Annotated in this window: 183 protein-coding genes, 6 tRNA genes and 2 pseudogenes; 104 read left to right on the top strand and 87 right to left on the bottom strand. The window is 71.9% G+C overall.

Going from position 1 to position 211,273, the window contains the following annotated elements:
* Both RND61_RS32625 and RND61_RS06905 read right to left on the bottom strand, forming a co-directional pair.
* A partial coding sequence (locus RND61_RS32625) for a DUF6303 family protein (protein WP_391653050.1) occupies positions 1-177 on the bottom strand: 177 nt, incomplete at its 3' end.
* A complete protein-coding gene (locus RND61_RS06905; protein ID WP_315876890.1) occupies positions 174-440 on the bottom strand; it encodes a DUF6284 family protein in 267 nt (88 codons plus the stop codon). The genes RND61_RS06905 and RND61_RS32625, both read right to left, overlap by 4 nt.
* Positions 441-997: 557 nt before the next feature.
* Here RND61_RS06905 and RND61_RS06910 point away from each other — a divergent pair.
* The 6 genes from RND61_RS06910 to RND61_RS06935 all read left to right on the top strand — a co-directional run bounded on the left by RND61_RS06910 (position 998) and on the right by RND61_RS06935 (position 6,035).
* A complete protein-coding gene (locus tag RND61_RS06910) occupies positions 998-1,843 on the top strand; it encodes a sigma factor-like helix-turn-helix DNA-binding protein (RefSeq protein WP_315876891.1) in 846 nt (281 codons plus the stop codon).
* A gap of 4 nt (positions 1,844-1,847) precedes the next feature.
* On the top strand, positions 1,848-2,654 hold the full coding sequence (locus RND61_RS06915; protein ID WP_315876892.1) for a protein phosphatase 2C domain-containing protein: 807 nt from the start codon (positions 1,848-1,850) through the stop codon (positions 2,652-2,654).
* 661 nt (positions 2,655-3,315) lie between these two features.
* On the top strand, positions 3,316-3,480 hold the full coding sequence (locus tag RND61_RS06920; RefSeq protein WP_189534700.1) for a hypothetical protein: 165 nt from the start codon (positions 3,316-3,318) through the stop codon (positions 3,478-3,480).
* Between the two features lie 9 nt (positions 3,481-3,489).
* Complete coding sequence (locus RND61_RS06925; RefSeq protein WP_315876893.1) at positions 3,490-3,783, top strand: Dabb family protein; 294 nt, start codon at positions 3,490-3,492, stop codon at positions 3,781-3,783.
* Positions 3,784-4,005: 222 nt separating this feature from the next.
* Positions 4,006-4,947, top strand: a complete 942-nt coding sequence (locus tag RND61_RS06930; RefSeq protein ID WP_315876894.1) for an RNA polymerase sigma factor SigF — start codon at positions 4,006-4,008, stop codon at positions 4,945-4,947.
* 233 nt (positions 4,948-5,180) lie between these two features.
* A complete protein-coding gene (locus RND61_RS06935; RefSeq protein ID WP_315876895.1) occupies positions 5,181-6,035 on the top strand; it encodes an RNA polymerase sigma factor SigF in 855 nt (284 codons plus the stop codon).
* 189 nt (positions 6,036-6,224) lie between these two features.
* Here RND61_RS06935 and RND61_RS06940 read toward each other — a convergent pair whose 3' ends face one another.
* Positions 6,225-6,440: a hypothetical protein gene (locus RND61_RS06940; protein WP_315876896.1), complete on the bottom strand. Its 216-nt coding sequence runs from the start codon at positions 6,438-6,440 to the stop codon at positions 6,225-6,227.
* Positions 6,441-6,641: 201 nt separating this feature from the next.
* Here RND61_RS06940 and RND61_RS06945 point away from each other — a divergent pair, with 201 nt between their 5' ends.
* Positions 6,642-7,133: a MarR family winged helix-turn-helix transcriptional regulator gene (locus tag RND61_RS06945; protein WP_315876897.1), complete on the top strand. Its 492-nt coding sequence runs from the start codon at positions 6,642-6,644 to the stop codon at positions 7,131-7,133.
* Between the two features lie 8 nt (positions 7,134-7,141).
* Positions 7,142-8,710 (top strand): MDR family MFS transporter, encoded by a 1,569-nt coding sequence (locus tag RND61_RS06950; RefSeq protein ID WP_315876898.1) that lies wholly within the window; start codon positions 7,142-7,144, stop codon positions 8,708-8,710.
* Positions 8,711-8,927: 217 nt separating this feature from the next.
* Here the strand turns inward: RND61_RS06950 and RND61_RS06955 are convergent, their stop codons facing one another.
* The 9 genes from RND61_RS06955 to RND61_RS06995 form a co-directional block, all read right to left on the bottom strand.
* A complete protein-coding gene (locus tag RND61_RS06955) occupies positions 8,928-9,788 on the bottom strand; it encodes a TetR/AcrR family transcriptional regulator (protein ID WP_315876900.1) in 861 nt (286 codons plus the stop codon).
* 30 nt (positions 9,789-9,818) lie between these two features.
* Positions 9,819-11,324, bottom strand: coding sequence for an MFS transporter (locus RND61_RS06960; protein ID WP_315876901.1), 1,506 nt, complete (start codon positions 11,322-11,324; stop codon positions 9,819-9,821).
* A gap of 249 nt (positions 11,325-11,573) precedes the next feature.
* A complete protein-coding gene (locus RND61_RS06965; protein ID WP_315876902.1) occupies positions 11,574-13,799 on the bottom strand; it encodes a glycosyltransferase family 39 protein in 2,226 nt (741 codons plus the stop codon).
* Positions 13,796-15,079, bottom strand: coding sequence for a bifunctional glycosyltransferase family 2/GtrA family protein (locus tag RND61_RS06970; RefSeq protein WP_315876903.1), 1,284 nt, complete (start codon positions 15,077-15,079; stop codon positions 13,796-13,798). Before RND61_RS06970 ends, RND61_RS06965 begins: the two co-directional genes overlap by 4 nt.
* 25 nt (positions 15,080-15,104) lie before the next feature.
* Positions 15,105-16,562 (bottom strand): sensor histidine kinase, encoded by a 1,458-nt coding sequence (locus RND61_RS06975; protein WP_315876904.1) that lies wholly within the window; start codon positions 16,560-16,562, stop codon positions 15,105-15,107.
* Complete coding sequence (locus RND61_RS06980) at positions 16,559-17,302, bottom strand: response regulator transcription factor (RefSeq protein ID WP_315876905.1); 744 nt, start codon at positions 17,300-17,302, stop codon at positions 16,559-16,561. The genes RND61_RS06975 and RND61_RS06980 overlap by 4 nt, the downstream gene beginning before the upstream one ends.
* Before the next feature lie 301 nt (positions 17,303-17,603).
* The gene (locus RND61_RS06985) at positions 17,604-18,401 is read right to left on the bottom strand and encodes a DUF2797 domain-containing protein (RefSeq protein ID WP_315876906.1); all 798 of its coding nucleotides are present in this window, start codon (positions 18,399-18,401) and stop codon (positions 17,604-17,606) included.
* Between the two features lie 342 nt (positions 18,402-18,743).
* Positions 18,744-18,816, bottom strand: a tRNA-Arg gene (locus tag RND61_RS06990).
* Positions 18,817-19,019: 203 nt separating this feature from the next.
* A tRNA-Ser gene (locus tag RND61_RS06995) sits at positions 19,020-19,110 on the bottom strand.
* 204 nt (positions 19,111-19,314) lie between these two features.
* On the opposite strand from RND61_RS06995, the gene RND61_RS07000 reads away from it, so the two are divergent.
* Both RND61_RS07000 and RND61_RS07005 read left to right on the top strand, forming a co-directional pair.
* Positions 19,315-19,767, top strand: a complete 453-nt coding sequence (locus RND61_RS07000; protein WP_315876907.1) for an SSI family serine proteinase inhibitor — start codon at positions 19,315-19,317, stop codon at positions 19,765-19,767.
* A 157-nt stretch (positions 19,768-19,924) separates the two neighbouring features.
* The gene (locus tag RND61_RS07005; protein WP_315876908.1) at positions 19,925-24,013 is read left to right on the top strand and encodes a response regulator; all 4,089 of its coding nucleotides are present in this window, start codon (positions 19,925-19,927) and stop codon (positions 24,011-24,013) included.
* Between the two features lie 64 nt (positions 24,014-24,077).
* Here RND61_RS07005 and RND61_RS07010 read toward each other — a convergent pair whose 3' ends face one another.
* From RND61_RS07010 to RND61_RS07025, 5 genes and pseudogenes are all read right to left on the bottom strand, one after another.
* A complete protein-coding gene (locus RND61_RS07010) occupies positions 24,078-25,727 on the bottom strand; it encodes a long-chain fatty acid--CoA ligase (RefSeq protein WP_315876909.1) in 1,650 nt (549 codons plus the stop codon).
* 179 nt (positions 25,728-25,906) lie between these two features.
* Positions 25,907-26,452, bottom strand: a complete 546-nt coding sequence (locus tag RND61_RS07015) for a SigE family RNA polymerase sigma factor (protein ID WP_315876910.1) — start codon at positions 26,450-26,452, stop codon at positions 25,907-25,909.
* 474 nt (positions 26,453-26,926) lie between these two features.
* Positions 26,927-27,049, bottom strand: coding sequence for a hypothetical protein (locus tag RND61_RS32630; protein WP_391652997.1), 123 nt, complete (start codon positions 27,047-27,049; stop codon positions 26,927-26,929).
* A 118-nt stretch (positions 27,050-27,167) separates the two neighbouring features.
* Positions 27,168-27,641, bottom strand: a pseudogene (locus RND61_RS32635) (DUF817 family protein); the annotation flags it as partial.
* Between the two features lie 263 nt (positions 27,642-27,904).
* Positions 27,905-27,989 (bottom strand) — tRNA-Ser (locus RND61_RS07025).
* 469 nt (positions 27,990-28,458) lie between these two features.
* Between RND61_RS07025 and RND61_RS07030 the strand changes: the two genes are divergently transcribed.
* Entirely contained in the window at positions 28,459-29,700 is a 1,242-nt protein-coding gene (locus RND61_RS07030) for a hypothetical protein (protein ID WP_315876912.1), read from the top strand.
* Between the two features lie 248 nt (positions 29,701-29,948).
* Here RND61_RS07030 and RND61_RS07035 read toward each other — a convergent pair whose 3' ends face one another.
* Positions 29,949-31,496 (bottom strand): S1C family serine protease, encoded by a 1,548-nt coding sequence (locus RND61_RS07035; RefSeq protein WP_315876913.1) that lies wholly within the window; start codon positions 31,494-31,496, stop codon positions 29,949-29,951.
* 215 nt (positions 31,497-31,711) lie between these two features.
* On the opposite strand from RND61_RS07035, the gene RND61_RS07040 reads away from it, so the two are divergent.
* The 3 genes from RND61_RS07040 to RND61_RS07050 all read left to right on the top strand — a co-directional run bounded on the left by RND61_RS07040 (position 31,712) and on the right by RND61_RS07050 (position 34,318).
* Positions 31,712-32,518 (top strand): glycerophosphodiester phosphodiesterase, encoded by an 807-nt coding sequence (locus tag RND61_RS07040; protein ID WP_315876914.1) that lies wholly within the window; start codon positions 31,712-31,714, stop codon positions 32,516-32,518.
* A 47-nt stretch (positions 32,519-32,565) separates the two neighbouring features.
* Positions 32,566-33,276, top strand: coding sequence for an ATP-binding protein (locus RND61_RS07045; RefSeq protein WP_315876915.1), 711 nt, complete (start codon positions 32,566-32,568; stop codon positions 33,274-33,276).
* A gap of 70 nt (positions 33,277-33,346) precedes the next feature.
* Positions 33,347-34,318 (top strand): DUF5926 family protein, encoded by a 972-nt coding sequence (locus tag RND61_RS07050; RefSeq protein ID WP_315876916.1) that lies wholly within the window; start codon positions 33,347-33,349, stop codon positions 34,316-34,318.
* 261 nt (positions 34,319-34,579) lie between these two features.
* On the opposite strand, the gene RND61_RS07055 is transcribed toward RND61_RS07050, so the two are convergent.
* Together RND61_RS07055 and RND61_RS07060 are read right to left on the bottom strand one after the other, a co-directional pair.
* On the bottom strand, positions 34,580-35,167 hold the full coding sequence (locus RND61_RS07055) for a hypothetical protein (protein WP_315876917.1): 588 nt from the start codon (positions 35,165-35,167) through the stop codon (positions 34,580-34,582).
* Between the two features lie 269 nt (positions 35,168-35,436).
* A complete protein-coding gene (locus RND61_RS07060; RefSeq protein WP_315876918.1) occupies positions 35,437-36,192 on the bottom strand; it encodes a bifunctional DNA primase/polymerase in 756 nt (251 codons plus the stop codon).
* Between the two features lie 457 nt (positions 36,193-36,649).
* On the opposite strand from RND61_RS07060, the gene RND61_RS07065 reads away from it, so the two are divergent.
* Positions 36,650-38,269, top strand: coding sequence for a PP2C family protein-serine/threonine phosphatase (locus tag RND61_RS07065; RefSeq protein WP_315876919.1), 1,620 nt, complete (start codon positions 36,650-36,652; stop codon positions 38,267-38,269).
* A 176-nt stretch (positions 38,270-38,445) separates the two neighbouring features.
* Positions 38,446-39,909, top strand: a complete 1,464-nt coding sequence (locus RND61_RS07070; RefSeq protein ID WP_315876920.1) for an aminopeptidase P family protein — start codon at positions 38,446-38,448, stop codon at positions 39,907-39,909.
* A 127-nt stretch (positions 39,910-40,036) separates the two neighbouring features.
* On the opposite strand, the gene RND61_RS07075 is transcribed toward RND61_RS07070, so the two are convergent.
* On the bottom strand, positions 40,037-40,483 hold the full coding sequence (locus RND61_RS07075; protein WP_315876921.1) for an ATP-binding protein: 447 nt from the start codon (positions 40,481-40,483) through the stop codon (positions 40,037-40,039).
* A gap of 225 nt (positions 40,484-40,708) precedes the next feature.
* Between RND61_RS07075 and RND61_RS07080 the strand changes: the two genes are divergently transcribed.
* From RND61_RS07080 to RND61_RS07120, 9 genes are all read left to right on the top strand, one after another.
* Positions 40,709-41,503, top strand: a complete 795-nt coding sequence (locus RND61_RS07080) for a hypothetical protein (protein WP_315876922.1) — start codon at positions 40,709-40,711, stop codon at positions 41,501-41,503.
* Between the two features lie 267 nt (positions 41,504-41,770).
* Positions 41,771-42,502, top strand: coding sequence for a YcnI family copper-binding membrane protein (locus RND61_RS07085; RefSeq protein ID WP_315876923.1), 732 nt, complete (start codon positions 41,771-41,773; stop codon positions 42,500-42,502).
* 47 nt (positions 42,503-42,549) lie between these two features.
* The gene (locus RND61_RS07090; protein ID WP_315876924.1) at positions 42,550-43,248 is read left to right on the top strand and encodes an SCO family protein; all 699 of its coding nucleotides are present in this window, start codon (positions 42,550-42,552) and stop codon (positions 43,246-43,248) included.
* Entirely contained in the window at positions 43,245-43,745 is a 501-nt protein-coding gene (locus tag RND61_RS07095) for a copper chaperone PCu(A)C (RefSeq protein ID WP_315876925.1), read from the top strand. The genes RND61_RS07090 and RND61_RS07095 overlap by 4 nt, the downstream gene beginning before the upstream one ends.
* Positions 43,746-43,761: 16 nt before the next feature.
* Positions 43,762-45,753 carry a copper resistance protein CopC gene (locus RND61_RS07100; protein ID WP_315876926.1) on the top strand — a complete coding sequence of 664 codons (1,992 nt, stop codon included), beginning with the start codon at positions 43,762-43,764 and terminating at the stop codon, positions 45,751-45,753.
* A 7-nt stretch (positions 45,754-45,760) separates the two neighbouring features.
* Positions 45,761-47,002 carry an iron uptake transporter deferrochelatase/peroxidase subunit gene (efeB, locus tag RND61_RS07105; RefSeq protein ID WP_315876927.1) on the top strand — a complete coding sequence of 414 codons (1,242 nt, stop codon included), beginning with the start codon at positions 45,761-45,763 and terminating at the stop codon, positions 47,000-47,002.
* Between the two features lie 187 nt (positions 47,003-47,189).
* Entirely contained in the window at positions 47,190-48,128 is a 939-nt protein-coding gene (gene pheA / locus RND61_RS07110; protein WP_315876928.1) for a prephenate dehydratase, read from the top strand.
* 487 nt (positions 48,129-48,615) lie between these two features.
* On the top strand, positions 48,616-49,893 hold the full coding sequence (gene serS, locus RND61_RS07115) for a serine--tRNA ligase (protein WP_315876929.1): 1,278 nt from the start codon (positions 48,616-48,618) through the stop codon (positions 49,891-49,893).
* Positions 49,890-50,696, top strand: a complete 807-nt coding sequence (locus RND61_RS07120) for an HAD family hydrolase (RefSeq protein WP_315876930.1) — start codon at positions 49,890-49,892, stop codon at positions 50,694-50,696. The genes serS and RND61_RS07120 overlap by 4 nt, the downstream gene beginning before the upstream one ends.
* An 81-nt stretch (positions 50,697-50,777) precedes the next feature.
* Here RND61_RS07120 and lpdA read toward each other — a convergent pair whose 3' ends face one another.
* The 5 genes from lpdA to RND61_RS07145 form a co-directional block, all read right to left on the bottom strand.
* Positions 50,778-52,181, bottom strand: a complete 1,404-nt coding sequence (lpdA, locus tag RND61_RS07125; RefSeq protein WP_315876931.1) for a dihydrolipoyl dehydrogenase — start codon at positions 52,179-52,181, stop codon at positions 50,778-50,780.
* A 128-nt stretch (positions 52,182-52,309) separates the two neighbouring features.
* Complete coding sequence (locus tag RND61_RS07130; protein WP_315876932.1) at positions 52,310-53,032, bottom strand: ABC transporter permease; 723 nt, start codon at positions 53,030-53,032, stop codon at positions 52,310-52,312.
* Between the two features lie 15 nt (positions 53,033-53,047).
* On the bottom strand, positions 53,048-53,959 hold the full coding sequence (locus RND61_RS07135; RefSeq protein WP_315876933.1) for an ABC transporter ATP-binding protein: 912 nt from the start codon (positions 53,957-53,959) through the stop codon (positions 53,048-53,050).
* Positions 53,956-54,834 carry an ABC transporter permease subunit gene (locus RND61_RS07140; protein ID WP_315876934.1) on the bottom strand — a complete coding sequence of 293 codons (879 nt, stop codon included), beginning with the start codon at positions 54,832-54,834 and terminating at the stop codon, positions 53,956-53,958. The genes RND61_RS07135 and RND61_RS07140 overlap by 4 nt, the downstream gene beginning before the upstream one ends.
* Positions 54,831-55,799: an ABC transporter ATP-binding protein gene (locus tag RND61_RS07145; RefSeq protein WP_315877071.1), complete on the bottom strand. Its 969-nt coding sequence runs from the start codon at positions 55,797-55,799 to the stop codon at positions 54,831-54,833. Before RND61_RS07145 ends, RND61_RS07140 begins: the two co-directional genes overlap by 4 nt.
* A gap of 227 nt (positions 55,800-56,026) precedes the next feature.
* Between RND61_RS07145 and RND61_RS07150 the strand changes: the two genes are divergently transcribed.
* The 5 genes and pseudogenes from RND61_RS07150 to RND61_RS07170 all read left to right on the top strand — a co-directional run bounded on the left by RND61_RS07150 (position 56,027) and on the right by RND61_RS07170 (position 61,246).
* Entirely contained in the window at positions 56,027-57,796 is a 1,770-nt protein-coding gene (locus RND61_RS07150; RefSeq protein WP_315876935.1) for an SDR family oxidoreductase, read from the top strand.
* A 61-nt stretch (positions 57,797-57,857) separates the two neighbouring features.
* Positions 57,858-58,859: a MerR family transcriptional regulator gene (locus RND61_RS07155; protein WP_315876936.1), complete on the top strand. Its 1,002-nt coding sequence runs from the start codon at positions 57,858-57,860 to the stop codon at positions 58,857-58,859.
* Between the two features lie 73 nt (positions 58,860-58,932).
* A complete protein-coding gene (locus RND61_RS07160) occupies positions 58,933-59,475 on the top strand; it encodes an RNA 2'-phosphotransferase (protein WP_315876937.1) in 543 nt (180 codons plus the stop codon).
* A gap of 74 nt (positions 59,476-59,549) precedes the next feature.
* Positions 59,550-59,797: pseudogene (locus tag RND61_RS07165) on the top strand (LLM class flavin-dependent oxidoreductase); the annotation flags it as partial.
* A gap of 525 nt (positions 59,798-60,322) precedes the next feature.
* On the top strand, positions 60,323-61,246 hold the full coding sequence (locus RND61_RS07170; RefSeq protein ID WP_315876938.1) for a hypothetical protein: 924 nt from the start codon (positions 60,323-60,325) through the stop codon (positions 61,244-61,246).
* 67 nt (positions 61,247-61,313) lie between these two features.
* Here the strand turns inward: RND61_RS07170 and RND61_RS07175 are convergent, their stop codons facing one another.
* Positions 61,314-61,439: a hypothetical protein gene (locus RND61_RS07175; RefSeq protein WP_315876939.1), complete on the bottom strand. Its 126-nt coding sequence runs from the start codon at positions 61,437-61,439 to the stop codon at positions 61,314-61,316.
* A gap of 135 nt (positions 61,440-61,574) precedes the next feature.
* On the opposite strand from RND61_RS07175, the gene RND61_RS07180 reads away from it, so the two are divergent.
* Positions 61,575-62,471 carry an LLM class flavin-dependent oxidoreductase gene (locus RND61_RS07180; RefSeq protein ID WP_315876940.1) on the top strand — a complete coding sequence of 299 codons (897 nt, stop codon included), beginning with the start codon at positions 61,575-61,577 and terminating at the stop codon, positions 62,469-62,471.
* Positions 62,472-62,603: 132 nt separating this feature from the next.
* Positions 62,604-63,464 carry an HAD family hydrolase gene (locus RND61_RS07185; RefSeq protein ID WP_315876941.1) on the top strand — a complete coding sequence of 287 codons (861 nt, stop codon included), beginning with the start codon at positions 62,604-62,606 and terminating at the stop codon, positions 63,462-63,464.
* Between the two features lie 63 nt (positions 63,465-63,527).
* Here RND61_RS07185 and RND61_RS07190 read toward each other — a convergent pair whose 3' ends face one another.
* From RND61_RS07190 to hisC, 5 genes are all read right to left on the bottom strand, one after another.
* Positions 63,528-64,613, bottom strand: a complete 1,086-nt coding sequence (locus RND61_RS07190) for a M23 family metallopeptidase (RefSeq protein ID WP_315876942.1) — start codon at positions 64,611-64,613, stop codon at positions 63,528-63,530.
* A 196-nt stretch (positions 64,614-64,809) separates the two neighbouring features.
* A complete protein-coding gene (gene cydD / locus RND61_RS07195; RefSeq protein WP_315876943.1) occupies positions 64,810-68,418 on the bottom strand; it encodes a thiol reductant ABC exporter subunit CydD in 3,609 nt (1,202 codons plus the stop codon).
* 25 nt (positions 68,419-68,443) lie between these two features.
* The gene (gene cydB, locus RND61_RS07200; RefSeq protein ID WP_315876944.1) at positions 68,444-69,445 is read right to left on the bottom strand and encodes a cytochrome d ubiquinol oxidase subunit II; all 1,002 of its coding nucleotides are present in this window, start codon (positions 69,443-69,445) and stop codon (positions 68,444-68,446) included.
* 16 nt (positions 69,446-69,461) lie between these two features.
* Positions 69,462-70,967, bottom strand: coding sequence for a cytochrome ubiquinol oxidase subunit I (locus RND61_RS07205; protein WP_315876945.1), 1,506 nt, complete (start codon positions 70,965-70,967; stop codon positions 69,462-69,464).
* Between the two features lie 455 nt (positions 70,968-71,422).
* Complete coding sequence (gene hisC, locus RND61_RS07210) at positions 71,423-72,508, bottom strand: histidinol-phosphate transaminase (RefSeq protein ID WP_315876946.1); 1,086 nt, start codon at positions 72,506-72,508, stop codon at positions 71,423-71,425.
* 396 nt (positions 72,509-72,904) lie between these two features.
* On the opposite strand from hisC, the gene RND61_RS07215 reads away from it, so the two are divergent.
* Together RND61_RS07215 and RND61_RS07220 are read left to right on the top strand one after the other, a co-directional pair.
* Positions 72,905-74,020 (top strand): LacI family DNA-binding transcriptional regulator, encoded by a 1,116-nt coding sequence (locus tag RND61_RS07215; RefSeq protein WP_315876947.1) that lies wholly within the window; start codon positions 72,905-72,907, stop codon positions 74,018-74,020.
* Between the two features lie 274 nt (positions 74,021-74,294).
* The gene (locus RND61_RS07220; RefSeq protein WP_315876948.1) at positions 74,295-75,431 is read left to right on the top strand and encodes a metallophosphoesterase; all 1,137 of its coding nucleotides are present in this window, start codon (positions 74,295-74,297) and stop codon (positions 75,429-75,431) included.
* A gap of 487 nt (positions 75,432-75,918) precedes the next feature.
* Here RND61_RS07220 and thiC read toward each other — a convergent pair whose 3' ends face one another.
* Positions 75,919-77,697, bottom strand: a complete 1,779-nt coding sequence (gene thiC, locus RND61_RS07225) for a phosphomethylpyrimidine synthase ThiC (RefSeq protein ID WP_315876949.1) — start codon at positions 77,695-77,697, stop codon at positions 75,919-75,921.
* 220 nt (positions 77,698-77,917) lie between these two features.
* Between thiC and RND61_RS07230 the strand changes: the two genes are divergently transcribed.
* Positions 77,918-79,282, top strand: coding sequence for a YibE/F family protein (locus tag RND61_RS07230; RefSeq protein WP_315876950.1), 1,365 nt, complete (start codon positions 77,918-77,920; stop codon positions 79,280-79,282).
* A gap of 114 nt (positions 79,283-79,396) precedes the next feature.
* Here the strand turns inward: RND61_RS07230 and RND61_RS07235 are convergent, their stop codons facing one another.
* The 4 genes from RND61_RS07235 to RND61_RS07250 form a co-directional block, all read right to left on the bottom strand.
* The gene (locus RND61_RS07235) at positions 79,397-79,831 is read right to left on the bottom strand and encodes an SsgA family sporulation/cell division regulator (RefSeq protein ID WP_315876951.1); all 435 of its coding nucleotides are present in this window, start codon (positions 79,829-79,831) and stop codon (positions 79,397-79,399) included.
* A 138-nt stretch (positions 79,832-79,969) separates the two neighbouring features.
* The gene (locus RND61_RS07240; RefSeq protein ID WP_315876952.1) at positions 79,970-80,512 is read right to left on the bottom strand and encodes a helix-turn-helix domain-containing protein; all 543 of its coding nucleotides are present in this window, start codon (positions 80,510-80,512) and stop codon (positions 79,970-79,972) included.
* A 244-nt stretch (positions 80,513-80,756) separates the two neighbouring features.
* Positions 80,757-80,978, bottom strand: coding sequence for a DUF5326 family protein (locus RND61_RS07245; protein WP_315876953.1), 222 nt, complete (start codon positions 80,976-80,978; stop codon positions 80,757-80,759).
* 164 nt (positions 80,979-81,142) lie between these two features.
* A complete protein-coding gene (locus RND61_RS07250) occupies positions 81,143-81,460 on the bottom strand; it encodes a cupin domain-containing protein (protein ID WP_315876954.1) in 318 nt (105 codons plus the stop codon).
* Between the two features lie 49 nt (positions 81,461-81,509).
* Between RND61_RS07250 and RND61_RS07255 the strand changes: the two genes are divergently transcribed.
* The 4 genes from RND61_RS07255 to RND61_RS07270 all read left to right on the top strand — a co-directional run bounded on the left by RND61_RS07255 (position 81,510) and on the right by RND61_RS07270 (position 84,682).
* Positions 81,510-81,890, top strand: coding sequence for a phage holin family protein (locus RND61_RS07255; protein ID WP_315876955.1), 381 nt, complete (start codon positions 81,510-81,512; stop codon positions 81,888-81,890).
* Positions 81,890-83,032, top strand: a complete 1,143-nt coding sequence (locus RND61_RS07260; protein WP_315876956.1) for a cystathionine gamma-lyase — start codon at positions 81,890-81,892, stop codon at positions 83,030-83,032. The genes RND61_RS07255 and RND61_RS07260 overlap by 1 nt, the downstream gene beginning before the upstream one ends.
* Before the next feature lie 212 nt (positions 83,033-83,244).
* Positions 83,245-84,141 (top strand): LysR family transcriptional regulator, encoded by an 897-nt coding sequence (locus RND61_RS07265; RefSeq protein ID WP_315876957.1) that lies wholly within the window; start codon positions 83,245-83,247, stop codon positions 84,139-84,141.
* Positions 84,142-84,202: 61 nt separating this feature from the next.
* The gene (locus tag RND61_RS07270) at positions 84,203-84,682 is read left to right on the top strand and encodes an NUDIX hydrolase (RefSeq protein ID WP_315876958.1); all 480 of its coding nucleotides are present in this window, start codon (positions 84,203-84,205) and stop codon (positions 84,680-84,682) included.
* Between the two features lie 193 nt (positions 84,683-84,875).
* On the opposite strand, the gene RND61_RS07275 is transcribed toward RND61_RS07270, so the two are convergent.
* Positions 84,876-86,123, bottom strand: a complete 1,248-nt coding sequence (locus RND61_RS07275) for an MFS transporter (RefSeq protein WP_315876960.1) — start codon at positions 86,121-86,123, stop codon at positions 84,876-84,878.
* Positions 86,124-86,279: 156 nt separating this feature from the next.
* Between RND61_RS07275 and RND61_RS07280 the strand changes: the two genes are divergently transcribed.
* Both RND61_RS07280 and RND61_RS07285 read left to right on the top strand, forming a co-directional pair.
* On the top strand, positions 86,280-86,738 hold the full coding sequence (locus tag RND61_RS07280; RefSeq protein WP_315876961.1) for a MarR family winged helix-turn-helix transcriptional regulator: 459 nt from the start codon (positions 86,280-86,282) through the stop codon (positions 86,736-86,738).
* A 22-nt stretch (positions 86,739-86,760) separates the two neighbouring features.
* Positions 86,761-87,213, top strand: a complete 453-nt coding sequence (locus tag RND61_RS07285) for a GNAT family N-acetyltransferase (RefSeq protein WP_315876962.1) — start codon at positions 86,761-86,763, stop codon at positions 87,211-87,213.
* A 20-nt stretch (positions 87,214-87,233) separates the two neighbouring features.
* Here the strand turns inward: RND61_RS07285 and RND61_RS07290 are convergent, their stop codons facing one another.
* Positions 87,234-88,604, bottom strand: coding sequence for a serine hydrolase domain-containing protein (locus RND61_RS07290; protein WP_315876963.1), 1,371 nt, complete (start codon positions 88,602-88,604; stop codon positions 87,234-87,236).
* Between the two features lie 86 nt (positions 88,605-88,690).
* On the opposite strand from RND61_RS07290, the gene RND61_RS07295 reads away from it, so the two are divergent.
* Positions 88,691-89,350: a GOLPH3/VPS74 family protein gene (locus tag RND61_RS07295; protein ID WP_315876964.1), complete on the top strand. Its 660-nt coding sequence runs from the start codon at positions 88,691-88,693 to the stop codon at positions 89,348-89,350.
* Between the two features lie 181 nt (positions 89,351-89,531).
* On the opposite strand, the gene dnaB is transcribed toward RND61_RS07295, so the two are convergent.
* Positions 89,532-91,040, bottom strand: a complete 1,509-nt coding sequence (gene dnaB, locus RND61_RS07300) for a replicative DNA helicase (RefSeq protein WP_315876965.1) — start codon at positions 91,038-91,040, stop codon at positions 89,532-89,534.
* A 423-nt stretch (positions 91,041-91,463) separates the two neighbouring features.
* Here dnaB and RND61_RS07305 point away from each other — a divergent pair, with 423 nt between their 5' ends.
* Positions 91,464-92,801: an MATE family efflux transporter gene (locus RND61_RS07305; RefSeq protein WP_315876966.1), complete on the top strand. Its 1,338-nt coding sequence runs from the start codon at positions 91,464-91,466 to the stop codon at positions 92,799-92,801.
* A gap of 141 nt (positions 92,802-92,942) precedes the next feature.
* On the opposite strand, the gene rplI is transcribed toward RND61_RS07305, so the two are convergent.
* The 4 genes from rplI to rpsF all read right to left on the bottom strand — a co-directional run bounded on the left by rplI (position 92,943) and on the right by rpsF (position 94,617).
* Complete coding sequence (gene rplI, locus RND61_RS07310) at positions 92,943-93,389, bottom strand: 50S ribosomal protein L9 (RefSeq protein WP_315876967.1); 447 nt, start codon at positions 93,387-93,389, stop codon at positions 92,943-92,945.
* Between the two features lie 17 nt (positions 93,390-93,406).
* Positions 93,407-93,643: a 30S ribosomal protein S18 gene (gene rpsR, locus RND61_RS07315; protein ID WP_005315025.1), complete on the bottom strand. Its 237-nt coding sequence runs from the start codon at positions 93,641-93,643 to the stop codon at positions 93,407-93,409.
* 44 nt (positions 93,644-93,687) lie between these two features.
* Positions 93,688-94,254 (bottom strand): single-stranded DNA-binding protein, encoded by a 567-nt coding sequence (locus RND61_RS07320; protein WP_315876968.1) that lies wholly within the window; start codon positions 94,252-94,254, stop codon positions 93,688-93,690.
* A 72-nt stretch (positions 94,255-94,326) separates the two neighbouring features.
* Positions 94,327-94,617 carry a 30S ribosomal protein S6 gene (rpsF, locus tag RND61_RS07325; protein WP_004950685.1) on the bottom strand — a complete coding sequence of 97 codons (291 nt, stop codon included), beginning with the start codon at positions 94,615-94,617 and terminating at the stop codon, positions 94,327-94,329.
* A 277-nt stretch (positions 94,618-94,894) separates the two neighbouring features.
* On the opposite strand from rpsF, the gene RND61_RS07330 reads away from it, so the two are divergent.
* The 3 genes from RND61_RS07330 to RND61_RS07340 all read left to right on the top strand — a co-directional run bounded on the left by RND61_RS07330 (position 94,895) and on the right by RND61_RS07340 (position 97,557).
* A complete protein-coding gene (locus RND61_RS07330) occupies positions 94,895-95,209 on the top strand; it encodes a hypothetical protein (protein WP_315876973.1) in 315 nt (104 codons plus the stop codon).
* 110 nt (positions 95,210-95,319) lie between these two features.
* Positions 95,320-96,438 (top strand): lipid II:glycine glycyltransferase FemX, encoded by a 1,119-nt coding sequence (locus RND61_RS07335; RefSeq protein ID WP_315876974.1) that lies wholly within the window; start codon positions 95,320-95,322, stop codon positions 96,436-96,438.
* Between the two features lie 87 nt (positions 96,439-96,525).
* Positions 96,526-97,557 carry an alanine racemase gene (locus RND61_RS07340; protein ID WP_315876975.1) on the top strand — a complete coding sequence of 344 codons (1,032 nt, stop codon included), beginning with the start codon at positions 96,526-96,528 and terminating at the stop codon, positions 97,555-97,557.
* 41 nt (positions 97,558-97,598) lie between these two features.
* Here the strand turns inward: RND61_RS07340 and RND61_RS07345 are convergent, their stop codons facing one another.
* Together RND61_RS07345 and RND61_RS07350 are read right to left on the bottom strand one after the other, a co-directional pair.
* Positions 97,599-99,050, bottom strand: a complete 1,452-nt coding sequence (locus tag RND61_RS07345) for a glycosyltransferase family 87 protein (protein WP_315876977.1) — start codon at positions 99,048-99,050, stop codon at positions 97,599-97,601.
* Between the two features lie 134 nt (positions 99,051-99,184).
* Entirely contained in the window at positions 99,185-101,956 is a 2,772-nt protein-coding gene (locus RND61_RS07350) for a transglycosylase domain-containing protein (protein ID WP_315876978.1), read from the bottom strand.
* A 357-nt stretch (positions 101,957-102,313) separates the two neighbouring features.
* On the opposite strand from RND61_RS07350, the gene RND61_RS07355 reads away from it, so the two are divergent.
* The 3 genes from RND61_RS07355 to RND61_RS07365 all read left to right on the top strand — a co-directional run bounded on the left by RND61_RS07355 (position 102,314) and on the right by RND61_RS07365 (position 105,486).
* Positions 102,314-103,006 (top strand): PadR family transcriptional regulator, encoded by a 693-nt coding sequence (locus tag RND61_RS07355; protein ID WP_315876979.1) that lies wholly within the window; start codon positions 102,314-102,316, stop codon positions 103,004-103,006.
* A 50-nt stretch (positions 103,007-103,056) separates the two neighbouring features.
* Complete coding sequence (locus RND61_RS07360) at positions 103,057-104,139, top strand: inositol-3-phosphate synthase (protein ID WP_315876980.1); 1,083 nt, start codon at positions 103,057-103,059, stop codon at positions 104,137-104,139.
* A gap of 90 nt (positions 104,140-104,229) precedes the next feature.
* Positions 104,230-105,486 carry an MFS transporter gene (locus RND61_RS07365; RefSeq protein ID WP_315876981.1) on the top strand — a complete coding sequence of 419 codons (1,257 nt, stop codon included), beginning with the start codon at positions 104,230-104,232 and terminating at the stop codon, positions 105,484-105,486.
* A gap of 85 nt (positions 105,487-105,571) precedes the next feature.
* Here the strand turns inward: RND61_RS07365 and RND61_RS07370 are convergent, their stop codons facing one another.
* Positions 105,572-107,014, bottom strand: a complete 1,443-nt coding sequence (locus tag RND61_RS07370; RefSeq protein ID WP_315876982.1) for a CCA tRNA nucleotidyltransferase — start codon at positions 107,012-107,014, stop codon at positions 105,572-105,574.
* 183 nt (positions 107,015-107,197) lie between these two features.
* Here RND61_RS07370 and RND61_RS07375 point away from each other — a divergent pair, with 183 nt between their 5' ends.
* The 7 genes from RND61_RS07375 to trxA all read left to right on the top strand — a co-directional run bounded on the left by RND61_RS07375 (position 107,198) and on the right by trxA (position 116,814).
* Positions 107,198-109,555 (top strand): DUF6049 family protein, encoded by a 2,358-nt coding sequence (locus RND61_RS07375; protein ID WP_315876983.1) that lies wholly within the window; start codon positions 107,198-107,200, stop codon positions 109,553-109,555.
* A gap of 45 nt (positions 109,556-109,600) precedes the next feature.
* Positions 109,601-111,805, top strand: a complete 2,205-nt coding sequence (gene murJ / locus RND61_RS07380; protein WP_315876984.1) for a murein biosynthesis integral membrane protein MurJ — start codon at positions 109,601-109,603, stop codon at positions 111,803-111,805.
* A 119-nt stretch (positions 111,806-111,924) separates the two neighbouring features.
* Complete coding sequence (locus tag RND61_RS07385; RefSeq protein WP_315876985.1) at positions 111,925-113,649, top strand: protein kinase family protein; 1,725 nt, start codon at positions 111,925-111,927, stop codon at positions 113,647-113,649.
* A 61-nt stretch (positions 113,650-113,710) separates the two neighbouring features.
* Complete coding sequence (sigM, locus tag RND61_RS07390; protein ID WP_315876986.1) at positions 113,711-114,415, top strand: RNA polymerase sigma factor SigM; 705 nt, start codon at positions 113,711-113,713, stop codon at positions 114,413-114,415.
* Positions 114,412-115,326 carry a hypothetical protein gene (locus RND61_RS07395; RefSeq protein ID WP_315876987.1) on the top strand — a complete coding sequence of 305 codons (915 nt, stop codon included), beginning with the start codon at positions 114,412-114,414 and terminating at the stop codon, positions 115,324-115,326. The genes sigM and RND61_RS07395 overlap by 4 nt, the downstream gene beginning before the upstream one ends.
* Before the next feature lie 125 nt (positions 115,327-115,451).
* The gene (gene trxB, locus RND61_RS07400) at positions 115,452-116,426 is read left to right on the top strand and encodes a thioredoxin-disulfide reductase (protein ID WP_315876988.1); all 975 of its coding nucleotides are present in this window, start codon (positions 115,452-115,454) and stop codon (positions 116,424-116,426) included.
* A gap of 43 nt (positions 116,427-116,469) precedes the next feature.
* Complete coding sequence (gene trxA / locus RND61_RS07405) at positions 116,470-116,814, top strand: thioredoxin (RefSeq protein ID WP_315876990.1); 345 nt, start codon at positions 116,470-116,472, stop codon at positions 116,812-116,814.
* 83 nt (positions 116,815-116,897) lie between these two features.
* Here the strand turns inward: trxA and RND61_RS07410 are convergent, their stop codons facing one another.
* The 9 genes from RND61_RS07410 to rpmH all read right to left on the bottom strand — a co-directional run bounded on the left by RND61_RS07410 (position 116,898) and on the right by rpmH (position 123,520).
* Positions 116,898-117,515: a GNAT family N-acetyltransferase gene (locus RND61_RS07410; RefSeq protein WP_315876991.1), complete on the bottom strand. Its 618-nt coding sequence runs from the start codon at positions 117,513-117,515 to the stop codon at positions 116,898-116,900.
* A gap of 174 nt (positions 117,516-117,689) precedes the next feature.
* Positions 117,690-118,790, bottom strand: coding sequence for a ParB/RepB/Spo0J family partition protein (locus RND61_RS07415; RefSeq protein WP_315876992.1), 1,101 nt, complete (start codon positions 118,788-118,790; stop codon positions 117,690-117,692).
* A complete protein-coding gene (locus RND61_RS07420; RefSeq protein ID WP_315876993.1) occupies positions 118,787-119,872 on the bottom strand; it encodes a ParA family protein in 1,086 nt (361 codons plus the stop codon). The genes RND61_RS07415 and RND61_RS07420 overlap by 4 nt, the downstream gene beginning before the upstream one ends.
* A 234-nt stretch (positions 119,873-120,106) precedes the next feature.
* Positions 120,107-120,841: a 16S rRNA (guanine(527)-N(7))-methyltransferase RsmG gene (gene rsmG, locus RND61_RS07425; RefSeq protein ID WP_315876994.1), complete on the bottom strand. Its 735-nt coding sequence runs from the start codon at positions 120,839-120,841 to the stop codon at positions 120,107-120,109.
* A gap of 72 nt (positions 120,842-120,913) precedes the next feature.
* Positions 120,914-121,423: a Jag family protein gene (locus RND61_RS07430; RefSeq protein ID WP_315876995.1), complete on the bottom strand. Its 510-nt coding sequence runs from the start codon at positions 121,421-121,423 to the stop codon at positions 120,914-120,916.
* Between the two features lie 13 nt (positions 121,424-121,436).
* Positions 121,437-122,666, bottom strand: coding sequence for a membrane protein insertase YidC (gene yidC / locus RND61_RS07435; RefSeq protein ID WP_315876996.1), 1,230 nt, complete (start codon positions 122,664-122,666; stop codon positions 121,437-121,439).
* Positions 122,667-122,669: 3 nt separating this feature from the next.
* Entirely contained in the window at positions 122,670-122,996 is a 327-nt protein-coding gene (yidD, locus tag RND61_RS07440; protein WP_315876997.1) for a membrane protein insertion efficiency factor YidD, read from the bottom strand.
* Positions 122,993-123,364, bottom strand: coding sequence for a ribonuclease P protein component (gene rnpA, locus RND61_RS07445; protein WP_315876999.1), 372 nt, complete (start codon positions 123,362-123,364; stop codon positions 122,993-122,995). The genes yidD and rnpA overlap by 4 nt, the downstream gene beginning before the upstream one ends.
* 18 nt (positions 123,365-123,382) lie before the next feature.
* Positions 123,383-123,520, bottom strand: a complete 138-nt coding sequence (gene rpmH, locus RND61_RS07450) for a 50S ribosomal protein L34 (protein WP_003956500.1) — start codon at positions 123,518-123,520, stop codon at positions 123,383-123,385.
* A gap of 361 nt (positions 123,521-123,881) precedes the next feature.
* Here rpmH and dnaA point away from each other — a divergent pair, with 361 nt between their 5' ends.
* The 9 genes from dnaA to RND61_RS07495 all read left to right on the top strand — a co-directional run bounded on the left by dnaA (position 123,882) and on the right by RND61_RS07495 (position 136,504).
* Positions 123,882-125,750: a chromosomal replication initiator protein DnaA gene (gene dnaA, locus RND61_RS07455; RefSeq protein WP_315877004.1), complete on the top strand. Its 1,869-nt coding sequence runs from the start codon at positions 123,882-123,884 to the stop codon at positions 125,748-125,750.
* 914 nt (positions 125,751-126,664) lie between these two features.
* Positions 126,665-127,795, top strand: coding sequence for a DNA polymerase III subunit beta (gene dnaN / locus RND61_RS07460; protein ID WP_315877005.1), 1,131 nt, complete (start codon positions 126,665-126,667; stop codon positions 127,793-127,795).
* Between the two features lie 90 nt (positions 127,796-127,885).
* Positions 127,886-128,761, top strand: coding sequence for a phosphogluconate dehydrogenase (NAD(+)-dependent, decarboxylating) (gene gnd, locus RND61_RS07465; RefSeq protein ID WP_315877006.1), 876 nt, complete (start codon positions 127,886-127,888; stop codon positions 128,759-128,761).
* Positions 128,762-128,792: 31 nt separating this feature from the next.
* On the top strand, positions 128,793-129,923 hold the full coding sequence (gene recF / locus RND61_RS07470) for a DNA replication/repair protein RecF (RefSeq protein WP_315877007.1): 1,131 nt from the start codon (positions 128,793-128,795) through the stop codon (positions 129,921-129,923).
* Positions 129,920-130,483, top strand: coding sequence for a DUF721 domain-containing protein (locus tag RND61_RS07475; RefSeq protein ID WP_315877008.1), 564 nt, complete (start codon positions 129,920-129,922; stop codon positions 130,481-130,483). The genes recF and RND61_RS07475 overlap by 4 nt, the downstream gene beginning before the upstream one ends.
* A 406-nt stretch (positions 130,484-130,889) precedes the next feature.
* Positions 130,890-133,022: a DNA topoisomerase (ATP-hydrolyzing) subunit B gene (gene gyrB / locus RND61_RS07480; protein WP_315877009.1), complete on the top strand. Its 2,133-nt coding sequence runs from the start codon at positions 130,890-130,892 to the stop codon at positions 133,020-133,022.
* Positions 133,023-133,063: 41 nt separating this feature from the next.
* Positions 133,064-135,709, top strand: coding sequence for a DNA gyrase subunit A (gyrA, locus tag RND61_RS07485; protein WP_315877010.1), 2,646 nt, complete (start codon positions 133,064-133,066; stop codon positions 135,707-135,709).
* A gap of 3 nt (positions 135,710-135,712) precedes the next feature.
* The gene (locus RND61_RS07490; protein ID WP_391653025.1) at positions 135,713-136,369 is read left to right on the top strand and encodes a DUF3566 domain-containing protein; all 657 of its coding nucleotides are present in this window, start codon (positions 135,713-135,715) and stop codon (positions 136,367-136,369) included.
* A 58-nt stretch (positions 136,370-136,427) separates the two neighbouring features.
* Positions 136,428-136,504, top strand: a tRNA-Ile gene (locus tag RND61_RS07495).
* A 55-nt stretch (positions 136,505-136,559) separates the two neighbouring features.
* Here RND61_RS07495 and RND61_RS07500 read toward each other — a convergent pair.
* Genes RND61_RS07500 through RND61_RS07515 form a run of 4 tightly spaced genes read right to left on the bottom strand, consistent with a single transcriptional unit; the run spans position 136,560 to position 139,645 of the window.
* A complete protein-coding gene (locus RND61_RS07500; RefSeq protein WP_315877012.1) occupies positions 136,560-137,717 on the bottom strand; it encodes a tyrosine-type recombinase/integrase in 1,158 nt (385 codons plus the stop codon).
* A complete protein-coding gene (locus RND61_RS07505) occupies positions 137,717-137,902 on the bottom strand; it encodes a helix-turn-helix domain-containing protein (protein WP_315877013.1) in 186 nt (61 codons plus the stop codon). The genes RND61_RS07500 and RND61_RS07505 overlap by 1 nt, the downstream gene beginning before the upstream one ends.
* Entirely contained in the window at positions 137,895-139,325 is a 1,431-nt protein-coding gene (gene repSA, locus RND61_RS07510) for a replication initiator protein RepSA (RefSeq protein WP_391653027.1), read from the bottom strand. Before repSA ends, RND61_RS07505 begins: the two co-directional genes overlap by 8 nt.
* Positions 139,322-139,645: a hypothetical protein gene (locus tag RND61_RS07515; RefSeq protein WP_315877014.1), complete on the bottom strand. Its 324-nt coding sequence runs from the start codon at positions 139,643-139,645 to the stop codon at positions 139,322-139,324. The genes repSA and RND61_RS07515 overlap by 4 nt, the downstream gene beginning before the upstream one ends.
* 225 nt (positions 139,646-139,870) lie before the next feature.
* On the opposite strand from RND61_RS07515, the gene RND61_RS07520 reads away from it, so the two are divergent.
* From RND61_RS07520 to RND61_RS07535, 4 genes are all read left to right on the top strand, one after another.
* A complete protein-coding gene (locus RND61_RS07520; protein WP_315877015.1) occupies positions 139,871-140,629 on the top strand; it encodes a GntR family transcriptional regulator in 759 nt (252 codons plus the stop codon).
* Positions 140,630-141,123: 494 nt separating this feature from the next.
* Positions 141,124-141,429 (top strand): hypothetical protein, encoded by a 306-nt coding sequence (locus tag RND61_RS07525; protein WP_315877016.1) that lies wholly within the window; start codon positions 141,124-141,126, stop codon positions 141,427-141,429.
* Between the two features lie 651 nt (positions 141,430-142,080).
* On the top strand, positions 142,081-142,209 hold the full coding sequence (locus tag RND61_RS07530) for a DLW-39 family protein (RefSeq protein ID WP_010467770.1): 129 nt from the start codon (positions 142,081-142,083) through the stop codon (positions 142,207-142,209).
* A gap of 324 nt (positions 142,210-142,533) precedes the next feature.
* A complete protein-coding gene (locus RND61_RS07535; RefSeq protein WP_315877017.1) occupies positions 142,534-143,943 on the top strand; it encodes a hypothetical protein in 1,410 nt (469 codons plus the stop codon).
* A gap of 1 nt (position 143,944) precedes the next feature.
* Here RND61_RS07535 and RND61_RS07540 read toward each other — a convergent pair whose 3' ends face one another.
* The gene (locus tag RND61_RS07540; RefSeq protein WP_315877018.1) at positions 143,945-145,312 is read right to left on the bottom strand and encodes a serine/threonine-protein kinase; all 1,368 of its coding nucleotides are present in this window, start codon (positions 145,310-145,312) and stop codon (positions 143,945-143,947) included.
* Positions 145,313-145,414: 102 nt separating this feature from the next.
* Positions 145,415-145,963 carry a helix-turn-helix transcriptional regulator gene (locus RND61_RS07545; RefSeq protein WP_315877019.1) on the bottom strand — a complete coding sequence of 183 codons (549 nt, stop codon included), beginning with the start codon at positions 145,961-145,963 and terminating at the stop codon, positions 145,415-145,417.
* A gap of 149 nt (positions 145,964-146,112) precedes the next feature.
* On the opposite strand from RND61_RS07545, the gene RND61_RS07550 reads away from it, so the two are divergent.
* The 3 genes from RND61_RS07550 to RND61_RS07560 all read left to right on the top strand — a co-directional run bounded on the left by RND61_RS07550 (position 146,113) and on the right by RND61_RS07560 (position 148,460).
* Positions 146,113-146,185 (top strand) — tRNA-Ala (locus RND61_RS07550).
* 332 nt (positions 146,186-146,517) lie between these two features.
* Positions 146,518-147,882: a glycoside hydrolase family 26 protein gene (locus tag RND61_RS07555; RefSeq protein ID WP_315877020.1), complete on the top strand. Its 1,365-nt coding sequence runs from the start codon at positions 146,518-146,520 to the stop codon at positions 147,880-147,882.
* Positions 147,883-148,058: 176 nt separating this feature from the next.
* A complete protein-coding gene (locus tag RND61_RS07560; protein WP_315877021.1) occupies positions 148,059-148,460 on the top strand; it encodes a DUF6344 domain-containing protein in 402 nt (133 codons plus the stop codon).
* Between the two features lie 218 nt (positions 148,461-148,678).
* On the opposite strand, the gene RND61_RS07565 is transcribed toward RND61_RS07560, so the two are convergent.
* Complete coding sequence (locus RND61_RS07565) at positions 148,679-149,380, bottom strand: DUF5324 family protein (RefSeq protein WP_315877022.1); 702 nt, start codon at positions 149,378-149,380, stop codon at positions 148,679-148,681.
* Positions 149,381-149,573: 193 nt separating this feature from the next.
* Between RND61_RS07565 and RND61_RS07570 the strand changes: the two genes are divergently transcribed.
* Positions 149,574-150,101 (top strand): peptidylprolyl isomerase, encoded by a 528-nt coding sequence (locus RND61_RS07570; RefSeq protein ID WP_315877023.1) that lies wholly within the window; start codon positions 149,574-149,576, stop codon positions 150,099-150,101.
* Positions 150,102-150,210: 109 nt separating this feature from the next.
* Positions 150,211-151,089: a rhomboid family intramembrane serine protease gene (locus RND61_RS07575; RefSeq protein WP_315877024.1), complete on the top strand. Its 879-nt coding sequence runs from the start codon at positions 150,211-150,213 to the stop codon at positions 151,087-151,089.
* 264 nt (positions 151,090-151,353) lie between these two features.
* Here the strand turns inward: RND61_RS07575 and crgA are convergent, their stop codons facing one another.
* A complete protein-coding gene (gene crgA, locus RND61_RS07580; RefSeq protein ID WP_023587669.1) occupies positions 151,354-151,611 on the bottom strand; it encodes a cell division protein CrgA in 258 nt (85 codons plus the stop codon).
* A gap of 144 nt (positions 151,612-151,755) precedes the next feature.
* Here crgA and RND61_RS07585 point away from each other — a divergent pair, with 144 nt between their 5' ends.
* The 5 genes from RND61_RS07585 to RND61_RS07605 all read left to right on the top strand — a co-directional run bounded on the left by RND61_RS07585 (position 151,756) and on the right by RND61_RS07605 (position 155,530).
* Positions 151,756-152,523: a DUF881 domain-containing protein gene (locus RND61_RS07585; protein ID WP_315877025.1), complete on the top strand. Its 768-nt coding sequence runs from the start codon at positions 151,756-151,758 to the stop codon at positions 152,521-152,523.
* 91 nt (positions 152,524-152,614) lie between these two features.
* The gene (locus tag RND61_RS07590; RefSeq protein WP_315877026.1) at positions 152,615-152,776 is read left to right on the top strand and encodes a hypothetical protein; all 162 of its coding nucleotides are present in this window, start codon (positions 152,615-152,617) and stop codon (positions 152,774-152,776) included.
* Positions 152,773-153,411, top strand: a complete 639-nt coding sequence (locus tag RND61_RS07595; protein ID WP_315877027.1) for an aminodeoxychorismate/anthranilate synthase component II — start codon at positions 152,773-152,775, stop codon at positions 153,409-153,411. The genes RND61_RS07590 and RND61_RS07595 overlap by 4 nt, the downstream gene beginning before the upstream one ends.
* Positions 153,408-154,829 (top strand): class E sortase, encoded by a 1,422-nt coding sequence (locus RND61_RS07600; protein ID WP_315877028.1) that lies wholly within the window; start codon positions 153,408-153,410, stop codon positions 154,827-154,829. Before RND61_RS07595 ends, RND61_RS07600 begins: the two co-directional genes overlap by 4 nt.
* Positions 154,830-154,852: 23 nt before the next feature.
* On the top strand, positions 154,853-155,530 hold the full coding sequence (locus tag RND61_RS07605; protein ID WP_315877029.1) for a class E sortase: 678 nt from the start codon (positions 154,853-154,855) through the stop codon (positions 155,528-155,530).
* A 173-nt stretch (positions 155,531-155,703) separates the two neighbouring features.
* Here the strand turns inward: RND61_RS07605 and pknB are convergent, their stop codons facing one another.
* The 6 genes from pknB to RND61_RS07635 all read right to left on the bottom strand — a co-directional run bounded on the left by pknB (position 155,704) and on the right by RND61_RS07635 (position 163,859).
* Positions 155,704-157,785, bottom strand: coding sequence for a Stk1 family PASTA domain-containing Ser/Thr kinase (pknB, locus tag RND61_RS07610; protein WP_315877030.1), 2,082 nt, complete (start codon positions 157,783-157,785; stop codon positions 155,704-155,706).
* 145 nt (positions 157,786-157,930) lie between these two features.
* Positions 157,931-159,391, bottom strand: a complete 1,461-nt coding sequence (locus RND61_RS07615) for a peptidoglycan D,D-transpeptidase FtsI family protein (protein ID WP_315877031.1) — start codon at positions 159,389-159,391, stop codon at positions 157,931-157,933.
* The gene (locus tag RND61_RS07620) at positions 159,388-160,830 is read right to left on the bottom strand and encodes an FtsW/RodA/SpoVE family cell cycle protein (RefSeq protein WP_315877032.1); all 1,443 of its coding nucleotides are present in this window, start codon (positions 160,828-160,830) and stop codon (positions 159,388-159,390) included. Before RND61_RS07620 ends, RND61_RS07615 begins: the two co-directional genes overlap by 4 nt.
* 28 nt (positions 160,831-160,858) lie before the next feature.
* Positions 160,859-162,355: a Stp1/IreP family PP2C-type Ser/Thr phosphatase gene (locus RND61_RS07625; protein WP_315877033.1), complete on the bottom strand. Its 1,497-nt coding sequence runs from the start codon at positions 162,353-162,355 to the stop codon at positions 160,859-160,861.
* Between the two features lie 126 nt (positions 162,356-162,481).
* Positions 162,482-162,976: an FHA domain-containing protein FhaB/FipA gene (locus RND61_RS07630; RefSeq protein WP_315877034.1), complete on the bottom strand. Its 495-nt coding sequence runs from the start codon at positions 162,974-162,976 to the stop codon at positions 162,482-162,484.
* 10 nt (positions 162,977-162,986) lie between these two features.
* A complete protein-coding gene (locus RND61_RS07635; protein ID WP_315877035.1) occupies positions 162,987-163,859 on the bottom strand; it encodes a DUF3662 and FHA domain-containing protein in 873 nt (290 codons plus the stop codon).
* Between the two features lie 541 nt (positions 163,860-164,400).
* Between RND61_RS07635 and RND61_RS07640 the strand changes: the two genes are divergently transcribed.
* From RND61_RS07640 to RND61_RS07655, 4 genes are all read left to right on the top strand, one after another.
* A tRNA-Leu gene (locus RND61_RS07640) sits at positions 164,401-164,487 on the top strand.
* A gap of 244 nt (positions 164,488-164,731) precedes the next feature.
* A complete protein-coding gene (locus tag RND61_RS07645) occupies positions 164,732-166,270 on the top strand; it encodes a DUF2252 domain-containing protein (RefSeq protein ID WP_315877036.1) in 1,539 nt (512 codons plus the stop codon).
* 34 nt (positions 166,271-166,304) lie between these two features.
* Positions 166,305-167,252 (top strand): hypothetical protein, encoded by a 948-nt coding sequence (locus tag RND61_RS07650; RefSeq protein ID WP_391653035.1) that lies wholly within the window; start codon positions 166,305-166,307, stop codon positions 167,250-167,252.
* 5 nt (positions 167,253-167,257) lie between these two features.
* The gene (locus tag RND61_RS07655) at positions 167,258-167,602 is read left to right on the top strand and encodes a rhodanese-like domain-containing protein (protein WP_315877037.1); all 345 of its coding nucleotides are present in this window, start codon (positions 167,258-167,260) and stop codon (positions 167,600-167,602) included.
* 141 nt (positions 167,603-167,743) lie between these two features.
* Here the strand turns inward: RND61_RS07655 and RND61_RS07660 are convergent, their stop codons facing one another.
* Genes RND61_RS07660 through paaA form a run of 5 tightly spaced genes read right to left on the bottom strand, consistent with a single transcriptional unit; the run spans position 167,744 to position 171,307 of the window.
* Positions 167,744-168,805, bottom strand: coding sequence for a 2Fe-2S iron-sulfur cluster-binding protein (locus RND61_RS07660; protein WP_315877038.1), 1,062 nt, complete (start codon positions 168,803-168,805; stop codon positions 167,744-167,746).
* Complete coding sequence (paaD, locus tag RND61_RS07665; RefSeq protein WP_315877039.1) at positions 168,806-169,303, bottom strand: 1,2-phenylacetyl-CoA epoxidase subunit PaaD; 498 nt, start codon at positions 169,301-169,303, stop codon at positions 168,806-168,808. It abuts the gene before it with no gap.
* Positions 169,297-170,037 (bottom strand): 1,2-phenylacetyl-CoA epoxidase subunit PaaC, encoded by a 741-nt coding sequence (gene paaC, locus RND61_RS07670; RefSeq protein ID WP_315877040.1) that lies wholly within the window; start codon positions 170,035-170,037, stop codon positions 169,297-169,299. Before paaC ends, paaD begins: the two co-directional genes overlap by 7 nt.
* Entirely contained in the window at positions 170,034-170,321 is a 288-nt protein-coding gene (gene paaB / locus RND61_RS07675) for a 1,2-phenylacetyl-CoA epoxidase subunit PaaB (protein WP_255138154.1), read from the bottom strand. The genes paaC and paaB overlap by 4 nt, the downstream gene beginning before the upstream one ends.
* On the bottom strand, positions 170,318-171,307 hold the full coding sequence (gene paaA, locus RND61_RS07680) for a 1,2-phenylacetyl-CoA epoxidase subunit PaaA (protein WP_315877041.1): 990 nt from the start codon (positions 171,305-171,307) through the stop codon (positions 170,318-170,320). Before paaA ends, paaB begins: the two co-directional genes overlap by 4 nt.
* A 184-nt stretch (positions 171,308-171,491) precedes the next feature.
* Between paaA and RND61_RS07685 the strand changes: the two genes are divergently transcribed.
* The 3 genes from RND61_RS07685 to RND61_RS07695 are packed head-to-tail and all read left to right on the top strand — an operon-like array spanning position 171,492 to position 174,030.
* Complete coding sequence (locus RND61_RS07685; protein ID WP_391653038.1) at positions 171,492-172,145, top strand: DUF5819 family protein; 654 nt, start codon at positions 171,492-171,494, stop codon at positions 172,143-172,145.
* Positions 172,142-173,365 (top strand): HTTM domain-containing protein, encoded by a 1,224-nt coding sequence (locus RND61_RS07690; protein ID WP_315877043.1) that lies wholly within the window; start codon positions 172,142-172,144, stop codon positions 173,363-173,365. The genes RND61_RS07685 and RND61_RS07690 overlap by 4 nt, the downstream gene beginning before the upstream one ends.
* Positions 173,362-174,030, top strand: a complete 669-nt coding sequence (locus RND61_RS07695; protein ID WP_315877044.1) for a TrmH family RNA methyltransferase — start codon at positions 173,362-173,364, stop codon at positions 174,028-174,030. The genes RND61_RS07690 and RND61_RS07695 overlap by 4 nt, the downstream gene beginning before the upstream one ends.
* 123 nt (positions 174,031-174,153) lie before the next feature.
* Here the strand turns inward: RND61_RS07695 and paaN are convergent, their stop codons facing one another.
* On the bottom strand, positions 174,154-175,848 hold the full coding sequence (paaN, locus tag RND61_RS07700; protein ID WP_315877045.1) for a phenylacetic acid degradation protein PaaN: 1,695 nt from the start codon (positions 175,846-175,848) through the stop codon (positions 174,154-174,156).
* Positions 175,849-175,971: 123 nt separating this feature from the next.
* Here paaN and RND61_RS07705 point away from each other — a divergent pair, with 123 nt between their 5' ends.
* Positions 175,972-177,522, top strand: a complete 1,551-nt coding sequence (locus tag RND61_RS07705; RefSeq protein WP_315877046.1) for a 3-hydroxyacyl-CoA dehydrogenase — start codon at positions 175,972-175,974, stop codon at positions 177,520-177,522.
* Positions 177,519-178,118, top strand: coding sequence for a TetR/AcrR family transcriptional regulator (locus RND61_RS07710; RefSeq protein ID WP_315877047.1), 600 nt, complete (start codon positions 177,519-177,521; stop codon positions 178,116-178,118). The genes RND61_RS07705 and RND61_RS07710 overlap by 4 nt, the downstream gene beginning before the upstream one ends.
* Positions 178,119-178,262: 144 nt before the next feature.
* Here RND61_RS07710 and RND61_RS07715 read toward each other — a convergent pair whose 3' ends face one another.
* Positions 178,263-178,808, bottom strand: coding sequence for an Lrp/AsnC family transcriptional regulator (locus tag RND61_RS07715; protein ID WP_315877074.1), 546 nt, complete (start codon positions 178,806-178,808; stop codon positions 178,263-178,265).
* 196 nt (positions 178,809-179,004) lie between these two features.
* Here RND61_RS07715 and pdhA (RND61_RS07720) point away from each other — a divergent pair, with 196 nt between their 5' ends.
* The 7 genes from pdhA (RND61_RS07720) (at position 179,005) to RND61_RS07750 (ending at position 186,935) form a co-directional block, all read left to right on the top strand.
* The gene (gene pdhA / locus RND61_RS07720; protein WP_315877048.1) at positions 179,005-180,147 is read left to right on the top strand and encodes a pyruvate dehydrogenase (acetyl-transferring) E1 component subunit alpha; all 1,143 of its coding nucleotides are present in this window, start codon (positions 179,005-179,007) and stop codon (positions 180,145-180,147) included.
* A complete protein-coding gene (locus RND61_RS07725) occupies positions 180,144-181,160 on the top strand; it encodes an alpha-ketoacid dehydrogenase subunit beta (protein WP_315877049.1) in 1,017 nt (338 codons plus the stop codon). The genes pdhA (RND61_RS07720) and RND61_RS07725 overlap by 4 nt, the downstream gene beginning before the upstream one ends.
* Entirely contained in the window at positions 181,160-182,539 is a 1,380-nt protein-coding gene (locus RND61_RS07730; RefSeq protein WP_315877050.1) for a dihydrolipoamide acetyltransferase family protein, read from the top strand. Before RND61_RS07725 ends, RND61_RS07730 begins: the two co-directional genes overlap by 1 nt.
* Before the next feature lie 92 nt (positions 182,540-182,631).
* The gene (locus RND61_RS07735) at positions 182,632-183,474 is read left to right on the top strand and encodes an NTP transferase domain-containing protein (RefSeq protein WP_315877051.1); all 843 of its coding nucleotides are present in this window, start codon (positions 182,632-182,634) and stop codon (positions 183,472-183,474) included.
* Entirely contained in the window at positions 183,471-184,814 is a 1,344-nt protein-coding gene (locus RND61_RS07740) for a molybdopterin molybdotransferase MoeA (RefSeq protein WP_315877052.1), read from the top strand. Before RND61_RS07735 ends, RND61_RS07740 begins: the two co-directional genes overlap by 4 nt.
* The gene (locus tag RND61_RS07745; RefSeq protein WP_391653042.1) at positions 184,802-185,935 is read left to right on the top strand and encodes a potassium channel family protein; all 1,134 of its coding nucleotides are present in this window, start codon (positions 184,802-184,804) and stop codon (positions 185,933-185,935) included. The genes RND61_RS07740 and RND61_RS07745 overlap by 13 nt, the downstream gene beginning before the upstream one ends.
* A 10-nt stretch (positions 185,936-185,945) precedes the next feature.
* Complete coding sequence (locus tag RND61_RS07750) at positions 185,946-186,935, top strand: NAD(P)H-quinone oxidoreductase (protein ID WP_315877054.1); 990 nt, start codon at positions 185,946-185,948, stop codon at positions 186,933-186,935.
* Positions 186,936-187,021: 86 nt separating this feature from the next.
* On the opposite strand, the gene RND61_RS07755 is transcribed toward RND61_RS07750, so the two are convergent.
* The 6 genes from RND61_RS07755 to RND61_RS07780 all read right to left on the bottom strand — a co-directional run bounded on the left by RND61_RS07755 (position 187,022) and on the right by RND61_RS07780 (position 195,130).
* Positions 187,022-187,567: a bacterial proteasome activator family protein gene (locus RND61_RS07755; protein WP_315877055.1), complete on the bottom strand. Its 546-nt coding sequence runs from the start codon at positions 187,565-187,567 to the stop codon at positions 187,022-187,024.
* 96 nt (positions 187,568-187,663) lie between these two features.
* Complete coding sequence (locus RND61_RS07760; RefSeq protein WP_315877056.1) at positions 187,664-190,540, bottom strand: FtsX-like permease family protein; 2,877 nt, start codon at positions 190,538-190,540, stop codon at positions 187,664-187,666.
* Positions 190,537-191,349: an ABC transporter ATP-binding protein gene (locus RND61_RS07765; protein WP_391653045.1), complete on the bottom strand. Its 813-nt coding sequence runs from the start codon at positions 191,347-191,349 to the stop codon at positions 190,537-190,539. Before RND61_RS07765 ends, RND61_RS07760 begins: the two co-directional genes overlap by 4 nt.
* A gap of 240 nt (positions 191,350-191,589) precedes the next feature.
* Positions 191,590-192,210 (bottom strand): PadR family transcriptional regulator, encoded by a 621-nt coding sequence (locus RND61_RS07770; protein ID WP_315877057.1) that lies wholly within the window; start codon positions 192,208-192,210, stop codon positions 191,590-191,592.
* Positions 192,211-192,306: 96 nt separating this feature from the next.
* A complete protein-coding gene (locus RND61_RS07775; RefSeq protein WP_315877058.1) occupies positions 192,307-193,281 on the bottom strand; it encodes a hypothetical protein in 975 nt (324 codons plus the stop codon).
* A gap of 145 nt (positions 193,282-193,426) precedes the next feature.
* Positions 193,427-195,130, bottom strand: coding sequence for a protein kinase domain-containing protein (locus RND61_RS07780; protein ID WP_315877059.1), 1,704 nt, complete (start codon positions 195,128-195,130; stop codon positions 193,427-193,429).
* 311 nt (positions 195,131-195,441) lie between these two features.
* On the opposite strand from RND61_RS07780, the gene RND61_RS07785 reads away from it, so the two are divergent.
* A complete protein-coding gene (locus RND61_RS07785; protein WP_315877060.1) occupies positions 195,442-197,208 on the top strand; it encodes a protein kinase domain-containing protein in 1,767 nt (588 codons plus the stop codon).
* A gap of 105 nt (positions 197,209-197,313) precedes the next feature.
* On the opposite strand, the gene RND61_RS07790 is transcribed toward RND61_RS07785, so the two are convergent.
* Positions 197,314-198,312 carry a phosphotransferase gene (locus RND61_RS07790; protein WP_315877076.1) on the bottom strand — a complete coding sequence of 333 codons (999 nt, stop codon included), beginning with the start codon at positions 198,310-198,312 and terminating at the stop codon, positions 197,314-197,316.
* A 586-nt stretch (positions 198,313-198,898) separates the two neighbouring features.
* Here RND61_RS07790 and pdhA (RND61_RS07795) point away from each other — a divergent pair.
* The 5 genes from pdhA (RND61_RS07795) to RND61_RS07815 all read left to right on the top strand — a co-directional run bounded on the left by pdhA (RND61_RS07795) (position 198,899) and on the right by RND61_RS07815 (position 204,754).
* Positions 198,899-200,101, top strand: coding sequence for a pyruvate dehydrogenase (acetyl-transferring) E1 component subunit alpha (pdhA, locus tag RND61_RS07795; protein ID WP_315877061.1), 1,203 nt, complete (start codon positions 198,899-198,901; stop codon positions 200,099-200,101).
* 2 nt (positions 200,102-200,103) lie between these two features.
* Positions 200,104-201,084: an alpha-ketoacid dehydrogenase subunit beta gene (locus RND61_RS07800; RefSeq protein WP_315877062.1), complete on the top strand. Its 981-nt coding sequence runs from the start codon at positions 200,104-200,106 to the stop codon at positions 201,082-201,084.
* A gap of 29 nt (positions 201,085-201,113) precedes the next feature.
* On the top strand, positions 201,114-202,556 hold the full coding sequence (locus RND61_RS07805; RefSeq protein ID WP_315877077.1) for a dihydrolipoamide acetyltransferase family protein: 1,443 nt from the start codon (positions 201,114-201,116) through the stop codon (positions 202,554-202,556).
* A gap of 234 nt (positions 202,557-202,790) precedes the next feature.
* The gene (locus tag RND61_RS07810) at positions 202,791-203,444 is read left to right on the top strand and encodes a GntR family transcriptional regulator (RefSeq protein WP_315877063.1); all 654 of its coding nucleotides are present in this window, start codon (positions 202,791-202,793) and stop codon (positions 203,442-203,444) included.
* Entirely contained in the window at positions 203,441-204,754 is a 1,314-nt protein-coding gene (locus RND61_RS07815; protein WP_315877064.1) for an MFS transporter, read from the top strand. Before RND61_RS07810 ends, RND61_RS07815 begins: the two co-directional genes overlap by 4 nt.
* A gap of 143 nt (positions 204,755-204,897) precedes the next feature.
* On the opposite strand, the gene RND61_RS07820 is transcribed toward RND61_RS07815, so the two are convergent.
* Positions 204,898-205,722 carry a maleylpyruvate isomerase family mycothiol-dependent enzyme gene (locus RND61_RS07820; RefSeq protein ID WP_315877065.1) on the bottom strand — a complete coding sequence of 275 codons (825 nt, stop codon included), beginning with the start codon at positions 205,720-205,722 and terminating at the stop codon, positions 204,898-204,900.
* A gap of 200 nt (positions 205,723-205,922) precedes the next feature.
* Between RND61_RS07820 and RND61_RS07825 the strand changes: the two genes are divergently transcribed.
* Positions 205,923-206,741: a carbon-nitrogen family hydrolase gene (locus tag RND61_RS07825; RefSeq protein ID WP_315877066.1), complete on the top strand. Its 819-nt coding sequence runs from the start codon at positions 205,923-205,925 to the stop codon at positions 206,739-206,741.
* A 59-nt stretch (positions 206,742-206,800) separates the two neighbouring features.
* Positions 206,801-208,627 carry an NHL domain-containing thioredoxin family protein gene (locus RND61_RS07830; protein ID WP_315877067.1) on the top strand — a complete coding sequence of 609 codons (1,827 nt, stop codon included), beginning with the start codon at positions 206,801-206,803 and terminating at the stop codon, positions 208,625-208,627.
* Between the two features lie 348 nt (positions 208,628-208,975).
* Here the strand turns inward: RND61_RS07830 and RND61_RS07835 are convergent, their stop codons facing one another.
* On the bottom strand, positions 208,976-209,209 hold the full coding sequence (locus tag RND61_RS07835) for a hypothetical protein (RefSeq protein ID WP_315877068.1): 234 nt from the start codon (positions 209,207-209,209) through the stop codon (positions 208,976-208,978).
* 79 nt (positions 209,210-209,288) lie between these two features.
* Positions 209,289-210,584 (bottom strand): M18 family aminopeptidase, encoded by a 1,296-nt coding sequence (locus tag RND61_RS07840; RefSeq protein WP_315877069.1) that lies wholly within the window; start codon positions 210,582-210,584, stop codon positions 209,289-209,291.
* Positions 210,585-210,709: 125 nt separating this feature from the next.
* On the opposite strand from RND61_RS07840, the gene RND61_RS07845 reads away from it, so the two are divergent.
* Positions 210,710-211,198, top strand: coding sequence for a DUF6083 domain-containing protein (locus RND61_RS07845; protein ID WP_315877070.1), 489 nt, complete (start codon positions 210,710-210,712; stop codon positions 211,196-211,198).
* The last annotated feature ends 75 nt before the right edge of the window (positions 211,199-211,273 follow it).

Below are 211,273 nucleotides of genomic sequence, written 5' to 3' on the forward strand. Positions count from 1 at the left end.
CCCCTCCACGGGGGTGTAGCCGAGCAGCGCCAGGGCCTCGGCCCGCTCGTCCAAGGTGGGCACCGGACCGGTCCGCTTAAAGGGGTGCTCGGGCCAGTTGAGGCTGGTGCCACCGGTGACCACGTACAGCTCCCACTCACCGGCGAAGCTGTTGGTCAGGCGCGCGCTGGGCTTCATGCCGCACCCCCCGCCAGCGCCGTGGTGGCGCGGTTGGCCGCGTCGCGGCGGGCGGTCAGGACGCGGTGGCGGGCCCGGCGGATCCGGCGGGCGTCCAGCTCCGTGACCGGCCGGTCCAACACCATGATCTGCGCGTCGAGCAGGTCGACCTCCGCCAGGATCAGCGGGAGCTCCCGCTCGATCGCGTCCAGGTCCGCCGCCGAGGGCTCACCGTCGAACGGCACGGCTGTAACAGCCGCGAGCGGTGTTTCGATGGACTTCATTGGGTCGTGCTCCCTTCCAACAGGAACGGCCCGTTGCGGCTCCCGGGTGGCACCCCGGGAGCCGCTTGCCGTTGGAGTCGGTTCCGGCTCCCCTCAGCGCTGCTCGTACGGGACACCCCGCGAAGGGGGGCCGGACGGACGGAGGAGGCAACCGGCCCGCAGCACTGCTGCGGGGTGGCGAAGTGTTCTACGGCCCCAGAGGGGCCCGCGATCTTTGCCCTTGTCTCACCGCGCGCATGGATCGCTTGTCCGCCCCGCAAGGGCGGCATGGGAGAAGGTGCGTGCTGCTCGCACGGCAGGGCCTACGGCTTGTCGCAGATGCCTGTGTCCACTGTTCAGTTCTCAACCGTGACTGGCGCTTCCTTCGAGCTGATCCCGTCTCGCGGGGGCCCTCTGGGCGCTGTTTGTGCAGCTCAAACAGCCGCGACAACGCATCCCCTTCTTGCCTAGGGGGGGTTGCCGCCTTGCTTGATAGGTACGGTAGGCAAACTCGCGGCTGCGCGCAACCCCCTCTCCCGGTAGAGTTGATAGCCCCCCTAGGCGACGCTGGGAGAGACGTGCAAGAGGACATGCAGAAGGTCTGTGGGATCACGGATCCCGTTGACCGTGCCAAAGCCGCAATCGACCTGATGGCGCGGTACCAGAGCCACGTGAACGAGTTGTCCCGCATCCGCCGGGAAGCCATTGAGGAGGCTCAGGGGTCCGGCATGACCCAGGCCGAAATCGCGAAGCGACTCGGGGTCAGCCGGGGCCGCGTGGGACAGCTCGCGTCATCCGGCCCGCCGCCGGAGCGCGCATTCTTCGGCACGGACCTGGTCACGGTGTCTCTCGGCGGCAAGTACGAAGCAGGGAAGGCACTCGACCAGAAGCCCAGCGAGGTGGTCACCCGGGAGGACCTCGACAACTTCGAGCACCTGCGGAAGCTGCTGGGCGGCATGAAGCTGGACACTCAGTACGAAGTGATCCCGCCGACCGGAATCGTCAACCTCAACCGGGACAACCACATCGTGGTATGCGGCCCCCGCCTGTCCCCCATCGTGGCGCAGGTACTCGAAGGCGATGACAACCTGCGGTTTGCGAAGGACCGGGCGTGGCACCTGGTGGACCAGGTGGCAGGTAAGGAGTACCGGTCCCCTCAGGATGAGGACGGATCGGCTGGTGACATCGGCTACCTGGGACGACTCCCCCGCTTGGACGGCAAGGGAACGTTCCTCTACATCGCCGGCATCCACGCCATCGGGGCCAACGGAGTCGTCCACTTCTTGGAGAACAACGTGGCAGAGGTCTACAGGGAGGTCCGCACGCGCCGCTTCTCAACCCTGATTTCCTGCCGCTACGACCCCGAGACGCTCGAAGTGCTGGAGAGTCGACGCGTCACCCCTCTGTACCGACACGAAGGCTGAGAGCATGCGCGTCGCCATTGAGACCCAACCCGGTGGAGCCGCCCCCAATGAAGACTGGGTGGCCGGTACCCCGGCCCTCGCCGTCGTGCTGGACGGGCTGAGCACCGCAGGGCTGGACACCGGATGCCGTCATGGCGTGCCCTGGTACGTGGCACAACTGGGCAGCCAGCTCGTGGCCGCACTCGCGGACCCGGACGCCTCGCTCACGGTCGGTCTGGCGGATGCCCTCGAACGGGTGGCAGCCCTACACCCCGAATGCGACCTTGCCAACCCCGGGACTCCTTCGGCCACGGTCGCGATCCTCCGACAGCGAGAAGGCGCCTTCGATCACCTGGTACTGGCAGACTCCCCCATTGTCCTCGAAGGGGGCGAAGGCTTCACCGTGCTCACCGACCTGCGGGTGGAGGAAGTCCTTCCCGACCTGCGCGCTGAAGTCGAGCAGTACGAGACCCATACGGCAGAGCACCGGGAAGCGCTGCGACGGTTCGTGGCCGCACAGCGCCAGACCCGTAATACCCCTGTCGGCTACTGGGTCGCCGGTGCGAGCCCGGAAGCGGCAGCTCACGCCTTGACCGGCAGCACCCCGGCCGAGGAGGTGCGCGCCGCGGCCGTCCTGTCCGACGGGGCGTCGCGTCTCGTCACGGAATACGGGATGGCCACCTGGGCGGAAGTCTTCACGATGCTCCGCACCGGTGGTCCGCAAGAGCTGATTGCCACCGTCCGGAAGGTCGAAGCCACCGACCCGACAGGGCGCCGGTGGCCGCGCTACAAATCCGGCGACGATGCCGCCGTCGCCTTCTGTCAGTGGTGATAGCGGCTGGTCAGCATGCGGGATGCCCCTCTTGCTCCGTCTCAGTTTCCGTCTCATTCATCCCCGGTCGGAGCCGTTCACAGCGGTTCACGCTCCGGCCGGGTGTACGGGAATGAACAAGGCTGGACGATCTCAGACTGTGCTCTGACCAGCACGAACAGACCTCGAAAGCGAGTGTGGCGCAAGTCACCGAGGGTTCAAATCCCTCCGCTACCGCCAGCGACACCCCCCTGATATGCGGAGACGCAGGTCAGGGGGGTGTTTCGCATGAGCGGTTCGAGCGAGTCGAGCAGGCCGGCCGAGTTCGGCTACCGCCCCGGGGCGACGCCGGCATCCGGCCCCTCGCCCGCGGTCGCCGGCGGGACGGAACGCGGAGGGGCGGGCCTCGAAGCCGAGGCGGCCCTCATGGTGCCGCCGTCGAGATCGCCCCGGAGCGGACAGGTCGGGTCGTACGCCACGTGCCCCACGACCCGCCGTCCACCGCCCGCCGCCCGCCGCCTCGCGACCGCGGCCACCACCCGGGAGGGGACCACCCGCCCCACGCCCGCGGCCCCGGAGTGGCAAGGAGCCAGGATCTTCCCGGCCTTGACCCCCCGGTCGCTCGGTTAGACTCACCCGACCGCCGAGGGGATCACAGGGGAGAGACGGGGAGTCAGCGACGATGGCGCAGGCGAAGAAGATCACGCTGTACGCCCTCACCGTCTTCGTGCTCTACACGATCATCCAGTCCCCCGAGCGGGCCGCCGACCTCGTCCAGATAGGCTTCGAAGGCATTTCCAGCGCCGCTCAAGCGGTCGGCGAGTTCATGACCGCCCTCATCAACTAGGAGTCCCGAGTGATCCGCCACCTGGTCCTCTTCAAGCTCAACGAGGGTGTATCGCGTGACGAGCCGCGCGTCGAGGCGGGCGTACGGGCCTTCCGGGAACTGGGCGACGTCATCCCGGAGCTGAAGTTCTGGGAGTGCGCCTGGAACATCAGCGACCGCCCGATCGCGTACGACTTCGCCATCAACTCCGCCGTCGAGGACCTGAACGCCCTCAAGCGGTACGTGGAACACCCGGCCCACCAGGCGGCCGCCGGGCAGTGGCGCGAGTTCGCCACATGGGTGGTCGCGGACTACGAGTTCTGAGGCCCCCTCGGCAGACTTCCGGCAGGAGCCCCGCACCCCTGTGGTGCGGGGCTCCCCTGTTACGGCCGTCTGCGGACCTCCAACACGGCGTTATGGGGTGCTTGCACACGGTGGACATGTCTTGTGATGCTATGACCGCTTTTGACGGAGGACTTGCCCGAAGTTGACCGCTAGCCGTGAAGGGGTGGCGTGAACGTGCCGGCCAGTACCACGCCTCACCAGGTGCCACCCCAGAACGAGCAGCAGAACGACCCCGCCAGGTCCGTCGAGCCCACCGTCGAGCCCGCCCCCGAGACCGCGTCCGCGCCCTCCGGCGAGCCCGGGTCCAGCTTCGAGTCCGCGCCCTCCGCCGAGCCCGGGTCCGCCCCCGGGCCCGCGTCCGAGCAGGACGCCCGCGTCCGCAGGACCGCCGACACCCGCGCGCTCACCCAGGTCCTCTTCGACGAGTTGAAGAAGCTGGAGCGCGGCACCCCCGAGCACGCGCGCGTCCGCGCCGCCCTCATCGAGGCGAACCTGCCGCTCGTGCGGTACGCCGCCGCCCGCTTCCGCTCCCGCAACGAGCCGATGGAGGACGTCGTCCAGGTCGGCACGATCGGGTTGATCAACGCCATCGACCGGTTCGACCCCGACCGCGGCGTGCAGTTCCCGACCTTCGCGATGCCCACGGTCGTCGGGGAGATCAAGCGGTACTTCCGCGACAACGTCCGCACGGTCCACGTCCCGCGCCGGCTGCACGAGCTGTGGGTGCAGGTCAACGGCGCCACCGAGGACCTGACCACCCTGCACGGCCGGTCGCCCACGACCGCGGAGATCGCCGAACGGCTGAAGATCTCCGAGGAGGAGGTCCTGTCCTGTATCGAGGCCGGCCGCTCGTACCACGCCACGTCGCTCGAAGCGGCCCAGGAGGGCGACGGACTGCCCGGCCTGCTCGACCGGCTCGGCTACGAGGACCCGGCGCTCGCCGGCGTCGAACACCGCGACCTCGTACGGCACCTGCTCGTCCAGCTGCCCGAGCGCGAGCAGCGGATCCTGATGCTCCGCTACTACCGGAACCTGACGCAGTCCCAGATCAGCCAGGAGCTCGGGGTCTCCCAGATGCACGTGTCACGGCTCCTCGCACGCAGCTTCGCCCGGCTGAGATCCGCAAACAGAATCGAAGCGTAGCTGGAACGGGTAAACCGTTTAGTCCTCAATCAGCCGTTCCAAAAGCCGCAGATCATTTGTTTCTCGCACATATTCACCGTTGCCATGTCGACAAGTCACTACAGCGTGTTGCCGACATGTGACATTCTGCTGGAACCGCGTTTGCCGCAGTCTCGGCGCCGGTATTCACGTGGAGGCTGCGTTCCTCCGATGGTCGCGGCTCCCGCGACCGTCCGCGACCTCAAGGGGGTGGCATGTCCGCAGAACAGGGCAGCTCGAAGGTGCTCACGCTGACGCAGAGTGAGCCGGCCACGCTTCCCGACCCCTCGGAAGCCATCGACACGCGCACGCTCTCCCGCTCCCTGTTCCTCCGCCTCCGCGCGCTGGACACGGCGGGAGCGGCGGCGGACAGTCCGGAGCGGACGTACGTACGCGACACGCTCATCGAGCTCAACCTGCCGCTCGTGCGGTACGCCGCCGCCCGCTTCCGCTCCCGCAACGAGCCGATGGAGGACATCGTCCAGGTCGGCACGATCGGCCTGATCAAGGCGATCGACCGGTTCGACTGCGAACGGGGCGTGGAGTTCCCGACGTTCGCCATGCCGACGGTCGTCGGGGAGATCAAGCGTTTCTTCCGCGACACCTCGTGGTCGGTGCGGGTGCCGCGCCGCCTCCAGGAGCTGCGGCTGGCGCTCACCAAGGCCGGCGACGAGCTGGCGCAGAAGCTCGACCGCTCCCCGACCGTTCCCGAACTGGCCGCGGTCCTGGGCGTGTCGGAGGAGGACGTCGTCGACGGCCTCGCCGTCGGGAACGCGTACACCGCGTCGTCGCTCGACTCGCCGTCGCCGGAGGAGGACGGCGGGGAGGGCTCCCTCGCGGACCGCCTCGGGTACGAGGACAGCGCGCTCGAAGGCGTCGAGTACCGGGAGTCGCTCAAGCCGCTGCTGGCCAAACTGCCCGCGCGGGAGCGGCAGATCATCATGCTGAGGTTCTTCGCCAACATGACGCAGTCGCAGATCGGCGACGAGGTCGGCATCTCGCAGATGCACGTCTCGCGCCTGCTGACGCGCACGCTGGCACAACTGCGCGCGGGCCTCATCTCCGACTGAGGTCCGCCGGTCCGTCGGTCAGGTCCCCTCGGGCCGGACCGACGGCGGACGTGCGGGGGTACGGGAGCGGAGCCCCCGTACCCCCTGCCGTCGTACACGTACGCGCGCGGACGTACGCAGGCGTACGCGTACGCGTATGCCTACGCGCGCGCCGGCGTGCGGGACCGCACCGGCGCCGGTGCTCCGGGGTCAGCCCAGCGCGAGCCAGGCGACCACCGCGACGACCACGACCGCCGCGACGATGCCGACGATCAGGCCGACGCGGGGGCCGGCCGACTGGGTCACGGCCTGCTGCTGCCGCTGCGGAGCGCCCTCGTCGACGAAGGCGCGGAACATCTGGGTCGAGCCCGCGGGGTCGTAGGAGCTGCCCTCGGGGCCCTGGGGGGCGTGCGGGTTGTGTGCCATGGAGCAGGACCCTAGCGAATCGCGCCCTCCCGCCCCACTTCGGGAGCCTTCTCGGGCCCTCCGGGAGCCCCCGGGAGCCTCTGGGGAAGGTCTTGACCTTTCTTTGCCAGCTCTTTGGCCGCATACATCCGATTTAGTTTGCCTGTAGCAACCATCCAGACATATGGTTGCCCTAAGCAACAAGATGCGGAGGTGCCCAGGGTGGCAGCACGCAGTCAGTACGAAGAGCTGGCCCGCCAGATCAGCGCGGTCGGAGTCGTCAAGCGCGGCATCGCACGGCTGCTCCCCGCCGAGTGCCCGGGCGGTGCGGCCGCCGTGCTGGCCCTCCTGGACCGGTACGGGGACATGCGGCTGAGCCGGCTCGCCGAGCTCCTCGCCATCGACATGTCGGTGACCAGCCGGCACGTCGCCCACGTCGTGGAGCACGGCTGGGTCGAGCGGTCACCCGATCCGGGCGACCGGCGCTCCCGCATCCTGCGCCTCACCCCCGCGGGCCGGGACGTCCTGGGCGACCTCGGGCGGCGCACCGCGGACCTGTTCGCGGACCGCCTGCGGGACTGGGACGACGACGAGGTCGGGCAGCTCGTCACCCTGCTGGCCCGCCTCCGGTCGTCCTTCGGGGACGGCCGGACGCACCAGACGAGGACGCCCCTCACGACACAGACGAAGACGAAGCAGACGACGCACGCGTAAGGAAGTACATGGCCACGACCACACCGTCCGGAGTGCGGGTCGGCGACGCCGGCGAGGCCGCCGGTACGCCGATGACGCACCGACAGATCATGGAGGCGCTGTCCGGGCTGATGCTCGGCATGTTCGTCGCCATCCTGTCGTCGACGATCGTCTCCAACGCCCTCCCCGAGATCATCACCGACCTCGGCGGCGGCCAGAGCGCCTACACCTGGGTGGTGACGGCGTCACTGCTCGCCATGACCGCCACGACACCGCTGTGGGGCAAGCTCGCGGACCTGTTCTCGAAGAAGCTGCTGGTCCAGCTCTCCCTCGTCATCTACGTCGTCGGCTCGGTCGTGGCGGGCCTGTCCCAGAGCTCCGGCATGCTGATCGCCTGCCGGGTCGTCCAGGGCATAGGCGTGGGCGGCCTCTCCGCCCTCGCGCAGATCGTGATGGCCGCGATGATCTCCCCGCGCGAGCGGGGCCGCTACTCCGGCTACCTCGGCGCCGTCTTCGCCGTCGCGACGGTCGGCGGCCCGCTGCTCGGCGGCGTGATCACGGACACCGACTGGCTCGGCTGGCGCTGGTGCTTCTACGTCGGCGTGCCGTTCGCCGTCCTGGCCCTGCTCGTCCTGCAGAAGACACTGCGCCTGCCGGTCGTCCGGCGCGAGGTGAAGGTCGACTGGTCGGGCGCCGCCCTGATCAGCGCCGCCGTGTCGCTCCTCCTCGTCTGGGTCACCTTCGCGGGTGACAAGTACGACTGGATGTCCTGGCAGACCGCCGTGATGGTGGGCGGCTCGGTGCTGCTCGGCGCGCTGTTCCTCGCCGTCGAGTCCCGCGCCGCGGAACCGATCATCCCACTGCGCCTGTTCCGCAACCGCACGATCGCGCTGGCGTCGCTGGCGTCGCTGTTCGTGGGGGTGGCGATGTTCGCCGGGACGGTGTTCTTCAGCCAGTACTTCCAGCTGGCGCGGGACAAGTCGCCGACGATGTCCGGCGTCATGACCATCCCGATGATCGCGGGCCTGTTCGTCTCGTCGACGGTCTCCGGCCAGATCATCACCAAGACGGGCCGCTGGAAGGCGTGGCTGGTCAGCGGCGGCGTCCTGGTGACGGCGGGCCTCGGCCTGCTCGGCACGATCCGGTACGACACGGAGTACTGGCACGTGGCGCTGTTCATGGCCGTGCTGGGACTGGGCCTCGGCATGATGATGCAGAACCTGGTCCTGTGCACCCAGAACCAGGTCGCCCCGAAGGACCTGGGCGCCGCGTCGTCGGTCGTCACGTTCTTCCGCTCCCTGGGCGGCGCCGTGGGCGTCTCCGCGCTGGGCGCCGTGATGGGCAACAAGGTCACGGAGTACGTGAAGGAGGGCCTCGCCGCCCTCGGTCCGAAGGGCGCCGCCCTCGGCCACGGCGGCACGGGCGGCGGCGGCATCCCGGACCTGGACGCCCTGCCGGCGCCGGTCCGCCAGGTGATGGAGAGCGCGTACGGGCACGCGGTGGCCGACATCTTCCTCTACTCGGCGCCGTTCGCCCTGGTCGCCTTCCTGGTGACGCTGCTCATCCGCGAGGTCGCCCTGAAGAACGCGACCCACTGATACCCCGGGCGCGCCGCCCTTGAGCGGAGAGCCGCGCGCCCGGTCCAGTAGGCCCCGGTGGCAGGCGAGGAGGGCAGGGGACGCCCCGCGCCCGGCCACCGGGGCCTCACCTCGTTCCCGGCCCGGCCCCCGACCGGTCCCGGCGGGACTCGACCGTGCTCGACCGGTCCCGGCGGGGGCCGGCGGGAGCCGGCGGGTGGCCGACGAAGGGCCGTGTCTAGCGGCCCGTCTGGGCCTCGATGCCCGCGATCAGCAGGTCCAGGGCGAACACGAAGTCGCGGTCGCGCATGTCGTCGACCGTCCCGCCGCCGCGCGCCTCCTCGATCTCCCGCCCGGATTCCCTGACGGGGGCCAGCTCCGGCCGGCGGTTGACGGCGTCCATGGCGTGGGCGAAGTACTCGTCCTGGGTCAGGCCCGCCTCCGCGCAGCGCTTGCGGAAGTGGCCCTCGATCGTGCCGAAGCCGTACACGAACTGGAAGACCGCCGCGATGCCGCCCGCCTGGCGCTCGGGCGGCAGGCCCGTCCTGCGGATCAACCGCTGGACGCACAGGGCCAGCGCCGACCAGTTCGGGCCGATGTTGAGGAAGCGGCCCACCAGCGGTGACAGCCACGGATGGCGGACCAGCAGGGCACGGTAGCCCTGGGCGAGGTCCCGTAGCTGGTCCCGCCAGTCGGCGCCCGTACCCGAGCCCGTACCCGCGTCCCCGCCCGTACCCGTACCCGAGCCCGTACCTACGTCCCCGCCCGTACCCGAGCTCGCGCCCGCGTCCAGGTCCGGGAGGACGATCTCGCCGACCACCGCGTCGCTCGCCAGCTCCAGCAGGTCGTCCTTGGAGTCGACGTACCAGTACAGCGACATGGCGGTGACGTTCAGCTCGGCCGCCAGCCGGCGCATGGAGAACTTCGCCAGGCCCTCCGCGTCCAGCAGCCGCACCGTCGCCGACGTGATGCGCTCGCGGTCCAGGCCGGACGGCTGGTCGCCGCCCGCCCTGCGGCCGCGCGGCGCCGCCGCCTTGCCGTCCAGCCAGACGCTCATGCGCGCCGGACGCTTCGTGTCGCGGTCGGCTGCCGCCGCCATGGGCTTCCTCCTCGTTCCGTGCCGCCGATGCTATGCCGGGGCCTTCCCGCCCCGCTCCGCACGGCGCAGCAGCAGCGCCGCGAGCAGACCGCCCGCCAGGACCGCTACCGCGCCGACGAGCTGGCTGGTCTCCAGACCCGCCGCGAAGGCGTCCGCGATCCGGGCGCGCTCCACCGGTCCGTCGGCCGCCGCCAGCGCCGCGGGCAGCGACGCGGCGGTCACCGAGGCGAGCGCCGTGAACCGGGCGTTCAGCACGGCGCCCAGCACCGCCACGCCCAGGCCGTTGCCGAACTCGGCGAGCGTGCCGTTGACGCCGGCGCCGACACCCGCCTTCTCCGGTGGGATCGCGCTCATGATGGCGTTGGCCATGGCCGGCATCGACAGGGAGACGCCCACGCCCATGACGACCAGGCCGAGCAGCATCCCGCCGTAGCCGTGGGAGCCGAGGAGCGCGATCGACGCGAGGCCGCCCGAGACGAGGGCCATGCCGAGGGCGATCGTGCCGGGCGTGCCCAGCTTCGGCAGCAGGCGGGCGCCGACGCCGCTCAGGTTCAGCACGACGACGGTCAGCGCGAGGGGCGCCGTCCGCAGACCGGCGTCCAGCGGGTCGTACCCGAGGACGAACTGCAGGTGCTGGGTGAGCAGGAACAGCGATCCGGTCATGCCGAACGCCACGAGGATCGCGCCCGCGACGGCGCCCACGAACCGCTGGTCGCGGAAGAAGTGCAGGTCCAGCATCGGATGCGGGGTGCGCAGCTCCCAGAGCGCGAAGGCGCCCATCGCGAGGAGGCCGACCGACGCCGACCCGAGCACCTGGCCGGAGAGCCAGCCGTGGTCGGGGCCGTTGATGATCGCGTACACGAGGGCGGTCATGCCGATCGTGGACAGCACCGCGCCGAGCAGGTCCGGACGGTCGCCCTGCTTGTGCCGGGACTCCGGTACGAGGACGGCGACCGCGGCCAGGCCGAGCGCGGCGACCGGCAGGTTGACCAGGAAGATCGCGCCCCACCAGAAGTGGTCGAGCATGAAGCCGCCGAGCAGGGGGCCCGCGGCGAAACCGAGCGAACTGACGGTCGACCAGATGGCGATGGCCTTGACGCGCTCGGTCTCGTCGAAGATCTGGACGACGACCGCGAGGGTCGTGGTCATCAGCAGCGCGCCGCCGACGCCCATGCCCGCACGGGCCGCGATCAACTGGGCGGAGCTCTGCGCGAGTCCGGCGGCGAGCGAGCCGATGCCGAACAGCGCCAGACCGGTGAGCAGCATGCGCTTGCGGCCGTAACGGTCGGCGGCGTTGCCGGCGGTGAGGAGGAGGCCGGACTGGACGAGCGCGTACGCGTTGATCATCCACTGGATGTCGGCGGTCGATGCGGCCAGCTCCCGGGTGAGGGACGGGATGGCCACGTTCAGGACGGTGTTGTCGAGCAGCACGGTCAGCTGGGCGAGGCAGATGACGCCGAGGATCAACCAGCGCTGCGGGTGGCCGCCGCCGGACGCGGCGGCGGGGTTCGGGTTCTCGGCGGTCGTCGCCGTCAACGGACCCTCCTTGTACGGTGTAAGGGAAGAGGTTCCCTTACACCGTACAAGGCTTTCTCTTACGCCGTATAGCGATATTTTCCGGCGCACCGGGTCGGGGGCCGCCGGGGCACGGACCCGTCCGGGCGGGACGGCCCACCGTTCCGGTGCGTCTCAGACTCTCCGGCCCGGGCATCCCAGGCCCCCGCCGGGTCAGGGCGTCTCAGGCCCTCCGTCCGGGGCGCCCCAGGCCCGCCGGGTCAGGACGTCTCAGGCCCGCCGGGTCAGGTCGTAGAGCGTGACGCCGTCGATCGTCACCTGCCGGAAGGTGGAGGTGACCCAGGAGGTGATCTCCGAGCCGCCGCTTCCGCCCGAACCGCCGGGGCCGCCCCCTTCTCCGCCGCCGCCGCGCATGCCGCCGCCCGCGATGAAGTAGTGGATCCTCCCCTCCTCGACGTACCGCTTGAACTGCGCGAGGGTCGGGGACGGGTCGGTGCCGTTGAAGCCGCCGATCGGCATGACCGGCTTCTCCGTGGCGAGCTGGTAGCTCGCGGCGTTCTGGGAGCCGACGGCGGCTGCGGCCCAGGTGTACGCGTCGGCGTTCTCCGTGAGCTTCGCCTTCGCCCCGGCGCTGACGGTGGCGCCGTTGAGCAGGCCGCCCATGCCTCCCCCGGGGGCGCGCTCCCCGGGACCGACGGCGGTGTTGCCGCCGCTGTTCGCACCGTTCGTACCGTTCGTACCGTTCATGCCGGGCGGGACCGGCGTCGCCGCACCGCCGCCCGCGCCCGCGCCCGGCATGCCACCCTGGCCGCCTTGGCCGGTACCGGGCGGCATGCCGCCCTGGCCGTTCCGCCCCGCCTGACCGTCCTGCCCCGGCGGCTGCGTACCGCCGGCGCGGAACCGCCCGTCGTCCCCGCCCGGCCGGCCGCCCCCCGGGAAGCCGCCCGGACCGCCGCCCCGCGTCGACGGGCCGGCCGTGACGATGGAGCCGGAGTGTCCCGTGGCCAGCGTCGACAGCGAGTACGCCGCCGGTGCCGCCAGCGCGGCCGCCAGGCCCAGCGCCGCCATGCCCAGGGCGGGTCCCCGCCCCAGCCGCGCGCCCGCCAGCAGCCCGGCCGCCGCGAGCAGGCCGCCCACGAGTACCGCCCACCGCAACCACGGCAGGTAGTCCGGCGTCCGGCCCAGCAGGACGTACGCCCACACCGCCGTCCCGGCCGCCGTCACCGCCAGCGCGGCCGAGGCCGCGAACCGGCCGCGCTCCTCCCACAGCACCGTCGCGCCCATGCCGACGAGGGCCGCGATGTACGGGGCCAGGGCCACCGTGTAGTACTCGTGGAAGATCCCGGCCATGAAGCTGAAGACCACCAGGGTCATCAGCAGCGAGCCGCCCCACACCAGGAACGCGGACCGCGCCGTGTCGGTGCGCGGCGCCCGCCAGGTGACCACGAGCCCGGCGACCAGCAGGAACAGCGCGGCGGGCAGCAGCCAGGAGACCTGACCGCCCACAGCGTCCCCGAACATCCGCCCGACACCCGTCTCGCCCCAGCGGCCACCGCCACCGGCCGGGCCGCCGCCCACGCTGCCGACCTCGTCGCCGTTGATCCGGCCCAGCCCGTTGTAGCCGAAGGTCAGCTCCAGGAAGCTGTTGTTCTGCGAACCGCCGATGTACGGCCGCGAGGACGCGGGCCACAGCTCGACGACCGCCACCCACCAGCCGCCGGACACGACCACCGCGAGCCCCGCCAGAGCCAGTTGCCCGAACCGCCGGGCCACGCCGGTCGGCGCGCACACCGCGTACACGGCGGCCAGCGCCGGCAGGATCAGGAACGCCTGGAGCGTCTTGGTCAGGAACGCGAACCCGATCGCGACACCGGCCCACAGCAACCACGTGGTCCGGGCGTCCTCCAGCGCGCGCAGCACGAAGTACACGGCCACGGCCATGAGCAGGGCCAGCAGTGCGTCCGGGTTGTTGAAGCGGAACATCAGCGCCGCGACCGGCGTCAGCGCCAGCACCGCACCCGCGAGGAGTCCGGCCGCCGCGGTGAACCGGCGGCGCACCGCCGCGTACACGACGGCGACCGTCCCGACGCCCATCAGCACCTCGGGCACGAGGATCTGCCACGATCCGAGCCCGAAAAGGCGTACGGACAGCGCCATCGGCCACAGTGCGGCCGGGGGCTTGTCGACGGTGATGGAGTTCCCCGCGTCGGAGGAGCCGAAGAAGAACGCCTTCCAGCTCTCCCCGCCCGCCTGCACGGCGGCGGAGTAGAAGGAGTTGGCGAAGCCGGACGCGTCCAGGTTCCAGAGGTAGAGGAGCCCGGTGGCGGCCAGCAGGGCGAGGAAGGCGGGACGCACGTAAGGCGCGTCCTCGGCCCGGCCCCGCCAGAGCCGCGCGGTGAAGGAGGCCGCGGGCCGGTCGGTTTCACGTGAAACCGCCGGGGCGTCACCGGTTTCACGTGAAACGTCGCCCGAGGCGGCGGAGAGGGGCGTGGTCATCGGGGGTCTCCCTGTCCGTACGAGTGGTCGCGCCGCTCGGGGAAGACCCAGGCGCGGAAGAGCAGGAACCGCAGGACCGTCGCGGCGAGGTTGGCGGCGATGAGCACGGCCATCTCGGTGGCCTGCGAGGGGTTGCCGGTCGCGGCTTCGAGTGCGGCGAGCGACCCGCTGGTGAGCACCAGCCCGATCCCGAAGACCACCAGGCCCTGCGCCTGGTGGCGCACGGCCCGGTCACGGCCCCGCACGCCGAAGGTGAGGCGCCGGTTGGCGGCCGTGTTGGCGACGGCGGACACGAGCAGCGCCGTCGCGTTGGCGGCCTGCGGGCCGACACCGAGCCGGAACAGCGCGTACAGCGCCAGGTAGAACAGCGTCGACAGCACACCGACCGTGCAGAATCCGACGAGTTGCCGGGCCAGTCCGCCCGGGACACCGCTGATGAGCCGGTCGCGCGGGTCGTCGCCGAACGGCCGGGAGAGCCGGTCGAGGGGCAGGGTGCCCCGGGCGAGGGCCCGGCCGACCCGCCACACGCCCTTCAGGTCGTCCGTCGCGGTCCTGACGATGTCGACCGTCGAGTCGGGGTCGTCGACCCAGTCGACCGGCACTTCGTGGATGCGCAGCCCCGCCCGTTCCGCGAGGACCAGCATCTCGGTGTCGAAGAACCAGCCGGTGTCCTCGACCATCGGCAGCAGCCGCTCGGCGACCTCGCGCCGTATCGCCTTGAAGCCGCACTGGGCGTCGCTGAACCGGGCGGCGAGCGACCCGCGCAGGATCAGGTTGTACGTACGGGAGATGAACTCCCGCTTCGGTCCCCGTACGACACGGGAGCCGTCGGCCAACCGCGAGCCGATCGCCAGGTCCGAGTGGCCGGAGATGAGCGGCGCGACGAGCGGCAGCAACGCGTTCAGGTCCGTCGACAGGTCGACGTCCATGTAGGCGAGGACGGGGGCGTCGGAGTGCGACCACACGGTGCGCAGCGCCCGTCCCCGCCCCTTCTGCTCCAGGCGCACCGACCGCACCTCGGGAACGGTCCGCGCGAGGTGCGCGGCGACGGCCGGGGTGAGGTCGGTGCTGGCGTTGTCGGCGACGGTGATGCGGAAGCCGTACGGGAAGGTGCGGGCGAGGTGCTCGTGCAACCGCCGCACGCACGGTTCAAGGTCCTTCTCCTCGTTGTAGACGGGGATCACGACGTCGAGGACGGGCCGGTCGGCAGCGCCCACGGGCAGGTGCTCCCGGGCCGGCAGGGCACCCACGAGGTCCTTGGCAGGCAGGTCGGTTGGCATGCTCCGACCGTTCCGGCCGGCGCTGTCAGAGCTGTGTGACGAGCCTGTGGCCCACCTGTGAGTCCGGGAGGCGGACGGCGAACACGGTCCGCCCGGGCACGCTCGACACGTCCACGTGCCCGCCGTGCGCGGTGACGACCGCCTGCACGATGGCCAACCCCAGCCCCGTGGACCCCGACTGCCGGGACCTGGAGGTGTCACCGCGTGCGAACCGCTGGAAGACGTACGGCAGCAGCTCCCCCGGCACCCCCGGCCCGTCGTCACAGACCTCCAGCAGCACCCCGTGCCCGTCGCGGCGCACCCGCGCGGTCACGGTCGTCCCGGCGGGCGTGTGGGCGCGGGCGTTGCCGAGGAGGTTGACGAGGACCTGCTGGAGTCGTGCCGGATCGCCGTGCACGGTGACCGGGTCGGGCGGCAGGTCGAGCCGCCACACATGGCCGGGCCCGGCGGCACGGGCGTCGCTGACGGCGTCGACGACCAGCGGGGACAGGTCGGTCGGCTCGTACGAGAGGGGGCGGCCGGCGTCGAGGCGCGCGAGCAGCAGGAGGTCCTCGACGAGCCCGGTCATGCGGGTGGCCTCGGCCTCGATCCGGGTGAGGGCGTGCCGCGTGGCGGGCCCGGCCTCCTCGTGGCCGCGCCGGGTCAGCTCGGCGTACCCGCGGATCGACGCGAGCGGGGTGCGCAGCTCGTGGCTGGCGTCGGCGACGAACTGGCGGACGCGGGTCTCGCTCACCTGACGGGCGTGGAGCGCCGAGTGGACGTGGTCGAGCATCCGGTTCAGGGCGGCGCCCACCTGGCCCACCTCGGTGCGCGGGTCGGCCTCCGTGTCGGGGACGCGTTCGTGGAGGGCGACCTCGCCGCGGTGCAGGGGGAGTTCGCTGACGCGCCGGGCCGTCGCGGCGACCCGGCGCAGGGGCCGCAGGGCGACCCCGACGAGGGTGCCGCCCGCGATGGCGGCGGCGACGAGTCCGGCGGCGGTGACGCACACCTCGACGAGGACCAGCGTGCCGACCGTGTCCCGCACGTCACCGAGCGGGAAGGCCAGGACGAGCCGCGCGTCCGGGGAGGAGAGCACCCGGTGGTCGCCGAGGCCGGGCAGGGTGACCGTGTGGACGGCGCCGTCGCGGGGCGCGGCGGACAGGGCGGCGAGCTGGGCGCCGGTGAGCGCCCCGGGGACGTCGCCGGGGCGAGGACTGTCGAGCCGGCCCGCCACGCCCAGCGGCCCGCCGGGCGTCTCCGCCCTCCCGCCGACCGTCCCCAGCTCGTTGCCGGGGGCGCCGACGAACCGCAGGCCGCCCGCGCGGTCCATGGTGCCGCGGTGGACGGCCTCACGGAGCTGCCCGTCCTTCTGCTCGACGAGGTACGAGCGCAGGGCGATGGTGGTGACGGCGCCGATCACGGCCGCGACGACGGCGATCAGCGCCACGGCGGAGACGACGAGCCGGGTCCGCAGCGACCAGGGCCGCCTCCTCGCCGCCGTCATTCGCCCGGCTTGATCAGGTATCCGGCGCCGCGCCGCGTGTGGATCATCGGGGAGCGGCCGGCGTCGATCTTGCGGCGGAGGTACGAGATGTAGAGCTCGACGACGTTGGCCTGGCCGCCGAAGTCGTACGACCAGACACGGTCGAGGATCTGGGCCTTGCTGAGGACGCGGCGCGGATTGCGCATGAGGAACCGCAGCAGCTCGAACTCGGTCGCCGTCAGGTGGATGCCCTGCCCGCCACGGGTGACCTCGTGGCTGTCCTCGTCGAGGGTGAGGTCCCCGACGACCAGCAGCGACCCGCTGCGGACGAGCCCGGCGCCGGAGCGGCGGATCAGTCCGCGCAGCCGCGCGACGACCTCCTCCAGGCTGAACGGCTTGGTGACGTAGTCGTCGCCGCCCGCGGTGAGCCCGGCGATGCGGTCCTCGACGGAGTCCTTCGCCGTGAGGAACAGGACGGGCACGTCGTTCTGGTCGCGGCGCATCCGCTGGAGCACGCTCAGCCCGTCCATATCGGGCAGCATCACGTCGAGGACGACGGCGTCGGGCCGGAAGTCGCGCGCGGCACGCACGGCGTCGATGCCGTTCTCCGCGCTGCGGACCTCCCAGCCCTCGTAGCGGAGGGCGAGGGACAGCAGCTCGGAGAGGGACGACTCGTCGTCGACGACGAGGACACGGACCGGGCTGCCGTCGGGCCGGCGCATCTCGGAGCGGGCGCGGGACTGGGGAGGGGAGACGGTCATGCTGCCACGCTGCGCCCGGCCGCTGAGAGGCCGCTTACGCGTTCCTGTGAATTCCCTGAGAAACCTCCGGACAGCGCTGCGCCATTGCCCTGGACCACTCGACGACCGGTCGTCCCCGGGCCCCTGCCGTTCCCGCGCTCCTGCCGTTCCCGCGCCCCCGGTCGGCGGGGGCACCCGTAGCCCCCGGACGCGTCCGGCTTCGGCTTCGGCTTCGGCTTCGGCTTCGGCTTCGGCTTCGGCTTCGGCTTCGGCTTCGGTCACGAACGGCCTCGGCCCCGCCCCGTACCGCGGATCCGTCGCGTCAGAAGAGTCCCCGCTGCACGACGTCGACGGGCAGGGTGACCCGGCCCCCGCCCCGGACGACCTCCCACCCGGCGACGAGCCGGCCGTCGAGCACGACCTGCCGCCCGTCGCCCAGCTCAAGGTGCAGGTCGGGACCGGCGACCGCCAGCAGGGTGCCGGCCAGTTCCCCGCCCGCCACGAGGCCGCCGACGACGCCGTCGACCCGTGCCACCCGGTCGAGCCCGAAGACTCCGGCGTGGTCGCGCACCCCCTCGAACGGCAGGGCCTCCAGCGTGTCCTCCCACCCCGGTACGGCGCGGGCGGCCCGGTACAGCCGCTCGACCTTCCCCGCCCGCTCCGCGGCGCCCGGCAGCTCCACGCGCGCGAGGCGCTTGGCGGCGTACGGGATCCGGTCGGGCACCCCGAACGCGGCGCCCAGCACCTCCTCGGTCCGGCGGGCTGCCATCAGCGGCCCGCGCCCGAGCCAGGTGAACGCGACGGCACCCTGTTCGAGCAACCGCGCGTCGCCCCGCTCCTCGGCGGTGATGCCCACCTTGGCCAGGGCGCCGCCGAACCAGGCGAGGTACACGCGGAAGACCCTCGGGTCGTCGGGCGCGGTGTCGGCGGCGACGGAGTGGGCCCGGTCGAGGCGCACGCACCGCGGGCACAGCCCTCCGGTGCCGCGGGCGCCGACGACGGCACGGTCCGGGCAGGGGTTGCCGCGCGCACCGGGGCACAGGCGTTCGCCGACGATCCGGAAGGCCAGTGCGCGCCCGTACGCGAGGGGGCTGGTCCGCCCGCCCTCCCAGGCCCACACGGGCCGGTGCCCGTCCCACCGGACGCCCCGGCTCCGCCACCCGCCGTTCACGGGGCGGTGAGCGCGGCCGGCTCCCCGCGCACCAAAGCGCCGCCCCTCCCCGGAACGGGCAGGACACCCGGCACGGAACACCGGTTCCCAGCAGGCACCACCATGCGCGCCACTGTCCCACACGCCCCCGCCGTCCGCCGCGGCGAGCGGCGGAGAGGTCCGGACGGCGATCGGCCGGCTCTCCGACGCGATGTGGGCAACCCGAACGGCTGAACCCGGTCGCTGTACTTCGCTGCTGTACGCCCCGGCAACGCAAGAGGCCCCGGATCTCTCCGGGGCCTCTCATTCATGTGCACTCGGCAGGATTCGAACCTGCAACCTTCTGATCCGTAGTCAGATGCTCTATCCGTTAAGCTACGAGTGCCTGCCAGGGATCTTACTCTCTGGCTTTCCTCCCGGGCTTTTCGGCCCGGCCGGCGTTGCGAGAACAACATTACATGACCTGCGCCGTGACGCGAAATCCATTAGCCAAACCACCCCTGACCTGGGCAAATCACCCACCACACCCCTGTCGGACGGCCCGGGAACGGCGGAAGCCCCGGCCGTGGGGCCGGGGCTTCCGTGGGGCGGAGGCGGAGGGATTTGAACCCTCGATGGGCTTTAAGACCCAAACCGCATTAGCAGTGCGGCGCCATAGACCGGACTAGGCGACGCCTCCAGTGCACCCGCGCTCGCGCGTGTGGTGCGTGCAGATGATGACACAGCCGGGGGCCGCGCCACCAATCGCCGTCCACGGTACTAGGCGCCGGGGGCGCAGGGCAAAGGCTTACGGTTGCGCAACGCGGCGGCCGGTGCAGCGTTAGAGAGGTGGGGAGCCGGGCCCCGCCGGCGCCCCGCATGATTCCCGAGCCCTGGAGCACCCATGCTGCGCCGTATCGTCCTGACCTCCGCCGCCTCCGTCGTCGCCCTCGGCCTCGGCGCGCCCCTCGCCGTGGCCGTGCCGCTGCCGCAACTGCCCCCGCTGCTCGCCGCCGACAGCCCCGACGCGCTGACGGTCACCGTGGAGCAGACCGGCAACCCGGCCGCCGACGGAACGTTCAGGCTGGAGTGCGACGGCGACCGGGGCAGCGGCACCCACCCGCGCGCCGACCGGGCCTGCGCGCGGCTGGCGGCGCTGTCCGAGGAGGACCAGGACCCGTTCGCCCCCGTCCCCCAGGACCGGATGTGCACCCAGCAGCACGGCGGCCCGGCCACCGCCCGCGTCACCGGCACCTGGCACGGCCGCGAGGTCGACGCCCGCTTCACCCGGACGAACGGCTGTGAGATCGCCCGTTGGGAGAGCCTGCAGCCCGTCCTCCCGATGGCCCGGTCATAGCGCGACGGCGCTCTCACCAGTGATGACGGGCCAGGGGCGTACGCCAAGCGCACACAAACCCGCGCAGGGCTCCCCCTCATCCGCCGCCCCGCGTACACCCCCAGCCCTTAGACTCCCTCCCGTAAGCGGCAGTAGGTCAGTGGGAGGAAGCGTCGTCGTGAGCAGCAGGCCATCCCGAGGCGCTGCTCGCCTCGCAGCCATACTCGACGCCCTGCCTGACGGGCTCGTCCTCGTCAACACCAACGGCACGGTCGTCAACGCCAACACCGTCGCGCTCGAAATGTTCGAGACGCCCGGCACGGCGCTGGTGGGGCGCGGCCTGCTGGACCTGCTGCCCTCGTTCGACTCGCGCCTCATCCCCGGCTCCATGCGGCGCCCCGAGGCCGTGGGCCCGCTGGGCCGGACGAAGCCGAACCGCATGGTGGCCCGGCGGACGGACGGGAGCGAGTTCCCCGTCGAGGTCACCAGCGCCGGCCTGGAGGACGGCCGCGAGGCGTACGCCTCGTACGGCCCCAGCTCGTACAGCGGCGACGAACTGCTGATGATCGTCGTCCGCGACCTCTCCGGGACCATCGACACCGAGGCCGAGCTGGCCCGCTCGCAGCGCCAGACCGAGATGATCCTGCGCGCCGCCTCCGAGGGCGTCGTCGGCACGGACACGGACGGGCGCATCGTCCTGGTCAACCCCGCCGCCGCCCAGATCCTGGGCTGGCGGGCCAGCGACCTGGGCGGCAAGGAGCTCCACCCGCTGATGCTGCACTCGCGCGCGGACGGCGAGCCCTTCCCGTACGACGAGTCGCCGCTCGCCGACACGCTGCGCTCGGGGCGGAAGCACCGCGTCCGGGGGCAGGTCGTCTGGGCGAAGGACGGTTCCGCCGTACCGGTGGACCTGACGACCGCTCCCGTGCGGGACGGGGACCAGCTCGTCGGCGCCGTCATGACGTTCGCGGACCGGCGGCCGTACGAGCAGCTCGCCGAGGAGCACGCCGCTCGGATCGCCGCGCTCACGGAGAAGCACGCCGCGGAGACCGCCGAGCTGGCCGAGAAGCACGACGCCGAGATCGCCGCGTACGAGGAGCGGCTCGCCGGCGCCGGGAAGCGGTACGAGTCGCTCGCCGGACGGCACGCCCAGTTGACCGCCGTCCTGGGCGGGTCGCTGCGCGGGCCGCTGGAGGAGCTGCGCCGCGAGCTGGGCACGCTCGCCGCGGACCCCGCCGGGCAGCTGTGGCCCGAGGCCAACCAGATCCTCCACCACCTGGCCGCCGGGTACGCCCGGATGACGACCCTCGTCGACAACGTCCTCGGCTTCCAGCGGCTGGATGTGGGCGAGGAGGAGCTGCGCAAGGAGCCGGTGCTGCTCGACGCGGTCGTGGCCGGCGGCATCGACGGCGCGGTCGAGCTGATCGGGCCGGGCCGGGTGCAGTTCGCGGTGCACGCGCCGCCGATCGAGGCGGAGGTCGACGGCGTGCGCCTGGCGACCGCCCTCGCGCACCTGGTGGCCGATGTCGCGGGGGTCGACTCCACGGGCAAGGCGCGCGTCCCTGCGGACGGCGGCTACGCCGGGTCGACGATCGTGGTGGCCGCGGCGCAGCGCGGTGAGGTCGTGCGGATCGAGGTACGCGGGCCGTACGCGGGCGGCGACCCGGTGCACGAGCCGATCGTGCGCGGGATCGTGCGCGCGCACGGCGGTGTCCTCCAGACGCACGACGTGCCCGGTACGAGCGGCAGCGCGTACGTGCTGGAGGTGCCGCTGGGCGCGGGGAGGGGCGCCGACGCGCCGGCCGCCCCCGAAGGGCGCGACGAGGCCGCCGCCGGCACGGGGACCGGGAGCGGTGCCGGTCCGGTGGCCGGGAGCGGTGCCGGAACCGAGGGCTCCGCGGGTGGTGCGGGGATCGTGGCCGTGGCGCTGCCCGCGCAGCAGTCCGGTCCGGACCGCGGTTCGGGTCCGGGTGTCGTCGCGGGCTCCGGGGACACCGCGGCGGGCGGTGGTCGGCGGCGGGCCCGGCGCGCCTCGACGGACGCGTTCCTCGACAGCCCGGTACGCGCCGAGGACCCCGTGGCGGCCCCGCCGACCGGTCGGCGCCGCGCCGCCGGGTCCTCCGGGGACGCGACGGGGGGGCAGCGGCTCGTACCCGCGCAGGGTTCCGGGGGAACCGAACCGACCGGGCGCCGTCGAGGGCGCCCCAGCCCGGCCGAGGCCGTACCGGCTGAGGGCTCCGTCGTGACGGCCGCCGAGTCGGCGCAGGCCCGTCCGATGGCGCTCGGGGACACCGTCCCGCCGCAGGGCGTCGCCCCGGCGGGTGACGCCGTACCGGCGCTGCCGCCCGCGCCGGTGCCCGCGCAGGCGCCCGTGCCCGCGGGGCGCCGTGCGCGCCGGGTCCTCGCGGTGGGTCAGGGCCGCTCCGGGGCGCCCGCCGAGGACGCTGGGCGGGCGGCCTTCGCCCTTCCCCCGGCGGAGGCGGACCGGGCCCGACCTGCTCCCGCTCCCGCCCCGACCGGTCAGGCCGGTCAGCCGGCGCAGGCCGCGCAGCCGGGCCGGATCGCGCAGCCGGGCGAGCCGGCCCCGGCGGCGCGGACGCAGCCGGTCGCGCCGGCGGCACCAGTCGCGCCGGCCGCACCGGCCGCACCGGCCGAGGACAGTCGCCACGACGCCGTACGCAGGGTGCCGGACGCCGACCACACCCCGCCGCAGCCCCATCCCCTCCCGGTGCCGCCGGGCGCGCCGGTACCGCCGGGTGCCGCCGTACCACCGGGTGTGCCGGGTGCCCGAGCGGTTCCCGGTGCGGCCGTACCGCCCGGTACCGCTGGTGCTCCCGTGCCGCCAGGTGTCCCCGGTACGCCCGTGCCCCCTGATGCCGCCGCGCCCGACGGCGCCCCTGTGCCGCCGGTCTCCCCCGGCGCTCCCACCACCCCTGTCCCCCCTGGCGCCCCGTCCCCGTCGGGCACCCCCGTACCCCCCGGTGCCCCGGCCGCCACCGACGCGCCCCAGCCCGGCGCCGCCGTACCCGCACCCGGCGCCACCGCCGTGCCCACCGGTCGGCGCCGCGCCGTGTCCGCGCCCGGTCCCGTGCCGGGCCCCGCCGCCGGCGCGCCCGACGGCTCCCCCGCCGAGGCGACCGGGTCCACGCAGGGCCGGGCGTTCAGCGTCCGGACCCTCGGCCAGGGCGTGCCGTTCGCGCAGCAGACCCCCGCGGTCCAGCACCAGACGCCCGCCCAGGGCACCGGTACCGGCTCCGGGCGCCGCCGCAAACTGGCCACGCCCCCGGAGATCGATCCGCAGCCCGCGCCCGACGCGACCGCCGCAGCGCCCGCGGCGCCCCCGGCCGGCGCCCCCGCGCCGGTTCCGCACGCCGCCGCGCCCCCCGCCCACCAGCGCCTCACCACCCCCGTCTCCGAGGGCCGTGCCTACGAGATAGGGGCGCCGGACGAGGGCGCGGACGAGGGACCCGAGCCGCTGGACGGACCGGGCGGCGCCGTCGAGGTCACCAACGAGCCGCAGCCGCAGCCCGTCGACGACGAACTGCCGCCCGAGCCGCTGGACAACCCCCGGCGCCTCCTCGTCTGGCCCGCGCCGGACGTCGCCACGCAGCAGGCGCTGACCGACCGCGGCTACCGGCCGGTGATCGTGCACTCCCGCGAGGAGGTCGACGCGCAGATCGCCGCGTTCCCGGCGGCCCTGTTCGTGGACCCGCTGACCGGGCCCATCACGCGCACCGCCCTGCAGTCGCTGCGCCAGGCGGCGGTCGCCGCCGAGGTGCCGGTGCTGCTGGCGGCCGGGCTCGGCCAGGCGACCCGCGAGGCCGCGTACGGCGCCGACCCCGCCGTACTCCTCAAGGCGCTGGCGCCCCGCGACAGCGAGCAGCACCCGTCACGGGTCCTGCTGATCGAGGAGCACGACGAGATCGCGCACGCGCTGACGGACGCCCTGGAGCGGCGCGGCATGCGGGTGCAGCGGGCGGCGGTGGACAGCGAGGCGGTCGCCCTCGCCACCCAGCTACCGCCGAACCTCGTCGTCATGGACCTGATGCAGGTACGGCGCCGGCGGGCCGGGATCATCGACTGGCTGCGCGCCAACGGCCACCTGAACCGCACGCCGCTCGTCGTCTACACCTCGGCGGGCCTCGACGAGGCGGACCTGCCGAGGCTGGCGTCGGGCGAGACGGTGCTGTTCCTGGCGGAGCGGTCCACCAACCCCGAGGTGCAGTCGCGGATCGTCGACCTGCTCGCGAAGATCGGCACCAACTGACGCGACGGAGGAGGGGGCGGGCCGGGCCCACCCCCTCCTCCTCGCCCGTCCGCCGCGCCGGCGGTCAGAGCTGGGTGACGTCCAGCTCCCCGGCCGCGTACTGCTTGCGGATCACCTTCTTGTCGAACTTGCCGACGCTCGTCTTCGGCACGGCCGGGATGACCGCCCAGCGCTCCGGCAGCTGCCACCTGGCGATGCCCGACTCCGCGAGGAACGCGCGCAGCGCCTCGTAGCCGATGGTCGCGCCCTCCTTGAGGACGACCGTCGCGAGCGGGCGCTCGCCCCACCGGTCGTCCGGGACGGCCACGACGGCGGCCTCGGCGACGTCCGGGTGACCCATCAGGGCGTTCTCCAGCTCGACCGACGAGATCCACTCGCCGCCCGACTTGATGACGTCCTTCGCGCGGTCCGTGAGGGTGAGGTACCCGTCGGGGCTGATGACGCCGACGTCGCCGGTCTTCAGCCAGCCGTCCGCGCTGAACTTGTCCTCGGGACGCAGCGGCTCGCTCCCCGAGCCGCCGTAGTACGCGCCCGCGATCCACGGGCCGCGCACCTCCAGCTCACCGGCCGACTCGCCGTCCCACGGCAGCACCTCGCCGCCCGGGCCGATCAGTCGCGCCTCGACACCGGCCGGGAAGCGGCCCTGCGTGATGCGGTACGGCCACTCCTCCTCGTCGGACAGGCCGGCCGGCGGGAACGCCATGGTGCCGAGCGGGGACGTCTCCGTCATGCCCCAGGCGTGGCAGAGGCGGACGCCCAGCTTGTCGTACGCCTCCATGAGGGAGGGCGGACAGGCGGCGCCGCCGATGGTGACGTTGGCCATGGAGGAGATGTCGCGCGGGTTGGCGGTCACCTCGGCGAGGAGGCCCTGCCAGATGGTGGGGACGGCGGCGGCGTGCGTCGGCCGCTCCTTCTCGATCATCTCGGCGAGCGGGGCGGGCTGGAGGAAGCGGTCCGGCATCAGCATGTTCACGCCGCTCATGAAGGTCGAGTGCGGCAGGCCCCAGGCGTTCACGTGGAACTGCGGGACGACGACGAGGGTCGTGTCGCGGTCGGTGAGGCCCATGGACTCGGACATGTTCACCTGCATGGAGTGCAGGTAGATGGAGCGGTGGGAGTAGACGACGCCCTTCGGGTCCCCGGTGGTGCCGGAGGTGTAGCACATGGCCGCGGCCTGGCGTTCGTCCAGCTCGGGCCAGTCGAAGGTGTCCGGACGGCCCGCTATCAGCTCCTCGTAGTCGTGGACGCGCGGCGCGGCGTCGTCGAGGACGGAGCGGTCGCCGGGGCCGGAGACGACGACGTGCTCGACCGTCGGCAGGTGCGGCAGGAGCGGCGCGAGGAGGGGGAGGAGGGAGCCGTTGACCAGGATGACCCGGTCGGCGGCGTGGTTGACGATCCAGATCAGCTGCTCGGCCGGCAGGCGCAGGTTGAGCGTGTGCAGGACCGCGCCCATGGAGGGGATCGCCAGGTACGCCTCGACGTGCTCGGCGTTGTTCCACATGAGCGTCGCGACCCGGTCGTCGCCGGTGACGCCGAGTTCGTCGCGCAGGGCGTTGGCCAGCCGCGTGGCCCGGGTCCCGGCTTCGGCGAAGCTGCGGCGGTGCGGCTCCGGCCCTCCGGTCCAGGTGGTGATCTGCGACTTCCCGTGGATCGTCATCCCGTGGTGAAGGATGCGGGTGACGGTCAGCGGTACGTCCTGCATGGTGCTCAGCACGGCGTCCTCCCGATGGGCGCTCGCTACGCGGCAGTGTGGTGTGCAGATTCTGCGCACATACCGAGCGGTATGTCACTACCCAGAGGTACGCGGTTTCACGTGAAACATCCCCCGTGAGCACCCGTTCCGGACCGCGCCGGCCCGCAGGTGACCGCTCGTGCGCGTCGTGCCGCTCGGCGTCACCGTACCGGCGCCAGCTCCGGGTCGTCCCGCAGTTTGCCGAGTGCGCGGGAAACGGCGCTTTTGACCGTACCGACGGAGACCCCGAGCACCGCTGCCGTCTGCGCCTCGCTGAGGTCCTCGTAGTACCGGAGGACGACCATGGCGCGCTGCCGGTCGGGGAGCCGCATGACCGCACGCCACATCGTGTCGCGCAGGGCCTGCTGCTCGGCCGGGTCGGGCTCCGGCACGCCGTACGGCTCGGGCAGTTCGTCGCACGCGAACTCGTCCACCTTGCGCTTGCGCCACTGCGACGTGCGCGTGTTGACGAGGGCGCGGCGCACGTAACCGTCGAGGGCGCGGTGGTCCTCGATGCGCTCCCAGGCGACGTACGTCTTGGTGAGGGCGGTCTGCAGCAGGTCCTCGGCGTCGCTCGGGTTCGCGGTGAGCGAGCGGGCGGTGCGCAGCAGGAGGGGCCCCCGGGCCCGTACGTACGAGGAGAAGGACGGGTACGCGGTGGCGGCCGTGGAGGCTCCGGCACAGACGGGGCCAGTAGTCGCGGTCATACGTCCACGCTAGGAGCAGGCATCCGCGCGGGGATCGCCCCCAGGTCCCGAAACGGCGTCCCCCTCAGGTTGTAGGGGCGGCGCGGACCCCACCTCCTGTAGGTGGAGGGGGACGGCCACCCGGTCAGGGTTCCGGGGGGCGGGTACGACGCGCGGCCCGCACCCCGATACCTCCGTACCGGCGCGCGGGCCGCGGATCGCCACCCCACCGTCGTCCCCTCACCCCTCGGGCCGCGGTCCACCTGGCGGGGGCCGGGTGATCAGCGCCGCGCGCGCGGCCGGTCTCGGCGCCGAAGGCAGGGCCGTGCCGAGGGCGCGAGCGGTGGGGACACGTTCCACGCGGGCCTCCTGAAGCGGTGCGTTCTCGTCGTCTCGCGGATCCAGACTGCCCACCGACCCCCCGGCAAACCGGGCTGGACCACCCAATCCCCCTGAAGCGTGATCGGTCACTCGATAAACCACGGGCCCCATGGATCACACCGCCGTGGGACCGTCCCCGTGCCGCCTCCGGGACCGTTCGACGAGGACGAAAGTCACGCTGATCAGCAGCGCCCAGGCCCCGAACTTGGTCAACGCGACCGGTCGCCAGCCGTCCACCTGGTGCGGGTGGCTCCAGGCTCCGACGTACGCGGCGGCGCTCTCGGCGACCCGGAGAGAACCCGATCAGCATGAACGACAGCCCGAGCGGCATCCGGTACCGCCGCGCCCCCACCGTGAACCACACCCGGGCCCCGGCGGTCACCAGAAGCAGTCCGGCGGCGAGCGGCCAGCGGAGGTCCGGGAGCCAGTGGCGGGTGAGGAAGTTGACGTACACGGCGCCGGCGAGGACGGCGGTCGCGGTCGTCCGGTACCCACAGACGCGCAGGTCGAACAGGTGCCAGGCCCGCCACACGCAGCTCCCGACCGCCGCGCACAGGAAGCGCCCGTACAAGGGGACCGCGGCGACCTTCATGAGCGCCTCCTCGGGACAACTCCACGAGCCGAGCCGCACCTTGACGGACACGAACAGCAACCCGACGACGTGGCACGCGGCGATCACCCCGGTGTCCCGCGCGGTGTCCCACCACCCGCCGGGCGACGACGGCCGGCACGACCCCGTACACGAACACCAGGTCGTACCGCGCGACGGGCGTTTCGGGCAGCACGGCGGACACCCCGATGCCCCCGACGAGCGCCGCGGCGAAGGCACAACAGCGCACCCGCAGAAGCCCGAACCAAGAAGAACTGCCGCACACCACGGGGCATCGCGCCCGCGCCACCAGGGACGTGCCGTCCCCCGCCCCGGTTTTCCCGGCCTGCCGAGGCGGGGGCGGAACCGACCGGGTTCGAACCGGCGGCCTCGCGATTTCGGAGGCCGCGCGCGACGACCCCTGGCACGACCCGCCCGACACGTGAAGGGGCGCCCCGGCAGCGGGGCGCCCCTTCACCTCCGGCACGGACACCGGGATGCTGCGGTGGGTGTGGGATTTGAACCCACGGTGGCTCGCGCCACGACGGTTTTCAAGACCGTTCCCTTAGGCCGCTCGGGCAACCCACCCTCGCCCCGGCCCACCTGGGCGGAGCGGGTACAGACTACCGGCCTCGGGCCGCGTCGTGGGGTGGTGGCCCGAGGGGATCCGCCGCCACCCGCCCCCGCTACCACGTCTTCGACCCGCGGATGTGCCGCCGGACGACGTTCCGGGGCGGGCACACGGGACGATGCACACGTACGGGGTGGCCACTTCTTGAGCGACGTCACGCGTGCGGGTGAGTGTCGAGTCCGGGCGCCGGGGTACGCAGTCGCCGGCCCGGGGGCTGCGGCGAGTTGGGTCCGGAGAGGGGCCGGAGGCTGAAAAAGCCTCTCTATCAAGGGGTTTCCGAAAAGGACCGGTACCGCTGAGCACGTTTCCGGTTGTCTTCGATCAGCGGCGTGCGCGTGTCTACGTCGAGGTAAACGTCCCGATTGTTCAGAATGTTGCTAACTGCCCCAGTTGAAACTATGAAGTTTCGTTGCCGAGGAGCATGACATGCAGGTTCGCAGGTGGCTCCCAGACCAGCCCACCCGTATCGGCCGGCACGACTGGCCGGACGAGGGCGACAACGGAACGCACATGCGACTGCGGGCCGGCTCCATCGTGGTACTCGACCGGCAGGCGTGGCGGATCCTGGAGATCAACGGCTACGTGGGTGACCGGTGGCCGGACTCCTACGAGAAGGCGTGGCGCGAACACGTCGAGTTGTGGTGGCACGCCAACGAACTGCGCCGGGCCAACAACCAGGCCGTCAAACCGGCCCCCGAGCGGGCCGAGTTCTACAAGCGCCCGGTGGTCCTGGTGCTGCGCAACGAGAACCTGCCCCGCTCCACGCCGAAGCACTGGTGCGCCCCCGCCAGCCACGACTGGCAGGTCCTCCCCGAGCACTACGCCGTCTGCCGCGCCTGCGGCGAACTGCCGCCCTGCCGCCACGGGGAGTACCGCTGGGAGGGCGGCCCCCGCTGGCCGGAGCAGAACGGCGGCATCCCGCTCATGGTGCCGGAGGGCTGCTGCATGGGGTGCGCCGAGCCGATCAGGCCGCGGATGCGGACCGTGCGCTTCCCCGGGCCGAACCTCTGGTACCCGGACCTGGGGGAGGACACGGCCGTCTTCCACGCCCGCACCGCCTGTGCCGACCAGGTCGACTGCTACCGCATGCAGTGGCAGGCCGAGTACAACCCGCGTGCCTCCGCGCACTCCGCCACTCCGGCGTTCCCGGAATTCGAGCACTTCGTGCTGCCCCGGACCCGCAACGCGCCGGACCTGGTCCCGCACGTCCACATGACCGGCACGCTGCCGGTCGACCCGTCGGCCCCAGCGGCCCCGGCGGCCCCGGCGGCCCCGGCGGCCCACGAACCGGTACACCAGGCGGCGCAGCAGCCGACGCACCAGGTGACACACCAGTCGGCACACCAGGTGACACAGCAGCCGGGGCACCAGGCAACACACCAGTCGCCCCCCGCGGCACCCGGCGCGCCCGCGGCGGACCCGGCCGTACCGGCCGCTCCCGCCACGCCGACGCCCGCTCCCGCGGCCGAGGCGCCCGCCGCCCACGCCCCTTCCACCGAGGGCGCCGGGCTGGCCCTCCGGGCGGCGGAGGAGCTGGGCCTGTCCCTGGCCGAACGCCCGGCCTTCCACAACGCGGAGCAGGCGGCCCGGGTGATCGAGGAGCTCACCGCCGCGGTCCGGAACATCGCGCTCTGCCTGAACGACCCGGCCGCCCGCGCGCGCTCCTGACCGGCGGAAGACCGGCGGAAGACCGGCGGAGGACCGGCGGGAAACCTGGAGGACCGAGCGCGGGCTCCCCGGCACGACCGGTCACGAGCCCGGCTCAGCGCGCCCGCGGGAAGGCCCGGCACGCCCCCGGGAAGCGACGGGAGCGGCGGACCGATCCGCAGGAAGCGACGGGAGCCGCGGACCGACCCGCGGCTCCCGAGGCGACCGGTGGATCCACCGCCCCGCAGGGCGGGACGGGCCGAGCGGGGTCAGTCGCCCTTGCGCTCGCCGAGGGTGACCTGGACCTGCTTCTCCTGGGTGCCGCGCTTGTACGTCAGGGCCACCGTGTCGCCGGGCTGGTGGGTCCAGATCTCGCTGATCAGCGTCGGGCCGCTGTCGATGATGCGGTCGCCGAAGCGGGTGATCACGTCGCCCGGGCGCAGGCCGGCCTTGGCCGCGGGCCCGTTCGGGGTGATCGACGGCGTGCCGCCCGTACCCTCCTCGACGATCGTGGCGCCTTCGCCCTCCTCCGACATGTTCACCGTCGCGCCGATCATCGGGTAGACCGGCTCGCCCGTCTTGATGAGCTGCTCGGCGACGTTCTTCGCCTGGTTGATCGGGATCGCGAAGCCGAGGCCCACCGACCCCGCCTGGGACTGGCCGAGGCCGCCCGAACCGGGGGACTGGATCGCCGAGTTGATGCCGATCACCGCGCCCCGGCCGTCCAGGAGGGGGCCGCCGGAGTTGCCGGGGTTGATCGACGCGTCCGTCTGGAGGGCGCTCATGTACGAGTTCTTGCCGCCCGAGCCGTCGCTGGACGCGACCGGGCGGTTCTTCGCGCTGATGATGCCGGTCGTCACCGTGTTGGACAGGCCGAACGGGGCGCCGATCGCGATCGTCGAGTCGCCCACGACCACCTTGTCGGAGTTGCCCAACGGCAGGGGCGCCAGACCCGAGGGGGCGTTGCGGAGCTTCAGTACGGCCACGTCGTACCCCTGGGCCCGGCCGACCACCTCGGCGTCGAACTTCCTGCCGTCCGAGAAGGTCGCCGTGACCGTGCCGTTCTCGGCGGCCGACGCCACCACGTGGTTGTTGGTGAGGATGTGGCCCTCCCGGTCGTACACGAAGCCGGTGCCCGTGCCGCCCTCGCCGTCCGAGCCGCCGGACTTCGCCTCGATCGTGACGACGCTCGGCAGGGCCTTGGAGGCGACCGCCGCGACCGTGCCGGGGTCACGCTTGAAGTCGGCGGGCGTGTCGCCGACGGAGATCGTCGTCGAGGTGTTCGCGCTGTCGTTGCGCTCCGCCGCCCAGTACCCGATGCCGCCGCCGACGCCCCCGGCCACGAGGGCCGCGACCAGGACCGCCGCGACGAGCCCGCCGGAGCGCTTGCGCGGCGACGGCGGGGCCGCGACGGGCGCGGCCGGGGGCGCGCCCCACACGTCACCGGGGCCGCCGCCCGCCGGGGCGTGGGCGTACGCCTGGGTGGCGTGGGCGGCATGGGCGTCGCCCGGCGCCCCGTACGCCGGGTAGGCGGGCGGTGCGGCCGGGGGCGGGGGCGCCATGGGGGGTACGGCCCTGGGCGCCTCCGCCGGGTTCGGCGCCGGCGCGGACACGGGCTCCGGCGCGGGCGCGGCGCCCGGCGCGGGCGCGGCGTGTCCCTGCTCCCGCGCCCCGTGCGGTGCTCCCTCCGGCGTCCGCCCCGTTTCCCCGGCAGGGGGCGTGGACGCCGTGGGCTTCGCCGGGGTGCCCTCCGGAGCGGACGCGGACGGGGCGTCGGGGGCGGACGGAACCGCGGTGCCCTCGTTCTCGGTGCTCACAGCTCGTTCTCCTCGGTATCCACGTCGTCGTATCGGCACGAGCCCGCCGTGCAGTCTCCGCGCTCAGCTTTTCCTACCGCTCGTCAGGCCACTGTAAGCGGGAGCTGTGCGTCCGCCGCCCTTCCTTTATCTCCGACAATAAGGACATGCCTCGATGCGGCCGAACCACGCCGGCCGGGCTCCGCCCACCGGGCGAACGGTGGCACCATGACGCAGTGACCCACGCACGCCAGCACACGATCCAAGTCGTCGCCCACCGGGGCGCCTCCGAGGACGCGCCGGAGCACACCCTCGCCGCGTACGTGAAGGCGATCGAGGACGGGGCGGACGCCCTGGAGTGCGATGTGCGGCTCACCGCGGACGGCCATCTGGTCTGCGTGCACGACCGCCGCGTGAACCGCACCTCCAACGGGCGCGGCGCCGTCTCGGCGCTGGAGCTGGCCGACCTCGCCGCCCTCGACTTCGGGTCCCGGAAGGACAGCCACGAGAGCCCCGACTGGAGCGACCCGGAGTACACCTCGGTCCTCACCCTGGAACGGCTGCTGGAGCTCGTCGCCGACGCGGGCCGCCGCGTCGAGCTCGCCATCGAGACGAAGCACCCCACGCGCTGGGCGGGCCAGGTCGAGGAGCGGCTGGTCCGGCTGCTGCGCCGGTTCGGCCTCGCGGACCCGCCGACCCCCGCCGAGTCGGCCGTACGGATCATGAGCTTCTCTCCCCGGTCGCTGCACCGGGTGGCGGCGGCCGTGCCCACCGTCCCGACCGTCTACCTCACGCAGTTCGTCGCGCCCCGGCTGCGCGAGGGCCGCCTCCCGGCCGGTGCCCGGATCGCCGGTCCCTCGATCCGGATCATCCGGAGCCACCCCGCCTACGTCGAGCGGCTCCACGAGGCCGGTCTCCAGGTCCACGTCTGGACGGTCGACACGCCCGAGGACGTGGATCTCTGCATCCGCCTCGGAGTGGACGCCATCATCACGAACCGCCCTAAACAGGTTCTGTCCCAGCTGGGCCGTGCGTCTCAGTAGTCACGGGGAGTGCTCCGGCGCGTTCACTCCGTGGCGGGCTGTGTCGAATGCGTCACTGTAGGTGGACTGGCCGGTTTCCGGCCCAGGCCAGGAGGGCATTCACACCGTGGCATGGGGCGAAGGAGGTCTCGGGGGTGGCGTTGGTGGTGGCACAGGAAGTGCCGACGTCGTCGAGCATGGCCGTACCCCATGGCCCTGCGGGCGTGGGCGAGGCGAGGCACCGCATGCGGGAGCAGCTGCGGCGCAGCGGCGTCCCGGAGCCGGTCATCGACGACGCCGTGCTGATCCTTTCGGAACTGCTCAGCAACTCCTGCCGGCACGGCAGGCCGCTGGACGCCGCCGAGGTCGGCGAAGGCGCCGTCCGGGCCGCCTGGCGGGTCGACCCCCACGGCGCCCTGACCGTCGAGGTGACGGACGGCGGCGGTCCCACCCGCCCGGCTCCCTCCACCCCCTCGGTCACCGCGCGCGGCGGCCGGGGACTCAACATCATCAGCGCACTCGCCCAGGAGTGGGGGGTACGCGACAGCGCGTCCGGCGAGGTCACGGTGTGGGTCCTCGTCACGGGAGCACCGCCGCGCCGCGAGGGGGTCGCCGCGCTCGTCAACGGCCAGTGCGACGGCCTCACCGGTTCGGCCCTCCCCCGCGCGAACGGCGCGCGCCGCGCGCGCGTGGCCAGGGCGGGCGCCGGCGCGACCGCGAGCGCGGCGCCGCTCGTGGGTGAACTGGGGCTCCTCGACGCGTACGAGGACGCGGACTGAGGCCCGCGGCCCTCCCGTACGACTAGGCTCGCGGCCGACAGAGGACCGCGTTCCAACGGGAGACCCACGCATGGCCAAGAAGCGCCCCCAGAAGAAGGCCGCCGGCGCACCGCAGGTGACGAACGGGGAAGTGCCGGTCGTCGGCGCCCGTGAGCCCTGCCCCTGCGGTTCGGGCCGCCGCTACAAGGCCTGCCACGGCCGGGCCGCCGCGCACGCGGTGACCGAACTCGTCCAGCGCCCGTTCGAGGGCCTGGCCGGCGAGTGCGACTGGGTCGCGCTGCGCGAGCTGGTGCCGGCCGCGACCGCTCCGCTGCATCTGAGGGGCGGGCTGCCCGAGGGCGTGCCGTCCGTCACGCTCGCGACCGTCCTGCCGATGGCGTGGCCCGCGCTGCGCCGCGACGACGGCTCCGTGCTGCTGGCGCTGCAGAACGACGCCTCCTCCGGCGACCTGAGCCGCGACCTGGCGGACACGCTCCAGCGCGCGCTGGAGGCCGAGCCCGGTACGCCGGTGGCCGCGCGCCGGGTGCCGGTGGAGGGGCCGCGCCTCCAGGACCTCCTCGACCCGGAGGCGGGCTTCGAGCCGGTCGTCCACACGGGCTTCGAGTTCTGGGTCCCGGAGTCCGCGGAAGGCGCGTCGCCCGAGGTGTCCGCCTCACTGGAGCGGGCCAACGCCGCCGCGATCCCGACGGTGAAGCTGCCGGGCGTGGAGGCCGCGTACTGGTGCGAGACGCCGGAGAAGAACCACCTGCGCTGGGTCATGCCCCACCCGGAGGAGGAGCTGCTCGACGCGCTCGCCCGGCTGCACGCCGCCGGGACGTCGTCGCTCGGCGAGGGGACGCGCCTCGTCGGGTCGTTCCGGGCCCACGGCCTGGTCGTCCCGGTGTGGGACCTGCCGAGCGCCATGTCGGCGGAGGTCTGCGAGAAGCCGGCCGCCGAGTTCGCGGAGCGGCTCGCGGGCGCGCTGGCGTCCGGGGCGCCGCTGACGGCGGAGGAGCGGCGGGCGCGCGGCGGGCTCACCAACCGCCAGGTCACCCTGAGCTGAGGACGCGGCGGGCAGCGGTGCGGCGACCCGAGGGGCCCGGCGGCGGGCCCCTCCGGCGTACGCGGCCGGATCCTTACCGAATCCATACCGGCTGGTAAATGGCTGACCGAATAAGAGAGATCGAATTTGCGAACCGCCGATCTCTTGTTACCGTTCTGGGAGCCCGGTCGCTGGTGCATCCCCCGTCGCCAGCGACCGGGTTCTTCCATTTCTGCGGAATCGGATGCTCCGGTACCGCGTCCGGCCCTCCGCCCAACCCGCCTACCGCTGCGGGTGGTTGCTCCCCGCCCTCAGCAGGAGCGGGCTCTCCGGCGCTTCTCCCGACGAGAATTCGGCGACCGCCGTGTGGTCCCCGATTCCTCCCGTACCGCTGCCACGTGGGGTTTCGCACGTGGCGGGCTCGCCGCCCGCCGGTACGGCGCAGTGCGTGCGCACGGTACGGCCGTCCGGGCCCATGAGGCTGAGGGCCGCGCGCAGTTCCGCGCCGCCGGCGTTGCGGTGGTACGTCCGCGCCCACACACCGGCCCCGTCGACGAGGACGCACGTCTGCGCCTCGATCCCCTCCGGGGAGACGAGGGTGGGGCCGCAGCGCGCGACGAGACCGCCCGCGCCGCCGTACGACGGGCCGTCGGTTTCGGCCAGAAGCACGGCCGCAGCGGATTTCCGGCCGGAGGCGGAGATTCCGTGGACGGCGCCGGTGGCGGCCGGGTCGGACGCGGGGGCCCGCCCGTCGTCGACGGCGACGCGCGCCGGGGGCTCGGGGCCGCCCGCCGGTCCCGCGGTCGCCGCCACCGGCAGCAGAGTGGCGGCGGCCACGACGGCGCCGAGCCCGATCATGCGGAGGTTCATGGATGTCCCCTGGCCTGGACGGCCTTCCGGTGCTGTCTGACGGTGGGGGACCCTATCGCCGCAGGGCGCGCGCCTTCGGGGCCGCGCGCCCGTTTCCCGCACAAGAGGCGGGGCTTCACACCCGTACGGGCGATCCCGCGGGGGCGGTGGGCCGGTCCGGTACCGCGGCCGGGCGTTCTTCGCGGGCCGGACCGCACCGCGACTCGCCCGCCCCACGGCTCACCCGCACGTGACTCGCCCGCACGGTGGCCGCTCAGTACCGCGACCGCTCAGTACCGAAGGCGGCTGCCGCCGTCCGGGGTGGCCGCGCTCGCCTCGACCAGCGCGTCCACGACCACCTCCACGTCCGGGAGCCACAGCGCGCCCGGCTCGGGCGGGCGCTCCCAACGCACCCGGCCCGTCCCGGTCTCCGAGGGCGGCAGCACCAGATAGCCGCCGTCGCCGTGGAACCGGAGCGAGCTGGGCACGCAGTCCTTCGCGTACAGCAGTTCGCCGAGCCGCTCCAGGGAGTACGGGGCCACCAGCAGAGACCAGCGCGTCGACGTCGCCACCACGGGACCGAGCCGCAGGCCGCGCCGGTCCAGTACGGCCAGGGCGCGCGCCGCCGCGACGGCCGGGAGGCTCACCGCGCACGGGGCGCGGACGCCCGTGGCGAGCAGCACGGGCGCGTCGGGCCGGTTCGTCCACCACCAGCGCACCATCCGCGGGTCGGTGGTGGCCGCGAGCAGCCCGGGGTCGAAGGGGTGCGCGCCGGGGACGACGCAGTCGGGGTCGGGGCAGGCGCAGGCGGGCACCTCTTCGCCGGGGCCACCCGCCACCCGGCCCGTCTTCGCCCGGCCCGTCTTCGCCGCCCTGCTCGTCTTCGCCGCCTTGGCCGTCTTGGTCGACTTGGTCGCCTTGAGCCCCACGCCGGGGAGTACGGGCCAGTGCCACTCGGTGGCGCACTGAAGCGCCGCGTCGAGGTGGGCAGGCCCCTTCTTGCGCCCGAACCGGAGCCTGCGCCGCATTCCGAGGATCTCGCGCATGAGCGCTCGTTCCTTTCCGTTGAACGCCGAGGTCCACATCACAACACGTGTGCGTTACTTCACTGTGCGTACGGGGCGGCGAACCGCCACCCGGGCCGTCGGCAGGGTTGCCGTACGGTCGGTCAACACCGTTGGGGGGCCGGCGTCGGCTGAGTCCGTCAAACACGTGGCGAGGAGTGGCGCGCGCAGGGCGCTAACCGCACCGCCGAGGTGGGAGCGCCCTCGATGGAGAGGACGCCTGGGCTTCCCGCAGGGTTCCGGGCCTGCCCCAACCTCCCCTGACCTCCACCGATTACGTACCCCGCCCGCTCGGAATGACGCAGCCCCCGAGTCCGCTTGGTGCCGTCTCGGGCGGTGCCCCTTGTCGAACGCGCTCAGTCGACCGCAAAACCTTCCCATCGAGGCCATTTTTTGGCCAAGTTCAGGATCGCACAGACACCACGCGCCCCGCTGGACAATGCTGGACATCCCCTCACGTGTACGTGTACATGTGGATGCACTGATAGCGGCGCAGCATGACATGCGGATTGACGTGGGGGTTTGCGATGCTATTGAGCGACGGGAAGCAGCCGGAAAGCCGGCTGCCATGAGCGCCCCTCACCTGCCGAAAGTGGCCGGAATCGATCCAGCTATTCCTGTCCCCGCGCACACTGCGCCACCTCTGCCGACCGTACCCACCGCGGGCTCCGAGCCCGGTGCCCTGATCCAGGACCGGCTGGCGGGCTGGGTCTCCGGCCTGACCACCCTCCACGAACTCACCGAACGCCTCACGCGTACGAGCACCCTCGACGAGGCGCTCCACGAACTGCTGCGCGCCGGTGCCTCCCTCGTCGGGGCCCGCCGCGGCATGGCCGTCCTCGAACCGGCCGACGGGCAGGGCCCCACCTCCACCGTCGGGCTCGGCCTCGCCCACGCCGACCTCGGCACCATCGAGACCGTCCCCCGCAGCGCCACCTCCTACGGGCGCATCCTCGACGGCCTGTCGGGCGGGCCGCTCCCCGACCCCCGGCCGTCCTCCCCCACGGAACACCAGGCCGTGCCCGGCGACGGTGCCGGGGGCGCGGCCGGTTCCCGGGCCGCCGCACCCGGCGCCGTCGCCGTCCCCGACATCCTCGGCGACGAGCACCTGGACCCCCGCCACCGCGAGGTCGCCGCCCGCCTCGGCTTCGCCGCCAGCTACGCCGTACCGCTCGCCGCCGAAGGGGACCACCGGCTGGGAGCCGTCGTCTGGCTGTACGACGAGCCCGCCGAACCCGACGGTCACCGCCGCCACCTCGTCGGCCTGTACGGGCGGTACGCCTCCGAGCACTTGGCCCGGTTGCTGGAGCTGGAGCGCGGGCGCGCCGAGGTCGCCGCCCTCACCGAGGAGTTGCTGCCCACCCGGCTGCCGCGCGTCCCCGGCGTCCGGCTGGCCGCGCGGCAGGTCACCGGGGCGCTGGGCGGTGGCGACTGGTACGACGCCCTGCCGCTGCCGGAGGGCGCGCTGGGCCTGGCGGTGGGGTCGGTGTCCGGTGCGGGGCCGCGCTCCCTGGCCGCGGTGGGACGGTTGCGCGCCTCCCTGCGCGCGTACGCCGTGATGGAGGGCGAGGACCCGGTCGCCGTGCTGTCCGACCTGGAACTGCTGCTGCGGCTCACCGAGCCCGCGCGGTCCGCCACGGTGCTGTTCGCGTACGCGGAGCCGGCGCGGCGAAGGATCGTCCTGGCCGGCGCCGGGCACGCGCCGCCCCTGGTCGTCGGGGACCGGCGCACCGAGTACGTCGAGACGTCCCTGTCGGCGCCGCTGGGCATGCTCGCCTGCTGGGAGGCGCCGAGCGTGGACTTCGACGTGCAGCCGGGGGAGACGGTGCTCCTCTACACGGACGGCCTGTTGCGCCGGATCGGCGGCTCCGTCGACCGCGCCTTCGCCCGACTGCACACGGCGGCGGCGAGCGTGCCGAAGGCCGACCGGGACGATCCGGGGGCGGTCGTGGACCATGTGCTGCGCCTCGTGCTCGGCACGTCCGAGGACGGCCTGGGCGGCTGGGGCGGGCAGGACGGCGACGAGGGCGCCGTGATGCTCGCGGCCCGCTTCGACTAGGGCGGTCCCGGGCCGGTCCGCCGGGGGCGTGCCGTGCGGGCGGCCCCTTCCGATCATGCGCGGACGGGCAGGTGCTTGACCTGGGGCCCCCTGACGTACGCCCGTACGATGGAGAACGTACCCCGGGTTCCTGACCCGGGCAGGGGTTCAATGTCGTACCTGAAGGAGGCGGACCCGTGGCCGATGAGCTCACTCCGGAGACCCCGGACAGTGACGAAGAGCCGATCGAGCAGCGCAAGAACAGCCTGTACCCGGGCGTCTCCGACGAGCTCGCCGAGAACATGAAGTCGGGCTGGGCCGACACCGAGCTGCGGGATCTGCAGCCGATCGCCCAGGCCGCCCACACGGCCGCACGCCGCGCCGCGCTCTCGGCCCGCTTCCCCGGCGAGCGCCTGGTGATCCCCGCGGGCAACCTGAAGACGCGCGCGAACGACACGGAGTACGGCTTCCGCGCCGCCACCGAGTACGCGTACCTCACCGGCAACCAGACCGAGGACGGTGTCCTGGTCCTGGAGCCGAAGGACGGCGGCGAGGGCCACGACGCGACGCTGTACCTGCTGCCGCGCTCCAACCGGGAGAACGGCGAGTTCTGGCTGTCCGGCCAGGGCGAGCTGTGGGTGGGCCGCCGCCACTCGCTGAGCGAGGCCGCCACCCTGTACGGCATCCCCACCGGCGACGTGCGCGAGCTCCCCGGCGCCCTGCGCGAGGCCACCGGCCCGGTGCGCGTCGTGCGCGGCTACGACGCGGGCATCGAGAAGGCGCTCACCGACAAGGTCACCGCCGAGCGGGACGAGGAGCTGCGGGTCTTCCTCTCCGAGGCGCGACTCGTCAAGGACGACTTCGAGATCGCCGAGCTGGAGAAGGCGTGCGCCTCCACGGCGCGCGGCTTCGAGGACGTCGTCAAGGTCCTCGACAAGGCCGAGGCGACCTCCGAGCGTTACATCGAGGGCACGTTCTTCCTGCGCGCCCGGGTCGAGGGCAACGACGTCGGCTACGGCTCCATCTGCGCCGCCGGCCCGCACGCCTGCACCCTCCACTGGGTTCGCAACGACGGCCCGGTCCGCCCGGGCGACCTGCTCCTGCTGGACGCGGGCGTCGAGACCAACGAGCTCTACACCGCCGACGTCACCCGGACGCTGCCGATCTCCGGCACGTTCACCGAACTCCAGCGGAAGGTCTACGACGCCGTGTACGAGGCGCAGGAGGCCGGCATCGCGGCGGTCAAGCCGGGTGCCGCGTTCCGCGACTTCCACGACGCCGCGCAGCGCGTCCTCGCCGAGAAGCTCGTCGAGTGGGGCCTGCTGGAGGGCCCGGTCGAGCGGGTCCTGGAGTTGGGTCTCCAGCGCCGCTGGACCCTGCACGGCACGGGCCACATGCTCGGCATGGACGTCCACGACTGCGCGGCGGCGCGCACCGAGACGTACGTCGGCGGCACGCTGGAGCCGGGCATGTGCCTGACGGTCGAGCCGGGCCTGTACTTCCAGGCGGACGACCTGACCGTGCCGGAGGAGTACCGGGGCATCGGCGTCCGGATCGAGGACGACATCCTGGTGACCGAGGACGGCAACCGGAACCTGTCGGAGGCGCTTCCGCGCCGGTCCGACGAGGTCGAGGCGTGGATGGCGGGCCTGAAGGGCTGACGCCGCCGAGGGACCACGGGACATCCCCCTGCCGGAGTTGCTCCGGCAGGGGGATGTTTCACGTGGAACCGGTCGTGCGTGGAACCGGTCGTGTTTCACGTGAAACACGGCTCGCGGCGCTGTTCGTTCAGGTCGTCAGCGCGAGGGGAGCGTCCGCCCGCCACTTCACGATCTTGTCGAAGGAGATGACGGCGCCGCCCCGCCCGGATCGGTTCCCGAAGTGGACGTGGTCGGCGAGTTCTTCGATCAGTCGCAGTCCACGTCCGCTCTCGGCGTCGACGGGCAGGGGGTTCCGGGCGATGACACGCGCCGTTTCCTGGGGGAACCCCGGCCCCGAGTCGGCCACTTCGATACGGCACTTCTCGCCGTCCAGGTACGCGGTCACCCGGAACTCCGCGGATCCCTCCCCGGCGTGCTCCACCGCGTTGGCGCAGGCTTCGCCGAGCGCCAGTGACAGGTCGTAGGAGGTGTCCGGGTCGACGCCCGCGGTCTCCATGGTGCCGAGGAGGAGCCGTCGGGCGAGCGGGACGCTCGCAGCCTCGCGCCGCAAATGGAGGGACCACCAGATGCTCATGCTTCAGCCTCCTGGCTGCGGCTCGTCGTACCGTTACGTATTGCCCCATATTCGACGTGTAAGCACGGTGTCGGTACTCGATCCCCTCGATCAGCGGATGCGCCTGCTCCGGACACCGGTGTATGGGGACCCGGGGGGTGGTGTCTTTCGGGATACCGGCGCCAAAGGCGACGTACCGGACCTGCCGTGGGGGTCGCCGGGGCGTGGTGGGATGATGGCCCGGCCATGTCTGTCCCCCTTGGTCCACGGCTGCTCAGGGCCGCGGTGTTCACCGCGGTCTGCGTCGTGCTGTCCGCGCTGGGGCACTCCCTCGCCGCGGGCCAGGCCGTTCCCTGGTGGTCGCTGAGTGTCGGTTTCGCCGGCATCCTGGTCCTCGCCCTGCCGTTCACCGGGCGCGGGCGCCCGCTGCCGGCGGTCACGACGGCCCTGGCAGGCGGACAGTTGGCCCTCCACACGGTCTTCGGGGTCGGGCAGGAGCACGCCGCCCCCGCGGGCACCGGTGGCCCCGCGAGCGACGCGCTGATCCGGGCCGCCGCCCGGCTGATGTGCGGCGGAGCGACCACGAAGCAGATCACCCCCGGCGAGGCGCACCGGATCGTGACGACGGCGGGCCTCGACCCGGCGACCGCCGCGGCCGCCGCCGGACCGGCCCCGGTCGCCACCGGCCCCGTCGACCAGTTGGTCCTGCCGAACCTGTCGATGGTCCTGGCGCACCTGCTGGCAGCGCTCCCCGCCGGTTGGTTGCTGCGCCGCGGCGACCTCGCGCTGCTGCGGTTGTCCCGGTTGGCCGGGCTCACGGCGCGGGGTGCCGCCGAGGCCGCCGAGGAGGCGCTCGTACGGGCGTTGCGCGCGGCTCTCGCCCTCGTACGCGTCCTGCTCGCCGGAGTGCGGTCGCTGCTCGCGGCGGGGCCGCGGGCGGCGCGCGCCGGGGAGGACGGCCCGCCGGTTCCGGCGGCCGGGGCGCTCCAGCACACGGTGATCAGGCGCGGCCCGCCGACCGCCGTCGTCCTCGCGGCCTGACGCCACCCGGCCGGGCCCGCCCCTCTCACCGTCCGACGCGGTCCCCACCGGCGCACCGCGCCCTCGACGACGCGACGCGCCCGCGTACGCGGCCGTACCCCGACGTGCTCGGCGTTCCCGACGCACATGGCCTTCGGCGTACCCCGTACCGGGCCTCGACGCCGCACCCGAGGAGCGCGTCCGCGGCCGGAACGGTGCCGCCGCGCCCGTACGCGCGCACGCCCGCGCGTCGGCGTCCTCACGCCCTTCTTCCCCCTGTGGAGTGTCATGAACGTCACCCGTCCGTCCTCGCGCCTCGCCCTCGTCGGCGGCGTCGCCGTCTCGTCCGTCCTGCTGCTCTCCTCGGCCGCCCACGCCCACGTGACCGTCCAGCCGCAGGGCCAGGCCACCAAGGGCGGCTACGCCACGGTCAACTTCAAGGTGCCCAACGAACGGGACGGCGCCTCCACCGTGAAGCTGGAGATCACGCTGCCCCAGGACCAGCCGCTGGCGTCCGTGATGCCGCAGCCCGTGCCCGGTTGGACCGTCAAGGTCGAGAAGGCGAAGCTCGCCACCCCGCTGGACCTGCACGGCAAGAAGATCACCGAGGCCCCCTCCAGGATCACCTGGACGGCGAGCGGCTCGAAGATCGAGCCCGGCCAGTTCCAGCAGTTCCCGGTGTCGCTCGGCCGCCTGCCCGAGGACGCCGACCAGTTCGTCTTCAAGGCCCTCCAGACGTACGACAACAAGGAGGTCGTGCGCTGGATCGAGGAGGCGAAGGAGGGCGCCGCCGAGCCCGACTCCCCCGCGCCCGTGCTGAAGCTCACGGCCGCCGAGGACGGGAGCGGGACCGCAGCCGCGGGCGGGCGGCAGACCGCCGACGAGGACGCGGTGAAGACCGGGACGGCATCCGCCGATGTGAGCGACACCACCGCACGGGTCCTCGGCGTCGTCGGCATCCTGGTCGGAGCCGCGGGAATCGCCTACGGCGCCCTGGCCGGCCGCCGACGCTCCGCCTGACCCCCGACGCACCCACCCTCCGCCCCAACGATCTGAGAGAACACGTGATGCGTAACGTCCTCAGCGCCGCGCGGCCCCGCCGGGCGGTCCGGCGCACCCGGCTGATCGCAGCCGCCCTCGCCACCGCGTCCGCCCTCGCCCTGTCCGCGTGCAGCACCGGCACGGGCACGGGCGACAGCCCCGTCGCCGACGTGTCGGTGGCGCCCGACGCCGGGAAGCCCGGCACGATCCTGGACCGGCCGTTCGAGAAGCCGAACCTCGTCCTCACCGACACCACCGGCAAGCCGTACGACCTGCGCGAGCGCACCAAGGGCAAGCCGACCCTCGTCTACTTCGGCTACACGCACTGCCCCGACGTGTGCCCGCTGACCATGAGCAACATCGCCGACGCGATGGACCAGTTGCCCAAGGCCGACCGCGACAGGCTGGAGGTCGTCTTCGTCACCACCGACCCCGAGCGCGACACCCCCGCCGAACTCGCCAAGTGGCTGCCCTCCGCGGGCGACCCCGGCTTCGTCGGCCTCAGCGGCGAGTTCTCGAAGATCCAGGCCGGCGCCCGCCAGCTCGGCATCGGCATCGACCCGCCGTCCAAGGACGAGGACGGGAAGATCGTCTCCATGCACGGCGCCCAGGTGATGGCGTTCTCGCCGAAGAACGACCGCGGCTACGTCGTCTACGGCGAGAACACCACCGTCGAGGACTACGCCAAGGACCTGCCGAAGATCATCCGTGGGGAGAACCCGTGACCCGCAGCACCACCACCGCCCTCTCCGCCGCGCTCGCGCTCGTCGCGGGCCTGACGCTGGGCGGCTGCTCGTCCGCCGGCCCGGCGGACGGCAAGCCGCGGCTGGAGGTCAGCGGGGCCTTCATCCCGGAGCCGGTGAACGCCGACATGGCAGGCGGTTTCCTCACCGTCACCAACACCGGCGACTCCGCCGACACGCTCACGTCCGTCACCAGCGACCTCTCCGACGACGTGCAGATGCACGAGACGAAGGACCAGAAGATGCGGCAGGTCGAGTCCTTCGACCTGCCCGCGCACGGCCAACTGAGGCTGGAGCGCGGCGGCAGCCACCTGATGTTCATGGAGCTGAAGCGCACCCCGAAGCGGGGCGACAAGGTCAAGGTCGAACTGCACTTCAAGGAGTCCGGCCCGATCGAGGTCGAGGTCCCGGTCGAGGCCAGGACCCACAACCCGCAGCGGTCCGGCGAGCACGCGCAGCACGACGGCGCGCGGCACTGAGCGACGAGGACCCACCATGACGGCCAACGCCCCCCGTCCCGGAGCCGCCGCGCACCCGGCGCTCCGGCCGCCGGTCCGACGGACGCCGGCCCCCCGCGTGCCGGTCCGACGGACGTCGGCGCTCCGGCTGCTGGCGCTGCTGCTGTTCACCGCGGCGCTGCTCGGCACCGCGCTGTCCGGCGCGGCGTCGGCGCACTCCACGCTGACCGGCAGCGACCCGGCGGACGGGGCGGTGGTCGCCACCGCGCCGCAGCGCGTCACGCTCACCTTCTCCGAGCAGGTCGCCCTCGGCGACGACAGCATCCGCGTGCTCGATCCGAGCGGTGGGCGCGCCGACACCGGGGAGCTGCGCGACCTGTGCAGCGGCTCGGTCGTCAAGTACGGCGTCGACCTGCGCGACGGGCTGCCCGAGGGCACGTACACCGTGGCGTGGCAGGCCGTCTCGGCGGACAGCCACCCGATCTCCGGGGCGTTCGGCTTCTCCATCGGGAAGCCGTCCGCGACGAAGGTCGTCCTGCCCCGGCAGGAGCCGGGCGGCGGGCTCGTCGGCGGGCTGTACGACATCGGGCGGTACGTGTCGTACGCGGGCTTCGTCGTGCTGGTGGGCGGCTGCGCGTTCGTCCTGACCTGCTGGCCGCGCGGCGCGTCCGTACGGCCGGTGCGGCGGCTCGTCGCGTACGGCTGGGTGTCGTTCACCGCGGCGACGCTGGCGCTGCTGATGCTGCGCGGTCCGTACACCGGGTCGGGGGAGCTGGGCGACGCCTTCGACCTCGGTGTGCTCCAGGGGGTGCTCGACACGAAGACCGGTGCCGCGCTCACCTCCCGGCTGCTGCTCGCCGGGGCGGCGGCGCTCTTCGTCGCGGTGCTCTTCGGCCCGTACGCGCGGCGCGAGGGGCCGGGCGACCGGCGGGACCTGGTGTACGGGCTGGCGTTCGGCGGGACGGTCGTCGCGGCCGGGACCGCCGGGACGTGGGCGCTGTCCGAGCACGCGTCGACCGGGGTGCAGCCCGCGCTCGCCGTGCCGCTGGACGTGCTGCACCTGCTCGCCGTCGCGGGATGGCTGGGCGGTCTCGCGACGCTCGTCGTCGCGCTGTACCGGGAGCCGTCCATCGAACGCGCCGCCGTCCAGCGGTACTCGCGGCTGGCGTTCGGTTCCGTGGCGGTGCTGGCGGCGACCGGGCTGTACCAGTCGTGGCGGCAGGTCGGTACGTGGACGGCGCTGACCGGCACCGCGTACGGGCGGCTGCTGCTGGTGAAGGTGGGGCTCATCGCCGTCCTGCTGGGCGTCGGCTGGGTCTCCCGGCGCTGGACGCGGCGGCTCTCGGAGACGGTCCGCGACCCGGCGCGCACGGAGGACCCCCCGCGCGCGCAGGGCGTGGCGGACGGCGGCGCGGGCCGCGAGGACGCGGACGCGGTCCCCGACACCGCCGATCCGGTACGGGCCGCCCAGCTCGCGCGGCAGCGGGCCGCCGTCGCGGTCGCCCGCGAGCGGCGGGCGCGGGACGCCGACCCCGCGCGGGCCGGGCTGCGCCGCTCCGTGCTCGCCGAGACGGCCGTCGTCGTGGTGCTCCTCGGCGTGACCACCGTCCTCACCACGACCGAACCGGGCCGCACGCAGGAACGGGCCGACCGGGCGCAGGCCGCCACCGCGACCGCCGTACCGGACCGGCCCGTCGACATCGACCTGCCGTTCGACACGGGCGGCCCGAACGGCACCGGCACCGTCCGGCTCACCCTCGATCCCGGCCGGTCCGGGGGCAACACGCTCCGGGTCGCCGTCGACGGGGCGGACGGGCGACCGCGCGACGTGGCCGAGCTGAAGGTGGCGTTCACGCTCGACGCGCAGGAGATCGGGCCGCTGCCGGTCGTGCTCGACCGGGAGGCCGCGGGCCGGTGGACCGCCCGCTCGGCGCGGCTCCCGATGCCGGGGGACTGGCGCGTCCGGGTGACGGTGCGGACGTCCGACATCGACCAGACCACCATCGACGAGAACGTGAAGATCGGTTGACCTGACTATGAGCGACAACCTGGAGATTTCGAGGCGTCGGCTCCTCGGCACCGTGGGCGCCGCCGGTGCGACGGGGCTCGCGCTCGGCGCGGCCGGCGGTGCCGCCGGGTACGCGGTCCTCGGCGACAGCGGGGGCGAAGGGCCGGCGCTGACGACGGTGGGCTCGGCGCGGGTGCCGTTCCGCGGCACCCACCAGGCGGGGATCGTGCAGCCCCCGCAGGCGCGCGGCCACCTGGTGGCGTTCGACCTGGCGCCGGGCGCGGGCCGCAAGGAGGCCGTCGCCCTGATGCGCCGCTGGTCGGCGGCGGCCGAACTGCTGATGGCGGGCGAGCCGGTGGGCGGCGCGGACGGCGGGGTCGCGCGGGACGCGGGGCCGTGCTCCCTGACGGTCACGTTCGGGTTCGGCGCGTCCTTCTTCGACCGTACGGGGCTGGTGGCGCGGCGCCCGCGGCAGTTGGAGCCGCTGCCGGTGTTCTCGTCCGACCAGCTCGACCCGAAGCGGTCCGGCGGCGACCTGTGGGTGCAGATCGGCGCCGACGACGCGCTGGTCGCGTTCCACGCGCTGCGCACCGTCCAGCGGGAGGCGGGCGCGGCGGCGAAGGTGCGCTGGCAGATGAACGGCTTCAACCGCTCGCCCGGCGCGACCGCGCACCCCATGACGACCCGCAACCTGATGGGGCAGATCGACGGCACGGGCAACCCGAAGCCGGGCGACTCCGGCTTCGACGGGCACGTCTTCGTCGCGCCGGGCGGCGCCCAGCCGTGGATGACCGGCGGGTCCTACGCGGTGGTGCGGCGGATCCGGATGCTGCTCGACGACTGGGAGAAGCTGTCGCTGAAGGACCAGGAGGCGGTCATAGGCCGGCGGAAGTCCGACGGCGCCCCGCTCACGGGCGGTACCGAGACGACGGAGCCGGACCTGGACAAGCTGGGGCCGGACGGCAAGCCGGTGATCCCGGCCGACGCGCACGCGCGGATCTCGGCGCCCGAGCAGAACGGCGGGGCGACGATGCTGCGCCGCCCGTTCTCGTACCACGACGGGATCGGCCCGGACGGGACGCCGGACGCGGGGCTGCTGTTCGTCTGCTGGCAGGCGGACCCGCGCAAGGGGTTCGTGCCGGTGCAGCGGAAGCTGGACCGGGGTGACGCGCTGTCCCCGTTCATCCGCCACGAGGCGAGCGGCCTCTTCGCCGTGCCGGGTGGCCCGGGGGACGGCGAGTACGTGGGGCAGCGGCTGCTGGAGGCGTGAGCGGCGCGGGCGTCCACGGCCGTGGGCGCCCGGACCGCACGGGCGTACCGGACCGCACGGTTGTCCGGGACCACGGACGTACCGTGCCGCACGGGCGTACCGGACCGCACGGTTGTCCGGGCCGTCGTGGGGGGCCGCGGTCGGAGGCGTGAGCGGCGCCCGGACCGGGCGCATTAGGGTGACCGGTATGTCGGCCACGCGATTCACCTATCTCGGCCCCGAGGGGACCTTCACCGAGGCGGCCCTGCGCACGCTCCCGGAAGCCGCGACGCGCGAGCTGGTGCCGATGGTGTCGGTGCCGGCCGCCCTGGACGCCGTGCGGAACGGGGAGGCGGCCGCCGCGCTCGTGCCGATCGAGAACTCGGTGGAGGGCGGGGTCACCGCGACCCTCGACGAGCTGGCGTCGGGCCGGCCGTTGATGATCTACCGCGAGGTGCTGCTGCCCATCGCGTTCGCCCTGCTGGTGCGGCCGGGCACGAAGCTGTCCGACATCAAGACGGTGACCGGGCACCCGGTGGCGCAGCCGCAGGTGCGCAACTGGCTGCGCGCCCACCTGCCGGAGGCGGTGTGGGAGTCGGCCGCGTCGAACGCGGACGGGGCGCGGCTGGTGCAGGAGGGCCGGTACGACGCGGCGTTCGCGGGGGAGTTCGCGGCGGCGACGTACGGGCTGGAGGCGCTGGTCACGGAGGTCCACGACGCGGAGAACGCCGAGACGCGGTTCGTGCTGGTGGGCCGGCCGGCGCGGCCGGCGGCGCCGACGGGCGCGGACAAGACGTCGATGGTGATCTGGCTGCGGGACGACCATCCGGGCGCCCTGCTGGAACTCCTCCAGGAGTTCGCGGTGCGGGGCGTCAACCTGATGCTGATCCAGTCGCGTCCCACGGGCGCGGGAATCGGGAACTACTGCTTCGCGGTGGACGCCGAGGGGCACATCGCGGACCGGCGGGTGGGCGAGGCGTTGATGGGGCTGAAGCGGATCTGCCCGAATGTGCGTTTCCTGGGTTCGTACCCGCGGGCGGGTGTCACGGTCGACGCGGTGCGGGCGGTGCGGCCCGGCACGTCGGACGACGACTTCACCGCGGCGGCGGACTGGCTGGCGCGCTGCCAGGACGGTCGGGGGGACTGAGGCCCCACAGGGCCCCGAGTTATCCACAGAGCGAGGGGCCTGCCTGGGGACAAGTCGACATCCCGGGACACCCCAACTCCCATCGAAACGGGACAAGACCGATAAATCGGTGGAGCAGCCGTGTGAGCATCCACAGTCTGCTTTATCCGCCCGCGTCACCCCAATTCCTGGGATCGACCCTTTAGAGGGAAGAATTCCCACCCGAATGAGTGTCGGGAACCGGTTTGGGCGAGGAAACCAGCTCCTGCCGCACCTTTCCGGAGCGCTCCATTCCGAAGTCCACACCCCTTCCACACACCCTGTGGATAACATTTCCCCACCCGAGCACCTCTGTGGACAAGTGACGCGCGTGGAACGTTCTTTTCCCAAGAATCATGGATTTTTCCTCTCCATCATTAACAAGACTGACATTCAGGACAAAGCGACATCCTCGGGGAGAGGCGATACGTGGTGGGGTGCGTCCGGTGCGCACCGGTAGCCTGGAGGGGTGATTGACCTTCGCCTGCTCCGTGAGGACCCCGACCGTGTTCGCGCCTCCCAGCGCGCCCGTGGAGAGGACGTCGAGCTCGTCGACGCCCTGCTCTCCGCCGATGAGCGGCGCAGGTCGTCCGGCGTCCGCTTCGACGAGCTCCGCTCCGAACAGAAGTCGCTCGGCAAGCTGATCCCCAAGGCGTCTCCCGAGGAGAAGGCCGAGCTGCTCAAGCGGGCCGAACAGCTGAAGACCGACGTCAAGGCCGCCGACGCCGAGCAGCACGAGGCCGACGAGGAGACCCGGCGCCTGCTGCTCCAGCTCGGCAACCTGGTCCACCCGGACGTCCCGGTCGGCGGCGAGGAGGACTTCGTCGTCCTGGAGACGCACGGCACGATCCGCGACTTCGCCGCCGAGGGCTTCGAACCGAAGGACCACCTGGAGCTCGGCGAGGCGCTGGGCGCCATCGACGTCGAGCGCGGCGCGAAGGTGTCCGGTTCGCGCTTCTACTACCTGACGGGCGTCGGCGCGCTGCTGGAGCTCGCTCTGGTCAACGCGGCGATCGCGCAGGCCACGGAGGCCGGGTTCGTCCCGATGCTCACGCCGGCGCTGGTCCGCCCGCGCGCCATGGAGGGCACCGGCTTCCTCGGCCAGGCCGCGGAGAACGTGTACCACCTGGAGAAGGACGACTTCTACCTGGTCGGCACGTCCGAGGTGCCGCTCGCCGCGTACCACATGGACGAGATCGTCGACGCCGACAAGCTGCCGCTGCGGTACGCGGGCTTCTCCCCCTGCTTCCGCCGCGAGGCCGGCACGTACGGCAAGGACACCCGCGGCATCTTCCGCGTCCACCAGTTCGACAAGGTCGAGATGTTCTCGTACGTCGCGCCGGAGGACGCCGAGGCCGAGCACCAGCGGCTGCTGGAGTGGGAGAAGCAGTGGCTGACCGCGCTGGAACTGCCGTTCCAGGTGATCGACGTGGCCAGCGGTGACCTGGGCGCGTCCGCGTCGCGCAAGTACGACTGCGAGGCGTGGATCCCGACCCAGGGCAAGTACCGCGAGCTGACCTCCGCGTCGAACTGCGACAGCTTCCAGGCCCGCCGCCTGTCCGTGCGCATGCGCGACGGCAAGAAGGTCCAGCCGCTCGCGACGCTGAACGGCACGCTCTGCGCCGTGCCGCGCACGATCGTGGCGATCCTGGAGAACCACCAGCTGGCCGACGGCTCGGTCCGCGTCCCCGAGGTCCTGCGGCCGTACCTCGGCGGGCGGGAACTGCTGGAGCCCGTGACCAAGTGAGCCCCTTCCCCTACCGGCTCGTCGCGACGGACCTCGACGGGACGCTGCTGCGCCCCGACGACACCGTGTCGCAGCGCACGCGCGACGCGCTCGCCGCCGCCACGGCGGCGGGCGCCGCCCACATCGTGGTCACCGGCCGGTCCGTGCCCTGGACCCGCCACATCCTCGACGACCTCGGCTACGAGGGCCTCGCGGTGTGCGGCCAGGGCGCGCAGGTCTACCACGCGGGCGAGCACCGGCTGCTGACGTCGGTGACGCTGGACCGGCAACTGGCGGGGCTCGCCCTGTCGAAGCTGGAGGCCGAGGTGGGTCCGCTGGCGCTGGCCGCGAGCCGTGACGGCCTGGACGGCGAGGTGCTGGTCGGCGCCGGCTACCGGCTCCAGGACGGCCCGCTGCCGTACCTGCCGCTGGAGGACCCGGCGGACCTGTGGTCGGCGCCGCTGAACAAGGTGTACATCCAGCACCCGGACCTCGACGACGACGCTCTGGCGACCGCCGCGCGCCAGGTGGTCGGCGGCCTCGTGGACGTCGTCATGGCGGGCGCGGGCATAGTGGAGATCCTGCCGCTGGGCCTCACCAAGGCGACCGGCCTCTCCCTCGCGGCCCGCCGGCTGGGCGTGAAGGCGGCGGACACGATCGCGTTCGGCGACATGCCCAACGACATCCCCATGTTCGCCTGGGCCCGGCACGGCGTCGCCATGGCCAACGCCCACGACGACCTGAAGGCCGTGGCCGACGAGGTCACGGCGGCCAACGACGCGGACGGCATCGCCGTGACCCTGGAGCGGATGCTCTCCCGCTGAGACCGAGCGGACCCCGGGCGGGGCGGCTCCGCGCCGACGCGCGGCGACCGACTCCGCCCGGGGTCCGGAGCGGCGGGCCGATCAGAAGTTGATCATGTGTCCGGCGAGGCCGTGCACGGCCTCCTTCACCGCCTCGCCCAGCGTCGGGTGGGCGTGCACGTTGCGCGCCACCTCGTGGACCGTGAGGTCCCACTGCTGGGCCAGTGTCAGCTCGGGCAGCAGCTCCGTGACGTCGGGGCCGATCAGGTGGGCGCCGATGATCTCGCCGTACTTCGCGTCGCTGATCAGCTTCACGAAGCCCGTCGAGTCGCCGAGGCCGTGCGCCTTGCCGTTGGCCGTGAACGGGAACTTGGCGACCTTGACGTCGAAGCCCTTCTCCCGCGCCTGCTCCTCCGTCCAGCCGAAGCTGGCGATCTGCGGCTGGCAGTACGTCGCGCGCGGGATCATCGGGTAGTCGAGCTCCATCGTCTCGGCGCCCGCGATCGTCTCGGCGGCCACGACGCCCATGGACTCGGCCGCGTGCGCCAGCATCAGCTTCGCGGTCACGTCGCCGATGGCGTAGATGTGCGGCACCGACGTGCGGCAGCGGCCGTCCACGTCGATGGCGCCGCGCTCGGTGAGCCGTACGCCCGCCGCCTCCAGGCCGTAGCCCGTGACGTTCGGCGCGAAGCCGATCGCCTGGAGGACCTTGTCGGCCTCCAGCACCTGCTGCGCGCCGTCCTTGCCGGTGACCGTGACGCGGACCTGCGGGCCCGACTCGTCGATCGTCTCCACGCGCGTGGAGGTCAGGACGTCGATGCCCAGCTTGCGGTACTGCTTGGCGAGCTCCGCCGAGACGTCCTTGTCCTCCAGCGGCGCGACCCGGTCGAGGAACTCGACGATCGTGACCTTCACGCCGTAGTTGTGCAGCACGTACGCGAACTCGATGCCGATCGCGCCGGCGCCCGCGATGACGACGGAGCGCGGCAGGTCCTCGGTGAGGATCAGCTCCTCGTACGTGACCACGCGGTCGCTGCGGCGCGTCCCGGGCAGCAGGCGCGGCGTGGCGCCGGTCGCGATGATGCAGTGGTCGAACGAGACCGTGGTGGTCGAGCCGTCCGCCTGGGCCACCTGGAGCGTGTTCGCGTCGAGGAACGTGCCCCGGCCCGTGAACTCGGTGATCTTGTTCTTCTTCATCAGGAAGTGGACGCCCTTGACCCGGCCGTCCGCGACCCGGCGGCTGCGCCGGAACGCCTCGCCGTAGTCGAAGGAGACCTGGCCGTCGACCTTGATGCCGAACGTCTTCGCCTCGTGGGTGAAGATGTGCGCCAGCTCGGCGTTGCGCAGCAGCGCCTTGGTCGGGATGCAGCCGACGTTCAGGCAGACGCCGCCCCAGTACTTCTCCTCCACCACCGCGACACGCTTGCCCAGCTGGGCCGCGCGGATCGCGGCGACGTAACCGCCGGGGCCTGCTCCGAGCACGACGACGTCGAAGCGGTCTGTCATGGCTTGCTCCCCAGAATGTGAGTGCGGGTCGTACGGGCCGTGTGGGTCGCGCCCGGGGCCCACAGTAATCCCGCTCGGCCCCGGCCGCCGCGACGGCGGTCTCCCTGTGGAAAACCTCCCGGGCTCCCCTACTCCTCACCCGCCAGGGTCAGGGCCCGCAGCTTCCGCCCGGCGAACCAGGTGGCGGCGACGGTCACCACGACCAGCAGCACCGCCGCGACCGGCAGCGTCACGTCGGAGGAGACGAGCCCCTCGCCGCGGGTGACCTCGTCGGCGACCGCGAGGGCCCACTGCTGGACGCTCAGCGTCCGCGCCCCGGAGATGATGCTGCCGAACAGGCTCTCCCAGACCAGCGCGTAGACGAGGCCGAAGACGACGGCGTGCCGGCTGACCGTGCCGAGGAGGAGGAAGAGGGCGCTGTAGGCGATCGACGCGACGAGCGCGGCGACGGTGTACGCGACCGCGACCTGCTGGCCGTTGCCGTTGAGGATCAGACCGGCGACGAAGGTCGGGACCGCCGAGAAGACCATGGTCACGGCGATGGCGACGATCAGCTTGGTGAAGATGATCGTGGGGCGCTTCACCGGCTTGGACAGGAGGTAGACGATCGAGCCGTCGTCGATCTCCGGGCCGATCGCGCCCGTGCCCGCGATGACGCCGATCAGCGGCACCATCGTGGCGAGCGCGAACCCGCCGAGGAGGTCGGCCGCGATCTGGTCGTCGGCGCCGTTGAAGACGCGGACGGCGGACGAGATGGCGATGAGGATGACGGGGAGGACGAAGAGGATGGCGGCGCGCCGGCGGCCGAGGAGGCCGCGGTAGGTGAGCCGGGCGACTGTGGGGTGGTACATGGTCGAGGGCTCCCTTCAGGCCGCGACGAGGTAGGAGAAGACCGACTCGAGGGACTCGTCCGAGGGCGAGACCGTCAGCAGCCGGATGGAGTGCTCGCGGGCGACCCTCGGCAGCAGCTCCGTGAACCGGCCGAAGTCCACCGCCTGCACGCGCAGGACGCCCTCGCGCACGTCCACCTCGATGCCGGCGGTCGACGGGTCGGCGATGAGCGCGGCGGCCAGGGCCCGGTCGTCGCTGGAGCGCACCAGGTAGCGGTGCGGGCGGTCGGTCATCAGGCGGCGGATGCGGCGGAAGTCGCCGCTGGCGGCGTGCCGGCCGGCGACGACGACCTCGATGTGGGAGGCGAGCTGCTCGACCTCCTCCAGGATGTGCGACGAGAACAGGACGGTGCGGCCGTCCGCGCCCATGTGCCGCAGCAGGTCCATCAGCTGCATGCGCTGGCGCGGGTCCATGCCGTTGAACGGCTCGTCGAGGAGGAGCACGGACGGGTCGTGGACGAGGGCGGAGGCCATCTTCACGCGCTGTCGCATGCCCTTGCTGTACGTGCCGATCTTCCGGTCCTGCGCGTGCTCCATCTCGACGGTGGCGAGCGCGCGCTGCGCCTCCGCCGCGCCGAGGCCGTGCAGTTCGGCGTTGGCGAGGACGAACTCGCGGCCGGTGAGGAAGTCGTACATCGCCTCCCGCTCCGGCACGACGCCGATGTGGCGGTAGACGGACTCGTTGCGCCAGATCGGTTGCCCGTCGAGGGTGACCGTGCCGGTGGAGGGGGCGAGGAAGCCGCCCATCATGTTGATGAGGGTCGACTTCCCGGCGCCGTTCGGGCCGAGGAGGCCGGTCACGCCGGGGCCTATGGCCATGGTGACGTCGTTGACGGCGACGACGTTGCCGAACCAGCGGGACGCGTGGTCGATGTGGAGGGTGGTCACAGCCCGACCTTTCGGTAGCGGCGCATCAGGGCGGCGTACGAGCCGGCGATGAGCGCGAGGACGGTCAGGAGGTAGACCGCGCCGGTTCCGGCGTCGGGTCCCGCTCCGCCCGGGAAGGACGTGGAGGCGCCGAGGAAGGCGGTCTGCACGCCGTCGATGAGGGTGATCGGCGAGAACAGGCCGAGCCAGGTCACGGCGTCCCGGTTGTCGGTGCCCAGGGCGATGGCCTGGACCGTGGTGACGGCGCCGTACGAGATGAAGAGGGCGGCGATCACGGCCGCGACGCCGAAGCCGCGGCGGGGGGTCAGGGCGGCCAGGACCAGGCCGATCCCACCGAAGAGGAGGGACAGCAGCGCCACGGACACCAGCCCCTGTGCGAAGCCCTTCGTCTGGTCGGTGAAGTCCATCTTCGCCAGCAGCGCCCCCGCGTAGAGGACGAGCAGCGGCGAGGCGGTCAGGACGAACAGGGCGGACGCCATCGCGCCGTACTTGGCGAGGACGTAGTCGACCCGCTCGATCGGGCGGGAGAAGTACAGCGGGACGCTGCGGAAGCGCAGGTCGCGCGAGACGGACTGCGGCGCCTGGGAGGCCACGTACAGGGCGATGACCAGCTGCATGACGATCGCGTAGCGGGTGTAACCGACGCCCAGGGAACTGGACTTGGTGACCACGGCGACCGCGACGACGATCAGCGCCGGTACGCACATGACGCCGAAGAGGATCATCGGCAGCACCTTCGACTTGGCGCTGCGGCCGAGCCCGTACGCCCCCCGCAGGGACTGCGCGTACAGGGACCTGCGCGCGTAGGCGCGGCCGAGGCGGGGGCCGTCGTACTTGCGGTACCCGATGTTGTGGATCTGCGTCTCGGTACTCATCGGGCCTGCACCTCCGGGGTCTGGCCGGCCGGGGCGGCGGGGCGGAACACCTCGGCGATGTGGTGGCGGCGCTGTTCCATGCGGACGAGGCCGAGCCCCAGGTCGGCGACGGTGTCGCGCACGATGTCGTAGGTCTCCTCGCCGGTGGCCTCCAGCAGCAGGACGTGACCGGCGCCGGGCAGGCCGTCCTCCACGCGCGCGTGGAGGGCGATTCCGGCGGCGGTGAGCGCCGCGCGGAGGGCGGCCGTGCCGTCGGGGTGGGTGTCGGAGTCGGTGACCTCGACGGCGACGGTGGTCGTGGTCTGGGTGAAGTCGCTGGTGGAGCTGGAGCGCAGGAGGCGTCCGCCGTCGATGACGACGACGTGGTCGCAGGTCCGCTCCAACTCGCCGAGCAGGTGCGACGTGACCAGCACCGAGATGCCGAAGTCCGTCCAGACGCGGCGGATGAGGCCCAGCATCTCGTCGCGGCCGACCGGGTCGAGGCCGTTCGTCGGCTCGTCGAGGAGGACCAGCTGCGGGTCGTGGACCAGGGCCTGGGCGAGCTTCACGCGCTGCTTCATGCCGGTCGAGTAGCCGCCCATGGGGCGGTACCGCTCCTCGTACAGGCCGACGTGGCGCAGCGTGTCGGCGGTGCGCTCACGGGCGGCGGTCGGCGGGAGCCCCGACATGCGGGCCATGTGGACGACGAACTCGGTGGCCGAGACGTCCGGGGGCAGGCAGTCGTGCTCCGGCATGTAGCCGACCCGCTCGCGGATGGCGGGGCCGTTCGTCGCCACGTCGAGGCCGAGAACCTCGGCGCGGCCCTCGGTGGCGGGGGACAGGCCCAGCAGGATCTTGATCATCGTCGACTTGCCGGCTCCGTTGGCACCCACAAGTCCGGTCACACCGGGCCCGATGTCCAGGGAGAGCCGGTCGAGAGCGGTCACCCGGGGGAACCGCTTGCTGAGGCTTTCGGTGGCGATCACAGTCACGCTCCGACCGTAGTGGCGCCCGCCACACTCCACGTCAGCCCTGACGGTTGGATCCTTGTCCGACTCCAGGAGTAGGGACCCGTACGGGAGGGGTACGCCGCGCAGGTTGTCCACAGGCAGGCCGGGCGCCCTTGACGCCGCCGCCGGGCATGGTCACAGTCGTTGGTGTCAACGTGACGGAACGCGTGCCGCGTGCGGGCGCCTACGGGACGGGGAGTGGCATGGGTCTGCTGAGGGGCGCCCGCGAGCGCCGGATCCGCACGGGCGGGATCGAGCTGTGCGTCGCCGAGATGGGCGAGACGGACCGGCCGACCGTGGTCCTGGTCCACGGCTACCCGGACTCGAAGGAGGTGTGGTCCGAGGTCGCCCCGCGGCTGGCCGACCGGTTCCACGTCGTCCTGTACGACGTGCGGGGGCACGGCCGGTCGACGGCGCCGGTGCCGCTGCGCGGCGGTTTCACGCTGGAGAAGCTGACGGACGACTTCCTGGCGGTCGTGGACGCGGTCAGCCCGGACCGCCCGGTGCACCTGGTGGGGCACGACTGGGGGTCGGTGCAGGGCTGGGAGTTCGCCACGGTCGGGCGCACCGAGGGCAGGATCGCCTCGTTCACGTCGATGTCGGGGCCCTCCCTGGACCACTTCGGCCACTGGATCAAGGAGCGGGCGGGGCGGCCGACGCCGCGCCGGGTGGCCCAGCTCCTCGGGCAGGGCGCCCGCTCCTGGTACGTGTACCTGCTGCACGCGCCCGTACTGCCGGAGCTCGTCTGGCGCGGGCCGCTCGGCCGGCGGTGGGCGGATCTCCTGAGCCGGGTCGAGAAGGTGTCCACCGAGGACTATCCGACCGGGTCGCTGCCGAGGGACGCCGCGCACGGCGCGTGGCTGTACCGGGACAACGTCCGCTCCCGGATGCTGCGACCCCGCCCGGACGCGTACGCGCACGTACCGGTGCAGCTGATCACCCCGACCGGGGACGCGTTCCTGTCGGAGCGGCTGTACGACGACCTGGCCCGGTGGGCGCCGCGGCTGGTGCGGCGCACGCTGCCGGCGAAGCACTGGGTGCCGCGCACGCGCCCGGAGCAACTTGCCGCGTGGATCTCCGAGTTCGTGACGGCGCACGAGGAGGAGGGCACCGGGTTACCGCCCGCCGTGTCGTCGGGGCGGCGGTACGCCGACCGGTTCGGCGGGCAGCTCGTGCTGGTGACGGGCGCGGCGAGCGGCATCGGGCGGGCGACGGCCCTGGCGTTCGCCGGGGCCGGGGCTCGGGTGGTGGCCGTCGACCGGGACGCGGAGGGCGCGGCGCGCACGGCGGAGCAGGCCCGGCGGCTGGGGGCGCCCGGTGCGTGGCCGGAGGCGGTGGACGTGAGCGACGAGCAGGCGATGGAGAAGCTCGCCGCGAGGGTCGCCGCCGAGCACGGCACGGTGGACGTGCTGGTGAACAACGCCGGGATCGGCCTGTCGGGGTCGTTCTTCGACACCACGGCGGACGACTGGAGGAAGGTCCTCGACGTCAACCTGTGGGGCGTCATCCACGGTTGCCGGGTCTTCGGCCGGCAGATGGCGGAGCGCGGCCAGGGCGGCCACATCGTGAACGTGGCCTCGGCGGCGGCATTCCAGCCCACGAAGCTGCTGCCCGCGTACGGCACGTCGAAGGCGGCGGTGCTGATGCTCAGCGAGTCCCTGCGGGCCGAACTGGCCGGACGGGGCATCGGCGTCACGGCGGTCTGCCCCGGCTTCGTGAACACGGGCATCACGTCGACGGCGCGCTTCACCGGGGTGTCGGAGGCGGAGGAGGGGCGGCTGCGCAGGCGCACGGCGCGGCTGTACGCGTTGAGGAACTACCCACCGGAGAAGGCCGCCGCCGCGATCCTGCGCGCGGTCGTGGAGAACCGGGCGCTGGTGCCGGTGACCCCGGAGGCCAGGGCCGCGCACCTGCTGTCCCGCGTCGCGCCGGGCGTGCTGCGGGCCGTGGCCAGGGTGTCGCCACCGCTGTGAACGGACCGGTGCCGCGGCCGTCCCGTCCCGGCGGGGCGGCCCGGGGCGGGAGGGAGCGGGCGTGACCGAGCAACCGGCCGGCCGGAGCCCGGCGGCCGAGTACCGGATCGAGGACCTGGCGCACCTCAGCGGGGCCACGGTCCGGACGATCCGCGCCTACCAGGACCGCGGCCTGCTGCCGCGGCCCGAGCGGCGCGGCCGGTCCAACGTGTACGGGGAGGCGCACCTGACGCGGCTGCGGCAGATCACCGGCCTGCTCGACCGGGGTTACACCCTGGCCTCCATCAAGGAGCTGCTGGATGCCTGGGACACCGGCCGGGGCCTGGGCGGGGTGCTGGGTCTGGTCGCCGAGGTGAACGGGCCGTGGAGCGACGAGCAGGCCGGCCGCATCACGCGCGCGGAGCTGGACGCCGCGTTCGGCGGCGCCCCGGACGAGCGGGCCGTCGAGGAGGCCGTCGAACTGGGCGTACTGGAGCGGATGCCGGGCCGGGACGACGCGTTCCTGGTGCCGAGCCCGCAGGAACTGGCGGTGGCGGCGGAGTTGTACGCGGCGGGGGTGCCGCTGCTCGCGGTCGCCGGGCACCTGCGGGAGTTGCGGGCCCAGGTGGAGCACATCGCCGCGCGGTTCCTGGAGTTCGCCACCGAGCACGTCTTCGCCCGCCACCTCGGCCACCGGCCGCCGGCGGACGCGGACGCGGCGGCCGCTCTGGTGCGGCGGCTGCGCCCGCTCGCCCGGCAGACGGTCGACGCCGAACTCGCCCGCGCCATGCGGCTCCTCGCCAACCGCCGTCTCCAACACCACCTCGCCCCGGACAATCCCCCGGAGCGGGACGGGGAACCGCGAGCGGTGGCCCTGCCCGCCGCGACGGTCCGGGCGGTGCACGGGTTGGTCGGCGCGGCGAACGCGTCGGCGTTCATCGCGGCGGCCACCGAACGGGAAGTGCGGGCGAGGGTGTTGGACACGCTCACCGACCAGGCCCGAGGCACCTCGGGAGAAGGCGGGGAAGTCGGAGAGGAGGGACCGGTTGTCCACAGAAACGCCAATAACCCTGTGGATAAGTAGAGTTGTCTGTGGACCAAACCTGTTCCGCCGTTTTTCTGTGGCGGAACGGGGTGATCCCTGACACGCTGCCGCCATGGACGAGAGACGCGCCGTGAAAGTGTCGAAGTACCTCTCGCGGCATCTGCGCCACCAGCCCGAGCGGATCGGCCTCGTCCTCGACCCGCAGGGCTGGGTCGCCGTCGACGACCTGCTGCGGGCCATGGCCCGGCACGGCATGCCGCTCAGCCGCGCCGAGCTGGAGCACGTCGTCGCGGTGAACGACAAGCGGCGCTTCGCCCTCGACGGCGATCGCATCCGGGCGAGCCAGGGCCACACCGTCGACGTGGACCTCGGCCTGCCGCCCGCCACGCCGCCCGCGTACCTCTACCACGGCACCGTCGGCGCCCGTCTGGAGGCGATCCGGGCCGAGGGCCTGCGCCCCATGAGCCGCCACCACGTCCACCTCTCGCCCGACCGGGAGACCGCGGCCAGGGTCGGGTCCCGGCGGGGCCGGCCCGTCGTCCTCACCGTCGACGCGGGCGCCATGCACGGCGACGGCCACGTATTCCACGTCAGCGCCAACGGCGTCTGGCTCACGGACGGCGTGCCCCCGCGCTATCTGCGGTTCCCGGAGTGAGCACGGAGGCCGGTCCCTGCGGTCCCCGGACTGAGCACGACGGCCGGCGCCGGTGGGGCCGTGGGCTCGACGGCATGAGTCCGCGCCTGAGCACCGTGATCCTGCCCGTCCGCCGCCGGTACGAGGGGGCCGCGACCAGTGGACGCGCGCCGAGGAGCCGGGTGTGTACGCCGCGTACACGTACGACCACCTGTCCTGGCGGAGCTTCCGGGGCGGCCCCTGGTTCGGAGCGGTGCCGACGCTGACGGCCGCCGCGACGGCCACCCGCCGGACGCGCCTGGGCACCCTGTTGACCTCAGACAAGCGTCGTTCGCCTGTCACATGTCGATCTATGCCTTGACCGCCCGCCGCCCAGGGCCGACGCCATCCACTCGTATTGCCACACACATGCCTGAGCTACACAGGCACATCTCTCGCTCCCGACACAGGGCTCACTCAGCGCCAGGATGCAACGCACCACTGACATGCCAGGGGTTTCCGTTGGCCCGGACTCCCAGGGTCTCTGCAGGGCAAACAGCATCATGCGTCGAGCCCATTGGTGATGTCGCACTCATACCGCTGCCCACCCCTGCTGCATCCGGCGTCCCTCTCGATCAATGCGGCAAGCAGACAACCACTAACCACCCCAAACCTGAACATAACATCCCAAGTACGCAACACCATCCCCATTGACGCCTTGACGGGCAGCTGGGCGTGATCAAAGCAGGTCATGGCAGCGTCGACTCATTAATCGAAATTAATATCGATTCAATCAAAGCATTGGTAAATTTGTTTCATTCTTAGCCCTCGGATCAGATTACTGTCAGATCTGAGACCAGTAACCCACTTGGCCGTGTATCATTTCCGCATGAGCAGCGGACAACTCTCAATTAGCAACGGATTAACACCACCGGCAGAGATTAAGATGTCCCTCACTCTCGTCACGCCCGAGCTGGCAAGGGAGTGGATCAAGCGCAACATCAGACACAATCGACCCATCTCCGCATCAAAGGTCAAGCAGTGGCGAACGGCAATCGAAGAAGGACGCTGGAGACTGACGCATCAAGGGATCGCATTTGATCCTGATGGCAACCTGATCGACGGACAACATCGCCTCATGGCCATTGGGGCCGGCGATCTCCCGGTTTGGCTGCCAGTTTTCTATGGCGTCCCAGCGGAATGCTTTGCCGTCTTGGACATCAACTACCATCGTAGCGCCGCAAACTCGCTCAGCATTGCCGGCCACAAGAACGCCGCTACCCTTGCCGCCACCATCAAGCTCATCGCGGCCTATGACGCGAACAACTTCTCATCCTCCAGCAGCATCATCACCAACGAGGAGCACCTCGCGCTGGTCGAGAAGTTGCCCGGCGTAGGAGAAGCCACCAACTTCGGCCTCCGCCTCTGGAAGGCGATCCGAATCATGCCCTCTTCCGCCTCCGCTGCCGCCTACATCACTCGGCGGGAGCGGAGGGACCTCACGAATGAACAATGGCAGAGTTGGGAAGAAGGCATTGTCACGGGTGCCATGCTACCCGGAAATGACCCCCGGTTAAATCTGCGCGAGGCCATGAAGAAAAGGGCAATCGAAAGTATTGCCGCCAAATCTGCCAGTGAGGCCGGGCGAGTAAAGGTCCACGCGACCCGCGATATTGCCAAGGGACAGATCGCCACCTACATTCTCGCCTTCAACGCCTGGATCGAGAACAGGAAACCGCGGTCCTTCGCCTGGAATCCGAATGAGGATCCCATGCCAACCGTATCGTCAGCTCCGTTCGCCAGGCGAAGTTAGTATGGGTTGGATTTACCTGATCTGCAGCCACTCTCTTAGCGGGTCAAGCCCGGTGACCTTCTGTAGATCACTGGTAGGCCCGCTCGCCGAAATAGCTCAGCGATGCGCCGGTTGTTCTGTCCATGGAGGTTGGTGACAGTGATTTCCGCTGCTCGGCCTCACCGTAGGCGCCCACCGTCGCTTCTACGATCATGACCTCGAGTTCGGTTCCACCCAGGGTGCGTATGGTGTGACGGTAGCAGCCCCCATCGTGACACCGACGCGTCTTCCCTGTTCTGTTCTGGTGGCACGTCCATGGCAACGCAGAGCCCCGCGTATCGTCGGTGACATGCGTCTGAGCACGGTGATCCTCCCCGTCCACCCCTGGGGCGACGGACAGAAGACCTGGCAGCGGGCCGAAGACCTCGGGTTCCACGCCGCGTACACGTACGACCACCTCTCCTGGCGGTCCTTCCGGGACGGGCCGTGGTTCGGTGCCCTCCCCACGCTCACGGCCGCGGCGGTGGTGACGCGGAGCATCCGGCTGGGAACCCTCGTGACCTCGCCGAACTTCCGCCACCCGGTCACGCTCGCCAAGGAGCTGATCACCCTGGACGACATCTCCGACGGCCGGATCACCCTCGGCATCGGCGCGGGCGGCAACGGCTTCGACGCGACGGCCCTCGGGCAGGAGGCGTGGACGCCGCGGGAGCGGGCGGACCGGTTCGCCGAGTTCGTGCCGCTGCTCGACCGGCTCCTCACCGAGGGCGCCGTCACTCACGAGGGCACGCACTACTCGGCGCACGAGGCGCGCAACGTACCGGGCTGCGTCCAGCGGCCGCGGCTGCCGTTCGCCGTGGCGGCGACCGGCCCGCGCGGAATGCGGCTCGCCGCCCGGCACGGGCAGGCGTGGGTCACCACCGGGGACCCGAAGCTGTTCGAGACGGGCACGCCCGAGCAGTCCCTGGCGGCGCTCCGCGAGCAGGTGGAGAAGCTGGGCAAGGCGTGCGCCGAGGCCGGCCGGGACGCGGAGGAACTGGACAAGATCCTGCTGACCGGATTCACCCCGGAGGGGAACGGCCTCCTGGGGTCCGTGGACGCCTTCGTGGACTTCGCCGGGCGCCACGCGGAACTGGGCTTCGACGAGATCGTGGTGCACGCGCCCATCCCCGACTCGGTGTTCGCCGCCGACGAGGCCGTCTTCGAGCGGATCGCCACCGAGGGGATCGCCCAGCTGAACGGCTGAGGGACATCCCGGCCCGCCCACCGATACCTCCTTTTTCCTTCCCTTTCGCCCGATCTCGGATGCGCGGCTCAAACGTGCGGGGTCACGCACGTCCGCGCATCAGAGGAGCGGCCCATACGGGACAATGGGTGCGTGACCTCACCGACGACCTTCCCCGGCAGCCGACCGACGGCGCGGCAGCGCCCGCGCCTGATCGCCACCGACCTCGACGGAACGCTGCTGCGCGACGACAAGTCCGTGTCGGACCGGACGGTCGCGGCGCTCGCCGCCGCCGAGGAAGCCGGCATCGAGGTCTTCTTCGTCACCGGGCGGCCCGCCCGCTGGATGGACGTCGTCAGCGAGCACGTCCACGGTCACGGACTGGCGATCTGCTCCAACGGGGCGGCCGTCGTCGACCTGCACGCCGGCCGGAAGATCGTCGAAGTGCGGGCGCTGGAGCGGCGGACCGCTCGCGACGTCGTCGAGACCCTGCGCCGGGAGGCCCCCGGCACGGCCTTCGCGATGGAGTTCACCGACGGCATCCGCCACGAGCCGGACTACCCGCCCCTCCACCTGGACGCCGCCGTCGCGGTCGGCCCCGCCGAGAAGCTGCTCCACGAGGACGTGTCCGGCACCGGGTCACCGCTGCTGAAGCTGCTGGCCCTCCACCGCGACCTCACGCCCGACGGCTTCCTCGCCCTGGCCCGCACGGCCGCCGGACACCGCGCCACCATCACCCGCTCCAGCCCCACCGCGCTGCTGGAGGTGAGCGGCCTCGGCGTTTCCAAGGCCAGCACGCTCGCCCTGTGCTGCGCCGAGCGCGGCATCTCGGCCGACGAGGTCGTGGCGTTCGGCGACATGCCCAACGACATCGAGATGCTCACCTGGGCGGGCAGGTCCTACGCCATGGGCAACGCCCATCCGGACGTCGTCGCCGCCGCCTCCGGCCGGACCGTCGCCAACGAGGAGGACGGCGTCGCCGCCGTGATCGAGGCCATCCTCGCCGGCGACTGAGCCACCGGCCCGCCCGGCCGCGCCACCGTTCACCGCTATGCCCGGCCGCGCCCCGCATCACCGCTACGCCCGACCGCCGCCCAGCACGACGCCGTGCTCGCGCAGCCAGCGCAACGGGTCGACGCCCGAGCCGAGGTACGGGGTCACGCGCACCTCGAAGTGCAGGTGGGGCCCCGTCGAGTTGCCGGTCGTCCCCGCCTGGCCGACCCACTGGCCGGCGGCGACCCCCTGCCCCTGCTCCACGGCGACCGACGCGAGGTGTGCGTACTGCGAGTACCAGCCGTTCGCGTGCCGGACGACCACCTCGATCCCGAAGGCACCCCCGCACGACACCGCGTGGACCCGCCCCGCCCCGATCGACCGCACGGGCGTGCCGATGTCCACGGCGAAGTCCTGACCGGTGTGCCGGCGCGCCCAGTGCTTCCCCGCGCTGCCGAAGCCGGCGGACAGTTCGTACCCGTCCGCCTCGGACACCGGCGCCACCCACGTCCGGCCCGCCCCCCGCGCGCCGCTCGGCTGCTCCAGCCGTGCCGCGCCCCGGCACCTGCCCGCCGCCACGCTCCGGTCCGCCGTCGCCTGCAACCGCCGCCGCAGCCGCTCCAGCCGCGTCTCCAGGCCCCGCTTCACCACCGCGAGCCGCGCGTGGCGCGCCTCCAGGTCCCGCCACGCCGTCCGCGCCCGGGCCGCCGCCTCCTCCAGCAGCCGCGCGGCCCGGTCCGTGCCCCGCACCAGCCGGTCCACCGCCTGTCCCGCCTGCCGCGCCGCCCGCTCGGCGCGCAGTGCGGCCTCCGGGTCGTCGGCGAGCAGCAGCCGCGCGGTCGGCGGCAGCGTTCCGCCCGTCCGGTACTGGGCACGGGCCACCTCGCCCGCCCGTCCGTGCAGGTCGGTCAGCTCGCGCCGCCGGTCGGCCAGCTCCTCCTGCAGCCGGTGCGCCCTGGCCCGCTGCACGGCCGCTGCGCGCCTCCCCCGCTCGTACTCCTCGGTGACCCGCTCCGCCTCCGTGAGCAGCCGGGCCACCTCGGCGCTCACGGCCGGCCCGTCCGGTCCGGCGACCGGCGCGGCGGTGGCCGGGAACGGGAGGACGAGCAGGGCGGCCAGCGCGGACAGCACCGGCCCGGGCAGTGACCTTCGGCCGCGGGGAGGACGCACCCTGGGATGGTGGCCCTTCGGCGCCGGCTTCCCCGGCATCTCGCCGCCCCGCCCGCCGCCGTACCGCCGTCCGGGCTACGGCCGTACCGCCGTCCGGCCCACACCGTCCGCCGACCGGCCCACGCCGACCGCCGTCCGGCCGCACCGGAACGGGCGGCCCTCCCCGGCGGCGTCCCGCGCGCCTTCCCGCACCGCCCTACGCGTTCCCCGGCGCGGTCGGGTCCGCCGGTGCGCCGGGGCGGAGGTCCGCCGCGCGCTCCCGCTCCCGCATCCGCCGCAGCGGCCCCTCGACGGCGACGAGCTCCTCGTAGCGTCCCCGCTGGACGACCCGGCCGTCCGCGAGGACCACGACCTCGTCGACGGCGTCGAGCCCGCGCAGCCGGTGCGTGATGAGGACGGTGGTGCGCCCGCGCGTCGCCCGCAGCAGGTCCTCGGTGAGCGCGTCGGCCGTGACCAGGTCGAGGTGCTCGGCGGGCTCGTCGAGGACGAGGACCGGGAAGTCCGCGAGGAGGGCGCGGGCCAGGGCGAGCCGCTGCCGCTGACCGCCGGAGAGCCGCGCGCCGTGCTCGCCGACCAGGGTGTCCAGTCCGTCCGGCAGCGCGTCGACCCAGTTCAGGAGCCGTGCCTCGGCCAGCGCCCGGCGCAGCTCGTCGTCGCCCGCGCCGGTCCTGGCCAGCCGCAGGTTCTCGCGGATGGTGCTGTCGAAGAGGTGGGCGTCCTGGGCGCACAGCCCGACGAACCGGCGTACGTCGTCCCCGTCGAGTGCCGTCGCGTCGGTGCCGCCGATCCGGTACGTGCCGTCCTCGACCTCCACGAACCGCAGCAGCACCTGCGCCAGCGTCGTCTTGCCGGCCCCGGAAGCGCCGACGACGGCGACCCGCCGTCCCGCCTCCAGGCGCAGGTCGAGCGAGACGAGGGCGTCCCGGTCCTGCCCGGGATGCCGGGCCGTGACCCCGCGCAGCTCCAGCGGGAACGGGCCCTCCGGCGCCGGTTCGGGCCGCTCCGGCTCCCTGACGGGAACGGGCGCGTCGAGCACGTCGAAGACCCGCTCCGCGCTGCGCCGCACCCGCTGGCGGTACTGCACGGCCAGCGGCATCCCCGTCACGGCCTCGAACGCGGCGAGCGGGGTGAGCACGACGACCGCCAGGGCCACCCCGTCGAGCCGCCCGTCCCGTACCGCCTGGACTCCGACCAGCGCGGTCGCGGCCACGGTCAGACCGGTGGCCAGCGCGATGAGCCCGCCGCCGAGTGCCGTCGCGGCGGACTGGCGCGCGGCGATGCGGGTGAGCGCCCCGTCCGCCTCCCGGGCCCGTTCGATACGGTTCCGCAGCGCGCCGGCCACGGTCAGCTCGGCGCAGCCGCGCAGCAGGTCGACCACCCGGGCGGCGAGGGCGCCGCGGGCGGGGGCGAGGCGCTGCTCTGCGCGGCGGGCGACGGCACCGCCCAGCGCCGGGACGGCGACGCCCGCGAGGAGCAGGCCGGCCGCGAGGACGGCGCCCGCCTCGGGGAGCAGCCACGCCGTGAACCCGGCGGCACCGGCACCCACCAGCAGGGCCGTACCGGCGGGCAGCAGCCAGCGGAGCCAGTAGTCCTGGAGGGCGTCCACGTCGGAGACGAGCCGCGACAGCAGGTCACCGCGGCGGGTGCGGCGCAGCCCGGCCGGCGCGATGCGCTCCAGGCGCCGGTAGACGGCCACCCTCAGATCGGCCAGCATGCGCAGGACGGCGTCGTGCGACACGAGCCGCTCGGCGTACCGGAACACCGCCCGGCCGACGCCGAAGGCACGGGTCGCGGTGACGGCGACCATCAGGTGGAGGATCGGCGGCTGTTCGGAGGCCCGCGAGATCAGCCAACCGGACACGGCCATGAGGCCGACGGCCGACGCGAGGGCGAGGCTGCCGAGCAGCAGTGCCAGCGCGAGGCGGCCCCGTAGTTCACCGGCCGTCGCCCGGACCCGGGGGAGAACGCGCCGCGTCGGCCCCGGGGCGGCGGGGCCGGCAGCGGTGTGCCCCGGGCGGACGGCGGACTGGCCGCCGTACAGGCCGCCGACGACCCCGAAGGCGTCGTCGACCATGTCGGTGCCCGCGTCGCTCACCGCGGGTGCTGCCCCGGCCGCCGACGCGTTCCCGGTCCCCGTCACCGCGTCGGGTCCCGGCACGGCCGGCGCCCCCGCCCCCGGACGCAGCGCGACCACCCGATCCGCCACGGCGAGCAGTGCGGGCCGGTGCACGACCAGCAGCACCGTCCGGCCGGTGGCGAGCCGGCGCACCGCTTCCACGACGGCGGCCTCGGTCTCACCGTCCAGCGCGGCGGTCGGCTCGTCGAGGAGCACCACGGGCCGGTCGGCGAGGAACGCCCTGGCCAGGGCGAGCCGCTGCCGCTGCCCGGCCGACAGGCCGGCACCGTCCTCGCCGAGCACCGTGCCGATGCCGTCCGGCAGACCGTCGACGAAGTCGGCACCCGCCTCCCGCAGCGCGGCCCGTACGGCGGCGTCGTCCGCATCGGGCCTGGCCAGGCGTACGTTCTCGGCGATCGTCCCGGCGAACAGGTACGGCCGCTGCGGCACCCAGGCGATCCGCGCCCGCCACCGCTCCGGGTCCAGCTCCGCGATGTCCACGCCCCCTGCCCGCGCGGTGCCCGAATCCGGCGCGGTGAAGCCCAACACCACGTCCAGCAGCGTGGACTTGCCGACGCCGCTCGGCCCGACCATGGCGACCGTCTCGCCCGGCTCGACCACGAGCGACACGAGGTCCAGCGACGGCTCGGCGCGTCCCGCGTGCCGTACGGTCACCCCGTCCAGCTCGATCCGCACCGGGCCCCCGGGCAGCGCCTCCGTCCCGGCCTCCGGTAGCGGGGCCTCCAGCACCGCGAAGACCTCCTCCGCGGCCGACAGCCCCTCCGCCGCCGCGTGGTACTGCGTGCCGACCTGGCGCAGCGGCAGGTACGCCTCGGGCGCGAGGATCAGGATGACCAGGCCGGTGTACAGGTCGAGGGTGCCGTGGACGAGGCGCATGCCGATGCCGACGGCCACCAGCGCCACCGACAGCGTCGACAGCAGTTCCAGCGCGAACGACGACAGGAAGGCGACCCGCAGGGTGCGGAGCGTCGCCTGCCGGTACTGCGCGGTGATGGAGCGGATCGACTCCGCCTGCGCCTTCGCCCGGCCGAACACCTTCAGGGACGGCAGTCCCGCCACCACGTCGAGGAAGTGCCCCGACAGCCGGGACAGCAGCTTCCACTGCCGGTCCATGCGCGCCTGCGTGGCCCAGCCGATGAGGACCATGAAGATCGGAATCAGCGGCAGGGTCACCACGATGACGGCTGCCGACACCCAGTCCTCGGTGACGATGCGCGCGAGGACGGCCACCGGGACGACGACGGCGAGGCCGAGCTGGGGGAGGTAGCGGGCGAAGTAGTCGTCCAGCGCGTCCACGCCCCGGGTGGCGAGCGCCACCAGCGAGCCGGTCCGCTGGCCGCTCAGCCAGCCGGGACCGAGCGCGGACGCCCGCTCCAGCAGCCGGCCGCGCAGTTCGGACTTGACCGCCGCGCTCGCGCGGTGGGCGGCCAGTTCGGTCAGCCAGGCCACCAGCCCGCGCCCCACGGCGACCGCGGCGATCAGGAGGAGCGGGAGAGAGAGGTCGTCGACGGCCATTCCGCGCTGGAAGGCGCCGACGACGACCTCGGCGACGAGCATCGCCTGGGCGACCACCAACGCCGCCCCGACCAGGCCGAGGAGGACCACCGCCAGCAGGAAGAAGCGGGTGGCCCGGGCGTACCGGAGCAGTCGCGGGTCGATCGGTTTCACGTGAAACATCCCCTGCCAGTGGCACCTAGTGGGTGTCGGCGATGTGCTGCGTTCCGATGCGCTTGCGGAACACCCAGTAGGTCCAGCCCTGGTAGAGGAGGACGAGCGGGGTGGCGACCGCCGCGCACCAAGTCATGATCTTCAGGGTGTACGGGCTGGACGACGCGTTGGTCACGGTCAGGCTCCAGTCCGGGTTCAGCGAGGACGGCATGACGTTCGGGAAGAGCGTCAGGAACAGCATCGCGACCACCGCGGCGATCGTGATGCCGGACAGCGCGAACGACCATCCTTCGCGGCCCGCCCTGATGGCCCCGACCGCCCCGGCGAGCGCGGTCACGGCGACGGCCGCCGCGACCAGGCTCACCCCGTCGCCGAGCGACGCCTGCGTCCAGGTGAGGAAGGCGAGGGCGACGGCGACGGTGATCAGGCCCAGGGTCCACGCCAGCTTCCTGGCCCGCGCCCGGATGTCGCCGACGGTCTTGAGCGCGGTGAACACCGCCCCGTGGAAGGTGAAGAGGGAGAGGGTGACCAGTCCACCGAGCAGCGCGTACGGGTTGAGCAGGTCGAAGAGGGTGCCGACGTACTCCTTCGACGCGTCGATCTCCACTCCCCGCACGATGTTGCCGAAGGCCACGCCCCACAGCGCCGCGGGGATGAGCGAGGTCCAGAAGATGGCCTGCTCCCAGTTGTGCTGCCAGTGGTGTTCGGGTCGCTTGGCCCGGTACTCGAAGGCGACGCCGCGCACGATCAGGCAGAGCAGGATGACGAGGAGGGGCAGGTAGAAGCCGGAGAAGAGGGTGGCGTACCAGTCCGGGAAGGCGGCGAAGGTGGCGCCGCCGGCCGTGAGCAGCCACACCTCGTTGCCGTCCCAGACGGGGCCGATCGTGTTGATGAGTACGCGCTTCTCGACCCGGTCGCGGGCGAGCAGCTTGGTGAGGACGCCGACGCCGAAGTCGAAGCCCTCCAGGAAGAAGTAGCCGGTCCACAGGACGGCGATGAGTACGAACCAGATGGTGTGGAGTTCCATGCCTCGCTCCCCTTCCTCAGTACGAGAAGGCCATGGGGCGGTCGGCGTCGCGGTCGTGGCCGCCGATCCTGGTGGGCGGGTTGAGGTCGGCTTCGGTGAGCTCCGGGGGCCCGGCCTTGACGTACTTCACGAGCAGCTTGACCTCGATCACGGCGAGCACCGCGTAGAGCAGGGTGAAGGCGATCATCGAGGTCAGGACCTCGGCCTGGGAAACGCCGGGGGAGACGGCGTCGCGGGTGCGGAACACCCCGTACACGACCCAGGGCTGGCGGCCCGTCTCGGTGAAGACCCAGCCCCAGGAGTTGGCTATCAGCGGGAAGGCCAGCGTCCACAGGGCGACGAGCCAGTACAGCTTGGTCAACCGGTGCCCGAGGGGCTTCTTGAAGAGGACGAGGTGCGGCACGTCGTCGTCCCCGACGCGCAGGGCCCGCGGCAGGAGGAACTTCCTGCGGGTCAGCCAGAGCCCCAGGAGGCCGAGCCCGAAGGAGGCCATGCCGAAACCGATCATCCAGCGGAACGACCAGTAGGCGACGGGGATGTTGGGCCGGTAGTCGCCGGGCCCGTACTTCTCCTGCTCGGCCTTGTTGGTGTCGTTGATGCCGGGCACGTACGAGGAGAAGTCGTCGTTGGCGAGGAAGGACAGCAGGCCCGGGATCTCGACGGCGACCTTGTTGTGGCCCTTGTCGACGTCGCCGTAGGCGAAGACGGAGAACGGCGCGGGGCCCTCGCCGTCCCACAGCGCCTCGGCGGCGGCCATCTTCATGGGCTGCTGCTTGAACATGACCTTGCCGAGCAGGTCGCCGCTGATCGCGGTCAGCATGCCCGCGATCACCACGGTGACCAGGCCGAGCCGCAGCGAGGTCTTCATCACCGGTATGTGCTTCCGGCGCGCCAGGTGGAAGGCGGCGATGCCGACCATGAACGCGCCGCCGGTCAGGAAGGCCGCGGTCATGGTGTGGAAGACCTGGGTGAGGGTGGTGTTCTGGCTCAGGACGGCCCAGAAGTCGGTCAGCTCGGCGCGGCCCGACTCCTCGTCGATCCGGTAGCCGACCGGGTGCTGCATCCAGGAGTTGGCGGCCAGGATGAAGTAGGCGGAGAGGATGGTGCCTATCGACACCATCCATATGCAGGCCAGGTGGATGCGCTTCGGCAGCTTGTCCCAGCCGAAGATCCACAGGCCGATGAAGGTCGACTCGAAGAAGAACGCGATCAGCGCCTCGAAGGCGAGCGGCGCGCCGAAGACGTCTCCGACGAACCGCGAGTAGTCCGACCAGTTCATCCCGAACTGGAACTCCTGCACGATGCCGGTGACGACCCCCATCGCGATGTTGATCAGGAAGAGCTTGCCCCAGAACTTGGTGGCCCGGAGGTACTTCTCCTTGTCGGTGCGCACCCACGCGGTCTGGAGACCGGCGGTGAGCGCGGCGAGTGAGATGGTCAGGGGGACGAAGAGGAAGTGGTAGACGGTGGTTATCCCGAACTGCCACCGCGCCAGCGTCTCTGGCGCCAGAGCCAGGTCCACGACGATCTTCTCCTTACGGCCTAGCAGCCCTGCGGCCTCGCAGCCCCACGGCCTTCCGTTCGCCCGCCGATTCCGGTTGATCTTGGGAGGAACCCGGCGCGCTTGTGAATGTGTTCACAAGCACAATCATTATGACGTAGACGAAATCCGTACCTTGACGCGGGGTCCCTCTTCCCTGAAAATTCAACATCTTGTTGACCCCTGGCCGGGCGGACCCGCGTCCCCGGCCCGCCGGCCACACGCCGCGATCAACGGGAGGACCCCCGCGAGCGCTCTGCTCGCGGGGGTCCTCCCGCTCGTCTCCACCCCGGGTTCGGGGGCGAGGAGCTCTGTTCTTCGGTCCGTCCGCGTCCACCGAGCCGGAGCCCGGCGCCCGTGGGCGCCTCAGTTCCGGGGCGTGCCGGGCAACACCGCCCAGCCTCGATCAATCCCAGTCCGTACCGGACGGAGATCGATCAGAACTTCTCCTTGCGGAACGTCTCGGCCGTCCGCAGGAAGATGTCGTTCGCCTCGACCTCACCGATCGTGACCCGGACGCCGTCAGGCGCGAACGGCCGCACGACGACACCGGCCTCCTCGCAGGCGGCGGCGAACTCGCCGGAGAGCTCACCGAGCGGCAGCCACACGAAGTTGGCCTGCGTCACGGGCAGCTGCCATCCCTGGGCCGCCAGCGCCTCGACCACCCGCTCACGCTCGCACACGAGCGAACCGACGCGGCCCAGCAGCTCGTCCTCGGCGCGCAGGGAGGCCACCGCCGCGTCCTGCGCGATCTGCGTGACGCCGAACGGCACGGCCGTCTTCCGCAGGGCGGCGGCCACCGGCTCGTGGGCGATCGCGAAGCCGACCCGCATGCCCGCGAGGCCGTACGCCTTGGAGAAGGTGCGCAGCACCGCCACGTTCGGCCGGTCCCGGTAGAGCTCGATGCCGTCGGGCACCTCGCCGTCCCGGATGAACTCGATGTACGCCTCGTCGAGGACGATCAGGATGTCCGACGGCACCCGGTCCAGGAACCGCTCCAGCTCCGCCCGGTGCACCACCGTGCCCGTGGGGTTGTTGGGGTTGCAGACGAAGATCAGGCGCGTGCGCTCGGTGATCGCCTCGGCCATCGCGTCCAGGTCGTGCACGCCCTCCTCGGTGAGGGGGACCATGACCGGAGTGGCACCCGCGATCTGCGCGACGATGGGGTACGCCTCGAAGGACCGCCAGGCGAACATGACCTCGTCGCCCGGGCCGGCCGTGGACTGCACCAGCGACTGGGCGATCCCGACGGACCCCGTGCCGGTCGCCAGGTGCGTCACCGGCACCCCGAAGCGCTCGGACAGCTCGTTCATCAGGGCGGTGCACGCCAGGTCCGGGTAGCGGTTGAGGTCCGCCGCGGCGGCCAGCGCCTTCTCCATGACACCGGGGAGCGGCGGATACGGGTTCTCGTTGGAGGACAGCTTGTACGCAACGCGGCCTTCGGCGGCGGTGGCCGGCTTCCCCGGCTTGTAGGTGGGGATGTTGTCCAGCACGGCGCGCAACTTGGGGCTTGTCTCGCTCACTGAGGTCCTCCTCGACCGTAAGTGCACCATGGATACTGCACACCTTATGAGGATTCGACGTTCCTGCGAATGGCCGAATGGCGCCAATGCGCGGAACGCGACGGAGCGGCGGCCGGATGCCGCCGCCCACCACCGAGGGGGCGCGCGTCGCCCTGGCGCAAGCGGGTGGCACACGCCGTGGTGCGCATCCCTCGTAGAGGTGAGTTGAAAGCTTCTCGCCACCTCGCTCAGCGCTCTGGACTATGCGCGTGGACAGCCGGCCGCCCGTTGAAAAACCCGCCAACGCCCTTGTGTTTCAGTTCTGTTGGCATCGTTGGACCTTGCAGAAACGTGCCTGTCAACGTCGAATCGTGCATTCATCGCACTCCGTCGCCATCCCCCTACTATCAGCACGCCATGACAGCAGCAGGGAAGCACCAGGTGAGCCGGGCACAGACCCGGGGGAACCGGCAAGGGCGCGCGGGCATCCGGGATGTGGCCGCCGCGGCCGGCGTCTCCATCACGACTGTCTCCGACGCGCTCAACGGCAAGGGCCGGCTCCCGGACGCCACCCGCCGCCACGTCCGCGAGGTCGCCGACCGGCTGGGCTACCGGCCCTCCGCGGCCGCCCGCACGCTCCGTACCGGCAAGTCCGGCCTCATCGGCCTGACCGTGACGACCTACGGGGATGAACCTTTCACCTTCACCGAGTTCGCCTACTTCGCCGAGATGGCCAGAGCGGCCACCTCCGCCGCGCTCGCCCGCGGCTACGCCCTCGTCATCCTGCCCGCCACCTCTCGCCGCAGCCCGGCCGACGTCTGGTCGAACGTGGCCCTCGACGGCACGGTCGTCATCGACCCGTCCGACCACGACCCCGTCGTCACCGAGCTCGTCCGCCAGGGCCTGCCCGTCGTCTCGGACGGCCGCCCCGCCGGCACGCTCCCGGTGACCGCCTGGGTCGACAACGACCACGAGGCGGCCGTCCTCGGCCTCCTCGACCACCTCGCCGAAGCCGGCGCCCGCCGGATCGGCCTGCTCACCGGCACCACCACCGACACGTACACGCGGCTGTCCACCACCGCGTACCTCAACTGGTGCGCGCGCGTCGGCCAGGACCCCGTGTACGAGGCGTACCCGGCCCACGACCCGTGCGCCGGCGCCGTCGCCGCCGACCGGCTGCTGGCTCGCCCCGACCGGCCGGACGCCGTGTACGGGCTGTTCGACCCGAACGGTACGGACCTGCTGGCCGCGGCGCGGCGGTACGGCCTGCGCGTCCCCGACGACCTGCTGCTCGTCTGCTGCAGCGAGTCGACCGTGTACGCCACGACCGAGCCGCCGATCACCACCCTGTCGCTCAAGCCCCGCCGCATCGGCACCGCCGTCGTCCAGTTGCTCATCGACGCGATCGAGGGGATCGAGCACGACCGGCCGCTCGAACAGGTGATACCGACGGAGTTGATCGTCCGGACGTCGTCGCAGCGCAGGCCGCCGCGCACGACGGTGAGTCCGCCCCGCCAGCCGCGCCAGGAGTAGGACACCTCGGGCCGGTCCCGGACAGAACAGGGCAGAACCTCCAGGGGGGCGGCGGAAAACCCGGCAGCGCCCTGGCAGGGGGCCCGCCTCCCCCAGTTCAGACCTTCACAAATGGGGCGAAACACCCAAGGAATCGGACGTGCTCCCTGATTCACCACCCCTGGTGCGTCACACAGCACAAGCCTCATTCCTATGATGGGCGCACGACAGCGCGGGCCGCTCCGACCAGGCCGGTCCGCGATGTGAGGGCGTCGCGACGGTGGTGGAGGGGTCGATGACTCAGGGGGCCGGTCAGGGACCCGTGGTGCGGACGGCGACGTTGCGCGACTTCCGCGTACCGCCGTACGCCCAGGTACCCGTACAGGGTCATTCCGAACATCCGCAGCCGCAGCCCCACGCTCCCCAGCCACAAGCGGCGCACCTGCCGCACCCGGGCGACGCCTTCCCCGACGAGGAGTACCCGGAGGGGTACACCCCGACCGAGCGCGACCTACCGGTGATCAACCGGGGCGACACGCTCCAGGTGCCCGTCACCGCGCCGGCCGATCCGGCGACCGCTCCGGCCCCGCTCGTCGGACAGGGCCCCGGCCCCGGCCCGCTGTACGTCGTCGGCGACGTCCACGGCTACCTCGACGAACTTCTCGCCGCCCTGCGCGAACAGGGCCTCGTCGACGAGGAAGGCCACTGGGCGGCCGGAAACGCCCGCCTGTGGTTCCTCGGCGACTTCACGGACCGCGGCCCGGACGGCATCGGCGTCATCGACCTCGTCATGCGGCTCTCCGCGGAAGCGGCGGCCGCCGGCGGTTACTGCAAGGCCCTGATGGGCAATCACGAGCTGTTGCTGCTCGGCGCGAAGCGGTTCGGCGACACGCCCGTGAACTCCGGGGCCGGAACGGCCACCTTCCAGGCCGCCTGGCTGCTCAACGGCGGCCAGAAGAGCGACATGGACCGCCTCCAGGACGTCCACGTCCAGTGGATGTCCCGCCTCGACGCGATCGTCGAGCAGGACGGCCACCTGCTGCTGCACTCCGACACCACGGCGTACCTGGAGTACGGCGACACCATCGAGGACGTGAACGACACCGTCCACGAGATCCTCACCCGCAACGACGCCGACGAGTGCTGGGACCTCTTCCGCAAGTTCACCAAGCGGTTCGCGTTCCGCGACGAGGGCGGGGTCAACGCCGTGCGCGAACTGCTCGCGGCGTACGGCGGGCAGCGCGTCGTCCACGGTCACAGCCCCATCCCCTACCTGCTCGGCGAGGTCGGCACCGAGGACGCGGACGGCGAGAACACCGGCCCCGTCGTCGAAGGCCCGCACGTGTACGCGGACGGCCTCGCCATCGCCATGGACGGCGGTGTGACCATGGCGGGGAAGCTGCTCGTCCAGCAGTTGCCGCTGCCTCACTGAGCGCGTCCGGAACAGGCGGCTTCCGGAAATCCCCGTCACCCGGCGGGTCGGCCCCGCCACCGGCGCTCCCGGCCGCCCTTCCTTCCCGGGCTTCCGCGTCCTGCGGGCGTACCGGGAGACGTCGGGGGCGCACCGCGTAGAGGGCCTTCCGCGCCCCGTTGCCCGAGTGCCTCACCGGTTACGGCGCCTCCTCGACGAAGCGCTGCACGCCGCGCCCGGCCGGACCTGCCGGCCGTCGGCTCGGCGCCTCCCAGCTCCGCGATGGCCCTCGGACGACCCTGGCCGGCACGGCCGCCCCCACCCCGTACGAGCGCTTCGTGCGCGTACGGGAGGAACACCGCAGACTCCCGGGCGTCTTCACGACGGCCCCCGTCCTCGGCGGCCCGGCAGGACCGCGCCCGGCCGGAGCCCCGTGTGGAACGACCGGTCGGCCCGGCCCGCGGCTCCTCCATGGGACGCGGGCCGGGCCGCCGGGGGACCTCCTGGGTCAGTCCGCCAGCGGCAGGTAGACGCGGTTGCCCGCGGCGGCGAACTCCTTGGACTTCTCCGCCATCCCCGCCTCGATCTCCTCATGCTTGAGATCGCCGCCGTGTTCCCGCCGGATGTCCTGCGAGATCTTCATCGAGCAGAACTTCGGCCCGCACATCGAGCAGAAGTGCGCGGTCTTCGCCGGTTCCGCCGGCAGCGTCTCGTCGTGGAACTCGCGCGCCGTGTCCGGGTCGAGGGCCAGGTTGAACTGGTCCTCCCAGCGGAACTCGAACCGCGCGTCCGACAGCGCGTCGTCCCACTCCTGCGCGCCCGGGTGGCCCTTGGCGAGGTCCGCCGCGTGCGCCGCGATCTTGTACGTGATGACACCGGTCTTCACGTCGTCGCGGTTCGGCAGGCCCAGGTGCTCCTTGGGCGTGACGTAGCAGAGCATCGCGGTGCCCCACCAGGCGATCATCGCCGCGCCGATGCCGGAGGTGATGTGGTCGTACGCCGGTGCCACGTCCGTGGTCAGCGGACCGAGCGTGTAGAACGGCGCCTCCTCGCAGATCTCCTGCTGGAGGTCGATGTTCTCCTTGATCTTGTGCATCGGGACGTGGCCCGGGCCCTCGATCATCGTCTGGACGTCGTGCGCCTTGGCGATCCGGTTGAGCTCGCCCAGCGTGCGCAGCTCCGCGAACTGCGCCTCGTCGTTGGCGTCGGCGATCGAACCGGGCCGCAGTCCGTCACCGAGCGAGAACGTCACGTCGTACGCGGCGAGGATCTCGCAGAGCTCCTCGAAGTTCTCGTACAGGAACGACTCCTTGTGGTGCGCCAGACACCACGCGGCCATGATCGAGCCGCCGCGCGAGACGATGCCGGTCTTGCGACGGGCCGTCAGGGGCACGTACCGCAGCAGCACGCCCGCGTGGACGGTCATGTAGTCCACGCCCTGCTCGGCCTGCTCGATGACGGTGTCCTTGTAGATCTCCCAGGTCAGCTCCTCGGCCTTGCCGTCGACCTTCTCCAGCGCCTGGTAGAGCGGCACGGTGCCGATCGGCACGGGGGAGTTGCGCAGCACCCACTCGCGGGTGGTGTGGATGTTGCGGCCCGTGGAGAGGTCCATGACCGTGTCGGCGCCCCAGCGGGTCGCCCACGTCATCTTCTCCACCTCCTCCTCGATGGAGGAGGTGACCGCGGAGTTGCCGATGTTCGCGTTGACCTTCACCAGGAACCGCTTGCCGATGATCATCGGCTCGATCTCCGGGTGGTTGACGTTGGCGGGCAGCACGGCCCGGCCCGCCGCGATCTCCTCGCGCACGACCTCCGGCGACACGTTCTCGCGGACCGCGACGAACTCCATCTCCGGCGTGATCTCGCCCCTGCGGGCGTACGCGAGCTGCGTCACCGCCTGCCCGTCCCGCCCGCGCCGCGGTTGGCGCGGACGGCCGGGGAAGACGGCATCGAGATTGCGCAGCCCCCCGCGCGGCGAGGTGTGCTTGATGCCGTCGTCCTCCGGGCGGACGGGGCGGCCCGCGTACTCCTCGGTGTCGCCGCGCGCAATGATCCAGTTCTCCCGGAGGGCCGGGAGACCGCGGCGTACGTCGGTCTCGACGTTCGGATCGGTGTACGGCCCGGACGTGTCGTACAGGGTGACGTCCTTGCCGTTGGTGAGGTGCACCTTCCGGACCGGCACACGGACGTCGGGGCGCGAGCCCTCGACGTACCCCTTGTGCCAGCCGATGGACTTCCCGCTCTCCTCAGTGCTGGAGGCAGGCGTGCGTGCGTCCTGAACGGTCATCCTGACCTACTCCCTACGCCGGCATTACCCGGTAACAGGTTCGGCGGTCGACGCAGCGGCTTCCGTCGGCGACGTTTCACGTGAAACATCGCGTGGACGGAGGTCAGCGCCCTCTCAGCCCGGTGCTCCGAGCTCCCGCGTGTGCAAAGGTGCCACCACGCTAGCGTCATTCCGGCCACGCTGAACAGAGGGCCCCTGTCGTTCTTGCGATGATCGGTCGGTGACTTCCTCGCATCAGCACCCGGAAAACGGGTCGGGACACGGCACCGAGCACGGTCCCGGGCACCACCCGGACCCCGAAGCGCTCGCTCATGTCCACGCACATGCCCACGGGCCGGCCGCACCCGTCTCCAAGCATCTGCGCAAGGTCATCGCCGCAGTGCTGATCCCCTTCGCCACAGCGGTACTCGTCGGCCTCGCCGTCCTATGGCCGGGCGGCGCCCCGGCCCACGAACGCACCGGCGTCGGCTTCGACCGGCAGACCGAGACGGGCAGGGTCGTCCGCGTCGAGCAGGTCGACTGCAAGGACGTGAACGCCGCCCAGGTCCCCCCCACCGGTGACACCAGCACGCCGCAGGGCCGGGAGGCGGTCAACGCGCAGCAGGGGCAGTGCAAGCGCGCGACCATCGAGGTGACCAGCGGCCAGGACAAGGGCCGGCGCTTCACCGAGATCGTCCAGCCCGACGCGCCACGGCAGTTGGAGCAGGGGCAGGGCGTGGTCGTGGCGTACGCGCCGGACGCTCCGGAGGACCTCCAGTACTCGGTGACGGACGTCGACCGGAAGTTCCCGCTGCTGCTGCTGTCGGTGGTCTTCGCCCTGGCGGTGGTGGCGGTGGGCCGGTTGCGGGGCATGATGGCGCTGATCGCGCTCGGGACCAGTTTCGTCTTCCTGACCTTCTTCATCCTGCCGGCGATCCTCCAGGGGTCGAACCCGTTGGTCGTGGCGGTGGTCGGTTCGAGCGCGATCATGCTCATCGCGCTGTACCTGAGTCATGGGCTGAGCGCCCGGACCTCGGTCGCGGTGCTCGGCACGCTGATCTCGCTGCTGATCATCGGCCTGCTCGGCTCGCTGTTCATCGGCTGGGCCCGGCTGAGCGGCAACACCGACGACTACACGGGCCTGATCCACGGGCTGTACCCGGGCATCGACATGTCCGGCCTGCTGCTCGCCGGCGTCATCATCGGTTCGCTCGGCGTGCTCGACGACGTGACGGTCACCCAGACATCGGCCGTGTGGGAGCTGCACCAGGCGGATCCGTCGATGGGACCGCGCGCGCTGTACCGGGCGGGCATCCGGATCGGGCGGGACCACATCGCCTCGGTGGTGAACACCCTGGTACTGGCGTACGCGGGTGCGGCGCTGCCCCTGCTGCTGCTGTTCTCCATCGCGCAGAGCAGTGTGGGGACGGTGGCCAACAGCGAACTGGTGGCTCAGGAGATCGTCCGTACGCTGGTCGGCTCGATCGGGCTAGTGGCGTCGGTGCCGGTGACGACGGGTCTGGCGGCGCTGGTCGTCTCGGCGGACCGGCCCTCGACAGCCGCGGCCCCGGCACGTGGGGGCCGGGGGCGACGCCGCAAGAAGTAACGGCGGTCGGCGCCCGCGGAAGGACGCGGCGGACGGCCGTTCATCCGTCCGGGCCCGATCTCCCCTTCTCCGGGGAGCCGGGCCCGTTCGCTCCATGGCACCGCGGACGCCTCCTCAGCCGGCGTTCTCGTCGGCGAGGATGCGGCCGAGCACCTCGTCCAGGCCCTCGTCGAAGTCTCCGAGCGAGCGCTCCTGACCCAGGGGCACCAACTTGTCGGTGCGGTCGAGGAAGGCGACGAGAGGTGGCGCACTGGCTCGGAACAGCGCCTGATCAGCGCCGACGCGCAGTCGGATGTGAACGTCGGAGAGCTCCTCGACCTGGGTCGGTTCGATCCGCACATCGCCGTCACCGGTGGCGCTGTTGATCCCGTCGACGAGCAGCTCGCGCCCGAAAGTCCAGGTCACCGGCGCGTCACCGGGCAAATGGAACGTCATCCGGACCGCGAAGGGGTCCCTGGTCTCGTACCCGAGCTCGACCGGGATCCTGAAGGAGAGCTCCTCCGAGACGATGAAGCTCATCAGGACCTCGGCCTGAACCGACTCGCGCATCACGTACCCCGCTGTAGATGAATGTCTCGATGCAGTTCTGAAAGCAATAGCCACGACAAAACTGGCCAGGATTGATCCCTCCTGGCCTTCTTGACGTAATGCTCCTGTACGCGCTATCAGATCACAAGGAGTGATTTTTCAGATGCTGATAGAGACGGCGAGTGTCCGGAGGAACTTACCGATCTCGGTGCGCAGTCGCTCCACTTCGGGAGGCACGCTTTCATCTCGCATCAGGGGAACGGAAATGGCCATCGCATGACCTGTTTCCTGATAGTCGGCCCACTCGTCGAGGGCGGGGGCGATCGTCGTGGCGGGATGGTCGGAGACGGCTACGAGCTCGATCTCACCGTCCCGGTAGACGGCGAAGCATACGGGGACGCCGATCGTGTCCCGCCAGTGCGCCAGGGAGTCCTCGATCTTGCTGCGACGATTCTGCAGCGATCCCGCCGCGGCCAGCCGCCGGGCGGCCTCGCCGAGGGTGAACATCCCCTTGTCCCGCACCAGGTAGCCCTCGTGCGTGAGGGTGCGCAGCAGGTGGTAGGCCGTGGCCAGCGGCAGACCGGTCTCGCGCGCGAGCTGCTTGGCCGGGGCCCCGCCCTCATGGGACCCGACGGCCTCCAGCAGCCTGAGCGCCCGCTGCACCGAGCCGATCAGGGTCGGAGCCGTGGAAGTCGAAGCCATGACCGAAGGACACCCCCAGGGCATGTCGCCCACGAGCGATCGCCGCTGGCACCGCCATATGCGCCCGCGTGTCCTGCAGATCACGCGGCATACAGTCGCAACAGTCGTACAAACCGCTGGTAAGGCGTTCAGTCAGCCCTTGAATACAAGGACCGCGGAAGCTCTGCCACTCTAATGGCAGACTCCGTTCGGGGGTGACTTCCGACGGGGCCGTTCCCTCGGGCGGCCTAATAGCCGTTCCGGCTCACCAACCGTCGCGTGAGGACGGCGACGATGCCGTGAACTTCCGTACGACATAGACGAGCCCGGCGACGAGGGCGACGAAGACCAGCACCTTGAACAGCAGGCCGACCACGAAAAGGGCAGCGGTCGCGATCACGCTGCCGAAGACGACGACGGCGATCACGGGTATCGCCACCCACTTCACCCACCACGGCAGTCCTGTGAGAAGTCCTCTTACCGCCATCGCCCGGCCTCGTCTCTCTGCGTCGCAACGGTGAACGCTTTCGATGCTAGGGGCGGGGTGGTGTCCGGCGGGGGCTCCGCGCCCCTTGGACTTCCCTGAACCTCCCCCTAGGGAAGGCCGGGGCCGCCCCGGCTTCCGGACCCGGCTCCCCCGCGGAGGGAACGTCAGCTCTCGGGCGGAGAGAACACCACCATGACCCGCAGGTCCTCGGTGATGTGGTGGAACTTGTGCGGCACTCCCGCCGGCACGTACACGACGCTGCCGCGCCCCACCTGGGTGGTCTCCGTCCCGACCGTGATCGAGCCGCGGCCGCTGACGACGAAGTAGACCTCGTCCTCCTTGTGCGGCCGCTGCGGGTCCAGCTGTCCGGCATCGAGCGCGTACAGCCCCACGGACATGTTCCGCTCGCGCAGGAACTGCAGGTACGCGCCGTCGTTGGCGACGCGCTCCGCCTCGAGCTCGTCCAGTCGGTATGCCTTCATCGCCGTTCGTCCCCGTCTCGTTCCGATCACGTCTGTCACGATCAGACACATGATGAATTTCGTAGTCAAGACGCTCGCGAACGCGGGCGCCCTGGCGGTGGCGATCTGGCTGCTGCAGAACATCACGCTCACCGGCGAGAGCACCGGCCGCAAGGCGCTGACGCTGGTCCTCGTCGCCCTCGTCTTCGGCGTGGTCAACATCCTCGTCAAGCCCCTCGTGAAGCTGCTCACACTGCCGCTGTTCATCCTCACGCTCGGCCTGTTCACCCTGGTCGTGAACGCGTTGATGCTGCTGCTGACCTCGTGGTTCGCCGAGAAGCTGGACCTCGGCTTCCACGTCGAGGGCTTCTGGACCGCCGTCCTGGGCGGCCTGATCATCTCGGTCGTGTCGTGGGCGCTGAACGTCGTCCTCCCGGACGGGCGCCACTGATGGCGGCGGCACCCGACTGGGGCGACGGCACCCGTGTCGTGCGAGCCGGCCTTCCGGAACCCCTCAAGTACGAACCGACCCTGCCGGGTCCGGTCTTCGCCGCACACTTCCACCTGCCCGGCGAGCCCACCGGCCCGTACACGTACGGGCGCGACGAGAACCCGACCTGGACGCTGCTGGAGCGGGCCATCGGCGAGTTGGAGGCGCCCGGGGACAGCACGGTGGAGACCGTGGTCTTCGCCTCCGGTATGGCCGCGATCTCCTCGGTGCTGTTCTCGCAGCTCAGGGCCGGAGACGCCGTGGTCCTCCCGACGGACGGCTACCAGGCCCTGCCCCTCGTGCGCGAGCAGTTGGAGGCGTACGGGATCGAGGTGCGCACCGCGCCGACCGGCGGTGACGCCCAGCTGTCCGTCCTGGGCGGTGCGAAGCTGCTGTGGTTGGAGACCCCGTCCAATCCCGGTCTCGACGTGTGCGACATCAGGCGGATGGTGACGGCGGCCCACGCCGCCGGTGCCCTGGTCGCCGTGGACAACACCCTCGCCACGCCCCTGGGGCAGCGCCCCCTGGTGCTCGGCGCGGACTTCTCGGTGGCCAGCGACACCAAGGGCATGACCGGGCACGGCGACATCCTGCTCGGCCACGTCGCCTGCCGCGACGCGGACCTGGCCGCCGGCGTACGGCGCTGGCGGAAGATCGTCGGCGCGATCCCGGGTCCGATGGAGGCGTGGCTCGCCCACCGCTCCCTCGCCACGCTCCAGCTGCGGGCCGACCGGCAGTGTGCCAACGCTCTGGCGCTGGCCACGGCGCTGGCGACGCGCGGCGACGTGACGGGGCTGCGCTACCCGGGGCTCCCGGACGACCCTTCGCACGAGGTGGCGGCCGGGCAGATGCGCCGCTTCGGGTCGGTCGTGTCGTTCGTCCTGGCCGACCGGGAACGCGCGGAGCGCTTCCTGGAGGAGCTGCGGTTGGTGGACGACGCGACCAGCTTCGGCGGCGTGAGGTCGACGGCCGAGCGGCGCGGGCGGTGGGGTGGCGACGCCGTGCCGCCTGGCTTCATCCGCTTCTCGGTCGGCGCGGAGGACCCCGACGACCTCGTTGCGGACGTGCTGCGCGCCCTGGACGCGGCGGCCGGGCGCGGCTGACGTTTCGGCGCGCGTCGGAACGGCTACGCGGAACGGACGGTCCGAGCCTCCCCCCTCGTGGCTCGGACCGTCCTGCCTGTGTGCCGGATTCCGGTCTGAACCAGGCTAGTTGACTCTACGTCAGTGTCCAATCACGCTAGCGACAGGAGCCTATCGACTTATTTATAGTTGTACGGATCTGGGGGCGGCACCGACCAGGAAGAGGGAGGCGCATGGACCTGAGTCTGCTGCGGACCTTCGTCACGGTGCACCGAGCCGGCTCCTTCACTCGCGCCGCGGCCCTCCTCGGGCTCTCCCAGCCCGCCGTGACCAGTCAGATCCGCACGTTGGAGCGGCAGCTCGGCCGGCCGCTGTTCCTGCGGCAGGCCCGTGGTGTCACCCCCACGACGGTCGGCGACGAGCTCGCCCACCGGGCCGCTCCGCACCTGGACGCGCTCGTGGAGATCACCGAGCTCGGGCCGCACGGGCGGGTCGGGGCCCGCACCCTCCATCTCGCCGGGCCGCCCGAACTCGTCTCGCTCCGGGTGTTACCCGCGCTGACTCCCCTCGTGGCCGAGGGCCTCACCCTGCGCACTTCGCTGTTCGCCGCCTCCGAGGACGGCCTCGACGGGCTGGCCGCCGGGCGCCATGACCTGGTCCTCTCCACGGCACGACCGCGCGGTGGGCTGCTGACGGCGACACCGCTGTGCGACGAGGAGCACGTGCTGGTGGCCGCGCCCCGCTGGGCCGCCCGGCTGGCACCGGACGTGCTGCTGGGCAAGGGCTCCGTCGTTCTGGAGCAGTTGCCGGTGATCGAGGTGCACGAGTCGCTGCCGTTCGTGACCCGGTACTGGTCCGCCGTCTTCGAGTCAAAACCCGCCGCGTCCGCCACGGTCGTCGTCCCCGATCTGCGGGCCGTACGGGAAAGCGCCGCCTCGGGCGCGGGCCTCGCCGTACTCCCGCGCTACCTGTGCGAGGACGCCCTGGAGAGCGGCCGCCTCGTCGCGCTGCTGGAACCGCCAGTCCCGCCCCTGCGGACGTACTTCCTCGTCGTCCGCACCGGCACATTGGTCCTGAATCACATCGCCCGGGCCCAGGAGACGCTACTGCGGGCAGCAGCCGAGTGGTGACCGTCGGCAGTCGCGTCCCTCCAGGCGTTTCAAGCGGAACGCCACGGGCCATTTTCATGCCATGACCGAACGTCCAGTGGTCAAGCGCACCGCACGGGCCATCCTCCTCGACGGCGACGACCTGATCCTGATCAAGCGCACCAAGCCCGGGATGGACCCCTACTGGCTCACGCCGGGCGGTGGCGTCGAGCCGAGTGACGCGACCGTCGTCGACGCCCTGCACCGGGAGGTCCACGAGGAACTCGGCGCGAAGATCACGGACGTGGTGCCCTGCTTCGTCGACACCGTCGAGCACATCGAGGACGGTGGCGTCTCCGGCGTGAAGGTGCAGCACTTCTTCGTCTGCCACCTGGAGTCGATGGACCCGAGCCGGCGGCACGGCCCCGAGGTGGACGAACCGGTCGGTGAGTACGAGATCGTCCGCGTGCCGTTCAGTCGGGTCGGCATCGCCGCCGTGCACCTCGTCCCGTTGTCGCTGCGCCATTACCTGGACGGCAACATCGAGGGCGTACGCGCCATGCACGCTCCCGATCTGGGCTGATCGTCGCTCCGTCCGGACACGGTCACGGCATCGGCTCGCGAGGCATCGGACCGCGAGCCGTGCCGGACGCGGACGAGGGGATGACGGGGCGGTGTTTCACGTGAAACCACCCAAGCGTCCGAGTCACCGGACTTCCCGTCGTCCGTCACCGTGTCCGCCGACCGGCTGCGGGCGTCGCGGCGGCTCCGGCCCGTCAGCGCCGAGCAGGCGCGGTCGGTGCCTCGCGCGTGACCCTGGTCTCCACGGCCGTGCCGTCCCCGGCCGTGGAGCCGGTGACGATTCGGCTCGTACCGCGCCGGTCACGGCGCTCCAGCGCTCCGGACAGCACGGCCAGTCCCAGTGCCGAACCGGCGAGCAGAGCACCGACCCAGTTGGGGGCCGTGATGCCGAGGCCGGCCGCGATGACGAGTCCGCCGAGCCAGGCGGCCAGGGCGTTGCCGAGGTTGAAGGCCCCGATGTTCACGGCGGACGCCAGGGTCGGCGCGCCGGATGCCTGGTCCAGCACCCGCTTCTGCAGGGGTGGCACGGTCGCGAAGCCCAGGGCGCCGATCAACGCGAGCGTGGCGGCGGCGGCAATCTTGTGGTGCGCGGTGAGCGTGAACAGGGCGAGCACCAGGGCGAGGGCGCCCAGTGACACGTACAGCATCGGCATCAGCGCGCGGTCGGCGAACCGGCCGCCGATCAGGTTGCCGCCCACCATGCCCAACCCGAAGAGGACCAGCAGCCAGGTGACGGACGCGTCGGCGAACCCCGCGGCCCCGGTCATCATCGGCGTGATGTAGGTGATCGCAGCGAAGACGCCGCCGAAGCCGAGCACGGTCATCGCCATGGCGAGCAGCACCTGCACGTTGCGGAAGGCCGCCAACTCGTGACGCAGGCGTACGCCTTCCGGCCGGGGCTGCTCGGGAACGAGCCTGGCGATCCCCAGCAGGCCGAGGACTCCCAGGGCGGCGACGATCAAGAAGGTGGTTCGCCAGCCGGCGCTCTGTCCGACGAACGTGCCGAGTGGCACGCCGACCACGTTGGCGACGGTCAGGCCGGTGAACATCATCGCAATGGCGCCGGCCTTCTTCTCCGGAGCGACCAGGCCGGCTGCGACGACCGAGCCGATGCCGAAGAAGGCGCCGTGGGCGAGGGAGGCCACGATCCGTCCCAGCAGCATCAGACCGAAGGCGGGGGCGAGTGCGGACAGGACGTTGCCCGTGGTGAAGAGGAGCATCAGCAGCATGAGCATCCGCTTCCGGGAGATCCGGGTGCCGAGCACGGTCATGAGCGGAGCTCCGAGGACGACGCCCAGGGCGTACCCCGTGACGAGGTGGCCGGCAGTGGGGATGGAGACGCCGTACTCGGCCGCGACCTCGGGAAGCAACCCCATGATCACGAACTCCGTCGTACCGATTCCGAAGGCCCCGATGGCCAGGGCGAGGAGCGCGAGGGGCATGGGTTCACCCTTTCCGAAGATTGCGTATGCGCTTTACAGGCGTTGACAATAGTTGCAGACGCTCTTTAATTGCAAGCGCGGGCTATTGCAGGAGTCGTCTACCCTGGTGGCGGGGCCGCCCCGGAGGGCCCGTTCGCAAGGGAGAGAGGCAGAGCGATGACAGCGATCGACCCGTCACTGACCGCCCTCGCGCAGGGCTGGTGCGCGCTCTCGCTGCTGCACGGCAGGATCGAGAGCCATGTCGAGCGCGCCCTGGAGTCCCGGCACGGGCTGAGCGTGCGGGAGTACTCGCTGCTCGACGTCCTCAGCCGCCAGCACAGCGGACCGGGTGGACATCTGCAGATGAAGCAGGTCGCCGACGCCGTCGTCCTCAGCCAGAGCGCCACCACGCGTCTGGTCACCCGTCTTGAGGATCGGGGCTTGCTCACCCGCTACCTCTGCGAGACGGACCGGCGTGGCATCTACACCGATGTCACAGAAGTCGGGCAGAGGCTCCTGGCCGAGGCCCGCCCCACCCATGACGTGGCCCTCCGCGAAGCGCTCGACGAGGCGGCCAAGAAGCCGGAGCTGGCTCCCCTGGTGAAGGCATTGGAAGAACTCGACGTCTCGGTATGACCGACGGGGTAGCCTCCACCCCATGAATGATCTTGAAATCCGGCGCGCGACAGCAGACGACGTTCCCACCATCGTGGCGATGCTCGCCGATGACCCGCTCGGCGCCCAGCGGGAATCGCCCGACGACCTCGCCCCCTACCTCGCCGCCTTCGAGCGGGTGGCTGCGGACCCGAACCAGCATCTGGTCGTCGCCGTACGTGACGAGCAGGTCGTCGGCACGCTCCACCTGACCGTCATCCCGGGGTTGTCCCGGCGCGGCGCCACCCGCTCCCTCGTCGAGGCTGTACGGGTGCACGCCGACGCGCGCGGCAGCGGGCTCGGTACGCGGCTGGTCGAGTGGGCCATCGCGGAGTCGCGCCGCCAGGGCTGCACGCTGGTCCAGCTCACCTCGGACGCGACCCGTACCGATGCCCACCGCTTCTACGACCGCCTGGGCTTCACCGCCTCACACGTCGGCTTCAAGCTGGCGCTCTGAGCGTTGTTTCACGTGAAACGTCAGCGCGTGCCCCGCCAACCGCCCTCGTCCACGCCTCCCGGAACGGCGTCTCCCGGCTCGTACGGCTCACGGGTGAACACGAACGACCCCAGGTCCAAGTGGCTCACCGAGCCGTTCCGCCGGCGGACCACGCGGAGCACCTCCCCGTCGTAGTAGCCGTCGAGCCCGAGCCAGGTGCCGTCCGGCAGCGGCCGGAACCGGGACCCGCGCCCGCCGCCGCGCAGGGGCTGCAGCTCCACGCCGCCGTCCGCGAGCGCCTTCAGCCCGTACGCGTACGTTCCCCAGTACCAGGGGCCGGTCAGGGAGAGCGGCAAAGCGTCGGCCTTGGACAGGGGGCGCCACGGCTCCGGGAGCCGGGGCTCCGCCTCGGCGACGATCCGTACGAGGTCGGCGGCGAGCACGCCGGTCTGCGGCCCGGACGTCGCGTTGGCCAGGACGACCGCGGCCACATCGTCGTCCACGCTCAGCCACAGACCGGCGACGAAACCCGGCAGTGAACCGGAGTGGCCGACGAGGGTACGGCCGTCCCGCCGCGTCAGCTGCACACCGAGCCCGTAGCCGCCGTCCCAGTCCCCCGCGACGGGCGGCGCGGCGGGCGTACGCATGTCCCGTACGGACTCCGTGGGCAGCACCCGGTCATCCCCCTCGGCGAGGAACGCGGCGAACCGGCAGAGGTCGGCGGCGGTCGACCACAGTTGCCCGGCCGGGGCCATCAACCCCAGGTCCTCGACCGGCTCGGGCAACAGCACGTCCGCCCAGGGGTGGACCGCCCAGCCCTCGGCGTACGGCGCCACCGGCCGTGTTGTCGTCCGGTTCATGCCCAGCGGCTCCAGGACCTCGGTGCGCAGCGCCTCCTCCCACGGGATGCCGCGTACCGCGGAAACGAGCGAGCCCAGCAGCGTGTAGCCGGTGTTGGAGTAGTGGTGGACACGCCCCGGCGGATGAGCGAGCGGCCGTTCCCCGAGGACGTCGGCGAGGCCGGGGCGCGATTCGCCCGGCGTCCGCTCCCACCAGGGGCCCGGTGACTCGGCCGCCAGTCCAGCCGTATGGCTCAGGAGCTGGGCGACGGTCACATCGCCCACGTCCGTGCCCGGCAGGTGCTTCTCCAGAGGGTCGTCCAGACCGAGCAGGCCCTCCTCCCGCAACCGCATCACCAGGACGGCGGTGAAGGTCTTGGTGATCGAACCGATTCGGTACTGCGTATCGGCGGCGGACGCGACGTCGCCCCATGCGCCCGACCACACCATCCGGCCGCTTCGGGCGACCGCCCCGACGAGTGAGGGTGTCCGGCCTTCGGCCTGGCCGACGGCGATCCGGTGGAGCAGCGAGCGCTCCGTGGCGGGCAGGAGAGGTACAGAGGACGAGGTCATGGACTCAGGTGTACCGCACGGTACGGAACCCGCTGCCCCCGGCCCGCGTCGACATCAGTGACCGCGATGATCGAGGAGGGCCGCGCATGTCCGTGACACTGGGCGAGGAAGTCATGTTGCTGTCACTGGACGACGAGTCCGGTGTCGCGAAGGACCGGGCCTCCGCGGGTTGGGCCGTGGCGGGCGGCATCCTGCTGGAGCTGGCCCTGCGGCACCGGATCCAGGTCGTGTCCGGCCGGGTGGGCATCACCGACACCTCGTCGACAAGCAACGAACTGCTCGACGAGCGGCTGCACCGACTCGCCGACTGGGCCCACCGGCACCGCTCCGGGAAGGTCACCGACTGGCTGGCGAAGGACCAGGCCACCGCCGTACGGGCGACAGTGCGGAGCCTGTGCGAGCGCGGCCTGGTCGTCGAGGAACGGCATCGCACGATGGGCCTCTTCCCCGTACGGCGCTACCCGGAGGCGGACGGCACCGTGGAGCGCGAGCTCCGCGACCGGCTGGCCCGCGTCGTCCTGCGGGGCGCCCGCCCCGACAACCGCACGTCCGCGCTCATCGCGCTCCTGCACGGCGCCCGGTTGCACGGCATCGCCTTCCCCGATGCTTCCCGCAAGGAGATCGAGCCCCGCATGGCCACGATCGCCGAGGGCCAGTGGGCGGCCGACAGCGTCCGCAGGGCGATCCGCGACATGCAGGCGACGATGGCCGCGGTCACCGCCGTGACCATCACCGCCTGTACGTGACGCATGGTCAGGACCCCGTCCCCAGCGGGCGGACGGCGAAACCGGCGCTCAGCGCGCTGGACACCGGCGCGGTCACCGGCGGGCCAACACGCCACTGACATCACGGCCGGCCACCACCACGGTCTCCGCCGCCAACACGCGTCCTTGAGCACCATCCGCCGTTCCCGGCTGAACCACGGGATCAGGTCTGGGCCATGTCGACGAAGCGTGAGTAGTGGCCCTGGAAGGCGACCGTGATGGTGGCCGTGGGGCCGTTGCGGTGCTTGGCCACGATGAGGTCCGCCTCGCCCGCGCGGGGGGACTCCTTCTCGTAGGCGTCCTCGCGGTGGAGCAGGATGACCATGTCCGCGTCCTGCTCGATCGAGCCGGACTCCCGCAGGTCGGACACCATGGGCTTCTTGTCCGTGCGCTGCTCGGGACCTCGGTTGAGCTGCGACAGGGCGATGACCGGAAGCTCCAGCTCCTTCGCGAGGAGCTTGAGGTTGCGGGACATGTCCGAGACCTCCTGCTGGCGGCTCTCGGCGCGGCGGGAACCGCCGGACTGCATCAGCTGGAGGTAGTCGATGACCACCAGCTTGAGGTTGTTCCGCTGCTTCAGGCGGCGGCACTTGGCGCGGATCTCCATCATCGACAGGTTCGGGGAGTCGTCGATGTAGAGCGGGGCCTGCGAGACGTCCGGCATGCGCCGGGCCAGTCTGGTCCAGTCCTCGTCGGTCATCGTCCCGGACCGCATGTGGTGCAGCGCCACCCGGGCCTCGGCGGACAGCAGACGCATCGCGATCTCGTTGCGGCCCATCTCCAGCGAGAAGATGACGCTCGGCAGGTTGTGCTTGATCGAACAGGCGCGCGCGAAGTCCAGCGCCAGCGTCGACTTGCCCATGGCGGGACGGGCCGCGATGACGATCATCTGGCCGGGGTGGAGGCCGTTGGTGAGGGAGTCGAAGTCGGTGAAGCCGGTCGGCACACCGGTCATCTCGCCGCTGCGGGAGCCGATCGCCTCGATCTCGTCGAGGGCGCCCTCCATGATGTCGCTGAGGGGGAGGTAGTCCTCGCTGGTGCGCTGCTCCGTGACGGCGTAGATCTCCGCCTGGGCCTGGTTGACGATCTCGTCGACGTCGCCGTCCGCCGCGTACCCCATCTGCGTGATCTTGGTGCCGGCCTCCACGAGGCGGCGCAGCACCGCTCGCTCGTGGACGATCTCCGCGTAGTACGAGGCGTTGGCCGCGGTCGGTACGGACTGCACCAGGGTGTGCAGGTACGACGCCCCGCCCACCCGGTTGATCTCGCCGCGCTTGGTGAGTTCGGCGCCCACGGTGATGGGGTCGGCCGGCTCGCCCTTGGCGTAGAGGTCGAGGATCGCCTGGTAGATCGTCTCGTGGGCCGGGCGGTAGAAGTCGTGGCCCTTGAGGATCTCCACGACGTCCGCGATGGCGTCCTTGGATAGCAGCATGCCGCCGAGCACGGACTGCTCGGCGTCGAGGTCCTGCGGGGGGACGCGCTCGAAGCCGCCGGCACCGCTGTCCCAGGGGCCGCTCTCGGCGCCCCGCTCGTGCTGCTCCTCGCGTCCCCGGCCACGGCCGCCGCCTCGCCCTCCGACCGGTGCTTCGGCTCCGCGCTGGCGGGAGACGGGCAGACGGTCGCTCGGGCCGCTGTCGGTCCAGGGGTCGTCCAAGGGCTCCGGAATGGTCACCGGCCACCTCCTCCCGTCCGCACCGCGGACCTTGGCGTGTCACTCTTTCTACGCCACGGCTCTGACAAACAAGAGGCTCCAACTCCACCTCGCGGCACGTCGGGCGCCGGACCACGGTAGGCCCGCGGGCACCGTCAGCCAATCTGGTTATCCACAGGGCCTGTGGGCGAACGCCCCGATGCTGTGGAGAACTCGCCGGATCCTGTGCACGGACCGGGGGACAGCCGTGTGGACAAACTCATAACGCTCTCCACACACCCGCTCTGACCTGCTTTTTTTCCATCCACCGGCTGTGGGGGAGAAAAACTTTCCCCAGGGACTCAAGATCCGCACAAACAGCGCAGGCATCCTCCCCCGAAGCAGAGCCATGTAAGGACTGATAATGGATTGTGTCTCTTACCTGTGGACGATTACATTGAATGCATGACTCAGGCTTCCCCGGCTCCCGAGAACGTCCGCCGCTCCCACGACCGAGAGATCCTCGCCCTCGCCGTCCCTGCCTTCGGAGCCCTCGTCGCCGAGCCCCTGTTCGTACTCGTCGACAGCGCCGTCATCGGTCATCTCGGCACCCCCCAACTGGCCGGCCTGGGCATCGCGGCCCCCCTCCTGGCGACGGCCGTCAGCGTCTTCGTCTTCCTCGCCTACGCCACCACGGCGGCCGTCGCCCGGCGCGTCGGCGCGGATGATCTCCCGGCGGCGATCCGCCAGGGCATGGACGGCATCTGGCTCGCCCTCCTCCTCGGCCTGGCCGTCGTCGCGGTCACCCTGCCGACCGCTCCCTGGGTCGTCGAGGTCTTCGGAGCCTCCGGCACCGCCGCCCCGCACGCCGCGACCTACCTCAGGATCTCCAGCCTTGGCATTCCCGCGATGCTCATCGTCCTCGCCGCCACCGGCGTCCTGCGCGGCCTCCAGAACACCAGGACCCCCCTCTACGTCGCGATCGGCGGCTTCAGCGCCAACGCCGTCCTGAACGTCGTGCTGGTCTACGGTGCCGGGCTCGGGATCGCCGGCTCCGCGTGGGGCACCGTCATCGCGCAGTGCGGCATGGCCGTCGCGTACCTCACCGTCGTCGTCCGCGGGGCCCGGCGCCACGGTGCCTCGCTCCGGCCCGACGCGGCCGGGATCCGGGCCAGCGCCCAGGCCGGCGTCCCGCTCCTCGTCCGCACCCTCTCCCTGCGCGCCGTACTGATGATCGCGACCGCCATCGCCGCCCGGCTCGGTGACGTACCGGTGGCCGCGCACCAGATCATCCTCTCGCTGTGGAGCCTGATGGCCTTCGCGCTCGATGCCATCGCCATTGCGGGCCAGGCCATCATCGGCCGTTATCTGGGTGCGGGGAACACCGATGGCGCCCGCGCGGTCTGCCGCCGCATGGTGCAGTGGGGCATCGTCTCGGGCGTGGTCCTGGGCGTCCTGGTCGTGGCCGCCCGTCCTCTGTTCATTCCGATCTTCACGGGTGATGACGCCGTACGGGACGCTCTCCTGCCCGCACTGCTGGTCGTGGCGCTCTCCCAGCCGATCGCCGGGGTCGTCTTCGTCCTGGACGGCGTCCTGATGGGGGCCGGAGACGGGCCGTATCTGGCGGGCGCTATGGTGGTCACCCTGGTCGTCTTCGCTCCGGTCGCCCTGCTCGTTCCGGTTCTCGGGGGTGGGCTAACGGCCCTGTGGTGGGCGATGTTCCTGATGATGGCCACTCGAATGGTGACGCTGTGGCTGCGGATGCGCTCCGGTCGCTGGCTGGTCACCGGCGCCACCCGTTGACGAGCACACGGTGTTTCACGTGAAACACGCCGTTTCACGTGAAACACCAGGGAACTTTCACGTGAAACACCGGAGGACACGACGAAGGGCCGCACCCAAGCGGGTGCGGCCCTTCAGTGCTCAGCCCTGCGAAGGCAGTGCTCAGGCAGCGACGACCTCGACACCGAGGTTCGCGGCGACCTCGGGGTGCAGACGCACGGACACCTGGTGCGAGCCCAGGGTCTTGATCGGCGCACCGAGCTCGACACGGCGCTTGTCGACGTCCGGGCCACCGGCGGACTTGATCGCCGAGGCGATGTCAGCCGGGGTGACGGAGCCGAACAGACGGCCGGCGTCGCCGGAGCGAACGGCCAGCTGCACCTTGACGGACTCGAGCTGGGCCTTGATCTGGTTGGCCTGCTCGATGGTCGCGATCTCGTGGATCTTGCGGGCGCGGCGGATCTGCGCCACGTCCTTCTCGCCACCCTTGGTCCAGCGGATCGCGAAACCGCGCGGGACCAGGTAGTTGCGAGCGTAGCCGTCCTTGACGTCGACGACGTCGCCGGCCGCACCGAGGCCGGAGACCTCGTGGGTAAGGATGATCTTCATTAGTAGGTCACCCTTCCTTATCGCGCGGTGGACGTGTAGGGCAGCAGCGCCATCTCACGGCTGTTCTTGACGGCCGTGGCGACGTCACGCTGGTGCTGCGTGCAGTTGCCGGTCACGCGACGGGCACGGATCTTGCCGCGGTCGGAGATGAACTTCCGCAGCATGTTCGTGTCCTTGTAGTCCACGTACGCGGTCTTGTCCTTGCAGAACGCGCAGACCTTCTTCTTAGGCTTGCGCACAGGCGGCTTCGCCATGGTGTTTCTCCTGTGTGATCAAGAAGTGGGGTACGAGCCCGGCCCTAGAAGGGGGGCTCGTCCGAGTAGCCGCCGCCGGAGCTGCCGCCCCAGCCGCCCTGGCCGCCCTGCTGGCCGCCGGCGGGCGCGCCGCCCGCCCAGGGGTCGTCGGCGGGAGCGCCGCCGCCCTGCTGGCCGCCCGGGGCACCGCCCCAGCCGCCCTGGCCGCCCTGCTGGCCGCCGCCGTAGCCGCCCTGACCGCCGCGGCCGGTGGTCTTGGTGACCTTCGCCGTGGCGTTCTTGAGGCTCGGGCCGACTTCCTCGACGTCCAGCTCGAAGACCGTGCGCTTGACGCCCTCGCGGTCCTCGTAGGACCGCTGCTTCAGCCGGCCCTGCACGATGACGCGCATGCCCCGCTGGAGCGACTCGGCGACGTTCTCCGCCGCCTGGCGCCAGACCGAGCAGGTCAGGAACAGGCTCTCGCCGTCCTTCCACTCATTGGTCTGACGATCGAAGGTGCGGGGAGTGGACGCGACGCGGAACTTCGCGACCGCCGCACCGGAAGGGGTGAAGCGCAGCTCGGGGTCGTCGACAAGATTGCCGACGACCGTGATGACGGTCTCGCCTGCCATGGGGAACCTCTCGGCGGGTTTGCTTCTGGCTGCTTGCTGCTACTCGGACCCGATGACCAGTGAGCGGAAAGCTCAGTGGGTCTCGGGGCGGAGGACCTTGGTCCGGAGGACCGACTCGTTCAGGTTCATCTGGCGGTCGAGCTCCTTGACGACCGCAGGCTCGGCCTGCAGGTCGATGACCGAGTAGATGCCCTCGGGCTTCTTCTTGATCTCGTAAGCGAGACGACGACGGCCCCAGGTGTCGACCTTCTCGACCTTTCCGTTGCCCTCACGGACGACGGAGAGGAAGTTCTCGATCAGCGGGGAGACAGCGCGCTCCTCGAGATCGGGGTCGAGGATGACCATCACCTCGTAGTGACGCATGTGGAACCCACCTCCTTTGGACTCAGCGGCCACGGTCGTTCCGTGGCAGGAGGGTCGTGATGCGTGCGCAACGGTATCCGTGCCCACTGACAAAGGCCGCGGACGACGGCCAGGGACTGGCGCGTTTCCGGGCATGGGCAGACACCGGTGCAGACCGTACAGAGTACCCGCACGGCGGCTTCCGGTTGAAATCCCGTGGTCAGCGGACGCAATCTGTACGCATCGGGTCCGGGCGGCGCTGTGGTGCGCCGCCCTCCGGCAAGCCAGGAGGTGCCTCATGGCTCAGGCATTCCAGCGTCATTCCTCCTCTTCCCTCCTCTCCACGGACGGCAAGCCCCATCCGCTCCAGGACACCCTGATGGTCGTGACCCTGGTGCTGGGCGCCCTCGCCTTCATCACGGCGCAGTTCCACAGCCTCCACCTGATCAGCTCGTGGTCCGGCCTCATCGGCATCCTCACGGGCGCTTACGGCCAGTACGTCTCCGAGACCACCCGGGAGCGGACGTTCCTGGTCATCGGGCTGGGCGCGGCAGCGGTCGGCTTCTTCCTCGGAATGGCCCGCGGCGGTCTGTTCGGCGGCGTGATCGGCTAGCGCCTCCCGGTGTAGGCCCAGTCGGGGCGCTCCCCCGTGCCAGTAGGCTTCGGCGCGAGAGCTGGAACCCCTGTACCGATGGGGGACACACCTGCCGAGGAGCGCCCCGCATGAGCCTGACCCTGAGGACCATCAGCCGAGAGCAGCATCTGGCGTACATCCAGAGTCTTCCGGCGGCGAGTCACTGCCAGGTTCCGGCGTGGGCCGACGTCAAGACCGAATGGCGCTCGGAGAACCTGGGCTGGTTCGACAGGAACGACCAGCTGGTCGGCGTGGGGCTGGTGCTGTACCGCCAGCTCCCGAAGATCAAGCGGTACCTGGCCTACCTGCCCGAGGGCCCGGTGATCAACTGGTACGCGCCGAACCTGGACGACTGGCTGCAGCCGATGCTCCAGCACCTCAAGAACCAGGGCGCGTTCTCGGTCAAGATGGGCCCGCCGGTCGTGATCCGCCGCTGGGACGCCCCGGCGATCAAGGCGGGGATCCAGGACCCCGAGGTCAAGCGCCTGCGCGACATCGAGGCGACGCACATCGAGCCGCGCGCCTTCGAGGTGTCGGACCGGCTGCGCAAGATGGGCTGGCAGCAGGGCGAGGACGGCGGCGCCGGCTTCGGCGACGTCCAGCCCCGCTACGTCTTCCAGGTGCCGCTGGCCAACCGCTCCCTGGACGACGTCCTCAAGGGCTTCAACCAGCTGTGGCGGCGGAACATCAAGAAGGCCGAGAAGGCCGGCGTCGAGGTCGTCCAGGGCGGCTACGACGACCTGCCCGAGTGGCAGCGGCTGTACGAGATCACGGCCGTCCGGGACCGTTTCCGACCGCGCCCGCTGTCGTACTTCCAGCGCATGTGGACCGTCCTCAACAACGAGGACCCCAACCGCATGCGCCTCTACTTCGCGCGGCACAACGGCGTGAACCTCTCCGCCGCGACGATGCTCGTGGTCGGCGGGCACGTCTGGTACTCGTACGGCGCATCCGACAACATCGGCCGTGAGGTCCGCCCGTCGAACGCCATGCAGTGGCGCATGCTGCGCGACGCCTACGCCATGGGGGCGACCGTGTACGACCTGCGCGGCATCTCGGACTCGCTCGACGAGACCGACCACCTCTTCGGCCTGATCCAGTTCAAGGTGGGCACGGGCGGCGAGGCCGTCGAGTACATCGGCGAGTGGGACTTCCCGCTGAACAAGCTGCTGCACAAGGCGCTGGACATCTACATGTCGCGTCGCTGACGCCACCGCGCTTCCGTACGCTCGTACACGTCCCGCACACCTCATCCACCCCGACACCCACAGCCACAGAAAGGGTCCGGACCGGCCATGGCGCTCACCCTGTACGTCGACACTGCTCGCTGGCGGGCGCATCAGAAGTCCGTGATAGACCAGTTCCCCGGGATCATCCCGGTCTGCAAGGGCAACGGCTACGGTTTCGGCCACGAACGCCTCGCGGAAGAGGTGAATCGCTTCGGCGCCGACATGCTCGCCGTCGGCACCACCTACGAGGCGGCCCGGATGAAGGACTGGTTCGGCGGCGACCTGCTGGTGCTGACACCGTTCCGGCGGGGTGAGGAGCCGGTGCCGCTGCCGGACCGGGTGGTCCGCTCCGTGTCGTCCGTGGACGGCGTGCACGCCCTGGTGGGCGCGCGCGTCGTCATCGAGTGCATGAGCTCGATGAAGCGGCACGGCATCGGCGAGCACGAGCTGGGGCAGCTGCACGCGGCCATCGAGGACGTCCGCCTGGAGGGCTTCGCCCTGCACCTGCCGCTGGACCGTACGGACGGCTCGGACGCCGTCGAGGAGGTCATCGGCTGGATGGACCGGCTGCGGGCCGCCCGGCTGCCGCTCCACACGATGTTCGTCAGCCACATGCGGGCGGAGGAGCTGGCCCGCCTCCAGCAGCAGTTCCCGCAGACCCGGTTCCGCGCCCGCATCGGTACGCGGCTGTGGCTGGGCGACCACGAGGCGACGGAGTACCGGGGCGCCGTCCTGGACGTCACCCGCGTCTCCAAGGGGGACCGCTTCGGCTACCGGCAGCAGCGGGCGGCGTCCGACGGCTGGCTGGTGGTCGTCGCCGGGGGCACCTCGCACGGCGTGGGCCTGGAGGCGCCGAAGGCCATGCACGGGGTGATGCCGCGCGCCAAGGGCGTGGCCCGGGCCGGCCTCGCCACGGTCAACCGGAACCTCTCCCCGTTCGTGTGGGCGGGCAAGCAGCGCTGGTTCGCGGAGCCGCCGCACATGCAGGTGTCGATCCTGTTCGTCCCGGCGGACGCGCAGGAGCCGAAGGTCGGCGACGAGCTGGTCGCCCACCTGCGGCACACGACGACCCAGTACGACCGGCTCGTCGACCGCTAGGCCGCCGCACGGCCCGCACGGCCGTACGGGCGGGCCGCCGGTCACTGGACGGCGGTGTCCGCCCGGCGCTCCCCCCGGGCGGCCCGGCCGACCGCGAAGACGTCCTCGGCACCGTCCAGGACGCCTCCGGACGGGTCGTCCGAGCCGTCCTGCCGGACGGCGTCCCGCTCGGGCCGCAGGGCGTCCCGTACGACCAGGGCGCACAGGTACAGCGTCCCGGCCAGGTGCAGGGCGATCGCGAAGTGGTACCCGTCCAGCGGCAGGCCCTGCTTGTGCTCGATCGTGACGTACACGAGGTACATCCAGATGCCGAGGAAGTACGCCACCTCGCACGCCTGCCACACGAGGAAGCTCCGCCAGCGCGGCCGGGCCAGCGCGGCCAGCGGGACCAGCCACAGGACGTACTGCGGCGAGTAGACCTTGTTGGTCAGGATGAAGGCCGCCACGACCAGGAACGCGAGCTGCGCGAACCGGGGGCGGCGCGGCGCGGCCAGCGCCAGCGCGGCGATCCCGGCGCACGCCAGGAGCATCAGCACGCTCGCGGCCGTGTTGACCGTCTCGACCCGCAGGTCCAGGTCGAAGCGCTGCGTGAGGACCAGCCAGAACGAACCGAAGTCGATGTTCCGCTCCTGGCTGAAGACGTAGAACCGCTTCCAGCCCTCCGGCGCGAGCACCATGACGGGCAGGTTCACCACGAGCCACGCGCCCGCGGAGCCCAGCAGGGCCACCGCGAACTCCCGCCACTTCCCGGCTCGCCAGCACAGCACCAGGAGCGGCCCGAGCAGCAGGAACGGGTAGAGCTTCGCGGCCGTGGCGAGGCCGAGCAGCACCCCGAAGGCCAGGGCGCGGCCCCGGCTCCACATGAGCGTCGCCGCGGCGGTCAGGGCGATGGCGAGCAGGTCCCAGTTGATGGTGGCGGTCAGCGCGAAGGCCGGCGCGAGGGCGACCAGCAGGGCGTCCCAGGGGCGCCGCCGGTGCGTCCTCGCGACGCACACGGCGATCACCGCGGTGCAGACGAGCAGCATGCCCGCGTTGACCATCCAGTACATCTGCTCCTGGTGCTGCAGGTCGCCGCCGCCCGGTGTCAGCCAGGCCGCGACCTGCATGAAGAGGCCGGTGAGCACCGGGTACTCCAGGTACTGCATGTCGCCGGAGAACCGGTCGAAGTACGGGAGGAGCCCCTCGGAGAAGCCGCGCGCCACGAACAGGTGCGGGATGTCGGAGTAGCAGGCGTGGGTGTACTGGGACGCGGCGCCGCGGAACCAGGCCCAGTTGTAGCAGGGCAGCTTCTGCACCATGCCGAGCGCGAACACGCCGATCGCGACGAGCGCGACGACCCGCACCGGCGTGAGGACGTCGACGCCGAGCCGGGCGCGGCGGCCGACGGGACCGCCGATCACCTCGCTGCCCGCGGCGGCGGTCTCGTCCTGGCGCGTGGGGCACACGACGGGCCGCCGGTCGTGGGGGACGCGCGTCTTCTGTGGGCTCGGCATGGGGGACATCCTGCCGTACGGGCCCGGGAACGCGGCGAGGGCCGCCGCACCCGCCCTACGCGCGCGTGGTGCGCGTACGGGGTGCGACGGCCCTCGCCATGGCGTGTGCCGGTGGCCGGGCGGGAGCGGCGGCGCTAGCCGCTCGTCCCGCCGAACCAGCCGCCTCCGTCCCCACCTCCGGTGTTGCTGCTGCTCCCGTTGCTGTTGCCGTTGCCGTTGCCGCCGGTCGGCGGCGACTGGCTCGTCTCGCCGCCTTCCGTGGTCCCGCCCTCGATGGTGGCGCCGGTGCCCCCTTCGGTGGTGCCACCGTTGTCCGTACCGTCCGTCGTACCGCCGCCCTCGGTGGTGCCGCCCGCCCCGGGGTCACAGTCCCAGTCGAACGGGCCGCAGGTCTTGTCCGGCTTCTCGGTCTCCCTGGACGGGCTGGTCGACGGCGTCGGGGTCGGCGAGCTCGACGGCGACGGGGACTGCGACGGCGTCTCGCTCGGCGTCGGCTCGGGGCTCTCGGCGCCACCGCCGTACACGGGCCGGGCGTCCAGGTCCTCCGGCTCCGGGAACTGCTTCACCGGCAGGCCCGCGTGGGCCTCGGTCATGTACGCCTTCCAGATCTCGGACGGGAACGACGAGCCGTGGACCTTCTCACGACCGCCCGTGCCGAACATCTCCTCGAACTTGCGGTTCTTGTTGGAGGCGTCGTCGTCCAGGCGGTACATGTCGATCGCCGTCACGAGCTGCGGGGTGTAGCCGACGAACCAGGCCGACTTGTTGCCGTCCGTGGTACCGGTCTTGCCCGCGGCGGGGCGGCCCGGGAGGCGGGCCTTCTTGCCGGTGCCCTTCTCGACGACGTCGACGAGCACGTCGGTGACGTTGCTGCTGATGGCGGCCGTGAAGGCGCGCGTCGGCTTGTCCTCGTGCTGGTAGATGACGACGCCGTTCTTCTTCACCTCGGTGACGGAGTACGGGTCCCGCCGCTCGCCGTTGGCGGCGAAGGTGGCGTAGGAGGACGCCATGCGGATGGCGCTCGGGTCGGAGATGCCGATGGAGAACGACGGCACCTCGCCCTTGGCGAGGCTGCTCTCCAGGAGGCCGGCTTCGATGGCCGTCTTCCTGACCTCCTTGATCCCGATGTCCATGCCGAGCTGCACGAACGGCGAGTTCGCGGAGTGGATCATCGCCTCGCGGAGGCTGATGTCCGGGTAGCTCACGTCGTCGTCGTTGACCTGGAGCCACTCCTTGTTGTTCTCGTCCTTCCAGACGCTGCCGTTGTAGTGCCGGATCTTCAGCTTGTTCTTGCCGTTGTAGACCGCCGTGTCGGGGTCGATCAGCGTCCGGCTCTCAGGGCCCTGATCCGGGCCCTTGGACCGGTCCCTGACGCCGTACTTCATGCCCGCGGCGAGGACGAACGGCTTGAACGTCGAACCGACCTGGGCACCGGTCTGGTCGGCGTTGTTGGTGAAGTGCTTCGTCGCGTCGACGCCGCCGTAGATGGCGACGATGGCGCCCGTCTCCGGGTTGACGGAGGCACCGCCGAACTGGACGTGCGTGTCCGTGTCGGGGCGCTTCTCCGGGTCGATGTTCTCGTCGTAGACCTTCTTGATGGTCTTCTCGAGGGCGTCGACCTTCTCCTTCTCGAAGGTCGTCCTGATCTCGTAGCCGCCCTTGGACAGGTCCTCGGCGGTGATCCCGTGGTCGTTGTTGTTGATGAAGTACGCCTTGGCGAGGTCGACGAGGTAGCCGACCTGGCCGCCGAGCTTCGCCTGCTTCTGCGGCAGTTCCGGGTCCGGGAAGTCCGTGAGGGTCGCCCGCTTGGCGGCGGACAGCTTCCCGTCCTTCACCATCTCGTCGAGGATCCAGTTCCAGCGCTTCGTCGCGCGCTCGGTGTTGGCCTCGGCGGTCGCCTTGGGGTCGATCTCGGGCGCGCCGGCCGGGTCGTAGTACGTGGAGCCCTTGAGCAGCGCGGCGAGGAACGCGCACTCCTCCACCTCGAGGTGCTCGGCGTCCTTGCCGTAGTACGTGCGCGCGGCGGCCTGGATCCCGTAGGCGCCCCGGCCGAAGTACGAGGTGTTCAGGTAGCCCGCCATGATCTCCTTCTTGGTCAACTCGTTGTTGACCTTGATGGAGATGAACAGCTCCTTGAACTTCCGGTCCAGCGTCTGCGACTGGTTGTTGAGCCGGTTGTTCTTGACGTACTGCTGGGTGATGGTCGAGCCGCCCTGGGTCTCGCCGCCCGTGGCCATGTTGAACAGGGCGCGGCCGATGCCCATCGGGTCGACGCCTGCGTCCGTCCAGAAGGTCTTGTTCTCGGCGGAGACCACGGCGTCCTGGATGCCCATGGGGATCTCGCTGTAGGCGATGATCTGCCGGTTGACCTCACCACCGGTGGCGGCCATCTGCGTGCCGTCCTCCCAGTAGTAGACGTTGTTCTGGGCCGTGGCGGCCTTGGCCGGGTCCGGCAGCCCCACCATCGCGTAGGAAAGGGTCGCGACACCCATCACCAGGGCGGCGAAGGTGAGGCCGGCCCCCGCCACGAGCTTCCAGGACGGCACCCAGCGGCGCCATCCGTACCTGTCGTGGCGGGGGTAGTCGATCAACCGCTTCCTGCCCGGCCGGCCGCCCCCGGGCCCCCGGCCCCCGTAGCCGCCGCCACCGGTGCCGCGGCGTCCACCGCCGTGGCCACCGGCGCCCCCCGCGCCCTCGGCGGCGCGCCGCCGGCCGCCGCGCTGGGCGGCCCGCCGCGCCTCGGCACGACCGCCGTAGGGGCGCGCCCCGCCGTACGGGTCGGCAGGAGATCCTGTACTGACATCCCGCGCCGGCGCCGACCGGCGGCCGGGCTGCTGGGCAGCGCGCCGGGCCGCGGCGCGGCCGCCACCCTGCGGCTGCGGCGGTTTACGACGGTGCTCGCTCATCGAACGACTACTCCTCGGGCAGGCGATTACGCCTGGAAGCGGCAGCTGAGTTCCGGTCCCCCCGAAATGGCTCGGACGAGCCCGCCGGGCCCGCCCGCCATGCACCCACGACGATGACGTTCCCCCGTCCTCACGTGGTTCCCGGTGGTGTGCATGCCGCACAGACTACGCACGGCCAAAACCCCCCTTGAGCCGAAGTTCACCCCAAATCAGGCAAGTCGCTTACGGCGAATTGCTGATGTGACGCCGTTCACGGCGGTCCCACTTGTCGACACAGGGGCGTCGTTCTATCGTCGTGATGTATCGAACCGATACATCAGGGCGGCATAAAGAGCGACACGGAAGAGGTGGCGGCTGATGAGCAGGCGCTCCGGCATCCTGGAGTTCGCCGTCCTCGGTCTGCTCCGCGAAGCTCCGATGCACGGATACGAGCTGCGCAAGCGGCTCAACACCTCGCTGGGCATCTTCCGCGCCTTCAGCTACGGCACGCTCTACCCCTGCCTCAAAGCCCTGGTGGCAAACGGCTGGTTGGTCGAGGAGCCGGGCAGCGCCCCCGAGGACGCCCTCGCCGCCTCCCTCGCGGGACGGCGTGCGAAGATCGTCTACCGGCTGACCGCCGAAGGTAAGGAGCACTTCGAGGAGCTCCTGTCCCACACGGGACCGGACTCCTGGGAGGACGAGCACTTCGCGGCCCGCTTCGCCTTCTTCGGGCAGACGGAGCGCGAGGTGCGGATGCGGGTGCTGGAAGGCCGCCGCAGCCGCCTCGAGGAGCGGCTGGAGAAGATGCGCGCCTCCCTGGCACGCACCCGCGAGCGGCTGGACGACTACACGCTCGAACTCCAGCGGCACGGCATGGAGTCCGTGGAGCGCGAGGTGCGCTGGCTGAACGAGCTCATCGAGAGCGAGCGGGCGGGCCGGGATCAGCGACGATCCGGCCCGGAGGCGTCAGCGGACCCCGCGGAGCAGAACAAGACATCTGGAGAGACGGGCGGCCTGCCCCGGCACGGGGGCAGCACCCGGCCGGATCCGTCCGACGACACCGCCAAGTGAAGCCCTGCGCACCGCAGGGCTTCGTCGAGAACAAACAGGGAGCAACCGGAATGGGTTCGGTTCGCGTAGCCATCGTCGGCGTGGGCAACTGCGCCGCCTCGCTGGTGCAGGGCGTCGAGTACTACAAGGACGCCGACCCGGCGGGCAAGGTGCCGGGGCTGATGCACGTCCAGTTCGGCGACTACCACGTGCGGGACATCGAGTTCGTCGCGGCCTTCGACGTGGACGCGAAGAAGGTGGGCCTCGACCTCGCCGACGCCATCGGCGCCAGCGAGAACAACACCATCAAGATCTGCGACGTGCCGACCACCGGCGTGACGGTCCAGCGCGGCCACACCCTGGACGGTCTCGGCAAGTACTACCGCGAGACCATCGAGGAGTCCGCCGAGGAGCCGGTCGACGTCGTCCAGGTCCTCAAGGACAAGCAGGTGGACGTCCTCGTCTGCTACCTGCCGGTCGGTTCCGAGGACGCCGCGAAGTTCTACGCCCAGTGCGCCATCGACGCCAAGGTCGCCTTCGTCAACGCCCTCCCGGTGTTCATCGCCGGCACCAAGGAGTGGGCCGACAAGTTCACCGAGGCCGGCGTGCCGATCGTCGGCGACGACATCAAGTCGCAGGTCGGTGCCACCATCACGCACCGCGTCATGGCGAAGCTGTTCGAGGACCGGGGCGTCGTCCTGGACCGGACGATGCAGCTGAACGTCGGCGGCAACATGGACTTCAAGAACATGCTGGAGCGCGACCGGCTGGAGTCCAAGAAGATCTCCAAGACGCAGGCCGTCACCTCGCAGATCCCCGACCGGGACATGGGCGAGCGCAACGTGCACATCGGTCCCTCCGACTACGTGGCGTGGCTCGACGACCGCAAGTGGGCCTACGTCCGCCTTGAGGGCCGCGCCTTCGGTGATGTGCCGCTGAACCTCGAGTACAAGCTCGAGGTGTGGGACTCCCCGAACTCGGCGGGTGTCATCATCGACGCCCTGCGCGCCGCGAAGATCGCCAAGGACCGCGGCATCGGCGGCCCGATCCTCTCCGCGTCCTCGTACTTCATGAAGTCCCCGCCGGTCCAGTACTTCGACGACGAGGCCCGCGAGAACGTCGAGAAGTTCATCAAGGGCGAGGTCGAGCGCTAGGTCCCGCCTTCAAAGGAGGCCCGTCCTCCAGGTGTTGAGGCCCCCGTGGTGCATGCCCGGGGGCCTCACCCGTATGTGAGGCTTGCTGTCATGCCCGCCGTACGTGATCTGCGCGTACTCCTGCGCCTGACGAACTTCCGCCGCCTCCTCGCCGTACGGCTCCTCTCCCAAGGGGCCGACGGCGTCTACCAGGTCGCGTTGGCCGCGTACGTGGTCTTCTCGCCGGAACGGCAGGCGTCACCCGCCGCCATCGCCTCCGCCATGGCGGTCCTGCTGCTCCCGTACTCCCTGATCGGCCCGTTCGCCGGTGTGCTGCTCGACCGCTGGCGCCGCCGCCAGGTCCTGCTGTACGGCAACCTGCTCCGCGCGCTCCTCGCCGCGGGCACCGCGCTGCTGATCCTGGCGCCGGTACCCGACTGGGCCTTCTACGCGTCCGCCCTCTCCGTGACCGCCGTCAACCGCTTCGTCCTGGCAGGGCTCTCCGCCTCCCTGCCGCGGGTCGTCGACGGGGAGCGTCTGATGATCGCCAACTCCCTCTCCCCGACCGCGGGTACCCTGGCCGCCACCGCCGGTGGCGGCCTGGCCTTCCTGGTGCGGCTGGCCGCCGCCGACTCCGATGCCGTCGTCGTCCTCCTGGGGGCCGCGCTCTACCTCTCGGCGGCCCTGGCCTCCCTCCGCATGGGTCGCGAACTCCTCGGCCCGGACCCGGGCGTCGCCCTGCCCCGGATCGGTGCCGCCCTGGCATCGACCGCCCGGGGGCTGTGGAGCGGTCTGCGCCATCTGTCGGAGCGCCGACCCGCCGCCCGGGCGCTGGCCGCGATGACCCTCACCCGCTTCTGCTACGGGGCACTGACCGTGATGGTGCTGATGCTCAGCCGGTACGCCTGGACGTCGGACGAATCCGAAGGGCTGGCCCTGCTGGGGCTCGCGGTCGCCATCTCCGGCGCGGGGTTCTTCACCGCGGCGGTGATCACCCCCTGGGCGACGGCGAAGCTGGGCGTGGGCGGCTGGATGGCCGCGTGCGCCGGGGCGGCGGCCGTACTGGAGCCGGCCCTGGGGCTTCCCTTCGCCCCGGCGACCACCATGATCGCGGCCTTCGTCCTCGGCTTCATCACCCAGGCCACCAAGATCTCCACGGACACGGTCGTCCAGAAGACGGTCGACGACGCCTATCGCGGGCGGATCTTCGCCCTCTACGACATGCTCTTCAACGTCGCCTTCGTCGCCGCCGCCGGTATGGCTTCCCTGATGCTGCCGTCGGACGGCCGCGCCCCCCTGCTGGTCCTCGTCGTCGCCGGTCTGTACGCCCTCTGCGCCATGGCTCTCGCACGCCGGCGGCGCGCATGAGGGAGGGGTGGTGTTTCACGTGAAACACCACCCCTCGTCTCTCCTCCCGGGGTCATGTTTCACGTGAAACAGGACCGGCCGGGCTTCAGCTCTGGGCAGCCCACCACTCCTCGAGGGCGGCGACGGCGGCTTCGTGCTCCATCGGACCGTTCTCCAGCCGGAGCTCCAGCAGGTACTTGTACGCGCGCCCGACAGCGGGCCCGGGCCGGATCCCGAGGACTTCCTGGATCTGGTTGCCGTCGAGGTCCGGGCGGATCGCGTCCAGCTCCTCCTGCTCCTGGAGTTGCGCGATGCGCTCCTCCAGCCCGTCGTAGGCCCGGGACAGGGCACTCGCCTTGCGCTTGTTACGGGTCGTGCAGTCGGAGCGGGTCAGCTTGTGCAGCCGGGACAGCAGGGGCCCGGCGTCGCGGACGTAGCGCCGGACGGCGGAGTCGGTCCACTCGCCGGTGCCGTAGCCGTGGAACCGCAGGTGCAGCTCCACCAGCCGTGAGACGTCCTTGACCACCTCGTTGGAGTACTTCAGCGCGGTGAGGCGCTTCTTGGTCATCTTCGCTCCCACCACCTCGTGGTGGTGGAAGGAGACCCGGCCGTCCGGCTCGAAGCGCCGCGTGCGCGGCTTGCCGATGTCGTGCAGGAGCGCAGCCAGCCGCAGCACGAGGTCCGGGCCGTCCTCCTCCAGGTCGATCGCCTGCTCCAGCACGATCAGCGAGTGCTCGTACACGTCCTTGTGCCGGTGGTGCTCGTCGCTCTCCAGGCGCAGCGCGGGCAGCTCGGGCAGCACCCGGTCGGCGAGACGGGTGTCGACGAGCAGCGTCAGACCCTTGCGGGGATGCGCGGAGAGGACCAGCTTGTTCAGCTCGTCCCGGACCCGCTCCGCGGAGACGATGTCGAGCCGCTCCGCCATCTCCGTCATCGCGGTGACGACCTCGGGGGCCACCTCGAAGTCCAGCTGGGCGGCGAAGCGGGCCGCGCGCATCATCCGCAGCGGATCGTCGGAGAAGGACTCCTCCGGGGTGCCCGGGGTGCGCAGCACCCGCGCGGCGAGGTCCTCCAGCCCGCCGTGCGGGTCGATGAATTCCTTCTCGGGCAGGGCGACCGCCATCGCGTTGACGGTGAAGTCACGGCGCACGAGGTCTTCCTCGATCGAGTCGCCGTAGGACACCTCGGGCTTGCGCGAGGTGCGGTCGTACGCCTCGGAGCGGTACGTCGTCACCTCGATCTGGTAGCCGTCCTTCTGCGCCCCCACGGTGCCGAACGCGATCCCGACCTCCCAGACCGCCTCGGCCCAGGGCCGTACGATCTTCAGTACGTCCTCGGGACGGGCATCGGTGGTGAAGTCGAGATCATTGCCGAGCCTGCCGAGCAGAGCGTCCCGTACCGAGCCGCCGACCAGGGCGAGGCGGAACCCCGCCTCCTGGAAACGGCGGGCGAGATCGTCGGCGACCGGTGACACGCGCAGCAGCTCACTGACCGCGCGGCGTTGCACCTGGCTCAGGGCAGTCGGATTGTCTTCGTTGGCGTTCGGCACAACAGAACAGGGTACGTGTCCCGGCCGCGGGCAGCCTCCTTGATCACACGCGCCCCGCCGCCCTCCCCGGACGATCTCGTGGCCCACTCCGCAGCACTCCGCCGCGCCGCATCTCGTTACCATGCGTGGACGCAGGAACCGGCAGGGACCGACGGCACCAGACGACGAGGGACGGGCGAGCGCGTGGCCGAGGCGGCAGACTTCCAGGGCACCGATCCCTCTCCTGCCCGTCGCTGGCTGCGGCGGGTGGCCGCGACCGTCGCCGCGGTGCCCCTCCTCGCCGGGCTCGTGCAGCTGCCCGTCACGCCCGCCGCCTCGGCGGCACCGGCCGCGTCCATGACCACGTCGGCGGCAACGACAGCGGCGGGATCCCGCACCGTCTCTGTGTCTCTGGACACACTCACGCCGAGTGCTCCGGTGAAGGGGGACACCCTCACGCTGAGCGGCACCGTGACCAACAAGGGCAAGGAGACGGTGAGCCAGGCGCAGGTCGACGTGCGCCTCGGCACACGGCTCTCCAGTCGCGGCGCGATCGAGGACGCCGCACGGCGCACCGGATTCTCCCAGCGCCGGGACGGGAAGCCCCTGGGTGGCACGTACCTCGTGGAGGTCCCGGAGATTCCGTCCGGTGCCAGCCGTGAGTTCACCCTGGACGTGCCCGTCGACAAGCTCGGCCTCGACGACGCCGGCGTGTACCAACTGGGCGTCTCCCTGTCCGGGCGCACGCCGAGCGAACCGTACGACCAGGTGCTGGGCATCGACCGGACCTTCCTGCCCTGGCAGCCGGCCGCCGCGAAGAACAAGACGCAGATCACCGTCCTGTGGCCGCTGATCTCCACGACCCACCTGTCCGCCGAGACGGGCTCCGACGACCAGCAGACACCGGTGTTCGAGAGCGACGCCCTCGCGGCGGAGCTGGCGCCCGGAGGCCGACTGGAGCGGCTGGTCACCCTCGGCGCCGAGCTGCCCGTCACCTGGGTCATCGACCCGGACCTGCTGGCCACCGTCGAAGCGATGACCCGCGACTACCAGGTCAGGAACGAGGACACCACCGTCGCGGGCAAGAACCAGGGCATCGCGAAGCAGTGGCTGAACTCCCTGGACAAGGCCGTGCAGGGCGACAAGGTGGTCGCGCTGCCGTACGGCGACCCCGACCTGGCGTCGCTCGCCCACCGGGGCAAGCGCGTCTCGGGCTCCCTGAGCCACCTGCGGCCGGCGACGGAGCTGGCCGAGTCGACGGTGGAGACGATCCTCCACGTGAAGCCGTCCGTCGAGTACGCCTGGCCCGCGAACGGGGCCGTCGACCCGTCGATCGTCGATGTGGCGACCTCGGCCGGCGCCGACAAGGTGATCACCCGCAGTGACAGCATGCGGGAACACCTCCCGTACACGCCGAACGCGGCCCGTCCGATCGGGGGCGGGACGACCGCGGTCGTCTCCGACGCGGCCCTGTCCTCCGCCTTCGAAGGCGACATGTCCCGCGCGGGCGACTCCACGGAGGCGGTCCAGAAGTTCCTCGCGCACACCCTCGCAGTCACCCACGAGCGTCCGGGCACCGGCCGCAGCGTCGTCGTCGCCCCCCAGCGGATGCCGACGGTCTCGCAGGCGGAGTCCATGGCGAGCGCCCTGCGGATCCTGGGAGCCGAGCGCTGGTCGCAGCCCTCGGACCTGATCACCGCCGCGACCGCCGAGCCCGACCCCAGGGCGACGACGAGCGTGCCGTCCGCCGGGAAGTACCCCAAGGCGCTCAGCCGGCGCGAACTGCCGGAAGCGGTGTTCCAGCAGGTGCGGACCACGCAGGACACCCTGGACAACTTCAAGGTCATCCTCACCGCCGCGTACCGCGTCGTGACGCCGTTCGGCAACGCGATCAAGCGGGAGATGTCCACGTCGTGGCGGGGTCGCCCGCAGGAGGTCACCGAGTACGGCAGGGGCGTACAGACCCATCTGGAGAGCCTCACCGACGAGGTGAAGCTGATCGAGAAGTCGGACCTGACGCTCTCGGGGCGCAGCGCCACGATCCCGGTGACCGTGCAGAACAAGCTGGTGCAGGGCGTCGAGCACCTGGTGCTGCGGCTGAAGTCGACCAAGCCCACCCGTCTGAAGCTCAACGGTGGCGAGACCGTCGCCGAGCTTCCGGTGCGGATCGACGGCGGCCACAGCCAGTCCGTGAAGTTCACGGCCTCCGCCAACGCGAACGGCCCCGTCCCCGTCGAGGCGCAGCTGTACACGGAGGACGGCCGGCCCTACGGCGAGGCCATGAAGTTCACCGTCAAGGTCTCCGAGATCACGTCGACGGTGATGCTCGTCATCGCCGGAGGCGTGCTGCTGCTGGTCCTCGCCGGTGTCAGGATGTACAGCCAGCGCAAGCGGGCCGCGGCGCGGGGCGACGAGGCCGGCACGGTCGAGGAGACCGAAGGGGACGGCCCCGCCCAGCCGGTCGCGGAGAGCGACGATCCGGTGCAGCCGAGTGACCCCGCGACGGACACCGGACCGCAAAGCACCGACCCGTCGGGCCCGGGTGAGAAAGTGGAGCATTGAGCGATGTCGTGGCCGGCCGGCCGGGGACGATGAGGTGGGGTATCCATGAACGCGCCGTACGACGGTGACCGCGGTCAGGGCGCGGGCGGCGGCAGTGCGCCTCCGGGCGGGACACCGCCCGTCCCGGCGCCGGGAGACCCGCAGGCCCCGCACAACCCCTACGCACAGGACCCCTACGTCCAGGACGCCTACGACCACGACCCGTACCGCTCCTACGACCTCTCCTCGCAGGACCCGGTCGGCGAGGCCCTGTACGACCGGGCCGCGCACCCACCGCCCCCGCCCGGCACCTACGAGGAGCCCCGCCCGCTCTACCAGCAGCCCGCCGCTCCGCAGTACGCGCCCGACCCCCGGGTGTGGGCCCAGACACCGCCGCCCGAGCCCGCCGGACCCTCCCGCCACCTTCCGTACGGCGACGACGCCAGGACCGTGCAGTTCACCGGGGTCGACGACCTGGTGACCCACGCCGCCGAGGAGAAGCCGGCACCCGACGCCTTCGCGCACCTCTACCGGGACCAGCAGCTCCAGGGCCAGCCGACGACGGCCGCGCCGGTCCTCGAGCCGGCGGAGCCGGAAGTGCCCGCGGAACCGGTGGCGGCCCCGCCGCCGAAGAAGTCGGGCGGAAAGGCGTCCGGGCTGCTGAAGTCCAGCGCCGTGATGGCGGCGGGCACCCTGGTGTCGCGGCTCACCGGCTTCCTGCGGAGCCTGGTGATCACCGGCGCCCTGGGCGCGGCGACACTCGGTGACGCGTTCACCGTCGCCTCCACGCTACCGACGATGATCTACATCCTGACCGTGGGCGGCGGACTCAACTCGGTCTTCGTTCCGCAGCTCGTCCGCTCGATGAAGAACGACGAGGACGGCGGCGAGGCGTACGCCAACCGGCTGCTCACCCTGGTGATGGTCGCCCTCGCCGTGATCGTGGGCATCGCCGTGTTCCTGGCGCCCCTCCTCGTCCACGCGATGTCGCCCACCATCGCGAACGACCCGGACGCCAACAGCGTCGCCGTCACCTTCGCCCGGTTCTGCCTGCCCACCATCTTCTTCATGGGCGTCCACGTGGTGATGGGTCAGATCCTGAACAGCCGGGGCAGGTTCGGCGCGATGATGTGGACTCCAGTCCTCAACAACATCGTCGTCATCTTCACGTTCGGCCTCTTCATCTGGGTGTACGGCGCCTACTCCGAGACGAAGATGGGCGTCGACGTCATCCCTGACGAGGGCGTCCAATTGCTCGGCGTCGGCATGCTGCTGGGCCTCGTCGTCCAGGCGCTGGCGATGATCCCGTACCTGCGCGAGGCGGGCTTCCGCTTCCGGCCGCGCTTCGACTGGAAGGGCCAGGGCCTCGGCAAGACGGTCAGACTGGCCAAGTGGACGGTCCTGTTCGTCCTCGCCAACCAGGCGGGCGTCGTCGTCGTCACACAACTGGCCACGGCCGCCGGAAAGGCGTCCGGCGCGGACGGCGCGGGCATCCTCGCCTACTCCAACGCCCAGCTGATCTGGGGCATGCCGCAGGCCATCATCACGGTCTCCGTCATGGCCGCGCTGCTGCCCCGCATCTCGCGCGCCGCGCACGACAACGACCCCGGCGCCGTCCGCGACGACATCTCACACGGCCTGCGCAACTCGGCCGTCGCGATCGTGCCGGTCTCCTTCGGCTTCCTCGCCCTGGGCGTGCCGCTGTGCACCCTGCTCTACGCCTCCAGCGGCCTGGAGGCGGCCACCGGCATGGGCTTCATGCTGATGGCGTTCGGCCTGGGCCTGATCCCGTACTCCGTCCAGTACGTCGTCCTGCGCGGCTTCTACGCGTACGAGGACACCCGCACGCCGTTCTACAACACCGTCATCGTGGCGGCCGTCAACGCCGCCGCCTCCGCCGTCTGCTACTTCGTGCTCCCCGCCCGGTGGGCCGTCGTCGGCATGGCCGCCAGCTACGGCATCGCCTACATGGTCGGCGTGGGCATCGCCTGGCGGCGGCTGCGCAACCGGCTGGGCGGCGACCTCGACGGGGCCCATGTCGTACGGACGTACGCCCGCCTCTCCATGGCGTCGATGCCCGCGACACTGGCCGCCGGCGCGGTCGCGTGGGGCCTCCTCACCCTGCTCGGGATGGACGCGCTGGGCTCCCTCGTGGCGCTCGTGGCCGGCGGAACCGTACTGATCGGCGTGTTCTACGTGGCGGCCCGCAAGATGCGCATCGAGGAGCTCAACGCCATGGTGGGCATGGTCCGGGGCCGTCTCGGCCGCTAGGACACGGGGCTGTCGCACAACCATCGCCGCCCACCGCGTGTCGTGCATAGCGGTGGACTGTGGGCACAATTGGCATGGCTGTTGGATATGGCGCATCGAATGGGGAGGCAGGAACGACGGTGGCGGAACGTAGCACGGCTGCCGTCGACGTGGCCGACAACAGCGGTGACGATCCGCTGACCGCCAAGGCGGACACGACCACGGCCGACGGGGCGGAAGCGCAGGACGCGACGGACATGTCTTCCCTGAACACGAACGGCGAACAGGAAGCCGACGACGATCCCGCCATCAAGACCCCGGAGCTGCACAGCGGGCACAAGCTCGCCCGTCGCTACCGGCTCGAGGAGTGCGTCACCCGCCTGGACGGTTTCAGCAGCTGGCGGGCGGTCGACGAGAAGCTGCGGCGCGCCGTCGGCGTGCACGTCCTGCCCGCCGACCACCCGAGGGCCCGGTCGGTCCTGGCCGCCGCACGCTCCTCCGCGCTGCTCGGCGACCCCCGATTCGTCCAGGTCCTCGACGCCGTCGAGGAGAACGACCTCGTCTACGTCGTGCACGAGTGGCTGCCGGACGCCACCGAGTTGACCACCCTGCTCGCCGCCGGTCCTCTGGAACCGTACGACGCCTACCAGCTCGTCAGCCAGGTCTCCCAGGCGATGGCCGCCGCGCACCGCGAGGGCCTGGCCCATCTGCGGCTCACGCCGGGCGCCGTGCTGCGCACCTCCACCGGCCAGTACCGGATCCGGGGCCTCGCCGTGAACGCGGCGCTGCGCGGCATCACCGTCGACCGCCCGCAGCGCACCGACACCGAGGCGATCGGCGCGCTCCTCTACGCCGCGCTGACCCAGCGGTGGCCGTACGAGAACGACGCCCACGGCCTGTCCGGGCTTCCCAAGGGCATGGGGCTGATCGCCCCCGACCAGGTACGGGCGGGGGTCCACCGGGGCCTGTCCGACCTCGCCATGCGCGCGCTCGTCAACGACGGCGCGACCGCCTCCCGCCAGGAACCCCCCTGCACGACGCCCGACGAACTCGCCAAGGCCGTCGCGGCCATGCCCCGCATCCGCCCGCCGGAGCCCGCCTTCCCTCCCGCGCCGGAGTACCAGCGCACGACCTACCAGCAGGGCACGTACGGCCGTCCGCAGCAGCACCCGAGCGTCGCCGTCACCCAGCCGGTGCTCCCGCCGCCCGCGCCCCTGGAGAGCCGCGCCGGCAAGGTGCTGAAGTGGACCGTCTCCGCGCTGCTGATCGCCGCGCTGGGCCTCGGTAGCTGGCAGGTCGCCGATCGCCTCCTCGACCAGGGCGGCGGCACGAACAGCGGGCCGGGCGCGACGCAGCCGTCCCCCGAGGTTTCGGTGGACGACAAGGCGGCACCCCAGCTGCGCCCCCTGAAGATCGTTGATGCCCGGGAGTTCATGCCGAGGGGCACCGGCATACAGATCGACCAGGTGCAGAACGCGGTCGACGGCGACCCCCAGTCGGCCTGGATCACGCCCGAGTACCACGGCTACGCCAACTTCGGGAACCTGGAGAAGCGCCGGGGCGGCAGCGGACTCGTCATCGACCTCGGCAGCGAGCAGAACGTCTCCGGCATCCGCGTCGGCCTGTACCGGAACGGGCAGACCCTGCAGCTCCGCGCCGGCGGCGAGGCGGCCATGGGCTCCAGCTCCCTGGCGGACTTCCCCCAGCAGCTGGCTCCGCTGAAACGGGCCGACGACGACCTGGACGTGAGGCTGGACAAGCCGGTACGGGCCCGTTACGTCCTGATCCACATCACCGAACTGCCACCGGACGGCTCACCCGGCCGGTTCCGCGGCGGCATTTCCGAGGTCCAGGTCCTGGGCTGACCGATGCCCCGCACGAGGACCGTCGTGCCGTCGGCGCTCGAGCAATCGGAGGGGAAGGCGTATGGGAGCGGGGACAGAGCAGGAACCCAGCGACGCTGACCTGCTCGCGCAGCACGTCGCCGGCGACCCCGACGCCTTCGGTCGGTTGGTGAGGCGCCATCGTGACCGGCTCTGGGCGGTGGCCTTACGCACGCTCGGAGATCGCGAGGAGGCCGCCGACGCCGTCCAGGACGCCCTCGTCTCGGCGTTCCGGGCGGCTCACACCTTCCGGGGGCAGTCCGCCGTCACCACGTGGCTGCACCGCATCACGGTCAACGCCTGCCTGGACCGGGCCCGCAAGACCGCGTCCCGCCGGACGGCTCCTCTGGACGACACGGAACGGTTGGAGCGGTTCCTGGAGCCCCATGAGTCGGCCGAGGCCCCTGCCGAGCGGCACGACCTGCACCGCCAGCTGCTGTCCGCCCTGGCGACGCTTCCCGCCGACCAGCGCGCCGCGCTGGTCCTCGTCGACATGCAGGGGTACGCGGTGGCCGAGGCTGCCGAGATCCTCGGAGTGCCGACGGGGACGGTGAAGAGTCGCTGCGCCCGGGGTCGTGCCCGTCTTGTGCCCTTGCTCACTCATCTGCGCGGTGACCCCGTGGATAACACCGGTACCGACGGGGGAAGGAACCGGACGCCGGGGGCATCCGTCCCACCGGCATCAGAACCAAGGGATCCAGGACCGAACGATCCTGCTGCTGTGAAGGGCGGAGGTGGACGCGCGTGACATCCACGGCCGACACGACTCGGCATCCGGACGTCTCGGAGATCTCCGATCTCACGGAGGGGGTCCTCCCACCGTCCCGCACGGTGGACGTACGCCGCCATCTCGACCGCTGCGACCTCTGTGCCGACGTCCGCAGTTCCCTGGAGGAGATCCGCGGTCTGCTCGGTACGCTGCCGGGCCCGGCCCGTATGCCGGTCGACGTGGCGGAGCGCATCGATGCCGCACTGGCCGCCGAGGCGCTTCTCGACGCCACCACTCCGAACGGCGCCGCACCCGTTTCACGTGAAACCACGCGGAAGGCCGTCGGGGCAGCCCCCGACAGGTCCGGGACGGCCGAGCGCCCCGCAACCGCACCGGCCGGTCGGCCCTCCAGCTCCACGGGGCCTGGACGCGCCCCGGCCCGTCGGCGCCGCTACGCGGTGGTGAGCGCTGTCTGCGGCTTGGCAGCGGTCGGCCTGGGGGTCCTGGTCTTCCAGGCGGCGGTCCCGAACGGCGACGAGTCCGGTGTCGCCTCCGCCGAGAACGCGCCGGTCTCCCACGACCCCCGCTTCTCCGGAACGGTGCTCACGGACAAGGTGCGGTCCCTGCTCATCTCTCGCGAGCGTTCCTACGACACCACGTCGCCGCGTCTCCCGTCGATCCGCGACGCCCAAAAAGACGCCAGCCCGATGGTCGGCACGGCGGATCGGCACCTTCCCATGTGCGTACGGCAGGGACTTGCCCGGAGCGAGCAGCCACTCGCGGTGGAGCGGGGCGAGTACCGAGGGCGGTCCGCCTACCTCGTGGTACTTCCGCACCCCCGTACCGAGACGCAGGTCGACGTCTACGTCATGGACGCTTTCTGTACGACGGCGAAGAACCCTTCCGACGCCGCGGACGTGCTGCTCAAGCAGTCCCAGCCCCGTCCCTGACGGGCACGCCCGAAGCCGCACGGTCCCGCGGGAATGCGCGCCCCTTAGGATCCGTTGGGTGGGGTGAGAGTCTTGACCCGGCCCCCGTAGGCAGTAGGCAGTCTGCAGAGACGAGGAAGAAACCCGTGAGCGACGTCCGAAACGTGATCATCATCGGCTCCGGGCCCGCCGGTTACACGGCAGCGCTCTACACCGCACGCGCGTCGCTGAAGCCGCTGGTCTTCGAGGGCGCCGTCACCTCTGGTGGCGCCCTGATGAACACGACCGACGTGGAGAACTTCCCCGGGTTCCGTGACGGCATCATGGGCCCCGAGCTCATGGACAACATGCGGGCCCAGGCCGAGCGCTTCGGTGCGGAGCTCATTCCGGACGACATCGTCGCCGTCGACCTGTCCGGTGACATCAAGACCGTGACGGACACCGCCGGCACGGTGCACCAGGCCAAGGCGATCATCGTGGCCACCGGATCCCAGCACCGCAAGCTCGGCCTGCCGAACGAGGACGCCCTCTCCGGCCGTGGCGTCTCGTGGTGCGCCACCTGCGACGGGTTCTTCTTCAAGGACCATGACATCGCCGTCGTCGGCGGTGGTGACACGGCGATGGAGGAGGCGACCTTCCTCTCCCGCTTCGCGAAGTCGGTCACGGTGGTGCACCGCCGTGACACCCTGCGTGCCTCCAAGGCGATGCAGGAGCGTGCTTTCGCCGACCCGAAGATCAAGTTCGCCTGGGACAGCGAGGTCGCGGAGATCCACGGCGACCAGAAGCTCAGCGGTCTCACCCTGCGCAACACCAAGTCGGGCGAGACTTCGGAACTGCCGGTGACGGGCCTGTTCATCGCCGTCGGCCACGACCCGCGCACGGAACTGTTCAAGGGCCAGCTGGAGCTGGACGACGAGGGCTACCTGAAGGTGGACGCGCCGTCCACGCGCACCAATGTGAAGGGTGTCTTCGCCGCCGGCGACGTCGTCGACCACACCTACCGCCAGGCCATCACGGCTGCGGGCACGGGCTGCTCCGCCGCGCTGGACGCCGAACGCTTCCTCGCCGCCCTCGCCGACACGGAGAAGCTGGCCGAGCCGGAGAAGACCCCCGCGGTCTGACCTTCGATTCCCACCCACACCCCGCACAGTGAAGGAGGCCACCGTGGCCGACCTCAAGGCAGTGACCGACGCCTCGTTCGAGGAGGCCGTCCTCAAGAGCGAGAAGCCCGTACTGGTGGACTTCTGGGCCGCCTGGTGCGGTCCGTGCCGTCAGATCGCCCCCTCTCTGCAAGCGATCGCCGATGAGTACGGCGACCAGATCGAGGTCGTCAAGCTGAACATCGACGAGAACCCGGAAACCGCCGCGAAGTACGGTGTCATGTCGATCCCGACCCTGAACGTCTACCAGGGTGGCGAGGTCGCCAAGACCATCGTCGGCGCCAAGCCGAAGGCCGCGATCGTCCGCGACCTGGCCGACTTCATCAGTGACGAGGCCACCAAGGCGTGAACCCTGGTTTCACGTGTAACGCCGTTTCACGTGAAACACGAACGGCCCATCCCTCCGGGGATGGGCCGTCGCCGTAGGAGCAGTCAGAGCGGACGCAGCGCCGGCTCCTTCTGGACGGCGCCGAGCAGACGGTCCAGGGCCAGTTCCACGTCCTCCTTCCACGACAGCGTGCTGCGCAGTTCGAGACGCAGCCGCGGGTGGACCGGATGGGGGCGTACGGTCTTGAATCCGACGGACAGCAGGTAGTCGACGGGCAGGACACAGGCCGGTTCCTTCCAGCGGGCGTCCCCAAATGCCTCGATGGCCTTGAACCCGCGACGCAGGAGGTCCTTCGCCACCGTCTGCACCATCACCCGCCCCAGCCCCTGCCCCTGGTAGCCCGGCGTGATCCAGGCGGTCATCAGCTGTACGGCGTCGGGGGACACGGGGCTGGTCGGGAAGGCCGTGGAGCGCGGCACGTAGGCGGGCGGCGCGTACATCACATACCCCACCGGGACCTCGTCCACGTAGACGACGCGGCCACAGGAGCCCCAGTCGAGGAGGACGGCGGAAATCCATGCCTCCTTCTCGAACTCCGGTGTTCCGGCCTTGACGGCGGCCTCGCCGCTGACCGGGTCGAGCTCCCAGAAGACGCAGGTGCGGCAGCGCTTGGGGAGGTCCGGAAGGTTGTCCAAGGTGAGCGGTACGAGCCGACGCCCCATGAAGGTTGTCCCTCACTTCCTTCGCCTGCCACGCCACGGGCGGTGGATGCGCATACCCGAACGCATCGTATCGATTGGGTGATGACTCGCATACGGGAAAAGACCAAAGGGCGAACCTCACTCCGGTGAATTCCAGAGCGAGCCCGCCCTCTGTGCTTGGTCCTACGGCGCAGGTCAGCCTTGGTCGTCCGCGTCCGATGCTCCGGACAGCCCCTTGTCGAGAACCCTTCCCTCACCGGGGGCAAGGGTCCCGAGGATGCGGTTCAAGTCCTCCATTGAGGCGAACTCGACGACGATTTTCCCCTTCTTCTGGCCGAGGTCGACTTTCACCCGGGTCTCGAAGCGGTCCGAGAGCCGCGTGGCGAGTTCGCTCAGCGCAGGAGAGACCCGGGCACCGGCCCGCGGTCCCTTCGCCTTGGCTGCCTTGCGCGGCTCGGAAGCCATCAGCGTGACGATCTCCTCCACCGCTCGGACGGAGAGCCCCTCAGCGACGATGCGATGCGCCAGCTTGTCCTGCTCCTCCGGGTCGTCCACGGACAGGAGGGCACGTGCGTGACCGGCCGACAGCACCCCTGCGGCGACCCGGCGCTGGACCGGAGGCGAGAGCCGGAGCAGACGCAGTGTGTTGGAGACCTGGGGACGTGACCGTCCGATACGGTCCGCCAGCTGGTCGTGCGTGCAGTTGAAGTCCTTCAGTAGCTGGTCGTAGGCGGCCGCCTCTTCCAGCGGATTGAGCTGCGCCCGGTGCAGGTTCTCCAGCAGGGCGTCCAGCAGCAGCTTCTCGTCCTCGGTCTCGCGGACGATCGCCGCGACGCGCTCCAGGCCCGCCTCACGGCAGGCCCGCCAGCGGCGTTCCCCCATGATGAGCTCGTACCGCTCCGGGGCGACCCGGCGGACGACGACCGGCTGGAGCAGGCCCACCTCCTTGATGGAGGTCACCAGTTCGGAGAGGGCGTCCTCGTCGAAGACCTGCCGGGGCTGGCGCGGGTTGGGCGTGATGGAGTCCAGAGGCAGTTCGGCGAAGTGGACGCCGGCCGGCATCTCCACCACGGAACCGCCTTCGGGCTGCTCCGGCAACGCGGCGCCGTTGCCGGAGGATGCCGCCTGGGGCAGAGTCGCCACCTTGGCGGCGGCGACGCCCCGCTCCACGCCCAACGCCGGAATGGCCGTGGGCGACGTGGACGCCGTTCCGACCGAAGTGGCCTGCCTCTCCTGTGGAGCTGCGGGAATCAGTGCGCCGAGCCCACGTCCCAGCCCCCTGCGTCGCTCACTCACTGGATCCCCTCCGACATGCCGTGCTGACTGTGCTGATACTGCTGGCCGCCCGTGTGGGCGTGCTGGGCGTCGTAGTGGACGCCCACCCCCCGAAGGGCGATCTCGCGGGCGGCCTCCAGGTAGGAGAGCGCACCGCTGGAGCCCGGGTCATACGTGAGTACCGTCTGTCCATAGCTCGGGGCCTCCGAGATACGGACCGACCGCGGGATGCTGGTGCGCAGCACCTCGTCACCGAAGTGGTTGCGCACCTCCTCCGCGACTTGCGAGGCGAGCCTGGTCCGACCGTCGTACATGGTGAGCAGGATCGTCGACACGTGGAGGCCCGGGTTGAGGTGGCCCCGCACCAGGTCGACGTTGCGCAGGAGCTGTCCCAGCCCTTCCAGCGCGTAGTACTCGCACTGGATGGGGATCAGCACTTCCGCGCCGGCCACCATGGCGTTGACCGTGAGCAGACCGAGCGACGGCGGGCAGTCGATGAGGATGTAGTCCAGCGGCTGCTCGTACGCCTGGATCGCTCGCTGAAGCCGACTCTCCCGCGCCACCAGCGACACCAGCTCGATCTCCGCACCGGCGAGATCGATGGTGGCCGGGGCACAGAAGAGACCTTCGACGTCCCGGACCGGCTGCACCACATCGGAGAGGGGCTTGCTGTCCACGAGGACGTCGTAGATCGAGGGCACCTCGGCGTGGTGGTCGATCCCCAGTGCCGTGGACGCGTTGCCCTGCGGGTCGAGATCGATCACGAGGACGCGTGCGCCGTGCAGTGCCAGGGACGCGGCGAGATTGACCGTCGTGGTGGTCTTCCCCACCCCGCCCTTCTGGTTGGCGACGACCATGATGCGGGTCTGCTCTGGCCGGGGAAGGCCCTCGCCGGCCCGGCCCAGTGCCTGCACGGCCAGCGGGGCGTCAGAGCCCCTGGAGGTGTCATCCAGCGGGGGATGTGTTTCACGTGAAACGTCGTCCCCGGGCAGTTCGGTACGGGGACCGGGGACCGGGTCGGTCATCGGTCCCGCGATGTTGGCGTCGGACCGCAAGGATTCACTCTCCTCGGCTTCAGGCTCGCGATGAACAGAGCCTGCCATGCTTCCGGGGCCGCGAACCAGCGAGGCCCGGCCTTCTGTGGAGGAATCCACTTCTGTGGACAACTCCGTCGCCCCATCGGGGGGCCTATGGCCTCGTGGCGCGGCGGCCACACGGTCGCGGCTGAAGAATCCCTGCAGCAGTGAGCGACGTTTCACGTGAAACACGATGCACGCGCCGCAGGGTCAGAACGTCACGACACTCTGGAACAGGCCGGATGAGAGGTGAAGCACCCGTCAACGGCGGCGTCGCGACGTCCTCGCGGCCTTGGCCCGCTTGGCGGCGAAACGAACACCACCGGGGCTCTCCCCGACCTCGACACGAACCACGGTGGACATCGGGTCGACGATGCCCTCTCCGACGTGCAGCACGGAGGTGCGGACGACCCCCAGCTTGCTGAGGGCGGCGCGGGCGCTCTGGACCTCCTCCTCGGCTGTGTCCCCCTTCAGGGCGAGCATCTCCCCGTAGGGACGCAGCAGGGGCACGCCCCAGCCTGCGAGCCGGTCCAGCGGGGCGACCGCACGGGCCGTGACCACGTGGACAGGGGGAAGCTTGCCCAGCATCTCCTCGGCGCGCCCACGGGCGACGGTCACGTGGTCCAGTCCCAGCAGCTCGACGACCTCCTGGAGGAAGTTCGTCCGGCGGAGCAGGGGCTCCAGCAGCGTGATCTTGAGGTCAGGACGTACGAGCGCGAGCGGGATGCCCGGCAGACCGGCCCCGGAGCCCACGTCGCAGACGGTGACGCCTTCGGGCACCACCTCGGAGAGCACCGCGCAGTTCAGCAGATGCCTCTCCCACAGCCGCGGCACCTCGCGGGGGCCGATGAGGCCGCGCTTGACCCCTGCGTCCGCGAGCAACTCCGCGTACCGGACCGCTTCCGGGAAGAACTCACCGAAGACCGTGTGCGCCTCCTGGGGCGCAGGGGGAAGTTCCTCTGCCTCGGACACGGGAACCGTCCTTCCGTACCGCACTGGGTGGCTGACTATCAGGCTGACAAAGATCGGCCCCGCCTGCGGACAGACGGGGCCGACACGACGAAGGGGTCAGGCGGGGAGCACGACGACGAAGCGCTGCGGCTCCTCGCCCTCGGACTCGCTGCGCAGGCCGGCGGCGGCGACCGCGTCGTGGACGACCTTGCGCTCGAAGGGGGTCATCGGCTCCAGCTTCACGGGCTCACCGGTGTTCTTGGCCTCGACCGCGGCCTTGGCACCCAGCTCGGTCAGCTCGGCACGCTTCTTGGCACGGAAGCCGGCGATGTCCAGCATGAGCCGGCTGCGGTCACCGGTCTCACGGTGCACCGCGAGACGTGTGAGCTCCTGCAGCGCCTCCAGCACCTCACCGTCACGGCCCACGAGCTTCTGCAGGTCGCGGCTGCTCGTGTCGCTGATGATCGAGACCGCGGCGCGGTCTCCCTCGACGTCCATGTCGATGTCGCCGTCGAGGTCGGCGATGTCGAGCAGACCCTCGAGGTAGTCAGCCGCGATCTCACCCTCCTGCTCCAGGCGGGTCAGGGTGTCGCCACCCTCGGCGGCGGACGTGGTGCCTTCCGTCACGGATGGACTCCTTCTACTTCTTCGACGACGGGTGCTTGGGCCGCTGCTGGCCCTTGCGCTGTCCGGACTTGGCTTGACGTGCGGGGGCGGGCTTGCCGGGCTGCTGGGACTGCTCGGGCTGCGCCTGGTCCGCCTTCTCCAGGGAGGTCTTGGCGGTGCCGGGCTGCGCGGTGGCGGCCTGACGCTTCGCCTTCGTCTGGCGCTTGGGCTGCTGGCGGCGCACCGCCGCGGCCTCCGCCTCGGCCTCGACCGGGTCGACCTTCCGCACCGTGCCGTCGGCCTGGGCGGTGAAGCCGGCCTTGGCGAGGCTGCCGATGAAGCGGCGCTCGTTGTCGTTGCGGTCCGGGCCCTTGGCGACGATGGCCTGGAGGACGTTGCGCTTGCGGCGGCCGCGCACCTCGCCGTGCTGGGTGATGCTCTTGAGGAGCCGCTGCAGGTAGTGGTCCTGTGCCTTGCTGCCCGGCGTCGGGTTCTGGTTGATCACGTACATCTGCTGGCCCATGGTCCACACGTTGGTGGTCAGCCAGTAGACGAGGACGCCGACGGGGAAGTTGATGCCCATCACGGCGAACATGATCGGGAAGATGTACATCAGCATCTTCTGCTGCTGCATGTACGGGGTCTTCACCGACAGGTCGACGTTCTTCTGCATCAGCTGACGCTGGGTGAAGAACTGCGACGCCGACATCAGCACGATCATGATCGCGGTGACGATGCGGACATCGGTCAGCGAGGCGTTGAGCGCGTGAACCGTGCCGGGGTCGTCCATGAACTTCGCGGCGATCGGGGCACCGAAGATGTGGGCCTCGCGGGCGCTGTCGACCAGCTGCTGGTTGAGGCTGCCGATCGTGTCACCGGACGAAATCTTGCTGAGCACGTGGTAGAGCGCGAAGAAGAACGGCGACTGCAGGAGGATGGGGAGGCACGAGGAGAGCGGGTTGGTACCCGTCTCCTTGTACAGCTTCATCATCTCTTCCGACTGGCGCTGCCGGTCGTTCTTGTAGCGCTCCTGGATGGCCTTCATCTTCGGCTGGAGCGCCTGCATGTTCCGCATCGACTTGATCTGCTTCACGAAGAGCGGGATCAGGCAGATGCGGATGACGATCACCAGGGACACGATGGACAGACCCCAGGCCCACCCCGTGTCGGGCCCGAAGATCGCACCGTACAGCTTGTGGAACTGGACGATGATCCACGAGACAGGTCCGGTGATGAAGCTGAACAGATTTCCAATCGTGTCCACTAATCAGGCTCCTTGAGCATGGGGCGAGGTCTCGGCGGCCGGGCTCGTCCCGTCGGAACGCCCGCCCTTGTCGCCGCGCAGCCGTGCGCGCAGCAGTTCGTGCCAACGGGGGCGCTTGCGCGGCGGCACGTGGTCCACTCCGCCGGGCGACCAGGGGTTGCAGCGCAGGATGCGCCAGGCGGTGAGGGCCGTGCCCTTGACGGCACCGTGCCGGTCGATTGCGGTGTACCCGTAGTGGGAACACGACGGGTAGTACCTGCAGACGGGGCCCAGCAGTGGGCTGATCGTCCACTGGTAGAGCTTGATCAGGGCCAGCAGCGGGTACTTCATCGCGCGCCCCCTCCCAGGAGCCGCTGCAGGGCGGCGTCCAGGTCTCGGGCCAGCTGTGCATGGTCGGCGTCACCCGCGCCGGGCAGCGCTCGTACTACCACCAGGCTACCGGGGGGCAGCACGGCGAGCCGCTCCCGCATCAGGTGCCGCAGTCTGCGCTTCACCTGGTTGCGGACGACCGCCCCGCCGACGGCCTTGCTGACGACGAAACCCGCACGCGTCGGGGGAGCGCTCTCCCCAGGCGCGTGCGGGTCCGTTGCACCGCTGCGTAGATGGACGACGAGGCTCGGGCGGCCTGCCCGGCGTCCTCGCCGTACCGCGGTCGCGAAGTCCTCGCGCCGCCTCAGCCGATTCTCGGAAGGCAGCACGTCATGACCTGACCGCGATCAGGCGGACAGACGGGCGCGACCCTTGCTGCGGCGGGACGCGAGAATCGCGCGGCCGGCGCGCGTACGCATGCGCAGGCGGAAGCCGTGGGTCTTGGCGCGACGACGGTTGTTCGGCTGGAAGGTGCGCTTGCTCACTCGGGGGCTCCAGAAATGATTCGTGGGGTGGCGGGGTATCGCTTGGCTGTCACCGTGCGCCCACGAGTAGCTCGCAATACGCCCGAGTGCACCGCTACACGATCACGTGATGTGATCTTTGCCCATCGGAGGCAGGCGGCAGCAGCCATCGACAACTCGACCTGGTTACGGTACGCGCGGCTACGCCATCCGGTCAAACCGGCGGCATGGCGGGACACACTATGCACAGGCTGTGGACAACAACTTGAACCACGCGAGCTGCCACGACTACCGTGACTGGACTCGGATTCCTTTCCTGCCTGTCCTTCCCATCCCGTCCCGAGAAGCACACATTCGCGGGACCTGTGAGAGAGCGTGCCCCGTGGCTGATGTACCTGCTGATCTTGCCGCAGTGTGGCCACGAGTGCTGGAGCAGCTCCTCGGCGAGGGGCAGCAGGGCATCGAGCCGAAGGACAAACAGTGGATCGAGCGGTGCCAGCCGCTCGCGCTGGTGGCCGACACCGCCCTCCTCGCCGTCCCCAACGAATGGGGCAAGCGCGTCCTGGAGGGCCGGCTGGCCCCGCTGATCAGCGACACGCTCAGCCGTGAGTGCGGCCGCCCGATCCGGATCGCGATCACCGTCGACGACTCCGTCGGCGACCAGTCCCCGCCGCCGGCCGCCCCGGAGCGGCACCAGCCGGAGCGCCCGCGCTACGAGGAGCGCGGCCAGGGCTACGAGGAGCGCGGTCAGGGCGAGCCGTACGACGCGTACGGGCGGCCCGTGGCGGACGACGGGCTGCCGTCCGTGCGCCCCGCCTACCCCGACTACCAGCAGCAGCGCCCGGAGCCCGGCGCGTGGCCGCGCACCCAGGAGGAGCTGCCCTGGCAGCAGCCGCGCCTGGGCGGCTTCCAGGACCGCGACCCGTACGCGACGGCCCGCCCGCAGCAGCCGCATCACGACTACGGCGCCCCGCAGGGCTCCGAGCACGGCGGGTACGACTCCCCGCGCGCGGAGCGGCGGGAGCTGCCCGACGCGCAGGACCGGCGCCGGCCGGGCGGCCCCGCGGGCCCCGCGGGCTCCGGTGGTCCGGAGGCCCGGGGCGGGGCGGGCGGCCGTGGTGCACCGGGTCCCGGTCCGATGGCCGGCCCCGGGTCCATGGGCGGGGCGGGCGGGCTGGGCCAGGGCGGCTCCGGCGGTACGGGCGGCCCGGGGGAGCAGCACGCGCGGCTGAACCCGAAGTACCTGTTCGACACGTTCGTCATCGGCTCGTCCAACCGGTTCGCCCACGCGGCGGCGGTCGCGGTCGCCGAGGCGCCGGCCAAGGCGTACAACCCCCTCTTCATCTACGGCGAGTCGGGGCTCGGCAAAACCCACCTGCTGCACGCGATCGGTCACTACGCGCGCAGCCTCTACCCGGGGACGCGGGTGCGGTACGTGAGCTCGGAGGAGTTCACCAACGAGTTCATCAACTCCATCCGCGACGGCAAGGGCGACACGTTCCGCAAGCGCTACCGCGACGTGGACATCCTGCTCGTGGACGACATCCAGTTCCTGGCGAGCAAGGAGTCGACACAGGAGGAGTTCTTCCACACCTTCAACACGCTCCACAACGCCAACAAGCAGATCGTGCTGTCCTCCGACCGGCCGCCCAAGCAGCTGATGACGCTGGAGGACCGGCTGCGGAACCGCTTCGAGTGGGGCCTCACCACGGACGTCCAGCCGCCGGAGCTGGAGACGCGCATCGCGATCCTCCGGAAGAAGGCGGTCCAGGAGCAGCTGAACGCCCCGCCGGAGGTGCTGGAGTTCATCGCGTCGCGGATCTCCCGGAACATCCGCGAGCTGGAGGGCGCGCTGATCCGGGTGACGGCGTTCGCGAGCCTCAACCGCCAGCCGGTGGACCTGGTGCTCACCGAGAGCGTGCTGAAGGACCTGATCCCGGGCGGCGAGGACACCGCGCCGGAGATCACCGCGGGCGCGATCATGGCGGCGACGGCGGACTACTTCGGGCTGACGGTCGAGGACCTGTGCGGCTCGTCGCGCAGCAGGGTGCTGGTGACGGCCCGGCAGATCGCGATGTACCTGTGCCGGGAGCTGACCGACCTGTCGCTGCCGAAGATCGGCGCGCAGTTCGGCGGGCGGGACCACACGACGGTCATGCACGCGGACCGGAAGATCCGCGCGCTGATGGCGGAGCGGCGCTCCATCTACAACCAGGTGACCGAGCTGACGAACCGCATCAAGAACGGCTGACGGCGCGCGGTGCGGCGCTTCGCGGGCGTCCCGGGACGGGTTTCCGGGGCGCCCTTCGCCGTCTTCGGAGGCCGTCCGGTCCGGTTCGGGCCGGGCCGAACCGGTTCTGCGGGCGCCCACGGGCGGGCAGCGGCAGCGGGGCCGTTCGAATAGCTGCGTCGGTCACGCCGTTCTCCACAGATTTGGAGACGGCCTCCCGTCCACAGGCTGGGGACTGAGAAGTTATCCGATCCTTGTCCACAGCAGGGGTGTATGGGTCGTCGTACGCCCAGGTCAGAGGCGTGTGGATTTGTGGTCGAACGTTATCCACAGCTTGTGGAAAGTAAGTTTGTCCACAGGCTGTGATCGGAGTTGTCCACCAGCAGCCCACAGGCTCAAGGGCACGGTCCACAGCTTCTCCACACCGCTGTCCACTGTTCGGCAACGAAACACCCCCAGTCACCGTGACGAGTGAAAGCGGTCACACCAAGAAGCCGGATTGGGCTGTGGGGAACCTGGGTAAAACTGGGGACGGCTCTGGGGAGAAGTCCGCCCTGCCTGTGCATCGGGTGTGCAGAACTTCGCCGCGTCCACAGCGGACCCCGGTTGTCCACCGCTGCCACCCACAGGACCGGTGGACAAAATCTGGGCTGTGACCTGCGTGGACGGGGTTATCCACGGTTTCCACAAGCCCTACTACTACTCCCACACAGAGTTAGCTGGGATTTCGCTTGGAAGCGGGGCCTGTGCACAACTCGGCGCCGACGCTCCGACCGCGGCCCGTCCCGACTTGACCCCGAGCCGCGCCGAGTGTCGGCGGCGTACGTCAGACTGGTCCCCGGCATTCCGACGCAACCGCTGCGGCGGTGGACGGACCGGATGCCGGACGAGGAAGGCCAGCAGGGCGAGCCAGCAACAGCAGGAGGCGGCTTACGGTGAAGATCCGGGTGGAGCGCGATGTACTCGCGGAGGCGGTGGCCTGGGTGGCCCGCAGCCTCCCGGCCCGTCCGCCCGCGCCCGTGCTCGCGGGCCTTCTGCTGAGGGCCGAGGACGGTGCGCTGAGCTTCTCCAGCTTCGACTACGAGGTCTCCGCGCGGGTCTCGGTCGAGGCCGAGGTCGAGGAGGACGGCACGGTCCTGGTGTCCGGGCGGCTGCTCGCCGACATCTGTCGCGCCCTCCCCAACCGGCCGGTGGAGATTTCCACAGACGGTGTACGGGCGACGGTGCTCTGCGGCTCGTCCCGCTTCACCCTCCACACCCTTCCTGTGGAGGAGTATCCGGCGCTGCCGCAGATGCCGACCGCCACCGGCACGGTGCCCGGCGAGGTCTTCGCCTCCGCCGCCGCGCAGGTCGCCATCGCCGCGGGCCGCGACGACACGCTGCCCGTCCTCACGGGTGTGCGCATCGAGATCGAGGGCGACCGGGTCACCCTGGCCTCCACCGACCGCTACCGCTTCGCGGTCCGCGAGTTCCTGTGGAAGCCGGAGTCCCCGGACGCCTCGGCCGTCGCCCTGGTGCCCGCCAAGACGCTGCTGGACACGGCCAAGGCGCTGACCAGCGGCGACACGGTGACGCTGGCGCTGGCCGGCTCCGGTGCCGGCGAGGGCCTGATCGGTTTCGAGGGCGCCGGGCGCCGCACCACCACGCGCCTGCTCGAAGGCGACCTGCCGAAGTACCGGACGCTGTTCCCGACGGAGTTCAACTCGGTCGCGACGATCGAGACGGCTCCGTTCGTGGAGGCCGTGAAGCGCGTGGCGCTGGTCGCCGAGCGGAACACCCCGGTGCGGCTCAGCTTCGAGCAGGGCGTGCTCATCCTCGAGGCGGGTTCCAGCGACGACGCACAGGCTGTGGAGCGCGTCGACGCGCAGCTGGACGGCGACGACATCTCGATCGCCTTCAACCCGACGTTCCTGCTCGACGGCCTCAGCGCCATCGACGCGCCGGTCGCCCAGCTCTCCTTCACCACGTCCACCAAGCCCGCGCTGCTGAGCGGCAAGCCGGCCGTGGACGCGGAGGCGGACGAGGCGTACAAGTACCTGATCATGCCGGTTCGGCTCAGTGGCTGACTGAGCGGCTGACCCCACAGGTGTGCACCCGTGTCCGGGCGTAGTCTCGGACACGGGTACGAACCGCACACAACGCGTAAGGAAGATCTGATGGAGCTCGGTCTCATCGGCCTCGGCAAGATGGGCGGCAACATGCGCGAGCGCATCCGCCGCGCGGGCCACACCGTCGTCGGGTACGACCGCAACCCCGACCTCGCCGATGTCCACAGCCTCGAGGAGCTCGTGGGCAGGCTGAAGGGCCCGCGCGTCGTGTGGGTCATGGTCCCGGCCGGCGAGGCCACGCAGTCCACCATCGACCAGCTGGCCGAGCTGCTCTCCCCGGGCGACGTCGTCGTCGACGGCGGCAACTCCCGCTGGACGGACGACGAGAAGCACGCCGAGGAGCTGGCCGCCAAGGGCATCGGCTTCGTCGACTGCGGCGTCTCCGGCGGTGTGTGGGGCCTGGAGAACGGCTACGCGCTCATGTACGGCGGTGACGCCGAGCACGTCGCGAAGGTCCAGCCGGTCTTCGACGCGCTGAAGCCGGAGGGCGAGTTCGGCTCCGTCCACGCGGGCAAGGTCGGTGCCGGCCACTTCGCGAAGATGGTCCACAACGGCATCGAGTACGCGATGATGCAGGCCTTCGCCGAGGGCTGGGAGCTGCTGGAGGCCGTGGACTCCGTCACGGACGTCCGCGAGGTCTTCCGCTCCTGGCAGGAGGGCACGGTCATCCGCTCCTGGCTGCTGGACCTGGCCGTCCGCGCGCTCGACGACGACGAGCACCTGGAGAAGCTGCGGGGCTACGCCGCGGACTCCGGCGAGGGCCGCTGGACGGTCGAGGCCGCCATCGACAACGCGGTGCCGCTGCCCGCGATCACCGCGTCGCTGTTCGCGCGGTTCGCGTCGCGCCAGGACGACTCGCCGCAGATGAAGATGATCGCCGCCCTGCGCAACCAGTTCGGCGGACACGCGGTCGAGAACAAGTAACACGCACAGCCGGGAGAGGTCGGCGCACACCATGCACGTCACGCATCTGTCGCTGGCCGACTTCCGTTCGTACGCCCGGGCCGAGGTTCCTCTCGACCCGGGCGTCAGCGTCTTCGTGGGCGCCAACGGGCAGGGCAAGACGAACCTGGTCGAGGCGGTCGGCTACCTCGCGACGCTCGGCAGCCACCGGGTGTCCTCCGACACCCCCCTCGTCCGGATGGGCGCCGAGCGCGCCGTGATCCGGGCGGCCGTCCGGCAGGGCGAGCGGCAGCAGCTCGTCGAGCTGGAGCTCAACCCCGGGAAGGCCAACCGCGCCCGCGTCAACAGGTCCTCGCAGGTCAGACCGCGCGACGTACTGGGGATCATACGGACCGTGCTGTTCGCGCCCGAGGACCTCGCCCTGGTGAAGGGCGACCCCGGCGAGCGGCGGCGGTTCCTCGACGAGCTGATCACCGCCCGGTCGCCGCGCATGGCCGGCGTGCGGTCCGACTACGACCGGGTCCTCAAGCAGCGCAACACCCTCCTGAAGACCGCCGCCATGGCCCGGCGGCACGGTGGCCGTTCCCTGGACCTGTCCACCCTCGACGTGTGGGACCAGCACCTCGCGCGGGTCGGCGCCGAACTGCTCGCGCAGCGGCTCGACCTCGTCGCCGCGCTCCAGCCGCTCGCCGTCAAGGCGTACGAGCAGTTGGCCCCCGGCGGTGGCCCCGTCGCCCTGGAGTACCGCGGCTCGGCGGGCGGCGACGTCCACGGGCCGGCCGGCCGCGAGGAGCTGTTCGAGCGGCTGATCGCCGCGCTCGCCGACGTGCGCAAGCAGGAGATCGAGCGCGGGGTCACCCTCGTCGGGCCGCACCGCGACGACCTCGGGCTGCTGCTGGGGCGGATGCCGGCGAAGGGGTACGCCAGTCACGGCGAGTCCTGGTCGTACGCGCTCGCGCTGCGGCTGGCCTCGTACGACCTGCTGCGCGGGGAGGGCAACGAGCCCGTCCTCGTGCTGGACGACGTCTTCGCCGAGCTGGACGCGAGGCGGCGGGAGCGGCTGGCGGAGCTGGTCGCGCCGGGCGAGCAGGTGCTGGTGACGGCGGCGGTCGGCGACGACGTGCCGGGGGTGCTGGCGGGTACGCGGTACGCGGTGTCGGAGGGGGCGGTGGAGCGCGTATGAGCACGCAGTCGCAGGCGCCGCGGCCGGCGGGCCCGACGCAGGCCCCGGTTCCCGAGCCGTCCGGCGTCGACCTCGCGCGCGTGGCGCTGCGCGCGGCCAAGGAGCAGGCGAAGGCGCGGGGCGCCGCGGCCCAGCAGAAGAAGCAGGCGCGGCGCGGCGGCGGCCTGCGCTCCGGGGCGCGCGCCGACGGGCGCGACCCGCTGCCGCTGGGCGCGGCGATCAACCGGTTGATCACGGAGCGCGGCTGGGAGGCGCCCGCGGCGGTCGGCGGCGTCATGGGGCGGTGGCCGCAGATCGTGGGCGAGGACCTGGCGAAGCACTGCGTGCCGCTGCGGTACGACGAGGACCCCGACGAGCGCGTCCTCACCGTCCAGTGCGACTCCACGGCGTGGGCGACGCAACTGCGGCTGCTCGCGCCCCGGCTGGTGGCCCGGCTGAACGAGGACCTGGGGCACGGGACGGTGCGCCACATCCGCGTCCTCGGGCCCGGCGGACCGCGCCGCGGGTACGGCCCGCTGCGGGCGCCCGGCAGCACCGGGGCCGGCGACACCTACGGCTGACGGTCCTGCCGGAGGGACAGGAACCGGCCATTTCAGGGTCCGGGCCGGCCGGGAGCGGAGCGGGACCGGGCGTCCGGCGGCGCCTGCGCGCGCCCCGGGCGGCCACCGGGCCTCCCACGGGCCGGCCGAGGACGGCGAACCAGGCCGTGACCTGCCGCGCGGGGGACGGCGGCGGGGTCCTCGGAGCGCTTCGGAAGAGGGGGTTCCGGGGGCGGTGACGGCGGTTGCGGGTGGTTGACAGGCCGAAGCGCTGAGTGCCCGCGTGAGCCTCTTGGAGCCCCGTCCCACATATGGGGAGTCGGCGGGCGCCGGTTCAGAGCGGCACATGCGGACCCAGGTACCGGCAAACCCCCATGAGTGTCAGCGCTACCGGTAGACTGGTAAGCAATCCCGCCCACTGCGGAACATGTCGAACGACGCAGCCACTCCGGGGCCTCCCGGGAGGTGGCTCGCGCTGTGCCAGAAAGGGCGCTTCGTGGCCGATTCCGGCAACCCCAACGAGAACATTCCGTCCACTCCTGCCGGCGAGAGCGGCGCGGCCCCGGCGTCGGGCTCCCCCGCGTACGACGCCAGCGCGATCACCGTCCTCGAGGGTCTGGACGCGGTCCGCAAGCGGCCCGGCATGTACATCGGCTCGACCGGTGAGCGTGGACTCCACCACATGGTGCAGGAGGTCGTCGACAACTCCGTCGACGAGGCCCTGGCCGGCCATGCGGACACCATCGACGTCACGATCCTGGAGGACGGCGGCGTCCGCGTCGTCGACAACGGCCGCGGCATCCCGGTGGGCATCGTCCCCTCCGAGGGCAAGCCCGCCGTCGAGGTCGTGCTGACCGTGCTGCACGCGGGCGGCAAGTTCGGCGGCGGCGGCTACGCGGTCTCCGGCGGTCTGCACGGCGTGGGCGTCTCCGTGGTCAACGCGCTGTCGACGCGGGTCTCCGTCGAGGTCAAGACCGACGGCCACCGCTGGACGCAGGACTACAAGCTGGGTGTCCCCACCGCGCCCCTCGCCAAGCACGAGGCCACCGAGGAGACCGGTACGTCGGTCACCTTCTGGGCCGACCCGGACATCTTCGAGACCACCGACTACTCCTTCGAGACGCTGTCGCGCCGCTTCCAGGAGATGGCGTTCCTCAACAAGGGCCTGACGATCACGCTCACCGACGAGCGCGAGTCGGCCAGGGCGACGATGAACGCCGACGACGCCGACGCCTCTGCCGAGGCGGTGGAGGAGCAGCCGGCGCGCACGGTGACGTACTACTACGAAGGCGGCATCGTCGACTTCGTCAAGTACCTCAACTCCCGCAAGGGCGAGCTGATCCACCCCACGGTCATCGCGGTGGAGGCCGAGGACAAGGAGCGGATGCTCTCGGTCGAGATCGCGATGCAGTGGAACTCGCAGTACACGGAGGGCGTGTACTCGTTCGCGAACACGATCCACACCCATGAGGGCGGTACGCACGAGGAGGGCTTCCGCGCGGCGCTCACCGGTCTCGTCAACCGCTACGCGCGCGACAAGAAGCTGCTGCGGGAGAAGGACGACAACCTCACGGGCGAGGACATCCGCGAGGGCCTGACCGCGATCATCTCGGTCAAGCTCGGCGAGCCCCAGTTCGAGGGCCAGACCAAGACCAAGCTGGGCAACACGGAGGCGAAGACCTTCGTGCAGAAGGTCGTCCACGAGCACCTGTCGGACTGGTTCGACCGGAACCCGAACGAGGCGGCGGACATCGTCCGCAAGGCCATCCAGGCCGCCACCGCGCGCGTGGCCGCCCGCAAGGCGCGGGACCTGACGCGCCGGAAGGGCCTGCTGGAGTCGGCGTCCCTGCCGGGCAAGCTGTCCGACTGCCAGTCGAACGACCCGACCAAGTGCGAGATCTTCATCGTCGAGGGCGACTCCGCCGGCGGCTCCGCCAAGTCCGGCCGCAACCCGATGTACCAGGCCATCCTGCCGATCCGCGGCAAGATCCTGAACGTCGAGAAGGCGCGGATCGACAAGATCCTGCAGAACACCGAGGTCCAGGCGCTGATCTCGGCCTTCGGCACCGGGGTCCACGAGGACTTCGACATCGAGAAGCTCCGCTACCACAAGATCATTCTCATGGCGGACGCCGACGTCGACGGCCAGCACATCAACACGCTGCTGCTGACCTTCCTCTTCCGCTTCATGCGACCGCTGGTCGAGGCCGGCCACGTCTACCTCTCCCGCCCCCCGCTGTACAAGATCAAGTGGGGCCGGGACGACTTCGAGTACGCCTACTCGGACCGCGAGCGCGACGCGCTCGTCGAGCTCGGCAAGCAGAACGGCAAGCGGATCCGCGAGGACTCCATCCAGCGCTTCAAGGGCCTGGGCGAGATGAACGCCGAGGAGCTGCGCATCACCACCATGGACCAGGACCACCGGGTGCTCGGCCAGGTCACGCTGGACGACGCGGCCCAGGCCGACGACCTGTTCTCGGTGCTGATGGGCGAGGACGTGGAGGCGCGGCGCTCGTTCATCCAGCGCAATGCCAAGGACGTCCGCTTCCTCGACATCTGAGTCGGTCTCAGCTGACCGTACGAAAGGACTGAAGACCAGCAATGGCCGACGAGAACACCCCCGCCGCCGTGACGCCCGAAGAGGAGCCCGCCACCCCCGGTGTGGGCCTGCGCGTCGAGCCCGTCGGGCTCGAAACCGAGATGCAGCGCTCGTACCTCGACTACGCGATGTCCGTCATCGTGTCGCGCGCGCTGCCCGACGTGCGGGACGGCCTCAAGCCCGTCCACCGGCGCGTCCTGTACGCCATGTACGACGGCGGCTACCGGCCCGAGAAGGGCTTCTACAAGTGCGCCCGCGTCGTCGGCGACGTCATGGGCACGTACCACCCGCACGGCGACACCTCCATCTACGACGCCCTGGTCCGCCTGGCCCAGCCGTGGTCGATGCGCATGCCGCTGGTGGACTCCAACGGGAACTTCGGCTCGCCGGGCAACGACCCGGCCGCCGCCATGCGCTACACCGAGTGCAAGATGGCGCCGCTGTCCATGGAGATGCTCCGGGACATCGACGAGGAGACCGTCGACTTCCAGGACAACTACGACGGCCGCAACCAGGAGCCGACGGTCCTCCCGTCACGCTTCCCGAACCTGCTGGTCAACGGCTCGGCCGGAATCGCGGTCGGCATGGCGACCAACATCCCGCCGCACAACCTGCGCGAGGTCGCGGCCGGTGCCCAGTGGGCGCTGGAACACCCGGAGGCCAGCCACGAGGAGCTCCTGGACGCGCTGATCGAGCGCATCAAGGGCCCCGACTTCCCGACCGGCGCCCTCGTCGTCGGCCGCAAGGGCATCGAGGAGGCGTACCGCACGGGCCGCGGCTCGATCACGATGCGCGCGGTCGTCGAGGTCGAGGAGATCCAGAACCGGCAGTGCCTGGTCGTCACCGAGCTGCCGTACCAGGTCAACCCGGACAACCTCGCGCAGAAGATCGCCGACCTGGTGAAGGACGGCAAGATCGGCGGCATCGCGGACGTCCGCGACGAGACCAGCTCCCGCACGGGCCAGCGGCTCGTCATCGTCCTCAAGCGGGACGCGGTCGCCAAGGTCGTCCTCAACAACCTCTACAAGCACACCGACCTCCAGACGAACTTCGGCGCGAACATGCTCGCGCTGGTCGACGGCGTGCCGCGCACGCTCTCGCTGGACGCGTTCATCCGCCACTGGGTGACGCACCAGATCGAGGTCATCGTCCGCCGTACGCGCTTCCGGCTGCGCAAGGCCGAGGAGCGGGCGCACATCCTGCGCGGTCTGCTCAAGGCGCTCGACGCGATCGACGAGGTCATCGCCCTGATCCGGCGCAGCGACACGGTGGAGGTCGCGCGCGAGGGCCTGATGGACCTGCTCCGGATCGACGAGATCCAGGCCAACGCCATCCTGGAGATGCAGCTGCGCCGCCTGGCCGCCCTGGAGCGCCAGAAGATCGTCGCGGAGCACGACGAGCTCCAGGCGAAGATCAACGACTACAACGGCATCCTCGCCTCCGAGCCCCGCCAGCGGCAGATCGTCAGCGAGGAGCTGGCGCAGCTGGTGGAGAAGTTCGGCGACGACCGCCGTACGCAGCTCGTGCCGTTCGACGGCGACATGTCCATGGAGGACCTGATCGCCGAGGAGGACATCGTCGTCACCATCACGCGCGGCGGCTACGTGAAGCGGACGAAGACCGACGACTACCGGTCGCAGAAGCGCGGCGGCAAGGGCGTGCGCGGCACGAAGCTGAAGGAAGACGACATCGTCGACCACTTCTTCGTCTCCACCACCCACCACTGGCTGCTGTTCTTCACCAACAAGGGCCGCGTCTACCGCGCCAAGGCGTACGAGCTGCCCGACGCCGGCCGGGACGCCCGCGGCCAGCACGTCGCCAACCTGCTGGCCTTCCAGCCGGACGAGCAGATCGCCGAGATCCTCGCGATCCGCGACTACGAGGCGGCGCCCTACCTGGTCCTCGCGACCAAGGCGGGCCTGGTGAAGAAGACCCCGCTCAAGGACTACGACTCCCCCCGCTCGGGCGGCGTCATCGCCATCAACCTGCGCGAGCGGGAGGACGGCAGCGACGACGAGCTGATCGGCGCCGAGCTGGCCTCCGCCGAGGACGACCTGCTGCTCATCAGCAAGAAGGCCCAGTCCATCCGCTTCACCGCGACGGACGACGCGCTGCGCCCGATGGGCCGGGCCACGTCCGGGGTGAAGGGCATGAGCTTCCGCGAGGGCGACGAGCTCCTCTCGATGAACGTCGTCCGCCCCGGTACGTTCGTCTTCACGGCGACGGACGGCGGTTACGCCAAGCGGACGGCCGTCGACGAGTACCGCGTCCAGGGTCGTGGCGGCCTCGGCATCAAGGCTGCGAAGATCGTGGAAGACCGCGGTTCGCTCGTCGGCGCCCTGGTGGTCGAGGAAGGTGACGAGATCCTCGCCATCACGCTGTCCGGTGGTGTGATTCGCACGCGCGTCAACGAAGTCAGGGAGACCGGCCGTGACACCATGGGCGTCCAGCTGATCAACCTGGGCAAGCGCGATGCCGTCGTGGGCATCGCGCGCAACGCCGAGGCCGGCGCCGAGGCCGAAGAGGTCGACCAGACCGACGCGGTCGACGGCGCGGACGTGGAAGAGACCGAGGCCGCCGTCGGTACCGGCGCCGCGGTCGAGGCAGCCGAGGGCACGGAGTCCTCGGCCGGGGAGCACGAGGAGTAAAGCGTGAGCGGAGCCACGGGCGCCGGTTCGGCCGGCTCGGCCGCTTCGGGAAAGAACGGTGCCCGTGGCCCTGCCACGGAAACCCAGGGGGTTGCGGTGACCGACACCCGGGGGCCGAAGCCCCCGTACGAGACGTACGACGACGGCCCGCTGCCCGGTGAGCGGCCGTCCGCCCAGCAGACGGCCCAGCCGTACCGCCCGCCGCAGGCGTACGGGGCGCAGGACGCCCTCGGGGGCGTCCAGGACGGCACGGCGCGCCGGCCCCGTACGGGCGCCAAGACGACGCCGCGGACGCGCAAGGCGCGGCTGCGGGTGGCCAAGGCCGACCCGTGGTCGGTGATGAAGGTCAGCTTCCTGCTCTCCATCGCGCTGGGCATCTGCACGGTCGTCGCGGCGGCCGTGCTGTGGATGGTCATGGACGCGATGGGCGTCTTCTCGACGGTCGGCGCGACGATCAGCGACGCGACCGGCTCCACGGAGAGCAACGGGTTCGACCTGCAGGCGTTCCTGTCGCTCCCGCGCGTCCTCGTCTTCACGTCGGTGATCGCCGTGATCGACGTCGTGCTCGCCACGGCGCTGGCCACGTTGGGCGCCTTCGTCTACAACCTGGCGGCCGGTTTCGTGGGCGGCGTGGAGCTGACACTCGCGGAAGACGAGTAGCGATTTTGGCTGGAGCCGCCCTGTGCGCTAATCTTCAGAGGTCAGCGCGCAGCGCGGAGGGGCTATAGCTCAGTTGGTTAGAGCGCATCCCTGATAAGGATGAGGCCACAGGTTCAAATCCTGTTAGCCCCACCAGTGCAAAGACCCCCGGCCGGTTTCGGTCGGGGGTCTTTGACATCTACGGGTGACATCAGCCGATGAGTGGATCTTCCAGCAGCTCCGCGAGCATCGCCACGGCTTCCCGCTCCCCGTCGCCCACCACATGGGTGTAGACGTCCATCGTCATGCTGATCTGGCTGTGCCGGAGGATCGCCTGTGCGACCTTGGGGTGCACCTTCAGGAAGGCGAGCAGCGTGCCGCAGGTGTGCCGGGCGAGGCGGACCGTGATCCGGCGTACACCCGACCGGGTCACCAGGCGGTCAAAGGTCCGGGAGAAGCCCACCGGGTCGGTCAGCCCGCCATGCTCGGACGAGAAGATCACGTCATGGTCGGGCTTCTGCGCCCAGGTGTCACCCGCGATCCTGCGCTCCAGTTCCTGGAGCTCCCGACGCTCCTCCAGGGCACGCGCGCAGAACTCCGGCAGGGGAAGCACGGCCTGTGAGGACTCCGTCTTCAGGTCCTTGAGCACCAGGCCCACGCCCTTCTCCCGCTGCACCTGTTTGACCGGGGTGAACTGGCGATTCTCGAAGTCGATGTCCTGCCAGCGGAGGCCGAGCACCTCACTCCGCCGCAGCCCGAGGACGAGCACCAGGACGCCGGCCGCGTAGAAGCGGTGCGCCCGAGCCGACCGCAGGAAGGTGATCGCCTCCCGCGCGTCCCACGGCTTGGCCTTGTCCTTGCTGACCTTGGGCATGTCGACCAGCAGCGCGACGTTCCGTGTCAGCAGTTCCTCACGGATGGCGCGGTTGAGCGCGTTCCGGAGGATGCGCAGCACCTCGAAGCGGGTAGCGGCACCGACCTCCTCACGCTTCAGCGTGGCCATGAACGCGCGAACCTGCGCAGGCGTGAGCTTGACCAAGGGCTTCTTGCCGAGGTGAGGCACCAGGTAGAGCCGTACCTTCGACTCGTACTTGGCGTAGGTGTTGTGCTCGCGCTCCGGCTCCACGATGTGCTCAAGCCAGTAGGCCAGCCACTCACCGAGGGTCCACGAGCGGGAGGGCACGGGGATGCCGTTGCGCTCCTGGTCCTGGAGCTTGCCCAGCTTCTCGGCGGCTTCGTCGTACGTTGCCCCGTAGACGAACTTCCGGACGCGGTGGCCGTCCGTGTTGGTGACGTAGGCGGCGCCCTGATAGCGGCCGTCCTTCCGCTTGGTGATCGTTCCCCCACCGTTGGGGCGACGCTTCGCCATCAGGCAGCCTCCTCGTACTGGAGCCGCGAAGCGAGGTACTGCCGCAGGCCCTCCACCGGAATGCGTCGGCTGCGCCCGATGGTCAGCGAGGGCAGCCGGTGCGTGCGGATCAGGTCGTAGACGGCCGTGCGGCCGATCTTGAGCCGGGTCATGACTTCCGGGACGGTCAGCAGTTCGTCAGGCATTCCAGTCCCCCATGTCGTCGTGGTCGGGAAGGTCGGTCAGGGCTTCGCGGGCGGTTTCGCGGTTGGTGTGGATGTCGCGGGCGATGGTGGCGGCGAGCCAGGATTCACCGGGGCTGTGGCCGTGTCCGGCGTAGGTCCAGTGGGCGAGCACGAGCGTGGAGCCCTCCGGGTCGTCGTCGGGGTCGGGTAGGCCGCGTTCGCGGCGTTCTTGGGCGGCGCGGTAGTCGGCGCGGACCTGCCGTAGGGCGGTGAGGGTGGTGGAGTAGGCGCGGGATTTGGTGGAGAAGTGGCCGCGGAAGCCGAGCATGTGCGCCCACCGGGCCAGCAGCCGATCCGGATAGGCGTCGTCCAGGTCCCGGCAGGCTTCGATCAGGCGCCGGGTGTGGGTGGGCAGGGGCAGCTTGTCGAGTTCGGCCAGCTCCCCGATGCGGCGGTCGATGGTGCCGGTGGTCTCGGCGGCCTTGGTGGCGTACTTCGCCACGTACGCGGCAACCGCCTGTTCGGTCAGCTCCTCATGGCCGAGGGCGCCGATGGGCTGCACGTCGACCTGGTCGCCCCAGCGCAGGTCTCGGGCGGGGAAGTCCCCGGATGCGGCCACCGGCACGGTGACCCGTTGTGCGGCGGCGCGGATCGCGGCGTCGAGGAGTGCGACCGTCGCCCAGGCTGGCGGAGAGGTGAAGGGGCCGTCCGGGCCGTCGAGGCGCACGACCGCGTGGAAGTGCACCGACCCGCGCTTTTGGAACTCGGCCACCTTGCCGAAGGAGACCCGGCACACCTCCCGCATGGCCGACTGGGTCAGGCCCGCGCGAGCGGCAATCTCGCGGCGCAGGTAGATGGTGAAGCGGCGCCACAGGTCCCCGGCGTGGTTGTTCCACAGCACCGCCCCGGCGTAGTCGTACCGGTCGGGGTCCAAGGCCGTGCCCAGGGCCGGATCGTGCTCCGGGTGGGTGGTGCCGCAGCGGCAGCGGCCGGAGGCGGGGCGGTTGTGGACCGGGCCGAAGGACGGCGCGGTGAGCGTGGCGAAGACCCGAGGGTGGTCGCGGACGGTGGCGGGGACGTTCTTGCGTTCGTCGCCGGAGATCCCGGCGCGGATCAGGTGGTAGGTGTCCCCCGCATAGGTCCAGGCGCAGGCGGGGCAGCGCGAGGCCCGGCGGTTGCCGCACGCGACCCGTAACCGGCCCCCCGGCTCATCGGCGGTCGAGTACGAGTAGAGGACCTGCCCGGTGCGGGCGTCGCGGGTGACGGTCTGGCCCATCAGGTGGATCGGGTCCGAGCAGCCGCCCGTTCGGCGGACCTGTTCGCGCCACCGCTCGAAGCCCGGAGCGTTCGCCACCCGCAGCAGATCCGCCAGCGTCAGGGCGTCGACGCCGACGGAGGCCGCGACACCGGCCACGGCCTTCGGGGCGACGGGGAAGACCGTCACGCGGCCACCGCCAGGCGGGCAGCGATACGGGCGGCGACGTTGTGCTTCGGGCAGGGCCGGTAGACCGGGGCGTCCTCGGGGGCGGTGCGCAGCTCGGTACGGGACAGCTCGATCCAGCCCGTGAAGCCGTCGTTCAACGGCCAACCGATCACCTGGCAGGAGCACTGCGGGCCATCGGGGACCGTGCAGCCGCAGGGGATTAGTTCACCGGGAAGGCCGGTCATCGAACCGTCGTCCGAGGTGAGCAGCGAACCGGCGCAGTCACCACAGACATCCGACACGACCGGAACGACCGACGCGCTGTACGTGATAGCGGGCATCGCAGGCATGATGGAAGCTCCCTTCAAGGGACTGGGGGAGCGGCGCATCTGCTTGGCGGTAGAGGGCGCCGCTCTTTCATGCCATCCTCAGGATGACATCTCTAGAGAAGCTTATCTCTCTAGAGATGTCAACGGTTGGCGGTGTGAGAAGCGGGCACGCGTCTGAAGCTGCGCTAGTCGACTCACGCAGCCTAGGATGTCTAGAGAGGAGAGGGAGTCCGTCTTATGGCCACCAACGGCAGCGACCGGCAGCCGAAGTACCAGCGAATCGCAAGTGACCTGAAGGACGCGATTCGTTCGGGCACGTATGGCCCCGGTGATCGCTTGCCCGGTGAGAACGACCTCATGGCCCAGTACGAAGTCGCGCGAATGACTGCACGCCAGGCCCTTGGGGTCCTCCAGCGTGAGGGACTTGTGGAAGCCCGTAAGGGTGCAGGCGTTTTCGTCCGCGCCTTCCAGCCGTTGCGGCGGCGAGGTATCCAGCGCCTGGCGCGGGAGCGGTGGGGCGGTGGCCGATCGATCTGGTCCGCAGACATCGGGGAAAGGACCCTAGTGGTCGACCACGTGAGGGTCACCGAAGAGCGGGCTCCTGATCACGTGGCCCCCGTGCTCGATTGCGGCGAGACCGATTCGGTGTGTGTGAGGCGCCGACGCTTCGTCTTGGACGGCAAGCCCGTGTTGCTAGCGACGTCGTACCTTCCGGCTGCGCTGGTCGCTGGTTCAGCGATCACCCAGGAGGACACGGGGCCGGGTGGAACGTACGCACGTCTGGCAGAACTGGGCTACAAGCCTGTGCACTTCCGTGAAGAGATCCGATCCCGCATGCCGTCGCAAGACGAGACCGCACAGTTGCAACTGGCGGCAGGAACCCCTGTCATCTTGATCTGCCGAACCGCGTTCGCCGACGAAGGCCGCCCTGTCGAGGTCAACGAGATGGTGCTCGACTCCGCCGCCTACGTGCTGGAGTACGACTTCGACGCCTGATCACCTCGGGGTTGTTACGGGTTTCTCTACCTCATCAAGCCCCGGCTGCGCTCCGCTCCGCCGGGCGGGCTCCCGGCTCCGCTCCGCGCGACGCTCCTGCCTTCGGCCCGCTCCGCGCGGGCTGCGCCGACGCCCGCCCACACGTGGATAGGGCCCGAAGGCCATGAGTCGAGCACCGTTCGCACGGACACGGTCAAAGCGAATGCCTCCGGCGGGGGATCGGCCGGCACCGGGATGGCGGGGGCGCCGTCCCCGGCCGCGGGTCCGTAGGGGCGTGCGCGGGGAGCTTCCATCCCGTCCGCCGTCGACCCAGGCAGAGCCGAGCAGACACGGCACCGGGCGTCCAGGTCGTTCGTCCAGTTGGGCGCTCCACCTGGACGCCCGGCACCGCGCCCGCTCCACGGTGTGTGGGTCGACGGCGGACGGGATGGAAGCTGGGGTGGGTGGTGGATTGAGGGGGCGGGCCGCTCACCGGCCCCTCCTACGCTTGGAGCGTGGATGAAGAGGAAGAGCGCGTCTTCGTTGCGATCACCTGTACAGATCGAGGCCAGCATCGGCGCATACGGCTGACTACGGCGCGCCTGCACGCGAGTGATCGGGGCATGGGGTACGCCCTTGAGCACTTCGCGCCCCCGATGAGGGATGCGAAGCCAGGGTCGTTCATAGGACGAGATTCGTACGTCTTCATCTGCCCGCGGTGCGGCCGGACGCCTCAGATCAAGGCCAATAAGTGGTGGTCGCTGCTGGAGGCGGTGTCCGCAGCGGGGCAGGGCGAGTTCGACATCTCACTGCTACCATGACCTAGTCACGGTTGTGACCCCTGTGCGAGGACGGGGTGACCTTCCAGTCGGTTGATCGCTAGCCGACGTTCGCGAAAGCCCGCTCATCCGGTGGGTAGCTTCGAGCTGCCTACGGAGATGAAGTGGAAGGCTTCCTGTACGACTTCTTGGTCAACATCGCTGCCGCGAGTGTGTCAGGTGTCCTCATCATGACTGCTAAGCAGGTCGCGCAATACCTGCGGAACCGGCGGGACCATGGGACGGAGCGTCATCAAGACGCAGAGTGATCGGCATCTTCTCCAGTGCACTGATGATGTACCTAGTCCGTGACATCAGTGTCTGACACCAACAAGGGCGAACCACACCGATCACAGGCGCCCATGAGCGGCTGATCATCCAGAGCAGGACAGCGCTTCATCGAGGTCGATGGACCTGATGATCGACCTGATAAGGATGAGGCCACAGGTTCAAATCCTGTTAGCCCCACAGAATCGAAGGCCCCGGTTGAGAGACCGGGGCCTTCGGCGTTATCCGGATTCCTGCGGACGTCCCCCTGACGCGTCGGGACGGTGTCGTACTGTCGTCCGGAGCTAGGTCACCGATTGATATCGGTTGGTGTGTATAGTCGGGCGCCATAAGGTCCCCTACGTCAACGAAAGACGAGGTCGCGCGGTGAAGAAGCTTCTCCTGGTCGCACTGGCCGCCATCGGCGGGCTCCTCGTGTACCGCCAGATCCAGGCGGATCGCGCCGAGCAGGATCTGTGGACGGAGGCGACCGACTCCGTGCCCGCAGGTTCGTGAGCGCGTCACATGCGTGAAGGGCCCCGCCGCTGAGAATGCGGCCGGGGCCCTTCTCCGTTGCGGGACCGTGGCGACCCCGCCGCTGAGTTCGCCGGCGCGAATCCGCGGTGGGCGGGCGGGGAGCGTGGCCGGTTCCCCGTCCGGGGGCCGGTCCGCAAGCGGATCCACGGACAGCGACGGGGCCCGCCGGGCAGGATGGTGCGGCCGGGAGACGACGGGGGGAAGCGCGTGTACGGGCGGGGCTGGAGCCGCGGCGCGGGGGCCGTGGGAGCGGTGGGGCGCGGGTCGGGGGCTACGCGCGCGAAGAGGGGCTGCAGCGAGGCGGTGGCCCGGATCGTGCGGGGCGGCGTGGCGGCGTGGGTCCGGATCGTGCGGAGCGGCGTGGCGGCGGTCGGAGCGGCCGTCCTCGCCTGCGGCCTGTCCGTGCCTCCGGCCCTGGCGGACGGTGTGCCCGCGGCCGGTGAGCCCGCCCCGTACGCCTTCGCCGAGGACGCCCGGACGGTCAAGGGCTCCTCGACCACGAGCGACGCGCCCCGGCTGGCCGCCGGCACCGTCCACAGGGACGCCCTCCCCCGGGACGGCGAGCTGGTCTACCGCGTCGACCTGGACGCCGTCAGCCACGCGTACGTCTCCGTTGTCGCCGTACCGCCGCCGGGCGCCGAGCTCTCGTTCCAGGACGGGCTGAAGGTCTCCCTCCAGGACCGGGACGGCTCCGTCTGCGGTACGGCCACCACGCGGTTCGGCTCCGCCGAGTTCGCCCGGCCGATCGCCGCGTACGCCGACCGCACGCTCGGCCCCGGCCGGTCGCTGTGCCAGGAGGCCGGGCCGTACTACGCCGTCGTCGAGCGCGACGGCAGGGAGACGTCGTCGGGGGAGCCCTGGGAACTGGAGCTCCGGTACGTCCTGGAGCCCCGACTGAAGGAGTCCGGCCCGACCGCGGCGCCAGGGAAATGGCCCAGCGCCTCGCCCGAGCCGCCCGCGGACGGGCCCCGCGAGCGGGCCGGCGGCTCCGGCTTCTTTGACGCGCCCGGCCTCACCGAGGGCGAGTGGACCGACCGCGTCGAGCCCGGCGAGAGCCGCTTCTACCGCGTCCCCGTCGACTGGGGCCAGCAGCTCTTCGTCAGCGCGGACCTGGGCAGTTCGGCCGGCGACGGCTTCGTGGGCAGCGCGCTGCCCGTGTCGCTGTACAACCCGGCGCTCGGTCTCGTCGACAGCGAGGACTCCCTGTCGTACGACGGCAGGCAGAAGTCGACGGCCCTCGACCCGCTGCCGCCGGTGGCGTACGAGAACCGTTTCAGCTCCGACACGAGGATCAGCGGCCTCCGCTTCGCGGGCTGGTACTACCTGCGCGTCAGCCTCCACCCGGAGGTCGGGGAGGAGTTCGGCCAGAAGCCGTACGGGCTGACCCTGCGCGTCAACGTCGAGGGCGAGGCCGGGGCGGCGCCGCCGTACGCCGGTCCGGCCGGGATCTTCACCGTCACCGGGGACGACCGGCGGGCGGCGGCCGACGGGGAGAGCGGCCCGCGGACGGGGGACACCGGCACGATGCGGCTCGTCGCGGCGGGCGGGTTCGGCACCGGGACGGTGCTGCTGCTCGCCCTCGGGGGGTGGGCCGTGCTGGCGCGGCGGCGCGCGGACACGGCACCCGCTGCGGGCTCGGCGGGCCCGCCGGGCGGGCCCGCGCTGCCGTCGCCGGACGTGCCGACGCGCCACGGGCCGCCGCGGGGCCGGTAGCTCAGATCCGGGTGAGCGCCCAGATGCCGACGGCGTAGCAGACCAGGGCCAGAAGCACGACCGGGACCGCCACCGCGCGCGGAGGGCCCGGCCGCCGGCGCGGAGCCGGTACGGGGGCGGGCGCCGTGACGGCCGCGGAGGCGGGCGCGCGCCCGTCCGGGGCAGGTGCCGGTTCCGGTGCGCCCGGGGCGGGGTGGTGGGGCGCGGCCGGAGTCGGGGTCGGGGCGGGGTGCTGGGGCACGGCCGAGGTCGGGTGCGGTGCTGCGGGGTGCGGCGCCGCAGGGGGTGGGCCGTACGGCTGGGGTGCTGCGGGGTGCGGGCCGTACGACTGGGGCGGCGCGGCGGACGGAGGCGTGACGGGGCGGTGCTGGTGGGGCTGGTAGGGCTGGTGGGACCGCTGGGGCGGCGGGGCCAGGTGGAAGCTGCCCGTCTCGGACGGTGACGGCGGCCCCTGCGCCGGCACGTCCGCGGGCGCGGGCGCAGGTACGGGCGCGGGGCCGTCCGGGCCGTACCCGGGCGGCAGCGGGCCGAGCTGGTCGAAGACCTCCACCGGCTCCTCCTCACCGGTCGGGTCGGGCAGCAGCTCCACCGCGGACGCCAGCGCCTTGCGGGCCCCGTTCGCCGTACGGAACCGGGCCTGCGGGTCGGGCTGGAGCAGCCCCGCCAGGACCTGCCACAGCGGCTCGGGGACACCAGCGGGGGCGCCCGGCGTGCCGTGCGCCCGGAAGTGCGCCACGAGCGCCTGGGAGTCCGGCTTCCGGCCCTGGAGCAGGTACAGGGCGACCAGGCCGACCGCGAACAGGTCGGCCGGGAAGTCCGGTTCGGCGCCCATGAGCTGCTCGGGTGCGAAGTAGCCGGGCGTGCCGACCACGTAGTCGGTCTCGGTCAGGCGCGGTTCGCCCTTGCGCATGGAGATGCCGAAGTCGGACAGCCGAAGGTGGGGCCGTCCCGTGCCGGTGGCCTCCAGCAGGATGTTCGCCGGCTTGATGTCGCGGTGCACGACCCCCTCGGCGTGCACGGCTGCCAGGCCGGACAGCAACTGGTCGAGCAGGGTGCAGACGAACCGCGTCGGCAGCGGGCCGTAGTCCCCGATCACGTGCGCCAGGGAGCCGCCGCCGACGAGGTCCATGGTGAACAGGACCTTGTCGTCGTCGGCGGCCCAGCTCGCCGGGGCGAGGACGTGGGGGTGGTCGATGCGCAGGGCCTGCTCGCGCACGAAGCGCAGCAGCGTGTGCGCGTCGCCCTGCTGGAGCACCTTCGCCGCCACGTACCGGCGGCGGCGCCGGTCCCAGGCGCGCCAGACGGCTCCCACGCCGCCCCGCCCGACCGGGTCGACCAGCTCGTACCGCCCCGCGAAGACCTCGCCCATCGCGCTGTACCGCTCCCCGTCCCGTGGCCGCGTCGCCGTCCGCCGCCGCGGCGGTCCGCCGCTGCCGCCGTGCCGTCGCCGCCCTCGCCCTGTCCGCCGCCGTCAGCTCTGGTGCGACTCGTAGTGCGCGACCGCGTCCGCGGTGCGGCCGGCGCCGTACACCCGGAGGAACTCTGCCAGTTCGGGGTGGGTGGGGGCGAGCGAGTCGGCGGCGTCGATGATGTCGCCGGCCGCCGCGACCGAGCGCAGCAGCGACTGGATCTCCCGGACGACGCGGCGCACCGTGGGCGCGCCCGAGCCGGCGGTGGCCTGGCCGGACGCCGTCAGCACCGAACCGCCCTGCGACTTCTTGATCTCCTCCATCCGGTCCGTCGCCTCGACGGCGCTGACGCTGCCGTCGGCGACCTGGCCGGCGAGTTCCTGGAGGGCCTGGACGCGCTGGACGACGGCCGGGTTGCCGATCTTCGCGCGCTGACCGCTCATCAGCTGCGACAGCATGGGGGCGGAGAGCCCCAGTATGGCGGCGAGGCGGGCCTGGTTGAGGCCGAGGTCGTCGATCAGCCGGCGGAAAAGCGCCCCCAGCGGTTCCCCGTACCAGTTGCGCTGGAGCTCTCTGGCTCTGGCGGTCGCTTCCTGCTGTGCAGCATCCATTGCGTCTCCCCATCGCTTCGGTTCGCTGCTGCGAACCTCGCGGAGCATCTTACGGAGGGCGGTTGCCGACGGGGAGTCCTTATCCTTTTGCGGTGCACCCCCCGCCACCCGGTACCCTGGTCTGCGACCGCCGGGGCCCGGCGGTCTCCGGGGCCTTAGCTCAGTTGGTAGAGCGCTGTCTTTGCATGGCAGATGTCAGGGGTTCGACTCCCCTAGGCTCCACAGGACAAGAGGCCCTCCGGCCTGCGGAAACGCGGCCGGGGGGCCTCTTTGTGCGAGCGGACGCGCGCACCGCGCGGGGCCCGGTCGGCGTGCTCGGCATTGCGTACACACAGGAGCGAATCCGCGCGGGGGGAGAGGGCGCGTGCCCCGTCCGGCGCGGGCGGGGGGTCCCGGGAGCGACGGCCCCGGAGGGAGCGCCGGTCCGGCGGCGGGCCCGTCCGCGGCCCGCCACCGCCGCCCGCCGCGGACCCCACGGAGACCACAGCCCTGTCCCGGAAGCCGGCCCGGCCATAGCCTGGGGAAGATCCACTCCCTTCCTCGGAGGTCGAGCCTTGCGCAGGCGTACGTTCGTCACCGCCCTCGGCGCCGCAGCCGCCGCGTCCGCCGTACCGGGAGTGGCGCGGGCCGCCGCCCCGCTCATCGCGCCCACGCTGACGGGCCGGGACCCGGCGGCGTCGGCGAACGCGCGGGCGGTCTACCGCCACCTGGTGTCGCTGGAGAACGCCGCGCGCTCCGGGAACCGCCCGATGACGATCATCGGACAGCACATCGAGACCCAGCAGGAGCTGTACAACGCGAGCTACGGGGACACGGGCGGCACGACGTTCTCCGGCTACTACTACAAGAAGGCCCGGGACATCACGGGCAAGCTGTCCGGCTTCATCGAGATCGACCTCGGACCCGGGTACGGCGCGACCGGCTGGGGGACGTACGGGGACCGCTCCTACAACCGGCCGCTGGGGCTGTCGACGGGGCAGCGGCAGTGGCAGTACGCGGACGACGCCGTCGACCTCGCCTTCGGCGTGTGGAAGGGGCTGCCGCGCGTGGCGGACGGCACGTACAACCCGGACGGCACCATGGTCCGGGCCGACGGCACCGCCGCGGCCCTCGCCAACGGCGGCGCGGCCTCCGGGATCGTGGGCATGAGCTTCCACCAGCCGTACCCGGGCTCCCCGACGAAGTCCTGGAGCCGGGTCCTCGCCCAGGTCGAGGGGGAGCACCCGGGCGGGAACGCCTCCCATCCGGTGGCCACGCTCACCACCGACCAGGCGTGGTTCGACCGCGTGGTCGACTGGGAGTCGGACACCCCCGAGTACCGGGCGCTCCTCGCGGACCTGCGCTTCCTCGCGGCGGCGCTCTCGTACTTCGCCGCGTGGGACGTTCCCGTGCTGCTCCGGCCGTACCACGAGATGAACGGCCGCTGGTTCTGGTGGGGAGGGAAGACGCCGGCCTCCTACAAGAAGCTGTGGCGCATCACGTACGACTACCTGGTGAAGACGAAGGGCCTGCACAACCTGGTCTTCGTCTGGTCGCCCAACGCCTGGAAGCCGCAGGGGGACGACGTGCCGTGGGACTACTACCCCGGGGCCGACCTCGTCGACGTCGTCGGCGTCGACGACTACGCGCCGGCCGCCTCGGACCTCACGCACACGTGCTACACGGGGCTGGCCGGCTACGCGAAGCCGCGGATGCTCGCGGAGACGTTCAACGTGCCGATCACGGCGGGCGGTTCGAACGCGCTGACCCGCAGCCCGTGGGTGATCTGGAGCACCTGGGGCTCCGCGCTGACCAAGACGGGGATCAACACGAACGCGGACGTGAAGGCGACGTACTACGCCACCGACCAGGTGTACACGGGAGGTTCGGGCACCGGGTTCGGGCAGAACTTCGCCTGGGGCTCGATCCACGCCCACTGACCGGCGCCATGGGGCCCGGCAGGCGGAAGCGCAAGCCGGGCTGGTCCGTACGGGTGGTGTTCATCGGAAGATCCGCGTGCGGACGGCGTCGCTCCCCCGGATCCCGAGATGCGTACACATCATGAGAAAGGTATGTAGATCGACCAATCCGCAACACGTCGGGAAAGTGAGGGGCCATGGCCGCCGGCAAGGTCAAGCAGTTCTGGACCGCGATCGTCTCCTTCTTCTGCGGGCTCCTCGCCTCCTTCAGGCCCGCGGCGCCCGTCGCGCACCGGCGCCCCGGTGCCGGCGCCGAAACCGCCGCCCGTACGGCCCGTACCGCTGCCGTGGCCCTGCCGCCGCAGCGGACCGCAGCGGCACCCGGGATCGGTGCCGGACGAGGACGGCGGGCGCCGCGCGCGCGGGCCCTGCCACCCACGATCAAGCAGCGGATCCACGCCGAGGCGCACGGCACCTCCCCCGCCGTGCGGCGTCTGACCACCGTCGGCGCCCTGGCGGCGGACCACCGGGCCGACGGCGGGGGCACCGACGCGGAGGCCGAGGCGGCCGTCCCCGCGGGCGCGACCGCCGCGCGCTAGCCGGCAACCGGCGGCGGGACGGTCACGGACCGACCGCGTGCCGACCGACGACCGACCGTACGCCGTCTGACCGCGCGCCGACCGACGACCGGCCGCACCGATCACCGACCGGCCGTGCGCCAACCGACGTGCGACCGTACGCCGTCTGACCGCGCGCCGACCGGCCGTACGCCGACCGACGACCGGACGTGCCGACCGCCGTCCCTCGTCCGCCGGGGTCAACGGAGCTCGTCGCCGTCCTCCGGCTTCTCCCTCTCGATCGCATCGACCGTGCCGTCCTCGATCATCTCGGTGCCGGCCTCCGCCCTCGCCGTGGCGGGCTCGCTGCCGTCGACCGACGTGAGCGTGGCGCCCTCGGAGACCTCCGTGGGGGGCTCGACCAGCCAGTCCGGGTTGGCCTGGTTGTCCCACCACTTCCACACGGCCACGGCACCGCCGAAGACCACGCCCAGGACCGCGATCCCCCGCACCGTCCGCCTGGTGCGGGCGCGGCGCTCGTGCCGGCGGACCAGCTTCCTGACCTCCTCCGCCGTCACCTGGCCGCGCAGCGCGGCGAGGGCGGCGGTCGAACGGGACACGGCCTCCTCCCGTACGGGACCCGCCGCGGCCCTCGCCAGCTCCAGCCGGGGCGCGGTGTAGTAGGCGGCCTGACGTGCGGCCCTGCGGGTGTGGTGCGCGGCGCGGTGCGCGGCCGCGTCGAGCTTCGGCGGTACGTGCGGCGCGACGTACACGCCGTACTGGACACGGGCCTGCTGGGTGGCCTTGGAGACCTTCGGCGCCATCCTGACGCGTGCTTCGCGCGCGTAATGCGCGGCCTGTTCCCTGGCCGCGCCGGCGTAGGGCGCCACCACGTCCGCGGCGTGCAGCACGCTCTCCTTGGCCGAATCGGTGGCGGCGCGCACGCTGTCCATGCGGGTCACGGGATCCTCCTCCTCGGTGGCGGTTCGATACCTCACCTTTCCGCCGTTTTGGAAATCATGCCCCGGTGGATCGCGGTCGGCATGCGGTGCGGGCATCCGGGGCATTCCCGTGCGACCCTCCCGGCTTTTGTCCCCCGCCGCGGCTTCCGTGCGAGGATCGGACGCGTAAGAGAAGACCTAAGGAAGGCACATCGTGGCCGAGCAGCTTTACGCCACCCTGAAGACGAACCACGGCGACATCGAGGTCCGGCTCTTCCCGGACCACGCGCCGGTCACGGTCCGGAACTTCGTCGAGCTCGCCAAGGGTGAGCGCGAGTGGACGAATCCGGCGACGGGCCAGAAGACCACCGCCCCGCTGTACGACGGCACGGTCTTCCACCGCGTCATCAGCGGCTTCATGATCCAGGGCGGCGACCCGCTGGGCAACGGCACGGGCGGCCCGGGGTACGAGTTCAAGGACGAGTTCCACCCGGACCTGGCGTTCACCAAGCCGTACCTGCTGGCCATGGCCAACGCCGGCCCGGGCACCAACGGCTCGCAGTTCTTCATCACCGTCTCGCCGACCACCTGGCTGACCGGCAAGCACACGATCTTCGGTGAGGTCACCGACGAGGCGAGCAAGAAGGTCGTCGACGCCATCGCCGGCACGCGGACGAACCCGCGCACGGACCGTCCGGTCCAGGACGTGGTCATCGAGTCCGTCGTGGTCGAGACGCGCTGACGCCCCGGGCGACCCGCGGTCGCCCCGGTTCCCCCGGGAACCTTTCCGCCCCGCCCGTCCGTAAGGATGGGCGGGGCGTTGGTACGCGCACGACGACGAGGGGATCCCCATGGAGCAGGGTCAGGCGCCGAACGGGTTGTCGAGCTGCTACCGCCACCCCGGGGTGGAGACCGGCGTCCGCTGCACGCGCTGCGAGCGGCCGATCTGCCCGGACTGCATGGTCGGGGCGTCGGTCGGCTTCCAGTGCCCCGAGTGCGTGCGGAACGGATCGGGCACGGGCCACGGGCCGGACGCCGCCCGACCGCGGAACATCGCGGGCGGAGCCATCGCCGGCGGCGACCGGCAGTTGGTCACCAAGGTCCTGATCGGGATCAACCTGCTGGTGTTCCTGGGCGGCCTGTTCTTCTCGGGCCTCGTCGACGAACTGGTGCTGATCGGGCTCGCCTTCGACCCGGAGCTGTTCCGGGTGGTCGGGGTGGCCGACGGGGAGTGGTACCGGCTGCTGACGGCGGTGTTCCTGCACCAGGAGGTGTGGCACGTCGGCTTCAACATGATCGGCCTGTGGGTGCTGGGCGGGCCGCTGGAGGCGGCTCTCGGCCGGGTCCGCTACCTCGCGCTGTACCTGCTCTCCGGGCTCGCGGGCAGCGCGCTCACCTATGCGATCGTGGCGCCGAACCAGCCCTCCCTGGGGGCGTCCGGGGCGGTCTTCGGACTGATGGGCGCGACGTTCGTGCTGTTCCGCCGGCTCCGGTACGACCTGCGGCCGGTGCTGGGCCTGATCGTGCTGAACGTGCTGATCACGGTCGTCTTCCGGGAGGTCATCGCCTGGGAGGCGCACCTGGGCGGCCTGGTCGCCGGGGCGGTCATCGCGTACGGCATGGTGAGCGGCCCGCGCGGGAAGCGCCCGCTGCTGCAGTGGGGGGCCTGCGCGCTGGTGCTGGCCGCGACGGTGGTGATGGTCGTCATGAGGACGACCGCGCTCGTCTGAGCAAAAGCTTTCCCCAGAGTTGTCCACAGCCGGTGACGACGTTGCTGCACGGCGTCGGGAACGCCTGTGCCCCTCGTCGCTGACCTGGGTGTTTCCAGTGCGGCGAGGGGCCGGGGTGAAGGCTTGTGGAGGGGAGAGCGGTCACGACGCCATCAACATCATGTGAGTTATCCACAGATCGTCTGAACTTTTCCACGGCTGTGCACAACCTTGTGGATAACCCGGACGGGTGTGTGACGGCGCGAAGGGCCTTCCGCTACTCCGCTATTTCCACTGCGTCGAGACGGCGAAGCCGGCGGCGATGAAGCCGAAGCCGACGGCGACGTTCCAGTTCCTCAGCGACTCCATGGGGAGAGTGCCGTCGGTGACGAAGAAGACCACGATCCAGGCCAGCCCGATCGCGAACAGCGCCAGCATGACCGGAGCGACCCAGCTGCGGTTGGTCAGCTTGATGGCGGTCGCCTGCTTCGCGGCGGGGGGCGGCGTGAAGTCGGCCTTCTTGCGGATACGTGACTTCGGCACGAGGAACTCTCCTGTCGATGCGCTGCGTGACCGCGCGGAAACGGTGACTTTTGCTGGTACGGGCTGAGAGCGAGGTGGCCCGCCTCCTCGCCCAGGCGTCCGTTAGCGTAGTGCTTCCGCGACGCCTAAGGAGATAAGGGTACGTTGAGCAATTCCGCCGACTCCCCCGCGGAGCCGGCCCGGCGCGGTAGGTGGCGGCCGGTACGGCTGCTGACCGCTGCCGTCTTCGCGCTCGCGGGCCTGATCTTCGTCACCAGCTTCCACACCGCCAAGGGCACCAACATCCGCACGGACGACTCCCTGTTGAGGCTCTCCGACCTCGTCCGGGAGCGCAGCGACAAGAACGCCGAGCTGGAGGAGTCCACGGCGGCCGTACGCGACGAGGTCGACGGACTGGCCCGCCGCGACGACGGCTCCAACGGCGCCGAGGACGCGCGGCTCGGCGCCCTGGAGAAGGCCGCGGGCACCACGGAGGTCGCCGGCGACGGCCTCACGGTCACGCTCGACGACGCCCCGCCGGACGCCAGGGCGGCCCCCGGCTACCCCGAGCCGCACGCCAACGACCTGGTCATCCACCAGCAGGACCTCCAGGCCGTCGTCAACGCCCTCTGGCAGGGCGGCGCGCGCGGCATCCGGGTCATGGACCAGCGGCTGATCTCCACCAGCGCCGTGCGCTGCGTCGGCAACACCCTGATCCTCCAGGGCCGCGTCTACTCCCCGCCCTACAAGGTCACGGCCGTCGGCGACACGGGCAGGCTGCGCGAGGCCCTCGCCGCCTCCCCCGCGGTCCAGAACTACCAGCTCTACGTGAAGGCGTACGGCTTGGGCTGGAAGGTCGAGGAGCACGGGGCGATGACCCTGCCCGGCTACGCGGGCACGGTGGACCTGCGGTACGCGCGACCGGCCGCTTAGCACGGAGCGCCCGCGTTTTCCACAGGGGGCCCATCGGGAGGGGATCGCCCCGTACTCTGGTGCGGTATCGACGGAAGGGACGGCAGGCGTCATGTACGGCTGGATCTGGCGGCATCTCCCGGGCAACGCATGGGTGCGGGGGCTGATCTCGCTCGTGCTCGTCCTCGGGGCCGTCTTCCTGCTCTTCCAATACGTGTTCCCCTGGGCGGAGCCTCTGCTTCCGTTCAACGATGTGACGGTGGACGGTCAGTGAGCGCACGCATCCTCGTCGTCGACAACTACGACAGCTTCGTCTTCAACCTCGTCCAGTACCTCTACCAGCTCGGTGCCGAGTGCGAGGTGGTCCGCAACGACGCGGTCGAGCTGGGCCACGCCCAGGACGGCTTCGACGGCGTCCTCCTCTCGCCCGGCCCCGGCACGCCCGAGGAGGCCGGCGTCTGCGTGGACATGGTCCGGCACTGCGCCGCGACGGGCGTCCCCGTCTTCGGCGTCTGCCTCGGCATGCAGTCGATGGCCGTGGCGTACGGCGGTGTCGTCGACCGCGCGCCCGAGCTGCTGCACGGCAAGACGTCCCTCGTCGTCCACGGGGGGCAGGGGGTCTTCGCCGGGGTGCCGTCGCCGTTCACCGCGACCCGGTACCACTCGCTGGCCGCCGAACCGGCCACCCTGCCGGACGTCCTGGAGGTCACGGCGCGCACCGAGGACGGGATCATCATGGGGCTGCGGCACCGTGAGCACGCCGTGGAGGGCGTGCAGTTCCACCCCGAGTCGGTGCTCACCGAGCACGGCCACCTGATGCTCGCCAACTGGCTGGAGCGGTGCGGCGACACCGGTGCGGTCGGCCGCTCCGTGGGCCTCGCGCCGGTGGTGGGCAAGGCCGTCGCGTGACCCCCGTGCGCCCGGAGCACGACGCGACCGGGAGCGGCCCGGAGGGGTCGCCCTGGTTCCGGGCCACGAACCAGCCCCCGCGGCAGGAGGAGCCGGTGCCCGGATCCGTACCGGAGCCCCAGGAGTGGCAACAGCAGCCGTACGCGCCGCCCGGCGGACCTCCCGGGACGCCGGGACCGGCCGGGACGTACGAGCCGCCGTACGAGGCGTACGCGGCGCCCGAGGCGTACGCAGGGCACGGGGCGTACGGCGCCCAGGGCGGCCCGCAGGACCCCTACGCGGTGCCCCAGCAGTACGCCGAGCCCCGACCGCCCTTCGACGCCGTACCGCCGCACCAGGCTCCCCAGCCGTACGGCACCTCCCAGGCGTACGCGCGCCCGCAGGGGTACGACGAGCCGGGCCCTTACGAGCGGCCCTACGCCCCGCGCGGGGCGGCGGGCACCCCGCCCGCCGGTGCCGACGCGGATGCGACGGCGGTGCTCCCCGTCACCGGCCCGGCCGCGCGCCGGACCCCCGGACCGGCCGGTGACACGGCCGGTGACGTGGCCGCCGACCCGATGGCCGTCCCCGCGCCGCGAGGCGCCGGGGAACCGCGGACCGGGGGCCGGGCCGAGAGGCGCCGCGCCGCGAAGGGCCGCGGCGGTCGCCGCCGCGCCCCCGGGTCCCCGCCCCCGACGGCCGCCCCGACCGGCGCGCCCCTGTCCCGGGTCGAGGCCCGCCGCGCCGCCCGCGCCGCGAAGGACGGCTTCGGCGTGATCGCCAGCCGCGTCATGGGGGAGGTCTTCATCACCTTCGGCGTGGTCATGCTGCTCTTCGTCGCGTACCAGCTGTGGTGGACGAACGTCCAGGCCGGTCTGGAGGTCGACAAGGCGAAGGACCGGATCGCGCAGAACTGGGCGAAGGGCGACTCCGACAGGGAGCCGGGCGTCTTCGAGGCCGGCGAGGGCTTCGCGATACTCCACATCCCCAAGCTCGACGTCGTCGTGCCCGTCGCCGAGGGCATCGACAAGGAGAAGGTCCTCGACAAGGGCATGGCCGGCCACTACGCCGAGGGCGCCCTCAAGACCGCCATGCCGTCCGACAAGGAGGGCAACTTCGCGGTCGCCGGGCACCGCAACACCCACGGCGAGCCGTTCCGCTACATCAACCGGCTGCGCCCCGGCGACCCCATCGTCGTCGAGACCCGCGAGGCGTACTACATCTACGAGATGGCCAGCATCCTGCCGCAGACCCCGCCGTCGAACGTCTCGGTGCTCAAGCCCGTCCCCGAGGGTTCGGGGTTCACCGGTCCGGGCCGGTACATCACGCTGACCACGTGCACCCCGGAGTTCACCAGTACCTACCGCATGATCGTGTGGGGCAAGATGGTCGAAGAACGGCCGCGCAGCAAGGGCGTACCGGACGCGCTCGCCGGCTGACACCTCAAGACGGGACAGATGTTGTGGCACGTGCGCGCAGCCGGATCGCCGGCGTCATCAGTGTCTTCGGCGAACTGCTGATCACCGCAGGCGTGCTGATGGGACTGTTCGTCGTCTACTCGCTGTGGTGGACGAACGTGCTGGCGGACCGCGAGGCGGACAAGCAGGGCGACGCCGTGCGCGACAGCTGGACCGACACGAGCCCCGGCGCCCTCGACACCCGGGGCGGCCTCGGCTTCCTCCACGTTCCGGCGATGGGCGGCGACGAGGTCCTGGTCAAGGAGGGCACCAGCCCGGACGTCCTCAACCACGGCGTCGCCGGGTACTACACCGATCCCGTCAAGTCGGCCCTCCCGCAGGACAAGACCGGCAACTTCACGCTGGCCGCGCACCGCGACGGGCACGGCGCCAAGTTCCACAACATCCACAAGCTGAAGACCGGCGACCCGATCGTCTTCGAGACGAAGGACACCTGGTACGTCTACAAGGTCTACGAGACCCTGCCGAAGACCTCCCGGTTCAACGTGGACGTGCTCCAGCCCGTCCCGAAGGAGTCCGGCAGGACCAAGCCGGGCCGGTACATCACGCTCACGACCTGCACACCGATCCTGACCTCCGACTTCCGGTACATCGTCTGGGGCGAGCTGGTCCGTACGGAGAAGGTCGACCACGAGCGGACCAAGCCGGCCGAGCTGCGCTGAACCCGTCGCGGCGGCGCGGAGCCGCCGCGGCACCCCGGCAACACCCGGGCCACACCCCGGCGGCGCCTCGGCGAAGGCCCGGCCGCCCGCGCCGGACACGGCGGAGGCCCGGCACCCCTCGGTGCCGGGCCTCCGCCGTGTCCTGTGGTGGCCGCGCCTTCGCTACGGCTCGTCTACGGCTCGGAGCGGAAGGCCGCGCCGGTCACGCCGCCGAACCAGCCGGCGTTGTCGCCGTCGCCGTCACCGCCCTGGTCGCCACCGTTCCCGCCGTTGCCGTTCCCGTTGCCGTTGCCGTTGTCGCCGTTCCCGCCGTTGCCGCCCAGGCCCTGGGTCTTCACGGTGACCGACGTGCCCGGGTCGACCTTCTTGCCCGGCTTGGGGTCCTGGTCGACGACGAACACCGCGTCGTTGTCCGGGCCTTCGGAGACGGCCAGCTGGAGGCCCCGCTGCGCGAGGACCTGCTTCGCCTGACCCAGCAGCATGCCGGTGACGCGGGGCACCTCGACCTGCTGCTGCTGCGGCCCCTTCGACACCTTCAGGGTGACCGTGGTGCCCTCGGAGACCTGCTCGTCCGCCTGCGGGTTCTGGTCGACGACCTGGCCCGCCGGCTTGTCCGAGTCCACGTCCTCCCGCAGCACCCGGAACTTCAACGTCTCCAGCTGTGCCTTCGCGTTGTCGAACTGGCTGTCGATGACCCTCGGTACGGGCACCTTCCCCTTCACGGCGATGGTGATCGTGACCTCGGTGCCCTTCTCCTGCTCCGTGCCGCCCTCGGGGTTCTGCTCGATGACGGTGCCCTCGGGCTTCTCCGACTCCCGCGTCTCCACCTTGACGGTGAAGCCCTCACTCTTGAGGGTGGTCGTCGCCAGGTCCTCGGACTGCTCCAGGACGGTGGGCACCTTGACCTTCTCCGCGCCCGCCGACACCCAGACGCTGATGGTGCCGTTCTCGTCCATCTGCGCGGTGCCGTCCGCGACGGGGTCCTGGCGGCAGACCGCGCCCTTGGGCTGGTCGCACTGCTCCCCACCCGCGTTGGTCACCTTGACGCCGGAACTGATGGCCGTCTTCTCGGCGTCCGCGTACGTCTTCCCGACGAGGTTCGGGACGGTCACCTGGCGCGCGCCGTCGTCGCTGAAGACCGTCTTCCCGATGAGGATGGCGCCGACGAGCACGAGGACGCCCGCGAGGACCAGCAGGATCGTCGAGAGGTTCGACTTCTTCTGCGGCTGGCGGCGGCGCCCGGCGCCCCGGTCGTCGTACCCGTATCCGCCGTCGTCCGGGTTCATCGGCGGCAGCATCGACGTCTGCGCGCCCGGGTCCGCCGAGTGCATGGCCGCGGTCTGCTGGTCCGGGTGCGGATAGCCGTAGCCGCCGGGTGCGCCCATGGCGCCCATCGCGGCCGTCGCGGCGACCGGCTGGCCGTCCAGGCACGCCTCGATGTCGGCGCGCATCTCGTCGGCCGACTGGTAGCGGTAGTCCGGGTCCTTGACGAGCGCCTTCAGGACGATGGCGTCCATCTCCGGCGTGATCTCCGGGTCGAAGACGCTCGGCGGCTGCGGCTCCTCCCGCACGTGCTGGTAGGCGACCGCGACCGGGGAGTCGCCGACGAACGGCGGGCGGACGGTCAGCAGCTCGTACAGCAGGCAGCCGGTGGAGTACAGGTCGGAGCGGGCGTCGACGGTCTCGCCCTTCGCCTGCTCGGGGGAGAGGTACTGGGCGGTGCCGATCACGGCGGCCGTCTGCGTCATGGTCATGCCGGCGTCACCCATCGCGCGGGCGATGCCGAAGTCCATGACCTTGACCTGGCCCGTGCGCGTCAGCATGACGTTAGCCGGCTTGATGTCGCGGTGGACGATGCCCGCGCGGTGCGAGTACTCCAGGGCCTGGAGGATGCCGACCGTCATCTCCAGCGTGCGCTCGGGCAGCAGCTTGCGCCCGGAGTGGAGCAGCTCACGCAGGGTGGACCCGTCGACGTACTCCATCACGATGTACGGGATGGACACGCCGTCGACGTAGTCCTCGCCGGTGTCGTACACGGCGACGATCGCCGGATGGTTGAGCGAGGCGGCCGACTGGGCCTCACGGCGGAACCGGGCTTGGAAGGACGGGTCGCGGGCCAGGTCGGCCCGCAGCGTCTTCACGGCGACGGTGCGGCCGAGCCGGGTGTCGTGGGCGAGGTAGACCTCGGCCATGCCACCACGGCCGAGCACCGAGCCCAGCTCGTACCGGCCGCCGAGGCGACGCGGCTCATCCATAACTGTTCCAGCCCTCTCCGTCAGTCCCGGCCGCAACCGTGTGTGTGGTCCGGCGGTGTGCTGTTCGCGCAAAGGCTACCGGCCACGGGGAGCCGATCCGTCCGGTACCGGAAGCTGATACGGGACCGGTACACAGGCATCGCCGTCACCTCCGGCTGTCGAGTACCGCCTTCATCACGTCGCGCGCGATCGGCGCGGCCAGGCCGCCGCCGCTGATGTCGTCGCGGGTCGCGTCGGAGTCCTCCACGACCACGGCGACGGCGACCGGAGAGCCGCTGTCCGTCTTCGCGTAGGAGATGAACCAGGCGTACGGGCGGGCCTTGTTCTTCTCGCCGTGCTGCGCCGTACCGGTCTTGCCGCCGACCGTGACGCCGCGGATGGCGGCCTTGCCGCCCGTGCCGTTCTCGACGACGTTCTCCATCATCTGCTGGACGAGCTGAGCGGTCTCCGGGGACATCGGGCGGCTCATCTCCTCGGGCTCGTTCTTCTCGATGACGTCGAGGTTCGGAGCCACGAGGTGGTCGACCATGTACGGCTTCATCAGCTTGCCGTCATTGGCGATCGCGGCGGTGACCATGGCCATCTGGAGCGGCGTCGTCGCCGTGTTGAACTGGCCGATGGACGACAGGGCGTTGCCGCCGCGGTCCATCTTCCGGTCGTAGACGGAGGCGGCCGCGCGGACCGGGGTGTCGATCTCCGGGTTGTTGAAGCCGAACTTCTCCGCCATCTCGGCCATCTTGTCGCGGCCGACCTCGTCGCCGAGCTTCGCGAAGACGGAGTTGCAGGACACCTCCATCGCGTAGTTCAGGGTGGCGTTCTCACAGCCGCTCGCGTGGTTCTTCATCGGCACCGTGGACAGCGGCAGGTAGTACGGCTCCGGCGTGTCCGTCGGCGCGTTGATGTCCTTGACCTTGCCGTTCTCGATCGCGGCGGCGGCCGTGAGGACCTTGAACGTCGAGCCGGGCGGGTAGATCTCGCGCAGCGCGCGGTTCAGCTTCGGCTTGTCCTTGTCCTTCTCCAGCGCCACCCACGCCTTCTCGTCGGCGGCCTGGTAGCCGGCGAAGGAGCCCGGGTCGTACGACGGGGTGGAGGCCAGCGCGAGGATCTTGCCCGTCTGCGGGTCGATCGCCGCGACGGCGCCCTTCTTCTTGCCGAGGCCCTCGTAGGCGGCCTTCTGCGCGGCGCCGCTGAGGGTCGTGACGACGTTGCCGCCCTTCTTCTGCTCGCCCGTGAACATCGAGAGCGTGCGGTCGAAGAACAACCGGTCGTCGTTGCCGGTCAGGATCGAGTCGTTCAGCTTCTCCAGCTGGTTCGAGCCGTACGCCTGCGAGGCGTACCCGGTGACCGGGGCCCACATGGGGCCGTCGATGTAGGTGCGCTTGTACTGGTAGAGCGGGTCCTTCGAGTCGACGGAACCGGTGATCGGCTTGCCGTCGACGATGATGTCGCCGCGGACCGAGGCGTACCGCTCGATCGTCACCCGCCTGTTGCGCTCGTGCGAGTTCAGCTCGTCGGCGCGGACGAACTGGAGCCAGTTGTCCCGCAGGAGCAGCGCGAGCACCAGGAGGCCGCAGAAGATCGCGATATGGCGCAGGGGCTTGTTCACGGTCGGACCACCTGGGTCATCTCGGCGTCGGGGCTGGGAGCGGGGGCGGGCGCGGGGCGGCGCGCGGTGTCGCTGATGCGGAGGAGGATCGCGATCAGCGCCCAGTTGGCGATCACGGACGAGCCGCCGTACGCGAGGAACGGCATCGTCATGCCGGTCAGCGGGATGAGGCCCATCACACCGCCGGCGACGACGAAGACCTGGAGGGCGAAGGCGCCGGAGAGGCCGGTCGCGAGGAGCTTGCCGAAGGGGTCGCGGGCCGCGAGGGCGGTGCGCAGGCCGCGCTCGACGATCAGGCCGTACAGGAGGATGAAGGCCATGGCACCGGCCAGACCCAGCTCCTCGCCGACGGTGGCGAAGATGAAGTCGGAGTTGACGGCGAACTTGATCAGGTCGGAGTTGCCCTGGCCGAGCCCGGTGCCGATGGTGCCGCCGGAGCCGAACGACATGAGGACCTGGGTCATCTGGTCGCAGGCCCAGGCCATGTTCGTGTCCGGGGGGGCCGTCTTCAGGCACTCGAAGGGGTCGAGCCAGGCGGCCACACGGGACTGGACGTGCGTCGCGAACGAGCCGACCGCCACCGCGCCGCCCACGGCCATCAGCAGGCCCATGACGATCCAACTGGTCCGCTCGGTCGCCACGTACAGCAGGACGACGAACATGCCGAAGAACAGCAGCGACGTGCCGAGGTCGTTCTCGAAGACCAGGATGGCCAGGCTGAGCGCCCAGATGGTGAGGATCGGGCCGAGGTCCCGGCCGCGGGGCAGGTAGAGGCCCATGAAGCGACGGCTGGCCAGGGCGAGCGCGTCGCGCTTCACCATCAGGTACCCGGCGAAGAAGACCGCCAGGACGATCTTGGCGAACTCACCGGGCTGGATGGAGAACGGACCGATCCTGATCCAGATCTTGGCGCCGAAGCTGTCCGTGCCGAGCCCGGGGACGAGCGGCAGCAGCAGCAGGACGATCGCCACGACCATGGAGATGTACGTGTAGCGCTGGAGCACCCGGTGGTCCTTGAGGAACACGAGTACCAGCAGGAACAGCGCCACGCCGATCGCCGAGTACATCAGCTGCTTCGGGGCGTCCCCGCTGTGGCTGCCGTACGCCCGGATCGAGTCGGCGATCAGCCGCGGCGACTGGTCGAGGCGCCAGATCAGCACCAGGCCCAGGCCGTTCAGCAGCGTCGCCAGCGGCAGCAGCAGCGGGTCGGCGTACTTGGCGAAGCGGCGCACCAGCAGGTGCGCGATGCCCGCGAGGAGACCCAGGCCCAGGCCGTAGCCCAGCATGCCCGCGGGGACCTCGCCGTCGAGGGCGAGGCCCACGTTCAGGTACGCGAAGACCGGGATCGCGACGGCGAAGCCGAGCAGCATCAGCTCGGTGTTGCGGCGGCTCGGCGCGTCGATCGCGCCGATGGTGGTCGTATTGGTGACAGCGCTCATGGTGGTGAAAAGGCCCCCCTACGGGTGCTTACTGCTTGCCGCAGTTCGAGGCCAGCCTCTTCTCGTCCTCCGTGAGGGTGGGGCCCGGGGAGGGGACGGCTGTGGTGGGCGTGGGCTTGGGCTTGGTGGTGCCGGCGGAGCCCGTGGTGCCGCCGGCCTGCTCCTCGCTGGGAGGCGTCGTGGCGCGGGCCGTGCCGGCCGCGCGGGCCTGCTCCTGCTTCCTGCAGGCGGTCGCCTGGGCCCCCAGCTCCTTGATCTTGGCCTCGGCCTTCGCCAGGCTGCTGCCGGCGATCGTCTCCTCGACCTGCTTCTGCTGGTAGGCGGGGAGGTACTTGAGTTCGATGTCGGGGTGGTCCTTCTCCACCTTCGACAGCGACAGCCACGCCAGGTCCTGGCTGATGCCGCGGTACAGCGCGACGTGGCCGTCGTTCGCACCGACGTAGTACTGCGTCTGCGTCCAGCGGTAGCCGCCGTACGCACCGCCGCCGACGAGCGCGACCACCAGCAGCGCGAAGAAGATCCGCTTGGCCCACTTGCGGCCGGGGCGCGGCTTGCTGAGGTCGGCGTCGCCGTACGCGCCGTAGCCGCCGCCCTCGGGGGGCATGCCGCCGTAGCCGATGCCGTCGCCGCTGCCGGGCGGGCCGAAGCCGCCCGCCGGCGGTTGCCCGGACCGGCCGAGGCCGGACGCGCGGCCCGCCGGGGTCTGCATGGCGCCGCCGTCGTTGAGCTGCGGCTGGTTCTCGGCGACCGCGCCGACGACGACCGGGGAGTCGCTGAGCCGGCCGGCGAGGGTGTCGCCGCCGTCCACGTCGAGGACGTCCGCGACGATCACGGTGATGTTGTCGGGGCCGCCGCCGCGCAGGGCGAGCTGGATGAGCTCCTGGACGGTCTCCTGCGGGCCCTGGTAGCCGGCGAGCGTCTCCTCCATCGTCTGGTGGGAGACGACGCCCGACAGGCCGTCGGAGCAGATCAGGTACCGGTCGCCGGCGCGGACCTCGCGGATCGACAGGTCCGGCTCGACGTGGTCGCCGCTGCCCAGCGCGCGCATCAGGAGGGAGCGCTGCGGGTGGGTGGTGGCCTCTTCCTCGGTGATCCGGCCCTCGTCGACGAGGCGCTGGACCCAGGTGTGGTCCTGGGTGATCTGCGTGAGGACGCCGTCGCGGAGGAGGTACGCGCGCGAGTCGCCGACGTGGACGAGGCCGAGCCGCTGGCCGGTCCACAGCAGGGCGGTCAGGGTGGTCCCCATGCCTTCGAGCTGGGGGTCCTCCTCGACCATCATGCGCAGCTGGTCGTTGGCGCGCTGGACCGCGGTGCCGAGGGAGGTGAGGATGTCCGAGCCGGGGACGTCGTCGTCGAGGGTGACGAGCGTGGAGATCACTTCGGAGGAGGCGACCTCGCCGGCGGCCTGGCCGCCCATGCCGTCGGCGATCGCGAGCAGGCGGGGTCCGGCGTAGCCCGAGTCCTCGTTGCCCTCGCGGATCATGCCCTTGTGCGACCCGGCGGCGAAACGCAGTGACAGACTCATGCGCACCTCACCCGTCGGCTCGGGGTACAGCCGGTCTCGAGCCACACTGCCCACCCTCCGGTCGGGAGCCCCTTCCGGTCCCCTGGGACCGCTGCGGCTCGCTCGCTCCGCTCGCTCATTGTCGTACTACTTCCGCAGCTCGATGACGGTCTTGCCGATGCGGATCGGCGCGCCCAGCGGAATCGGGGTCGGTGTGGTGAGTCGGGTCCGGTCGAGGTAGGTGCCGTTCGTGGACCCGAGATCCTCGACGATCCACTGGCCGTCACGGTCCGGGTAGATCCTGGCATGCCGACTGGAGGCGTAGTCGTCGTCCAACACGATCGTGGAGTCGTGGGCCCGGCCCAGCGTGATGGTCTGGCCCTGGAGCGCGACCGTCGTGCCGGCCAGCGTGCCCTCGGACACGACCAGCTTGGTCGGGGCGCCGCGGCGCTGCCGCTGCTGCGGCGGTGCCGCGCCCTGGCGGCCGCCCTGCTGCGGACGCGCGCCCTCGCGGCGCGAACCGCGCTGCGTGACCCGCGTCCCGAACAGGTCGCTGCGGATGACCTGGACGGCCACGATGACGAACAGCCACAGTACGGCGAGGAAACCCAACCGCATGACCGTGAGGGTCAGCTCTGACATTGCCCCCGCTTCACCCTTCGGCTTGCCGGTAAACGATGGTGGTACTGCCCACGACGATCCGCGAGCCGTCGCGGAGCGTAGCGCGGGTGGTGTGCTGCCCGTCGACCACGATGCCGTTGGTGGACCCGAGATCCTGGATCGTCGAGGGCGTTCCGGTCCGGATCTCGCAGTGGCGGCGGGACACGCCGGGGTCGTCGATCCGTACGTCGGCGTCGGTGCTGCGGCCCAGCACGAGGGTGGGGCGGGAGATCTGGTGGCGCGTGCCGTTGATCTCGATCCAGCGGCGCACCTGGCCGGCGCCCGGCACGTGACCGGAGGCGCCCGGCGGGCGGTGCGCGGCGGGACCGGGGCGGTGCGCGCCGCCGGGGGCGCCGGCGCCCGGCGGCGGGGCGGCGGGCATCGGCGGCGCGCCGGTCGGCGGGTAGCCGTAACCGCCGGGGCGACCGCCCTGGCCGTGCGGCGGGCCGGCCGGGTGCGCGCCGTCGACGGGCTGCGCCGACTGCGAGGAGCTGGACGCCAGGGTGCGGCTGCGGACCCGGTACAGGCCGGTGTCGAGGTCGTCGGCCTTCTCCAGGTGGACCTTGATGGGGCCCATGAACGTGTACCGCTGCTGCTTGGCGTAGTCCCTGACGAGGCCGGCGAGCTCGTCGCCGAGCTGGCCCGAGTACGGGCTGAGGCGCTCGTAGTCCGGCGCGCTCAGCTCGACGATGAAGTCGTTGGGGACGACCGTCCGCTCGCGGTTCCAGATCGTCGCGTTGTTGTCGCACTCGCGCTGGAGGGCCCCGGCGATCTCGACGGGCTGGACCTCGGACTTGAAGACCTTGGCGAAGGTGCCGTTGACCAGGCCTTCGAGACGCTGCTCGAACCGCTTCAGGACTCCCATGGGGCACCTCCTCCGTCGTTGCCGTCCTGGTACTGCTTACTGATCGTATCCACGCGTCGGGAAATCGGCTGGTTCCCCTTCTCTGCCCTGTGGACGAGTGTCACCTCTCACATCTCCCGTACGGATCGTAGAGGCGGCCTGTGGACAGTGTCCCGCACCCGGGGCCCGGCCGGGATGAGCGGGGGGCGGGGCGTTCCGTTCCGTGCCGGTCCATTCCCGTCGTCCCGTGGCGGGGTGTCCATATGTACGTCTCCATGGAGTGCGTGGCGTGTGCGGTCTGTGCGACGTGTGTGCTGCGCGTGGTGTGCGGTCGGGCGGGTGGACGGAACGTGTACCCGCTTCCGCGCGGTCCCGCGTGTGCCCGCTTCCGCGTGTGCCCGCTTCCGCGTGTGCCTGCTTCCGCCCGTGCCGCCGTCTCCCCTCTTCCTTGTTTGCCCGCCGGGCCCCGAAACAACGGATGTGAATCCACCCCGTGCGACGTGCTAATCTTCAGATGTCGCCAGGCGGTCGCACCGAACAAGGTGGGGCCCGAGGTGACGATGCGCGGGTGGCGGAATAGGCAGACGCGCTGGATTCAGGTTCCAGTGCCCGCAAGGGCGTGGGGGTTCAACTCCCCCCTCGCGCACCACAGGAGACAGGGTCTCCACCAGGACGAAGGTCCGGGTGGGGGCCCTTTCTCGTTGGGCGGTCCGCCGTGGCGGGAGCGGCGGCGCGGTGAACCGCCGTCTCGTGAGCAGTGGCAGGCCGGGGCGGCCGGGGACGCGGCGGCGGGCGCCGGGGGCGTGTGCGGGTTGTCCACAGGGGGAGACGGGTGGGGGACAGGGGGGTACGGTCGTCGCACGTTCGGTCTGTTTCACGTGAATGGGGGGCGTATGGACGAGAACCGGGCCGTGGTGCCCGCGCAGCGGACGGGTGGCGGCGCGGGCGCGGCCGGCGCGGGTGCGGGGCCGACGGGCGTGGGGGCGGGGCCGATTGGCGCGGGCGCGGCGGACACGGGCGGCGACGCGGAGCGGATCCCGGTCGTGCCGGGATTCGCGCGGCACCCCGCCGGGACGCACGGACCGGGCGGGGCCGAAGGGCCCAAGGCGTACGCCAAGGCCCTGCGCGGGCGGGTGCCGCGCGCCGCGCACGGCACGCTGGTGCTGCGTGCCGGACGTCCCGACGCGGTGCGCGCGGTCGAGGAGTCGAGCCGCGACCGGGTGCCCGCACTGGCACCGATACGGGTCGGGCGCATGGCGGCGACGCCCTTCGCGTTCCTGCGCGGTGCGGCCGGGCTGATGGCGCACGACCTCGCGGGCACACCGGTGACGGGCGTGGGCGCGCAGATATGCGGCGACGCGCACGCGGCGAACTTCGGCCTGTACGGCGACGCGAGCGGCCGGCTGGTCATCGACCTGAACGACTTCGACGAGACCGTGGTCGGCCCCTGGGAGTGGGACGTCAAGCGGCTCGCGACGTCCCTGGTGCTGGCCGGTCGGGAGGCCGGGGCCGACGAGGACGTGTGCCGGGCGGCCGCGTACGACGCGGTGGGCGCCTACCGGCGGACCATGCGGCTGCTGGCGCGGATGCCGGTGCTGGACGCGTGGAACGCCATCGCCGACGAGGAACTCGTCTCGTACACGGACGCGCGGGACCTGCTCGGCACGCTGGAGCGGGTGTCGGAGAAGGCGCGCGGGAACACGAGCGCCCGGTTCGCCGCGAAGGCGACGGAGATCTGCGAGGACGGCTCGCGGCGGTTCGTGGACGCCCCGCCGGTGCTGTCGCGCGTGCCGGACGCCGAGGCCGCCGCGGTCGCCTCCGCCCTGGGCCCGTACCTGGAGACGCTGCCGCCGGACCGGCTGCCGCTGCTCGCCCGGTACGCGATCCAGGACGTGGCGTTCCGCGTCGTCGGCACGGGCAGCGTGGGCACCCGGTCGTACGTGGTGTTGCTCCTGGACCACCGGGGGGAGCCGCTGGTGCTCCAGGTGAAGGAGGCCAGGCCCTCGGCGCTGGTGCCGTACCTGCCCGAGGCCGGGTTCGAGGCCGGGGCGGCCGGGCATGAGGGGCGCCGGGTCGTGCTGGGACAGAAGCGGATGCAGGTCGTCAGCGACAGCCTGCTCGGCTGGACGACCGTCGAGGGGCGGCCGTACCAGGTCCGGCAGTTCCGCAACCGGAAGGGCAGCGTCGACCCGGCGGCGCTGGCGGCCGACCAGATCGACGACTACGGGCGGATGACCGGCGCCCTGTTGGCGAGGGCGCACGCCCACAGCGCCGACCCGCGGATCGTAGCGGCGTACTGCGGCAAGAACGACGAGCTGGACACGGCCTTCGCCGCCTTCGCCGTGGCGTACGCGGACCGCACCGAGGCCGACCACGCCGACCTGGTCACGGCCGTCCGGGCCGGACGTGTCGCCGCCGAGCTGGGCGTATGACGGGTTGGGCGCCGGTCGCCCGTAGTCTGGACAGGTGACGACCCCGAGCGACGACCTGACCGGCGCCCCCGTGGAGGAGGCCGCTGCCGCCGAGCGGCACCGGAAGCCCGAGCAGCAGGGCCCCCCGCCCACGGAGGCCGGTGCCGCCGCGCCCGGTGCCGCCGAGGCCGCCGGGCCGCAGGAGGCTCCGGAGGCGCGGCTCGCCCGTGCCGTGCGGGCGGCGGAGCAGGCGCTGATCGAGTTCGAGATCGCGGTGGAGAGCTTCCGGATCGAGGTGGAGAACTTCTCCCGGCTGCACCACCAGCGGCTCGGTCCGATGTACGCGCGCCTCGACGAGCTGGACGCGCTGATCGCGGAGGCGCGGGCGGCGCGCACCGGCGATCCGGAGGACCTGCGCAAGGCGCAGGAGGCCCGGGCCGTGGTGATGCCGATGCCTGGGGTCGACGAACTCTTCCACAGCTGGATCGACTCCGAGGGCCTGTCCCCGGAGGCCGCCGCGATGCTGAACGAACAGCCCGTGCAGGCGCCCCGGCGGGTGCGTCCCAGCGACGAGGCGCGCAAGCTCTACCGGGACCTCGTCCGCAAGGCGCATCCCGACCTGGCCGCCGAGGAGGCGGAGCGCAAACGGCGCGACGAGTTCATCACGCGCGTCAACACCGCGTACGCCCGCGGTGACGAGGCGCTGCTGCGGCAGCTCGCCGGCGAGTGGGAGGCGGGGCCGGCACCCGCCGAGCCGCCGGTCAGCGAGAGCGAGGAGCTGTACGCCCGTCTGGACTGGCTGGCGCAGCGCAAGGAACTGCTGACGGTCGTCGCGCGCGAGCTGGAGGAGAGCGCGATCGGTGCGATGCTGCGGATGGCGCCCGACGACCCCGACCGGCTCCTCGACGAGGTCGCCGAACAGCTGCTGGCCCAGGTCTCCGAGCGCGAGGCCGAGCTCGCGGCGCTGACGACCTCCCCGTACCTGCCCGAAGAGAAGGAATGACCCCCATGAACTTCGCACCGCTGCCCGTCGTGGACGCCGCGTCCGTGCCGGGTGACGCCCTGGTCCTCGACGTGAGGGAGGACGACGAGTGGGCCGCCGGGCACGTCGAGGGTGCCCTGCACGTACCGATGAGCGAGTTCGTCGCCCGCTTCGGCGAGGTGACGGAGGCGGTGGCCGACGGACGGCGCGCCTATGTGATGTGCCGGGTCGGCGGCCGGTCCGCGCAGGTCACGCAGTACCTGGTGCAGCAGGGGATCGACGCGGTGAACGTCGACGGCGGCATGCTCGCCTGGGAGAGCGCCGGACGCCCGATGGTGAGCGAGCACGGCGGTCCCGCGGCCGTCGCGTAACCGCCGGCTGCGGGGAGCCGGGCAACGGCGAAGGGCCGGGTGGCCGCGAGGTTTCGAACGGCGGCGGGGAGCCGAGCGGTCGTGAGGAACCGGGCGGGTGGGCCGGCGCGTGTCCGCCACCGTCACCGCCGCCCGCCCGTCTCACCGGTCGAAGTCGAGTTCGACCTCCGGTGTCATCGGGTGCGACTGGCACGCCAGTACGTAGCCGGCGTCCGTCTCTTCGGTCTCCAGCGCGTAGTTGCGGTCCATCCGCACCTCGCCCGAGACGAGGAAGGCCCGGCACGTACCGCAGACGCCGCCCTTGCAGGCGTACGGCGCGTCCGACCGGCCGCGCAGCACGGTCTCCAGCAGGGCCTCGCCCTCCCGCACCGGCCACGTCCCGGACCGGCCGTCCAGGGTCGCCGTCAGCGTGGCCGCCGGCGCCCCGCCCGAGGCCGGCCGGCGGACCGGCGACAAGCCGCCGTCCACGTGGAAGACCTCCTGGTGGACCCGGTCCCTCGGCACGCCGAGGCCCCGCAGCGCCCGCTCGGCACCCTGGACCAGCCCGAACGGCCCGCACAGGAACCAACCGTCCACGTCGTCCACTGCCAGCAGCGCCGGGAGGAGGCGGGACAGCCGTTCCTCGTCCAGCCGGCCGGACGGCAACCCGGTCTGCTGCTCCTCACGGGACAGCACCGTGACCAACTGGAAGCGGTCGGGGTAGCGGTCCTTCAGGTCGGCGACCTCGTCGAGGAACATCGTCGACGCGGCCGTGCGGTCGCTCCGTATGAGGCAGAAGCGGGCCCGCGGCTCCCGCGCCAGCAGCGTCGCCGCGATCGACAGCACGGGGGTGATGCCGCTGCCGCCGACGATCGCCGCGAAGTGCCCGGGCCGCGGTGGCAGGACGAACCTGCCCGTCGGCTCCATGACCTCCACCGTGTCCCCGACGGCGAGTTGCTTCAGGGCGTAGGTGGAGAACTCGCCGCCCTCGACGAGCCGGATGCCGACGCGCAGCACCGGGTCCTCTCCCGGACCGGCGGCGGGTGAGCAGATCGAGTACGTACGGCGGATCTCCTCGTCGCCGGTGGAGGCCCGACGCATCGTCACGTGCTGGCCGGGGACGTGGCGGAACGCCTCCCGCAGCTCTGGCGGGAGGGCGAAGGAGACGGCCACCGAATCGTCCGTGAGCCGCTCGACCCCACTCACCCGGAGCGGATGGAACATCTACAACTCCTTGAAGTGGTCGAAGGGTTCGCGGCAGGAGGCGCAGCGACGCAGCGACTTGCACGCGGTCGAGGAGAACCTGCTCAGCAGCTCGGTGTCGGTCGAGCCGCAGTGCGGGCAGCGGATGGCGAGCGTGAGCGGCACGGGCCCACCGGAATGCCACTGCGGCCGGGGCGGGGCTATGCCGAACTCGGCGAGCTTGCGCCGCCCCTCGTCACTGATGTCGTCCGTGGACCAGGCGGGGGAGAGGACCGTGAGGACCGAGACCTCCACCATGCCTCGGTCGTGGAGGACCCGTTCGATGTCCGAGGTCATCGCCTCGATCGCCGGGCAACCGGTGTACGTGGGGGTCAGCTCGACCTCGACCCTGCCGGGGCCGAGGACCCGCACGCCCCTCAGCACGCCCAGCTCCTCCAGAGTGAGCACGGGCATCTCGGGATCGGGGACCGAACCGGCCAGGCGGCTCAGCTCCTCCTCGAGCGGCGTCATGGTCACCATGACGCCCCTGGGTGGCTGCGGTGCAGATGCTGCATCTCGGCGAGCATCCGCCCGAACGGCTCGGTGTGCACGCCCTGCCGTCCGGCGCCCGCGCTCCACGCCGTCGCCCGGGGTCCCTCGGGGAGGGGGAGGGTCGCCCGGTCCAGCACGGCGGAGACCGACGTCAGCCAGTCGGCCTCCAGCTCCCGCCAGTCGACGTCGACGCCCTCGACGGGCTGGAACAGCTCGCCGGTGAAGCGCCACAGCGCGGCACAGGCCGTCCGCATCCGGTCATGACTCTCGGGGGTGCCGTCACCGAGCCGGAGCGTCCACTGCTCGGCGTGGTCCTGGTGGTAGGCGACCTCCTTGACCGCCTTCGCGGCCAGGCCCCGCAGCGCCTCGTGGCCCTCGTCACCCGGGCGCGCGTCAGTGGCCGCGAGCCGGCCGTACAGCAGGCGCTGGTAGGTGGAGAAGTACAGTTGGCGGGCGATGGTGTGGGCGAAGTCGCCGTTCGGCTGCTCGACGAGCTGGGCGTTGCGGAAGGCCCGCTCCTCCCGGAGGAAGGCCAGTTCGTCCTCGTCTGCGACGAGGGAGAGCAGGACGCGGGCCTGTCCGAGCAGGTCCAGCGCGATGTTGGCGAGGGCGACCTCCTCCTCCAGCACGGGCGCGTGGCCCGCCCACTCCCCCAGCCGGTGGGACAGCACCAGCGCGTCGTCGCCGAGGGCGAGGGCCGCGGTGTTCAGGGAGGTCGTCACAGGTGCTGCACCCCCTCGGGGATCTCATAGAACGTCGGGTGTCGGTAGGGCTTGTCGGCGGACGGTTCGAAGAACGGGTCCTTCTCGTCCGGTGACGACGCGGTGATCGCGGTGGCGGGGACGACCCAGATGGAAACGCCCTCGCTGCGCCGGGTGTACAGGTCGCGGGCGTTGCGCAGGGCCATTTCGGCGTCCGGGGCGTGCAGGCTTCCCGCGTGCGTGTGGGACAGCCCGCGGCGCGAGCGGACGAACACCTCCCACAGCGGCCAGTCGCTGGTCGTCATGCCGTCGCCTCCCCGGTGTTCCCGGACTCGTCGCCCTTGTTCCGATCGCGCTGCTTCGCGGCGTACGCGGCCGCCGCCTCCCTGACCCAGGCTCCCTCTTCATGGGCGCGGCGGCGCTGGGTGATCCGCTGTTCGTTGCACGGACCGTTGCCCTTGAGGACCTCGCGGAACTCGGTCCAGTCGATCGCGCCGAAGTCGTAGTGGCCCCGCTCCTCGTTCCACCGGAGGTCGGGGTCGGGGAGGGTCAGGCCCAGGGACTCGGCCTGCGGGACGCAGATGTCGACGAAGCGCTGGCGCAGCTCGTCGTTGGAGTGGCGCTTGATCTTCCAGGCCATGGACTGCGCGGAGTGCGCCGATTCGTCGTCGGGCGGGCCGAACATCATCAGCGACGGCCACCACCAGCGGTTGACGGCGTCCTGCGCCATCTCGTGCTGCGCCGGCGTGCCCCGCGAGAGGGCGAGCAGCGCCTCGTACCCCTGGCGCTGGTGGAAGGACTCCTCCTTGCAGACCCGGATCATCGCGCGGGCGTACGGCCCGTAGGAGCAGCGGCACAGCGGCACCTGGTTGGTGATCGCGGCGCCGTCGACGAGCCAGCCGATCGCGCCGACGTCGGCCCAGGTCAACGTGGGGTAGTTGAAGATCGACGAATACTTCTGGCGGCCCGAGTGGAGCTTGTCCAGCAGCTCGTCCCGGCTGACGCCCAGGGTCTCGGCTGCGCTGTACAGGTACAGGCCGTGCCCCGCCTCGTCCTGGACCTTGGCCATCAGGATCGCCTTGCGGCGCAGGGAGGGCGCACGCGTGATCCAGTTCGCCTCGGGCTGCATGCCGATGATCTCGGAGTGGGCGTGCTGGGCGATCTGCCGGATCAGCGTGGTGCGGTACGCCTCCGGCATCCAGTCGCGCGGTTCGATGCGCTCGTCGGCGGCCACGGCGGCGTTGAACACCGCCTCGTACGCCTCCTGCGAGTTCGCCGTCACTGCCGTCATCGGGCCCCCTACCGACCGATCGTTCGGTTGAATGACTTCAATGGTGAGTCGGCGGCCCGTATGGTGTCAACCCTGTGGAAAACCGGGGTGGAGAGACGCGGAACGGGGCGGGATGGAGTCGTACGACGAACGGCGCGGACGCGCCGGGGGCGCTGTCGGCGGCGAAAGCCCTGATCACGCCGGGTTGGCGGCGCTCTCCCTGCCGTACCAGGTGGTGGGTGCCGTCGCCCTCGCGGTGATCGGTCTGGTCGCCTGCTTCCACGTGGGCGTGGTGTTCCTCCACGTCGCGCCGTCGAACACACTGACCAAACAGCACGGCGAAACCGTCGACGCCTGGGTCATGCCGGAGTTCGAGCAGAACTGGAAGCTCTTCGCGCCCAACCCGCTCCAGCAGAACATCGCGGTCCAGGTCCGCGCCGAGGTGGTCCGCGACGGCACCCGTCGGGTCACCCCGTGGATCGACCTGACCGCCGAGGACGCCGAGGCGATCCACGGCAACCCCTTCCCCAGCCACGTGCAGCAGAACGAGCTGCGCCGCGCCTGGGACTTCTACGCCAACCAGCACGGCGACGACGACCGGGCGAACAGCCTGCGCGCCGGCCTCTCCGAGCGCTACATACGCCGCATCGCCATGTCGCGGCTGGAGGACCACCGACTGGGCGGGAAGGTCGAGCGGATACAGATGCGCTCGTCGACCACGGGCGTCGCCGCCCCGCCGTGGAGCCGCGAGAAGACCGACACGCGGACGTACTACCGGCTCCTGCCCTGGTGGACCGTGACCGCCGCCGACCTGCCGGGCGGCGCGACGGGCGGACGCGCAGCGGAGGAGGCCCGGTGAACCCGACCAGCACCTCCCGGCCCGCGGACCGCCGCGAGAGCCCCGACCGGCGCCTCGCCAGGGCCGTCCAGCGGCTCACGGGCACCGTCCTCGGCCCGTACCAGACCGCCGTCGTCCGGATCGGCTTCGCCGCGACCTGGCTGTTCTTCCTCCTCCGCGAGTTCCCCCACCGCCACGAGCTGTACGGGCCCGAGAGCCCGTGGGGCTGGCACATGGCGCGGCAACTGATCGCGGACAACCACTCCTTCACCGTCCTGATGTGGACGGACTCCGCCCTGTGGTTCGAGGTCGTCTACGCGGTCGCCGTGCTGTCCAGCGCCCTGCTGCTGGTCGGCTGGCGCACCCGGGCCACGTCGGCGCTGTTCATGGTGGGCGTCCTCTCGCTGCAGAATCGCTCCGTCTTCATGGGCGACGGCGGTGACAACGTCATCCACCTCATGGCGATCTACCTCGTCCTCACCCGCTGCGGACGCGTCTGGTCGCTGGACGCGCGCCGCCGGGCCCGCCGCCCCGCCGGGGCGGGCTCCGACCCGACCGGGGTGGCGCTGTGGACGGTGCTGGGCCTCGGCCTCGTGGCGGTCCTGCTGTTCCGCGACAGGAGCGGCGAGCCGTGGATCGTCGTGCTGCTGGGGCTGCTGTGGCTCGCCCAGGGAGCGTGGTGGCTGGTGTGCCGCTTCGCCCCCGGCCAGCCGCGCGTCCTGCTCGACGTCCTCGCCAACCTGCTGCACAACGCCACCCTCGCGGTGATCATGGCCGAGGTGTGCCTGATCTACGCGACGGCCGGCTGGTACAAGATTCAGGGCTCGCGCTGGCAGGACGGCACCGCCCTGTACTACCCGCTGAAGCTGGACTACTTCAGCCCGTGGCCCGTCCTGTCCGACCTGCTGGCCGGCGCCAGCCTGGTGGTCATGGTCATCACCTACGGCACGGTGATCGTGCAGGTGGCCTTCCCGTTCACCCTCTTCAACCGCCGGGTCAAGAACGTGCTGCTCGCGGCGATGATGCTGGAGCACGCGGGGATCGCGCTGCTGCTCGGGCTGCCGTTCTTCTCCCTCGCCATGATCACCGCGGACGCCGTCTTCCTGCCGACGGCCTTCCTGTTGTGGCTGGAGGGCCGGGTCCGTCGCGCCGGGGGGCGGCTGCGCCCCGGCCGGGCCGCGGGGGCGGGGGAACGGGGCCCCGTACCGGACGCGCCGGCTCCCCGTACCCTCGTCGGGTGAGCAGCGAGACCCAGGCGGACACCCCCCTCCAGTACGACGACGGCTACGGCCCCGAGGTCGGCGTCGGGCCGCACCCCCTGCCCTGGCCGCGGGACGAGCGGTACGACCCCGAGCTGCTCGCCGGGGGCGACCGGCGCAACGTCGTCGACCGCTACCGGTACTGGACGCGCGAGGCGATCGTCGCCGACCTGGACACCCGCCGCCACGACTTCCACGTGGCGGTGGAGAACTGGGGCCACGACTTCAACATCGGGTCGGTCGTCCGGACCGCCAACGCCTTCCTGGCGAAGGAGGTCCACATCGTCGGGCGCCGCCGCTGGAACCGGCGCGGCGCGATGGTCACCGACCGGTACCAGCACGTGCGCCACCACCCCGACACCGAGTCGCTGACGGCCTGGGCCGCGGCGGAGGGCCTGCCGATCATCGGCATCGACAACCTGCCGGGCGCGGTGCCCCTGGAGCGCACCGAGCTGCCCCGCCGCTGCGTGCTGCTGTTCGGGCAGGAGGGGCCGGGCCTCACCGAGGAGGCCCGGAAGCACGCCCGGATGGTGTGCTCCATCGCCCAATTCGGCTCGACCCGCTCCATCAACGCGGGAGCCGCCGCGGCGATCGCCATGCACGCCTGGATCCAGCGGTACGCCGAGATCGGTGGCTCCCCCGCCTGAGAGCGGGGTCCCGGCACCCGGACACGCCGGGCACCGGATCGTCCCGAGTGCCCGGTCACGCCGAGCGCCGGATCGCTCCGGCTGCCCGGTCACGCAGGGCGCCGGGTCACGCCGGGCTTCGGGTCACGCCGGGCGGCGGACCTCCACCACCCGGAAGCGGTTCGCCACGAAGGCGCTGTCGCACAGGGCGGCGTTCGCGGCGGGGTTGCCGCCCGAACCGTGGAAGTCGGAGAACGCGGCGGTCTGGTTGACGTAGACGCCGCCCGTCAGGTTCAGCGAGAGCTGCGCCGACTCCTCCAGGCAGACCTCCTCGACCGCGCGCTCCACCTCCTGCGAGGTCGTGTACGCGCCGACCGCCATCGCGCCCTTCTCGCGGATCGTGCGCCGCAGCAGCTCCAGCGCGCCGGCCGTGGAGTCCACGGCCACGGCGAACGAGACGGGGCCGAAGCACTCCGACATGTAGGCGGCCTCCGCGTCCGGCTTGGAGCCGTCCAGCTTGACCAGGAGCGGCGTGCGCACGACGGCGTCCGGGAAGTCCGGGTTGACGACCTCGCGGGACGGCAGGGCGACCTCGCCCAGTCCCGCGGCCGCTTCCAGGCGGGCCTTCACGTCGGGGTTGACCAGCGCGCCCAGCAGCCCGTTCGCCCTCGCGTCGTCGCCCAGCAGGCCCTCCACGGCGGCGGCGAGGTCGGTGACCACCTCGTCGTACGACTTCGGGCCGGCGTCGGTCGTGATGCCGTCGCGCGGGATCAGCAGGTTCTGCGGGGTCGTGCACATCTGGCCGCTGTACAGGGAGAGGGAGAAGGCCAGGTTGGCCAGCATCCCCCGGTATTCGTCGGTGGAGTCCACGACGATCGTGTTGACGCCGGCCTTCTCCGTGTAGACCTGGGCCTGGCGGGCGTTGGCCTCCAGCCAGTCGCCGAACGCCGTCGAGCCCGTGTAGTCGATGATCCGGATCTCGGGGCGGACGGCCAGCGCCTTGGCGATGCCCTCACCGGGGCGCTCGGCGGCCAGCGCCACCAGGTTCGGGTCGAAGCCCGCCTCGGCCAGTACGTCGCGCGCGATCCGCACGGTCAGGGCGAGCGGCAGGACCGCGCGCGGGTGCGGTTTGACCAGGACGGCGTTGCCGGTCGCCAGGGAGGCGAACAGGCCCGGGTAGCCGTTCCACGTCGGGAAGGTGTTGCAGCCGATCAGCAGGGCGACGCCGCGGCCGACCGGGGTGAACGTCTTGCGCAGCTCCAGCGGACCCCGCTTGCCCTGTGGCTTGGACCACTCGGCCTCCCGCGGCGTCCGGACCTGCTCCTCGTACGCGTACGCCACCGCCTCCAGGCCGCGGTCCTGCGCGTGCGAGCCGCCCGCCTGGAACGCCATCACGAACGCCTGCCCGCTCGTGTGCATCACCGCGTGTGCGAACTCGTGCGTCCGGGCGCTGATGCGGGCCAGGATCTCCAGGCAGACCAGCGCGCGCGTCTCCGGGCCGGCGTCCCGCCAGGCGCCCAGGCCGGCGCGCATCGCCGGCAGCAGCACGTCCACGTCCACGTGCGGGTACTCCACGCCGAGCGCCGGGCCGTACGGAGACACCTCCCCGCCCGTCCAGCCGTCCGTGCCCGGCTGGTCCAGGTCGAAGCGGGAGCCGAGGGTCGCCCGGTGGGCGGCGAGGCCGTCCTCGGCGCTCAGCGAGCCGTTCTCCCCGTACGCCTTCGGGTGCTCCGGGTGCGGCGACCAGTAGGCGCGCGTACGGATCGCCTCCAGGGCCTGGTCGAGCGTGGGCCGGTGCCTCTCGGACAGGTGGGCGGGGGTCAGCTGCGCGGCGGCCATGGCGGACCAACTCCTCGGTGAGCTGGGCAGGAACAGGCGGACAGAGCTAGAGTAACCGAACGATCGGTCGGGACAAGGGGGTCTCCCGAACCTGTGGACAACGCATCGGGGAGGATCACTGGCATGACCGACACTGAGGCCACCACACGGGCCGCCGGGACCGCCGTCGAACGCGATCGGACCGTCGCCGTCGTCGGGGCGGGGACCATGGGCCAGGGCATCGCACAGGTCGCGCTCGTCGCCGGCCACCGCGTACGCCTCCACGACGCCGCGCCCGGCCGTGCCGAGCAGGCCGCCGAGTCCCTCCTCGGGCGGCTGGACCGGCTGGTCGCCAAGGGGCGCCTCGCCCGGGAGGAGCGGGACGCGGCCGCCGCGCGCCTCCACCCGGCCGCCGACCTCGACGAGCTGGCCGACGCCGCGCTCGTGGTCGAGGCGGTCGTGGAGCGCCTCACGGTCAAGCAGGAGCTCTTCACCGCGCTGGAGAAGATCGTCGACGACGACTGCCTCCTCGCCACCAACACCTCCTCGCTCTCCGTCACCGCCATCGGCGGCGCGCTGCGCCTCCCCGGCCGCTTCGTCGGCATGCACTTCTTCAACCCGGCGCCGCTGCTGCCCCTCGTCGAGGTCGTCAGCGGCTTCGCGACGGACATCGCGTCCGCCACGCGCGCGTACGAGACGGCCCGCGCCTGGGGCAAGACCCCGGTCGCCTGCGCCGACACGCCGGGCTTCATCGTCAACCGCATCGCCCGCCCCTTCTACGCCGAGGCGTTCGCGGTCTACGAGGAGCAGGGCGCCGACCCGGCCACCATCGACGCCGTCCTACGCGAGTCCGGCGGCTTCCGCATGGGGGCCTTCGAGCTGACCGACCTCATCGGCCAGGACGTCAACGAGGCGGTGACCACGTCGGTCTGGGAGGCGTTCTTCCAGGATCCCCGGTTCCGCCCCTCGCTCGCCCAGCGGCGCCTCGTCGAGGCCGGGATGCTCGGCCGCAAGACCGGCCGCGGCTGGTACGCGTACGACGACCAGGGCGTCCACCGTCCCGAGCCGCACACCGCCGAGCCTGCCGACCCACCCGCGTACGTCGTCGTCGAGGGCGACCTCGCCCCCTTCGGTGAGCTGCTCGACATGATCCGGGAGGCCGGGATCCCCCTCCGCGAAGAGGAGGAGGACCGGGGCACGCGCCTCGAACTGCCCGGCGGGGGCCAGCTGGCACCGGCCGACGGCCAGACGTCCGTCGAGTTCCGCGACGTCGTCTACTTCGACCTCGCCCTCGACTACCGCGAGGCGACCCGCATCGCGCTGGCCGCCGGCCCGGACACGTCCCAGGAGACCCTCGACCAGGCGATCGGCCTCTTCCAGGCCCTGGGCAAGAAGGTCAGCGTCATCGGCGACGTGCCGGGCATGATCGTCGCCCGGACCGTGGCGCGGCTCGTCGACCTCGCGCACGAGGCGGTCGCCAAGGGCGTCGCCACGGAGGAGGACATCGACACCGCGATGCGGCTCGGCGTCAACTACCCGCTCGGGCCCTTCGAGTGGAGTCGCAAGATCGGCAGGAGCTGGGCGTACGGCATCCTGGAGGAGCTCCACCAGCGCGACCCCTCGGGACGCTACGCGCCCTCCCTGGCGCTCTACCGCCACTCCTACGCCGACGACGAGCGGGAGACCGGACGATGACGAGCACCAGGCGCGACACCTACACGCCCGAGACGCTCCTCTCGGTCGCCGTCCAGGTCTTCAACGAACGCGGCTACGACGGCACGTCCATGGAGCACCTCTCCAAGGCCGCCGGGATTTCCAAGTCCTCGATCTACCACCACGTCACGGGCAAGGAGGAACTGCTGCGGCGGGCGGTCAGCCGCGCCCTGGACGGGCTGTTCGCCGTCCTCGACGAGGGGCCCGCCACCCGCGGCCGGGCCGTCGAGCGGGTCGAGTACGTCACCCGACGCACGGTCGAGGTGCTGGTCGACGAACTGCCGTACGTGACGCTGCTGCTGAGGGTGCGCGGCAACACGCGGACCGAGCGCTGGGCGCTGGAGCGGCGCCGCGAGTTCGACCACCGCGTCGCCGACCTGATGAAGGCGGCGGCGGCGGACGGGGACCTCCGCTCCGACATGGACATAAAGATCGCGACCCGGCTGCTGTTCGGCATGGTCAACTCGCTCGTCGAGTGGTACCGCCCGCAGCCCGGGGGCGGGGACGGCGCCGACCGCCGGCAGGTGGCGGACACGGTGGTCCGCCTGGCCTTCGACGGCCTGCGCACCGGGCACTGAGCCCTCCGCCTGCGCACCGGGCGGCCCTCCGCCGGGTGGCGCGGGACCCGGTCCCGGTGGCGCGGGTCCCGGCGGTGGCCCGCGCCCCGGCCTTCCCCGCCCGCGTCGCCGGCGCCCCGGCCCGCGCCGCCGGTCGGCGTCCCCTCACACCCCGGTCGCCGGTCTCCGCACCCCACCCGCCGCCCCGTCGGCCGCGAACTTGCGGTGGACGTCCGTCTCCTCGAACACCAGCAGCGTGCGCGTGGACAGCACCTCCGGGATCGCCTGGAGCTTGGTCAGGACCAGCTCGCGCAGGCTGCGGTTGTCCGGCGTGTGCACCAGCAGCAGCACGTCGAAGTCCCCGCTCACCAGGGCGATGTGCGCCGCGCCCGGCAGCGCCTGGAGCTGCTCGCGGACCGTGCGCCACGAATTCTGCACGATCTTGAGCGTGATGTACGCGGACGCGCCCTGCCCCGCCCGCTCGTGGTTGACGCGCGCGCTGAAGCCGCGGATCACCCCGTCGTCGATGAGCCGGTTGATCCGCGCGTACGCGTTCGCCCGCGACACGTGGACCCGCTCGGCCACCGACCGTACCGACGCCCGCCCATCCGTTTGGAGGATCCGCAGGATGTCGCGGTCGATGGCGTCGAGCGGGCGCGGCGGCGGAGTGCGGTCACCGCCCTGCGGCGCCTGCTCCCAACCGTCGGCCATTCGTTCAGCCCCCATGTCCCCCCGCCTCTCTCCTCTGGACGACCTGCCCCTATCCCAGGCTGTGCAAAACCGTTTGTCCACAGGCTTGGGGTGCCCGTAGCCAAATTTGCTCCACGACCGAACAATCGGTAGGTGAGGCGCGCCACATCCGCGCCGCCCCCGGGTGTTATGCCCGCTCCCACGAGGAGGTGCTGTCATGACGGTCCAAGAGCTGCCCGGCGCGGCCTCTTACCAGCCCACTCCGCCGCCGGCATGGAAGCCGCGCACGGATCCCGCGCCGCTGCTCCCGGACCCCGAGCCGTACCGGGTGCTGGGCACGGATGCCGCGGCCGACTTCGCCCCCGCCGTACTGCGCCGGCTCTACACCGAGTTGGTGCGGGGCCGCCGGTACAACACGCAGGCGACGGCGCTCACCAAGCAGGGCCGGCTGGCCGTGTACCCGTCCAGCACGGGCCAGGAGGCCTGTGAGGTGACCGCCGCGCTCGTCCTGGAGGACCGGGACTGGCTGTTCCCGTCGTACCGGGACACCTTGGCCTCCGTGGCGCGCGGACTGGACCCCGTCGAGGCGCTGACGCTCCTGCGGGGCGACTGGCACACCGGGTACGACCCGCGCGAGCACCGCATCGCCCCCCTGTGCACCCCACTCGCCACGCAGCTCCCGCACGCCGTGGGCCTGGCCCACGCCGCCCGGCTCAAGGGCGACGACGTCGTGGCGCTGGCGATGGTCGGCGACGGCGGAACCAGCGAGGGTGACTTCCACGAGGCGCTGAACTTCGCCGCCGTGTGGCGGGCCCCCGTCGTCTTCCTCGTGCAGAACAACGGCTTCGCGATCTCCGTGCCGCTCGCCAAGCAGACCGCGGCCCCGTCGCTCGCCCACAAGGCCGTCGGCTACGGCATGCCGGGCCGGCTCGTCGACGGGAACGACGCGGCGGCCCTCCACCAGGTGCTCTCCGAGGCGGTGGCCCGCGCCCGGCGCGGCGGCGGACCCACGCTCGTCGAGGCCGTGACGTACCGCGTCGATGCCCACACCAACGCCGACGACGCGACCCGGTACCGCGAGGCCGCCGAGGTCGAGGCGTGGCGGCGGCACGACCCGGTCAAGCTCCTGGAGCGGGAACTGACGGAGCGTGGCCTCATCGATGAGAGCGGCATCCGCGAGGCCGCCGAGCAGGCGGAGGCGATGGCCGCGCGGTTGCGCGAGCGGATGAACGCCGACGCCGAGCTCGACCCGATGGACCTGTTCGCCCACGTCTACGCGGAGCCGACCGCGCAGCTCGTGGAGCAGGCCGCGCAGCTGCGGGCCGAGTTGGACGCCGAAGCGGAGGGCGACGAGCGATGACCACCGTGGCAGCCGGGCGGGCGACCAAGCCCGCCACCATGGCACAGGCCCTCCAGCGGGCCATGCGCGACGCGATGGCCGAGGACCCGGCCGTGCACGTCATGGGTGAGGACGTCGGCACGCTGGGCGGGGTCTTCCGCGTCACCGACGGGCTCGCCAAGGAGTTCGGCGAGGACCGGTGCACGGACACGCCGCTCGCCGAGGCCGGCATCCTCGGCACGGCCGTGGGCATGGCGATGTACGGGCTGCGGCCGGTCGTCGAGATGCAGTTCGACGCGTTCGCCTACCCCGCCTTCGAGCAACTGGTCAGCCACGTCTCCCGGATGCGGAACCGCACGCGCGGCGCGATGCCGATGCCGCTGGTCGTCCGCGTCCCGTACGGCGGCGGGATCGGCGGCGTCGAGCACCACAGCGACTCCTCCGAGGTGTACTACATGGCGACTCCGGGGCTCCATGTCGTCACCCCCGCGACGGTCGCCGACGCGTACGGCCTGCTCCGCGCCGCCATCGCCTCCGACGACCCGGTCGTCTTCCTGGAGCCGAAGCGGCTGTACTGGTCGAAGTCCGACTGGTCGCCCGACGACCCGGCCGCGGTGGAGCCGATCGGCCGCGCCGTGGTGCGCCGCAGCGGTCGCAGCGCCACGCTCATCACCTACGGCCCGTCCGTGCCGGTCTGCCTGGAGGCGGCCGAGGCGGCGCGGGCGGAGGGTTGGGACCTGGAGGTCGTGGACCTGCGCTCGCTGGTCCCGTTCGACGACGAGACCGTCTGCGCGTCGGTGCGGCGCACGGGGCGCGCGATCGTCGTGCACGAGGCCACCGGCTTCGCCGGGCCGGGTGCGGAGATCGCCGCGCGGGTCACCGAGCGGTGCTTCCACCATCTGGAGGCGCCGGTGCTGCGGGTGGCCGGGTTCGACATCCCGTACCCGCCGCCGATGCTGGAGCGGCACCATCTGCCGGGTGTCGACCGGATCCTGGACGCGGTCGCCCGGCTCCAGTGGGAGGCGGAGAGCTGATGGCCCAGGTACTGGAGTTCACGCTGCCGGACCTCGGTGAGGGCCTCACCGAGGCGGAGATCGTGCGGTGGCTCGTCTCGGTGGGGGACGTCGTCGCCGTCGACCAGCCTGTCGTGGAGGTCGAGACGGCCAAGGCGATGGTGGAGGTCCCCTGCCCGTACGGCGGTGTCGTCACCGCCCGCTTCGGAGAGGAGGGCGAGGAACTGCCGGTGGGCGCCCCTCTGCTGACCGTCGCCGTCGGCGCCGCGGAGGCGCCGGACGGCTCCGGGCCCGCGTCCGCCGGTCAGCCGGCCGCGGCCCCGCCCGCGGATGGGTCCGGAGCCTCCACCGCTTCCGCCGAGGAGGGCTCGGGGAACGTGCTGGTCGGCTACGGCACGAGTGCGGCCTCCGCCCGCAGGCGGCGCGTCCGCCCGGTGGTGCCGATCGCCGTGTCCGCGCCCCGGGCCGTCGCGCCCGCGCCCTCTCCCGCGCCGGTGCCCGCCGCGCCCGCGGAGGGGCCGGTCCCGGTGATCTCGCCGCTCGTGCGGAAGCTCGCCCGGGAGCGCGGTGTCGACCTGCGGCGGCTGCGCGGCTCCGGCCCGCACGGGCTGATCCTGCGGGCCGACGTCGAACGGGCCGTCACCGAAGCGCCGGCCCCGCAGGACACCGCTCCGGCGCGTCCCGTACCGGCCGGGGCCGTGGCGGCGGGGGCCGCCGAGCGGGTGCCGCTGCGCGGGGTGCGCGGCGCCGTCGCCGACAAGCTGACCCGCAGCCGCCAGGAGATCCCCGACGCCACCTGTTGGGTGGACGCCGACGCGACGGAGCTCATGGCGGCACGGGCCGCGATGAACGCCGCCGGCGGGGAGAAGGTCTCCCTGCTGGCGCTGCTGGCCCGGATCTGCACGGCCGCGCTCGCCCGCCATCCGGAGCTGAACTCCCGCGTCGACCTCGCGGCCCGCGAGATCGTCCGGTCGCCCGAGGTGCACCTGGGCTTCGCCGCCCAGACCGAGCGCGGACTGGTCGTGCCCGTCGTCCGCGACGCGCACACCCGCTCGGCCGAGGGCCTCACGGCGGAGTTCGCCCGACTCACCGAGGCGGCGCGCGCGGGCACGCTGTCTCCGGCCGACCTGACGGGCGGCACGTTCACGCTGAACAACTACGGCGTGTTCGGCGTCGACGGTTCCACACCGATCATCAACCACCCCGAAGCGGCCATGCTCGGCGTCGGCCGGATCGTCCCGAAGCCGTGGGTCCACCACGGCGAGCTGGCGGTCCGCCAGGTCGTCCAGCTCTCCCTCACGTTCGACCACCGGGTCTGCGACGGCGGTACGGCGGGCGGGTTCCTGCGGTACGTGGCCGACTGCGTCGAACACCCCGCGGTGCTGCTGCGCACCCTGTAGAGCCGGGGTCCCGATCTCCTCCCCCGGGTCGGGACCCCACCGAGCGGCCGGGGCGCTGTCCGCTCCGCCACGGCGGCGACCATACTGGGCGCGTGACCCGATTTGACGCCGTCGTGCTGGCAGGAGGCGCCGCGAGGCGACTCGGTGGCGCGGACAAACCCGGCCTGAGCGTCGGTGGACGCACCCTGCTCGACCGGGTGCTGCACGCCTGTCGCGACGCCGGACGGGCCGTGGTGGTCGGCGGTCGCCGTCCGACCGCTCGGCCCGTCGTCTGGGCGCGGGAGGAGCCGCCGGGAGGCGGCCCCGTCGCCGCACTGGCCGCCGGGGTGCGACACGTCGACGCGGACACGGTCGTCGTCCTCGGCGGCGACCTGCCGTTCCTGGACCGCGCGGCCGTACGGAACCTCGTCGACGCGCTCGCCGCGTCGACCGCGGAGGCCGTCCTGGCCGTCGACGCGGACGGCCGGGACCAGCCGCTCGTCGCCGCGTACCGCACCGAGCCGCTGCGCCGCGAGATCGCCCTCCTCGCCACCGAGCACGGCCCTCTCTCCGGGTTGCCCCTGCGTCTGCTGACGCAGGAACTGGACCTCGCCCGGGTCCCCGCCCAGCCGCTCGCCTCCTTCGACTGCGACACCTGGGAAGACCTCGCCACGGCCCGGGCCCGCATCAGGGAGCATGGGAACGTGCTGGACGAATGGATCACCGCGGCCAAGGCCGAACTCGGCATCGAGCTCGACGTCGACACCGCCCTGCTGCTCGACCTGGCCCGTGACGCCGCCCACGGCGTCGCCCGGCCCGCGGCGCCGCTCACCACGTTCCTCGTGGGGTACGCGGCGGCCAAGGCGGAGGGTGACGGCCCGCAGGCGGTGGCGGAGGCGGCCCGCAAGGCGGCCGCGCTCGCGAACCGCTGGGCGAGCGAGGCCGAAGCGGAATGACCGAGCCGGACGTCGACGGCGTCGACGAAGCCCTCGCCCTGGTCGGCGGAGCGCCGACCCACCTCGCCGCGTCCAGCCCGCCCGGGCACCGCGGCACGCCCTGGTCCCAGGCGCGCGCCATCGCCGCCCGGGCCGGCCGCGGCGTGACCCCCCGCACCCGCCGCGTGCCCCTCGGCGAGGCGCTCGGGCGGGTCCTCGCCGAGCCGCTGACCGCCCTCACCGACCTGCCGTCGTTCGACACCTCCGCCATGGACGGCTGGGCGGTCGCCGGACCCGGGCCGTGGGAGATCCGCACCGGGGACGCCGTACTCGCCGGCCACGGCGCGATCCCCGCCCTGCCCGACGGTGTCGCGGTGCGCATCGCGACGGGCGCCCGCGTCCCCGCCGACACCACCGCCGTCATCCGCTCCGAGCACGCCCGCGCCGAACCCGGCCGCGGCGACCGCTCCGGTGCGGGGCCGGGCGGCGGACACCTGTACGCGCGGCACGAGGTGGTGCCCGGCCAGGACATCCGCCCGCGCGGCCAGGAGTGCCGTACGGGCGACGCGCTCCTCCCCGCCACCACGGTCGTCACCCCGGCCGTGCTGGGCCTGGCCGCCGCCGCCGGGTACGACGAGCTGGCCATCGTCGAGCCGCCCCGCGTCGAGGTCCTCGTCCTCGGCGATGAACTGCTCACCTCCGGTGTCCCGCACGACGGGCTCATCCGGGACGCCCTCGGCCCGATGCTCGACCCCTGGCTGCGCGCCCTGGGGGCCGAGGTCGTGGCCGTGCGGCGCGTCGGGGACGACGCCGAGGCGCTGTACGAGGCCGTCACCGGCACCGGCGCCGACCTCGTCGTCACCACCGGGGGCACCGCCGCCGGACCGGTCGACCACGTCCACCCCGTCCTGCGCGGGGCGGGCGCCGAACTCCTCGTCGACGGCGTACAGGCACGGCCGGGGCATCCCATGCTGCTGGCCCGCCTCACCCCGTCCCAGTACCTCGTCGGACTGCCCGGCAACCCGCTGGCGGCCGTGTCCGGGCTGCTGTCCCTCGCCGAGCCGCTGCTGCGCGGCCTCGCCGGGTGCCGCGCCCCCGAGCCGTACTGGGCGTCCGTACGGGACGGGGTGCAGGGCCATCCGCACGACACCCGCCTCGTGCCCGTCGTCCGCCGCGCCGGAGAGGCCGTTCCCCTCCACTACGCCGGTCCCGCCATGCTGCGCGGGCTCGCCGCCGCCGACGGGCTCGCCGTCGTCCCGCCCGGCGGCGCCCGGCCCGGCGACGCGCTGGAGGTCCTCGACCTGCCGTGGACGGCGCCCGTCTCGGCCCCGGTCCCGGCCCAAGGCGGGTGTTTCACGTGAAACACCCCAGTCGGCAGGTCCGCGCGCGTCAGGACGAGGAGCAACTGGCCACCGGTCGGGTCAGTCTGCCGAGGCCGATCGTCGAGCATCCGCTGAGGCAGGTCGGCCAGCGGCTGGCCCTCGCCCTGTTCGTCCTGCTCGTGACGGTGCTGATCGTCATGGCGGACCACAACGGGTACAAGGACAACGTCGACGGGCACGTCAGCCTGCTCGACGCCGTCTACTACGCGACGGTGACGCTCTCGACGACCGGGTACGGCGACATCGTGCCGGCGAGCGACACCGCCCGGCTGGTCAACGTGCTGATCGTGACCCCGCTGCGCGTGCTGTTCCTGATCATCTTGGTCGGCACCACCCTGGAGGTGCTCGCCGAGCGCACCCGCGAGGAGTGGCGCCAGAAGCGTTGGAGGTTGGCCTTGCGAGACCACACCGTCGTCGTCGGCTTCGGCACGAAGGGCCGCTCCGCGCTGGAGACCCTGATGGCCACGGGGCTGAAGAAGCAACAGGTCGTGGTGGTCGACCCGAGCAGCAAGGTGATCGAGATGGTCAATGCGGAGGGGCTGACCGGGGTCGTCGGCGACGGCACCCGCAGCGATGTGCTGCTCCGTGCCGAGGCCCAGAGGGCCCGCCAGATCATCGTCGCCACCCAGCGGGACGACACCGCGGTCCTCGTCACGCTCACGGCGCGCCAGCTGAACAAGGGCGTCAAGATCATCGCTGCGGTGCGCGAGGAGGAGAACGCCCCGCTGCTGCGCCAGTCCGGTGCGGACGCCGTCATCACCAGTGCCAGCGCCGCGGGACGGCTGCTCGGCCTGTCCGTGCTGAGCCCCAGCGCGGGCACGGTGCTGGAGGACCTGATCCACCAGGGCACCGGCCTGGACCTCGTGGAACGGCCCGTCACCAAGGCGGAGGCGGGCCGGAGCGTCCGGGACACCGAGGACCTGGTGGTGAGCGTGTTGCGCGGGCACCGGCTGATCGGCTACGACGACCCGGAGGCCAGTCCGCTCCAACTGACCGACCGGGTCATCGCCATCAAGCGGTCGAAGGGCGTCAGCGGCGCGGTGAGCCCGTTGAAGGGCACGGCGTGGAACGGCACCTCGACGGGCACGTCGGCGGAGTAGCCTCACGACCATGCGTGCGATCACGATTCCCGAACCCGGTGGCCCCGAAGCGCTCGTCTGGTCCGAGGTCCCCGATCCCGTACCCGGCGAGGGCGAGGTGCTCGTCGACGTGACGGCAGGAGCCGTCAACCGCGCCGATCTGCTCCAGCGGCAGGGCTTCTACGACCCCCCGCCGGGCGCGTCCCCCTACCCCGGTCTCGAATGCTCGGGCCGGATCTCCGCGCTGGGCCCCGGAGTCTCCGGCTGGGCCATCGGCGACGAGGTGTGCGCGCTGCTCGCGGGTGGCGGCTACGCCGAGAAGGTGGCCGTCCCGGCCGGCCAGCTATTGCCCGTACCGAAGGGACTCGACCTGGTGACGGCGGCGGCGCTGCCGGAGGTCACCGCGACCGTCTGGTCGAACGTCTTCATGGTGGCGCACCTGCGGCCCGGCGAGACCCTGCTGGTGCACGGGGGCGCCAGCGGCATCGGGACGATGGCGATCCAGCTCGGCAAGGCGGTCGGCGCCCGGGTCGCGGTGACCGCGGGCGGCCCGGAGAAGCTGGCGCGCTGCGCCGAGCTCGGCGCCGACATCCTGATCGACTACCGCACCCAGGACTTCGTCGACGAGCTGCGCCGGGCGACGGACGGGGCGGGCGCGGACGTCATCCTCGACATCATGGGCGCCAAGTACCTGGAGCCGAACGTCAAGGCGCTGGCGATGAACGGCCGGCTCGCGGTCATCGGCCTCCAGGGCGGTGCCAAGGGAGAGCTGAACCTGGGCGCCCTGCTCAGCAAGCGGGCCGCCGTGACGGCGACCTCGCTGCGGCAGCGACCGCTGGAGGAGAAGGCGACCATCATCGCGGCCGTACGGGAACACGTCTGGCCGCTGATCGAGGCGGGCACGGTCCGCCCCGTCGTGCACCGCACGTTCCCCCTGGCGGAGGCCGCGGAGGCCCACCGGGTGCTGGAGGAGAGCACCCACGTCGGCAAGGTGCTGCTGACCACGGGCGCGGCGGACTGACGCCCCCTCAACGAGCAGGAGCCAAGCCGAACGGCCCGGCACACACCGCGTGTGCCGGGCCGTTCGCCTCTCGTGTGCGTACGGGTCTACAGGTACGGGCCGCCCGTCCGGGCGCGCCCGCGCCCCTGGTCGTCGTCGTCCTGCGAGACCATGCCCGGGGGAAGGGCCCGGCGCATCTGCTCCAACTGGGCGCGGGCCGCCATCTGCTGGGCGAACAGCGCCGTCTGGATGCCGTGGAAGAGACCCTCCAGCCATCCGACCAACTGGGCCTGGGCGATGCGCAGCTCCGCCTCGGACGGAATCGCCTCGTCGGTGAACGGGAGGGACAACCGCTCCAGTTCCTCGACGAGCTCGGGGGCCAGCCCCTCCTCCAGCTCCTTCACCGAGCTGTGGTGGATCTCCTTCAGCCGGACGCGGCTGGCCTCGTCGAGAGGTGCCGCGCGCACCTCCTCCAGCAGCTGCTTGATCATGCTGCCGATCCGCATGACCTTGGCCGGCTGCTCGACCATCTCCGTCACCGGGATCTCGCGCGACTCGTCGTCACCCTCGCCGCCGCCGAGCGCCATACCGTCCTGCCCGACGATGAGGACCTGCGGGGTCTCCTGCGACCGTTCATTCCTCGGCATCTCCATGCCGCCATTCTCTCGTACAGATGCGTCATCACACGGTGTGCCCCCGTGCGCGGGTGATCCACCCTCGCACGGGGGAACGAACCGGTGCGACCGGCACTAAGCGGCCGTGCGCCGGGCCACGGCGGTACGGGATCGGGTGAGCAGGGCGGCGAGCAGCGCCGCGCCCAGCGGTACGGCGACCAGCAGCGCGCCGAACGTCTCCCACGGGATCACGATCGGCACGTGCGGCAGGTCGGCGACACCGGCCCAGCCGGCGTCGCGGCCCTCCTGGTACCACCGCTCCTGCTGGCGGCGCTCGGTCAGCCGCAGACCGATCGCGGGGAGCACGCCCGCGGCCGTACCGAGCAGGACGCCCATCACGGCGACCACCCCGCACTGGAAGCCGCTGAGGGTGCGGCGCACCCGCGGCGGCGCCCCGACCGCGGCGAGGGTCTTCAGGTCCGCCTCGGCGTCGGCCTGGGCCAGACCGGTGGCGATACCGGCCGCACCGATCGTGATCAGCCCGGCGAAGACGGTCAGGGCGAGCAGCACGATGCTGTTCTCGCTGTCGTAGCCCGTCTCGACGTGGAGGTGGACCTCGCTGCCGACCTTCGCGAGGTCGTCGTCGAGGCGCTGCCGCTGCTCGCTGCCGGGCAGGTGGTCGGTGCTGTAGTACGAGCCCATCGGCACCGTCCCGAGGCCGGCCGCCTCGGCGGCGGCCGGGGTGAGGACGCCGGCGACGCCGTACGAGGCGGTGCCGTCGGGGACCTGGTACGCCGGGAGGGCCTTCACCTCGCCGGGTACGGGCTCGTTCCGCTCGACGGCCTCGTCGGCGGCCTTCGCGTCGGTGACCACCCGCAGGGAGATCCTGCCGGCCGCGTCGACCTGCTTCTTGTGGAACGAGACGACCCGGCCCTCGGCGAGCGCCTTCTCCGCGGCGGGGTCGTCGACCCCGAGCACCTTCAGCAGCGCCGCGTCGGCGACGAGCAGGCCGTCGACCGTCGGAACGTAGCCGCCGCCCCCGGGCCGGCAGCGCCAGTCGTCGGCCAGCCTGCGGCGCTCCTCCTTGGAGAACCGCTCCGCCGGGTCCGTGCCGGGCGGCGCGGACTCCGCCCACAGCGGGCACTCGTTGGCCTTCGGGATGACGACCTCGGACCGGCCGCAGCCCGCTTCCGCCGAGAAGGGACCGCACCCGGCCCTGCCGACCGCGATGCGGGCGACGTCGGCCCGCACCTCGACCGGGACGTGCCGCTGCACGGCCTCGCGGATCGCCGGCACGTCCCGGCCGCCGTCCTCGACGGTCAGGGCGGAGACGGCGCCGTAGGGAAGCTGGGCCTCGTACTTGGCCCTCAGCTGGGCGTCCTCGCTGGTGGCGTACGTGGCGACGGCGACCGTGCCGGCGACGGCGGCCAGGACCGCGGCCACGGCGGGCGCCGTACGGCCCCGGTTGCGGACGGAGTCCCGCAGTGCCAGGCGCGGCGACAGCGGAAGCCAGCGGCCGACCCGGCCGAACATCCCCACCAGGGCCGGGGTCATCGCGACGACGCCCAGCTCCGCGAGGGCGCTGCCGCCCGCGACGATCACGAACTGGTCGGAGAACACCGACCCGTACAGGGCGATCGAGGCACCCAGCAGCGCGGCCACCAGGCCGATGACGGGCAGGACGCGGTTGCTCCTGCGAATCCCCCGGCGGCCGGTCAGCGACGCCAGGACCGTCTCGCGGGACGCGGTGACGGCGGGCACGACCGCGGCGAGCAGACCGGTCAGCACGGCGAGCGCGCCGATGCCCAGCAACTCCAGCGGACGCACGTCGAAGGCGCCGAACCGCTGGCCGAAGGAGTCCTCCAGGACCGGCTGGAGCACGAAGGTGAGGATCAACCCGAGGACCGTGCCCACGACCGCCGCGGCGACCCCGATCACCAGGCCGCCCGCCAGGACGATGGCGCGGATGTGGCGGCGGTCGCCGCCGTTGGCGCCGACGAGGCCGAGCTGGCGCCGCGAGCGGCGGGCGCCGACCGCGAAGGCCGGGCCGGCCAGCAGGCAGATCTCCAGCATGGCGAGGCCGACGACGGTGGCCACGGCGACCAGCGCCGACTTGTCGGCGCTCAGGCTCTGGTCGAACGGGGTGTAGCCCTCGCGCTGGAAGATCGGCACGTCGGCGTTGGCGGGCGGGTCGACGAGGACCGCGCGCGAGACGACGACCGCGCCCTTGGCGTTGGTCTCCTGGACCATGTTCCACGTGAAACCGTGCCCGCCGTCCGCCGGGAGCTTCACCAGGTGCTCGGTGCTGATGTCGGGCACGGCCATGCCGGACGCTTCGAGGCCCTTGCGAAGCGGCTCCAGGAACGCTCCCGGGAGGGCGTTGACCTGGAGCGCCCGCAGGTCATCGGGGACCTCGTACGAGCCGACGATCCGGTACTCGCGCTCCAGGCCGCGGGCGGCGAGCGTGCCGCCGATCTCCAGGCCGCTCTCCTCCAGGAAGCGGGACGAGGCGGCGACCTCGTCGGGGCGCTGCGGGAAGCGGCCGTCCAGTGGTGTCAGGATCCCCTCGGCGAGGGGGTCGGCGGCCTTCAGCTCGCGGATCCCGGTGTGGAGCAGGCCGTGGGCGGTGCGGAGCTTCCCGTAGCCGTTGGTGTCCTCCAGGAGGGTGGCTCCGGCGGGGAGCGCCTTCTTCACGTCGATGTGGCCCTCGGGCACCGGCTGGGTGTCGTACTCCTTGTCGGCCGGGGTGGTCATCTGGCCGTCCGGCGACTGCTGGACGGGCACGCCGCCGTACCCGGGGTCGGAGACGCGGGCGTCGGCGGCGCCGAGGAGGCGCGTCGCCCTCTCCTGCGGGGACAGCTCGGCGCTGCGCAGCGTCAGGTCGGCGGCGCTCACTCCGAGGATGGGCAGCGCGATCATCGCGAGGACGAGGAAGCTGCGGCCCTTGGAGCGCCAGGCGTCGCGGCGGGCGATCCGCACCGCGGCGCGCCAGGAGTGGAACCAGCCGTTCACCGCTCGCCCGCCTGGCCCGAGAGCAGGGACTCGGCGCCGGTGCGCACGGTCTGGTCGACGACCGCGCCGTCGCGGAGGAACACGACCCGGTCGGCCCACGCGGCGAACCGCGGCTCGTGGGTGACGAGCACCCCGGCGGCGCCCGCGTCGCAGCGGGAGCGCAGCAGGGCGAGGACGGACTCGCCGGTCTCGGAGTCGAGGGCGCCGGTCGGTTCGTCGGCCAGGACCAGCCGGCGGTCGCCGACCAGGGCGCGGGCGATGGCGACGCGTTGCTGCTGGCCGCCGGACATCTCGTCGGGGAAGCGGTCGGCGAGGTGGCCGAGGCCCATCTCCTCCAGCGCGGCGACGGCCTCGCCGCGCGCCTTGCGGGCGGACGTGCCGTCCAGTTCGCGCGGCAGGGCGACGTTCTCGGCGGCGGTGAGGGCCGGGATGAGGTTGTAGTCCTGGAAGACGTAGCCGATGCTGCGGCGGCGCAGTGCGGCGAGGGTCCGGCGGTCGGCGGTCGTGATGTCGGTGTCCTCGACGACGACCCGCCCGGAGGTGGGGGTGTCGAGGCCGCCGGCGATGGTGAGGAGCGTGGACTTCCCGGAGCCGGAGGGGCCCATGACGGCGACCAGTTCGCCGGGGTACACGTCGAGGTCGATGCCGCGCAGGGCGTGCACCTCGGTGGCGCCGGTGCCGTGGACGCGGGTGAGCTGCTGGAGCCGCAGCACGGGCTGCCGGCCCGCGGCCGAGAACTCGGGCCGCTGGGGCGCCGAGGGTCGCTGGGACGGCTGCGGCGTCGGTGATGACGGCGTCGGTGATGACATGGAGAGGTCCCCCCTTGGGCGTGCGCGGGGACGCGGTGGGCGTACGCGCACGGAAGTGGTCGTTCGGTTCTCGGGTGGTCGGTGTGGCCGCGGGGCGGTCGGCGGACGCCCGGGGCGGTACCCGGCCGGTACCGGAGCGACGCGGCCGGGCGGTGTCCGCTCGGGGCGCCCGGGTGGCGGCCGGTCGGCGGCCGGTGGCGGTCGGCGCCGACGAAAACAGCGGTGGGCGGCCGGCGGTGGTCAGCCGCGCCGTGCGGTGCGTGCGACGGGTGGTGCCACCGGGGCCTCGGGCGGTGGCGGGTCCTGCGGGGCCGTGGCGGCCGACAGGCGGATCAGCCGGGCCTCGCAATGGTCCAGCCAGCGCGCCTCGGCCTCCGTCTGGAAGATCAGCTGTTCCAGTACGAGGAGCCAGGCCACGTCGTCGCGCCGCTGCTCGCCGCCGCTCTCCAGGGCGCTCACCGCCCGGGCCTTGAGGCGCGTGTAGTCCTGCATCGCCCTGACCGTGTGGTGGCGCTGGGCCTGGATCACGGCGCGGATGTCCACGCCCGGCGCCCCGACCGCCATGGCGAGCTTGATGGCCAGCTCGTCACGGGCGGGGCTGGTGCGGTCGACGGGCCGCTCGAACCAGGTGCGGAGCTCGGCGCGCCCCGCGTCGGTGATGACGTAGAGGGGGTGGCCCGCCCCGTCCTCGCCGTCCTGGGCGACCATGCCGTCCCGCTCCAGGCGGCTGAGGGTCGTGTAGACCTGGCCGACGTTGAGCGGCCAGGTGGAACCGGTGCGGGACTCGAACTCCGTACGGAGCTGGGAGCCGTAGCGCGGGCCGCGTTCGAGGAGGGCGAGGAGCCCGTGGCGGATCGACATACTCAGTATGTATACCGAGTATGTTCACCGGCACAACCGACTCCCGGGGGAGCGTCGGCGTCCTCCTTGAGGGGGACGCGGCGGCGGGCGGGACGGTCAGGCGCGGCGGACGCGGAGCCCGATGAAGCCGAGGCCGAGTCCCATCAGGGTGAGCCCCACGCCCAGCGTCAGCACGGGAACGCGCCGGTCGACGCCGGTTTCGGCGGCCCGGCCGTGCGGCTCCCACGCGGCGGCGGAGGGGCTGCCGTGCGGCGGTACGGCGGCGGGGGAGTCCTCCTCCGGTACGGCCTCCGGCACGGGGTCCCAGTCGTCGTGGTGGCCGTGGTCCGGTGCCGTTCTGTTACGTACGGGGTCTTCCGCGGCCGGAGAGGCGGACGGGGACGGGGTGGGGGAGGGGCTCGGCGACGGCGGCGCGGACCGGCCGGGCCGCTGGAGCCCGGCCCCGGCGGGTCGCCCGGCGAGCGAGGGCTCCGGGCTGCCGGTGCCCGGCCGGGACGGGGGTTCGGCCTCGGGGCCGCCACCGGAACCGGGGGGCGAGGAGACGGGAGGGGTGCCCGGCGCGGAGCCGGTCGGGGTGCCCGGCGGCGTGGTGGCTCCCGGGCCGGGCCGGCCGTCCGGGCCGGGCCGGCTGTCCGGGCCGGTCGTGGTGGGGCCCGGGGAGGTCCCCCCGCCGGGGCCGGGGCCGGGACGGGGGCCGGGAGAGGACCCGGAGCCGGTGTCGGCTCCGGAGCCGGATTCGGAGCCGGTGTGGGCGTCGAAGTCGGAGTGGGTGTCGGAGCCGGGGCCGGGGGAGGAACCAGAGCCGGAGGGGGAGCCGGGGCCGGGTGCGGAGCCGGGAGTGGGGGAGGAGCCGGGGGCGGCCGACCCGCCGGGGGCGGCCGACCCGCCGGGCCTGTTCCCGCCGGGCCCGTTTCCGCTGGGCCCGTTCCCGCCGGGTCCGTCCGCCGTGCTCGTCCGCGGTGGCGGCGACGCGCTGCCGTCCGCGTACGCGGTGGGGACCGGCCCGAACGCCGCGCACAGGAGGAGGGTTCCCAGCGCGACCGTCCGACTCGTGTGGGGACCTGGAGCCATCGGGTGACTCCCTTCCGCGCGGCGGTTGCTCGTTCCCGCCCACGATCACACACGGCACCACGCGGGGCCTCCCGGAGCAGCCGAATGGCTCAGTGCGCGCGGGCGAACGCGGGGCGAACGGCGGGGAAACGCCGTGGCCGGGCCGTTACTGCTGACCGCGCCCCGTGGAGACCTCCAGGGTGAAACCGGCCTCGTCCGCGCTGATCTCGGTGTCCTTCGGCGGGTACTGGGTGAGGACCGTGCCGTCGCCGTAGACGTTCTCGTTGACCGAGACCTCCTTGAGGATCTTCCAGCCGGCCGCCTGGATGCACTCCTTGACCGAGGTGATGTTCTTGTACCGGAAGTCCGGGACCTTGAACTTCTCCGGGTCGTCGCCCTCACCGGGCTCCGTGCACTTCTCGGTGTCGATGCGCTTGCTGAGGTCGGGGCCCTTGTAGTCGCCGCCCTCGGAGCCGGAGCCGGAGCCGGAGCCGGAGCCGGAGCCGGTGTCGGAGCCGGTTCCGGCGCTCGTCTGCGTGCCCGTCACCGTCGTCTTCGGGTCGTCCTCCTTGGCGAGGTTGACCGCGGTGATCACACCGCCGACGGCGATCAGCGCGACCACGATCGCGCCCACCAGCAGCGGCGTGTTCCGCCGGCCGCCGCCCCTCCCGCCGCCGGCCGCCGGCTGGTACGGGGCCGGCGTCTGGTAGGCGGGGGGCGGTGTCGGCGCCTGGGGCTGGTGCGGATAGCCGTACGCCGCCGGGGCCGGGGTCGGCGCGGGGGTCGGAGCCGGGGCCGGGGTCGGCGGGCCGTACGGGCCCGGCGCCGGGGCCTGGTACGGCGTCTGGACGCCCTGCTGCCCGCCGGGGCCCGCGTACGACTGGTCCAGCGGCGGGAACACGGTCGAGCCGACGCCCGCGCCGCTGTTCGCCGGGGTGCCCGGAACGATCACCGGCGCACCGGTCTGTCCGGCGGACAGCACCCGCAGGCACTCGTCGCGCATGGCGGCGGCACTGGGGAACCGCTCGTTCGGGTTCTTCTTCAGCGCCCGTGCCACGAGCGCGTCCATCGCCGGCGTGATCGACCGGTTGACGGAGGACGGCGGGACCGGCTCCTCCTGCACGTGCGCGTACGCGATGGCGAGCGGCGAGTCCGCGTCGAACGGCAGCCGCCCGGTCAGGAGCTGGAACAGCATGATGCCGACCGAGTACAGGTCGGAGCGGGCGTCGACGCCGCGGCCGAGGGCCTGCTCCGGCGACAGGTACTGGGGGGTGCCGACGACCATGCCGGTCTGCGTCATCGACGTGACGCCCGACTGCATGGCGCGGGCGATGCCGAAGTCCATGACCTTGACCACACCGCGCTTGGTCATCATCACGTTGCCCGGCTTGATGTCACGGTGGACCAGGCCCATCTCGTGGCTGGTCTCCAGTGCGGCCAGCACGTCCGAGGTCACCTTCAGGGCCTTGTCGGCCGGCATCGCGCCGTACTGTCGGATGTCGGCCGCCAGCACCGAGCCGAGCGGCTGGCCCTCCACGTACTCCATGACGATGTACGGCATGACGCCGCCGTCGCCCATCGAGGGGTCGTTGAAGGTGACCGTGTCCTCACCGGTGTCGAAGACCGACACGATGTTGGTGTGCTGGAGCTTCGCGACGGCCTGGGCCTCGCGCCGGAACCGCTCGCGGAACGACTGTTCCCGGCCGAGTTCCGTGTGCAGCGTCTTGATGGCGACCTGCCGGTCCAGGGCGCTGTCGTACGCCAGGTACACCGAGGCCATGCCGCCCTCGCCGAGCAGGTCGCGCAGCTGGTACCGGCCGTTCGCCACCGAGCCGCCCGCATAGCGGCCGTGTGCGCCGTCCTGGCTCATCGTGCTTCCCCCTACGCGCGCGTGCCCGCGGTGATCTCCCGTTTTACGGGCCAAGTCTGCCCCAGGCCACTGACACGTCAAGCCGGGTGCCCGTTCCGTGACCGTACGCGCCGGAAGCGTCTCGGAAGCGTTACGTGACCCGCATCGGATTTGCACAGGTGTACGCGGAACCGATTGGATGGCCGGTCCAGCCCGAACCGGCGCGTCGCGCGGAGGCTGTAGCGTGACGTGGCGAAGTACCCCTGGGAAGACGGCGGCACACCGCTCGCGGGCACAGCGCGCGGACAGCAACGGAAATGACGGCGAGGACGATGGCACCCGGATCCGGAGCAGGTGGCGGCGGAGCGTCGGACGACGGAGCGTCGGGGCGCGGGGACGCCGTCGAGTTCGGTGTCGGCGGCCTGGTCGGCGACGGCCGCTACCGGCTGACGCACCGCCTCGGCCGCGGCGGCATGGCCGAGGTGTTCGCGGCGGAGGACGTGCGGCTGGGCCGGACGGTCGCGGTGAAGCTGCTGCGGGCCGACCTGGCGGAGGACCCGGTCTCCAAGGCCCGCTTCACGCGCGAGGCGCAGTCCGTCGCGGGGCTGAACCACCACGCGATCGTGGCGGTGTACGACTCCGGCGAGGACGAGGTGAACGGTCAGTCCGTGCCGTACATCGTCATGGAGTTGGTCGAGGGCCGCACCATCCGGGAGCTGCTGGTCAGCGCGGAGGCCCCGCCGCCCGAGCAGGCCCTGATCATCGTGTCGGGCGTGCTGGAGGCGCTGGCCTACTCGCACCAGCACGGCATCGTGCACCGCGACATCAAGCCGGCGAACGTCATCATCACCCACGGCGGTGCCGTCAAGGTCATGGACTTCGGCATCGCCCGCGCCCTGCACGGGGCGTCCACGACGATGACGCAGACCGGCATGGTCATGGGCACGCCCCAGTACCTCTCGCCCGAGCAGGCGCTCGGCAAGGCCGTCGACCACCGCTCCGACCTGTACGCCACGGGCTGCCTGCTGTACGAACTGCTGGCGCTGCGGCCCCCGTTCGTCGGCGAGACGCCGCTGTCCGTCGTGTACCAACACGTCCAGGACGTGCCGGTGCCGCCGTCCCAGGTGTCCGACGTGGCCCCGCCGGAGCTGGACGGGCTGGCGATGCGGGCGCTGGCGAAGGACCCGGACGACCGGTTCCAGAGCGCCGAGGAGATGCGGGGCCTGATCCAGTACGGGCTGCGCATGCTCCAGGAGCAGGGCGGCCACACCGGGACGTGGAACACGGGCCCGGTCGGTCCGCACGACGGCGGCCTCCCCCCGCACGGCGGTGTCGCGGCGACCGCCGTGATGGGCGTGCCGACGGGCATGGGCCCGTCGACCCCGGCCCGCCCCGGCCGTCCGCTGCCGACGCACGGCGACACCTCGCAGGGCCCGATCCTGCCGCCGAGGAACCCCGACGACGGTGCCTACGCGGTCGCGTACGACAACGGGCACGGCGGTGGGGGCCGCGGCAGGGTGCTGCTGTTCGTGGCGCTCGCGCTGGTCGCGATCGTGGCGGGCGTCGTGTACGCGGTGAAGGCGAGCGACACGCCGACCGGTACGGACACGAAGCCGACGCCCACCCCGTCGCCGTCCGTCTCGCGCAGCGCCAGCCCCTCGCCGTCCGCCTCGGAGTCCGAGCGGGAGACGCGGCAGCCCGACACGTCGACGGGCGGGGGCAGCGGCTGGGACCGCCCGTCGTGGTCCCCGCGGCCGCCGTCGTACAGCCAGGACCCGACGCCGTCCACGAGCGGCGGCACCGGCGGCACGGGGACGACGGACGGCTCCACCGACCAGGGCACGACCGGTGACACCACGGACGGCGGCACGTCCGAGGGCGGCGACGGGGGCGCGACCGAGGGCGGTACGACCAGCCAGGGCACGACCAGCCAGGGCACCACGAGCCAGGGCGCGACCGGAACGACCGACGGCAGCGGCAGTGGCAGCGGCAGCGGTGGGGGCAGCGGCGGCGACAGCGGCGGAGCGACCACCTCCGGCCAGCAGGGCGGTACGACGGCGGGCACCGCGACGACCGGCGGTTCCACGACCGGCGACTGAGCACGCGCCGGCCCGGCCGGTCCATCGCCGGCCCCCCGTCGGTCCGCGCCGGCCCGCCGTCGGCTCGGCCGGCCCGCGCCGGTCACCGCGGCCCTCTCGGCCGTCTCAGTCCGTGAACGCGTCGCACACCGCGTCGTACTCGCGGGTCCACCACACCGCCAGGGCCGACACCGCGGGGAACTGCGGGTCGGCCCTGCTGTCGTGCCGCTGGTAGCGCCACCGCAGTATCCAGAAGTCGTTGAGCCGCTCCCACCACACGCGGTGCACCGCGGCGGCAAGCTCCGCCGCGTCGACCCCGGCGGCCCGCCGGTACGCGCGCGCGTAGGCCCGGACCTTCGCCAGGTCCAGCCGCCCGGCCGGCTGCACGTAGAAGATCATCGCGGCCCGGACCGCCTCCTCGGCGCGCGGCTGGACGCCCAGCCGGTCCCAGTCGACGATCGCGGCCGGCTCGGCCCCCCGGTACAGCAGGTTCAGGGGGTGGAAGTCCCCGTGCACCCAGCCGCCCGCCGCGGGCGCCGCCGCGGCCGGGCGCCGGTGCGCGTGCGCGGCCAGCAGGCGGCGGCGCTCCACCAGCCGGTGCTCGGCCAGCTCGTCGAAGGCGACCCGGTGCCGCCGCGCCCTGGCCAGCGCCAGCAGCTCGTCGATCAGCCGGAAGGTGTCCTCCGGGTCGGCGCTGCCGTACTCGCGCGCCGCCGGGTGCACCCCGGCCACGCCCAGGACGCGGTCCAGGCACGTGTGGACGAAGCCGAGCAGGGCGCCGAGCCGCCGGGAGCCGTCCTCCGTGAGCTGGGCGCCGTCGCGGTGGCGCCCGTCGACCCAGGGGTGCAGGGCGTAGCAGTCGCCGCCGAGCTGGGCGACCGTACGGCCCTCGGCGTCCGGCAGCGCGGGCGCGACCGGGACGCCGAGGGCGTGCAGTCGCTCGGTCGCGCGGTGCTGGCGGGCGATGGTGGCGTGGTCGGAGGTGGGGGCGTCCAGGTGCTGCTTGAGGAAGAACGTGCCGCGCGTGGTGGTGAGGCGGTAGCCCCGGTTGAGGAGGCCCTGGGTGACCGGTACGCAGGAGAGCGGTTCGCCGTACGGGGGGTAGCGGCGCAGCAGGGCGGCCACGGGTGGGGCGGGCGGTGCCGCCGGGGCCCCGGTGGCGGGGGTGGCGGAGGCGGCCGCGGGGCCCGGGGAGGGCTGTGAGGCGGTGCGGCCGGGGCGCGGCCGGGGGACGAGGGGCACGTGGGGAGCGGCGGGCGGAGCCGTTACAGATGAGCGCGGCACCTGTCAGATGTTAGATCACGGCGGGATGACCCGCGTCACATCGCGCTTCCGCGAACCCTTCCCGAGGCCGGGGTGGGCGGGATAACGTGCCGGTGTTCCGGTGGCCCACGAGGCCGTCACCAGTGCGTTGGCCCCGACCGCGCCAACGGCGTGACCAGGCGTTGTCCCCGCATTTCTCGATTTACTTGGAAATCCAAGCAAAATCGCAGGTCAGATGGGGTTTCGCAGGATTGCTGCGCACTAGGTAACGTGCCTATCACAGGGCGCTCGCCGGGGCACCTGTCACGCCTGTCTCCGGCCGAGGGCACCCACCCCGTGCACCGCGTACGGACCAGGCGAGCCGCTTCCCCCAGCTCCAGAGGAGCCCGGGGGGACCCCAGGCCACCCGGCGGACCCCGGGAGCCCGGACAGACGGAGGAGCACGCACGTGACCGTGGACAGCACTGCCGCGCGCCAGCCGCGACGCAGCAGCGGCACCAGCAGCAGCGGCACCAGAGCCGCCGCGGGCGGTGCCACCAAGCGCGCCGCGCGCGCGAAGAAGCCGCGGAGTTCCGACTCCGAGCCGCCGCTCGTACAGCTGCTGACGCCAGAGGGCGAGCGGGTCCAGCACCCCGAGTACGACGTCGACCTCACCCCCGAGGAGCTGCGCGGCCTGTACCGCGACATGGTGATGACCCGCCGTTTCGACGGTGAGGCCACCGCCCTCCAGCGCCAGGGCGAGCTGGGCCTGTGGGCCTCGCTGCTCGGCCAGGAGGCGGCGCAGATCGGTTCGGGCCGGGCCCTGCGCGACGACGACTACGTCTTCCCGACCTACCGCGAACACGGCGTCGCCTGGTGCCGCGGGGTCGACCCGACGAACCTGCTCGGCATGTTCCGCGGGGTGAACCACGGGGGCTGGGACCCGAACGGCAACAACTTCCACCTGTACACGATCGTGATCGGCTCGCAGACCCTGCACGCCACCGGCTACGCCATGGGCGTGGCCAAGGACGGCGCCGACTCGGCGGTCATCGCGTACTTCGGCGACGGCGCGTCCAGCCAGGGCGACGTCGCGGAGGCTTTCACGTTCTCGGCCGTGTACAACGCCCCCGTCGTGTTCTTCTGCCAGAACAACCAGTGGGCCATCTCCGAGCCCACCGAGAAGCAGACCCGCGTGCCGCTGTACCAGCGCGCGCAGGGCTTCGGCTTCCCCGGCGTCCGCGTCGACGGCAACGACGTCCTCGCCTGCCTGGCCGTGACCCGCTGGGCCCTGGAGCGCGCCCGCCGCGGCGAGGGCCCGACGCTGGTCGAGGCGTTCACGTACCGCATGGGCGCCCACACGACGTCCGACGACCCCACCCGCTACCGCCACGACGACGAGCGGGCGGCCTGGGAGGCGAAGGACCCGATCCTGCGCCTGCGCCGCCACCTGGAGGCCCAGGGCCACGCCGACGCGGCCTGGTTCGAGGAGCTGGAGGCGGAGAGCGAGGCGCTCGGCAGGCGCGTCCGCGAGGCCGTGCGCGCCATGCCGGACCCCGATGACATGGCGATGTTCGACCATGTGTACGCCGACGGGCACGCGCTCGTCGACGAGGAGCGCGCGCAGTTCGCCGCGTACCAGGCGTCGTTCGCGGATGGCGAGGTCGAGTGATCATGGCGGTGCAGAAGCTTCCCCTCGCGAAGGCGCTCAACGAGTCGCTCCGCAAGGCCCTGGAGACCGACCCCAAGGTCCTCGTCATGGGCGAGGACGTCGGCAAGCTCGGCGGGGTGTTCCGGGTGACCGACGGCCTGCAGAAGGACTTCGGCGAGGAGCGGGTCATCGACACCCCGCTCGCCGAGTCCGGCATCGTCGGCACCGCGATCGGCCTGGCCCTGCGCGGCTACCGCCCGGTCGTGGAGATCCAGTTCGACGGTTTCGTCTTCCCCGCGTACGACCAGATCGTCACGCAGCTCGCGAAGATGCACGCGCGGGCGCTCGGCAAGGTCAAGCTGCCGGTCGTCGTCCGCATCCCGTACGGCGGCGGCATCGGCGCGGTCGAGCACCACAGCGAGTCGCCGGAGGCGCTCTTCGCGCACGTGGCGGGCTTGAAGGTGGTCTCGCCCTCGACGCCGTCGGACGCGTACTGGATGCTCCAGCAGGCGATCCAGAGCGACGACCCGGTGGTCTTCTTCGAGCCGAAGCGGCGCTACTGGGACAAGGGCGAGGTCGACACGGAGGCCATCCCCGGCGAGCTGCACCGGGCCCGCGTCGCGCGCGAGGGCACGGACCTGACGCTGGCGGCGTACGGCCCGATGGTGAAGGTGTGCCTGGAGGCCGCCGCGGCCGCCGCCGAGGAGGGCAGGTCGCTGGAGGTCGTCGACCTGCGCTCGGTCTCCCCGATCGACTTCGACACCGTGCAGGCGTCGGTGGAGAGGACGCGGCGGCTCGTCGTCGTGCACGAGGCGCCGGTGTTCTTCGGCTCGGGCGCGGAGATCGCCGCCCGGATCACCGAGCGGTGCTTCTACCACCTGGAGGCCCCGGTGCTGCGGGTGGGCGGGTACCACGCGCCGTACCCGCCGGCCAGGCTGGAGGAGGAGTACCTGCCGGGTCTGGACCGGGTGCTCGACGCCGTCGACCGCGCGCTGGCGTACTGAGGAGGACACCCGTGATCCGCGAGTTCAAGATGCCGGACGTCGGTGAGGGCCTCACCGAGGCCGAGATCCTCAAGTGGTACGTCCAGCCCGGCGACACCGTCACGGACGGCCAGGTCGTCTGCGAGGTCGAGACGGCGAAGGCGGCCGTGGAGCTGCCGTGCCCGTTCGACGGGGTGGTGCACGAGCTGCGCTTCCCCGAGGGCACGACGGTCGACGTCGGCGAGGTCATCATCTCCGTGAACGTGGCGCCGGACGGCGCCGCGCCGGAGGCTCCCGAGGCGCCCGGGGCCGCCGCACCCGCGCCCGCCCCCGCCCCCGCCCCCGCCGCGCCGGAGTCCGGAGCCGAGGCGGAGGCCGAGCCGCAGGGCCGCCAGCCGGTCCTCGTCGGGTACGGCGTGGCCGCGTCGTCCACGAAGCGGCGCCCGCGCAAGCAGGCGGCGGCCACCGGTGCCGCCCCGGCCGCCCGCGCGGCGGTCCAGGGCGAGCTGAACGGCCGGGCCCCCGCCCCGGTGTCGCCGGTGCCGCAGGCCCGCCCGCTGGCCAAGCCGCCCGTGCGGAAGCTGGCCAAGGACCTGGGCGTGGACCTGGCAGTGGTGGTCCCGACCGGCCCGGACGGGATCATCACGCGCGAGGACGTGCACAGGGCGGCGGCCCCCGCGCCGGCCCCGGCCGTACCGGCGCCGTCCCAGCCCCGGCCCCAGCCGCAGGCCCCCGCGCCGGCCGCCGCCCCGGAGACCGCCGCCCCGGCGGCCGGGCCGGTCGCGGCCGGGGCGCGGGAGACCCGCGTCCCGATCAAGGGCGTACGGAAGGCCACGGCGCAGGCCATGGTCGGTTCGGCGTTCACCGCGCCGCACGTCACCGAGTTCGTCACGGTCGACGTGACCCGCACCATGCGGCTCGTCGAGGAGCTGAAGGCGGACAAGGACATGGCGGGGCTGCGGGTGAACCCGCTGCTGCTGGTCGCCAAGGCCCTGCTCGTCGCGATCCGGCGCCACCCGGAGATCAACGCCTCCTGGGACGAGGCCGCCCAGGAGATCGTGGTCAAGCACTACGTCAACCTGGGCATCGCCGCCGCCACCCCGCGCGGCCTGATCGTGCCGAACATCAAGGACGCCCACGCCAAGACCCTCCCGGAGCTGGCGGCGGCGCTCGGCGAGCTGGTCGCCACCGCCCGCGAGGGCAGGACGACCCCGGCGGCCATGCAGGGCGGCACGGTGACGATCACCAACGTCGGCGTCTTCGGCGTCGACACGGGCACGCCCATCCTCAACCCCGGCGAGTCGGCGATCCTCGCGGTCGGCGCGATCAAGCTCCAGCCGTGGGTGCACAAGGGCAAGGTCAAGCCGCGGCACGTCACGACGCTGGCGCTCTCCTTCGACCACCGGCTCGTCGACGGCGAGCTGGGCTCGAAGGTGCTGGCCGACGTGGCGGCCGTCCTGGAGCACCCCAAGCGCCTGATCACCTGGGCGTGACGTCCGTCCGGGGATGAGCGGGGGCCTCCTGGCTCCCCCCGGTGGAGGGCCGGGCGCGACACCGCGCCCGGCCCTCCGCCGTACCGGGGCGGGCACGGGCACCGGCACGGCGCGGAGGGGCACCCCGGAGGGCACCGGCCAGGGGTCGCCGTCCAGGGGGTCGCCCAGGGGGGGCGCACGTCCACATGCTGGACGCGCCCCCTGTTGCACCCCACTTGTATCTATGCTGTGCCCATGTCATCCGCCGCGCCTCCGCCCCCGCCCGCCGCCGAACGGGTCTACGCCCACGTCAAGGAGGCGGTCCTGGACCGCCGTTTCGAGGGCGGGACGCTCCTCACCGAAGGGGAGTTGGCACAGGCCGTCGGGGTGTCCCGCACGCCGGTGCGGGAAGCGCTGCTGAAGCTGGAGATGGAGGGGCTGCTCAAGCTCTACCCCAAGAAGGGCGCCCTGGTCCTGGCCGTCTCCGCGCAGGAGATCTCGGACGTCGTGGAGACGCGGCTGCTGGTCGAGGAGTTCGCGGTCCGCAAGGCCGTGCCGCTGTCCGCGCCGCTCCTGGCGCGGCTGGAGGAGCTGCTCGACGAGCAGCGCCACCACGCGCGCGCGGGGGACCTGCGCGCGGTCGCCGTGTCGGACCGCTGCTTCCACGCGGAGATCGTCCGCCACGCCGGGAACCAGATCCTGTCGAAGCTGTACGACCAACTGAGGGACCGTCAACTGCGCATGGGAGTCGCCGTCATGGAGGCGCATCCCGACCGCATCGCGAAGAACATCGCCGAGCACGCCGAGATCCTGGCGGCGCTGCGCGACGGTGACGCCGAGGGCGCGGCGCGCTGTGTGCGCGCCCACGTCAGCCGCGTGAAGGTGCTGGTCCGGGGTGAGGACCGGTGAGTTCGCCCACCCCTCCGGCCGCCTCCGCCCTCCCCGCCGACCCGCCCGGTGGCCGCCGGGCGGCCCTCGTGTGGGGCGTCGGCGTCTGCGTGTACCTCGTCGCGGTCGTCTTCCGCACGTCGCTGGGCGTGGCCGGGCTCGACGCGGCCGAACGCTTCCACGTCAACGCCTCCGCGCTGTCGGCGTTCTCGATACTCCAACTGCTGGTCTACGCGGGCATGCAGATACCCGTCGGCCTGCTGGTGGACCGGCTCGGCACCCGGAAGGTCCTGACCCTGGGCATCGTGCTGTTCACGGTCGGCCAACTGGGCTTCGCGCTCTCCCCGTCGTACGGGACGGCGCTGGCGGCCCGGGCGCTGCTGGGGTGCGGTGACGCGATGACGTTCATCTCCGTGCTGCGGCTGGGCAGCCGCTGGTTCCCGGCCCGGCGCGGTCCGTTGATCGTGCAGGTCGCCGGGTTGTTCGGGGTCGTCGGCAACCTGCTGTCGACGATCGTGCTGGCGCGGACGCTGGACGGGCTGGGCTGGACGGCGACGTTCGCGGGCAGCTCGGTGGCGGGGCTGGTCGTGCTGGTGCTGGTCGTCGTGTTCCTGGAGGACCACCCGAAGGGCTTCGAGCCGGAGCCGGTGCGGCACGCGGGGGCCGCGTACGTACGGCACCAGATAGCCCGCGCCTGGCGGGAGCCGGGCACGCGGCTCGGGATGTGGGTGCACTTCACGACGCAGTTCCCCGCCATGGTGTTCCTGCTGCTGTGGGGGATGCCGTTCCTGGTGGAGGCGCAGGGCCTGTCGCGGGGGCGGGCCGGTGAGCTGCTGACGGTGGTGGTGCTCTCCAACATGGTGGTGGGCCTCGTGTACGGGCAACTGATCGCCCGCCACCACGCGGCCCGCGCCCCCCTGGCGCTGGGCACCATAGGCGTGACGGCCCTGATGTGGGCGGCCACCGTGGCGTACCCGGCGGACCGGGCGCCGATGTGGCTGCTGGTCTCGCTGTGCGCCGTCCTGGGCGCGTGCGGACCGGCGTCGATGATCGGCTTCGACTTCGCGCGGCCCGCGAACCCGCCGGAGCGGCAGGGCACGGCGTCCGGGATCGTCAACATCGGGGGGTTCACCGCGTCGATGACGACGCTGCTGGCGGTCGGCGTCCTGCTGGACGCGACCGGGGGCAGCTACCGGGTGGCGTTCTCGTCGGTGTTCGTCCTCCAGGCGCTCGGGGTCGCCCAGATCCTCCGGCTCCGGTCCCGCACGGTCCGGCTGGAGCGCGAACGGCTGGTCGCCAGCCGCGTGGAGGCGGTCCACGTCCCGGTGTGATGGCCCGGCGCGCGGGGGCGCCCGCCTCGCGGCGCGCGGGCCGCGCCCGGTGGCCCGTCAGGCATCACGGCGTGAGACGACACGGCACGACGGGATCCCGGGGGCCCGGGGTCACGGCGCGGAGGGGTCCCGGTGTGACGGGGTCACGGCGTGACGGCGAAGTGGGCGAGGATGGCGCCGGCCAGGTCCTCGTCGCCCTCCACCTTGATCCGGTCGGCGACGGCGGCGGGCCGCACCCGGCCGCAGGCGAGGCGCACGTACGTCTCCCAGTCCGTCGCGAGGGTCACGGCCGGCCCCAGTGACGGCGTCCCGTCGATCGTGCCGCGCCCCTCCGCGTCGACGCGGACCGTCCGCAGGAACTCGACGGGTCCGCTCACGTCGAAGACGACCGCCGTGTTCGGCGGCGCGCCCGCGTCCTTCGCGACGACCCTCGGCAGGACGGCGAGCAGACTGTCCCGCGTGACGTACGCGCCGGGCGAGTCGAGGTTGCCGGGCCTGCCGAGCGCCGTGCGCAGGTCCTGCTCGTGCACCCACACGTCGAAGGCGCGCATCCGGTACGCCACTTCGAGGCTCTGCTCGGCCCCCAGCGGGGCGCGCACCAACGTGTCGGGGGAGCGGCTCTCGTTGCGCAGCATGCGGGCGCGGCGGATGAGGACGTACTCCAGCTCGGCCGTCATCTCCGGTGCCGTGTGGTGCCGCCGCACATCGACCTGCACCTCCATGTAGCGCGCGAAGTCACTGCGCACGTGGTAGAGGTCGCGGGGCAGGGAGTGAATCGGCCGCGGGTCGCCCAGCATCTCGCACTCCATGCCGATGACATGGGAGACGATGTCCCGGACCGACCAGCCGGGACACGGGGTGGCGCGGTTCCACTCGCCCTCGACGAGCGGCTGCACCAGCTCGGATATGGCTTCGACGGAGTGGGTCCAGGCGTCGGCGTAGTTCTGGAGGCTGGGATGGACGGTCACGGGACCCCTCGTGCGGCTTGGTACGCGGGCTGGGTGCAGTGGCATCTGCCGGGGAGCCCCGGGGGTCCCCCCTGGACGCGGTCCTCGGGGGAGAGATCCCCCGGGAGAGAACAGTACGCTCCCCTCAAGCCCCTCGGCAGTTCTTTCGTATGACGATCGTAGGCCCGTATGGACGGCTTCAAGGCCAGGACGGTGGTAGTGTGCGCGCCTCTCTGATCCAGATTGCGGTCAACCCGGACGAAACGGTGGACGCGCGGCGGCGGCGCGCTGCCGCGCTCGTGCGCGACGAGTCGGCCTCGGACCTGGTGGTCCTGCCGGAGCTGTGGCCGGTCGGCGCGTTCGCGTACGAGGCGTTCGCGACAGACGCGGAGCCGCTGCGCGGGCCGACGTACGAGGCGATGGCCGCCGCGGCGGCGGACGCGCGGGTGTGGCTGCACGCCGGCTCCTTCGTCGAGCGCGACGGGGACGCGCTGTACAACACGTCGCTCGTCTTCTCCCCGGGCGGGGAGCTGGCCCGGACGTACCGCAAGATCCACCGGTTCGGCTTCGACCAGGGCGAGGCGGTGCTGATGTCGGCGGGCGGCGAGCTGGCGGTCGCGCCGTGCCCAAAGCTGCCCTTCGGCCTGGCGACCTGCTACGACCTGCGGTTCCCCGAGCTGTTCCGGGGGCTGGTGGACGCGGGGGCGGCGGCGTTCGTCGTCCCGGCGGGGTGGCCCGCCCGGCGGCGCGAGCACTGGTCGCTGCTGGCGCGGGCGCGGGCGGTGGAGAACCAGGCGTACGTGCTGGCGTGCGGGACGGCGGGGACGCACGCGGGGGTCGAGCAGGCGGGGCACAGCGTGGTCGTGGACCCGTGGGGCGAGGTGCTCGGGGAGGCGGGCCGGGGCGAGGAGGTGCTGGTCGTGGAGCTCGACCCCGCGCGGGTCGGGTCGACGCGGGAGCAGTTCCCGGCCCTGAGGGACCGCGTGCTGGGCGTCACGGCGCCGCGGCGCCCGGGGGCCGGTCCGACCGGGCCCCGGTAGCGGGCGCCGGTGGCGGGCGCCGCGGCGGGGCGGTCGTCCGGGGATGGCACCCTTGAAGGATGAACGAAAGCGTTTCCGCGTCTCGGCGCGTTCGGGTACGGGCTCCTGAGTTGGTGGGCGAGGGGGGCTGGCTCAACACGGGCGGAGCCTCGTACAGCCTCGCCGACCTGCGGGGACGTATCGTCATCCTCGACTTCTGGACCTTCTGCTGCATCAACTGCCTGCACGTCCTGGACGAGCTGCGGGAGCTGGAGGAGAAGCACCGGGACACCGTCGTGATCATCGGTGTGCACTCGCCGAAGTTCGTGCACGAGGCCGAGCACCAGGCCGTCGTCGACGCCGTCGAGCGGTACGGGGTCGAGCACCCCGTGCTGGACGACCCGAAGCTGGTGACCTGGAAGCAGTACGCCGTGCGGGCCTGGCCGACGCTGGTCGTGATCGACCCGGAGGGGTACGTCGTCGCCCAGCACGCGGGCGAGGGCCACGCCAAGGCCATCGGGACGCTCGTCGCGGAGCTGGAGGCCGAGCACGGGGCGAAGGGCACGCTGCGGCGCGGCGACGGCCCGTACGTACCGCCGGAGCCGGTCGCCACGCACCTGCGCTTCCCCGGCAAGGCCCTCGCCCTGGACTCCGGCGGCCTCCTGGTCTCCGACACGACCCGCCACCAGCTCGTCGAGCTGGCCGCGGACGGCGAGACCGTGGTGCGCCGGTACGGGGACGGGCGGCGCGGCCTGGTCGACGGCCCGGCCGGGTCGGCGCGGTTCAGCGAGCCGCAGGGGCTGTGCGCGCTGCCGGACGGGCGGATCGTCGTCGCGGACACGGTGAACCACGCGCTGCGCGCCCTGGACCCGGCGACCGGCGGGGTGACGACGCTCGCGGGGACCGGCGCCCAGTGGATGCAGGGCTCCCCCACCTCGGGCCCGGCCCGCGAGGTCGCCCTGTCGTCGCCGTGGGACGTGGCGTGGTGGCGGGGCCGCGTGTGGATCGCGATGGCCGGCGTCCACCAGCTCTGGGCGTACGACCCGGAGGCGGGGACCGTGGAGGTCGCCGCCGGCACGACCAACGAGGGCCTCGTCGACGGCCCGGCCACCGAGGCGTGGTTCGCGCAGCCGTCCGGGCTCGCCGCGGCCGGGGACCGGCTGTGGGTCGCGGACTCGGAGACGAGCGCCGTGCGGTGGGTCGACCCCGAGGGCACCGTCCACACGGCCGTCGGCACCGGCCTGTTCGACTTCGGGCACCGGGACGGCGCCGCGGACCAGGCGCTGCTCCAGCACCCGCTGGGCGTCACGGCCCTGCCGGACGGCTCGGTCGCGGTCTGCGACACGTACAACCACGCGCTGCGCCGCTACGACCCGGCGACCGGCGAGGTCACGACCCTCGCGACGGACCTGCGGGAACCGAGCGACGCGGTCCTCGTCGGCGACGACCTGGTGGTCGTCGAGTCGGCGCGGCACCGGCTGACCCGGCTGCGGCTCCCGGAGGAGGCCGTGCAGGTCGCGGCGGTGGCGCACCGCACGCAGCGGGAGGCGACGGCGATCGCGCCCGGCACGCTCCGGCTGGACGTGGTCTTCCGCGCGCCGACCGGGCAGAAGCTCGACGACCGGTACGGGCCGTCGACGCGGTTGCTGGTCTCGGCGACGCCGCCGGAGCTGCTGGCGGACGGCGCGGGCAGCGGCACGGACCTGTTCCGCGAGCTGAAGCTGGACCCGGCGGTCACGGAGGGCGTCCTGCACGTCTCCGCGATGGCCGCGTCCTGCGACGACGACCCGGAGAACGAGTACCCGGCCTGCCACGTCCACCAGCAGGACTGGGGCGTTCCGGTGAAGGTCGAGGAGGGCGGCGTCGCCCGTCTCCCCCTGATCCTGGCGGGCCTCGACGAGGCGTAGCCCGGCACCGGCGCGAACGCCCTCCGGCACGGGCCTGTCGGGCCGTGCCGGAGGGCGTTCCGGTAAGTCGCCGGTGGCGGGCCGGGGGTGCCGTACGCGGCGTTCGGGCGGCCCCGGGCCCGCGGGCGCGGGACGTGACCGCGGCCCCCGCCGCACCGACCGTCATCGCTCCCGCCGCGCCGACCGTCATCGCTCCCGCCGCGTCGACCGCGTCGTACGCCGGCGGGGCCCGCCGCGACGGGACCCGCCGGCGCGGCGTACGAGGGGCGGGCCCTCATCCGGCAGGACCCGACACGGCGTCACCCCGCGTCCACCGCGGGCGCTTGCGCCGCTCGCGGGGGACCGGCGTCAGAGCGTGCGGCCGTCGTCGCGGAGCGGGTCGGGCTCCATGACCGGGGCCACGGGCGGGACGACCGCCCTGCGCCGGCGCGCGATGCTCGTGTACGCGCCGACGCCGATCAGGCCGACCGCCATCATGATCAGGCCGGCTACGTCCAGGTTGAATCCGCTGATGTCCCAGTCGGTCGCGAACGTGAGGATCGCGCCTCCGGCGATGAGCAGCAGGCATCCGCCCAGGCCCATGGTGTGCCTCCTCGGTGTGAACTCGTCCGGAGTACTGCGGGTACCCGCTGCGGGCCCCGCAACGCCTCCGGGCGCGCGGTCACTTGAGGAAGGCGGTCAGGGCGTTGGCGAGCAGGTACGGGTCGTCGGCGCCGCACAGCTCGCGCGCGCTGTGCATGGACAGGCAGGCGACGCCGATGTCCACGGTGCGGATGCCGTGCCGGGCGGCGGTGATCGGGCCGATCGTCGTACCGCACGGCAGGTCGTTGTTGGAGACGAACGACTGCCACGGCACGCCGGCCTCCTCGCACGCCGCCGCGAACACCGCGCGGCCACCGCCGTCCGTCGCGTACCGCTGGTTGACGTTCACCTTGAGGATGGGGCCGCCGTTGGGGCGCGGGTGGTGCGAAGGGTCGTGCCGCTCCGCGTAGTTGGGGTGCACGGCGTGGCCCACGTCGGACGAGAGGCAGACCGTGCCGGCGAAGGCGCGGGCGCGGTCCTCGTACGTGCCGCCGCGCGCGTAGACGGATCGTTCCAGCACCGTGCCGAGGAGCGGGCCCTGCGCGCCCGTGTCGGACTCGGAGCCGTTCTCCTCGTGGTCGAACGCGGCCATGACGGGGATGTGCGCGGGCGGGGCGCCGGCGGTGGCGACGGCGGCGAGCGCGGCGGTGCAGGCGTGCACGGACAGCAGGTTGTCCAGGCGCGGCGCGGCGAGCAGCTCCCGGTCGCGGCCCAGGTAGGCGGGGGGCTCCACGGAGTGGACCATGAGGTCCCAGCCGGCGACGTCCTTGGCGTCGAGCCCGGCCTCGTCGGCGAGGAAACGGATCAGGTCGCCCTCGCGGACGTCGTCGTCGAGGCCCCAGACGGGCTGCATGTGGCGCTGCCGGTCCAGCTTCAGGCCCTCGTTGGCCTGCCGGTCCAGGTGGATGGCGAGCTGCGGGACGCGCAGCAGCGGCCGGTCGACGTTCACCAGGCGGTGGGTGCCGTCGCGGAGGGTGAGCCGCCCGGCGAGGCCCAGGTCGCGGTCGAGCCACGAGTTCAGCAGGGGCCCGCCGTAGATCTCGACGGCGACCTGCCGCCAGCCGTGCGCGCCGCTGTCGGGCCGCGGCTTGACGCGCAGGTTCGGCGAGTCGGTGTGCGCGCCCACGATCCGGAACGGGGTGTGGGGGGCGGCGCCCTCCGGCACGTACCACGCGAGGATCGCGCCGCCCCGGACCACGTACCTGCCGCCGGCCGCGCCGTCCCACGCGGCGGTCTCCTCGACCCGGCGGAAGCCGGCCTCCTCCAGCCGCTCGGCGGCGGTCGCCACGGCGTGGTACGGGGACGGCGAGGCCGTGAGGAACGTCATCAGGTCGTCGGTGTGGCCGCGGTCGAAGCGGGTGGGAGAGCTGCTCATGCCCACACCATACGGGCGGCCGCCCGGCCGGGCGCAGGGGTTGGGGACGCGGCGTTGTCAGTGGTGGCTGCGAGTATCGACGGAGAGGAAACACCGTTGACCGACGCGTGACCGGAGGTGCACTGGTGGAGACGACGACTTCGGCGGCCCTGTCCGGGGCCGCGCCCGCCCGCCCGGCGGCGGCGCCCGCCTGCGCGGCCTGCGAGGCCCCCGGCGCGCAGTGGAACCTTTCGCTGATGATGCCGCTCTGCCCGGCCTGTACGAGGGCGGGCACGGGCTCGGCGGACCGCGACCCGGTACGGCTGGGGGACGTGCTGCCGGTGACCGAGGCGGCCCTGCGCGCCTCCGGCCGCGGCCCCGGGCGGGCACCGACGCCGCGCGCGGGTTCGCCCATGACGTGCCGGCGCTGCGGGGGCCGGGCTCGCTGGCACCGCACGGCGGGCGACCGGTGGGTGGCGATCGAGCCGGGGGTGCGCCCGGTGGCGGGGGTGCCGCGCGGCAGACGCTGGTACATAGCGGGGGACGGCACGGCGGTGCACCTGCACGGCGCCGCCCCGGTGGACACGTGCCGGGTGAGCCACTTCGACGTGTGCCCGGGACGGCTCCGGAGCTGAAGGCCCCGGCGGCGGGGGCGGACGCGCGGACGGCCCCCGCCCCCCGCCCGGCCCGTGCGGGGGGGCGGGCCGGCA

It is taken from the genome of Streptomyces tamarix (assembly GCF_032423885.1).
Classification (GTDB): domain Bacteria; phylum Actinomycetota; class Actinomycetes; order Streptomycetales; family Streptomycetaceae; genus Streptomyces; species Streptomyces tamarix.

What these genes read in the sequence shown, in the direction of transcription:
- paaN (WP_315877045.1), bottom strand. Translation starts at nt 175,848, where the DNA reads ATGGCCGCCGCGCAGCTGACCCCCGCCCACCTGTCCGAGAGGCACCGG.
- RND61_RS07505 (WP_315877013.1), bottom strand. Translation starts at nt 137,902, where the DNA reads ATGCCTGACGAACTGCTGACCGTCCCGGAAGTCATGACCCGGCTCAAG.
- RND61_RS07655 (WP_315877037.1), top strand. Translation starts at nt 167,258, where the DNA reads ATGAACTTCGCACCGCTGCCCGTCGTGGACGCCGCGTCCGTGCCGGGT.
- RND61_RS07660 (WP_315877038.1), bottom strand. Translation starts at nt 168,805, where the DNA reads ATGTTCCATCCGCTCCGGGTGAGTGGGGTCGAGCGGCTCACGGACGAT.
- rpsF (WP_004950685.1), bottom strand. Translation starts at nt 94,617, where the DNA reads ATGCGTCACTACGAGGTGATGGTCATCCTCGACCCCGATCTCGAGGAG.
- RND61_RS07295 (WP_315876964.1), top strand. Translation starts at nt 88,691, where the DNA reads ATGTCCGTGACACTGGGCGAGGAAGTCATGTTGCTGTCACTGGACGAC.
- RND61_RS07000 (WP_315876907.1), top strand. Translation starts at nt 19,315, where the DNA reads ATGCTGCGCCGTATCGTCCTGACCTCCGCCGCCTCCGTCGTCGCCCTC.
- RND61_RS07630 (WP_315877034.1), bottom strand. Translation starts at nt 162,976, where the DNA reads ATGTCAGAGCTGACCCTCACGGTCATGCGGTTGGGTTTCCTCGCCGTA.
- RND61_RS07810 (WP_315877063.1), top strand. Translation starts at nt 202,791, where the DNA reads ATGTCATCCGCCGCGCCTCCGCCCCCGCCCGCCGCCGAACGGGTCTAC.
- RND61_RS07305 (WP_315876966.1), top strand. Translation starts at nt 91,464, where the DNA reads ATGACTCAGGCTTCCCCGGCTCCCGAGAACGTCCGCCGCTCCCACGAC.
- lpdA (WP_315876931.1), bottom strand. Translation starts at nt 52,181, where the DNA reads ATGACAGACCGCTTCGACGTCGTCGTGCTCGGAGCAGGCCCCGGCGGT.
- RND61_RS07840 (WP_315877069.1), bottom strand. Translation starts at nt 210,584, where the DNA reads ATGAGCAGCTCTCCCACCCGCTTCGACCGCGGCCACACCGACGACCTG.
- RND61_RS06915 (WP_315876892.1), top strand. Translation starts at nt 1,848, where the DNA reads ATGCGCGTCGCCATTGAGACCCAACCCGGTGGAGCCGCCCCCAATGAA.
- RND61_RS07270 (WP_315876958.1), top strand. Translation starts at nt 84,203, where the DNA reads ATGACCGAACGTCCAGTGGTCAAGCGCACCGCACGGGCCATCCTCCTC.
- paaB (WP_255138154.1), bottom strand. Translation starts at nt 170,321, where the DNA reads ATGACGACCAGCGACTGGCCGCTGTGGGAGGTGTTCGTCCGCTCGCGC.
- RND61_RS07320 (WP_315876968.1), bottom strand. Translation starts at nt 94,254, where the DNA reads ATGGCAGGCGAGACCGTCATCACGGTCGTCGGCAATCTTGTCGACGAC.
- RND61_RS07340 (WP_315876975.1), top strand. Translation starts at nt 96,526, where the DNA reads ATGGCGCTCACCCTGTACGTCGACACTGCTCGCTGGCGGGCGCATCAG.
- RND61_RS07730 (WP_315877050.1), top strand. Translation starts at nt 181,160, where the DNA reads ATGGCCCAGGTACTGGAGTTCACGCTGCCGGACCTCGGTGAGGGCCTC.
- RND61_RS07330 (WP_315876973.1), top strand. Translation starts at nt 94,895, where the DNA reads ATGGCTCAGGCATTCCAGCGTCATTCCTCCTCTTCCCTCCTCTCCACG.
- RND61_RS07770 (WP_315877057.1), bottom strand. Translation starts at nt 192,210, where the DNA reads ATGTCGATCCGCCACGGGCTCCTCGCCCTCCTCGAACGCGGCCCGCGC.
- RND61_RS07705 (WP_315877046.1), top strand. Translation starts at nt 175,972, where the DNA reads ATGACCGACACTGAGGCCACCACACGGGCCGCCGGGACCGCCGTCGAA.
- RND61_RS07345 (WP_315876977.1), bottom strand. Translation starts at nt 99,050, where the DNA reads ATGCCGAGCCCACAGAAGACGCGCGTCCCCCACGACCGGCGGCCCGTC.
- RND61_RS07805 (WP_315877077.1), top strand. Translation starts at nt 201,114, where the DNA reads ATGCCGGACGTCGGTGAGGGCCTCACCGAGGCCGAGATCCTCAAGTGG.
- RND61_RS07015 (WP_315876910.1), bottom strand. Translation starts at nt 26,452, where the DNA reads ATGACCGCGACTACTGGCCCCGTCTGTGCCGGAGCCTCCACGGCCGCC.
- RND61_RS07540 (WP_315877018.1), bottom strand. Translation starts at nt 145,312, where the DNA reads ATGGGCGAGGTCTTCGCGGGGCGGTACGAGCTGGTCGACCCGGTCGGG.
- RND61_RS07220 (WP_315876948.1), top strand. Translation starts at nt 74,295, where the DNA reads ATGACTCAGGGGGCCGGTCAGGGACCCGTGGTGCGGACGGCGACGTTG.
- paaA (WP_315877041.1), bottom strand. Translation starts at nt 171,307, where the DNA reads ATGACGGCAGTGACGGCGAACTCGCAGGAGGCGTACGAGGCGGTGTTC.
- RND61_RS07235 (WP_315876951.1), bottom strand. Translation starts at nt 79,831, where the DNA reads ATGCGCGAGTCGGTTCAGGCCGAGGTCCTGATGAGCTTCATCGTCTCG.
- RND61_RS07780 (WP_315877059.1), bottom strand. Translation starts at nt 195,130, where the DNA reads ATGAGCCAGGACGGCGCACACGGCCGCTATGCGGGCGGCTCGGTGGCG.
- RND61_RS06940 (WP_315876896.1), bottom strand. Translation starts at nt 6,440, where the DNA reads ATGGCACACAACCCGCACGCCCCCCAGGGCCCCGAGGGCAGCTCCTAC.
- RND61_RS07560 (WP_315877021.1), top strand. Translation starts at nt 148,059, where the DNA reads ATGGCCGCCGGCAAGGTCAAGCAGTTCTGGACCGCGATCGTCTCCTTC.
- gyrB (WP_315877009.1), top strand. Translation starts at nt 130,890, where the DNA reads ATGTCGAACGACGCAGCCACTCCGGGGCCTCCCGGGAGGTGGCTCGCG.
- RND61_RS07045 (WP_315876915.1), top strand. Translation starts at nt 32,566, where the DNA reads ATGCGTCACTGTAGGTGGACTGGCCGGTTTCCGGCCCAGGCCAGGAGG.
- RND61_RS07275 (WP_315876960.1), bottom strand. Translation starts at nt 86,123, where the DNA reads ATGCCCCTCGCGCTCCTCGCCCTGGCCATCGGGGCCTTCGGAATCGGT.
- RND61_RS07725 (WP_315877049.1), top strand. Translation starts at nt 180,144, where the DNA reads ATGACCACCGTGGCAGCCGGGCGGGCGACCAAGCCCGCCACCATGGCA.
- pdhA (WP_315877048.1), top strand. Translation starts at nt 179,005, where the DNA reads ATGACGGTCCAAGAGCTGCCCGGCGCGGCCTCTTACCAGCCCACTCCG.
- RND61_RS07620 (WP_315877032.1), bottom strand. Translation starts at nt 160,830, where the DNA reads ATGAGCGCTGTCACCAATACGACCACCATCGGCGCGATCGACGCGCCG.
- RND61_RS07060 (WP_315876918.1), bottom strand. Translation starts at nt 36,192, where the DNA reads ATGCGCGAGATCCTCGGAATGCGGCGCAGGCTCCGGTTCGGGCGCAAG.
- RND61_RS06955 (WP_315876900.1), bottom strand. Translation starts at nt 9,788, where the DNA reads ATGGCGGCGGCAGCCGACCGCGACACGAAGCGTCCGGCGCGCATGAGC.
- RND61_RS07175 (WP_315876939.1), bottom strand. Translation starts at nt 61,439, where the DNA reads ATGATCGTAGAAGCGACGGTGGGCGCCTACGGTGAGGCCGAGCAGCGG.
- RND61_RS07290 (WP_315876963.1), bottom strand. Translation starts at nt 88,604, where the DNA reads ATGACCTCGTCCTCTGTACCTCTCCTGCCCGCCACGGAGCGCTCGCTG.
- RND61_RS07180 (WP_315876940.1), top strand. Translation starts at nt 61,575, where the DNA reads ATGCGTCTGAGCACGGTGATCCTCCCCGTCCACCCCTGGGGCGACGGA.
- RND61_RS06980 (WP_315876905.1), bottom strand. Translation starts at nt 17,302, where the DNA reads ATGACCGTCTCCCCTCCCCAGTCCCGCGCCCGCTCCGAGATGCGCCGG.
- RND61_RS07100 (WP_315876926.1), top strand. Translation starts at nt 43,762, where the DNA reads ATGACGGCCAACGCCCCCCGTCCCGGAGCCGCCGCGCACCCGGCGCTC.
- RND61_RS07030 (WP_315876912.1), top strand. Translation starts at nt 28,459, where the DNA reads ATGCAGGTTCGCAGGTGGCTCCCAGACCAGCCCACCCGTATCGGCCGG.
- RND61_RS07335 (WP_315876974.1), top strand. Translation starts at nt 95,320, where the DNA reads ATGAGCCTGACCCTGAGGACCATCAGCCGAGAGCAGCATCTGGCGTAC.
- cydB (WP_315876944.1), bottom strand. Translation starts at nt 69,445, where the DNA reads ATGGAACTCCACACCATCTGGTTCGTACTCATCGCCGTCCTGTGGACC.
- RND61_RS07055 (WP_315876917.1), bottom strand. Translation starts at nt 35,167, where the DNA reads ATGAACCTCCGCATGATCGGGCTCGGCGCCGTCGTGGCCGCCGCCACT.
- RND61_RS07755 (WP_315877055.1), bottom strand. Translation starts at nt 187,567, where the DNA reads ATGGAGATGCCGAGGAATGAACGGTCGCAGGAGACCCCGCAGGTCCTC.
- rpsR (WP_005315025.1), bottom strand. Translation starts at nt 93,643, where the DNA reads ATGGCGAAGCCGCCTGTGCGCAAGCCTAAGAAGAAGGTCTGCGCGTTC.
- RND61_RS07150 (WP_315876935.1), top strand. Translation starts at nt 56,027, where the DNA reads ATGGGTCTGCTGAGGGGCGCCCGCGAGCGCCGGATCCGCACGGGCGGG.
- RND61_RS07520 (WP_315877015.1), top strand. Translation starts at nt 139,871, where the DNA reads ATGGCCACCAACGGCAGCGACCGGCAGCCGAAGTACCAGCGAATCGCA.
- RND61_RS07090 (WP_315876924.1), top strand. Translation starts at nt 42,550, where the DNA reads ATGCGTAACGTCCTCAGCGCCGCGCGGCCCCGCCGGGCGGTCCGGCGC.
- pknB (WP_315877030.1), bottom strand. Translation starts at nt 157,785, where the DNA reads ATGGATGAGCCGCGTCGCCTCGGCGGCCGGTACGAGCTGGGCTCGGTG.
- RND61_RS07500 (WP_315877012.1), bottom strand. Translation starts at nt 137,717, where the DNA reads ATGGCGAAGCGTCGCCCCAACGGTGGGGGAACGATCACCAAGCGGAAG.
- RND61_RS07365 (WP_315876981.1), top strand. Translation starts at nt 104,230, where the DNA reads ATGCCCGCCGTACGTGATCTGCGCGTACTCCTGCGCCTGACGAACTTC.
- RND61_RS07085 (WP_315876923.1), top strand. Translation starts at nt 41,771, where the DNA reads ATGAACGTCACCCGTCCGTCCTCGCGCCTCGCCCTCGTCGGCGGCGTC.
- RND61_RS07750 (WP_315877054.1), top strand. Translation starts at nt 185,946, where the DNA reads ATGCGTGCGATCACGATTCCCGAACCCGGTGGCCCCGAAGCGCTCGTC.
- RND61_RS07785 (WP_315877060.1), top strand. Translation starts at nt 195,442, where the DNA reads ATGGCACCCGGATCCGGAGCAGGTGGCGGCGGAGCGTCGGACGACGGA.
- RND61_RS07075 (WP_315876921.1), bottom strand. Translation starts at nt 40,483, where the DNA reads ATGAGCATCTGGTGGTCCCTCCATTTGCGGCGCGAGGCTGCGAGCGTC.
- RND61_RS07775 (WP_315877058.1), bottom strand. Translation starts at nt 193,281, where the DNA reads ATGGCTCCAGGTCCCCACACGAGTCGGACGGTCGCGCTGGGAACCCTC.
- pheA (WP_315876928.1), top strand. Translation starts at nt 47,190, where the DNA reads ATGTCGGCCACGCGATTCACCTATCTCGGCCCCGAGGGGACCTTCACC.
- yidD (WP_315876997.1), bottom strand. Translation starts at nt 122,996, where the DNA reads ATGAAGTACCCGCTGCTGGCCCTGATCAAGCTCTACCAGTGGACGATC.
- RND61_RS06905 (WP_315876890.1), bottom strand. Translation starts at nt 440, where the DNA reads ATGAAGTCCATCGAAACACCGCTCGCGGCTGTTACAGCCGTGCCGTTC.
- RND61_RS07835 (WP_315877068.1), bottom strand. Translation starts at nt 209,209, where the DNA reads ATGGGCCTGGGCGGATGCCTGCTGCTCATCGCCGGAGGCGCGATCCTC.
- RND61_RS07280 (WP_315876961.1), top strand. Translation starts at nt 86,280, where the DNA reads ATGACAGCGATCGACCCGTCACTGACCGCCCTCGCGCAGGGCTGGTGC.
- RND61_RS06935 (WP_315876895.1), top strand. Translation starts at nt 5,181, where the DNA reads ATGTCCGCAGAACAGGGCAGCTCGAAGGTGCTCACGCTGACGCAGAGT.
- RND61_RS07545 (WP_315877019.1), bottom strand. Translation starts at nt 145,963, where the DNA reads ATGGATGCTGCACAGCAGGAAGCGACCGCCAGAGCCAGAGAGCTCCAG.
- RND61_RS07285 (WP_315876962.1), top strand. Translation starts at nt 86,761, where the DNA reads ATGAATGATCTTGAAATCCGGCGCGCGACAGCAGACGACGTTCCCACC.
- sigM (WP_315876986.1), top strand. Translation starts at nt 113,711, where the DNA reads ATGGGAGCGGGGACAGAGCAGGAACCCAGCGACGCTGACCTGCTCGCG.
- RND61_RS07260 (WP_315876956.1), top strand. Translation starts at nt 81,890, where the DNA reads ATGGCGGCGGCACCCGACTGGGGCGACGGCACCCGTGTCGTGCGAGCC.
- RND61_RS07715 (WP_315877074.1), bottom strand. Translation starts at nt 178,808, where the DNA reads ATGGCCGACGGTTGGGAGCAGGCGCCGCAGGGCGGTGACCGCACTCCG.
- RND61_RS07635 (WP_315877035.1), bottom strand. Translation starts at nt 163,859, where the DNA reads ATGGGAGTCCTGAAGCGGTTCGAGCAGCGTCTCGAAGGCCTGGTCAAC.
- gyrA (WP_315877010.1), top strand. Translation starts at nt 133,064, where the DNA reads ATGGCCGACGAGAACACCCCCGCCGCCGTGACGCCCGAAGAGGAGCCC.
- RND61_RS06975 (WP_315876904.1), bottom strand. Translation starts at nt 16,562, where the DNA reads ATGACGGCGGCGAGGAGGCGGCCCTGGTCGCTGCGGACCCGGCTCGTC.
- RND61_RS06950 (WP_315876898.1), top strand. Translation starts at nt 7,142, where the DNA reads ATGGCCACGACCACACCGTCCGGAGTGCGGGTCGGCGACGCCGGCGAG.
- RND61_RS07355 (WP_315876979.1), top strand. Translation starts at nt 102,314, where the DNA reads ATGAGCAGGCGCTCCGGCATCCTGGAGTTCGCCGTCCTCGGTCTGCTC.
- RND61_RS07250 (WP_315876954.1), bottom strand. Translation starts at nt 81,460, where the DNA reads ATGAAGGCATACCGACTGGACGAGCTCGAGGCGGAGCGCGTCGCCAAC.
- RND61_RS07050 (WP_315876916.1), top strand. Translation starts at nt 33,347, where the DNA reads ATGGCCAAGAAGCGCCCCCAGAAGAAGGCCGCCGGCGCACCGCAGGTG.
- RND61_RS07515 (WP_315877014.1), bottom strand. Translation starts at nt 139,645, where the DNA reads ATGCCCGCTATCACGTACAGCGCGTCGGTCGTTCCGGTCGTGTCGGAT.
- RND61_RS07170 (WP_315876938.1), top strand. Translation starts at nt 60,323, where the DNA reads ATGAGCAGCGGACAACTCTCAATTAGCAACGGATTAACACCACCGGCA.
- RND61_RS07800 (WP_315877062.1), top strand. Translation starts at nt 200,104, where the DNA reads ATGGCGGTGCAGAAGCTTCCCCTCGCGAAGGCGCTCAACGAGTCGCTC.
- RND61_RS07065 (WP_315876919.1), top strand. Translation starts at nt 36,650, where the DNA reads ATGCTGGACATCCCCTCACGTGTACGTGTACATGTGGATGCACTGATA.
- RND61_RS07140 (WP_315876934.1), bottom strand. Translation starts at nt 54,834, where the DNA reads ATGAGTACCGAGACGCAGATCCACAACATCGGGTACCGCAAGTACGAC.
- RND61_RS07740 (WP_315877052.1), top strand. Translation starts at nt 183,471, where the DNA reads ATGACCGAGCCGGACGTCGACGGCGTCGACGAAGCCCTCGCCCTGGTC.
- RND61_RS07240 (WP_315876952.1), bottom strand. Translation starts at nt 80,512, where the DNA reads ATGGCTTCGACTTCCACGGCTCCGACCCTGATCGGCTCGGTGCAGCGG.
- RND61_RS07625 (WP_315877033.1), bottom strand. Translation starts at nt 162,355, where the DNA reads ATGAGTCTGTCACTGCGTTTCGCCGCCGGGTCGCACAAGGGCATGATC.
- recF (WP_315877007.1), top strand. Translation starts at nt 128,793, where the DNA reads ATGCACGTCACGCATCTGTCGCTGGCCGACTTCCGTTCGTACGCCCGG.
- RND61_RS06970 (WP_315876903.1), bottom strand. Translation starts at nt 15,079, where the DNA reads ATGCCAACCGACCTGCCTGCCAAGGACCTCGTGGGTGCCCTGCCGGCC.
- murJ (WP_315876984.1), top strand. Translation starts at nt 109,601, where the DNA reads ATGAACGCGCCGTACGACGGTGACCGCGGTCAGGGCGCGGGCGGCGGC.
- RND61_RS07645 (WP_315877036.1), top strand. Translation starts at nt 164,732, where the DNA reads ATGGACGAGAACCGGGCCGTGGTGCCCGCGCAGCGGACGGGTGGCGGC.
- RND61_RS07255 (WP_315876955.1), top strand. Translation starts at nt 81,510, where the DNA reads ATGATGAATTTCGTAGTCAAGACGCTCGCGAACGCGGGCGCCCTGGCG.
- RND61_RS07265 (WP_315876957.1), top strand. Translation starts at nt 83,245, where the DNA reads ATGGACCTGAGTCTGCTGCGGACCTTCGTCACGGTGCACCGAGCCGGC.
- RND61_RS07710 (WP_315877047.1), top strand. Translation starts at nt 177,519, where the DNA reads ATGACGAGCACCAGGCGCGACACCTACACGCCCGAGACGCTCCTCTCG.
- efeB (WP_315876927.1), top strand. Translation starts at nt 45,761, where the DNA reads ATGAGCGACAACCTGGAGATTTCGAGGCGTCGGCTCCTCGGCACCGTG.
- RND61_RS07360 (WP_315876980.1), top strand. Translation starts at nt 103,057, where the DNA reads ATGGGTTCGGTTCGCGTAGCCATCGTCGGCGTGGGCAACTGCGCCGCC.
- RND61_RS07410 (WP_315876991.1), bottom strand. Translation starts at nt 117,515, where the DNA reads ATGGGGCGTCGGCTCGTACCGCTCACCTTGGACAACCTTCCGGACCTC.
- RND61_RS07130 (WP_315876932.1), bottom strand. Translation starts at nt 53,032, where the DNA reads ATGTACCACCCCACAGTCGCCCGGCTCACCTACCGCGGCCTCCTCGGC.
- RND61_RS06920 (WP_189534700.1), top strand. Translation starts at nt 3,316, where the DNA reads ATGGCGCAGGCGAAGAAGATCACGCTGTACGCCCTCACCGTCTTCGTG.
- RND61_RS07475 (WP_315877008.1), top strand. Translation starts at nt 129,920, where the DNA reads ATGAGCACGCAGTCGCAGGCGCCGCGGCCGGCGGGCCCGACGCAGGCC.
- RND61_RS07245 (WP_315876953.1), bottom strand. Translation starts at nt 80,978, where the DNA reads ATGGCGGTAAGAGGACTTCTCACAGGACTGCCGTGGTGGGTGAAGTGG.
- gnd (WP_315877006.1), top strand. Translation starts at nt 127,886, where the DNA reads ATGGAGCTCGGTCTCATCGGCCTCGGCAAGATGGGCGGCAACATGCGC.
- RND61_RS07830 (WP_315877067.1), top strand. Translation starts at nt 206,801, where the DNA reads ATGAACGAAAGCGTTTCCGCGTCTCGGCGCGTTCGGGTACGGGCTCCT.
- rplI (WP_315876967.1), bottom strand. Translation starts at nt 93,389, where the DNA reads ATGAAGATCATCCTTACCCACGAGGTCTCCGGCCTCGGTGCGGCCGGC.
- RND61_RS07575 (WP_315877024.1), top strand. Translation starts at nt 150,211, where the DNA reads ATGGAGCAGGGTCAGGCGCCGAACGGGTTGTCGAGCTGCTACCGCCAC.
- RND61_RS07160 (WP_315876937.1), top strand. Translation starts at nt 58,933, where the DNA reads ATGGACGAGAGACGCGCCGTGAAAGTGTCGAAGTACCTCTCGCGGCAT.
- RND61_RS07350 (WP_315876978.1), bottom strand. Translation starts at nt 101,956, where the DNA reads ATGAGCGAGCACCGTCGTAAACCGCCGCAGCCGCAGGGTGGCGGCCGC.
- thiC (WP_315876949.1), bottom strand. Translation starts at nt 77,697, where the DNA reads ATGACCGTTCAGGACGCACGCACGCCTGCCTCCAGCACTGAGGAGAGC.
- RND61_RS07080 (WP_315876922.1), top strand. Translation starts at nt 40,709, where the DNA reads ATGTCTGTCCCCCTTGGTCCACGGCTGCTCAGGGCCGCGGTGTTCACC.
- RND61_RS07215 (WP_315876947.1), top strand. Translation starts at nt 72,905, where the DNA reads ATGACAGCAGCAGGGAAGCACCAGGTGAGCCGGGCACAGACCCGGGGG.
- RND61_RS07765 (WP_391653045.1), bottom strand. Translation starts at nt 191,349, where the DNA reads ATGTCATCACCGACGCCGTCATCACCGACGCCGCAGCCGTCCCAGCGA.
- RND61_RS07590 (WP_315877026.1), top strand. Translation starts at nt 152,615, where the DNA reads ATGTACGGCTGGATCTGGCGGCATCTCCCGGGCAACGCATGGGTGCGG.
- RND61_RS06965 (WP_315876902.1), bottom strand. Translation starts at nt 13,799, where the DNA reads ATGACCACGCCCCTCTCCGCCGCCTCGGGCGACGTTTCACGTGAAACC.
- RND61_RS07420 (WP_315876993.1), bottom strand. Translation starts at nt 119,872, where the DNA reads ATGGCAGGCTCTGTTCATCGCGAGCCTGAAGCCGAGGAGAGTGAATCC.
- paaD (WP_315877039.1), bottom strand. Translation starts at nt 169,303, where the DNA reads ATGGTGACCATGACGCCGCTCGAGGAGGAGCTGAGCCGCCTGGCCGGT.